This window comes from Cytobacillus sp. T106 (genome assembly GCF_040492155.1).
Classification (GTDB): domain Bacteria; phylum Bacillota; class Bacilli; order Bacillales; family Cytobacillaceae; genus Bacillus_AB; species Bacillus_AB infantis.
On record NZ_JBEUMK010000011.1, the window covers coordinates 1 to 169,822 of the forward strand.

Here is a 169,822-nt window from a genome sequence, read left to right on the forward strand (position 1 = left end):
TAATTTTGAGCCAAGGGACCTGACCCCATGGCCCGATAACCCCATGGCCCGATAAACAAAATAATCAAAATCAGCATGAAGCCTCTGCCCGGATGTGTCCTGGCATTGCATGCCGACGAATGCGCCGGTGAAGAAGCCGCCTCCGTTGATGTAGTCGTCTGAGAGTTTGTAGGACTCCAGGGTGACTGGGACTTCGGTCCAGCTGTTTCCGTCGAATGAATAGGAATAGCGGTAAGTGTTAGTGCTTACATTTACGCGCAGGTAAACATAGTCTGCTTCGTCCGGAACGGTGATCGGGCTGTCCTGGAGCGGCTGGCTGAATGTGAAGTTGTCGCAGACTGTCAAGTCGAGAATGCGGCCTTTTTCTTCATGCCAGGTGATCTGCAGGGCTGTCCAGTTCTGAGTATTATAGTAGTTTACGAGTCCGGCAGCCTGCTGGAATGTGTCAGGATTGAAGGCCACTTTTGTTTCGGCCGTGAAATTGAAATGCTGCCAGCGCCTTGCAATATGCGCTTGCGTAAATTTGGATGTTAGAGATTCCCGTCCATAAAGGCGCAGATGCCCAGGGTTGTCTTTTAATGAAACGATCTCTTCACCGAGCGGAATTCTTAGTGACTGGAAGTGAAGATTCAAAGTTTCAGAGCTGAAATCATCTTTCTCATCAAAATCCTTCTCCCATTTGACTTCCTCGATGGCTGGTCCTTCGATTTCGACAGATGGCTGATTGCCTCCAACCACATATGGCCAGTCGTTTTTCCATTCGAGGCGCTGGATGGCAGTCTCCCTTCCTAGCGGACAATAGCCGCGCGGATCGAGGAGCGCTTTATTTTCCTGCGGCAATGGGCGGCCGGTCAGGTGCACAAGGAACCATTCGTCTGTATGTGTCTGTACAATCGAAGCATGTCCGGCTTTCTGCAGCGGATTCCTTGGATACGGGAATGACGTGATCAGCGGGTTGTCAGGATGCACTTCATATGGCCCCCACAGATCTTTTGAGCGGGCAATGGTTGCCTGGTGATCGTATTTTGTTCCTCCTTCAGCTGTGAGGAGGTAATAATAGCCGTTCATCTTATAAAGATGAGGCGCTTCTGTCAGTTTAATATCGGTGCCTTTAAAAATGACCTCTTTTTTGCCGACAAGCTTCTGCTCCTCAACACTGAATTCCTGCAGGACGATACCATAGAAGTTATGGTTGCCGACCCGGTGATCCCACATCATGTTGACGAAATATTTCTTTCCGTCCTCATCATGGAATAAAGAAGGATCAAAGCCTGAGCTGTTCATGTAGACAGGCTCGGACCATTCGCCATCAATCTTATCGCAGGTGACGAGATAGTTGTGGCTGTCTTTCCATTGGCCGTCAACGACTTTGACATCTGTGTAGATCAGCCAGAATTTATCATCATGGTAGGACAGGGCAGGGGCCCAGATGCCGCCGGAGTCAGGATTGCCCATCATATTCAATTGGCTGAGGCGGTTGAGCGGGCGGGAGATGAGCCGCCAGTTTTTAAGGTCCTTGGAGTGATAGATCCCGACGCCAGGGAACCATTCAAACGTAGAAACGGCAATATAATAATCTTCGCCTGCACGGCAAATGCTTGGATCAGGGTTAAAGCCTGTTAATATCGGATTTTGAATGATTGTCATTGTACAGCACCTCTCCTGGATATAATATTAGACTTCCTGGATATCGATGGTCAGGAAGTTTTCGCTTGCATAAGCGGCCGCTCCCAATGCAGCAGCATGGGTGGATAACTGGGAAAAATCAATCTTAAGATCCTTTTTGTGAGTGGAAAGCGCATGGACCAGCTTCTTCTTCAGCGGTTCCTCCAGCCACTTGGAAGAAGAGGCGAGGCGGTTGCCGATGATAACCTGCTCAGGGTTGAAGATATTGATGATATTATTGATTCCCACCCCGATGTAGCCGCCGATCCCTTCGAAAATACGGATGACCCCGGCATCCCCGTTTTCAGCCAGTTCATTCAGGCTTTCAAGTGAAAGCTTCTGCCCATCCTCCGGCTGGATTTCATTCCTTGCCGCAGATTCGACCAGTGCTTTTTCAGAAGCATAAAGCTCCCAGCAGCCCTGGTTGCCGCATCGGCATACAGGTCCGCCCGTTTCAATTGTCATATGGCCAAGTTCACCGGAGAATCCATTATTTCCTTTATAGAGCTCTCCGTTTAAAATGAGGCCGACGCCAATTCCGATGCCGATGCTTACATAGATGATATTATTGGCTTCCTGTCCTGCACCGAATTTTTTCTCACCGTATGCTCCTGCATTGGCTTCGTTTTCAATCAGGATGGGAACATTGTACTTTTCTGTCATCACTGATTTCAGGTCGATATGCCGCCAGTTCAGGTTGGGGGCAAGGAGGATTTCGCCTTCCGTGCTGACGGTGCCCGGCACGCCGATGCCGATGCCGACCAGCCCGTAACGGCTTTTCGGCATTGAACCGATCAGGGTATCGACAATGTTGAATAACTTTTCTTTGATTTCGTCATAAGTCAGGTCATTAAACTTAATCAGTTCCTCGCTGCAGACTTTACCCTGAAGGTCGGTCAGGATTCCAAGAATATAGTTGACGCCGATGTCAATGCCGATGGAATAGCCGGCAACCTGGTTGAAGAGCAGCATAACAGGCCTGCGCCCGCCGCTTGAAACACCTGGCCCTGATTCAAGGATCAGGCCTTCACTGAGCAGCTCGCTCACCTGGGAGGAGACGGTCCCTTTATTCAATCCGGTCAGGTTGGCGATATCCGCCCTTGAAATAGGGGTATACTCCTGGATGGTCTGCAGAACTAACGACTTATTGCCTTTTTTTACAACATGCTGGTTGTAGGTCTGGGTCAGCCTCATTTTTAAAAGCTCCATTTCGTTTTGTTTTCCTAAGTGTACCATTTTCATTTTATATTATAAACTTAGTTTATCCGCTAGACAAACATTCTTTGAGATGGTAATCTATGTTTAGTAACAAATCTCGGTTTCAAAATAAAGAATATTGGGGGTATTTAGTTTGAGAAAGAAGAAAGCGATTACAACAGTCTTTGCCATTTTTTCCTCCCTTGCCCTGATTACAGGCTGTTCAGGATCCGACGAAAAAGCGAGCGGCGGCTCCGGTGATGAGAAAACAATTGAATTCATGCACCTTTGGCCTGAAGGAAGCTCTAAACTGCACAACGAAATTGTAAGCGGAATCATTGAGGATTTTGAAAGCGAGCACCCGGATGTGAAAGTGGACCTGGAAGTGCTGAGCAATGAGCAGTATAAAGATAAGCTGAAAGTATTATCAACTTCTAACCAATTGCCTGATGTAGGACTGACATGGGCTGCAGGATTCCTGGACCCTTATGTAAGCGGAAAGAAATTCACCCCGCTGGATGACCTTCTTGAAGGAGATTTAAAAGATAAATTCGTATCCGGCACAGCAGAAGCATATGAAGTCGATGGAAGCACATATGGACTGCCGCTAGAATTGAACATTGCAACAGTATTCTATAATAAAGCTATTTTTGAAAAATATGGACTGGAAGCGCCTAAAACTTATGAAGAGTTTCAGAATGTAGTAGAAACATTGGATAAAAACGGCGTTGCTCCAATAGCGCTTGGAAACAAAGACCGCTGGACCGGGTCTCTATGGTATATGTATCTGGCTGACCGGATAGGCGGCGGAGATGTCCTGACAAAAGCGATCGACCGCAGCGGTTCATTTGAAGACCCTGCCCTGGTTTCAGCTGCTGAAAAGGTGCAGGAGCTGGTTGATATGAATGCGTTTGTCAAAGGCTTCAACGGCCTTGCCGATGAAGAAGCGAAGAGCATGTTCATGAACGAACAGGCAGCTATGTACCTGATTGCCACATGGGATCTGCCGAATTACACAACCAATGAAGACGTTCCTCAGGAATTCAGGGATTCTGTCGGCTACTTCAACTTCCCGACCGTTGACGGAAAAGGTGACATGGACAGCTTTGTAGGCGGTCCTGGTGTAGGGTTATTCGTTGCAGAGGATTCCGATGTAAAGGAAGAAGCAAAGGAATTTGCCTCCTACTTCATCCAGCAGTGGGGAGAAAAGTCAGTGACAGATGCAGGCGTCATCCCGGCAACGAAAGTGGATGCGGCATCACTTGACCTTCCTGATATGTATGTCGATGTCCTGGAAGACCTGAACTCTGCCAGCAATATCACGCTTTTTGCAGATGTGCAGATGAGTGCAGATACAGCCCAGGTGCATTTGGATATGATTCAGTCGCTGTTTGGAAAAGAAGTGTCTCCTGAAGACTTTGCCAAGGCGCACGAAGAAGCGCTGTCCAAAGAATAAGGGTCCGCGGAACACTAGTAATCAACTAAAGAAAAGGACATACCCTTTGCAGGATTGTCCTTTTCATTTTTAAATATGGGGTTGAATGTGATGAATAAAGTAATGTCAAACAAGTGGATTATCGCATTATACGTTCTCCCTGCACTCCTTCTGATTGGTATCCTCATCTTCATCCCTCTGATCTTGACCGGTTATTACGGCCTGATGGACTGGGATGGCATCGGAGCTATGGAGTTCATAGGGCTGGAAAACTATATCAATGCCATCCAGGATGGGAAGTTTTGGGACAGTGCCTACCATTCTTTCCTGCTGGCCGTATTTTCAACGCTGAGCCTGGTCATCTATCTGGCCATCTCAATGATATTGGCATCCCGGATCAAAGGGGCAGATTTGCTGAGAAAAATCTACCTGATCCCGATGCTGCTGTCATCTGTAGCGATCGCACAGCTGTGGATCAAGGTGTTCAACCCGACCAATGGAATGCTCAACAGCATCCTGATGGCCTTCGGTGTGGATAATCCTCCAGCATGGCTGGCAGAACCGTCAATCGTTCTTTATGCGATTTTTATTCCTATCTTGTGGCAATACGCAGGGTTTTACATTTTGATTTACTATGCAGCACTCAAGAACATTCCGGAATCATTGGTTGAGGCAGCCAGGATCGATGGGGCCACACCGCTCCAGATCGCCTGGAAAATCAAGCTCCCATTGATCATGGGTGTTGTGAAAGTAACGATTGTGCTGGCTGTAGTCGGGTCACTGAAATACTTTGACCTGATATATGTAATGACCGGCGGCGGCCCAAATGGCGCCAGCGAGGTTATGGCATCTTATATGTATAAACTGGCCTTTGCAAGCAATGACTTCGGATACGGCAGTGCCATCGGCTTCCTGCTCCTGATCATTACGCTGATAGTGACAGTGATTGTGCGCAAGGCAACAGCTACTAAAGAAGAAATTCAATATTAAGCGAGGGTTGTACAATGAAACGAGCAGGTTACATCATACTCTATCTTTGCCTGGCCATCGTAGCCATCTTTCAGGTCTTCCCGGTCATTTGGCTGTTCCTGTTTTCTTTAAAAAATAATCAGGAAATCTTCTCAAAATCCCCTTTCTCGCTGCCAACTGAATTCAGGTGGGAAAATTACAGCAAAGTATGGGAAGGCGGCATTGGAATCTATTTCTGGAACAGCATCTGGATTACAGGTGTGGCCATCCTCTTAACCGTAATCCTGGCGAGCATGGCGACTTTTGCGATTACAAGGATGCAGTGGAAGCTGAGCAAATTGGTGCTTGGGCTATTCATGGTCGGGCTGATGATCCCGATCCATTCAGCGATCATTCCGCTGTTCAGCATGTTCTTAAATGTAAATCTGATCGACAATCCATGGTCAATCGTCATTACGTATACGGCTTATAATCTGCCGATTACGATGATGATCCTCCTCGGCTTTTATTACACTTTGCCAAGGGAAATTGAAGAAGCGGCGATTATGGACGGCTGTTCAGTCCACAGGATGTTTTTCAAGATCATCCTGCCTATGACGATCCCGATCATGTCGACCACTGTGATCATCAATATGATTTATAACTGGAATGAGTTTGTTTTCGTCAATACCTTTATCAGTTCTGATCAGTATAAAACCCTTACGGTCGGAATCCAGAATTTCATCGGCCAGTATATGACTGATTGGGGCGCAATCGGCGCGACTCTCATCATCAGTGTGCTGCCGATCCTGCTGGCATTCCTTTTCTTCAGCAATAAAGTTGTTGAAGGCATCTCTTCAAGTGCAGTTAAAGGATAAAACAAAAAGCACTTTCTCCTCAATCAGGAGAAAGTGCTTTTTGTTTGGCCTGCTTCCGCTGGATTCTATTGAAGGCATGGAGGCAGAGCCACATGATGATAAAAGCGGCTGAACTCCCGCCGAAGATAAAGGCAAGCGCCGGGGCCAGCTGAGTGATAAAGTAAAGCGAAGCAAGGCAGAGAATCATCAATACGGTGTGGAGCGGATTGACGAGCATGATCAGCAGGGCCTGTTTGATGAGCTGCCTGACATTCAAATCAAAATGAACAAATACTGGAAAAAGATAAAGAAGAAACAGCAGAAAAATCATCAGGAACGCGAGCAAAGGGACATGGGCCCAGGTGAGCACATCAAAACCGGCCTGGGTGAACCAAAGATTGAAGCCGGCCAGGGAACCGGTGATGATGATAATGAGGCCCAGGCGATTGCCCTTCCAGAAATCCTTTTTATAATATGAAAGGAAGCTGGGGAATAGGGGTGTGTCTGTTTTCCCCCTCAGCCAGTCCCTTGTGATGGCAAACATGGCGAGGGTGGAGGGAAAGAATCCAAAGAGGATGCCTCCTGCAAGAGTGAATAGTATCCATAAGAGATTCATATAAGCGAAACGGGTGATCCATTCAAATATCCGGTATAAAACGCTGCTTGCCATGGCTCAAGCCTCCAATTTTTCCTTATGTAAAACCTATTATACTGGAATAAAAATCATTTCGCAGTATTATGAGGAATCTTTGTTTATTCAATAGACAAACAAATGAAATATTGATATAATTCTTTTTGAAAGCATTTACATTTTATAAAAAGATAATGAACTTTATTATGATTCTGGGAGGAACGAAAAATGGCTTATTTTAACATTGAAAAGATTAAATATGAAGGTTCAGCATCAACCAATCCATTTGCGTTTAAATTTTATAACCCGGAGGAAAAAATCGGCGGGAAAACAATGGAAGAAATCCTGCGTTTTGGTGTAGCTTACTGGCATACGTTCACAATGGACGGCTCCGATCCGTTCGGAACTGGAACAATGCTCCGTCCATGGGATAAGTTCACGGGAATGGATCTGGCAAAAGCGCGCGTTGAAGCAGCCTTTGAATTTTTTGAAAAGCTGGATGTGCCATTCTTCTGCTTCCATGATGTAGATATTGCTCCAGAAGGAAGCAGCCTGAGAGAAACCAACCAAAATTTAGATATCATCGTCAGCATGATTAAAGATTATATGAAGGACAGCAAAACGAAGCTGCTATGGAATACGGCGAATAACTTCACGAACCCACGCTTCGTCCATGGTGCTGCAACTTCAAACAGCGCGGATATTTTCGCGTATGCAGCAGCGAAAATCAAGAAAGGCCTTGAGGTCGGAAAAGAACTCGGCGCAGAAAACTATGTGTTCTGGGGCGGCCGTGAAGGCTATGAAACTCTCTTAAACACAGACATGAAGCTTGAAATGGATAACCTTGGCCGCTTCATGCACATGGCAGTGGATTATGCGAAGGAAATCGGCTTTGACGCCCAATTCCTGATCGAGCCTAAGCCAAAAGAGCCGACAACTCATCAATACGATTTCGATGTGGCGACAGGATATGCATTCCTGCAGCATTACGGATTGCAGGACCACTTCAAATTCAATATTGAAGCAAACCATGCAACACTGGCCGGCCATACATTCGAACATGAGCTTCACTATGCACGTGTAAACAATATGCTTGGCTCAGTAGATGCCAACCAGGGCGATCCATTGCTTGGCTGGGATACAGATGAGTTCCCGACAGACTTGTATTCTACTACACTTGCAATGATCGAAATCCTTAAAAATGGCGGACTTGGCCGCGGCGGACTCAACTTCGACGCGAAAGTGAGAAGGGGTTCATTTGAGCCTGAAGATCTGTTCCACGCCCATATCGCCGGAATGGACAGCTTTGCGGTTGGCCTGAAGGTCGCACAGAAGCTGATTGATGACAAGGTGCTGGACAATGTGGTTGAAAACCGCTATAAGAGCTATACAGAAGGCATCGGCCTTGAGATCGTTGAAGGCAGGACAGATTTCCATAAGCTTGAGGAGCATGCATTGGGCTTGGCTGAAGTGAAGCACCAGTCCGGCCGCCTCGAAAGCATCAAGGCTACGATCAATCAATATCTGTTAAGGGCTTATGCGGGAGAGTAACTCTTAGAGGGCAGGTGCACCAATGAAATATGTAATCGGCGTTGACTTAGGAACAAGCGCGGTAAAAATATTGCTGGTCGATCAAAAGGGGAATGTGGTCCAGGAGGTTTCCAAGGACTATCCCCTGATCCAGGAGAAGACCGGCTACAGCGAGCAGGATCCGAAAGAGTGGGTAAATCAGACAGCAGCAGGTCTGTCTGAACTGCTCCAAAAATTTGGCGGAAATCCGGAAGACATTGAGGGACTCAGTTTTTCCGGGCAGATGCACGGCCTTGTCCTTCTGGATGAGAACAATGAAGTGCTTCGGAATGCCATCCTTTGGAATGATACGAGGACGACGGCACAGTGCCGTGAGATCTACGATCGGGTCGGCGAAGAGAGGCTGCTTGAGATTACGAAGAATCCGGCACTGGAAGGTTTTACTTTGCCGAAACTGCTTTGGGTGAAAGAGCATGAGCCAGAGATCTATGAAAAGGCGAAAACCTTTGTCCTTCCGAAGGATTATGTAAGGTTCAAGCTGACCGATGAGCTGCAGATGGAATATTCCGATGCAGCGGGAACGCTGTTATTGGATATTGCGAAAAAAGAGTGGAGCAGGGAAATTTGCGATATTCTCGATATTGATGCCGCACTCTGCCCGCCATTGGTGGGATCTCATGAAAAGACGGGGAATATCACTCCTGAGTTCTCAGCAGCGACCGGCCTTCCGGCTTCTGTCCAGGTATTTGGTGGCGGTGCCGACAATGCCTGCGGAGCGATCGGCTCCGGTATCCTTGAGGAGGGGAAAACCCTTTGCAGCATCGGTACCTCTGGTGTGGTCCTTTCTTATGAAAGCAGCAGCGATAAAGATTTCGGTGGAAAAGTCCATTATTTCAATCATGGGGCCGAGGACGTTTTTTACACGATGGGAGTGACCCTTGCAGCAGGCCACAGCCTGAGCTGGTTCCGGAATGTATTCGCAGCGGAAGAGAGCTTTGAGGAACTGCTGGCAGAAGCAGGAACTGTCCCTCCAGGATCGAACGGACTGCTGTTCACGCCTTACATATCCGGGGAGCGCACTCCGCATGCGGACGCAAGCATACGGGCAAGCTTCATCGGGATGGACAGCTCTCATGAACGCAAGGATTTCGTCCGTGCCGTTATGGAAGGGATCACTTTCTCGCTGAACGAATCTTTGGCTATCTTCAGAGAAAATGGCAAAAAGATCGATACCATCGTATCTACCGGCGGCGGCACGAAGAATGAAGATTGGCTGCAAATGCAGGCGGATATTTTCAACAGCAAAATTGTTAAGCTTTCGAGCGAGCAGGGTCCTGGCATGGGTGCCGCTATGATTGCGGCTTATGGCAGCGGGTGGTTTTCTTCTCTGAAGGAGTGCGGCGATGCATTCCTGAAGGTCGAAAAAGAATTTGTCCCTGATGCAGGAAATGTGGAGATTTACCAAGAATTATTCCTTGTATACCAGGAAGTCTACGGGCAGACAAAAGCACTTAATGAAAAGCTGCTGGCCTATCGAAAATAAACATAATGAAACCAGAAGGCTGCCTTGGAAGGATGCATCATATATGCAAAGTCCCGGGGCAGCCTTCTGGGTTTCTGTATAAAAGAAGGAGTTGGCGAAATGAAATATAATCAGCTGGGCAATACCGACTTGAAAGTAAGTGAACTGAGTTTCGGCACTTGGGCGATCGGCGGTTCATGGGGAAAGACAGATGACGGGGAAGCGCTAAAAGCCCTGGAACGGGCAATGGACGCGGGCGTTAATTTCTTTGATACGGCCGACGTGTATGGAGAAGGGCATAGCGAGGAACTTTTGGCGAAGGCCACGAAAGGGAAGGAAGATTCCATTCATATCGCTACAAAGTTCTGCCGCAGCGCTGATATTTATGATCCTGCAACCTATTCAATGGATAGTGTCCGGTCTTTTTGTGAAAACAGCTTGAAAAGGCTGGATCGGGAGGCAATCGACCTTTATCAGATCCATTGTCCGCCTATGGAAATTCTTAAAGATGGCAGTGTTTTCGAAGTGCTTGAGCAGCTGAAGCAGGAAGGGAAGATCCGCTATTATGGCGTCAGTGTGGAAACGGTCGAGGAAGGGATATTCTGCCTGGAGAATACGAAGGCAAGCGCGCTGCAGGTCATTTTCAACCTGTTAAGGCAAAAGCCGCTGGATGAGCTTTTCCCAATGGCGATGGAAAAGAAGGTAGGGATTCTTGCGCGTGTACCTCTGGCTAGCGGGCTTCTGACAGGAAAATTCTCAAAGGATACCACGTTTGAGCAGGATGACCACCGCAACTTCAACCGCAACGGGGAAGCCTTTAATGTCGGCGAAACATTCGGCGGACTTGATTTCGAAAAAGGCGTGGAGCTGAGCGAGCAGGTGAAGTGGATTGAAGAAGGCAGGGGAAGCATGGCAGCAGCAGCCATCAAATGGATTCTTCAGCAGCCGGAGGTGAGCACAGTCATCCCGGGCTTCCGGAATGTGAAGCAGGTGGAGAGCAATCTCGAAGCACTGGATGCAAAGCCGTTCAGTGAAGAAGAACTGCAGAAGTTGAAGGACTTTTATCAGAAGGAAGTGCATGCCCATATCCGGGGCGTTTATTAATAGGTAAGGCCTCCAGCTCTGGCTGGAGGCCTTTTTTGTTTGGGGACAGGGTTGCTGTCCCGTTTTATGAATTACATTGCTTTAGAACGCTTTGTTTCGGCAGGCGCCTTCCACAGGCTTTCCATTTGCTCTAGGGATTTGCCTTTCGTTTCAGGCACATACTTCCAGACGAAGATGGCGGAAAGGACGCTCATCAGGCCATAAATGCCGTAGGTCATCCCGCCGCTGAATTCCATCATCATCGGGTAGGTGGAGGAGACCAGATAGTTGGCACCCCATTGGGCGGCAACCGCGATCGCCACAGCCTGTCCGCGGATGCGGTTCGGGAAGATCTCGGAAATCAGCACCCAGCAGATCGGCCCCCAGGACATCATGAAGGAAGCGGTATACACGATGATGAATAAAAGCGTGCTGATGCCGATGATATTGGCAAAAGCGAGGCCCGCGACACCGAACATGCCGATGGCCATTCCGATCGAGCCGATGATGAGGAGCGGCTTGCGTCCCCATTTGTCGACCGTCATGATGGCGATAACAGTGAAGATGACGTTGACAAGTCCCATGACGATCGTCTGCAGCATGGAAGCATCCTTTGCAGCGCCCATGCTTTCAAAAATGCGCGGAGCGTAATAGAGAGCCACATTGATGCCGACAAACTGCTGGAAAACGGAAAGCAGGATGCCGATGACAATCACTTTTTTTCCAAAAGCAAAGGTGGACATTTTCTCTGCAGTTGCATTCATGGAACCTTTGATTTCGCTGAGTATCTGTTTGGCGCTTGCCGGGCCGTTGATTTTCGAGAGAATCCTCAGTGCGCTTTCGTCCTGATTCTTCAGAGACAGATAGCGGGGCGTCTCCGGCACGAAGAAAAGGAAAACGAAAAACAGCAGGGCCGGGATGGCTTCAGACAGGAACATATACCTCCAGCCGGTTTCATTGATCCATTCCACTGATTGCCCGCGTGCGATTCCCCAATTGACAAAATAAACGACCAGCATGCCGAAAATGATGGCAAATTGATTGAAAGAAACCAGCCGGCCCCTGATGGCTGCCGGGGCGATTTCCCCTATGTACATTGGCACAATGGCGGAAGCGAGTCCGACCCCGATGCCGCCGATGATGCGATAAAGATTGAATGTCAGCAGAAGGCCGATAGTAGGTTCACCCGCTGAGAAGAACAGAAACTCAGGGTAAGCAGAGCCAAGTGCTGATAAAAGGAATAATACGGCCGCAATGATCAGCGATTTTTTTCGGCCAAATGCAGAAGAAAAATAACCGGAAATGATGCCGCCGATGATGCATCCGATCAGAGCGCTGGAGATGGTGGCTCCATGAATAAACGAGCTTAAGCCCAGGCTGTCCACCAGATAGGTTTGGATTGATTTTTCAGCCCCTGATATGACAGCTGTATCATAGCCAAAGAGCAGGCCGCCGAGAGTGGCAACGAGTGTGATAGAGAAGATGTAAAGCGAACCATTGTGCTGTTTCGTCATGTGTGAAGGCAGTTTTCATTATACTGGAATGATAGTTAAACGCTTACATTGTTATCATAGTTTTTGAAGCGTTTACATTTACCGGTATAAAAGAAATTCACTGCCCATTCCCTCCCCTGCTGATAATTTTTTTACAATAATGAATAATTGCATTATAGCAGACTATATTAAGTTTGTCTAATGAATGAACTAAGTTTTGGATAGTAGGAAGGAGCCAAGGGGTCAGACCCCCTGGCCCGGTTTTTTTAGTTACAAAATTCTCCCGCACTTTTGTAAAGTTTTATAATAGTAGCTGGTGCTTTTCTTCCATTTATGAATTCTGCTGGAGCTGCTTAAGAGGGGGAATTTGCGTGGCTATTACGTTTACGATGCTGTTTTTGGGGATTTTGCTTGGTTTTATCGGGGCCGGGGGATCCGGTTTTATTATTGCGCTATTGACGGTGGTGTTCGGGGTGCCGATCCATACGGCGCTTGGGACGTCGCTTGCGGCGATGGTGTTTACAACCTTGTCGGGGGCTTACAGCCATTACCGGCAGGGCAATATTGATGTGAAAATGGGACTGGCTGTCGGGTGCTTTGGAGCGGTCACTTCGTTTCTGGGCTCGGGAATCGCGGTGTGGATCCCGGTTGATTCGCTTCATTGGCTGACGGCCGGAATGCTGTTTCTGTCAGCAGTGATGCTGCTGGTCCGTTTGTTCATCGTCAGCCGGATGGAGGACAAGGGAGCAGAGCCGCAGCGCAGGCTCTTCATGAAAGCTGCATTTGTGGGCATTGTCTGCGGCTTGCTGTCAGGCACGTTCGGCATCGGCTCTGCGCCTTTCATTCAGCTTGGACTATTAGCCGTCTTAGGCCTTTCTGTGCAGAAGTCTGTCGGGACGACGATGCTGGTCATCCTGCCGATTGCACTGGCAGGCGGCATCGGCTATTATTTTGAAGGATACTTTGATTCGATCCTGCTGCTGCAGGTGCTGGCCGGAACGATGATCGGTTCATACCTCGGAGCGCGGTTCACCAATTATGTGCCGCTTCCTGTTTTAAAAAGTGCCATGGTGCTGACGCCTATTATGGCCGGATTCATCCTGCTGTTCTGAATTAGGTAAAGACAGACTGCAAGGTCCTTCCTCAGGGAAGGGCTCTGCGGTCTTTTGTCATTACTTTGTGTGGATAAGGGTATGGTGGAGAATACTTTAATTAAATCTATGGCTGGAGGAAACTATGAAAAAGGGCCGCTGGAGCTTGCAAGCCATCATTATTATATTTGTTTGTGTGGTGGTCATGATTTCCCTTATGATCACCGACCTGCTGATCAGCAGCAGGGTCACCTCCAGTGTTGAGGAAACACAGGAGGATAAAGCTTTAAATGTCGCTAAAATGGTGGCGCACAGCCGGATTGTTGAAGATGCTTTGGAAGGGGATCCTGAGGGCGCAGGGGTCCAGGATTTTGCCAATGAAATGCGGGAGCTTACAAATGTCAATTTCATTGTAGTAATGGATATGAAGGGCTACCGCTTGTCACATCCGGAGTCATCTGAGATAGGAAAGCATTTCAGGGGCGGGGATGAAGGCCCTGTGCTGGAGGGGGAAGAGTATGTTTCCTATTCCAAGGGCATACTCGGTCCATCGATGCGGGCATTCACTCCTGTCATTGGCAGTGCCGGGGAGCAGATAGGGGCTGTGGCTGTCGGCATTTCTCTAGAGACGGTAACGAAGGCTGTCTATAAGAGCCAGAACGCAATCTACATCGGCACGCTGATCGGCATCCTAGTGGGGATTATCGGTGCGGTGATACTTGCCAGGTACATAAAAAAAATCCTGCTGGGACTGGAGCCTTCCGCGATTGCCAAGGTGCTGGAGGAGCGCAGCTCAATGCTGCAGTCTGTGCGTGAAGGGATCATTGCCGTTGACCAGAGCGGGAAGATTACGCTCGTAAACCGGGCGGCAAGGAAGCTTTTTCAAAAGGCCGGCATTGAAAAGGATCCGGTTGGGCTGCAGATTGAGGAGTATCTTCCGGAAACCCGCCTGAAGGAAGTCCTGATCACAGGGAAAACACATCTTGACCAGGAGCAGAGCTTCCACGGGGTGACGATTCTAGTCAATCGGGTGCCGGTGGTGGTGGATAATCAGCTCGTCGGCGCCATTGCGACCTTCCGGGATAAGACGGAGGTCCAGCTGCTTGCCGAACAGCTTACAGGTGTCCGCAATTATGCAGATGCTTTGAGGGCACAGGCCCACGAGTTCATGAACAAGCTTCATGTTATCCTGGGGATGGTCCATACCGAGCAGTACGAGCATCTTGCCAGGTATGTGAACGAGACGGTCAATCACCGGGAGAATGAAATGGGCTTTGTAACAAAGAAGATCCATGACCCGGTCCTGGCCGGTTTTCTCATCGGCAAGCTGAGCAATGCCCGGGAATCAGGGGCGGTGCTGTCGTTTGATTGTGCCGATAATCTGCCAAAGCCGGTGGACCCGGAAATCACCCATGATCTGATCACGATCATCGGCAACTTAATCGATAATGCATTGGAAGCTGTATCAGGAAGGCCGGTCAAAAAAGTGGAGTTAATGCTGGATTATGCCGAGGAAATTTTAACAATAGAAGTAAGAGATACAGGAAGCGGTATGACAAAGGAAATCCAGGATCGGATTTCCGAGAAGGGTTTTTCCACAAAAGGGAAGGACAGGGGCTTCGGGCTGTACCTGGTCACACAGGCGGCTGATAAGCTGGAGGGGGAACTGATCATTTCCTCCAAGGCAGGAAAGGGGACGCAGTTTGCCGTCTATATACCTTATAAAGCAGGGGATGATGAGACATGATCAATGTAATGATTGTTGAAGATGATCCGATGGTCGCTGAAATTAATAAACGGTATCTTGCCAAGGTAGAAGGGTTCCGGCTGGCTGCGTCGGCCAGGTCGGTCGATGAAGCGGTCAGCCTTCTGGAGAAGGAGGACATCCAGCTGATTCTCCTTGATATTTATATGCCCGGGAGGCTCGGGCTTGAACTGGTCACTTATCTGAGGGAAAATGAGCTGGAAACCGATGTGATCATCATCTCTGCCGCAAAGGATATGGACCGGATCAGGCAGGCCCTGCGTTCGGGTGTGGTGGATTATCTCATCAAGCCATTTGAATTTGAACGGTTCAATGCGGCGCTGACAGCCTATGAGCAGCAGAGCCGGTTCGCTGAAAAGAGGGAAGAGGTCACCCAGCAGGAGCTGGACAGCCACCTGCTGCGGCGCGAGGAGCCGTCGGTCGTGGAAGAGCTCCCGAAAGGACTGACAAAGGATACGCTGAAACAGGTCTGGGAAGCCGTGCAGGAGCTTAAGGAAGGACCGTTCTCCACCGACGAGATGGCCGAGGCGGTAGGCGTCTCAAGAGTATCGGCGCGGAAATACCTGAACTTTTTAAAAGAGCTTGGCATACTGGATGTGAAGGTCATCTATGGCACGATCGGCCGTCCCGTGTACCAGCATGAATATAACCCATATAAAGAGCATTTGATTAAGAACTTTCTGTAAGCAGTTTCTGAAACTGCTTACTTTTTTTAATTTCAAAAAGAATTTCTCTAATTACATAATCTATGAAAACGCTTTTAGAAAAATTAAGATGGACATGTAGAACAGATGGGAGGAAAGCTTTATGGAACCAGCTAAGAAACTGCAGCCGATTTCTGCACCAGAAGATAATAAAAGGGAAGAGAAAAAAGGCTTTTTTGCAAAATTGGGAAGTATAAAAGTAGGAGCAGTGCCGCTTCCGCTTTATGTTTTAATAGCACTTGTTGTATATGCTGCGGCAGCTTATGAATCACTGCCGGCTGATATGATCGGCGGATTTGCCGTCATTATGGCAATGGGAATCCTGCTTGGCGATATCGGAATGAGAATCCCGATCCTGAAGGATATCGGGGGCCCGGCGATACTATCGCTGCTCGTTCCTTCTATATTGGTATTTTTTAATATTATTAATACAACCGGAATGGATGCTGTCACCCAGCTGATGAAAACATCCAATTTCCTGTACCTGTATATTTCGATCCTGGTTGTCGGAAGTATCCTCGGTATGAACCGCAGGGTCTTGATCCAGGGGTTTACCAGAATGTTTGTGCCGCTTGTTCTGGGTACACTTGCCTCAGTTTGTGCGGGCGTTCTTGTCGGTATGCTGTTTGGATATGATGTAAAGCATACGCTGTTTTATATTGTTGTGCCGATCATTGCCGGAGGGATTGGCGAAGGAATCCTGCCGCTGTCCATCGGCTATGCTGATGTCCTTGGCCAGAGCTCAGAATCATTTGTCGGCCAGCTGATTCCTGCAGCGGTCATCGGAAATATTGCAGCGATCATCTGTGCCGGCATCCTGTCCCGCTTGGGAGAGAAAAAGCCGGAGCTTACAGGAAAAGGAGTCCTGGTCAAATCGAAGGGCGGAGACGGGATCACAGAATCTTCGACAATCAACAAACCTGTCGAGTTCCCGCTAATGGGGGCAGGGCTCCTGATTGCCTGCAGCTTCTTCATTATCGGAGGGCTTGGCCACCATGTCCTTGGCATCCCGGGTCCAGTCCTGATGATTTTTGCGGCTGCCCTTGTTAAATGCCTGCAGCTTATGCCGGCCAAAATGGAGCAGGGTGCCTTCCACCTTTATAAATTCGTTTCATCCAGCCTCACATGGCCATTGATGGTCGGCCTTGGAATGCTGTATATCCCGCTTGAGGATGTAGTGAAAATCGTAACGCCTTCTTATATTGCAGTTTGTGTGGCTGTTGTCCTGGCCATGGTCATCACAGGCTACTTCACAGGAAAACTGATGAAAATGTATCCTGTTGATGCCGCAATCGTTACAGGCTGCCACAGCGGCCTTGGCGGAACAGGCGACGTTGCCATCCTTTCAGCTTCCAACCGCATGTCCCTGATGCCGTTCGCACAGGTTTCCACAAGAATCGGCGGCGCATCAACAGTCATCCTTGCCATTCTGTTAATGAAGATCTTGAACTGAACCGGGTCCGGGACTGGGCTGAGGGGGCTGGGCCAAGGGCAGGGCCAAGGGGACAGACCCCCTGGCCCGAAAACTGGGCCAAGGGGACAGACCCCCTGGCTCGAAAACCGCGCCAAGGGGACAGACCCCCTGGCTCGAAAACTGCGCCAAGGGGACAGACCCCCTGGCCCGAAAACTGAGCCAAGGGGACAGACCCCCTGGCTCGAAAACCGGGCCAAGGGACCTGACCCCCTGGCCCGCGAATTGACAGAAAAGCTGGAATAGTATTTAATGGATTCTGGTATAGGCGGGCGGCATGTGATGCTGCTTGCTTTTTTAAATAATTTTAGTTAAATAACCTGGAGATAATGGGTAAAGGCTACTAACATGGAATAGTACGGAAATTGACTCCAATTGAAAGGAAGAACTATGATCTATGACTGCTTCAGATGGTGCAAAAAACGTAATTTACACAGATTTGAGAGGAAAAGAGCTTCTATCAAATCCTTATTTGAATAAAGGTGTCGCATTTACAAAAGAAGAGAGGGATGATCTGGGGCTTCAGGGCTTGCTGCCAACCCAGGTGCTGACTCTTGATGAACAGGCAACACGTGCGTATGAGCAGTTCTCCAGACGGACAAACAATATGTTCAAAAACGGAGTGCTCTATGATTTATATAATCGTAATGTCGTCCTGTTCTACCGTCTCCTCAGGGATCACTTGAACGAGATGCTGCCGATCATCTATACACCGACTGTGGGTGAGGCGATCCAGCGCTATTCCCATGAATATCATCGTCCGGGCGGCCTCTATTTGACCATTGAAGATCCGGAGGAAATGGACAAGGCATTCGAAAACCTGAATAAGCCCCATGAAGGAATCGATCTGATTGTTGTGACGGATTCTGAGAGTATCCTGGGAATCGGCGACCAGGGCGTCGGCGGGATCAATATCGCGATTGGCAAGCTGGCAGTTTACACAGCGGCAGCCGGCATTGATCCAAGCCGTGTGCTTCCGGTTGTGCTTGATGTAGGGACCAATAATGAGGACCTGATCAAGGATCCTTTATATATCGGAAATAAATTCCCGCGCGTCCGCGGTGAGCGCTATGAGCAGTTTGTCGACCAGTTTGTTGTAACGGCGCGCAAATTTTTCCCGAATGTTCTTCTTCACTGGGAAGATCTTGGCAATGTGAACGCACGGAACATCATGGAAAAGTACGGCAATGAAATCCTGACTTTCAATGACGATATCCAGGGAACAGGGGCTGTTACACTTGCTGCCGTCATGTCTGCCCTGAAGGTGACAGGCGGATCCTTGAAGGACCAGCGCATCCTTGTTTTTGGACCTGGGGCGGCAGGCATCGGAAACGCAGACCAGATGGCAGAAACGATGATCCTTGAAGGTCTTGACCGTGAAGAAGCATATGACCGGTTCTGGGCATTTGACTATCGCGGACTGCTGACGGAAGAAACGCCTGATGTCCTGAAATTCCAAAAGCCTTATGTACGCAGTGCAGAGGAAGTCAAGGATTGGGAAAGAGACGGAGCGTACACGATTCCGTTATTGGAAGTGGTGAAGCGGGTAAAGCCGACGATCCTGATCGGCACCTCCGGCCAGGCCGGCGCCTTCACAGAGGAAATCGTAAGGGAGATGGCCAAGCACGTTGAAAGACCGATCATCATGCCAATGTCCAACCCGACACTCCTAGCTGAAGCGGTGCCTGAGGATCTTTTCAACTGGACAGACGGCAAGGCGCTCATTGCCACAGGAAGCCCGTTTGCGAATGTAGAGTATAACGGAATCAGCCATGAAATCGGCCAGTCCAATAACGCATTTGTTTTCCCTGGCCTCGGCCTCGGAGCGATTGTCGCCAAAGCTGAAATCATTTCAAAAGGCATGTTCGCCGCTGCAGCCAATGCAGTTGCCGAGAAATCAGACAGCAGCACGCCTGGTGCTTCCCTGCTGCCGGCCATCACCAAACTGGCTGACGTCTCAAGGCATGTTGCCATCGAAGTAGCCAAGGCTGCCGTCCAGGAAGGCATTGCCAAAGCGGAGTTCGACGATATTGAACAAGCTGTAGACGATGCTATGTGGAAGCCTGAATATAAACAAATTAAGAGTAAATAGTGGTACAAGGGGGGACAGGTTATGCTGTCCCTCTTTTTTGGGATTAGGGCGGTGCTCTATGTACTGATCGGACACTGTATTGGCCTAATGCGGGACAGTCATGAAAAAAAGGTTTTCTATCAGGATAAATGTGACAGCAGCCTGTGTCCCTGCGGCCCCTTTCATGATATAATAGATTCAACTTTTAACAGAAATGGAGGTTTTCTTTGTGGCAGCCAGCATCAGACTACGTTTTTTCCCAGCTTTGAATCGTTAATTAAATACGTTCAAGGGCTCTGCCTGTGTGCAGGGTAAATGGGATTGGTCTGCCTATTTTTAAGAAAACCTTATTTTACGTTTGATTGTATAAGGAAAGGGAGGACGAGTCTGTCCTCTTTTTTTGCTGTCTTTTTTCATGGCCTTTTGAGTTTTGTCTTCTCTATGGCATTTCTTTTTTAGGACAGACATAACTATATTTTCCATTTACTTTAAACACAGGCGGCCAGTCTGTGTTTTTTTAGTACAAAATAGCATTAAAGGAGAATGGACTATGAGTATGGCAAAAGAAAAGGTATTGGGAATTGCAAGAAAAAATGGTATTGAAGCTAAAGAAGAGCCGCTGGAATTCAATGAGTCGGGGCTTGATTTCCTGGTTGTATTTGTGGAAGATGTCAAGGGAGAGAGATGGGTGCTCCGTTTCCCCAGGAGGGGGGATGTAATACCGTCAACTGCGAAGGAAAAGAGGACACTTGAGCTGGTCGGCTCCTATATCCTGATCCAGACTCCGGATTGGCTTGTATATAACGAGGAACTGATTGCCTATAAAAAGCTGGATGGCGTTCCTGCAGGCACCATTGATCATGAAGCTAAAGCCTATAAATGGGAGCTGGACGTGAATGATTTGCCAGAGAAGTATATAGAGAGTCTGGCAAAAGCCATGGTTTCCCTCCATAAGATTGGGAAGGACGAAGCTGAGGGAGCGAAACTGCCAGTTGAGAGTGCAGAAACGGCGAGAGCCAGTATGATGCTGAGAATGGAAAAAGTGAAGGAAAAGTTTGAAGTACATGACGCCTTGTGGAAAAGGTGGCAGACGTGGGTGCACGATAGCTCGATGTGGCCCAAACAGACTGGTCTGGTGCATGGGGATCTGCATCCCGGGCATATCCTGATCGACGAGGACTCACGGGTGACTGGTTTTATCGACTGGACAGAAGCGTCAGTAACTGATATAGCCAATGATTTCGTAGGGCATTACCGTACATTTGGCAAAAAAGAGCTGGAACGGCTAATCGGCTGCTACAGTGCTGCCGGGGGGGACGTGTGGCCAAACATGGCCAAGCATGTCATGGAGCTTGAAGCAGCCTATCCTGTAGCCATTGCCGAATTCGCCTTGAAATCCGGTCTGGAAGAATATATGGAAATGGCGAAACAGATTCTAAGCCAGGAAAACTTATAAATGCAGCGGGACAGGGGAAGTGCACCTTGTCCCGATTTTTATGGAACATTGTGCATGACCTGCCCCTCAAGATCAATTGCCTATTCTGCCTCATTTCCTGCACTTGCAGGATTTGAACCTTCATCACCAGCAGTGAGCGTGTCCCACGATTGGCTGCTACCGCCCAAAACCGCCTCGCTGATTGGATGTGTATATCTGTTTCTCACCTCAAGCAGATCATCATGGCGGAAAAACATGGTCGGTTCATTCATTTCATCAGCAAGCCTTTGTCCTACAAAGGAAAGCTCCAGTTTTACCGCCTGAAGCTCCACATCACCGACTGCGAAGAAGCGGAGCTGGTCACCGGCATTTCCTCCTATGTCCGGGTCTAAAAAACCGAATGTCCTGTTTCGGCAGCTGCCTGCCGGGATGACAAATACAGCGTCTGGAAAGAGGGTTGATTCGCCAACACCGTCCTCGTCTAATGAACAGACTTCCGCAAACAGCTGAATCCTATAATCTCGATTAGTCGGATTGGAGATGGAAACTCTTACAACGTCAGGCGGACCTCCTGCTGGATCCCCTGAGATTTGGCCCGGAATTTTCATCGGTCCTGTCGTCAAAATATTAAATCGCATTCATTTCACTCCCTTCATAATCAATATATGAAAAGCAGGAAGAAACGAATGGACAAACCTCCTGCAGCTGCAGACTATTTTAGGGCGGAGGAAAGATCTTTTGCCGGCGGGGCAGGAGCTTTGTTTTGTGCCGAAAAGACTGGACTTTTTTCCATTTGTTTGTAAGATAAAGAAAGAAGTTTATAAAGCAGAACTGCACTGCGACTTAAAGGGGAAGCGGATTTGAGAAAGTATAATTCATATATGGATTTCAAGCGTATGATCTATCTGTATATGATTCCTTTGATTCTGTTGGCGATGGTTAGTTATAATCTTATGGAAAATGACTCGGAAGACAATTTAGAAACATATCTGACAAGGATTTTGATAGCTTGGAATATCATCAGCTGGGCTGCTGTTTATAAAAGAAAGTTTTTGCGTGCTTTTGAGCTCGCTACTTTGGCGATCATCAGTGCTGCACATATAGCCATCATATATGATGGTGTCTTTAATTATATCGGAAAGGGGAAGGAAGGGGCATTTGGGGTCTCTGTCATCTGGGTTCCGGCAGTTATTTTGATTTTCTTCCTGATCTTAAGGGCAAAATGGGGCGCTGTTTATTCGCTTTTCATTTTTGTCATTATATTTGCTTTTGGACTGATGAATCTCCCTAATGCCTCTGGCGACAGCCTTGAGTCACTGGCTCAGTTTTATGTGGCCTACCTTTTTTATATACTTGTATTTTATATGGCCCTTCACCTGTTCAAGCTGTTTTCAGAGCTTGAAAGCATGAAGAGGGTCGCCTATACTGACTCGCTTACCGGCATTGCAAACCGGCTTCGAATTGATGGGTGGCTTGAAGAATGGATAAAAAAATCAGAAGGTTTTTCAGTGATCTTCTTTGATATCGACCATTTTAAATGTGTGAACGATACTTATGGGCATGATGCAGGTGATCTTGTCCTCAAACAGCTGGCTTCACTCGTCAGACAACCATTGACGGGTGCTGAGCTTTTTGGGCGCTGGGGAGGGGAAGAGTTTATCATTCTTACCCCAAAGACAGGGGAAAGTGCGGTAAACCTGGCTGAGAAACTGAGAAAGGTGATTATGGAAAGCAGCTTTCCCCCGGCAGGGAATCAGACTGCCAGCTTTGGCGTTGCCCAGTATAAAAAAGGAGATACTGTAGATTCCCTTCTCTCAAGAGCTGACCAGGGACTTTATCAATCTAAACATGAGGGGCGGAACCGGGTGACGTTTGGGGATGAGGGACAGATTTAGTGTCCCTTTTTTGCTGCAGGGACAAGGTACCGGTTTCTCCGTCCGGTGCATTTTTTTAATATCATAGTTAGTAGAACAATGATGAGCAGTACCGTGCTAAAGCTGAACATATTGATATAGACAGCATTAGTGTAGATTGTCATGCCGCTTGTTAACTGACTGACATCGCTGCTTTCAAAATGTGCGGAAAGAGATTTTCTGATGTGGCCCAGTCTTGATTTTCCAATATAAATAGAAATCAGCATAAGAAGGGAAACTGAGAAGAAAACAGCTGCAATCCAGCTGTTTTTAATTGTATTTGGGATAGATTGATAGATCGGCACTATGAGAAAAATAGAAAGAAGGAGCAAGAAGCCTGCAGGCAGGAGACCAATATTTCCGTTGCCGGACATAATGTCAAACCGTTTGATCGTGTAAATTTCGGTAATCATGAAAACGGTGAGATAGGAAAGGGAAAGGCCTATAATCAATATCCAAGCTTTTTTCATGGTATGCTCCTTTTGGGAATGGCTTAGATTTCTGTATAAAGACACTCTTCATTTTTTTTGAACGCAAGGACTGTTTCATCAAACTCATTAAATAGCGAAATATAGCCTTTAGCTGTCTTCAATCCTAATCCTTTTAGTGTGCTGGAGTAACCTCCTTGTGCTGTTTCAATCAAGTCTGCCCCCTCTACTGGACTGCCGGTGAGAGCAGAAGTGCCTTTTATCGCATTTTTTCGCCATTCAAGTCTTAAATCCCAGGATCCATACCATATTATACTTTCATTTACATCAATTGCATTCCAGCTTACAGCGATTTGATCTTTAAACGAACAAAACTCCAGCTGCTGTCCTCCTATTAGTAAGACGACTGGACAATCACCCCAAAATTCACCGCTCGACACTTCGTGGACAGTCCACATCCCACATAGATTTTTATTAACCATGGATCTAAGGCGATTGCCGTGATTCTTTATGAATTCCAAAGAGTCTCCGTAGAAAACTGGCTTATAGTTTTTAATGCCAAGCATGAAGAAGCCTCCTGTATTAATATTCATATTAACTTTAGCAGGAGACACTGCTTTTTGGAAATGCTAATATTTCTTGTTTTTTGAGCCAAGGGACCTGTCCCCCCGGCCTCACAAAGGATTTCCTAATTGGAGTGGAGAATAGTAGTGTCAGGGACTTTGGAAAGGAGCGGGAGCGATGGCGGAGCAGAGTGTCATGGAGATTTATAAACAAAGCCTCGGAAAGTATGATTTGGAACAGCTGAGGCAAATTCCGGCTGGTGGGGTATGGTCTCTTGCGCAGATGTATGATCATGTGATTGTGGTGGCCGATGAGTATTTGGATGAAGCGGAAGCGTGCGCTGCTGCTGAGCCTGTACAGGGCAGAGGGAAAACGGAATTTGGCGAAAAGCTGTTCAGGGAAGGAGGCTTCCCGCCTGTTAAAATCAGGCTGCCGGATGAGATGAACCAGCCGCCGGACAACTCAGGTACTTCAGCTTCCCTGCTCGAAAGGCTTGTGCAGCTGGAAAGAAGGATGAGGGAGCTGGGGGAAAAACTGGATAAGATTCAACCTGACCTTAAAACTGAGCATGGAGGCTTCGGCTGGCTGAGCGCCATGGAGTGGCACGAGCTGGCTGAAATGCATTTCCGGCATCATCTCCGGCAGAAAGGGGAGCTGGAGGAGAGGCTGGGGATTTAAGAGTATGAGTAAAAGGAGCAGTAAATCATGAACAAACTGACTTATGAAACAATAATAGCGGGATTTATGGAGATGGCGAAAAACGATGAAAAGATCCGGGCGGCGCTCATTGTAGGTTCCAGGGCAAGAACGGAGGTGCCGGCTGACGAGTATTCCGACCTTGATCTTGTGGCTATCGTGGAAAACCCGTCTGCATTTCTTAATGATACAGACTGGCTGGGGAAAATAGGGAAGCATTATCTGACATTCCTTGAGAATACTGCCGTTGGGGGAGGAAAGGAAAGAAGGGTCCTGTTTGAAGAGGGGCTTGATGTGGACTTTGCGTTTTTCCCTGTTTCCGCACTGCCGGAGCTTGAGCAGGATCCGGAGCCGCTTGGCGTATTTGCAAAGGGTGTGAGGGTACTGTTCGACAAGGACGGCACCGTCACTGCCCTGGTTCATCAGGCGCCCAAAAACCTGCCTGCCCCTCAGATGCCTGGTTCAGAGGAGATAAGAAATGCTATCCATGATTTCTGGTACCATGCTGTATTGGCTGCAAAGAAAATCAGGCGGGGAGAGCTGCTTGATGCAAAATCGATTTGCGACTCTTATATGAAGCATTTGCTCATGCAGCTGGTACGGACGCAGACCAAGCTTAATAAAGGCCTTGCTTTTGACACCTGGCACGGTAACCGCTTTTTTGAAAAATGGGCTGATCCTGAAACAGTGTCCGCCTATAAAAACCTTTATGGAGTTTATGAAGAAGAGGATGTCTGGAGGGCCCTGCATAATACGATGAGCTTTTTCAGAGAAACTGCCAAAGATGTTTGTGTAAAAATGGATCTTCACTATCCTGAAGAAGGGGATGCATATGCAGCAGGGCTGGTGGAGTCTCTTTATAGCCAAGAGCAGCGGCCAGTGTGAGCCTCGATAATTTCCCTCTATAACTTGTCCGCAATATAGACAGAAGGAGTGTTAAAGGCAGTATCATCCGTACCATCATTGGTTTCCATATAACTGAAAAACAAATTCATAACAACAAACAAAATAATGACCAGAGCCAAAACACCAACAAAGATGAATACGGCTACTTTTTTTCCAGACATCAGGTGTCCTCCTTTTCCTTATTTTTACGTATTATATCACAATGTTCCGCCATTTTGTGGTATACTAATATCCAACTAAGTGCGAAAGGAATGATGGGTGGACGATGGATAACTGATCTTATTTTTTCTTGATTGAAATAGCATATTTCAATTCACACAAAAAATAGGATTAGTCTGCCCATTTTTCACTTATACATCATTCAGCCATTATGATAATGGTTTATTTGCTGATGCAAAGGTACGGCTAATCCTTCCAATTCAATTGGGAGGATTTTTTTGGTTCTCCCTTAAAGAGAGGGATGAGAGTATGAAGGAAATGTTGAAACTGAAAGACATTAGCTATGAAATTATGGATGTAAGCCTATTTGAAGGGGTGAATAGCAGTGTCCTGCAGGGGGAAGTGATCGGCATCATCGGAAAAAATGGAGCCGGAAAATCCACTCTGCTGCAGCTGATCACCGGTGAGAGGCAGCCTTCCAGCGGGCAGATCCAGTGGGTGGGACAGGAAGCTGATATCCTGATGGTAGAGCAGGAAACAGAATCCTATGCTTTAGGGCATCAATCTCCATTGGAAATTAAGCTGCTGGAAAAATGGCAGGTTCCTGCTGTGGGCTATGTACGGATGAGCGGCGGGGAAAAACTGAAGGCCCGTCTCGCAAAAGGCTTCGCGGCAGATGCAGGCCTTCTGCTCCTCGATGAGCCGACCAACCATCTGGATGAGCAGAGCATGGAGATTTTGAAGGAACAGATTGCAGCCTATAAAGGGACGATCATCCTCGTATCCCATGACCGCCACTTTTTGGATGCTGCGGTTTCTAAAATCTGGTCGATCGAGGATAAGCAGCTGATTGAGCATAAAGGGAATTATTCGAGTTATATGGAGGCCCGGAGGCAGAAACGGCTTGCACAGCAGCGGGAATATGAAAAGCAGCAGAAGATGGTCGAGCGGATCGAGGGGCAGCTGAATGAGCTGAGCTCCTGGGCAAACACCGGCCATGCTAAATCGATGAAAGAGGAAGGCTTCAAGGAATATCACCGTGTGAAGGCGAAGCGCCTTGATTCACAGGTGAAATCCAAGCGGAAGCGGCTGGAAAAGGAGCTGGAAAAATCAAAAGCAGCTCCTGTCGCGCCTGAGCATGAGGTCCGCTTTTCGATTTCGGCAAACACAAAGCGGGGCAAGCGGTTTTTGGAAGTGAAGAATCTTGCAAAATCCTTTGATGGGCGCAAGCTGTTTGAAAAAGCGCATTTCACCATCCAGCATGGCGAAAGAGTGGCCATAACAGGGCCGAACGGCAGCGGGAAGACGACTTTCCTGAAAATCGTCATGGGAAAGGAAACAGCAGAGGGAGAGGTCTGGGTGTCGCCGGCAGCCAGTGTCGGCTACTTGACGCAGGAAGTATTCGATCTGCCGCTCGACCAGACGCCGGAGGATCTTTTTTACCGGGAAACGTTTGCGGAAAGAGGGAAGGTCCAAACCTTGATGAAGCATCTCGGCTTTACGGCATCACAGTGGAAGGAGCCGATCGGGAATATGAGCATGGGCGAGCGCGTCAAGTGCAAGCTGATGGAATACATCCTGGAGGAAAAAGATGTGCTCATACTTGATGAGCCGACCAACCATCTTGACCTTCCTTCGCGCGAACAGCTGGAAGAAACCCTGTCAGCCTATCCAGGGACACTACTGGCGGTGTCGCATGACCGCTATTTTCTTGAGAAAATAACCAGCAGCAAGCTCGTGATTGCAGGCGGGACTATTCAAAGGCAATTCGACCAGGAACCGGAAACAAGGGATGACCGGGAAGAGCTGAGGATGAAGCTTGAAGCTGAAAGGCAGGAAGTGCTGGGGAAGCTCAGCTTTATGACGCCGAAAGACAAAGAATATCAGGAGCTGGACCGGAAATTTAATGAGCTTACAAGGCGGATAAGGGAGCTTGGATGAATTTTGTGCGGATATTAGGTTGGGGAAGGGTGCAGGGGACGGATATTAGCAGCTTTCACGATATATTAGCAACTTTTTGATTTTATTAGCAACTTTATCCATATATTAGCAAGTTTCCCGTTTTATTAGCAGCTTCCCAAATATATTAGCAACTCGCCTTTTCAAAAGTCCAAATCAAAAGGAGCCCTGCCGCCGCAGCAGGGCTCCTTTCTGTTGTATCCACAAACCCGGCCTAAAGCACTTTGCCAAGAAAAGCCTTAGTCCGTTCATGCTTGGGGTTGCCGAATAATTCGCCTGGGACATCTTCTTCGACGATATATCCGCCGTCCATGAAGATGACACGGTCCCCGACTTCGCGGGCAAATCCCATTTCGTGAGTGACGACGACCATGGTCATGCCTTCACGGGCAAGATCTTTCATAACCTCGAGCACTTCCCCGATCATTTCAGGATCGAGGGCAGATGTAGGCTCATCGAACAGCATGACCTTTGGCTCCATGGCAAGTGCCCTGGCGATGGCGACACGCTGTTTCTGCCCGCCGGATAATTCGCCGGGGTAGCTGTCCGCTTTTTCCTCAAGCCCTACTTTTCTAAGAAGTTCGAGGGCTTTCTTTTTTGCAGTTTCTTTGTCGACGCCCTTCGTTTTCATTGGGGCCAGGGTAATATTCTGCAGCACTGTTTTATGAGGGAAAAGGTTGAAGTGCTGGAACACCATCCCGACTTCCTGGCGGATTTTATTGATGTTGATTTTAGGATCGGTTATGTCATTTCCATTCACGATGACATGGCCACCCGTAATTTCCTCAAGTTTATTCAGGCATCTCAGAAAGGTACTCTTTCCAGAGCCGGAAGGGCCGACAACACAGACCACTTCCTGCTCTTTTACCTCTGTACTGATATCTTTCAATACTTCGAGTTCGCCGAATGATTTTTTCAGATTATTGACTTGGATTACGCTCATCGCAGCTGATATCTCCTTTCAATAAAGTCGCCGAGCTTGGTGAGCAGGTAGATCAGGATGAAATACATGAGCGCGACCATGCCCCATATTTTAAAAGGTTCATAGGTCGCTGATACGACGACTTGCCCTCTTTGAGTCAGTTCGGCGATTCCGATGACCGACAGGAGGGAGGTGTCTTTCAGGCTGATGATCGCCTGGTTCACAAATGTCGGCAGCATCCTTCTTAAAGCCTGGGGCAGGATGATATAGCGCATGGTCTGCGTACTTGTCAGCCCCAGTGTGCGGGCAGCTTCTGTCTGCCCTTTGTCGATGGACTGAATGCCGGCCCGGATGATTTCAGCTATATAGGCGCCTGCATTGATGGCAACGCCGACAATACCTGCCGTTACAGGCTCAAGCGAAATGAACGAAAGTGAATTCAATCCAAAGTAAATGAAAAATAATTGAACGAGGAAAGGTGTTCCCCGTACTAAGTTGATGAACCAAATGGCGATCCACCTTAAAGGCGGAATCGGGGAAAGGCGGAAAAGTGCGGTGATCAGCCCGATGATGAATCCAAACAGCAGACCGAGAACGGTAATATATGCAGTCAGTTTTAGCCCGGCCCATAAGACAGGAAGGGCTTCTATGAAAATATCCAAATCGCTGCTCCTCTCTTTCTCGAAAAAGACAGCGCGCTTTTGGGGAGCGCGCTGAGCAAATTCTTACTCTTCCAGATAACGTCCTAAAATCTCATCGTATGTGCCGTTATCCTTTATCTTCTGGAGGCCGCTGTTGATTTTTTCCAGCAGCTCCTGGTTTTCGCCTTTTTTTACAGAGATGCCGTACTGGTCGCCGGTCAGGCGGTCCCCGACGGTTTTCAGATCAAGGCCGCTTGTTTTAATGGCGTACGCGATAACCGGATAGTCTTCAATCAGCACGTCTGCGTTCCCGTTGGCCACTTCCTGGAACATGGACGGGCTGTCATTGAATTGGCGGACTTCTTTTATGCCGGCTTCCTCTTTAATTTCCTCGGCATGCTCCGCACCTGTTGTACCATTCTTAACGGCGACCACTTTCCCTTTTAAATCGTCTATACTGGTAATGTCGCTGTTATCTTCTGAAACAACAAGAGTCAGCCCGGCATCAAAATACGGGTCTGAAAAATCAACTTTTTCTTTGCGGTCATCTGTAATGCTCATGCCAGCAATGGCTACATCAAGCTGGTCAGCCAGGATGGCCGGGATGATGCCGCCAAAATCCATAGGCTTTAATTCAATCTCAAACCCTTCTTCCTCTGCAATGGCATTGATGATATCAATATCAATCCCTTTATAATCGCCGCCTTCTTCAAACTCAAACGGAGGATAGGTTGTATCCGTCCCAACCGTATAGGTTTTGCTTCCGTCGTCACCGGAGCTCCCTCCATCACCGCTGCTGTCTGCATCATCTGTGCCGCATGCAGCCAGGACCAGCATCACTAGCATCATAAAGCTGAATAATTGTATTTTTTTCATCTAACCCCTCCCAATCTATTGTCTGATAATTCGCTACATTGACAATGTTAGCAAATGTTTACAGGTAATTTCAAAGGAAAAGGCTTTCAGCACAGAGCTGGGTGGGTAATGTGTCCCGGTTTTGCGTTGTTATTGGACAGGGAGAAAGGCTTTGTGAGGCAGTTTATGTGTGAGGAAGAGGCAGGGGGAAAAGGTCCTGTACCTGCGTCTGTTATGCTATACTTGGAAAAAAACGGGGGAATACCTTCAGTAAGCTAGAGGGAGGCTGGGGTTTATATGCTGGGAAAAGAAGAATATCTTGAGTTCATTTCGGATGAATATCCAGACTTAAAAATAAAAAAGTTTCAAGCAAATGAAAAGGGCTGGGATAACGATATCGTGATCATTAATGAAAGTCTCGTCTTCAGGTTTCCGAAATCTGAAGATGTGATCTTAAAAGTAGAGGCGGAAGGGAAGCTCTTGCATCTGCTGAAAAAGAAACACCCCATCCTGCAGTTGCCGGATTATGAATATTTGTACCAGAATCAAATGTTAAAATGTGTCCGGTATGATTATCTCGAAGGCAGGATGCTGGGCGATATCAGCATGGACTCCTTCAAGAATAACCAGGAAAATGCAAGGCTGCTGGGCGATTTTCTAACTAAGCTGCACTCTATAGACCCTGCAGAGGCAGACACTATGAATCTGAAAACCCTTCATACATTGGAGTACTGGGAAGCCTTGCATTCATCTGTCAGGGAGGAAATTCTCCCTTATCTAAAAGACAGGGAAAAGGATCTGATTAATGGGATATTCAGGGATTTTCTTGAAGAATTCCCTGGCTATTCTATTAAAAAATCTATCATTCACGGTGATTTGACAGCTTCCAATATCATTTACAGCGAAAAGAAGGGCCGTATCAGCGCGGTCATTGATTTTACCGACGCCCAGCTTGGAGACCCGGCATTCGACTTTGCGGGCATTTACTGGGCTTATGGAGAAAACTTCACGAAGGAGGTCCTGTCCTGGTATCAGACGAATGAATCAGCAGATGCCCTCTTCAAAAGGGTTCAGAGCTTTTACGGGCTTCAGCCTATTTTTCATGAGCTCCTTTATGATGTACGGAATGGAAAGAAGCCGGACTGGAAAGCGGGACTGGGAAAGTTTGGAGCCTTAGTGTCATTGGTTTTATAAACAGCGTTGAACTCTTTAAGTGGTATGAATCTATCAAAAGGAGACCTCGATATGGAATTCAAAACGGATATTTTGCAGCTGCGGAAGGGCCCTTATGAAAACGGTGCAGCCTTGGGCAGGCACTTGTCAGGGAAGCCTATAGTGAATGTGTTTAAAAGTATCACAAAGGCTGATATCAATATAGAGAAAATGGAGGGAATCCTTAAAGCTTATTCTCCTCATCTCCTGGATGAATTAAAAGGGATTGCTGACGGCTTGGAGATTCCTTATCATAAGGCAGCAGCACTTTTCAGCGGTTATGATGTGCCCAAGGTGGCTGCCATGGGCTGTACAGCGGTTATGACGAAAGACTTTTATGTGCGCAATTATGATTTCTCCCCAGAGTTCTATGACGGTATCTTCACTCTATCAGAGAATCTGCCGGCTCTTGCGTCAGCCGGCTACAATCTTCAGGCCATCGGCCGGCATGATGGGGTGAATGAAAAAGGGCTCGCGGCAGGGCTTCATTTTGTCAGTCACGATGGCTATCAGGAAGGGCTATCGGCATGGACAAGTGTGAGGATGGTGCTGGATACTTGTGCCACTGTGAGGGAGGCTGCTGAACTTCTGAAGGAAATTCCCCATGCAGCCTGCTATAATTTCTCCCTAGCTGACAGCTTTGGCAATCAGGGGGCAGTGGAGGCAAGCCCCGATAAGGTATTGATAAGACAAGGGCCGGAAGTGTTTCATTCCTGCGTCAACCATTTCAGGTCAGAAGAGATGGCAGGGAAGAATCGTGAGCATATTGATGGGTCGATCAAGCGAACCGGTTATCTCGATTTGGTCGGAAGTAAACAGCTTTCTTTCCAGCAAACCTTCGATCTGTTCAGGGACTCAGAGTCACCGCTGTTTTTTACAGACTATGAAGATCTCTTTGGAACACTGCACACGTTTGGCTACTCTTTTCAGGACTCTCAGATAGTTACTTCTCTCTGCCGTGGAGAAGATCCGCTGCAGATTAATCTAAAAAAGTGGCTTGCTGGGGAAGATCTTGAACAAACAGCAATGCAAGGGAAAATATGAGCCGGATTATTATTAGTCCGCATGCTCATTTACAAATAAAGGATAACGTGAGATAATACAGAAAATTATGAAGGGGTGAAGTAAGTTTATGGAACCAACTAATTGCCAATATTAATTGATTTTAAAATTAATATGAATTTTGTATTGAGTGTTAAAATGCCTAATCTGATTAGGTCTATTTGTTATGCTCTTTATGGAATGATGGCAAATTAGAAGGAAACTTACTTTACTCGACCGGGTTTATAATTTACGGGGATCAGTCCGGCAGCTCTAGGCTGCTCCAGAGGCTGAAATGGGCTTATTTTGTGATGTGCGCATTTCAGGCTTCACTGGCGATAAATTATAATAGCATCCAGGCTGCAGGAAGGGATATCTTCTTGCAGCCTTTTTATATGCGGAAAATTGAATAGTTGGAAGATCTTCTTTGCCTTGTCCATAAAAGTGTAGCAGCCAATATGGATGAAAGAAGGAATAAAAGATGCTCGAATTAAAATTGAACGGAATCAAAAAATATATGGAAGCCACACTGATCATGAGGAAGGTATCGCTTGAAGCATTTGAAGGGGAGAAGATTGGGATTGTCGGGGCCAATGGCTGCGGGAAAAGCACCATTCTGAAGCTGATCGCGGGAATTGAAAAGATGCATTATTATCCGGGTTATCCGCAGACATCCAGTCCCGGCTATGATGAGGGCCTGATTCATTTTCCAAGAGGGGCGAGCAAGGCATATCTGGAACAGTCGCCGGTTTTTCCGCCGGGCTTGACTGTGAACGATGTACTGAATCTTGCTTTCGAAGAAATCGATGAAATTGAAGCACGCATGCGTGAACTGGAGGAGCAGATGAAGGTGCTCACAGATAAGGAGCTTGAAAAAGCCTTGAACCAATACAGCGATCTGGTTATGCAGCTTGAGGCGAAGGGCGGGTACGAGCGGGAAGAGAAGCTGGGCAAGGTGTGCACAGGCCTTAAGTTCAGCGAAAGCTTTTTGAACACAAATTTTGATCTTTTGAGCGGCGGGGAAAAAACGACCGTTGTGCTCGGCAAGCTGCTGATCCATAATCCTGACATCCTCCTGCTGGATGAACCGACGAATCATCTTGATATGGAAGCGATCGAGTGGCTGGAAAGTTATCTGAAAAGCTGCAGGGGCATTGTCCTGATCGTCTCGCATGACCGGTATTTCCTTGACCGCACCGTGACGAAAATAGTCGAGATTGAGGATATGGAATCCATCACTTACAAAGGCAATTATTCTTCTTTTATCAGCCAGAAGGAAGAGAATATGCGGATTCAATATGAGCATTTTCGTGAGCAGCAGAAAAAAATCAACGGGATGGAAAAGACGGTGTCCGACCTGCGCGACTGGGCGATGAGGGCGGATAACAATAAATTCTTCCGGCGGGCAGCGAGCATTCAGAAGAAGCTTGATAAAATGGATATTATTGAAAAGCCTGTTTTCAAACGGAGAAATATGAGGCTGGATATTAAAGCCGCCCAGCGTTCAGGCAAAGAAGTCATCAAAGCTGACAGGCTGTGCAAAAGCTTTAATGATAAGGTTATTTTTAAAAACAGCGGCCTTTTGGTCCAATATGGAGAAAGAGTCGGTCTGCTTGGCTCTAATGGCAGCGGCAAAACCACTTTCCTGAAAATGCTCCTCGGCGAGGTGCTGCCAGATGGAGGCACAGTAGAGCTCGGCGCCAATGTGCAGGCAGCCTATCTGCCGCAGAAAATCGTATTCAATGATGAAGAGCTGACCGTACTCGAGGCCTTCCGGGAGGACATTTCCATTGTGGAAGGAAAGGCCCGCGAGTATTTGGCTAAGTTCATGTTTTATAAAAAAAGTGTCTTCACGAAGGTGAAGCAGCTGTCAGGCGGCGAAAGAATCAGGCTGAAGCTGGCGATGCTATTATACCAGGATATCAATCTGCTGATCCTGGATGAGCCGACCAACCATCTGGATATCCCATCGATCGAAACACTGGAAGCTGCCTTGGAAGACTTTGAAGGAACGATCTTCTTCATCTCACATGACCGTTATTTTATCAACAGAATCAGCGAAAGAGTGGTTGCAGTAGAAGATTATTCGCTGAAAAACTACCCAGGCAACTATGATTCCTATAAAATGATAAAGGAACAAAAAGCCGTCCAGGTGATGCCAGTGCCTGAGGAGAAAAAGAAGAATCAGCATTCTTATCCAAAACAGGACACGTCAGCTGAGAAGGCTGAAGCAAGAATACAGCGGCTTGAGCAGGAATTAAAGGAAATTGATGCCTTCATGGCAGAGGCCGGAAGTGATTATGACAGGCTCAATCTGCTGTATGGCAGGAAAGAGAAATTAAATAAAGAACTGGAGGAAGCCATCGGGCTTTGGCTGGGATGAGAGTTCCTCCGGTTCATCAATAAATTGGGACAGTGTGCCTGTCCCGGTATTACAGGAGTGTGTTAACGTGGATAATAATGATATTTTGATTCGGTGCAGGTATGCAATGGATATTAAGAATAACGATGTAGTGGAGATTTTCAAGCTGGGCGGAATGGAATTTACGCGGGAAGAAGTGCTGCTGATTCTGACGAAATCGCCTGATTTGGAGGATGATGCGGCTCCAGTGGCAACAGATAGGCATATTCCGTGCACAGATGACATGCTGGAAACGTTTTTGAATGGATATATTGTTTTTAAGCGCGGCCCGCAGCAGCCAAGGCCAGGTGAGCCGGAAGCGCCGCAGGTCAGGCTGTCTGACAATGAACATCCTAATAATCTATTGCTGAAAAAGCTGAAAATAGCATTGTCCCTGACAAGTGAAGATATGCTCGATGTATTCAAGCTGGCAGGGCTCACAGTGACTAAAGGCGAGCTTGGCGCTTTTCTCAGGAAAAAAGGCCATAAAAACTATAAAGAATGCGGAGACAATTTTGCCCGTAATTTCTTAAAAGGATTAACGGTTAAATATAGAGGAGAATGACAGGATCATGCTGCACACATTTCAAGGGGAGACGATCAGTTTTCAGATTGTCCATAAAAACAGGAAGTCGGCCGGGATTTATATCGATGGTCTTGGCCATATTGAAATCCGGGTCCCTAAAGGCACAAAGGATGAAAGTGTGCTGAAGCTGGTGGAGGAGAGATGGGATTGGATCCTGGAGAATACCCAGGAAATGAAGGACCGGCTGGAGGGCCCAAAGGAACGGAGCTATGACCGGGATGAGAAGTTCCTCTATCTGGGGAAATCTTATCCTATTGAAGTGACCATGGATGCCGGGGTTGAGCAGGATTATGCTGCAGTGGACGGAGATACGCTGCGCATTTTTGTGAAGCAGCCGGGGGATGAACAGATCCAGCAGGCTCTGAAGCGGTTTTACTATCAGCAGTGCAAAGCGCTTGTTGAAAAAAACATTCAGACCAATCAGCAGCATTTCAAAATGAAGCCGCAATCTATTCGCATCTCCGACAGCCCTACTACATGGGGAACCTGCGACTCCAACCGCCGGCTTACGTTCAACTGGAAGCTGGCCATGGCTCCGCCGAAGGTGATTGAATATGTGGTGATCCATGAAATGTGCCATATGATGCATATGAATCATGACCGCTCCTTTTGGCGCCTCGTCGGGAAGCTGATGCCGGATTATAAAGAGCAGGAAAGATGGCTGGCTCTTTCAAGCTGGCAGATGACGGTTTGAGCGGAGTTTGGGGGACACCAGCCTTGTGGGGCTGGTGTTTTTTAGTTGGCGGGGAGGGTTATTTTGGGCTAGTTGCTAATAAAAAGTGAAAGTTGCTAATATAACTGGAAAGTTGCTAATAAAAAGGAAAAGTTGCTAATATAATCCAAAACTTGCTAATATATCGAAAAAGTTGCTAATAAACATTATCCAGCCCGCAAACATACCCTCTATTTGGGAGTGAGAATGTAAAATTCCTGCCGGCAGGCGCTTTCTAAAGCTAAATTCACCATTATCATCTGCTCAAAGCACATTTTCCCGGTCCGAAACCTGAATCCATCCAAATACTTCACCCCAAACCCACACAAAAAAAGCTGCCCTCCAGCGCAATAAGCACCATCGGGCAGCTTTTTCAAATGATCAGCTGTCTAAAAAGTCGTCTTCCATATAGCTCGGGTTCGGATATTTGTAAAATCCTTCGCCTGTTTCTCTTCCAAGCTTGCCTTTGTCGATATAATCCCGCTTCAGCATTTCAGCCAGTTTGGCGGATTCTGCCATGCCGGCCTGGCCTTTGCCGTTTGCGATATTGTAGGCAGTTGTGACGCCGACGATATCGAGGATGGCGAATGGGCCTTTTGGCGCGCCGGTTGCGATCATCCAGGTTTTGTCGATCGTCTCCGGATCGGCAACGCCATTCAAGAGCAGCTTTTGGCCTGCTTCCAGGAATGGAACAAGCAGTGAATTCAGGATATAGCCGGGCTGTTCTTTGTGCACAGGCAGCGCAACCATGCCGATTGCTTTCGCAAACTCGATGACATCGTCGAATACTTCCTTGCTTGTGCCGGGATGTCCCATTACTTCTGCTGTATTGTTTGTCCAGATTTCATTCGCAAAGTGCAGTGCCAGGAAATGTTCCGGACGGCCTGTCGCGTCAGCAAACTGGCTTGGCAATAGAGTAGAAGAATTAGTGGCAAAGATGGTTTTCTCAGGTGCCACAGACCCGAGCTTTGTATAAAAATCAATCTTGATCTGCACGACTTCTGGAACTGCCTCAATCACGAGGTCGGCATCAGCAACCGCTGCAGCCAGGTCACTGTGGAAGGAAATGCGCTCATAGGCTGAATTTACTTCTTCTTCACTGGATCCAAGGTCCTCCTGGTAGCGCGGCTTCAGCTTCCCGATTCTATCTCTTGCACGGTCAAGTGCCTCGTCGTTGATATCATATACAGATACATTGAACCCTTTAAATGCCGTCTGGAATGCGATCTGGCTTCCAAGCACTCCGCTTCCGGCAACGGTTACATTCTTGTAATTCATAGAAAAAACTCCCTTTCTATTTGTATCATTCATAGATTTACTACCACTCTTATTATAAACCTAAGCTGAGAAATTATAGAAGTATAATGCTTGGGTAAAAAGAACTATACCACCGTTCTTAAATAGGATGATGCACAAAAGTCCCGCACAGTTCTCAGCCTTTAAAAACATCCATCCGCTCCTCCCGTGCATTCCGCGCGTCAACTGAAAAGGGAAAGGGTATAATAAAACTATCGACTGCAAATAGGATTTTTATGTCAAAAACGTAAAGGGGATACAATGACAAACAGCAATAGAACAGGGTGGGAGTTAGATAACAGCTACACACGCCTGCCGGAGATGTTTTTTACAAGCCAGGATCCCAATCCTGTGGAGGCGCCGGAGCTGGCCATTCTGAATGGGCCTTTGGCGGCTTCACTGGGACTGGATGCTGAAGAGCTTCAGAGTAATGAAAGCATCAGCATTCTGGCCGGAAATGAAATGCCTGAAGGAGCGTCGCCGCTTGCACAGGCATATGCGGGGCATCAGTTCGGCCACTTCAATATGCTTGGGGACGGCCGCGCGCTCTTGATCGGCGAGCAGATCACCCCGGAAGGCGACCGCTTTGACATCCAGCTGAAGGGCTCGGGGCGGACACCTTATTCCCGCGGCGGAGACGGCCGGGCGGCACTAGGCCCGATGCTGCGCGAGTATATCATAAGCGAAGCGATGCACAGCCTCGGAATCCCGACGACCAGGAGCCTCGCCGTTGTCACGACAGGTGAAATGATCCGGAGGGAGACCATGCTGCCCGGCGCCATTTTAACAAGGGTAGCTGACAGCCATCTCCGTGTCGGCACCTTCCAGTTCGCCGCGCAATTCGGTGAGAAGGAAGATGTCAAAGCTCTTGCGGACTATGCCATTCTCCGCCACTACCCGGAAATAGAGGGACACGAGCAGCCATATCTTGAACTCCTTAAAGCGGTCATCAGGCGCCAGGCCTCATTAATCGCCAAATGGCAGCTGGCCGGGTTCATCCATGGGGTTATGAATACCGATAATATGACGATCAGCGGCGAGACGATCGATTACGGCCCATGTGCTTTTATGGACACCTACAATCCTGAAACTGTCTTCAGCTCCATCGATGTGCAGGGACGCTATGCCTACGGAAATCAGCCGTACATGGCCGGCTGGAATCTGGCCCGTCTGGCGGAGAGCCTCCTGGTCCTTCTGCATGATGATCAGGACCAGGCTGTTGAGATTGCCCAGAAGGAAATTTCCGGTTTTATGGACATTTACCAGGGCAACTGGCTGGAAGGTATGGGGGCAAAGCTTGGGATCTTCTCTGTTGAAAAAGAAGACAGAGCGCTAGTCGATGAACTCCTTTCCCTGATGAAGGATCATCAGGCGGATTATACGAACACATTCCGGGCCTTAACGATCAGCAGGGAAACAGCTCTAGAGGGCAAGCCGGGGTTTGCCGAGTGGCATGATAAATGGAAGTCCCGTTTGGAAAAACAGGATAGGACACCAGAAGACATCAAAACGCTGATGCAAAACAGCAATCCGGCAGTGATCCCGAGGAACCATAGAGTGGAAGAGGCCCTTGAGGCGGCTGTTGAAGGAGACTACAGTGTGATGGGCAGGCTTCTGAATGTGCTGGCAAAGCCATATTCTCATGCGGAGGCTGACGAGGGATATTGCACTGGTCCCGATGATGATGGAAAAGGCTATGTAACTTATTGCGGAACCTGATCAGCAGGAGCTTGCCCCGATCATGGGGCAGGGCTCTTTTTTTGAAAAAAATCCAAAGGGAGAGTGTGTGTGAATGGATTCAGCCATTGTGAAAACCAAGCAGGGATTTGTAAGGGGTACTGAGGGAGGCGCTGCCACAGTATGGAAAGGCATTCCTTTCGCAAAAAAACCGGCCGGCGAGCTGCGCTTTCAGCCTCCCGAGCCGCCTGAAGCATGGGAAGGAACCCTCGAGGCGAATGAATTTGGCCCTGTTTGTACGCAAAATAAAGATATAGCAGCCATGCTTGGCGCGCCTGCTGACAATATGTCAGAAGACTGCCTGTATTTAAATATATGGGCACCGGCAGGTCCAAGGGAAGGGCTTCCGGTTATGGTATGGATCCATGGCGGCGCCTTTCGGGCAGGTGCCGGGAGCAGTCCTCTCTATGATGGGACAAGTATGGCGGAAAACGGCGGGGTTATTGTCGTCACGATCAACTACAGGCTCGGCGCATTCGGCTTTCTGCACCTTGCCGGAGTGGACAGCAGCTATACAGCGAACCTTGGATTGCTTGATCAGATTGCAGCTTTAAAATGGGTCCGGGAAAACATTGAAGCTTTTGGCGGCGATCCTGAACAGGTGACGGTGTTCGGGGAGTCGGCAGGTGCAATGAGCATCGCCTCTTTACTGGCCATGCCGGCTGCAAAGGGGCTGTTTCAAAAGGCCATCCTGGAAAGCGGGGCATCGCAGATCATCCCGCCGGAGCAGGCTTCCATGATAGCGAAAGCGGTGCTGCAGCAGCTGGGCATTGATGATCATAACATGGAAAAATTAAATGAAGTGCCGGCAGAGGATATTTTGAAGGCTGCGGAGCGGGTCACCGCGGGTCAGGGGCCGGGTATGATCTTCCAGCCGACGGTTGATGCGGAGACACTGCCGGTTCCTCCGCTGCAGGCAATCACTGGAGGAGCAGCAGGTGGGATTCCTGTCATGATCGGGACCAATCATGATGAAGGGGCCTTTTTCTTCAGGCCGGGATCAGCCCCTATGCCAGGCCCTGCAAGAGATGAAGCGATGGCCAAGCTCATTGGTCCGGAGGCGGCGGAAAAGGTGAAAAGGCACTACCCGGCAACAATTGAAGGGGAATCCCAGTTCATGACCGATTTTGTTTTCTGGAAGCCTGCGATTGAATATGCTGCCGGGCAAACAAAGCATGCTCCTGTCTGGATGTACCGGTTTGATTGGCATATTCCCGGGCATCCCCATGTCGGCAAGGCAGCACATGGACTGGAGATTGCATTTGTTTTTTCAAACCTTTTCTACTTCAGCCGGCTTGGCGTCCAAGTGGATGAAACCATACAAAAACTTTCCCGGCATATGCAGTCAGCCTGGATTTCGTTTGCCAAGGCGGGCAATCCGAATGCGGCTGGAGATGACATGAATTGGCCGGCGTACCAGCCGCTGGACCGCTATACCTATATTTTTGACAGTGAAAGCCGGGTTGAAGCTGACCCTTACAAAGAAAAGCGTGAGCTGATTACCGGACGGGGATAATGGCCAGGTTAGTTGTCCCGCTTCTTCAAAAGGCCGGGACAACTAACCTGGCACCTTCGTCCTTTAGGAGGTGCAAAATGAAGTTTCTGGATGGGGCATTGGCTCAGGAGATCGTGGATCGGACGATGCAGATCATCGGCCGGAATATTAATGTGATGAATGAGAAGGGTGTGATCATCGGTTCGGGAGATGAGGCAAGAATCCAGTCTGTCCATGAAGGGGCAGTCCAGGTGATCGGGGCGGGCCGCGGGTTTGAAATTACTGAAGCAGAGGCCGGGCGGCTGAATGGCGTCAGGGCAGGGATCAATCTTCCGATCACCTTCCAGGATCATATCATCGGCGTAATCGGGATCACGGGGGAGCCGGAAGAAATCAGAAGCTACGGAGAGCTTGTCAGAATGGCGGCCGAAATGATCCTTCAGCAGGCTGTTTTGATGGATGAGATGCAGTGGGATGAAAGACTGAAGGAAGAGCTGACGAGCCAGCTGCTGTCTGGGAGTGAAAATCTGGATCCGCTCTATTTTGAAAGAGTGAACCGCCTCGGAATTGACTTGGATATACCGAGGACGGCAATCGTTATTGCAGCCGATGAGCAGACCAAGAGCTATAAATGGATCCGCGACAGGCTGGAAAAGGAAGATTTGTATGTGATGAACCCCGGCTATATCATCCTGCTGAAAAAGGTGATTACAAAACGGGAAGGCTGGGATCATGGCCAAACCATGAACCAGTTGGGAGACTGGCTTTCCGCGCTTGCAGGCAGCCAGGGGCTGCCATGCCAGGCGGCCATCGGCCAGTATCATCCCGGTTTGGAGGGGCTCTCCAGATCATACCGGGAAGCTGTACATACGCTGGAGGCGGGAAGGAAGCTTGACCCGCAGCAGGCACTTTATTTTTATGAAGATTATAAGCTGCCAGTCTTTGTTGCCAGGGCAGCAGAGCTCGGGATAGCAGGAGCGTTCCAGCACCATGCCGCAAACTTAAATCAGCATGACAAAAAAGGCGAGCTGCAGGAGACTTTGAGGATTTATATTGAAGAAAATGGGGACAGCAGCTCTGCGGCAAGCCGCCTCTATATACACCGCAACACACTGAGATACCGCCTGGAGCGGATCAAGGAGCTGACCGGAAAGGATCCGCGCTCCATAAAGGATCTGCTGGAACTCTATCTATCTCTTTTGCACAACCAGCTTAGGTGAATTGTGCATATGCACAAAAAGGTCCGGAAATACCGGGCCTTTATTTTATACTTTGAACAATGTAAACCTTTGCGGAAACGCTTACAATGAAGCTAACATCTTTTAAGGGAGGAATCATCTTGGAAGCCACCATTCAAGTAAGCGCTTTAGGGGCCATAGTCGCTTTAGCTGTTGCCATACTATTGATATTGAAAAAGGTTTCCCCGGCCTATGGCATGATTACCGGTGCTTTAATCGGCGGCCTGGTCGGCGGGGTTAATATAACCGATACAGTCACTTTAATGATGGAGGGTGCCAAAGGCATCATCCCTGCGGTTCTGCGGATTTTGGCTGCCGGCGTCCTGGCCGGTGTGCTGATTGAATCTGGGGCCGCGTCCGTCATTGCAGAAACGATTGTGAAGAAGCTCGGTGAAACGAGGGCATTGCTTGCATTGGCGGCTGCCACGATGATTTTGACAGCGGTAGGCGTGTTTGTCGATGTGGCTGTCATCACGGTAGCACCAATCGCACTGGCCATTGCGCAAAGAGCAGGGATCAGCAAAACGGCGATATTGCTGGCCATGATAGGCGGTGGAAAGGCCGGCAATATTATGTCGCCGAACCCGAATGCCATTGCAGCATCAGATGCATTCAATATCCCGCTGACCAGCATTATGGCAGCCGGGATCATCCCTGCAGTCTTTGGTCTTGCGATGACCTATTTCATTGCGAGAAAGCTTGTGAATAAAGGGACTGCCATTTCTGCAAGCGAAGTTGCCCCGCACACTGGAGGCGCGCTTCCGCCGTTTTGGGCCGCACTGATCGGACCTGTCGTTACTATCATTTTACTGGCATTGAGGCCATTATTTGATATCAGCATCGATCCGATGATTGCCCTGCCGCTTGGAGGGATTGCGGGAGCGATTGTGATGGGCAAAGCAAGGAAGATCAATGATTTTGCCGTCTCAGGACTCGGGAAAATGACAGGCGTCGCCATCATGCTGCTTGGAACAGGCACATTGGCGGGAATCATCGCCAATTCAGGGCTGAAGGATGTTCTTATAAATGGACTTGAGGCCGTCGGTCTGCCAGGGTATGTGCTTGCACCTGCATCCGGGATCTTCATGTCGGCTGCCACCGCTTCGACAACGGCAGGTACAGCTGTAGCAAGCCAGGTATTCAGTTCAACCATCCTGGAAATGGGCGTCAGCGCCTTAGCAGGCGCAGCCATGGTCCATGCGGGAGCAACTGTCCTTGACCATCTGCCGCACGGAAGCTTTTTCCATGCAACAGGCGGAAGCGTCAATATGGAAATGAAAGAACGTTTGAAGGTCATGCCGTACGAATCACTGGTGGGACTTACAATGGCGGTAGTATCTACTCTCATTTACGGTGTATTTCAGCTGTTCGGATAAGATTCAAAAACAGGAGTGATAGAAATGAAGATTGTCATTGCACCAGATTCCTATAAAGAGAGCTTGTCGGCCATGGAGGCCGCTGATTGTATCGAAAAAGGCTTCAAGCGCATCATTCCTGATGCTGAATATGTGAAGGTGCCGATGGCTGATGGCGGGGAAGGTACGGTCCAGTCACTGGTCGATGCGACCGGCGGAACCATTATACCGGCACTGGTGACAGGACCGCTGGGGGAGCCTGTGGAAGCCTTCTTCGGCCTTTTGGGAGATAAGAAAACCGCCGTCATTGAAATGGCGGCAGCATCAGGACTTCACCTGGTGCCTGCCGGAAAAAGAAACCCTCTTGTGACAACCACAAAAGGGACCGGCGAATTAATCAAGAGTGCACTTGATGTCGGAGTCACCCATATCATCATCGGAATCGGCGGCAGCGCGACGAATGACGGAGGGGCGGGTATGGCTCAGGCACTTGGCGCCCGCTTGCTCGATGAAGAAGGCCGGGAAATCGGCGGGGGCGGAGGAGCGCTATCAGGCCTCTCATCAATTGATCTTTCACAGCTCGACGGACGCCTTGCAGATGTAAAGATTGAGGTCGCATGTGATGTCGACAACCCGCTGACCGGAGAAAAAGGGGCTTCCGCCATTTTTGGTCCGCAAAAAGGCGCCGATCCTCAGATGATCGGAATGCTGGATCGAAATCTGGCGCATTATGCTGGTGTGATTGAAAAGAATCTTGGGAAGAAAATCAAGGATGTGCCTGGGGCAGGAGCTGCAGGCGGCCTTGGCGGGGGACTGCTCGCCTTTCTTCCAGCTGAGCTGAAGCGGGGAGTCGATATTGTCATTGCAGCTGCCGGACTGGAGAAGATCGTGGCAGATGCTGATCTTGTCATCACAGGAGAAGGCAGGATCGATGGACAGACGATTTTCGGAAAAACCCCGATCGGCGTTGCCAGAACCGCCAAAAAATCGGGCGTTCCGGTGATCGGGCTGGCCGGCAGCATTTCAAGAGACTGTGAGGTTGTGCGGGAGCATGGGATTGACGCAGTCTTCAGCATCGTGCCGGGAGCAGTCCCTTTGGAGGATGCCTTCCGGAACGCAGCAGAATATGCAGAACAGGCGGCAGCCAATGTGGCGGCTGTTTGGAGGCTGGGACGGCAGGGCAGGCATTAATATTGGAAGGCTATCATATAAAAAGCGCCCTGATTTTTAAATTTCAGGCGCTTTTCTTTGTGTTTCTTTTCCCTGCCATCCGTCCATAACGCCGGCTTAGCACATACCTCCAAAGATTCTGGTTTTCCATTTAATCACGGTAACTTTGGTTCCCATCTCTTTGCTGGAATCAATCCGGAATTCATCCATCATCCGTTTTACAGCAGGCAGCCCTGCCCCAAACCCATTGCTGCTGGAATAGCCCTGCTCCAGTGCCTTCGGAATGTCTCTGATTCCCGGTCCATGGTCGATGGCAGTAAGGCGAAGCCCTATTTGAGTTCCTGCTGTGAGCTTCTCATACTGAATTTGCCCGCTGCCTGCATACCGGTAGATGTTTCTGGCAAGCTCTGAGATGACTGTCAGGATTCTTGCCTGATCAATGGGATTAAAGTAAAGGGATCGAGCAAGTTCTCTACCCATCTTTCTGGCCAGAATGATATCATTCTCCTTTATAATTTGAACCACTGCTGATTTCTCCATGCCTGACAAACCCCTTACTGCCATTTCTTGCTCTGGCATTTGTTTGGTCAATCGTCTATTAAAAAAAAGAGCCAAAAGAAGGAGGCTTCCTTCTCTTGGCTCATGTCCAGTTCTATCGCCTGGGTCATTGCTGCCTGTTATGATTCGGTTTTAAGATGAAGAGGCACACGCTTTTGTCTTGTTCAAAATCCCATGAAACAAACACATTTTCCAGCTCTGCATCCAAATAGTGTTCGAACTGCGGCCTGTGCTCCATGAACAATCTTTTTTCCAGATCCCGTTTGGCGAGGGTAAGCACTTCCGGATAGCCCTGCCGGATTAATTCTTTTTCAACAGCTACCAGTATTTGATTCCGGACAATCACAAGAGTCCTTGGATTCAGCAGGGAAGAATATACTTCGCCTGGAGGCTTTTCGGCTTCCAGACTGACTTGGATGACTTCCTTATGTACAGCTTCCTGGTTCTGATAATGGCTGTATTCCGGGGCGGCCTCTGTCGAAACGCCGATGAACATCCCTGAATGGCTTTCCAGATTCCAGTCATAATAGAATTCATCAATGGTGACGCCTATATCCATTTGGATATATACCTTTATCTCCTCTATGAGTGCGGGCATCAGCATGTCCCTGATTTTCTCGACATATTTGCTTTGCTCTGTATCTAATAATCTATCTTCTATCTGTGACATAAAGTCTTTCATATATACAGTGATATAAGGGGGAGAAATAGTGGCAAACACGGCCCCCGGCCCCTTGCCAAAAGCTCCGCGCAAAACCCGTCCAATAAAAGATCCCAATTCTTTTTCTTTTTTCTTAATGTCCATTCTCGCCATCCTTTAGATTCAGGCATCATATCCCAAATCCGTTCAGCAGCGGGGACGGGGATCGTTAGTCTTGAGATAATGCAATTATACCGTAAAAAATTGAATCTACCTATTTATTCTTCCAAAATTAAAATATTCCTCTATATTTTTACAGATTATTCATAAAATATGTTTTTTTTGTGATAAAAAGGGGAAAATTATGTTGTGGAGATTTGCCTTTTAGGAGTTTCCCTTCTGGCAGGCAGATGCTAAAATGGAAAAAAGGAGAGAGGATATGATGCTTCTTTCTAAGTGCAGGGATAGACGGAAACATGGAAATTAAGGCGCAGCAGACAAAACTGTCGAACAACTTTGGCAAGCTGCTGCGGGAGAAGTTCGGAAAAGGCCCGGAAGCCATTTACGTGACGGTATCAAAGCCATATGTCCTTATTTATATAAGCGGCTTTATATCAGCCACTGAGCAGGTGCTTCTTGACCAGGGCCAGGATTTGACGGTACTGACAACAAGAGAATATCTGATGAAATCGCTTGACCCTGAAATGCGGGGCCAGATCAAAGCGATCACGGATATAGACATTCAGCATATGTATTATGATTGGAATCTTGACAGGCAGACAGGGGTCTTTGTCGGCGTAGGCCCGTCCATTGTGGCTGAAGGCAAAGATTCAGAATCTGACTACAAGGGAAAGAAAAAGGTCCACGAAGAAATCATCAGCATAAGCAGGCAGGCGGAGAAAGCCCCGGACCGGGTTGAATCTTATATGCTCGGATCCCGCACGTTGGTTGTCATACGCGAGGGAATATTGGTGCCAATCGAAAAGCAGCTGATTGCCCTGGGATTTGTGGAAACGCTCCGGGTTGCCAAAAGGCAGCTGGAAGGTGAAATGCTCAGCAATAATATTCACTTTTCTGATATCCTGGACGCGGAGATACAGGACGTTTTTGTTGATTGGAATTTTGAACTGGATAACAGTGTTATTTCATTTATACTTAAACCAAATGATTCATAAGGCAGTAATGAACCGGACAATGATGCCGGACATAAGCCGAAGAGAACAGGGAGCCCTGTTCTTTTCGGCTTTTTCTTTTTGCTCAGCAGCAGATTTTGCAATAGGTCATTTGCGATCTATTAAAACAGGAGGGTATCAATGGCACAGAAACAGCCAAAGACCAGCATAATGGAAGAAGAATTAGATCTCTTTATGGAAGAGCTTGTTCGTCTGAAACAGGATTATGAACAATGTGAAGATGAATTTTTTAAAAAAGAACTTCAGGCGGATATTCAGGTCCTGCTGACCGTCATAAACAGGATACAAGGATACTGACTTCCCGAAAGACCGGAGAGCAAGAAATGAAGGAGAGGCAAACCCGCGCCTCTCCTTAAGAATGGCCCTGCCCTCTATTCCTCTCAAACCCCAAATACCTTGTTCCCTGAAACGTCAGCATCCCGGCGTCTCCTTCTGCAAGTAAACCATATTCTTTCCCTGATACATGGAATTCCGAGCGGTCGCCGCTGTCAAATTCAAATGTCACATAATAGCGGGTGCTTGAGGAAACATGATGATGGTTATCATGATGGGCATGTGATCTCCTGGATACATCTGTCCGCTTTGATTTGACTGCGGCCGTTACACTCATCCTTGGGGACTGCTCATTTTTCTGCCACTGGCCGACCCCTTTGAAGATGTTGAATATAAGGCCGCCGATAACGATGATAAATATGATGCCAATAAAAACGGAGGCAGCCTGAAAGATAAAGTCCCCCATGAAAAATGGTTCTGGCATATCAATGCTCCTTTCGCAGTATCCTCTATAAAGCATACGTTACAGAGCAGGAAAAGGTTTCAAGAGTCCTATTGTATGAGGCCTGTCCTATTTGCCTTTCGGGAAGCCTCCCTGACCATACCAGCGCATTACTAAGAATATAGGAGTTAAAAAGCTCTGGAGTCAGCTCACCATATTTCATCATGAAATATGCGCTTATATCGGAATTTACAGAAAAATTCCACTATAGTATTATTTTTATATACCTTTTTAAAAGGTCAGCGGGAAGGAACCCCTGCAAAAGCCTTCCAAGTAAAGCCTGTCACAACAAGCTTTGCACGCTGCTGCCCTTTTTAGGGCCCTCTGTTTTATCCTATTTAACCTCGTACTGCAAAAACACACGATCTTATTTCATTCATGTCAAAAAACAATCCAGGACAGTTGTAAGATCAAAATTTACCGTAAGGAGTGGTTGGTTGGAAACCGATATTAGAAAACCGTCTTTTATTTATGCGCTATTAATGCTATTTGCGGCGATTGCCGTTATTTCGGTCGGCATTCTTGCTTTTGATGCACCGATTCAAATTCTGATGTTTATTAGTATGCTTGTATTGATCCCTTTCATGATGGGATTGGGATACTCTTATAAGCAAGTGGAGAAATCGATGCTGTCATCGATGAGCAAGGCGCTGCAGCCTTCGCTGATTCTATTGACCGTCGGCATTTTAATCGGTGCATGGATTGCATCTGGAACCGTGCCTACCTTGATCTATTATGGAATTAAAGCCATATCTCCACAGTTCTTCCTTGTTACGACTCTTTTGTTCTGTTCACTGGTGTCTGTGGCAACAGGGACTTCCTGGGGAACCATCGGAACAGCAGGGATTGCCATGATGGGTGTAGGGACGACATTAGGCATACCTGTCGGCGTGACAGCCGGCGCCATCATTAGCGGTGCGTATTTCGGGGATAAAATGTCGCCCTTGTCTGACACGACGAATCTGGCTCCGACCGTCTCAGGCGGAGATTTGTTCAGCCATATCAAGCATATGCTCTGGACGACTGTACCCGCTTATCTGATCACGGCGATCATTTTCACCTTCATTGGCTTTAGATACAGCGGAGCCACTGTAGATGCCGCAAGTGTAAATGAACTGACATCCTATTTGGCTGAAGCATTTAATCTCGGGCTGGTGCCGATGATTCCTGTCATCGTCCTGATCGGGATGCTTATGCTGAAAAAGCCGGCCATCCCGGCCATCTTTATCGGTGCAGCCGTTGGCGGAATCATTGCCATCGTTTATCAGGGCTTCAGTTTTTCAGAAACGATCAGCATTTTTTATAATGGCTATGGAGTAGAGTCCGGCATCGAAATGGCCGACAGCCTGCTTCAGCGCGGCGGACTGGTCAGCATGCTGGCGCTCATTGCGCTGTTCCTGTTCGCGCTCGGCCTTGGCGGGATGCTCGCCGAATCCGGCGTCCTGGAAGCGCTCATTGCTTCTTTTGCTGATAAGATCCAAAGCACTGGTGTTTTAACCCTTGTGACCATTCTTGTCAGCTATGCAACACTTGCCATCGGCGGATCGGTATACTTCTCGACCGTCATGGGCGGAACACTGATGAGACCTATTTTTGAACGGCTTAACCTCAAGCCTGAGAATCTGTCGAGGATATTGGAAGACACCGGGACACAAAGCTCCTCACTTGTCCCGTGGACTGGAAGCGGCATTTATACCGCAGGCGCACTTGGCGTTGCAACAGGGGCCTATCTGCCATTCTGTTTCCTTGCCCTGATCACTCCGCTCGTATCCCTGTTCTACGGATTCACCGGGCTGACCATGACTGAGAAAGATCGTCCAAAGAAGAAAACTTCCATGAAAACGGTGGAAGCATCATAACATAATAAAGAGGCTGCCAGACAATTTTGTCTGGCAGCCTTTCTTTATTTTCACCCTAATCCTGCTCTTCTTCTTTCCCTGAAGAACCCATCGCTTTCATAAAATAAGCAGTGGGCAGCAGGACGCCAATGGCAGCTTCAAGCAGGGCAAAAAACCGGAGTGAACCTACCGGGATCAGGTCTCCGTAGCCGACAGATAGAATGGTGACTCCGCTGAAATAGAGCAGATTCATAAACGATTGGTCGGCAGGCTTCCCGTCCAGTGTTCCAACCCGCAGCACCACATCATCGAGTGAAAGGGCGTAAAAAATGACGGAAAAGCCAAGCGTGAGGCCGAGCATCACAAAAAACAACTTTAAAAATAAGACAGAGCTGAAGCGGCTCTTCTTATAGTACTTATTGGCAAAAAAATAATACAGATTTGCCCCGATAAAAACGAGGGCAGCCCCTGTTAAAACAGAACTCAAAACAAAGTGAACCTCCTTATATCCAGCCTATATTATGTATTTGACCTTAATGGTCGGCGGGTAAACGTTAGAACTGCCAGCAAACGTTCTTATCTGGTGAAAGGAGGAAATGCGGCCGGTGTGAAGAAATAATATGCATGGAGGCGAAACGGATGAAAAAAGAAGAAAGATGACGGATAAAATTGGGCTCTCATCATCCTTATCTTATACGCATCCTTGCAAACTAGAGAAAAAGGAAGGGGAGAAATATGCCTGCTGCAGTACTGAAAGAACTAAATGGAGAATGCCTTGGGGAAGGCTATTACTGCCTGCGCAGCAAGCCGGGTTCCTCAGGCTACCAAAATAAAAATCTATGGCTGACCGAGAGATTTACAGAGGGCCTGAAGTATTTGAAAGTCCTGGAGAACGGCAGACAGGCCGGATTCATTGAATATACGCCGATCGAATTTTCCTCAAGGGCTGTCTATGGGGAAAATTATCTTGTCATCCATTGCCTTTGGGTGCATGTGACAGGGAAAGGATATGCCTCGCAATTGATTGAGCGTTGCTTGGAGGATGCCAGAAAGCAGCAGAAAGCAGGTGTCATCGTAATCACGAATCCGGATACCTCCTGGACGCCAAGCGCCGACATTTTCATCAAGCATGGATTTGTGGAAAAAGGAAGGGCTCCCTATGGGTTCGAGCTCATGGTTTATAAATTTGGGGATGATCCTGACCCCTATTTTCCCGGTGACTGGAAGAAGCGGCTGGAACCATTCGAGGAACTGACGATTCTGCGAATGCCGCAGTGTCCGTTTGTGGAAATTGCAGCAGACAACCTCACAGCCGCTGCAGAAAAACTGGGGCTGAGAGCGAATATCATTGAGCTGACAAGCAGGGAAGAACTGCTGCGCCTTTCGCCGACACCGTATGGCATTTATGGGGCAGTTTTTAAAAAGAGACTGATTTCTTATCATAGGCTGACTGTGCATTCGGCGGTGAAGCGATTAAAGGCGCTGGGTGGCTTAGGCTAGATTTGGATTTTCAGCGATATGGTGAGGCAGGGTCTTAAATTTAATTCCAGATCTTTTTACATTAATGGCCAAGCCGATGTATCTCCCTGCCCATCGATTCAAGAATATACACAACCGGAACCTGAGTGGTGATATTCGACTCTCCCATAAACTCTTCGCTTACATAATAAGAGATATTTAAGTCAGATATCTTTGCAATCGTGGAAGCGCGGTTATTCGTAATGCTGATGACTCTGCTTCCTTCCTGCTTCAGCCTATTCAGGTGGGCAACTGTAAAAGGCGTTTCCCCTGAAACGGAGAGGGCAATGACAACGCTGTTTTTCTGCCACTTTGAATGGATCGGAAAATGAGGATCTTTTATATACAGCGAGAAAGCGCCTAAGCTTGAAAAATATCTTGCCCCATATTCCGCCAGGATGCCTGAGCTTCCGATCCCGATAAAAATGACACTGTCTGCCTCTGCCACAAGCCTGGAAGCTTTTGCAATGCTCTCCTCAAGATCTCCTTTAAGCGCCCTTTCAAGAAATTCGGCTGCCGACTCCCGTGAGCTTTTGATGTTTGCTCCCTGCTGTTCTTTCAGCTCCATTTTCAGCTTTACCTTAAACTCCGAAAAACCTTCGCAATTCAGTTTGCGGCAAAAGCGGAGAATCGTACTTGTCGACACATGTGTTTCATCTGCCAGCTCCCGGATCCGCATATAGACCACTTTCTCGCGGTTATGGGAAATATAATTATATAGAGAAATCTCCAGCGGATTAAAGCTGGCAATCATTTCATTTGTAAACAAGGCTGTTCCGCTCCTATCTAAAGGATATCATCAATCGTTTTTCTATTTTATCACAAGCATGCTCTTTGAAACATAGTGTTTCAGTTATGAAACAATTCTCATTTTCGGTAAAAACGAACTGAATGGGCAGTCTTCATATACTCTTCTTGAGATTCAGCGTTAAGATACTTAGTACAAGGCTTATTAAGAGAAGAATAAGCTAAAAGTAAAATAGGATCAGCCAGAGGAGGCAACATCATGAAAGAATACCGTTTTCCAGAAGGTTTTTTATGGGGAGGCGCGACGGCAGCCAACCAAATAGAAGGCGCCTATAATCAAGGAGGCAAGGGACTGAATATAGCAGACGTCCTTCCCGGCGGAAAAGGGCGCTATGACATTTTAACAAGGCCGGGCTTTGACTTTGAGATCCATCCTGACGATTACTATTATCCCAACCATGAAGCGATTGATTTTTACCATCGCTATCAGGAGGATATCGCTTTGTTCGCGGAAATGGGCTTCAAGGTTTTCCGGATGTCGATTGCGTGGACGCGGATTTTTCCGAACGGGGATGAAGCTGAAGCAAATGAAGAGGGATTGGCATTCTATGACCGTGTCTTTGATGAGCTTCATAAGCATGGCATTGAGCCGGTCGTAACACTCTCCCACTATGAAATGCCGCTTCATCTGGTGAAGGAATATGGCGGCTGGAGGAGCCGGAAGGCCGTTTCTTTTTTTGAAAAATATACAAGGACAGTTTTAACCCGTTATAAGGATAAAGTAAGGTATTGGATGACCTTTAATGAAATCAACAGCGGCCTTGTCATGCCGATCCAGGGGCTGGGCTTTTCCATCCAAGAAGAAAAGGACCGTTATCAAGCCACATTCCAGGCGTACCACCATCAATTTGTCGCCAGCGCTCTTGCAGTGAAGCTGTGCCGGGAAATCAGCCCTGAATCCAGGATCGGATGCATGATCCTGTTTGCCCCTGTGTATTCTTATGACAGCAATCCGGCCAACGTTATGCACAGCTTAAGGGAAGAACAGCTCTTCAACTATTTTTGTGCAGATGTGCAGGTCAGGGGAGCATATCCTTCCTATATGGACAGATACTTTAAAGATCATGGTATCCAGCTTGAAATGGAAGAAGGAGACCTGGATATTATCAGCGAAGGGACTGTCGATTATATCGGCTTCAGCTATTATATGTCCCGCACCGAGAAGAAGGAGAAGTCAGATGATGAAGCTTCACAGGGCAATCTGATCGGAGGCGTCCGCAATCCGTTCCTGAAGAGGAGCGACTGGGGCTGGGAGATTGATCCAGAAGGGCTGCGGATCAGTTTGAACCTGCTGCATGACCGCTACCAGAAGCCGCTTTTCGTAGTTGAAAACGGTCTGGGTGCCTATGATGAACCTGAGGAAGACGGCACAATCAATGATGATTACCGGATCGATTACCTGCGCGGCCATATTGAAGCGATGGGGGAGGCCATTGAAGACGGAGTTGATTTGATGGGCTATACAAGCTGGGGCTGCATCGACATGGTCAGCATGTCGACGGGTGAATTCTCAAAGCGCTATGGATTCATCTATGTGGACAAGCAGGATGACGGAACTGGCACCATGGAGAGAAGCAGAAAGAAATCTTTTTATTGGTATAAGGATGTAATCGGGACAAACGGGCGTACACTATAGGGTACAAGAACCCGGATGTACCCAGTCTAAGGCTGCTGTAACCGGCAGCCTTTTTATTTGGGCAGGCATCCTATTCAAGGGAGATGTCACAATGAGTATTATCCTCGCATTATTGGCCGCTCTTTTCGCCTCAATGACCAATATCCTGGCGAAAATCGGGATGGAAAATGTAAACACCAACCTGGCAACTGCCGTCAGGACGATCGTTGTCCTGATCCTCGCTTTCCTCATGGTCCTAATCACAGGCAAGTTCGGCACAATCGCTGCGATACAGCCGAAAGCCATGCTTTTCATTATTTTATCAGGCTTCGCCACAGGGCTGTCCTGGCTGTTTTTCTTCAAAGCGCTGGGAATCGGCGAGGTTTCCAAGGTCGTGCCGATAGATAAGTCCAGCATCGTCCTGACGATCATCCTCTCCATTTTGCTGCTTGGCGAGCCCGCAGCGCCCCAAATCCTGGCCGGAGGTGCCCTCATCACCATTGGCACCTTCGTGCTGATCGGCAAAAATGAAGACAAAAAGAGATTCACCGGATCACAAAGCTATATTGTGTACGCGATATTGGGCGCTGTTTTTGCTGCCCTGACCTCAATCCTGGCCAAAATCGGAATGGAGGGGGTAGATTCCAATGTCGCTACCTTTCTGAGGACCATCGTCATTCTCCTGTTTGCATGGGCCATTGTTTTTTACCAGAAGACATACCGGGAAATGAAAACTATCTCCTCCAAAGGCTATCTGTTTCTCATCCTTTCGGGAGCGGCAACAGGGCTTTCCTGGCTCTGCTACTTCGGGGCGCTCGCGATTGGCAAGGTCTCGATTGTGGCTCCGATTGACAAATTCAGTGTGGTGATCACTATGATTTTGAGCTTCGTTATTTTAAAAGAAAAAGCGAGAAAGCATACGATTGTGGGCGGGGCAATCATCGCTTTGGGGACGGTTTTTCTTGTTTTCTGATCGAAGCCCGTCTTTCTTTTGGGACGGATCATGCAACATCCTTGCTGACGGGCATCCATAACCCTGCTAACTCTTTCATGCAGAAAAACCAATAGATACAACCAGCAATCCTCTGCGTTATCTGTCAGGGGATTTTTTTCCTTTCTATCCCCGCAAAAGCACCCAAACATGCTATGTTAAAAGAATGATATAGGAGGATGGCCTCATTAATGATTGTCCGCAAACATGCATACATATAAAACAGACCAAAATGCAAAGGTAGTGTCCAGATGATAAAAGAAACCTTAATAAACCCTGAAGCCTGCTACCGGGAGGCGGAGAAGAAGGCCGCTGCCTATTTTCAGGCTCTATTTGCGCAGGCATCAGAAAAAAGCTTTATCCCTGTTCTGGAAAGAGACTTTCATTCATGGAAAAAGAATCATCGGCAGACATCGTCTTTTTTGCCGTTTTTTTCACGGAAAAACAGAAAGCCTGATTCCAAAGCTTATCATTCTTATATCAAGTGGCTGGAATACAGGGGCAAGCTGGATGATTATCTGGACCGGAGCATTTCTTATTTATATATGAGGGATTTGGGGAAATCCCTTGATGACCGGGATACAAAGGAAAGCATCGGAAGGGCAGTGGAGAGCCTGAAGGAGCGTCTCACGGCACCGAAGCAGCAGGAAGCAGAGTATTTCGGCATGGCCGGGCTGTACAGATGGGCTGAGAAAGAGGGCATCCAATCAGCTGTCATCTGGCTGATGGAAAAATTGCAGCAGACTGCACGGAATATCCCTGAAGGCATGGATGCTGCCCATGCCCAGCGGAAGCTGATTAAGATCATTGCAGGCGTACTGATGCATGAAAATGAAGCTATGAAAGAAGGGATAGAGGCAGGGGAGCGGAAAAGAAGATTGGATCGGGCTATCAGGCTTGGCTATTCTTATGGACTGACTTATCCTTTCATAGATGATCTGCTGGACAGCCGGGTACTGTCTGAAGATGAGAAAAAACAGTTTTCTGAGCTGATCTGCACTACCCTGACAACAGGTAGCGTCCCGCCGCTTGGCAGGTGGCAGCGTGCTATTCTGCCTTTTATCACCTATGTACATAATGAGCTGCGGGAAGCCTTCCATTATATAAAAGCCCAGCAGACGCCTGAGACGCTGACCAGCTTCCTTGAACAGGCTTATGTCTTTTTCCAGTCCCAGGAGGTGGACCGGCAGAAGGATCTGAATGATTCATCATACACAAATGAAGATTTGTATATTCCCGTTATCCTGAAGTCGTCCTCGTCGCGCCTGATTGTCCGTTCCGTACTGAACAGCGGAAAGGATGACGGCTTTGACAGCCGGACCTTTTATTATGGAATCTACAACCAGCTTGCCGATGATTTTGCCGATCTGTTTGCTGACCTGGAGGATGGGGCGGTCACCCCTTATACATACTACCTCACCCATTACAGGGCGCGGCATGACCTGCTGAATCCGTTTGAGGTGTATTGGACCGTTATTGTCCACCTGATCCATGATGTCTACGGTTCCAATCCAAAAGCGAGGGAAGTAATTTTGGACCGGGCCATCAATGGTTTAAAGCGAAGCAAGGAGAGGCTCGGAAAAGAAAAATACAGGGAAGTCATGGAGTTGTTTGCACCCGGCAGCCCGGAGTTCAGCCGGCTGATTCAGCAGATGGCCGCAAAGGCCGCTGATGTCGACTTTTTCGATAAGCTGCTGAGAGACCATATGCTTGACAGCCTGCAAAAGGAGCGGCTGGGGCAGGAGGATTTCCGGTATAAAGTGGAGGAAGTGCAGAAAAGGATTAATAACGTGCTTCGGATTGAGGATAAAGATCTGCTGATGGGGGAGCCTGTCCGGGAGGCGGCCAATTACAGCCTGGCAGCCGGGGGAAAAAGGCTGCGGCCTGTCATTGCCTGGTTTGTGGGCGTTGAGGCATACGGTATGGAGGAAACTGCTTTGATGCCGCTTCTCCGGTCATTGGAATACATGCACACAGCTTCTCTGATTTTCGATGATCTTCCGGCCCAGGATAATGCTCCGAGCAGAAGGGGGAAGGCTGCTGTCCATGAGGTATATGGCACGGCAGCAGCTGAGCTTTCCGGTCTTTATTTGACGCAGAAAGCTATGGAGGATCAGGCATCGCTCACCTCTTCCACGCCGGATGCGGTCCTGGAACTGATCCGCTATACCGCCCGTTCAACCGCTGAAATGTGCCGCGGGCAGGCGATGGACCTTGAGGCGAAAGGAAAAGCATTGACGGCAGGGGAGCTGGATGCTCTTTGTTTTTATAAAACAGGCATTGCCTTTGAGGCGTCCATCATCATGCCGGCCATCCTTGCAGGAGCAGAGCAGGATGAAATTGATGTCCTGAAAAAATTTGCCCGGCATGCCGGGATCGCATTTCAGATACGGGATGACCTGCTCGACGTGGAGGGAGATCCGATGCTGCTCGGCAAGCCGGTAGGAACGGACAGCAGAAACAAGAAGGAAACATATGTATCGGCACTTGGGAAGGATGGCGCCAAAAGGTCGATGTGGGAGCATTATTGTTCGGCAGCTGAATTGCTTCAGGAGCTGCGGGGGGAGTTTGCCTTTTTGGGATATCTGCTGGACTATATGGTCCATCGTGAAAAATAAAATAGATTGCGTACGGCTGCTGTAAAGCGGCCTTCTTCTATTTTTAGCGAGCACACTATCATTTTCTTTCAATACTTGCCAATTTTATCATTATGATCTATAATATATATAGATTATATATAATATAAAACATACTTAACGGAGGACTATCATGGTTGTTATGGATTTTAAAAATATGCTGTGGAACTATACACGGAAAATCAGCGAAAATACAAATGTGATTATCACTTCCATTTGTGAGCAATATGGACTTACAAGCCTTCAGATCCGGATACTGGTCGAAGTTCAGCAGCATGGTTCCCATACAATCGGCAGCCTTGCATCCCGTCTGAACATGGCTGGCACCAATATTTCAACCATGTGCAAAAAACTCGAAAAGCTGGAATTCCTGAGGCGGTTCCGGGATCCGAATGATGAGCGCGTCGTCAAGGTAGCTCTTACCGAGAAGGGTGCTCAAACAGTTGAGGAAATGAATGCAGCACTGATAGAGAGGATTTCTTTTTCCATAAAAGACGAATCCGATGAGTCGCTTACTGACATTATTGAAGGCCTTAAAAAGCTGAATGAACTGCTGGAAAGAATGAAATAAATAAGCTCAAGACATCAAAGGAGATATGAAGAATGTGGCAGGAAATATTATCAACGTACGCTTCAATGTTTGATTGGCATATGTGGGCGGAGATGCTGACCTCATCAAAAGCATGGGGGATGATTTTATCGCTGGCGGTCCTTGAATGTATACTATCAGCCGATAATGCACTGGTCCTGTCGGCTTTCGTCAAGCCGCTGCCTAAAGATCAGCAGAAGAAAGCCCTCATTTTTGGACTGTGGGGAGCTTATCTGTTCCGATTCATCTTCATCGGTCTCGGTACGTTCCTGATCAAGTTATGGTTCATCAAATTGATCGGTGCCTTGTATCTGCTATGGCTGTCCGTTAAGTTCTTTATGGACAAGCTGAAAAACAAAGAGGAAGGCGAAGAGGATGAGGCCCGCAAGCCAAAAGGCTGGCTTGTTACGACATTCGGGCTCTTCTGGGCAACCGTCATCAGTGTCGAGCTCATGGACCTGGCGTTCTCAGTCGACAGCATCCTGACCGCCCTGGCTGTATCAGAGGAAGTCTGGGTCATCCTGCTCGGCGGCATGATCGGCATCCTGCTGATGAGGGGTGTTGCAACCTTCTTCATCAGCCTGATGAACAAAGTGCCTGAGCTGGAAACGACCGCTTATGCACTGATTACCTTCATTGCGGTTAAAATGGGACTGACACTGGTCGAAATCCATATACCGAATGAAATTTTCATCGGCGTGATGATCCTTGCGTTCATTGTTACCTTTATCATCCACGCTATCCGCAAAAACAGGACAGAGAAATTCTCACACTGATTAAAACGCCCTGCAAAGCTGGAATCCAGCTTTTAGCCGGGCGTTTTTTGTATTGGGAAAAATGGAATGAAGGTTTCACAATTTGGCTATTCACAGCCATTGGCTAATCTGGCAGCAGGTGAAAGAATAGACCTCCGCCTATTCCTGTGTTTAGGACAGCCCCTGATGGGAAGAGAGAATGGTAGAGCAAATAATAGGAGGAATCAGATTATGAGCAAAACCATTTTCATTACCGGTGCAGGCAGCGGACTTGGAAGAGGGGCTGCCATCGGCCTTGCCAAAAAGGGGCATAAAATCATCGCGACAACAGAAATTACACCGCAAAAGACAGATCTTCTCAGGGAAGCACGCGATCTTGGACTCGATATGGAGGTATTCAAGCTGGATATCACCAATGAGCGAGACCGGGCTCAGATAGAGGAATACGATTTTGATATTTTTGTGGCCAATGCGGCCATCAATGAAGGCGGACCGCTTGGTGAAGTGCCGATGGACCGCTTCAGGGCTTTATTTGAAGTGAATGTGTTTTCCACTTTGGAGACTGTTCAAATCGCTGCCCGGAAATTCGTCAAAAAAGGCAGCGGCAAAATCATTTTCTTGAGCTCGATGGCAGGCATTTCCGCAACTCCTTATGTCGGACCTTACACCGCTACTAAGCATGCTATTGAAGGAATTGCACAGACATTGAAGAGCGAGCTCGAGGAATTTGGCGTAAAAGTTGCCACAATCAATCCAGGCGCCTACAACACCGGGTTTAATGACCGCAGCGCCGAGGAAATATGGAAATGGTACGATGAAGACAAGAATTTTACCAGGAAAGAAGATATGCTCAAGCAGCAGGAAGGGCTGAAGCATCAATTCGATCCAGAGGACATGATTGAAAAAATGATTGAAATCATCCCGGCGGACCATCATAAATTCCGTACGGTCCATCCGCAGGAAACTGAAGAACAATTGAAGAAAACCCAGCAGGAGCGCTGGGAGATGGAGATATAGGATAAGGGGTGCCAGGCACCTGCTGCGGCAGGTACTGGCACTTTTTTTGTCACTATTTGAAGTCTGCAGGCATATTTCCCCGGAAATGGTCGAATGCAATGGTATTGTGAAGATGTCGTGCCAGGCACCGGCCGTGGACAGAATAGGTTGTAGTGTCCATATGGAGTGTCAGGCACGGTCATTACAGGGAATGTATTTTTTGTAGAATTAGGCCGATTTTATGTAGAATAACTGAAAAACTTGGTAGAAAAACTTATATTTTATGTAGAATACTAGGAAACTTATGTAGAATCGAATGGCAAATGACTGATAAAATGCCGGTCCGAAGCCAATCGGACCGGCATTTTTTTACATTAAAAACTCACTAACTAGCACCAAACCTTCAAGCAGAAATTTCTTACTTCATCACTTTAAAACGTCCATACATAAAAATGTAAACGGTTACTTAAATATTTAAAATAATTTAAATTGACTGACTAATTTTGCTGTATTATTATACTAATATTAATAATTTTTCGCTCACCGAAATAATAAATTCAGAAAAGGAGGGAGTTTCCTATGTCCCAAATGTTGGCAGTTGTTATTCTTGTTTTAATTTTATTCATCGGAGATTTTGTGGCAGTCCGTACGAAGGCATGGGTGCCTTCCATCTTTGTGTGTGCAGTATTATTCCTTGCGGGATATTGGACATTTTTTCCGCAGGATATCGTCGCGCTGGCAGGTGTGCCGCCGGTTGTTGCGACACTAATGATGTATCTGCTGATTACAAATATGGGTACGCTCTTATCGGTCAAGGAACTGAAGGATCAATGGAAAACGATAGTTATTGCTATTTCCGGCATCCTTGGCATCATCGCCATACTCTTCGCAGTCGGAACATTTATCTTCGGCTATCAGACGATTGTTGTGGCAATTCCGCCGTTGGTCGGAGGTGTAGTCTCTGCCTTGATCATGTCAGAGGGTGCAAAGGAAGCGGGGCTTGCTTCACTGTCCGTGTTCGCCATTGTCATCTATGTGATGCAGGGGTTTGCAGGCTATCCGATTACATCCTTTGTTTTGAAAAAAGAAGGAAAGAACCTGCTGGAAGCCTATCGCAAGAATGGCGGTGCCACACTGAAGGAACCGCAGCCTGCCAAAGCGGAAATGGCAGCGGCGGCTGAGGCTCCAGCCGCGCCGGAGCTCAAGCTGTTCAGGAGTATGCCGGAAAAATACAATACCGATTTCTTCAAGCTGCTGCGCCTTTCGGTCGTTGCTTTCCTGGCCTACCAGGTTTCCGCCTGGCTGGCGCCTGTTGTCAGTGTGAGCCCGTTTGTCATCTGCCTGCTGTTTGGCGTAATCGCCACAAGCTTAGGCTTCCTGGAAAAGCAGGTCCTCCAAAAGGCCAATGCCTTCGGTTTCGCAATTATGGCCTTGATGCTCTTTATCTTTGATGGTCTGAAGCAGGCAACACCGTCCATGATGCTGCAGATCATCGGGCCGCTGGTCGGCACTATTGTGCTTGGCGTCATCGGGATGTACATCTTCTCCTTTATTGCCGGAAAAATTCTCGGCGTCAGCAAAAATATGGCCTTCGCCGTATCATTGACAGCTTTATACGGATTCCCGGCAGATTATATAATCACGAACGAAGTGATTAAATCATTGACCGAAGATGAGGAAGAAAGGGAGATGCTGACTAGCCATATGCTTCCGCCAATGCTCGTCGGCGGCTTCATCACCGTCACCATCGTTTCCGTTGTCCTCGCAGGGTTCTTTGTCAGCCTCTTATAAAGAAAGGAAGGATTAGAACATGAGTCTAGTAAAAGAGCAGCTTGCTGCCAGAATAGAGAAGCATATAGAAGCGCTGAGTCATTTTACGGCTACGCCTGGAAAGGGTACAACACGGCTCACCTACAGTCCGGAAGACCTTCAGGCCCGCAATTATATTAAGGGAAAAATGAAAGAAATCGGATTGGAAGTCACTGAGGACGGCCTTGGAAATATTTTTGGAAAGCTCGAAGGAACCCTGGAGGATGCACCAAGCGTGCTGATTGGCTCACATTTTGATTCTGTTCCGAATGGCGGCTCCTATGACGGACCGGCAGGCGTTGTGGCAGGTCTTGAAGTGGCTGCGCTGTTTGCAGAGAATAATGTGAAGCCGAAATACCCGCTGGAAGTCATCGCAATGGTGGAAGAGGAAGGCTCCCGCTTTGGAGGCGGTCTCATGGGGTCGAGAGGTATCACCGGGCTGATGTCCGAGACAGAATTTTTCAAGCTGGCAGACCGGGATGGCGTGCTGGCGAAGGACGCAATGGAGAAAATCGGGCTGGATCCTTCTCTTCCAAAGCAGAGGGACCCGAAAACGATTAAAGCGTTCCTGGAGCTGCATATCGAACAAGGGCCAATACTCGAGGAAAAAGGTATCCCGATCGGTGTGGTAGAAGCGATTGTCGGTCTGACCCAGCTGGAAGTAACTGTGAAGGGGCAGGCAGGCCATGCCGGGACGACTCCGATGGACCGCCGCTCGGATGCACTCGCTGCGGCGGCTGCCATCATTGCCGGGCTTTCGGGACTGGCTGAAGCAGAAGGGGAAGGGAGCGTTCTGACCGTCGGCCGCCTGAATGTTTTTCCTAATGGAGCCAACGTCATCCCGGATAAAGTGGTGTTCTCAGTGGATATCCGCTCAGGCAAGGAAGAGCATGTACTGAATATGGTTGAAAAAGTGAAAGAACGAATCGGCTCCTACGATGGCGGCGGAATTCAGACCTCCGTCGAACAGCCGCTGTATATGAAGCCTAAAGCAATGAACGAGGAAATCCTGACGCTATTTAAAGAAAAAAGCGCTGAATTGAATATTCCATACTGCCCGATCAACAGCGGAGCCGGGCATGACGCAATGGTCCTTTCCGATTTCACGGACGTAGGCATGCTGTTCATTCCAAGCAGGAACGGCCTGAGCCATTGTCCTGAAGAATGGTCAGATTCCAAGGATATTGCGAAAGCCGTCGAAATTTTCTATGAAGCAGCAAAGAAGCTGACGGAGGCTGAGTAAGATGCTCCACCCTGCAATCAAAGCCTCTATTCAGGCTGGCAGAGAAGAGCTGGTCAGCATCCGGAGGAAGCTTCACAGCGAACCGGAGCTTCCGTGGGAGGAAGAGAAAACAACAGAGTTTGTGGTTACCTCTCTTGAAAAACTCGGCATTCCCTTCAGGAGGATGAACCCAACCGGGGTGTTGGCTGAAATCACCGGCGGCAAACCCGGAAAACGGGTGGCCTTGAGGGCAGATATGGATGCCCTTCCTGTTGATGAGCTGAATAACAATTTGCCTTATGTGTCAAGCTCTCCCGGAAAAATGCATGCCTGCGGACATGATGCCCATACAAGCATGCTGCTTGCCGCTGCGAAGGCCCTTGTGGAGATCAAAGGCGAGCTGCCAGGCACCGTCCGCCTGATTTTCCAGCCGGCTGAGGAAATTGCCGAAGGGGCGAAGGAGATGGTGAAGCAGGGAGCGATGGAAGGGGTCGACAATGTGTTCGGCATCCATATCTGGTCCCAGATGCCGACGCATAAAATCTCTTGCACTCCTGGCCCGTCATTTGCTTCCGGCGATATATTCAGAATCAAGTTCAAAGGACGGGGCGGACACGGTGCCATGCCGCACGAATGCATTGATGCCGCTGTTGTCGCATCTTCCTTTGTCATGAATGTCCAGGCAGTCGTATCACGGGCCATCGATCCGCAAAGCCCGGCCGTCTTGACAGTCGGCAAGATGTCAGCCGGCACCCGCTTCAACGTCATTGCGGAAAATGCCGAGATTGAAGGAACGGTCCGCTGCTTTGATGCGGAAACGAGGGATCATGTCGAAAAGCTGCTGAAGCAATTTGCAGAGCAGACCGCCTCTGTCTACGGGGCAGAAGCCAAGGTGGAATATATCCGCGGCACGGATGCTGTCATCAATGAGGAACAAAGTGCAGGATTGGTGCAGAAGATCGCGGAAGAAGCTTTCGGGAAAGAAGCGATCTATCATGAAAAGCCGACAATGGGCGGCGAGGACTTCAGCATCTACCTCGCACACGCACCAGGAAGCTTCGCACTCGTCGGCAGCGGCAATCCTGATAAAGATACCGAATGGGCTCACCACCACGGACGTTTCAACATAGACGAAGACGCACTCACAACAGGCGCAGAGCTTTATGCGCAGTATGCATGGGTGTATCTGAATGATTAGTGTGGGTGCCAGGCACCGCAGATGGACAGATTGGGTAAAAGTGTCCATGGGCGGTGCCTGGCACGTTTTTTGCCAACTCAGCTTAATCGGTATGCGTCTGAGCTTTGAAAAGGAAAACGGGGGAAGTGCACCTTCCCCCGTTTTTTACTCTATTTCTAAAACATAAGCCCTCACAATAATCCCATCACCAGCCGGCTCAAAATCATACTGCCGCAGCCTTTTAAATCCAAAGCCTTCGTAAAGTTTCATCGCGTTTTTCATAAAATCGCCTGTGTGCAGGCCGATTTTATGGAAGCCCTGTTCCTTTGCGCGGCGGATGCATTCAGAGATGAGAGCTTTTGCAATGCCCTTGCCCTGAAATTCAGGAGCAACGGCAAGCATCCGGATTTCCGGGTAATCCAGTTCCTCCACATAACCTTCATAGGCATCAGTCCTGGCCGGAAAAAGGGCGACGCTGCCGGCGAGCCTGCCATCCTCCTCGGCAATGATCAGCTCCACGCCCGGCTGCTGGTCCGCATCAGAGGATATCGCTTTTCTTAATGCTTCCCAATGCGGTCCTGGAATGCTGCCGGTATGGGCCGAATAGGCGGAAACCCGCTGCTCGCGGATGGTCCCGGTCATCTCCTTTTCCGCATTGCGGATGATTACGCCGCTCATCTGCCATCTGCTCCTTTTTTCAAAAACTTTTCTGTCTTACCGCTGAGCTTTTCACGTCCATGCTCTGTGTTCCATACTGACAATTCCGGACCCTTTGGCAGGATAGCCGGCTCTGCCTTGTCGGTTGAGATGGTGATGGACAAATGATAGTGCTGCTTAATTGCATCAAAGTCAGTGGTATCGCCAAATCCCGGTGTCTGGTAAAGGTCGCGGGCGTAGCCCCATAGATGCGTATATTCACGGATCAAATTCCGGTTTGTGTTGAACGCGGTATAATAGGCAGCGTCAAATCGGGCAAGGGTTGTGTAGAGCCTCACATCTGAATCGGTGATATAGTCGCCGAACAGGAATCGCCGGCCGGAAAGCCTTTGCTCCAGCTCATCAAGTCGTGCGAACAGCTTATCGTATGCCTCTTCATAGGCCCCCTGCGAATGCGCAAACCCGCATTTGTAGACGCCATTGTTTACATCATGAAAGATGCTTTCATTCAGTTCGTCGATGTCAGCTCTCAGGTCTTCCGGATAGAGGTCAGGTGCATCTTCTTTATGCAATGCAGCCCATTCTGTCTCAAAATAGTTTGTGAGCTTAAAATAGTCGTTGTGGACGGCCTTTTTTTCTTTTATATCAACCATGACCGGCACCGTCGGCCTGCCGTCATAATCAGGGTCTGCGTTTTTATAAACTTCGCTCATATATTGAATGCCGAGGACAGGATCACGTCTTCCTTCATCAAGGGAGAATTCCCAGTCAACATGCTGAAGGCGCGGGCGCATTGGGCTGGCTGTGCCAAGGCTGATGCTTTCTTCCAGGCCCAGTACTTTCCGGACAATAACCGAACGGTGCGCCCAAGGGCAGGCGGCCGACCATAAAAGGCGATAGCGCCCCGCTTCGGCAGGCAGCTTATCCGGCCCCTCGCCAAAAGGAGTCATAAACCGGTTCGTCTGCCGCTTGAAAGATCCATCAGAGGAAATCTCCTTCGGCTTATTGCTTGAAGGCAATTCACAATTTGAACCTTGAGATGATTGTGGCAATGTACAGTATCCTTTCTTATAGGAAAATAGTTAAGTGGTGAAATATCTCAATCTGCTACTAGTTTAGTATAAGGGCAATATTCAGTCAATTTTCAGTGCGGCTTTATATTGGTGTCAGGCACTGCTAATGGACATTCTGCCCTCATTTGTCCACGGACGGTGCCAGGCACTGCTGCCACATTCTTTGAAACCAAATTACCGTTTCTTTCGTAAAGAGATTAGGATGAAACAAGGAGGCAGCTATGGATCAAAGAATAAAGAAACTTGCAGATTCAGCTTTTGAGAAGTTCGGGCTGGCAGAATATGATCTCGGTAGAACCGGATTCTATCAAGACTCACCTTTTCAGAATAAGACTGTTTATACTCTCTGTATGGAATGGTTCCCTAACGGTACAGCAGCAGAGGATGATGAGAGCAATCCGGAGGGCACGGCTGTCATAGAAGTGGCCATTCCAAGCAATAAGACAAAGAGCGCTATATTTGTGGGCGGGAAGACATTGGCTGATGGAGTTATTTTCGTTCCCGGGGACCGGGGCAGTATGATTGATTGGATTGAGAAAGAAACTGGCCTGAGCTATGGGCAGCAATTCATGCTGACGAAGGAAGAGGGAAGAAGGCTGCATTTTTCAGCGGCTGTCAATGGCACCGCCCTCTATCCTGGTGGTTATATAGAGCTGGAAACGGATGAGGAAGGAAGGCTGATTACTTTTTCTTCAAATGGAAGTTTCCCAGAAGCAGATCAGGTACAGGAGGAGAAATATGCTCTCTCGCTTGAAGACATAGATGAAGATCTTCTTAGAGAGCAACTGATATTCGCTCAATTCCCGAACCGGGAAAAAGAAAAATGGTTTTCTTTATTTGCGATTGAGGAAATTTTCGTCAAGAATGACAGGATGAAAACGATTGAATTTGACCCAATAGGGATGGAGCCAAAGCTTATGGTCGATCAGGTAATCGATTGGGACAAGCCTTCAGACGTTCCTTTTGAACGAAAGCCTATCATAGAATCCGAAGACATTGGAGCAGACCAGGCATTCGGCGGAGAACCTCATATAGAGTCCTGCCCGATCAGGGAGGAAGAGACTGATAAATGCGCGGATGCTGTCAGGCAGGTGCTCAGCCGGGAATATCCTGGCGAGTCCGGCCAGTGGACATTGAAAACACTTCGCAGGAGCCGCGGGTGCATTGATGCGGTATTAAGGAAATCCGGGCAGGATTCTAGTGTTTTTAAGCGAAAGCTGACGGTTGTGATTGATGCCCATAGTTTTGAGCCGAGAAATTATTTTGACAACAGGATGATGCTCGACATGTTCGACGGTTACCAGGCATCAGGGGAGATAGCGGTCATTAAGGAGGAAGCCTTTGAAATGTTAAAATCATCCTTCTTCTTAAAACCGGTCTATGTCTATGATGTTGAGAGAGAAAAGTATGTTTTATGCGGAAAATTGGACTGCCTGCATGCAGTTGATGCTGAGACAGGCGAGATTGTTCTGCTCGATGATATTTAAAGTGGATTTTATGCAGGAAATGCCCTTCTGATAGATATCAGTGGGCGTTTTTTCATTAAATACTGTGCAGGGGCAAGAGATTCTACATAAAAATTCTGTTATTCTACCTAAAATTCTTGTTATTCTACATAAAATCAGTGTGATTCTACATAAAATACATATATTGGAATCCCGGAATACTCCGGTGCCAGCCGCTGCCGTGCCTGGCACTGCCAAAAGACACCTCCCCCCATTCTGTCCATGGGCAGTGCCAGGCACTAATTTCACCAGGAACATATGTTTTCAAGGGACATGCATAATGCCACCCTCGCCTTAATAAGATGAACTATCATCTTAGAAATGGGGCGAGAAATTGGTAAATGCGAATGGCATTGTTACAAAGGAAATCCTTGCGCGCTATGTGGAATTGAGCAAGACAAAGAAAGCTGCGGAAGAGGAGCTTGAGTCGCTGAAAAAGATGTTCAATCTCCATTTTGATCAATCTGTCGGACAAAATGAAAAGGGCGAAATCACAGTGAGCACATTCAAACTCCAGCGGCAGATCAGGAAAGCCGAGAAATTTGAGCAGGAACCAACCGTAAAAAGGCTGGAAGAGTTAAATCTCCATGAACTGATCCAAAAAAAGCCGGATGAAGGTAAAATTAAATCAGCCCTGGACCTGGGCCTGCTAAAAGAAGCAGATCTGGAGGGCTGCCGCACCATCAAAACCAATGCAGCCATATATGTAAAAGAGATAGATTCCTAACCGTGACAGGCACCGCAAATGGACACTTCTTCTGAATTTGTCCACGAGCGGTGCCTGACACCGTATAGACACCATATTAGAATTTCAATATCGCCGCCAATATTGCTTATAATGGGGTAAACATGTTAGCGCGTACAGCAGGAATGGAGGCGGTGAAATGGCAAAGTCAGTATGTATAATCGGAGCCGGGATCGGGGGCCTGACAGCCGGTGCCCTTTTGGCCAATGCCGGCTTTCAGGTGACTGTCCTGGAAAAGGCATCAACCGTTGGCGGATCGGCTGGCTTTTATATACGAAAAGGACGGATGTTCCCGACCGGCGCAACTGTCGCATTCGGACTGGAAGAAGGAGGACTGCTGAGAGAGCTGCTAAATGAAGCAGGGGTACAGCTCCCGGCAGAATGTCTGCCCCATCCTATGGATGTTATATTGCCTGATCGGAAAATTTCCATTTTCCAACGCACAGAATACTGGGAGGAAGAGCTCCAGCGCGTATTCTTTGAGCACCCTGAGCGTGTTTTACGGTTCTGGAGAGAGCTTCACAAAATCGGGGAAATGGTACAGGCTGTTTCCGCTTCAGGGATATCTCTTCCGATAAAGAAACTTTATGACCTTGGGAGCTTTGCACGCCTTGCCCTCCGGCGTCCCGTTTCCATGCTAAGACTGGCACGTTATGCCCTTTCAACAGTAGAAGACCTATTAAAGAAACATAAGCTCGAACACTATCTTCCATTCAGGCTGTTCTTAGATGCCCAGCTGCTGGATGCCGCGCAGACCGATGCTTCTGAGGCTGCTTTGCTGCCTTCAAGCCTGGCCCTGACCATTTACAGGAAAGGAAGCTTTTCGATCGAAAAAGGACTGGGGCAAATCAGCTCTGCTTTAGCAGAGAGGATAGTGGAACTTGGCGGAAGAGTGAAGCTTGTTTCACCAGTTAGGAAGATTAAGTACAGCAAAAGCGAAAATAAGTGGAAGGCAGAAAGCAGAAAATGCAGTGGAGCGTTTGATCTTATCATCAATAACAGCGGAATTTCCTTTGGGAAAGGGACGAGCCATAGTGAAGGTGATGAGTTTTCATGGGGTGCCTTTCGTGTTGACAGTATTGTGTCAGGAAAGGACCAAAAAACCCTGCCTTTCGCCTATCAGATCATGCCGCAAGGGGAGCAGGAAGCATTTCACGGCCCCATCTATGCAACTCTGCAGGAATCGAGGGATGCAAGCGGGCTTACAATTGAGGACGAAATGATATTGACGATTTCTGTTCATACCGACAGCACGATATGGGCTTCATTTGGAAAAGAAGAATACAGGCAGTGGAAAGAACAACTGACAGGCAGACTGCTCCATGAAGTGGATAAAATCACCTCAATTAAAACCCGCTTGCAAAAGGCCGAAGCTGGCACCCCTTTAACATATCAAAAATTTGTGGGGAAAACGGAGGTCGGCGGATTCCCCCTGACCGTCCGGAACAGCGTCATTAAGCCGAAAAGCTTTCGTACCTCCTTGCCCGGATTCTATTTAGCAGGAGAGCAGGTTTTCCCAGGACCGGGTACATTATCAGCAGCGCTAAGCGGCCGCAATGCCGCTAGGGCCATTATAAAAGAACATTAACCCTGCGTGCCAGGCACCGCAAATGGACACTTTCCCCAAAAATGTCCACGAGCGGTGCCTGGCACGCATTTTTTGGTATAAAATGAGAAAAACAGAGGAGGACAACCATGAAACAATCTATCATTATGCTAATATTATTCGCCATTCTTTCAGCCGGGTGCCAGGCACCGGAGAAGATGGTTCTGCTTGATGAGCCAATATCAGAAGTGAACGTTTCAAAATCTGATGGATTCGGCGGGATGAACGAAGAAATCCTCTATTCTTTTCAGGACAAAGAAAGTCTAACCAGATTCGAGGATGCAATCACATCTGCGGTCCGGCAGCCTGGGAAGGCCGATATCTCAGATCCTGAATATGACGTGATGGTGGAATATCAGCCGGAGGGGGAGTTTCCGGCACATGGGATCCACCTGTGGCTCGGCGGGGAAAACGAGAGAAGCACCTTCATGTATATCGGGGATGATGCTGTTTATCTCACCTCTCCTGCACATACAGAGAAATTGAGGGAACTGCTTATCGAAGAGAAAAAATAATGGCAGCTTGCTCAACTTAGCAATATAGGTCAAAAAAACCGCCATCTGCTTTTGTTATTTTAAATATGGAAGGAGGTGCCAGCAGTGGCCTACAGTTCCATCATCCAGAAAAGCATAGAGCATATTGAATCAAGCCTTCATGAGGACCTGTCGCTGGACAATATCGCTCAGACAGCCGGGTTTTCTAAGTTTCATTACCACCGGATTTTCCAGAAGGAAGTCGGGGTGACGGTTTCCGAGTACATCCGCTACAGAAGGATTGCCAACAGTGCCCATATGCTGCTTTATACAGATGAGAAAATCCTTGATATTGCTTTATACTTTCAATTCGAATCACAGGAAGCCTTCACAAGATCATTCAAAAAATATTATCATTTGCCGCCGGGAAAATACAGAAAGCTGATCGGGAAACTGGCGGAGCAAAAGGAGGAAAAAAACATGGACAAAGAACAGAAGCCAAAAGGATGGGTGCTCAGTGGAAGCCATCCGTTCAACTACCAGATGGGAATTGATCATGAGACTTTTCACAAAGGAAAATCATCAGGGTATCTGCAGTCACAGACTGTGGAAGCGCCAGGAGAATTTGCGACCATGATGCAGGAAATCAACGCAAAAAATTATTGCGGGAAGCGGCTTAAGTTTTCCGGGTTCCTGAAATCAAATAATGTGGACGGCTTTTGCAGCTTTTGGATGAGAGTAGATAATGCTTCCGATGAAGTACTGCAGTTCGATAATATGGGCAATCGCCCGATCAAGGGAAGTACAGGCTGGAATTATTGTGATATTGTCCTCGATGTGCCGGAAAATAGTGCGGTGATTGCCTTTGGCGTCATACTATCCGGCAGGGGAAAAGTGTGGGTGGATGAATTGAAGTTTGAGGAAGTCAGCACCTCCGTCCCTACAACCAATATTGATTTTACAAGAGATCTTCACGAAGAACCGGTCAATCTCTCTTTTGAAGAGGAGTAGAGAATGAGGAAAAAAGCAGGCATAATCCTTGGGGCCGGCCTTGTAATTGGGATCACATTGCTGAAGCTTCAGACAGGCAGCTTTCTGTGGAATTTTATCAGCGGCCTATGGGGCTGACCAGCGTAATAAAGCCCTTCCCATTAATAGGCTGTTGACACTCTTACTTTTATCCTATAAAGTACACGAGTATGTTTTTTATTAGGAGGAAAGTATGGAGACTCAGAATCACAAACAAGTTAAAATCACAGCAGCAGATCCATCCGCGTTGGGCTTATTCGGCCTTGCCATGGTCACGTTTGTGGCGTCATCACAGAAATTGGGCCTGACAGACGGATTATCTTATATCCTTCCCTGGGCGTTTTTCCTTGGCGGATTGGCGCAGCTTTTCGCTTCGGTTCAGGATTCGAAGCATAATAATATTTTCGGGACAACGGCCTTCGGGGCTTTTGGATTGTTCTGGTTCGGTGTCGGCATGACCTGGCTGATCCAGCTTGGCTTCTTTGGAGAAGCCCTTGCCTTGGATGGAGACCCGAAGCAGCTGGGGTTCGCGTTCGTCGGCTATTTGATTTTCAGCCTCTTTATGACGGTAGGGGCTATGGAGACCCATAAGGTGCTGTTTTTCATTTTCTTGTTCATCGATTTTCTGTTTATCGGTCTATCTCTGAGCACCTTTGGCATTATGCATGAAGCGACACATATGCTGGCAGCTGTTGCGGAAATGTGCATTGCGCTTCTGTCCTTTTATGGATCAGCGGCCATTGTGCTGAATACGCATTTTGGAAAAGTCGTGCTGCCAATCGGCAAGCCATTCGGGATTTTTAAATAAAAAGAGGGTGCCAGGCATCGGGAGCAATCCCGTGCCTGGCACCTTTTTTATATAGATCTCTCCACATTCACACGTCCGGAAAAAAAGGTGGCGCCTCCGCCCATGTCGGCGATGCGGTCAGGGACGAGTGCGTTGACAAGATGCTTTTTGCCGGGGGAATCTGCCCAGAGGCCTTGGGACACTAGGACTCCCGGCAGCACACGATCCCCGGCATTCGCCTTCAGGATGCATTCGCCCCGGTCATTCCAAACTCTCACCATGTCCCCATCCAGAATCCCCAATTCCTGTGCATCCTGACTGTTCATGAACAGCTGCGGCTCTTTTTCCAGGTCCTGATGCTTTTGATTATTGGAAAAAGTGGAGTTCAGGAAATTATGGTTCGGCGCAGGGACGAAGAGGAACGGGTGCTCGCTGTCTTTTTCAAGCGGCGTATAGACAGGCAGCGGCGGATAGCCGTCCTTTGCCATCTGCTCGGAATACAGCTCAATTTTCCCGCTGGGCGTTGGCAGTTTACCAGGGAAAAGAGGCTGTACCTTACCCTTCACAAAGCTATTCTCCTTCAGCGTTTCGTAAGTGACCCCATCCAGTGCAGGATTTCCGGGATGATCGAGCGCCTGGCTGATCATTTCCGCCTCGGTGTCAGAAAAAGCCTCATCTTCAAAATCCATGCCTGCCGCCAAAAGCCGGAAAACCTCCACATTAGATTTTGATTCACCATAAGGTTTGATGACCGGCTCCTGCAGCTGCAGAAAATGATGCCAGTATGAGGTGTACAAATCCGTATTTTCAAAAGAGGAAGTCGCTGGGAGCACGATATCGGCATATTTGGCCGTTTCGGTTAAAAATAAATCATGGACCACCGTGAAAAGATCTTCTCTCTTGAGGCCGCCCCTGACCAGATTGGCTTCCGGAGCGACAACCGCAGGATTGGTCCCGTAGATGAACAATGACAGAATCGGGTGCTCTGATTCTTGAAGCGCCTGGCCGAGAAGGTTCATATTGATGGTCCGGGCCCTGCTCTCCTTCCGAAGATCGGGGCGCTGCAGCTTGAAATTATTGAGTGCCAGATACCCGCCATTGCCTTTAATGGCTCCGCCGCCTTTTTTCAGCCATTGGCCTGTGATCGCGGGGAGGCAGGAGATGGTGCGTATGCACATGCCGCCATTGTCATGGTGCTGGATCCCATTGCCGATCCGGATGAAGGAAGGGGAAGTGGTCCCGTACATCCTTGCCAGTTTATAAATATCATCCACAGGGACGCCGGTGATAACGGAAACAGCAGCAGGATCATAGGCAGCACAATGCGCTTTCAGCTCTTCATGTCCAACCGTACAGTTCCTGAGGAATTCTTCATCCGCCATGTTTTCCTCAAACAGGATATGCATGATGCCAAGGGCAAGGGCTGCATCTGTCCCTGGAAGGATGGGGATGAACCAGTCGGCAGCCCGTCCTGTCTGATTTTTGTGGACATCAATGACGATCAGCTTTGCCCCGTTCTTTCGCGCCTTTTGCGCCAGGGCGATCTGGTGCATATTCGTGCTTGCCGCATTGATGCCCCAAAAAATCATCAGCTTAGAATGGATCGTATCCTCAGGATCAATGCCGAAGCTTCCGCCCATCGTGTAGCGGTAGCCGACGGTGCCTGCCGCCTGGCATATTGTATAATCCAGCTTTGAAGCGCCAAGCCGGTTGAAGAAGCGCCGGTCCATGCCCTCGGAATTCAGCCTTCCCATATTTCCATAGAAGCTGTAAGGAAGGATGCTCTCGGGTCCTGCAGTTTGCAGAAGCTCTTTCCAATGCGAGGTGATTTCCCGAATGGCTTCATCCCAGCTTATTCTCTCAAATCTGCCTTCGCCTTTTTTGCCAATTCTTCGCAAAGGATGTGTCAGGCGCTTTTCATCGTAAATCCGTTCAGCCTTATGCCGCACCTTCTGGCAAATATGGCCCTTTGTGACCGGATGCTCCGGATCCCCGGCAATTTTAACAATTCTTCCTTTCTCTTTATGCAGCAGCAGCCCGCACTGATCAGGGCAGTCCAGCGGGCATACGCTCTTGAATATTCCATTCTCTGTATCTGCAGCTGACATCATTTGACCGCCTCTCTTATTTCGTATATTAGTATCTTAAAAGAGTTGGACAATTCCTGCAATATAAGAAAAAGCCTGCTCCGATTGGAACAGGCTTAATGGTGCGGGCAGATTAAAATTCCTTCGCTGCCGCTTTTGCTTTTTCAAGTCCTTCATTGATGATTTCCTGTGCACGGTCAGGGAATTGGTTATGGCCTTCAACGATGATAGATTCAACGTTCTGGACGCCCCAGAAGTTCAGGATGGTGCTTACATAGTTGACGGCCATTTCAGCGCTTGCCGCAGGGCCTTCAGAATAAATGCCTCCGCGTGCATTAAGAAGGACAACCTTCTTGTCTCCCAGCAGACCGACAGGGCCTTCTGCTGTATAGCGGAAAGTTTTTCCTGCCTGTCCGAGATAATCAAGATAGGTGTGCAGTACTGCAGGAACAGTGAAGTTCCAAAGCGGGAATGCGAATACCACTTTATCTGCAGCCAGGAACTGGTCCAGATATTTGTTTACCAGGTTTGCTGCTTCAGTTTCAGCTGGCGTAAGCTCCATGCCTTTAGCAAGCTTGAACATGCCGCCCATCATATCATTGCTGTAGTATGGCAGGTTTTCGCCGAATAGGTCCAGCTCAGTGATTTGTTCGCCTGGATGAGCTTCTTTGTAGCTTTCAACAAAAGCATTATAGAGCTGAACGCTTACAGCCTGATCGGCCGGGCGGGAATTGGCTTTGATGAATAATACGTTTGACATAAGAATACCTCGCTTTATTTTTCTGGGTTGCTATAGCAACTGTGAATGATGCTGTATAAGACAAACATCACTTTACCACATTCTTGGTTGTTGTAGCAACATTTATGCAGGCAAATGAACAGACTACTGGACATTTGCCTGCATTTTGCGGAGAATCCTTCTGACTTCGTTCTGCTCTTCCTCTGAGATTCCCTGGCAGACGAGAGAGTTGAACTCCTCAGTTAGGGGAATGATGTGCTCCCCGAGCTCCCGGCCTTTTTCTGTCAGGAACAGCTGGAGGGAACGGCGGTCGCTTTTATGCTGGATCCTTTGAATAAATCCCTTTTTCTCAAGATTGGATACCATGCGCGCAATATTGGTTTTATCTTTCAGCAGCCTTTCCGCTACTTCATTTTGTGTGATTCCATCCTTTTCCCAAAGCAGCATCATGATTAAATTTTGCTCGGGAGCCAGATTATAAGGCGCCAGCCTGTTCTTTACATAGCTGGTCAGCGTCAGGTCGGTCTGATGGATATAGATGCTGATGTAATCGGTAAAAGAAAGCTTCAAAAGGGTTCCTCCGTTCTATAAGTAAACAGGCTGCAGATAATCATATTTTATGGTTATGACAGCAAAAAAACAATAAGTTGAGCATCAATGTGCCGGAAGGTGATCTTTTAGTTGATAATCGGACAAAACTGCCGATATAACCAGTATGATATGCCTATAAAAAATGAATGAGGTTATACACCCATGTTTACAGTCCGAGACTCAGAGAATATATATATTCTGCAAGGACATTATTCTGTCCCGATTGTTCTTCTTTCTATTATTATTGCCTGCTGTGCGTCTTATACCGCACTATCCATGAACCAGCGTATGCAGCAGCCAAGCTTTTTCCAGCAGAGGTTCTGGCTGCTGCTGTCTTCCATTGCCATGGGGCTCGGAATCTGGTCCATGCATTTTATCGGCATGAGCGCGTTCATGCTTCCGATGCCGATGAAGTATGATTTGACGCTTACAATCGTTTCTGTGTTTCCAGCCTTTTTGGCCTCTTATCTGGCCTTTTATATCAGCAACCGGAAGAACAGCACTCATTGGCCATCTGCTATTTCAGGGGCCATCATGGGGATGGGCATCTCAGCCATGCATTATTTCGGTATGGCTGCCATGAAGATGGAAGCTGAATACAGCTATAAGCCGGGCCTGTTTGCCGCCTCCATCGCCATTGCTATCGTAGTGTCCTATGTTGCCTTGTATATATTTTCTGTGCTGCAGAAATATATGGGCAGATTTCTGGTAAAAGCGGCTACTGCTCTTATCATGGGCCTTGCGATTACAAGTATGCATTACACCGGTATGGCCGCTGTTGTTTTTTATACAGATGCGCCATTGGGCCATGCTTTGCATGAGATGCATAGTATGGATATGAGGCTCTTGATTGGCGTCATCACGGCGGGAATCTTGATTCTCCTTGCCATTTCCGGCCTGACGAGCCTTCTGGACCGTTATGTAGAATACCGCCTGAGCTATTTTGATCCGCTTACAAAGCTGCCGAACCAGCGGCAGTTTGAACAGGATTTGAAAAACGGGGGCAAAGGATGCCTGGCCATCATCCATATCCATGACCTGGAGAAATGGAACAGCGGTTTTGGCTATTCATTCGGAGATGAAATCATCCAATCTGTCCATGGGGGAATTAAAGGGCTGCTTCCGCTGGAAATGAAGGCATACCGCATCGAAGGAAATCGTTTTGCGATGTTCGCCTCCGGGGAGCATGAATATGAAAAATTAAAGGCAGCCTTGCATAGAATCATGGCTGTATTCACTCAGCCGCTGATCATCGGAAAACAGCGTCTCGTGATAGATATGGTGTGTGCAGTAAGTGTAGCCAGCGATAAACAGCCGCATAAAGAACTGTTCTCAAGCACAATGGCTGTACTCCTGCATTCAACAACCAGGTACAAGCATGAGGTAATTGAATATAATCCCGCTGTCCATACCTACAGCTTTGAAAAGGAACTGGCTAAGGATATCACACTTGCTATGGAAAATGACGACCTTTTTCTTGTCTACCAGCCGAAAATCTCCTCAAGCACATGGGAAGTTTCAGGCATGGAGGCATTATTGCGCTGGAACCACCCCAGGCATGGCATGATTTCGCCAGGCGTTTTCATTCCCATCCTCGAGGAAAGCGGGAAGCTTTTCAAAGTCACAGACTGGGTGATTGAAAAAGTATGCCTTCAGCTGTCCCACTGGCGAAAAGACGGGGCAGCCCTTCACCAGATTTCCATTAACATCCCGGGCCCTTATCTGACTTCAGCCAAACTGCTGAACGTTTTAATAGACAGTCTTGAGAAATATGATATCAGCAGCCATCTGCTTGAATTGGAAATCACGGAGACCAGCGTCATCCATGATATCGAGAATGCCATTCAGGCAGTGGCGCAGTTCAGGGAAATGGGGCTTTCTGTTGCCTTGGACGATTTTGGTACAGGCGTATCCTCTCTTTCGTATTTAAAAAGAATACCGATTTCGACCATCAAAATTGATAAATCCTTTGTCGACGGGGTGCCGATGTCAGAAAAGGATTCGGCCATCCTGCGGGCGATCATTTCTCTGTCCTGCTCCCTGAATTTAAAGGTTGTCATCGAGGGAGCAGAATATCAGGACCAGATCGACTTTATTGCTTCTTTAAGCGAATCGCCGCATGTACAGGGCTATTATTTTTCCCGCCCGCTGAAAGAAGAAGAGCTGCAGGACTGGATACAGAACAGACATGAAGAAGCCTTGGTTTAAGAAAGAAGGCAGGCCGGACACTTTCAGTCCAGCCTGCCTTTTCTATATGCTAGATTTCTTTGAGTGCACTCTCCAGATCTCCATATCCCCTTTTGTCCTGAAGCATCGGATCATCCGTCTCGGCCGTCCAGCCGTTTCCAAGAGCCGTAAATCTTCCATCCTCCTGCTGTGCAAAAGGTGTATGTATATGGAACGTCCGATCATCCTTCTTGACCGTGCAGCCGAAATAATAGCGCCCGCCCTGGCCTGGCTCCTCATAAGTGCCTATACTGTCCGCCCTGTATTCATTCAAATAGCCCTCAAAAGACCTCTGCAAATCCGCCAGAATCTGCTCACGCGTCATCGATTCCACTGTGCTGTCTCCCTTCGTTGTTATCTGCTTTTAATATGGCTTGGTTCTTAGGTTTTATTCTTCACAGTGAATGGGTTACTTGTAAAAAGGTGTGAGATATAATGATAATTATTTGTTTTTTTAAAAAATTTGAAACCCTCAGCTGCTTCACCTCGTCAAATCACGAATTTTAAACAAGGAGGTGGGTTTTGGTGTATATAGAAGGTGAGCAGGATTTTAATCCGGATTTGGCAAAGAATGAAAATTTGGAAGAAATATTAGAAGAAATCATGGTTACATACGGAACGGAGCTTGCAACGCTTGCTTTCTCTTATGTAAAGGATGCCGGGCTGGCCAAGGATATTGTACAGAATGTATTTATCAGCTGCAGCTCCAGCCTGCAAAAGTTTAAAGGGGAGTCTTCCCTGAAGACCTGGCTGTACCGGATCACCATTAACCAGTGCAAAGACCATTTAAAGAGTGCGTACTTCAAAAGGATACTTTTACCAGGTAAACAGGAGGACAACTCAACACCTCATGCGGACAGCCCTGAGGCAGCGTTACTCGAAAAAGACCATAAAAGGCAAATCAGGGATTGTATCATGTCTTTAAGCCCGAAATATAAAGAGGTCATTTTTCTATACTACTATCAGGAGTTTACAGTTGGAGAGGTCGCCTCCACTCTTCGTATATCAGAGAATACTGTCAAAACGAGACTGAAACGGGGAAGAGAAAAGCTCGGGGCGATATTTAGAAAGGAGGACATGCAATGGGACAGGATATAAAAAGCAAAGATCTTTTTAGTGAGGTGGAATTTACTGCAGAGGACAGACAGAAGGTGCAGGACTGTATAAAAAATAGTGAAAAACCACTTTTCTTTAAATGGCGGATCAAATCGATTGCAGCAGCTGCAGTTCTCCTCACTTTGGCAGGTTCCTTGGCTTTATTCGGATCAGGAACAAAGGCATTTGCTTTTTCAAACTTTCCTTTCTTTGATTCCATATTCAGCCTTTTTGGCGATGAAGGGCTCCAAAAGGCCTCAAAAGGCGGAAATGTATCGCTTTTATCTTTAGAAAAGCAGGAAGATGGGATTAAGATGAGCATAAAGGAAGCAGTTTACGATGGACGCAGACTCTCAATCAGTTATGTGATTGAATCAGAAAAGCCGATAAATAATTACTCATATAAACAAATCGATGCTTATATACCCCTTAATCATTCTGAAGAGGGTATCTCCAGAAATGGTGTAAGGGATGAACAGATTTCTGAAAACAAAGTGGCAGGCATCTCAACCTTTACGTACGATTATGATAAAGGCGAATTGCCGGATAAAATAAAGGTGGACTTTCTATATAAAGCTACAACAGACAAATCTTACAAATGGGAAAAGGACTTCTCGTTCCGGTTCCAGTTCCCTGTTGAAAAATCAGAGGATATTAAAACCATCCCTATGAATATGGTTAAACAGTGGGAAAACAAAGTACTAGAACTAAAGAGTATTAAGCTGAGCCCGCTGACTACATCGGTTAATCTCCGATATAAGGAGCCATATAACAATAGGGAGCCCTATCCGTCTCATACAATCAGGCTTATTGATGAAAATGGCAAAGTTTTAAGGAATTTAAACAATTGGACAATGGGAATGGGGACCCAGACAAAAGAAAACGGCCAATGGTACAGTGTGACTGAATACAAAGAGTTTTTCGAGCAAGTGGACAAAGGTTCGTCAACCGTAACCATACAGGTGATAAATGGGACTTCAAACAGGTTTAAAGAAGATACGCCTCTAAGTAGTACCCCGCTCTCAACTGAAGCAGCCTTCCAGATGGGAGAAATGGGCAGCATTGAAATAGAAGGGATTGAAAGGGCAGACCAAACACTCATAATTGCCTATAAATATAAAAGCTCCCTGGCGTTCCTGAATGATTTTCAGTTTATGCTTACAGATAAAAATGGGGAATTTTATCATGGCATTGAGAAGTCCCGGGAATATTTAGGAGGCGAAGCTTATCTTGTTGAAGAAGTGTTCCCGAATACGCCGGATGAAGGTCTTTTCATCAAATATTTTAATGAAAAGGCTCCCGAGCTCATAGAAGAATTCCAAATGGAAGTACCGATCAAATAATCCTTTCAGGAAAAGGATATCCCTTCTCCACTGTAGAAGTTAACTCCAACAAGAATATACAGGAGGCTGAGCAATGGAACAGGAATTCAAATCATTTCTCAACCATTATCTCCAGGTCTGGAGGAAATCCTCGCTCGAAGAAATGAAAGAGCTGATATCAAAGGATTATCAGGCAAGGGAAATCCGCGGGGATCAGATTGATGATTTTGGCTACGATGAGTCGGTCAAAGGCTGGGAGCAGGGATTTCGGTATGTAAAAGAGAATGAAGGGATCTGGGATTTGAAGGAGCTTGCTGTCATTCCGCTGAAGGAGGATGAAGTGATGGCGGTCTTGTCGGCCTCGATTATTATAAAGGGAGAACGGATCGGCACAGCCAATCTCTTTTTCGATACCTTCAAAAAAGACGGAGAAGGCAGCTGGAAGCAGGCCAGAAGCTATGTAGAAACAGGAATTTCCCCGGAAAGAATCGGCACCCTGCAGCTCCAGCAGCATATCTGAAAAGGACCATGCGCAGTGGTCCTTTTTCTTTGCTATCATACATATAACAGTAAATGGAACCGCAGGAGGTGAGCTTCATGATCAATCTGGATTTTACAGGTAACGCAGTAGAATGGGCAGCCACCATATTGGCATATGCAGCTGTTGTGATTGCCGCAATCGTTTTATATAAAAAGCAGGATGAAAAGCCCAAGGTATTAAAAATCATCCTCATTATGTTTATTGGACTCTTTTCTTTTTCAATTAACTGGCAAAGTGACGGCCTGCCTATCCGGCTGCCGATACTGCCTCTCGGGGTATGGATTCTCTATTTTTTCTCCAGGGGCAAAGAAGGGAGATGGGCAAAGTACCGGCGGTTTGCCTGGCTGGGGTTTGCCGCCAATTTTGCTTTGCTTGCGGCTTCACTTGCAGCGGCTATGTTTTACCATGGGGTCTATGACACAAAGGATCCTGCCGTCTATTTGGCCAGTGTTGAGAATGCAGAAGTGGTCCTGCTGCACCCTTCAGCAGAACGGACAGTTCTCCGCCAGGGAGCACTGCTGGAGACAGGAACATGGACCAGGGGAAATTTTGATAGTGAAGAATGGTACAGGGAAATAACGATGGACGACAATCATGATGAAAGATTTCCTTACCTTCTTTCCGGGACAGAGCCTAAATGGGGAAGCGGCCTGGAGTCAGTCATTTATATTGAAAAGGATGGGAAGGGCGTCTTGATCTCAGAGCCTGATGCTCAGATGTATTACCGGTCTGAAAAGCCGCTGATTGAACCCTATGCCAGATAAAAAGAATCTTAGCAGGCCTCTCCGCATTGTCCGTTCATCCATTATGCTATAAAATCAGAAGCAGAAGGATAATGGGGTGAGCCATGTGAACTATAAACGGATTAAACCGCGTAAAATATATGAAGAAATTGCTGAGGCGCTAATGGATATGATCAAGTCAGGAGAGCTGAAGCCGGGAGATAAGCTTGCTTCGGTCCAGCAGCTGGCGGAAAACTTCCAGGTCGGCAGGTCTGCCGTCCGGGAGGCCTTGAGCGCTTTGCGTGCCATGGGACTTGTGGAAATGCACCAGGGCGAAGGAACTTATATCAGGGAATTTGAATCCAATATGCTGACACTTCCAGTATATACAGCCATGCTGATGAAAAAGACAGATGTTAAAAATCTTCTGGAGGTGCGGAGGATCCTTGAGGTCGGCGCCGTCAGTGCTGCTGCAGAAAGGCGTACGGTAGAGCAGCTGGCTGAAATTGAATCAGCGCTTGAGCAGATGAAAAAGGCCAGCGATGAAGAGCTTGGGGAAGAAGCGGATTTTCAGTTTCATATGGCGATTGCCAAGGCGTCGCAAAATGATCTGCTGATCAGCCTGATGAATAATGTTTCGGAAATGATGGTAACCACCATGCGTGAGACAAGGAGAATCTGGCTGTATTCTACCGAAAAAGCTTTAGGCCGCCTCACACTCGAGCACCAGAGCATCTATGAAAGCATCCGGGACCAGGATGGGCCCCGCGCCCAGCAGCTGATGCTTGACCACCTGCACAGTGTGGAAGAGGTCCTGATGAAATATATGAACGAAATGGAAGAGTGAGAGCCTGCATCCGAGGGGGATGCAGGCTTATTTATTTTTTATGATTCTTTGCTCGGTATTTAGGAATCCATTAAAACCGAAAAGCGGGACTCCCTGCAAAAGTTAATATCTGAAAATTTCCTATTGTAATGTGAAAGCGTTTTACTTATACTGTTTAATAGAATAAAGTCATCTGATGACCTGTTAACATGATGAATGAATATGCTATTAAAAAGGAGAGAAAAACCATGAGTATTGGAATGCTCGCTCTCATTGCTACCATACCGATTGTTTCGGTATTTGTTTTTTTAGTCATATTGAGATGGCCAGCGAATAAGGCGATGCCTTTATCGCTGATCGTAACCGTCCTGATGGCCATGGCTGTGTGGAAGGTGCCTGGCGCCCAGATCGGGGCTGCTGCTGTCAAAGGCCTGGCGACCGCCCTTGAAGTAGGGGTGATTGTCTTTGGAGCAATCCTGCTTCTTAACACCTTGAAAGAAAGCGGTGCCATCTTTACGATACGTAAAGGCTTTATGAGCATCTCGCCTGACAGGCGCGTCCAGACGATCATCGTCTGCTGGCTGTTCGGTTCCTTCCTGGAAGGTGCCGCAGGATGGGGAGCCCCGGCGACAATTGTCGGTCCGCTTCTTGTGGCAATCGGATTCCCCGCGATGGGAGCTGTCATGGTTGCCCTGATCCTGCAGTCAACGCCGGTATCATATGGAGCCGTCGGTACACCGATCCTGATCGGCGTCAATACCGGACTGAAGGATTCGCCGCTTGTCCAAAGCTATGTTGCTGAACAAGGAACAACGATGGAGGCATACATAAACGGTATCGGCGGCCAGGTTGCCCTGATTCACGGAGTGATCGGGATATTCATCCCTCTCTTTATGGTTACGATGCTGACTTATTTCTTTGGAAAAAATAAATCGATTGCAGAAGGGCTTGCCATCTGGAAGTTTGCTATTTTCGCAGGACTCGCATTCACGGTGCCTTACGCGCTTGTGGCCAATCTCCTTGGACCGGAATTCCCGTCCATGATCGGCGGTTTGATAGGACTTGCCATTGTGGTGCCGGCAGCAAGGAAGGGATTCCTTGTTCCGAAAAAGTCCTGGGATTTCGATTCAGCAGACAACTGGGATCCTGCCTGGACGGGAACCCTCCAGGTTGATAAAGAAGATGCTGCGAAAAAGCCTGTCTCTTTCCTGGCAGCCTGGATGCCTTACATCCTTGTTGCGGTACTGCTGGTGCTGACAAGACTGAAGACACTCCCGTTTGCCGGGTGGATCCAGTCCTGGGTCATCAGCCTTGAGAATGTATTCGGGACAGTCATCACAGTTGAATCCAAGCCGCTGAATATTCCCGGTGTGGTATTCATTGCTGTATCGCTGATCTCCATCCTTATTTACAGGATGAATATGAAAGCATACGGCCGGGCGGTCAAAGATTCTTTCAAAACCGTTGTCAGTGCCATGGCAGCCCTTATTTTCGCAGTGCCGATGGTGCAGGTATTCATCAATTCCGGCGTCAACGCAGCTGACTATACCAGCATGCCGCTCGCACTCGCTGAGGGCATATCAGAGGTATTCGGCTCCTACTGGCCGCTTGCAGCACCGACGATTGGAGCGATCGGCGCATTTGCGGCCGGAAGCAATACAATCAGCAATATGATGTTTTCGCTCTTCCAGTTCGGGGTGGCAGACAATATCATGGCAGCACCTGCCACAATTGTTGCCCTGCAGGCAGTCGGCGGAGCTGCCGGCAATATGATCTGTGTGCATAATGTTGTGGCTGCGTCCTCTTCTGCAGGCCTGATCGGAAAAGAAGGAAATTTGATCAGAAAAACACTGATCCCGATGACCTTCTATGTCATTTTTGCCGGGGGGATCGGCTATACAGCCATCAATGGCTTCGGCTTGAATGCAGGGACAGCCATCCTCGCGCTTGCCGCCGGCTTCATCCTCGTGATGCTGTACAAAGGGGAAAAACAGAACCGTACGGAAAGCAGGCAGCTGAAAAAAACAGCTTGATAATCGGCAGGTTCCTATAAGGGGCCTGTCTTTTTCTTAGGAAAGTATTTTAGTGTACTAAAGTCATCTGATGACCTGTTGACTATAAACGTATAAAGATTTAAACTATATAGTATCAAAAGTAAAAAAAGTGAATCAGCTTTCAAAAGAAGTGAAAGCGATAACAAGGAAAAGGTGAAATCGATGAAAGTATCATTATTTGTTACCTGCCTGATCGATATATTCCAGACGGAAGCGGGAAAAGATACCGTGGAGCTGCTCGAAAGGCTCGGCTGTGAAGTCGATTTCCCGGAGCGTCAGACATGCTGCGGACAGCCTGCTTACAACAGCGGCTATGTGGAAAAAGCGAAAGAATCGATGAAACATATGATAAAAGTTTTTGAGCATGCAGATTATGTGGTATCTCCTTCGGGATCATGCAGCACGATGTTCAAAGAATATCCCCATATTTTCAAAGGGGACCCGAAATGGGAAGAGAGGGCCCAGCGTTTGGCTGATAAAACGTTTGAACTGACGCAGTTCATTGTTGATGTGCTCGGCGTTGAAGATGTCGGTGCCAGGCTTGATGGGAAGGCAACCTATCATACTTCCTGCCATATGACGAGGCTGCTCGGAGTGAAGGAAGCGCCGATGAAGCTGCTGGGCAATGTGAAGGGGCTTGAGATGAGGCCGCTTCAGAACAGCTATGACTGCTGCGGCTTTGGAGGCACTTTTTCGGTAAAAATGACACCGATTTCAGAGCAGATGGTCGATGAAAAAGTCATGCATATTGAAGAATCAGAGGCTGATATTTTAATAGGCGGTGATTGCGGCTGCCTGATGAATATCGGCGGGCGGATCGAGAGGCACGGAAAGCAGATCAAAGTAATGCACATAGCATCCGTCCTAAACAGCAGGTAAAAGTGCAGAGAAAGAGGGGGAATAAAAATGGCAATGAAGATTGGGGATAAGCCCTTCAAGGAACGGGTAGCCGGCGGCATCAATGATACGTTTATGCGTGGAGCCGTTTCCTCTGCACAGGGGCGCTTCCGCACAGGGCGCCTGAATGCAGCGGAAGAGCTTGGGAACTGGGAGGACTGGCGCCAGCTTGGCGAAGAAATCCGCTCCCATACAATAGAAAATCTTGACTACTATCTGGAGCAGCTGAGCGAAAATGTGGCAAAGCGCGGCGGCCATGTCTTTTTTGCGGAAACGGCGGAAGAAGCGAATGACTATATCACGAATGTTGTAAAACGGAAAAAAGGAAAAAAGGTCGTTAAGTCCAAATCAATGGTCACAGAAGAAATCAACATGAACGAGGCGCTTGAAAAGGCCGGCTGCGAAGTCATTGAAACCGACCTTGGGGAGTGGATCCTGCAGGTCGATGACCATGATCCTCCTTCCCATATCGTCACGCCCGCACTTCATAAAAACAAAGAACAAATCCGCGATGTGTTCAAAGCGAAGCTGGGCTATGACAAAACGGAAAAGCCGGAAGAGCTTGCCTTGTTTGCACGGGAAAAGCTTCGCAAGGAATTCCTGGAGGCAGACATCGGCATCACAGGCTGCAATTTTGCCATTGCAGAGTCCGGCACGGTTTCTCTTGTGACGAATGAAGGAAATGCCCGGATGGTTACGGCGATCCCGAAGACGCAGATCACCGTTATGGGCATGGAGAGGATTGTACCGACCTGGGAAGAAATGGAGGTCCTGGTCAGCCTTTTGACAAGGGCGGCAGTCGGGCAGAAGCTGACAAGCTATGTCACCGGCCTGACCGGACCCAAGCAGGAGGGCGATGTTGACGGACCGGAGGAATTCCACCTGGTCATCGTCGACAATGGGCGCTCGAAGATATTGGGGACGGCCTTCCAGTCAATCCTGCACTGCATCCGCTGTGCAGCCTGCATCAATGTTTGCCCGGTCTACCGCCATGTAGGCGGACATTCCTACGGCTCCATCTATCCGGGACCGGTCGGGGCTGTCCTGTCGCCATTATTGGGCGGCTACGATGAATTTAAAGAACTTCCTTATGCTTCAACCTTATGCGCGGCGTGCACAGAGGCATGCCCGGTAAAGATTCCGCTTCACGAGCACCTGCTGCGCCATCGCCAGGAAATTGTCGAGAAAGAGGGCAGGGCTCCTGCCTTTGAGAATCTTTCCATGAAGGCCTTCAGCATGGGTACTGCTTCACCGGCCATGTACAATATCGGTTCAAAGCTGGCACCGGCGGCACTTGGCGTCTTTTCAAAGGATGAGAAAATTTCCAAAGGACCCGGCCCGCTGAAAAATTGGACAGATATCCGCGAATTCCCGGCACCTAAGAAAGACCGGTTCAGGGACTGGTTCAAAAAGAGAGAAAAAGAGGGTGACAAATAATGCCTGCAGGACAAATCCAAAACCGCTCATCTTTCCTGGATAACCTGGCGAAGAATCTTGGACGGGAACGGCGCAATCATGTTGAAAAGCCGGTCTGGAAGCATAATCCGCAGTGGGAGGTCCTAAAGGGCTTTTCACAGGATGAGCTTGCCGAAGTCCTCATCAAGCAATGTGAAATCATCCATACAGAAGTGCATCGGACAGTAACAGCCGACCTTCCTTTTCTGATAACAGAACTGATAAAGGAAACAGGCGGAAAATCAGTCGTCACATGGGATGACCCCCGTTTTGAAGAATGCGGGCTCGGCAGCATGCAAAGCACCCTTAAAACGGACGGAATCGGTCTGCATGTATGGGATCCCGAAGCCGGGGAAGAAAACCTCGCCATTTCAGCAACCGCCGATATCGGGATCACCTTCAGTGACACAACCCTGGCAGAATCCGGAACCGTTGTCCTATTCAGCGGCCAAGGAAAAGGGCGGTCCGTCAGCCTGCTTCCGGCCATCTACTTTGCCATCATCCCAAAAAGCACCATCGTCCCAAGAATGACCCAGGCAGCCAAAGCCATCCACGAAATGGCAGCCAAAGGAGAAGAAGTCCCATCCTGCATCAACTTCATCTCCGGCCCAAGCAACAGCGCCGACATCGAAATGAACCTAATCGTCGGCGTCCATGGCCCAGTCAAAGCTGTTTATTTGGTAGTGGATGACTTATAAGGAAAGCTGACGAAATAAAGCTGTTCAGTAATAAAAGGCTCCCAAAATCAAGTTATAAGCAGACTAAAAGTTATTTAAGCTGCATAACATTTCAGCCAAGGCTTACCATATAAATTCCGAAAACCTGCTGATTGGAGTGGAAGCACGCAGACTCCTGCGGGAGATAGCGGCAAGGCTGAGACCCCCCAAGAGCTTGCTCTGAGGAGGCTCAGCGCTGTCCCGCGGAAAGCGAAGTGCCTGAAACGGAAATCAGCAGCCCCCATTAGCAAGAGAAAAAGAGTCTATGAGTTGAATCAGATTGAAAAAAGGGTATAACCACCCAAAAGAGTTATTTGTGTTAAACAACTTTTCAATGGAAACCATGCCAAAAAATTTCGAAGACCTGTTGATTGGAGTGGAAGGCACGCAGACTCCTGTGGGAGATAGCGGCAAGGCTGAGACCCCGCAAGAGCTTGCTCTGAGGAGGCTCAGCGTCGCCCCGCGGAAAGCGAAGTGCCTGCAACGCAAATCAACAGCCCCCATTAACAAGTGAAAAAAGTCTAAAAGCTGCTCCAAATTGGATCAGCTTTTTTCTATGTTTCTAAACAACACTCCTTAATGGCGCCTCCGCTTTTCTCTCTTTATTTTCAAATCCCCTTCCAGTATCCTTAAAAAAGAAGAGAAAATTAAACAGGCAATCTGAAATAAACGAGGGATCCCTATGAAACAAATACACGGCGACATCATCCAGTTCCGCGGCACCCACTATGACTTCGGCTATATGCAGGGAGAAAAAATCAAAAACTCCCTTTCCGTAAAAAACCGCGAGGAACAATGGAAAGTAAGAAAACCGCGCTTCATCATCGATGAAAAAGAAGCAAAGGATGCAATCAAAAAATTCGCCCCCGGCACTTGGGACGAACTGCTCGGCCTCCAGGAAGCACTGGAATGGCCGATGCAGAAAGTCCTCCAGGAGTTCGGCGGCTATCGCGTCGATTATAACCGATCCGGCTGCTCCATCTTGACAGGCAGCAGCTATCTGATCCGCAACTACGACTATCATCCCAAAACCTATGAAGGCCGCTACACCCTTTTCCAGCCAACTGACCAGGGCTATGCCATCATCGGGCCCAGCCAGCGGGTCACAGGGCGGATGGATGGAATGAACGAAAAAGGCCTGGTGGTAGGCTATAACTTCATGAACCGGAAAAAACCGGGCGACGGCTTTATCTGCTGCATGATCGGGAGGCTGCTTCTTGAATCATGCGCAGATGCCGATGAAGCTGTAAGCATGCTCAAGGAGATTCCGCACCGCCATTCTTTCACCTATGTTGTATATGACCGAAGCGGGAAATCCTTTGCGGTGGAAACTTCCCCGCGCCGTGTGGAGATCCGGCAGACGAATGCCTGCACCAACCATTTTGAAATTATGAAAGATGAAAACCGCCACCATTTGGCAGACTCACTCCGCAGGCTTGCTGTTATCAAAGAAGCAGGCGTGGAAATGACCGAAGCGATGGAGGCGTTCAGACTCCTGAATGATACAGATAAAGGCGTTTTTTCTGATTTATACAGCAGCTGGGCCGGCACCATCCACACATCAGGTTATTTGCCTCAGGAAGGTAAAGCCTGGTTTGCCCTGGGCGGCGACCGGAGCCCGGTTGAATTTGACTTTGACAGATGGCTGCAGGGAGAAGATATTGATATGAAAAGGATCACAGGTGAAGTGAATACCATCATCCCCTTCCTGCATATGGATGATCATGCAAACTGGTTCAGCAAATAAACGTTGCCGGAGGTATGGATATGAATAAGAAAAGGCTGTTCCTGCTGTCCGGTCTTATTATTACAATAACAGTCGGCATCGGACTTTATTGGCTTTATTTTTCCAAACCGGACGGACTGCCTGATGACAAGAAGCTCATAGATTATATGAACCGCTATCATTCCGACATGCAGGCCAGTGATATCAAGGCAATCATCCCAGCCGATGAAGAGCATGTTTTTGTTCCTTTTGTGAGGAAAGGCGGAGAATATGGCGCCAGCTTTTGGACATGGAGAAAGCGCGATTGGGAGCTTGATTATATCAGCTCTGCCGGGGAGCCGAAGATTTGGCGGATCGACCCGGATGACCCATCTTCATTCCGGATAGCCTGGAGCTTTTCGCCTGACAGCGGCTTAGAAAAGATTCGCTACTATTTAATGAGAGACAGGGACTTTTTTGTTTCAGGGGGAAAAGAGACTTATTTGCCAAAGGTGCAGATGGAGCATGAAACCATGCTTGATGAAGGCAGCTATGGGATGATGGAGCTGCCGGAAGAGTGGAAGTCCGTCGCGGGTTCGTTGGCGGATTCTGCCAAGAAGAGCCAGCCTGATTGGTTCTCTTTTCCTGTGCTCGGCATCCATTTTGGCTGGATTGGCTACGATGAAAATGGAAAAACCTTTATTCCGGATGTGGGTGACAGCTTTGGTACTGGCGGTTCAAATATAGATTATATGCAGATGCTTGGGGAGAATGACATTGAACAGCCAGGGAGGAAAGAATGAAAGAACAGGATTATGATAGACTTCTTCATATTAAAACAGAGGGCGGACAGCAGGGGTTTAACCGGTCCTTCCATTATCACCGATATGAAGCGACGCCTTATTCCGCGCTGGACATTTTATTTCAGGATTACAAGCTGGCGGGCACTGACAGGCTTGTTGATTTCGGCTGCGGGAAGGGCCGGCTTGTCTTTTACAGCCACTATCTGTTCCAGGCTTCCGGCACAGGTGTTGAAATGAATGAAGATTTATATGAAGAAGCTCTTCGAAACGCAGAAACTTATGTGAAAAAAAGCAGAAAAAGCAGGGGGATGCTCCAATTTGAATGCAGCCTTGCAGAGGAATACAGCATTAAGGCTGAGGAGAATTGCTTTTACTTCTTCAACCCCTTTTCCATCCAGGTGTTCAGGAACATCATTGCGAATATCCTTTTGTCTGTGGAAGAGCACCCGCGCACTGCAGATATTGTGCTGTATTACCCTTCAGAGGATTATATTTTTTTCCTTGAAAATTATACAAGCTTTGAGCTGGAAAAAGAGGTTGAGCTTCCTGAAAGCAGCCATGATCATAATGAAAGGTTTTTGATCTACAGGCTAAAAGTATAAAAGCGCTTTCATTAATTGTCCTGAATATATAGAAATGAATGGAAATGGCAGATATAATGGTTTCAAGATAAATAGTAAATGGGGTAGGAGAATGAAACAGAAAAAGAAAAGGATCCTCCTGATTAGCGGCAGTGTCATCGTGCTTCTCGCTGCGGTTCTGATAGGAGCAGGAAACTATTTTTATAATGTAGCAATCAATCGGAGCAATGAGGCCTTAAAGCTTCATGGCGGCAGCGAATCGAGGGCAGCCAGTGCAATGGCTGCCGAGGAAGAAGCTGCCAAGCTTGCTGAAGTGATGGAGTGGACGGAAAAACAGGACTTCAAGACTGTTGAAATCACTTCGGACGACGGGCTGAAGCTAAAGGCAGCTTTCCTGAAGAACCCGGATTCCAATGGCAGGGCAGTCATCCTGGCTCATGGATATAAAGGCAGCAGCGAACAGATGCCGGGCGTTACGAAATTTTACTATGAGCAGGGGTTTGACGTCCTGAAGCCGGATGCCAGGGGCCATGGCTTAAGCGAAGGGAATTATATCGGCTATGGCTGGCATGAACGGAAGGACTATGTGAAGTGGGCCAGCAGGCTGATAAAAGAGGAAGGGGCAACTGATATTTTTCTGCACGGCTTTTCCATGGGGGCAGCGACCGTCCTGATGGCAAGCGGGGAAAAGCTTCCGCCGGAAGTGAAAGGGATCATTGAGGATTCAGGCTACACAAACGTTCATGAAGAGCTATCCCACCAGCTGAAATATCTGTACCATCTGCCTTCATTCCCTCTCATGCAAGTGACGAGCGCTGTGACGAAGGTAAGGGCAGGCTATACGTTCAGCGAAGCTTCGGCAGTTGAACAGGTGAAAAAGAATAAGCTTCCGCTCTTCATCATCCACGGTGACCAGGACGAACTGGTCCCGACCGAAATGGCAGACCGGATTTATGATGCGGCGACAAGCGAGAAGGAAATCTGGATTGTGCCGGGGGCCGGTCATACAGAGGCTTATACAATCGCTGAAGAAGAATACCAGAAGCGCTTGACGGCTTTTATTAAAAAAGTGCAAAATAAGTAAGGCAGAATTGGAAATTTGATTGAATATTTACAATTTTGTGAACTATAATAGATGCAGGCATGGACTTTTTTCGTTTATTTTATAAAATATCACGAAGAGGAGGACCGTTCTGCATTACAAATTAGACAAACAAGTTTTTCATCCAGGGGGGAATAAAAATGGTCATGAAGTACTTACAGAGAATGGGCCGCTCTTTAATGCTGCCTGTAGCCGTGCTGCCGGTGGCTGCGATTTTGATGGGGATTGGTTACGCTATTGATCACGATGGCTGGGGTGCAGGCAACGCAGCTGCAGCATTCCTGATTAAAGCAGGGGGTTCCATTCTTGATAATATTCCAGTACTGTTCGCAGTCGGAATTGCCTTGGGGATGGCTAAGGAAAAAGATGGTTCCTCAGCTATTTCCGGATTGGTCGCCTACCTCGTTGTGACAACGCTGCTGGCAACTGACACGGTTGCGATGCTGCAGGGTGTAGATGCAGCTGATGTTAACCCGGCATTTGGAAAGATTGAGAATGCTTTTGTCGGTATCTTATCAGGAATTGTAGCGTCGATTATGTATAACCGCTTTGCCAAGGTGAAGCTTCCGGATGCCCTGGCATTCTTCAGCGGAAAGCGGCTGGTGCCGATCATGTCAGCTGTAACGATGCTGGCTGTGGCCGCAATCCTGTTCTTTGTCTGGCCGCTCATCTATTCCGGACTGGTATCCTTCGGGACAGCGATAAGCAAGATGGGCTTTGTGGGCGCGGGCCTTTACGGGTTCTTTAACAGGCTCCTGATCCCAACAGGCCTTCACCATGCTTTGAACTCTGTGTTCTGGTTCGATACTGTCGGAATCAATGATATCGGAAAGTTCTGGGCAAGCGAGGGGACTAAAGGGGTAACTGGCATGTATCAGGCAGGCTTCTTCCCTGTCATGATGTTCGGCCTTCCGGCTGCTGCCCTGGCCATGTACCATACGGCGAAATCAAAGCAGAAGAAAATGGCGGCATCCTTGCTGCTTGCTGCAGGGTTTGCTTCTTTCTTTACAGGAGTGACTGAGCCGCTCGAGTTCTCATTCATGTTCATTGCGCCTGCTCTTTATGTTGTGCATGCTGCATTAACGGGAATCTCGCTTGCTGTTGCGGCCTTCTTCCAGTGGACAGCCGGCTTCGGCTTCAGCGCGGGACTGATTGACTTTGCACTGAGCTTGAGCATCCCTATTGCCAACCAGCCCTGGATGCTGCTGGTTCAGGGGCTCGTATTTGCAGTCCTGTATTATGTGCTGTTCAGATTCCTGATCACCAAGTTTAACCTATCCACTCCTGGCCGGGTTGAAATGACTGAGGGAGCTGAAGGCGGAGAAGTATCTGCCCCAGCGGCAGGAAGTGAAAAATTCGCCATCATGGCTGCTAAAATCTATGACGGCCTCGGCGGAGATGCGAACGTTACATCTGTAGACAACTGTGTGACCCGCCTTCGCATTGAAGTGAAGGACATGGAGCAGGTCGACCAGAAAAAGATTAAAGATACCGGGGTTCCGGGAATCAATATTGTCGGTCCTACAAGCATTCAGGTCATCGTTGGCACATCAGTGCAATTTGTAGCCGATGAAATAGAAAAGATCAGGAAATAACATTGAAAAAGCCGGGCGATGCCTGGCTTTTTCTTCTTTTCTCTTTATATATGGAAAGGGGAGGGGATGGTATGAAGGAAAAAAAGCATAGAAAAAGAAGGCAAAAAGGGAGCATGCATCCTTTTATTGTCTTTACTCTTCTTATGATAGCTGCTGCCATGATTTCTCTGTGGGCCAATGAAGGCTACAGCAGCATGGGAGAAGGGTAGATAGCACTGATTCGCCGGAATTTTTCAGGAGGGCTGTTCCCCTGACCGCTTTCTAGTAAGCTATGGAATTCCGGTCAAAAGAAGCGGGATAGCGCCTAAGGACAGACAGAGGTTCTTTTCTCAATATGGCCATCCAGGAAAGGACTCAGACGTTGACCGTCATGCTGTGCTGCTGAGAGTTTTGGAGAATTGACGATCAGCTTAAGCATGGCAGAGCTGGGCCCCAACTCTATTATGAGTGTTGTGGTCCATAGACTGTGCAGGACACGCCGCGAATTAGCTATCTCTAAACAGAGTCCATCACATTTCATCCCTTGATACCTCAAGTAAAATGGTTCATAATCACAAATAGAAGAAAGGCGTTTATTAAGAGGGGGGCGGATGGTGCTGAAGGATACTTTACGGCAGATTGAATATGAAATTGCGATGCTTGTGAGGCTGACGACTGCCCACAGTCCGAAGCTGGGGAGCCTTGACCGGTCGGAGTATCTGCTGCTGAGTGAGATTTCTGCGCATGAGCCCCTGGCAATCAATGCACTGGCAGAAAAGCTGATGCTGAATCTCTCTACAGCGAGCAGGCAGATCGCCGTTCTCGAAGGAAAAGCTTATATTGAACGTTTTCCGGATGAACATAACGGCCGGATCAGCCTGGTCCAGCTGACAGATAAAGGACGGGCGGTGCTTCAGAAGGTGAAAGAAGCGCGCCAGTCTGTTTATGGGGAAATCTTGAAAGACTGGTCACCGGACGAGCTGTCAGGGCTGGAAGCCAGCCTGACAAGGCTTAATAAAGATTTCAAACTATGGGGAAAATAATACGGATGAGGAGAGAGCCGCCAAGGCTCTTTTTTTGTTGGAAATTACCTGTTGCAGAATCACTGTAAAGTTGTATAATACAATATATTGTCTGTAAGTTGTATAATGCAACTTGTAAAAAGAAATATAAGTTTTGAAAGGAGGATCTGCTGTTGAGTCAACCTGTCAATATTTCCGGCTCTGATTCGAAAAAGATGGCCATTCCGCCATATTTGGCCATATCCATTCTGACCATCTTTTCTATCGGGCCGCAGTACTTTTTAAATTTATCTTATATTCTCAATCAGGGGATCATTCAAAACGGCCTGAACCTTGGTTCGAATGATCTGCTGCTGCCGTCCACATTATCCAATCTTGCATTTGCGTTCGGTGTGCCGCTAGGTCCGGTGCTGGCAAGGAAGATCGGCCTTAAGAGGAACTATCTGACCTTTGTGCTGGTTTTCCTGCTTGGCTCTGTACTGGACGCGCTGTCACTGGGCATTACAACATTGACCGCCGGCCGGATCATACAGGGAATCAGCGCCGGCATCCTTTTCCTGACGATTTTGCCGGTCAGCCTGACTTCTTTTCCGAACAAAATCCGCAATACCTTCCTGCTGATGGCGATTGGGGGACTATTCGGGTCGAGTGCTGTCGGGGCATTCTTTGGAAGCATTTCGCTCTCATCAGGCATGTGGCGCTGGCTGTTTATCCTGAACATCGTTTCAAGCATTTTATGCCTTGTAATGGGAAGTATCTTTCTTCCATCAGCACAGGATGAGAAAAAACATAAGGAGCCGCCTGCGGATAAAAAAGGGATTTTCCTGTTAGGGTTATTTATCCTAAGCCTCGCCTATCCCCTTTGCAATCTGATGGAAGAGGGCTTCTCATCGATCAGGATCTGGCCGCTGCTGGTTCTCGCCGCCATCATCATGCTCCTCTTTATCTATATTGATTTAAAATCGGAGAATCCGCTGGTTCCGTTTGGCTCTCTCAAGGCAGCCAAGCCGGTGTCAGGCACAATCATGGCAGTCGCGTCCCATATTTCACTCATTTTTGCCCTTGCCGGGATCAATGGGTTTCTCCGGAATAATAAAGATTTGCCATTTGAGTATCTATCGCATTTTTATTTCTGGTTTTTCATCGGGATATTGATCACAGCTATCCTGAAAACTTTATTATATGACAGGCTTGGAGCAGGCATTCTGGGGACAATCGGTTCACTGGCTGTCATTTACGTCAGCTGGAGATGGATGAACATCACTCCTGATATCTCCCTTCATGCTCTCTATTTCCAAATCGCCTGCCTTGGGGCAGGGGTCAGCATGGTGCTGGTGGCAGGAGCACTTGGGACGGCCCTGGCCGGGGACATCCATAAAGCCTCCAAGCGGTCAGTCACCCTGCATTCGATCAGGAATTTTGCCGGGGCAGTGGCTGCTCCGTTGCTCGGCTGGTTCATATACAGGCAGAATGCGTATCATTATGAAGCAGTCAGGAACCACGCAAGTAAATATGACCCGGAAGTACAGGCGGAAATGGCCAGGATGACAAGGCATCTGATGGAAAGCGGATTGCCATTGGCCAAGGCGAAGAGCATGGCATTCTATGAATTGGTCGTTAATGCGAAAAAGTCGGCCATCCTTACGGCATACCATGACCTGTTTACGATCATGCTGGGAATCGGCGTCATCATGCTGCTGGCTTCCATCGGCAAGATTGCGACAGGGAAAGGGCGCTCGCTTGTCCAAAAGCAAAAAAGAATTCTTCTGCCCGCTCCGGACAGCCGGCAGGCACATAAATAATAGAGGTTACCTGAGAGGAGAAAGATGAATGAGTAAAGGACGTTTAATCCTGACAAATATTATTGGCATCCTGGTTGTGTTCGCATTGATTGCAGCAGGTGCTTATTACTATTACCAGAATGAAAACTATGTAACGACGGATGATGCAGTGGTATCAGCCGATATGATGCAGGTAACGGCACCGGCATCAGGGATGCTTGCAGAATGGAAGCTGGAAGAGGGGAAAAGTGTCTCCGAGAATGCAAGCGTCGGAAAAGTAGCGGCAGGAGAAACTTCTGTTCCTGTCAGCAGCTATATGAACGGCACGGTCATCCAGAATCAAGCCTATCCTCATCAGATGGTCCAGGCGGGACAGGCGCTGGCAGTTGCTGCAGACATGGAGCATCTTTATATTACGGCCAATATTAAGGAAAAAGACTTGAAGGAGATTGAAGTGGGAGACAGTGTTGAAATCAAGGTTGATGGAGATGGGAACACATTATTTGATGGAGAAGTAGAGGAAATCGGCTTTGCCACCAATTCATTATTTTCTGTGCTGCCCCAGCAAAGCTCCAATGGCAGCTACACCAAAGTGGCCCAAAAGGTCGCAGTGAAAATTTCCCTGAAAAATGCTTCAGACAAAGTGCTGCCGGGGATGAATGCGGAAGTGAAAATTTCGCTCTAAAAGAAGCGATTAAAGGAAAAATGCGGGGAGGAAAGGCAATTGAAGATATACGTGGTTTACGATAGCGAAGGCATGCATACGGAAGCCCTGGCCAGGTCCATTGCTGAAGGCGCCCGGACGATAGAGGGAGCAGAGGTATTGATTGATCATGTCAGCCAGGCAGATGTGTATAAACTCCCGGAAATGGATGCCATCATATGGGGATGCCCGGGCCATTTTGGAACCATCAGCTCAGGCTTGAAAGCGTGGATCGATAAGCTGGGCTATTTATGGGCGGAAGGAAAGCTGGTCAATAAAATCGGCGCGGTTTTCTGTACAACGGCAACCACTCACGGTGGCCTCGAGGCAACGATGCTCAATCTGATTACGCCCATGCTCCATCAAGGGATGATTATTGCCGGACTGCCTGCCAATATTCCGGCAAATGCCTTATACGGCTCTTATTATGGTGTCGGCATCACCTGCCCGATTGATTCAGACGAGAAGATATCAAATGAAGGGCTGGAACTCGGGAGAGCCCTCGGTGAACGGGTTTCACTTCTGGCCAGACGGCTTGATGCCGGCACAGACGGAGCTGGTCAGTAATGGCCGGCATCATATTTTGCCTTTTGGCTGCTTTAATCGTGGCTGCCATCCTGATTGCTGCCAATCTAAACTCTACACGCAGACATGGGCAGCTGGAGGAAAAAAAGAGTGCCAGCCAGGCAGTGCTCCAGGCTCCCGAGGAACATCCTGCTGAACCCGTTCAGGATGCAGGGGAAGCAGCAGGCACACCAATAAAGCCTGCTGCGGAAGATGCAGAACGGATGGAAGACCATGCATACCGGCAGGCCCTGCAATCTTTTATGAAGGAAAAAGAGAAAAAGCATGATTCCTCTGACAGCAGGATGGATGACCAGGCATTCCGCGGTGCCTTAAAATCACTGAACCAGAAAAAAGAAAAGTAAAGTTCAACCCGCATCTGGCAAAGGATGCGGGTTTGCCTGATTTTAAGGATTGCCGGCTGAAAGTTTTTATCTGCACATGAAATAAAGGCATTAAGGGGATTCTTTTTAATACCGAGCAATATATGTTGACTTTTTTTCACCAGTGAATTAATCTAAGTAACGTTGTTTGAATTAAACCGATAAAAATACTAGGAGATTGATGCACACATGAAGAAGTACGCACTAATTTTACTCACATTTGCATTAGCGATTTCCCTTGCTGCATGCGGAAGCAGCGGCGATGGAGACAAAGATACAGCGAAAGACCAGAGCCTGTATGACCAGATCAAGGAAAAAGGCGAAATCACTATCGGGACTGAAGGAACCTATGCCCCGTTCACCTACCATGATAAAGAAGGAAAGCTGACCGGCTTTGACATTGAAATTGCAGAAGAAGTGTTCAAGCGCCTTGATATCAAGCCTGTGTTTGTTGAGACTAAATGGGACGGCATGATTGCCGGACTTGATGCAAAACGCTACGACCTGGTTGCGAATGAAGTAGCCGTCCGTGAAGACCGCCTTGAAAAATACGATATGTCAGATCCATATATCGTTTCTAAAGCGGTGCTGATCGTTCATGAAAATAATGATGAAATCAAGACGCTTGATGATTTGGACGGCAAAAAGGTCGGGCAGTCACTGGACTCAAACTACCGTAAAATTGCTGAAGAGCATGGGGCTACGAACACGGTGGTAGAAGGCTTCAATCAATCAATAGATCTGATAACATCAGGCAGGATCGATGCGACACTCAACGACAGCCTATCTTATCTTGACCTTAAGAAGCAGCGTCCTGAACTTCCTGTAAAAACAGTTTATGAAGAAGAGAATGCAACTAGCAATGCCTTCCTTTTCCGCAAAGGCAGCGATGATCTTGTCGAAGCAGTGAACGGAGCTCTTGCAGAAATGAAGGAAGACGGAACATACCTGGAAATTTCAAAAAAATGGTTCAACACAGACGTATCGAAATAAAGGATCTGATATAGATGTTTGATGAACGCGCAGAACGAATTATAGGAATCCTCGCTGATTCCTTTTTTCCTATTTTAAAAGCCGGGATCTATTTTACGATCCCCCTCACACTGATTACATTTGCCCTCGGCTTGATTCTTGCGTTTTTTGTGGCCCTTGCCCGATTGTCCAGCATCAAGCCGCTTGTCGCACTGGCCAGGTTTTATGTTTGGATCTTCAGGGGAACCCCGCTGCTGGTCCAGATTTTCATCCTGTTTTTTGGACTTCCAAGCGTAGGCATCACACTGAATCCGTTCCCGGCAGCTGTGATTGCTTTTACCTTGAACAAGGGTGCATACAGCTCTGAAATCATCCGGGCGGCAATTCTTTCCATCCCTAAGGGGCAATGGGAAGCGGCTTCTTCTGTCGGGATGACCAGGAGCCAGGCCATGAGGCGCATCATCGTTCCCCAGGCAGTCAGAGTCTCACTCCCTCCGCTCGGGAATTCTTTTATCAGCCTGGTAAAAGATACTTCCCTGGCAGCGACCATCACGGTTACCGAGATGTTCCAAAAGGGGCAGCAGATTGCGGCAGCCACCTATGAACCGCTGTGGCTGTACATCGAGGTTGCTTTTATTTATCTGATTTTCAGCACAGTCCTGTCTTATTTCCAGAACAAGCTTGAAGACCGTTTTGGAAGAAGCGTCGCAAAATAATGGAGGTGCCTGAATGATAAAGATTGAAAACCTGTATAAGAAATTCGGCGAACTGGAAGTACTGAAAGGGATCGACCTGTCCATCCCGACCGGGAAAACGGCCGTTATCATCGGCCCTTCAGGATCCGGGAAGACAACACTTCTCAGATGCATGAATCTGCTCGAAACTCCTGATGCCGGTAAGATCGAGCTTGGAAACAAAACGCTCCAGTTTGGGGATTCTGCGAAAATTAAAACGGCGGAAATGGTAGCCTTCCGCAAGCAGACCGGCATGGTATTCCAGAATTATAATCTCTTCCCGCACTTGACCGCGGTTGAAAATGTAATGGAAGGCCAGATGGTCGTCTTGAAGCGCTCGAAAGAGGAAGCGCGGAAAAAAGCGCTGGGCCTCCTCGAAAAGGTGGGGCTCAAAGATCGTGCCGATAATTACCCGCACCAGCTGTCCGGCGGCCAGCAGCAGCGGGTCGGCATTGCCCGGGCAATGGCGATGGATCCGCAGGTGCTGCTCTTTGATGAACCGACATCAGCTCTTGACCCGGAACTGGTAGGAGAAGTGCTGAAGGTTATGAAGGATCTGGCCAAAGAAGACATCACAATGGTCATTGTTACGCATGAAATGAGCTTTGCCCGCGATGCGGCCGATGAAGTCATCTTTATGGACGGGGGCGTCGTTGTCGAGAGGGGAACACCAGAGGACGTATTTGAAAAATCACAAAACAAACGGACACAGCAGTTCCTGAACAAAGTGACTGCCCGATAAAGTAGAGGCCCTGCACAGATGCAGGGCCTTTGTTTATAGAGTTTTGCATCACTACAGCAGATATATCTTTTTACTATGAAAAATGGTAGATTTAAACTCAGAAAAGGAAGGGGGCAGGTGTTATCAGGAAAATAAAACAGATTTTATTCGTCACAGCCGGCTTTCTGGCTCTTGGCCTTGGCATCCTTGGCATCATCCTTCCCATCGTTCCAACCACCCCGCTGCTTCTGCTGGCTTCATTCTGCTTTATGAAAGGATCCAAAAGGTTTGAAGTCTGGTTCAAGCAGACAGGGATCTACAAAAAGCACTTAGAAAGCTTTGTGAAAAATAAGTCGATGACACTGAAGCAAAAATTCACGATCCTGCTGTTTGCTGACGCCATGATCATCATTGCATTCTTCTTGACGGATCTCACAGCAGTCAGGATTATGCTGGTAATCATTGTTCTGTATAAATACTATTATTTCTTCTATAAAATAAAAACCTTGCCGGATTAAGGCAAGGTTTTAGCATTTTATCCTGTTTCTCCTCAATAGGCTGACCGTCTTACCAAAGACCAGGCTTGACGACCATGAACCAGAGCATGGCGGATAGAAGGATGATGTAAATCCAGACAGTGCGGTTAAGCTGAGCCGCTGCTTTTTCCTTATCGGTCCCTTCTTCCCGGAATTTCCGCAGCTTCGGCGTGAAAGCGCGCGCCAGGAAAAAGAGAGAGAGAAACAGGATGATCAAGGTCATGACAACCCAGGAGGTGCCCCATGTCCATGGTCCGGCTGCGATCAAAATCACGCCGGATCCTACGAGGACGTGACCGGAGTGCTTGGAGAGCCTGACAACGGACCGGAAAGTATCCATATAAGCTTCAAGCTCGGCACCGGCGGCAGTCTTCAGCTTCTTCACAATCGGGAAGAGGATGAAGAATGGCCCGATTGACATAATCGCACTAAGTACATGTATGTATATAACAGCCCGGTAGATTAAATCCATTGAGTCTTACGCTTCAGCCGGTTTGAATTCGTGGACCCATACCTTCATATGCGGAAGCCAAGGCATTCCTTTATGATACGAAAGGATTGTCTGCTTATAATCCTCGACAGAGCCGAAGCCTTCCTGGCGGGCATGTTCGTCGGTAAGCTCACCGAGAGTCTGGCTGTAAACGGAAGTCACGATGAATTCTTTATCCTTGAGCACCATGATTTCCCCGATATCAGCATACCTGCCATTCCTTCTCGTAGCTGTCTTTTCTCCTTTTAGTACCTTCTCGATATCCGCCGGTACCGTAACGAGTCTTTCAATGCTGCATGTTTTAGCTGGCAATCCACTATCTTGGTGTGTCATATGATTCCCCTTTCAGTTTTGTGCCCTTTAACTTTACCACATTTCACTCGGTGCGGTGAGGGCAATTCAGCTGTCAGAAGAAAAATACGGTCCCCGCATACAATACGGCAGTAATACCGGCGGCAATCAAAGCAGGCTTCAGCTTATAGCGGGCATATTCAATGACAGACAAATTCAGGATCCGGGCGATCGTATTCGTATCGTCGCTCAGCGGGGAGGCAAATGCACCAAAGGTCCCGCTGGCAAAGACAGCGCCGATGACGAGCGGAAGATAGATCCCTGAAGCAGCAGCCATTGAAATCCCGAGCGGCATCAGGATGCCCCAGGTGCCCCATGCCGACCCGATGAAATATGAGATGGCTGCTCCGAATAAAAAGAGCAGCGGCACAACGATGGATGGAGGAATCCAGCTCGAATATCGGGTGACAAACGCGGAAAAGCCCAGCGCCTCTGTTACGGACGACAGCCCCCAGACAACCGCGAGCAGGACGATGACTGACATAAGGTCATTCCCGCCGATCACGAAGCTGTTCAAAAGATCGGACGTCTTCGTCTTTTGGAACCGGAAAAACAAAAATGTAAATAAAACAGTAAATACAAGGGCAATCAGCATAGCATCCATCACATCCGCTTTAATGAAGGCAGCGGCAAAGCCCCCTGCCTTCTTATAGCCGTCCCACCATGTGAATATTAAAGTCAGAACAACAACAAGCGCAAGCGGTACCAACAGATTCCACGGCTTTTCCGGCAAGTCTCTCCCAACAGCCGGGTCGCAAGTATGCCAGTCATCTTCATCATCGCCGGATTTTCCGATCTTTTCAGGATTGCTGTCCTGCGTTGACTTTGAATGATGGAAGAAGCTCAAATAAATGCCGAGAAGAATCATCACAAATGAAAAGAAATTAAAAGGGATGCTCCTCAGGAACAGATCATAAGGATCGGCATCTATGTTCTCATTGCTGACAGCAATATCGACAATGGAGGTCATATAGCCGACAAAGGCTGTAGCGATCGGTATCAGGACAATAATGGGAGTTGCTGTGGTCTCGATAACAAAGCCAAGCTCCTGTGTCGACATTTTCACTTTTTTCAAAAGTGCCCGCATGATCGGCGCAATCGTGACGAACCGGAAGCTGGGGGCCGAAAAGGTCCCAACCGTGGAAAGGTAAGTGAGAAGGAGTGCCTGCCTTTTATTTTGGATCCTGACTGACGCCTCCTCAACAAACCCCCTGATGCCTCCGGAAATCTTGATCATGCCGACAAGGCCGGAAAAAGCATAAAGAAAAAGGATGATCTTAATATTATTTTCATCTATGAGCCCTTTAACAAGAAAACGGATGAGCGTCTCCAAGCCTCCTGCCAGTGTCGGCTGAAGAAGGAAGGATCCGGCGAGAAGGCCGGCAAAAAGGCCTGGAAGGACCTGTTTGGTTTTTATGGCAATGGGTATCGCAATCAGAAATGGAAGGATAGAAAACCAGTCAGTCTGCACAATCATTCACCCTGTCTTTTGTCATAGTGTTAGATTGCCGAGGTTGGGAAAAAATTATTCCGATTGTGGGCAAGGTTTCCTATATGAACTTCCATTGACATATAACCATAAGGTGTTATATTTTAAAAGTGTAACCAAAAGGTTGTATATTTGTCGGAAAAGGAGAATCATTATGGCAAAAGCAGATGATATTGTCAAGGTCATCACCATTGAAGCACCAATTGAGAAAGTATGGTCAAAGGTAGCCTCTTCAGAAGGAATCGCGGAATGGTTCATGCCGAATGATTTCAAGCCTGAACTGGGCTGTGAATTTCATCTTCAGTCACATTTTGGGCCTTCTCCATGCAAGGTGACCGAGCTTGATCCGCCTTACAGGCTTTCTTTTCTCTGGGACAATGATGGATGGACTGTTTCGTTCCTGTTAAAAGAGAAGGGCGGGAAAACAGAGTTCACTCTTATCCATGCCGGCTGGAAGGAAACCGGTGAAATCCTGCCAAAGGCCCGCGAGGCGAGCGGCGTTGTCAGGGAGCGCATGAGCGGCGGCTGGTCAGGCATTGTAGAAAAATTGAAGAAAGCTGTGGAGTCATAATGTCCGCCCCGGCACAAAAATACGATGTTTTCCAGGCTGTGGCTGATCCGACGCGCCGCGAAGTCTTAAGGCTGGTTGCAGAGAAGGAGCGTCCTGTATCAGAAATTGCCGGCCATTTTTCCATTAGCAGAACTGCAGTGGCCAAGCATCTCCATATCCTTTCAGAAGCGAAGCTGATCAAGGGGCGAAAGGCGGGGAGGGAGAAGCTTTACACCCTCCAGCCCGAATCCCTCGCTGAATTGAGGGAATGGCTCGCTTATTTCGACCGGTTCTGGGATAACCGGTTATCGGTGCTCAAGCATCTCATTGAAAATGATAAAAGCACTTATCTGGAGCACAATGAAAAGGAAGAATAGAATGAAATGAAGCAGGCCATTCAGACTGGCCTGTTTTTGAAATTTTCCCAACCTATTTTATGATGTGCTCACCCTCAAAATATAGTAAACTTGAATTTAGGCTATTTTTACTATAAGTGTTATCAAGAAGAGGAAGTTAGAGCAGATGAAAAATGCCAAGCTCAAAGCCATCATTGTCATATCAGCAGGATTGCTGCTATTGTTTACTATTTTCAACATGTATATATCTTATGTAAGCATAAAAGGCTCTACCGTAAGGTCCATCGCCAGCCAGACGCTTGAAACAGCCAAATCTATTGCAGATACCATGCCAGTCATCATTTATGAGGAGTTTCTGGAAAATCCGGAAAAAGGGCCGGAATATGAAGCTATCAAAAGGTATCTGGAGGATGTCAGGAAGAAGACAGGCTCGCTCCATGTGTATACCCTCCTCATTGATAATCCCGAGGTTTCGAGGGCAATGATAGCCGGGCTCCCGCCAGGTGCCGAAGAGTTTCCAATCGGCGGGATCTGCACTGTACCTGAGGAGCAGGTGAAGCTGGCCTATAATGGGAAGCCTTTTAGTACCGGCCTCATCCAGGATCCCGAATATGGAGAGTATTTGACTGCAGGAGCGCCAATCAAAAATTCGGAAGGTGCAATCATTGGTTTCCTGGCCATCGACATCAGCGCGGAAATGATCGGAAGCATCAGCAGCAAGGTGCTGAAAGGCAGTTTATCCAACCTGGTCTTCAACGGAGTCTTTGTACTGTTTCTCCTCGCAGCATTCATCTTTATCCAGCGCTGGTACCAGCGCGAGCTGAAAAATGAAGTCGGTGAGACGGAATATACGTACCAGGCAGAGTTTGATTCGCTTCTTTCCTCAGTCCGGTCATTGAGGCATGATTACTCAAACCATATCCAGGTGCTTCACGGCCTGCTGAAGATTGAGAGCTATGATCAGGCCCTTTCTTATCTGACGGCCCTATCCAAGGAAGTGCATTCCATTGAATCCATCAAGCTCGATACGGTCAACCCCGGGCTGGGGGTACTGCTTGAAACAAAAAGGCTGCTGGCGCAAAATTACGGCATCGAAGCCAGATTTTCCGTTTCTGAGGACTCTTTTAATCTTATTAAAACAACAGACCTGATTAAAATCCTCTCTAATTTGATAGATAATGCCATAGAGGCTTCCCTTGAGCTTCCTGAGGAAGAAAGGAAGCTGTCAGTATCCTGCACGGCAGGTGAAGGCCGCTATATGTTTACCGTGACAAACACAGGCCCCTGCATAAATTCATGGGATAAAGAAAAGATTTTCGAAAGCGGATTTTCAACGAAAAAACCGGAAAAAGGCAAAACAAGAGGTCAGGGGCTGTTCATTGTAAAACAGATCACCAGCCGCTATGGCGGCCAGGTTACCTTAGATTCACATCATTCGGTTACTTCTGCTAAAGTGGTCATTCCTGCAGCTGCTGGAAAGAGCCCGGCAAAATGAAAAAGGATAAAATCCCATGGGATTTTATCCTTTTTCTTATACAGAAAATCCACCCTCGAAAGGATGGACAGGAAAGGGAAAAGGGTTCTTATTTTTGCTTTCTCGGATATTGACTTGCCGCTTGGCGCTTCATTTGCTCCTCGCGTTCAGCATCTTTTTTGAACGCTTCCATTGCTTTGTAAAAAAGCAGGCTCATCTCTTCCGCCTCCCTGTGTAATGATTAGATATTCCACTCGTTCCCGGTGTGTTTTCCTGTAAACTTAAATCAGGGATTTTTTTGAAAAAAGATTGGACGCTGATCATTTTCCGCCTTACTATAAAAGCAAAGAAGCCTTGATGGGAGGAAAGTAATATGACTGTACTGGAGAAGCTGACGTTTGTCTCAGGCTATGAAAAAAACCGAATATTGCGCAGGAGTTTTAATGAACTGGCGAAAGAGACTTTCGGCATCCAATTTGAGAACTGGTTTGACCTCGGATACTGGTCAGATAAATACATACCCTATTCTTTTGCTGACGGAGAAAAAGTGGTGGCCAATGCATCGGCAAATCTGATCGGGTTTTCAGGAGAGGGAAAGGATTGGAAGGCTGTCCAGGTGGGCACTGTCATGACGCATAAGGATTACCGCAATCTAGGGCTGGCAAGGCAGCTGATGGAACGCATCCTGGAAGACTATCAAGAAGCGGATTTCATTTACCTTTTTGCCAATTCAACTGTGCTCGATTTTTATCCGAAATTTGGGTTCAGTCCGGTGGAGGAAACGCAATATTTCATTAAAGCCAACGCCGACAGCAATCAAAGCGAGATCCGCAAATTGGATGGCAGAAATCCTGAGGATCTAAGCTTCATTTATGAGATGGCAGGCAGGAGAACCTTTCCAGGCGGGTTTGATGCAGTCAACACAAGAGAGCTGCTCATGTTTTACTGCCTGAATGTGTTCCATGATGACATCTACCACCTCCCGGAAGATCGGGCCATTGTACTCGCCAGGCAGGAAAAGGATGTCCTGCATGTGTATGATATCATTTCCTCTGAACCTGATTGGGATCCGGCCGGCCTTGCCGGAAGGCTCGCAGGAAAGGAGACAAACAGGGCAGCGCTTTATTTCACCCCTTCTCCAAAGACCGCTGTACTGGAAAAGGTGAAGTATCAAGACAGCCATGTTTTATTTGTAAAATATAATGGCGAACATAGCAGACTGCCGGCAGAGTTTAAGCATCCGCTGACAGTCCAGGCATGAAGAAGGCGTCTCCTTTTTTGGAGACGCCTTCTTCACTGGCTGCGGGGCAGAAACGCCCTCCTATTTCCCGACTTTAAAGCTATAGACCGCCATGTTGGTCCCGTTTTCGTCTTTGATCAGACCGCCCTGCAGCTTTTCGCCTTTTTCGCCGTAGGTTTTCTTGATATATGATAAGCCGTTGCCATCAGTGGGGTCGAACATGATTTTGACTTGATAGGATTTCAGATCTTTGATTTCGGTCATCGGGTTGGAGATGACCAGGCGGAAGGATCCGTCAGGCATGACATCGGCACGGTCATTGAAGCCTGTGATGATATAGCCTTCTGCACTGACGCCTCCTGTAACAGATGCTCCTTCCAGAATATTGCTTTTACCATTAACGTAAATGAAATCTTCATCTTCGGTCACTTCAGTTTCCATCCGGATTTGAACAGCTCCGTAATCATCGGGCTTTAACCATTCCGGTTCTTCAATCATGACCGTGCTTTCCGGCTGGGACAGGTCAATTTCATTCACAGCGACAATCTGCTTCTGGTGTTCTCCGCCTTCTTCATCAAGCCTGACGAATGCCCCTTCGAGCTTGCTGCCATCCACGGAATAATGCTCATTCACCTCATCGCTGCTGGCAGAGGGCTTGAAAATGATTTTTGTATAAATCACCGGATATTTATAATCATCCGGGATGCTGTCTTCAAGCGTGAAGCTTCCATCCTCTTCGACAAGAGTGGTGCCGGCGCTTCCGATGATGGCGCCGTCTAGCGGATCGGTATAAAGGAAAAGCTTTGAACCGGGTAGAAGATTGGTGGTGCCTGTGACTGTGATGTTTTGATCTTTCCGGTGGATTTCGCCTTCAAGCTTCACATCATAATCGCCTGCATCCTCACGCGCTGTAAGCACCGTAGTTTTAACAGCCTCTTTATCACTGTCCTCATCCTCAGCAGAATCCTGATCTTCCTTTTGGGCTGCCTCATCCTGTACAGGCTCCTTTTTGCCTGCTTCCTCATCCTGACTGTTCCCGCAGGCAGCCAGCAGTACAACAAGAATGACTAGAATAAGAGAATTGATTTTCATAATATGTTCCTCCGATTATAAGATAACAATCCCTATTGTAAACGGGAGGAAGGAGCTGCTGAAAATAATAATATCTAAATATTGGAAAAATAAATCAATCTTCCTATTATGAGGTGTGAATTTTATTACTAAAGTCATATAAAATACTCGCTTGTTGAGGCGAGTCGTGTAGAGATAGGTTATTCAGGCATCCTATGGATTCAAATCGACGAGTCATGCATAGATAAGCTCTATTCGGTACATGACTAGGCTGGAAGAGGTGGGGTCGTGCATAGAATAGTTCTTATTCGATACATGACTGGGCTGGAAGAGGTGGGGGCATGCATAGAATGGCTCTTATTCGATACATGACTGGGCTGGAAGAGGTGGGGTCGTGCATAGAATGGCTCTTAATCGGTACATGACTGGGCTGGAAGAGGGCGGGGCGTGTATAGAATAGCTCTCATTCGATACATGAGTTGGCTGAAAAAGGACGATTCATGCATAGAATAATTCCTATTCGGCACATGACTTGGCCTCACCGCGACGACTCATGCATAGAATGTCTGCTTTTTAAATATAAGGACCGGTTTCAAGCCGGCCAGTTACGCATTTAATTGCACTTATCAATATACAGGGCCTGTCTAAAATAAGACAGGCCCGATTATCTTACCCAAAACTCATATCACTCGTTTTCCAATTCTTTATACAAACTTTTCAGCTCTGCCTCGATTGCCTGGATTTGTTTTTCGAGCGGAGACAGGTTTCCGTCGACAGATTCCATTTTCTCCAGATCGTTTTGGAGCCGTACGTAATCAAGCTTAAGATCTTGTATCTTGTATTCTATTTCAGCTTTTTTCATCCTGATCCCTCATTTCTTCCATCTACTCTGAAATATAACGTTTACAGAAGGGATGGGCAACTGATTTGCGTTTATGTATTTAAGCATAGATAGCGCTGTTTAAGCGTACCGCCAAATTTTTTCATATCTAATCGCAAAGCAAGCCATAGGCGCCTGCCTTCAAAGGAGGACACCTATGGCTTTTTATAGAGAGGCTTCTGTCAGCGCACTGGCTTCTTGTTCGGTCAATAGGATAAAAATGGTTTCTTTCCTGTTCATCGCCTCAAAAGTAAAATCGATTTCCAGCAGCAGGTAAAATTGCCGGTTGATCCTTACAACACAATGCTCCCCGATTGACGCAATGTTCATGATTTCACATCCTTTACGGATACATATAATGCGCTTTGGGGGAGAAAGGTGTGGACAAAGCAGAAAAAGGGGCAATGCCACCTTTAAGGCTTACTGTCCAGGATGAAGGACATTGCACGCGCTCAGATTGTTGCCGTCCGGGTCTTTGAAGCCAAACCCGCCCATCCCGTTTTCAGGATGTACATTAAGCGGACCCACTTCTACCTTTTTTTCCTGGAGCCAATCTCTGAACTCTTTAAGAGATTCTGTATAAAAATCAACAACGGTGTGGTCGACCCCTGTATATGTATTATGGAAAGACAGATTTCCTTCACTGCCAGTCTCTACAAGAAAGATGGTCGGCACCCCTTTGGCTTCAAATGTCAGCATGGCAGCTTTTTCCCCATGAAAGTGAACCGAGACACCGAATATTTCTCTGTAGAACGCTATGGATCTTTCAAGATCTGAGACAGGTATTTCTATCGTGGCAATATGAGATACAAATTTTTGCATGGTGATCCTCCTTAAAAAATGGTCTGTATAATAATTTGCCATTGGATATGCCATTTCCTTCCTGCAGAAGAAAGTTTGACAGCCCATAAGTTTTATATTATGATAAAGGCAACAGTTAAATAGTCTCCTAAAGGGGAGTAGCTTTTACAGCAAAGTCGTCATTTCGGAGTTTTCTCCCGGCTTTGTTGGCAACCATAACGTTGTTAGCAAGACCTTTACCTGATTCGGGTAAAGGTCTTTATTTGTTTATTGAGCCTTTGCCGGATGTGGCAAAGGCTTTTTTTCTGTTAAAAATTTTAAAAGGGGTGTCAGGCATGAAAAAGAAGAAATTCCAGTTTGAAGAATTGATCAGGAAGAACAAGGAAGAGCTTCTGAAGGACAAGAGAGAGATTGAAAAAATTGAAAAGCGGCTGGATGAGAGGTATGCAAAATCGCAATAAGGAGTGTGAAGCAGCATGAAATTTTTCCGGAGAATCAAGTTTCTGTTTAAATTTTGGAAGGTCATACCCTTTCTGAAAGATTTCTTTTTATCGAAGGAGGTTGAGGCCCACAAGAAGGCGCTCGGCATCCTGCTCGTTTTGACGTATGCCTTTTTCCCATTCGATCTTATCCCCGATTATCTAGCCATCCTTGGAATCGTCGATGATTTGGCAGTGGCTGGATTTGTTGTAGAGCGGATGATCAAGATGGCGCCGGATTCACTGAAATTAAAGCATGGAATAGAAAAATAATCAGATTAATAGGAGGTTCAAAAAATGGATTTTGCATTATTAATGGAATATGGCTGGGTGCTGCTGCTCCTGGTAGCCATCGAAGGGCTCTTAGCCGCTGACAATGCGCTCGTACTGGCCATCATGGTCAAGCATCTGCCTGAAGAGGAGCGGAAAAAGGCATTATTCTACGGTCTGGCAGGAGCTTTTGTCTTCAGGTTCGGCTCATTATTCGTCATCTCATTCCTGGTCGACGTTTGGCAGGTCCAAGCGATTGGTGCGCTTTACCTGTTATTCATCTGTATCAACCATATTGTCCGTAAGCTTGCCGCCAGAAAATTCGGAGCGAAGGAAGAGGAAGAGGGAGAAGAAAAGAAGAAATCAGGCTTTTGGGTAACTGTTCTTAAGGTAGAGCTGGCTGATATCGCCTTTGCTGTCGATTCAATCCTTGCTGCTGTTGCCTTGGCGATAGCTCTCCCGGATTCAGGGCTTCCGAATATCGGTGGACTTGACGGAGGAAAATTCCTTGTCATCTTTGCCGGAGGCTTCATCGGTCTGATTATCATGCGCTTTGCTGCCAATCTGTTTGTCGGGCTGCTGCATTCAAGACCTGGCCTCGAAGTTGCAGCATTCCTGATTGTCGGCTGGGTAGGCGTTAAGCTGTCTGTGTACACACTCTCACATCCGGCGCTTGGGGTACTGGCAGAAGGCTTTGCCAAATCTTCTGAATGGAAAATCACGTTCTATATCGTGCTTATTTTAATTGCAGTTGGCGGCTGGTTCCTTTCGAAGCCGAAGGAAGAGGCTGTATCTGAAGGTTAAGTGGAGTTTGCTATGAGGCCTGGTTCCAGGGGCTGGAGGTTAGACCGCTATTTCTGGTGAAAAGGGAAATGGCGGTTCCAGCATGAGGAGGTAGAACCGCTATTTATATGAAAATCGAAAATAGTGGTTCAAGCATGAGGTGGTAGAACCACTATTTCTATGAAAAACAAAAATAGTGGTCCCAGCGAGAGAAGGTAGAACCACTATTTCTGTTAAAACGGAAAATAGTGGTTCCAGCGAGAGAAGGTAGAACCACTATTTCTGCGAAAACGGAAAATAGCGGTTCCAGCATGAGGAGGTAGAACCGCTATTTATATGAAAATCGAAAATAGTGGTTCCAGCATGAGGAGGTAGAACCGCTATTAAAATAGTGGTTCCAGCGAGAGAAGGTAGAACTACTATTTCTGTTAAAGTGGAAAATAGTGGTTCCAGCGAGAGAAGGTAGAACCACTATTTCTGTGAAAACTGGGAATAGTGATGCTAGCAGCTAGAACCGCTAATTCAACGAAAACCAAAAATAGTGGTTCCAGCAAAAGAGGAGGGCGCTGCCTTCCTCTTTTTATACGAGTTTGGCAGTTTGTAACATTTTCCCAAGAGGATAAGGGAATCGCATGCTATAATGAATTGATTGACTATTCCCGCAATAAGGGTGAATTTATGAACCAATTCAATTGGAAGCTTGCTTCACTTCTCCTGACTGGCATCGGCATTTCCAGGCTGGGGGATTTTATTTATCTAATTGCTATCAATCTGCTTGTTTTCGAGATGACCGGCTCGGCTGCAGCGGTCGCTGGCTTGTGGATCATCGGGCCGGTTACAGCTGTGCTGATGAATTCCTGGAGCGGGGGAGTTGTTGACCGGAGCAATAAAAAGAAGCTGATGATCGTTACGGATATCATCCGGGCTGCCGGAGTCGCGGTTATCCCGCTGCTCGGCAGTGTGGAACTGATTTATGTCTGTCTGTTTGTCATCAGTCTTGCAAAGGCATTTTTTGCACCAGCATCGACTACATATATAGCCATGCTGGTACCCGCAGCTAGCCGGAAGCGGTTCAACGGGATCAGCAGCCTTGTCTCATCCGGGGCCTTCATTGTCGGCCCTTCCATTGCTGGTGCGCTGTTTTTGATCGGAACCATTGACATGGCCATCTACTTGAACAGCCTCTCATTTCTTGTTTCGGCCATCATCATCATGTTTCTTCCTGATGCAGATAAGGATGCACCTTTGCATGAAAAGAGGAATGCGCTCGAGCATCTTAAAGAGGACTGGCGTGAGGTGATCACCTTCAGCAAGAAAGAATCCTTTGTTTTCGCTGTCTATGCCAGCTTTCTTGCGTTCGGCCTGTTTTCCCTTGCCCTGGATTCACAGGAGGTTGTGTTCATCCAGGATACAGTCGGGCTGTCCGAGGCTGACTACAGCTTCCTGGTCAGCATCACAGGTATCGGCTTTGCGCTTGGAGCCCTGTTGATCACCGTTATTTCCAGGCTGCTGAGCATCAAGCAGCTCATGGCCATCGGGATGCTCATGGTCTCAGCAGGATATATGATTTATGCTTTATCCTATTCATTCGCGATGGTCACTGCAGGATTTTTGCTCCTTGGCTTTTTTAATGCCTTTATGAGCGCGGGCTTTCAGACGTTTTACCAGAATAATATCCCCATCTCCATCATGGGGAGGATGACGAGTGTATTGACCGTCTTCCAAAGCATTGCCCAAATCATTTTCCTGCTCGGCATCGGGATCATCGGTGATATCATCCCTCTGCGCTATTCAACGATCGTCCTTGCCGGAGCAAACCTGCTGCTTTCTTTTTATGTCATCTGGCTGGCTTTGAAGCCTGGGATGAACCAGTATTTTTCGGAGGAAGAGAGGGCAGAGGCAATGTAAAAGCAGACAGGGGGATTATCCTGTCTGTTTTTTCACTAAAACGAGTAAGATTCACCGTCATCAGGCACCAGCACATTAGAAGAGATTCCCTTGTCCTTAATAAACTTCTTGAGTTCGTCCCTGGACAATGTCCAATGATTGACTGCTTCCATGTGGCTTGCAATGATTTTAGCCTTAGGGGCAGCCTTGCACACTTCATATACATCATCCTTGCCCATCACAAGAGAGCCGCCCTCAAGGAACTGATTATCTCCCGCATTTACTACAATGACTTCTGGAAGATGTGCATCAATTTCCTCCTGAACATCTGCATTCCAGACAGTATCTCCGGCTATATAGAGTGTTCTTTCGGAAGGATGTTTAAAGACTGCACCGCACACCAGACCAGCAAGCTTCAGAATTTCTCCCCTGCCATGCTCGCCTTTCGTTTTTATCAGATGGATGTCTTCGAATACTGTATCCTCTTTAAGGACTTCTACATTTCGAAAACCGTCACTTCTGACTGAACTGGCATCTTCCTCATTTTGCACGAACATTTTAATATCCTTTGGAAGTGCGTTTTTGGCTGCATCATCATAATGATCCAGGTGAAGATGGGTTACAATGACTGCATCTGCCTGACCAACTATTTCATCAATAGAAAATGGCAGTTTGGTTAAAGGGTTTTTCTGTTCCTGCCTGATAGAATTAGGGAAGGGGGGATAAGTACCTTTCTCTGCTAAAAATGGGTCGATTAAAAACTTTTTCCCAGCGTAATGGACAACCAAAGTTGCATTTCGGATTTGTTGTATAATCATATTGCACAGCTCCTTTTCCATAATGTAAGTATAGTTTATAATAAGACCCTTTTGGCTTTACATAGATTAAATCAAGTCTTTAAGCACTTTCACTTGATTAATGAAAGGATTTGTTGGGATGTTAGATGGTACGGATAAACATATTATAGAAGAGCTTTCAAAAAACAGCCGCATAAAGATGAAAGAGCTCGGTGAAAAAGTCCACCTGACCGGACAGGCGGCCTCAGCCAGAGTTGCAAAACTGGAGGATTCAGGGGTTATTGAAGGATATACCATTAAAGTAAATAAGGAAAAGATGGGTTACCCAGTTCATGCCATCCTTCATATTTATACGAAAACCGCCAATCATCAGCCGTATTTATCTTTCGTTAAGAAACAAGAACAGTACATCATCCATAACTATAAAGTGAGTGGGGAAAGCTGCTATCTGCTTGAATGCAGATTCCCATCCAATGAAAGATTGGATGAATTTTTGACGGGACTCAGCAATGCAGTGAGCTACAAATTATCTATCGTTATCAGCAAATAGAAGAACAAAAAGAGAAAAGCCCCGCCAAAAGCGGGGCCTCTCTCATCAGCTTGCATTCTCCATCACAGGCTCCGGCTGCTCCTTCGTCTTCTTGGGAGAGCGGCTGAATAAGCGGTACACAGCCGGAATCAGCAGAAGTGTTATAAAGGTAGCGAACATCAGCCCGGAGATGAGGACTGTTGCCATTGGCGCCTGATAGTTTCCGGATGTGCCGGAAGCAAGGGCCAGCGGCAGCATTCCGCCAGCTGTTGTAAGGGTCGTCATAAAGATCGGGCGGATCCGGTCCTTTCCGGCCTGAATGAGTGCATCAGTGATTGCAGCTCCTTCTTTGCGCAGCTGGTTGGTCCGGTCCAGCAGCAGGATGGCATTGTTCAGCACAATGCCGATCAGCATGACGATTCCCATTGCCGACATGACGCTCAGCTCTCGCTGGGTCAGGAAGAGCCCGAGGATGACGCCGACGATTGTCATCGGGATGACTGACATGACGATGATCGGCTGAACCAGATGATTGAATTGAACCGCCATGACAAGGTATACAAGGAATATGCTGATGGAAAGGATGAAGACCATATCCTTGATCAGTTCCTGCTGCTGCTCCAGGTCTCCGGCTGCAGATAAAGTGTAGCCTGCCGGTGCATCAAATTTCTCGATCAGTTTCTGTACATCACGGTTGATGCTGCCAAGATCCCTGTCCTCAATATCAGCCGAAATAGATATGAATCTTTCACCATCTTTATGGGAGATTTCATTCGGCGCATCGATCTTCCTCAGGCTAATCAGCTCTGACAGCTTCTTTTCTCCCCCGGCAGCAGGGATGGAGAGCTTCATGAGTGCCTCTTTAGTTGCCGTCTTTTCGCTCCATCCTAAAATGAGGGGAACAGATTCTTCATGGAGTGAAACCTCGCCAAGCGGCATTTCCATAAAGGACTGTTCAATGAATTGCTTGACCTGCAGTCCGGACAGTCCGGCTTTTTGAATTTCGTCTTCCTTTAATTCTACGATCTCTTCAGGTGATGTGCGTTTCATGGAAGAAGTAATAGCGACGATTCCATCTATTTTCCCAAGTTCCTTTATAAAAGAATCGGAAACAGTCTCCAGTTCTTCAAAGCTTTCGCCCTTCAAATTAACTTGCACAGGATAGCCGCCGCCGCCTGACATCGCACTCTGGACGCTTTCAATTGGCTGGGTATCCTCAAGCTCGCGCAGCGCCTTCATGATTTCCTCGTTGACCTCTTTCTGGGATTTTGTAATATCATCCCCTTTGGTCATATTGATGATTGTGTACATCATACCGCCGCTGTCCATAACATAATTGGATTCTACATCCTTGATTTTGCTCAAGCTTTCATTCATTTCTGCGGCAACCGCTTCTTTTTCCTTGATGGATACTCCGGTCTCCAAATCAACCATCAGCTCGGAATAGCGGTTGAACACATCGGGCATGATTGTCATCGGTATTTTTGGAATAAGCAGCAGCGAGCCTGCAAACATGAGGAAAAAGGCTGCAATCACTGCAAAACTGTGGCGCTTTTTCTTTACAGTCCAGTTAATCACCCTGCTGTAAAAACGAAGCAGCGGTCCTTCCCTGCGGGCTTTCTTTTTGCTGGAAATTTTTAAGAACTTCTCTGACAGGGTAGGGATGACTGTGAATGAAACCAGTACTGAACTGATCAGTGTGATTGCAACAACTGCCGACAGTATGATCATGAATTGGCCCATTTCTCCGCCCAGCAGCCCGATCGGCAAAAATACGACGATGGTAGTGAGCATACTTGCGATTACGGCTGCCGATACTTCTTTCGTTCCTTCCAATACGGCCTCAAGACGGGCTAGCCCCTGCTCTTTTTTGCGGTAGATGGATTCCAGAATGACAATGGAAGAGTCAACCATCATGCCGATTCCCAATCCCAGGCCGATAAGTGTCAGCATATTGAGGCTGTATCCGAACATCCACATCGAGGCGAAAGTCAGGAGTACGGAGGTCGGAATTGAGATTCCGACAATGAGAGTGGCCCTTAAGTTCCTCAGGAATAACAGGAGAATCACTACAGCAATGATGCCCCCAATGAGGATGTTGGACGCGACGCCGTCAATGGATTCCTGTACATAGTCAGCCTGCGCAACCATCTCATTCAGCTCAAACCCTTTGATCAGCCCTTCTTCACGGATTTTTTCGATTTCCCCGCGGACAGCATCAGCCATTTCGATCTGGGTTGCATCCGAAACTCTCCCGACCTGGACAAACACAAGATCCTTGGTGCCATTTTTCCAGACAAAAGAGGAGCTTTCCTGCGGCGCTACTGTAATATCAGCAATGTCACCAAGCTTGATGAAGCCTGAAGGAGAAGCAATTTCAATATTCCTTATGTCATTTTCTGAACCCGGCTTTGTATTCCAGCGGACAGAAGGGGATTCCTTTTCCAGCTTGAGCTGACCGAGCGTCGCTTCGCTGTTCACCTGCTGGATGGCAGCCATCACCCCGGCAGCATCCAGTCCTTTTTTCAGCATTTCTTCCCGGTTTAAGAGAATGTTTACTTCATCCTCCTCCATGCCGGAAAGCGATACATCCCTTACTTCAGGCAGAGCTTCAAGCCGCGGCTCCAATGTTTCCTTTGCAAATCTGGTTATGTCCTCAAGATTGCCGTTCGACAGATCCAGGAAAAATTCATAGCTTTGGCTAGCGCCGTATTGCCCCATTTCCACTTCCTTTACAGCTGATATCCCGGCAGTGGAAGAATTGATGACAGATTCCACTTCTTTGAAAACCTCGTCACCCCGGCCCTGCTCAAAGGCCATTTGGATGGAGCTTCTTCCGGCAATTGTAGTGGACGTTACATCTTCAACCCCGTCGAGCCCTTTTAATTGCTGCTCAAGCGGAGTGGTAATCGATCGCTCAATTTCTATCGCAGGCATTTCTCCCGCATTGATCTCTGCATAGCCGCCATCCATCTTCATGGCAGGCATGAGCTCCTTATCAAGCTCAAGAACTGCATAGCTCCCGGTCAGCAGGACCAGGACTGCCACAAGTCCAACCAGAATCTTTCTTTCAACGATAAATTTGATCAGTTTCATAAGTACTCTCCTTTTAGTGAGATGAAAATATGGATCTTTGCTCCCAAGGAATAATCATACAGAGCAGTTGTAGAAAATAATACATAAATTAGTAAAATTTTCTTTTTAAAGGAGTAAATCCCATATCCTTCTGTTTTCCATCATAAACTCAATCAGTCTAAAGCGGATTGAGCCTCAGACATATTTTGACTAAGACTTGGGACCTAGAAAAGAGCAGGGCGTTTGCAGGCTCGAGGGGCTGGCGTTCAGCAGGGTGTGAAGGCTAAGGCATTATTTGCGCCTTTGAAGATATATTTGCGAGTCCCAGGATATATTTGCGACCTTCCTGAATGCTGGCCAAAAACTCGGCAACATCTGCATAACCAGTATTCCGCCGGCAAAAAAAATAGACACAGCACTCAGCCATGTCTATCTTCCAGTGATTTTACAGCTGATAGGCAGCTGCATTGAGGGGAATGCGGCACTCCCGCTGTTCCTGTGTGCCTCTTGCTGCAGGGGTTGGCCCGAAGTGGGGGATGTTTCCGGCGATGAATCCTGCTTTTTCGACCAGGAAATCATCATCCAGATCAATGGCGGAAACGGAGATCTCTTCTTGGCCGATTTCAATGACACGGACTGCCTGCTGGTCAAGGCATGCGGATTTTTGTACAAAGGTCCAGTTGTTTTGCTGCACGATGGAGTCTACATGGGTGTGGCCGTTGAAATAAACGCCAAGCCCTTTCTTTTGGCTCAGCACTTTCCACATGTCGATATCCCGGTGGATGGAGCCTTTTTCGCCATCTGAGCGGGTTGTTGTGTTATAGACAGGATGGTGGGCAAACACAAGAAGCGGCTTGGAGCCGGAAGCTGCAACAACAGTCTCGAACCAGTTCAGCTGTTCTTCATCCATCCAGCCGCCCCAGTCTTCATAGTTCATTTCCCTCGCCGTATCAAGGAAGGCGAAAACTGCTTTTTCATTTTCGAAAGAGTGATATTGTTTCTGGCCGGTGATGGCGAGCACTTCTTTCTTTGTCATCGCATATACATCGTGATTGCCAAGCGCATGGTAGAAGGTGCGGTCTTTTTGCCTGATGATGCTGTAGATTTCCTCAAGCTCGTTTGGAAGGCCGAAATTAGTGAGGTCACCGATCGAAACATGAAAATCAGCCTCGATATCCAGGAAGTAGTTCATGAATGTTTCATAGAAAGCTGTACGCGCTTCTTTGAGTCCCAAAACCTCTTCGTTGATTGCCGGGTAATGCAGATCTCCAATCATTGCAATTTTCATCTTTTATTCTCCCTTCGTATGTACTGCCTTTCACTTAGAACAGTAATGGCCGAATATTAAGAAAAATGACGAGGAATGTAAAAATCAGGTTAAAGAGCCTCCCGGTTACTTTTTATCATAGAGGATTATGATACTGTAATAGGGGAAAGGACAGGATCACGGACAGCAAATCTATTTTCAGAATAGGAGTGTTATGGTGGCAGCATTGGCAGAGAAAGCGGAATTTCTGGAACGGCTGGAAGCATGCAGGAAGATTGCGGCAGTCAAAGAGCCCTGCGGAATTGAAAAAGCAATCAAGTATAAAGATAGAATCAGCGCTGTCTTCCTGATGACCGGCAATATTATGTCTGTAAAGAATTATGCAGATCTGTTCAGGAAGGAGGGGCTTCCTGTTTTTATCCATATAGAAAAGATCGGGGGATTAAGCCTTAACAGTGAAGGGCTGGATTTCATCGCCAATTATGTCAAGCCGCTCGGCATTGTGACCACAAAGCCGGGACTTGCGGCAAAAGCTAAGAAGCGGCGCCTGATGGTCATCCAGCGTGTATTCATGATAGATTCGGAAGTATATGATCATGTGCTGGAGCTGGGCGGACCTGATGGCCCTGATATGATTGAAATCATGCCTTCAAGGCTTCCTCATATCATTCAATCACTCTCGGAAAAGCTGCCGGTGCCGGTGATCACGGGAGGGCTGCTGACGGAAAGGGAGCATGCAGAAGAATCGCTCTCATGCGGGGCTGCGGCGGTCACGACCTCCAATACGGGAATCTGGAAGGAAGATTTGAGCAAAACCGGGCACAAAAATGCGAGAATGCCTGTTTAATAAAGATTTACAATTCCATAATACTATCTTAGCAAAAGGGATGTAACATCATAATCGACAAGTACATAGAAAACAGGTTCAATGCAGAGAGACCTCAAACACGGAGAGTAGGGATTCCGTTTGTTTGAGGTCTCTTTAGTTTTTTGGGAGGTGAGGAGGCAGGCCAGTACCTTTGCCATTTTCTTGAAAGCTTTACAGCTCCAATCTTGCTTAAGCTGAACTACCTGATGCAAAGTGCTAGATCACAATCCATTGAAAACGGGGGAATATGAAGTGAAGAAAATATCCGGTCTTATCGTAATGATTTTTATGCTGCTGATGGCAACCGCATGCTCAGGCACTAATTCTGCCGGTACAGAAACGAAATCTTCGGGGGACAATACCGCATCTGCCAGTGATGACAGAATCCATATCAAATACTGGTATGCGTGGGGAGATAAAATTGGCGAGAATAATGAAAATCTCGTCAAGATGTTCAATGAATCCCAGGACAAGATTTATGTAGAAGCAGAATACCAGGGGACTTATGATGAGCTTCACTCCAAGACACAGGCTGCTTTTGCCGCCAAGAATGCTCCTGAAGTCACTCAGAATGAGATTGCTTCCATTGGCGTTTTTGCTAAATCCGGCATGACACAGGACCTCACGCCATTCGTTGAAAAAGATGATATCAATATGGATGACTTTAACCCGGGGCTGATGGGGAATTCCTATGTGGATGACAAGCTTTACGGCCTTCCATATCTGCGAAGCACACCGATTCTGTATATGAATACGACCATGCTGAAGGAAGCTGGGCTTGATCCGGCAGGGCCTAAGGATTGGAAGGAATTCGAAGAATATCTGACTGCCCTCACAAAAGAAGGGAAAACGGTCGGGATGACCATGCCGGTCAATATCTGGATGTATGAAGCATTTGTCGCACAAGGTGAAGGGCAAATGATCTCTGATGATGAGAAGAGTGCTGAATTCAATGGAGAAGCAGGTGTTGAAGCGCTTGAATTCTGGAAAAAGATGGCCGACAAAGGCGTCATCAAGGTTCCTGGCGGCGAAGCAGCTGCAGAAGTAGCCAAGCAGGATTTTGCCAACAGCCGTTCTGCCATGGCTTTCTCTTCTACAGCCGATCTTTCTTATAATTTGAGCGTGGCCGAAGAACAGGGCTTTGAGCTGAACACTGCTTTCATGCCTGCCAATAAGGTGAATGGAGTGCCGACAGGCGGTGCCAACCTGGTCATGACAGCCGGTCTTGATGAGGAAAGGCAAAATGCCGCATGGGAATTCATCAAATGGATGACGGCAAAAGAACAAACCATTTATGCCAGCGAATATACTGGCTATCTGCCAAGCCGCCTTTCAGCTGTAGATTCTGAAGAAATGAAGTCACTATATGAGAAAATGCCCCAATTCAAAGTGGCTGTCGACCAATTGCAGTATGGTCATGCCCGTCCGATGGCAGAAGCCTATCCTGAAGTGGCTAAAATCCTGACAGACCAAATCTCCAGGGTCATGCTTGAAGATGGCCTTGCTCCAAAAGACGCCCTTGATGAGGCAGCAGAAAAAGCCAATCAATTGCTTAAGTAATCATTAATTGCATCAGGCTGCCGGGGGAGGGATTCAGTCCTTTTCCCCGGCATTCATAAAGAAAGGGGAATGCAGAATGACTTGGCACAAAGACATTAAAGTGGCCATTTTCGACTTGGACGGCACATTATATCAGGATTATGCTTTTTTAGGGAGATATATCAGCCACATGCTTGGCAGCCGCTTGCAGGGACAGGAACTTCAGGCGGCCATCGATGAAGCTTATATGATTCTGGAGGGAAAGCACCCGGTGAAGTTCGGCTATTTGTCCTGTCATGATGGAAACAGGGCATACAGCCATGATGGGCTTGTCCCGACAGGCTGCTTCGGATGGGATGGAAAGGAAGGGGTACTGAACCAGGAAGAGATGGACGGACTTTTCTACATAGGTGATCCATGGGGGATTGCAGCCATTCTTGCAAAAAGGCATGGCGTCCATGCAGAAGAACAGCTGAATGCGTTCGAAACAGTCAGGAAGGAAATGCTTGCCGGACCCCATCAGATCGAGGTGTTCCCCGGCTTGATTGAAGCGGTAGGCAAAATGGGTGCTGATCGCAAGATTTTTATGACCAACACCCCATCTCCTTCTGCTGAAGAATTTGTCAGCTTCCTTGGGCTGGAAAATCTGTTTGATACATACATAGTGGATGCACAGAAGCCTGAGGGCATCTGGGGCGTCATGAAAAAGCTGGGGGAAGAAGGCTACCAGCCCCATGAAATCTTATCCGTCGGGGACAATCCCTTCAATGACCTTTACCCGGTGAAACAGCTTGGGGGCAGGACCTGCCTGATTTCCCGGTATGAGCATGCCGGCTCAGAGGAGTGGGACCATTCAGTAAAAACAATCGAAGAGCTGGCCGGATTCTTGAGGCTTTTGGAGGCCGTTCCTTCAGGGACAATCTAGGATCCTTGTCTGGAGAAAATCCAATACTCGAAAACAGGAGATGAAAAGGCATGGCTGAAATCAGATTGGTGAATATATCAAAAACCTATAAAGACGAAGAAATCATCAATGATTTGAATCTGACCATCCGCGATGGATCCTTCACAGTACTGGTTGGCCCATCCGGCTGCGGAAAATCAACGACATTGCGGATGATAGCGGGACTGGAAAAGGAATCAGGAGGAGAGATCTGGATCGACGACCAGAAGGTGAATGATCTTGCGCCGGGAAAGCGGGGCATTGCCATGGTATTCCAGAACTATGCTCTGTATCCGACCATGACGGTCAGGGGAAATATTGAATTCGGGCTTGTGAATAAAAAGGTTCCTAAGCAGGAACGGGAACAGCTTATTGCTGAAATATCAAGAATTGTCGGCCTGGAGGAATATCTTGATAAAAAGCCGCAGCACCTTTCAGGCGGTCAAAGGCAGAGGGTAGCGCTCGCCAGGGCCATGGTAAAGAAGCCGAAGGTATTCATTCTGGATGAGCCCCTCTCCAACCTGGATGCGAAGCTGAGAGTCCAGATGAGGACAGAGCTGATCCAGCTTCACAAGCAGCTCGGCACCACCTTTATATATGTGACGCATGATCAGGTGGAGGCCATGTCGATGGGGGATGAAATCGTCATTTTGGATAAAGGCAAAATCAAGCAGGCTGACAGCCCGATGGCTATCTATCATGATCCCGAGAATATCTTTGCCGCGAGCTTTATCGGAACGCCTCCCATGAACATTGTGGAAAAAGCCCTGCTTTCTGATTATATGCCGGCTGTAGACGGTGACGCAGCCTATATTGGATGCAGGCCTGAGCATATGGAAATCGTTACGGCGGATACCTTTGATGCGCACAGCATCATCCTCCCTTCCAGGGTGGCCGCGATGGAAACACTTGGATCTGAGACCATTTATACTGTTCGAAATACGGCTGGCGTTATGCATGTGAAGAGCTTTCTCGATCCGATGCCCCATCTGCAGGATGTGCATGTAAGGCTTCCATATGAAAAGCTTTACTTTTTCACGAATGATGGAATAAGGAACAGGTCAGCAAGCATGAGCATGCAGGAGCATGTACTGGTAAAAGGGGGCCGCTGATATCATGATGAATAAGCTGAGGCCGTATGGCATGATTGCGCCATCGATTGCCATCTTCGGATTATTTTTCATTTATCCTATCTTATACATGATTTATTTAAGCTTCCATGACTGGAACTTTGTCAGTCCTGTTAAGGATTTTGTGGGTATCGGCAATTTCAAAGCGCTTTTCGCAGAGCGTGAGTTCATTGAAGTGATGCAGAATACCTTTACCTACACAGCACTGACAGTATCACTGACGGTGGCGGTTTCTCTCCTGCTTGCCCTGTGGCTGAACAGGCAGGGAGCTCTGTACGGATTTGTGCAGGGTGCGATCTTCAGCCCGCATATTATCTCGCTTGTTTCAGTGTCGATGCTTTGGATGTGGCTCATGGATACTGACTATGGACTGCTGAACTGGTTTCTCAATTTGTTCGGCATCGCAAATGTCCCATGGCTGACAGATCCGGGAACCTCGCTGTTTTCTCTCGTCATTGTGGCGGTCTGGAAAGGGATCGGCTTCAATACGCTCATTTTCATTGCCGGGCTGCAGAGCATTCCGAAGGATATTTATGAAGCGGCAGAGCTGGATGAGGCGAATAAGGCGAGGACCTTTTTCAAGCTGACGCTCCCGATGCTGTCACCGACGCTCTTTTTCCTGACGATCATTTCCCTGATTGCGTCATTCCAGGTGTTTGAAACGATTGCGATCATGACCCAGGGCGGGCCGATTAATTCAACGAATACCTTTGTTTTCTATATTTATGAGTATGGTTTCCGGTTCTTCAAAATCGGCTATGCATCGGCAGCAGGTGTTCTGCTGCTGATTCTGGTAAGCCTTTTGACAATAGTCTACTTCAGGCTGCTTTCCCGGAGAGTCCATTACCGATGATGTGGAGGATTATATATGAAGCTTAAAGCTGCAGGAAGGCTTTTCAATTTGGCCGCACTCTTACTGGTTGTTGCTGTTTTTGCACTTCCGTTTGTCTGGATGATTTCCACTTCTTTTAAAACGCTTGGTGAAACAATGACATTTCCGCCGAAATGGCTGCCTGAGGAGTTCAAATGGGAAAACTTCTCCAAGGCATGGAACTCCGGGCCGTTTTTCCGCTACTTCTTAAACAGCCTGATGGTTTCAGCGGGAATCCTCATATTGCAATTTCTGACGATTATACCGGCAGCCTATGCTTTTGCCCGGTACCGTTTCAGGGGAAGCAGGTTTTTCTTTGCTGTGACCATGATTACCCTGATGATTCCCTCTCAGCTTATCTTTTTGCCGGTCTATCTGCAGATGAGCTCCTGGGGGCTGCTTGATTCCCTGTGGGCGCTGATCCTGCCGTTTGCCTCCAGTGCTTTTGGCATTTTTATGCTCAGGCAGTCGTTCATGCAGGTCCCTGAGGAACTGCTGGAAGCCGCCCGGCTTGATGAAGCTTCTGAATGGAAGATCATGTTCCGCATTATGGTTCCGATGGCAAAGCCTGTTCTTATCACATTTGGATTATTCAGCTTCATCACTCACTGGAACGATTATTTCTGGCCGCTTGTTATGACGACAAGCGATGTGGCGCGCACCCTTCCGCTCGGGATATCCAAGCTTAGGGAAGTAGAGGGAGGAACTGCCTGGAATGTGCTTATGGCAGGAAATATGATCCTTGTTGTGCCGATCCTTATTGCCTTTTTCTTTGCTCAAAGACAGATTATCCGTGCTTTTGTTTATACAGGAGTCAAATAGACAGGAAAGGATGATGATTGATGCTGAAGAATGCCTGTGTTGCACACCGCGGCTGGAGCGGGAAAGCCCCTGAGAATACGGCGGCCGCTTTCCGGCTCGCCCTTGAGCACCCTATGATTTCTGCCATAGAGCTGGACGTCCATTTATCAAGGGATGGGATCCCTGTTGTCATTCATGATCACACGTTGGAACGGACAACAAACGGGAGCGGATATGTGAAGGACCATACTGCCGCTGAACTGGCACTCCTTGATGCAGGCTCATGGTTCAGCCCTGAGTATTCCGGCGAAACGATATCCTCGCTGGAGGAAATCATTCAAATGGCCAAAGGAAAAAAGAAGCTTTTCATTGAGCTGAAGCAGATGGCCGGAATGTATGAAGGACTTGAAGAAAAAGTGGCAGGATTGATCAGGAAATATTCACTCTATAAAGAGGCCCTGGTCATCTCTTTTGATCATCATTCACTTCTGAAGCTGAAAGAGCTGGATCCGAGGATCCGCACCGGCCTGATTTACCTGGGTCATGCGACTCTCCTGGCAGAGCAGGCAGCTTATACGGGGGCAAGCCATGTATCCGTTCACTATGGCTTTCTCTCCCGTGAGCTGGTTGAATCTCTGCTGGACGCCCGCATTGAAATCGGCACATGGACAGTCAACGGCAAAGAAGCTTTGAAAAAGGTGCAGGACTTGGGCGGAAGCATCCAGATTACAACCAATCATCCGGAAATCATGGTCGGCCAGCCGGAAGAGCAAATGGAGGCAGCAGAATGAGTCAGGCAAAAATATCATTTATCATCCCTTCCTATAATGAAGCTGAGAATATCCCCAGGGTGCTGGAGGCAATCCGGACGGAAATGGCAAGCCTTTTTTATCAATATGAAATCCTGTTTGTGGATGACGGGAGCTCGGACGGCACGATGGAAACCATCCATCGGCTGGCTTTTCACCATGAAGAAGTAAAATTTATATCGTTTACAAGGAATTTCGGGAAGGAGGCGGCCATGCTTGCCGGACTCCGGAACGCAGAAGGTGATGCGGTCATCATGATGGATGCCGACCTTCAGCATCCGCCTTCCCTGATCTGCCAGCTGGTGAGGGGATATGAAGAAGGGTATGGGCAGGTGATTGCCAAAAGGAACCGTACGGGAGATTCTCCGGTGCGTTCATTCGTTTCCTCCTGCTTCTACCGGTTTGTGAACAGGGCAGTGGACGTGCAGCTGTCAGACGGTGAGGGAGATTTTCGGCTGCTGAGCAAAGAAGCAGCAAAGGCGCTCCTGCTGCTCAGTGAAGGAAACCGCTTTTCCAAAGGCCTTTATTCATGGATCGGATTCGAGCAGAAAATAATAGAATACGAGAATGTCCAAAGGGAAGCAGGGGAGACAAAATGGTCATTCCCTAAACTGCTGAATTACGGGATTGATGGGATCGTTTCTTTTAACCACAAGCCGCTCAGGGCATGCTTTTATCTGGGCGCCTTTGTCCTTCTGCTTTCGCTCGGATATATCGGATTTACCTTTGTCCAGATCATGCAGCATGGAGTCTCTGTTCCCGGCTATTTCACGACCATATCTGCTGTCCTTTTCCTGGGAGGAATTCAGCTTGTCTGCATGGGAATCGTCGGTGAATACATCGGCCGCATTTATTATGAGACAAAGAAAAGGCCGCATTATCTGATTCAGCAGACCAATATTCAGCAAGCAAGCGAAAGAGGGGAGCAGCATGCGGTTCATACACAGTGAATTTTTCCGCTTTGCCGTGACCGGCGGGGTTAATACTCTGCACTATTACTCAATTTATCTTGTTCTTCTCCATTTTGCAGGGTTCCATTATTTCCTGGCGCATAGTATAGGTTTCGCAAGCAGCCTGATTGGTTCTTTTTTCCTGAACACGCTATTTACTTATAGAGTGAAGCCGACATGGGGGGCGTTCATCCGTTTTCCGCTGACACAGCTGTTCAATACGGGCATGACTGCAGTCATCTTGTTCATACTTGTAGATGGGCTGAAGGTGAGCAGCAGCCTTGCACCGGTCATTGCAGTCGTCTTTACTTTGCCAGCTACTTTCATTTTAACGGGGAGAGTCCTGAAAACATCATGCAAAAAGCGCGAAGCTACTTACCAAACTTATTAAACTTTCTTCAGGCAGACAGATGGCCTAAGGCTGCCTTCTTTTTCTTCTGTCTGCTGGCAGCTGTAATGAGCCATATGTTTTTTATTTCTGAGTGGTTCGAGGGCCGCTATATGACCGGGATGAACGATGGATTGTCGCAAATGCAGCCGTTCAAGCAGCTCTTGTATGAGCAGTACACCAGCGGGGAGTTTTTCTATTCGCCTGACTTCGGGTTCGGCGGGGGCACCTATACCCAGCTTGGCTATTATTTTGCTACTTCTATCTTCTTTCTGATTACGATGCTTGTAACCTATATACTTGAGAGACTCGGCCTGATCGGGGCTCCGGATATTTTTTACTGGGCTGACATCATCCTCATTGTAAGCATCATCAGGCTGACCGGCATCCTGCTTCTGGCCTCCTATTATTTCAGGATGCTGGGAATGAAAGCACTGCCCGCCTTTACTGGCGCTGTCATTTACGGCACAAGCATCATTTACTTCAGGCATGTGACCTATTGGGAGTTTTTTGCCGACAGTATGCTCTGGCTGCTTCTCCTTCTGATCGGGATTGAAAGGATCATGCGGGGGAAGGGTTCCGGTTTATTCATAATAGCTGTATCCATCAGCTTATTTGACAATTTTTATTTTGCTTATGTTAATTTCCTGCTGTGCGGCGTTTATGTCCTGTTTCGCTGGATTTTCCCGTTTGATGGAAACGGGCGGGCCAAGCTGATCCAGCTGAAGCATTATATTATCGGGCTGGCCGCAGGATTCTGCATCAGCGGCTTTTCGTTTTTTCCTGCCGTATATGGCTATTTGAACAATTACCGACCTGCATATGAGGACCATATCCCTGCTTTTGAGTTTATTGACAATCTGCTGCTGAACGGAAGAATTGTTTATCTGCCGGCATTTGTTCTCATCTGCCTGCTGGTAAAGCCTTTATACAGGAACAGGCATTTCCGGTTTTTTGCTGCAATGACGATCGTTTTGTCCATCCTGCATTTCAGCCCGCTAATAGGCAGCTTGTTCAATGGTTTTTCTGCTCCACAGTACCGCTGGGAATATATGCTGTCTCTTGCAGCCGGCGGGGCGGCAGGAGCTGCACTCCCCTTGGCAGGCAGGCTCAGGCTTCTTCCGCTTGCATCAGCAGGAGCAGGTGCGGCTTTATTTTACATACTGTTCTATCATTTTGACCCTAAGCTGGAATTTGAAGAAGTGCAGGATGCTTATATGGCGATTGCAGCCTTCATTTCGGCTGCCGTTTTCCTTCTCGGGGCAGCCTTTTTCAGGAAAAAGGCCGGAGTACTGCTTTCAGCTGCTGTCATCCTGACCAGCGTGCTGATCCCGAATTTTTACCAGGAAGAGCGTTTGACCGTGACAGGGACGGAATACCGTGTATCAAAGGAGTTCATGAACAGCCGTGACTATAACGGTGCAGACCAGCAGGAGCTCATCCGGCTGGTACAGGAGGGTGACGATGATCCTTTGGCAAGGATCGACTGGATGATCCCTTTAAGGAATAATACTCCGATTGTCCAGGATTTCAGAGGAATGAGCGTCTATTCCAGTATCTTAAATAAAGAGCTTCTATGGTTTTATCTCAGTGATCTTGAAATCGATATGGGGCGTGAGAGCGTCAGCCGCTATGCTTCCCTTGGGGACCGGGCCAACTTGTACAGCATCCTCATGGGAAAATATTATATTGCTGAGAAGGGAGATGCCTCCATTCCTTACGGCTTTAAGAGAATTGCTTCTGCCGGCGGTTATGAGGCTTATGAAAATGAAAACCTCCTGCCTTTTGTGCGGACGGCTGACAGCGTTTATCTGGAAAAAGATCTGAAAGGAAGTTCCCCTTCGGCAAAGGAACAGGCGATGCTGAAAGGAATTGTTCTTGAAAAGGGAACAGCAAATGCCCCGATACCGGACAGCACAAATCTAATTTCGCAGGCAGAAATCAAGCCTGTAAACGCCGAGTATGCGGGCGGAAAACTCAAGGTCAGCGGTGAGGAAGGCGGCATTGATTTATTGATCAGTGAAAGAAATCCTTCTGCAAAAGACTATTTGGTTGGCTTCAATATTGATGGCATCAACAACAAGGAAGAATTTATCCTTGAGGTCAATGAGTTCCAGACAATCAGGAAAGAAGAAGGGTCTATATACCGGACGGGTGTGGATGACCTGATCATAAGGGTCAAGGCAGCGGACCAGATTTCCCTTAGGATGCCAAAGGGAGAATATCATTTAAAGGACTTTAAGCTTTATGAAGAAACCTTTGAGGTGCTGGAAAATGTGAAAAAAGAAGAACGCCGCCATGTTCCGCCAGAGGCAGAGTGGTCAGGAAACCGTCTGTCATTTGAACTTCAAAATGAAGGCGGGCATTATGCAATCATTCCGCTGCCTTTTGAAAAAGGCTGGCGCTTAAAGATCAATGGAGAGGAAGAAGAGCTGCTGAAGGCCAATTATGCATTTACAGGCTTCCGGCTGCAGGAAGGTCAGAACAGGATCGAGATGGTCTATTATCCGCCGTATTTCTTTCTGCTGCTTGCACTCTCTTTTGCTGCAATAAGCATTTGCCTTGCTGCGCTCTTTAAAAAATCAAGGCGCATGTCCGTTCGCCATATCAATGTTAGTTCTTAATGTGAAAGAGTAAGTTAATTCCTGAAAAAATTTGGAAATTGAAGGAACAATCTATATGTGTGAAGAATATATCTCACTATGTATGTATACAAATGTGTACATACAAAATAGGAGGTGTATGCAGTGGAAAAAGACTTTCGCAAAAAAACATTTCGAGGTGCCAAGATTGAAGATATGATCTTGGAATTAGAGAAACTTAGCTCATTATGTGAAGAGAAATCTAAAAGTAGTGAACAATTAGAAAGGCAGCGTTTCTATGAAGGAATGGCTATTGCTTATACTACTATTGCAGTGAAATTAAAAGGAGACTTCGACTATATTGAACCAAAAGTAATTGATGAATTGTACAATGCCTTAGAGAAAACTTCAAATCCAAATAGTTTAAGCAATACAGAACACGGTACCACTTGTTCTTTTTGTCGTAGAAGTAAAGAAGAAGCCGGAGAATTAGCTATGGGACCAGGAGTTTCTATATGTATTGAATGCTTAGAGTTTGGTGCTGAAGTTATAAAAACACAATCCACAGAAGTATAATTCATTAACAAGCAATTTGGAAACCTTATAAGGTTTTTCTTATCTCTAATTAATTATCAACATTCATATTTAACACAGCCAATAAAAAAAGGAGACCCCCGCTAAAAGGGTCTCCCGCTCCACAAAGGCCCGCTATTGCTGCCTGTTCTGGAGCTGCTGCTCTCCGAGGGCGACAAGGCGCTTTGTCATCTCGCCGCCGACAGAGCCGTTTGCCCGCGCGGTCGTTTCAGCACCAAGCTCAACTCCAAACTCATTGGCTATTTCTTGCTTCATCTGATCAAGTACATTAGCTGAACCAGGAACCAACAGTTTGTTTCTTGCCATGATCCATCACTCCCGACGAAGGATTGAACAATGGGTATTGTTCTTTTTTAACTTAACCTGATGCAGGCTTCATGATACAGACAATCGGGGAAAGCATGCCTGAGCATCCGCCTGAGGGTTTTGGGATAAGATGTGCTAGTATGGGGATAGTTAAGAAATGAGGTGTCCAGGATGAAAATAGAAGTATGGTCGGATTTTGTCTGTCCGTTTTGTTATATAGGAAAACGCCGCCTGGAAGGGGCATTGATGGATTTCCCTTACCGGGATCAGGTAGAGGTGGAGTTCAAGAGCTTTGAGCTCGATCCAAATGCCGCCCCTTACTCTGGGAGAAGCATTCATGAGGCACTCGCTGAAAAATATGGCATGAGCATCGAGCAGGCGAAGCAGGCCAATGTGGGAGTGGGGCAGCAGGCGGCAAGCGTCGGCCTGACCTTCAATTTTGACGAAATGAAGCCGGGCAATACCTTTGATGCCCATAGACTGGCTAAATTCGCGAAAACAAAGGGAAGGGAAGCTGTTCTGACGGAAAAGCTCCTTAATGCCTATTTCACAGAATCAAAAAACATAGGAGATCACGAGGAGCTGGCTGGTCTTGCGGAAGCAGCAGGACTGGACAGGGAAGAGGCGCTCAGCATTCTGAAGGATGAAACAGCTTATGCCAATGATGTCCGCATTGATGAAGGCATTGCCCGGCAATATGGCGTTACAGGAGTCCCTTATTTTGTCATCAACCAGAAATATGCCATCTCAGGCGCCCAGCCTGCGGAAACCTTTGCCAGCGCTCTGCAGAAGGTATGGGAAGAAGAAAATCCTGTAGTGAAATTGCAGGAATTGTCCCCGGAAGGTGCGGCTGATGCCAGCTGTACGGATGGAAGCTGCATCGTTCCGGAAAAAGAATAGATTGAAACAGACTAAAAGGGGTTCGAAATAGAGATATTTCGAACCCCTTTTCTTTAAAAACTTTCAGCAAAATCAACCAGCATCTCCTTGTATACATGAACAGACTCCGGCAGTACATATTCTTTATCGCCATGCCAATGCAGTCCGCTCGGTCCGAATTCGATGGCCGGTATGCCGTAGTTGGCAAAGAAGACGGTATCGGCAGAGCCATGCTGTCCGAAAAAGACCGCTTCATCTTTAATATGCCGATCAACGACCGGCTTCAGCTTTAAGATGAATGGGTTGTCCCTTGCTGTTTGCAGCGGTTTGCTGAACATGCTGACAAGCACTTCCCCGTCTGTAATCGATTCAATCTGTTTAACGATTTCATCCTTATCCTGGCCGGGCAAATAGCGGATGTCGTAAAAAAGCTCGCATTTTTCCGGGACTTTATTATATACATCGCCTCCGCGGATTTTGGCCAGGTTGATGGAAGGGGAAGGATAGAATTCGGAGCTTTCTTTGGCAAAAGGGAGCTCCTTCAGCTTTCCATGGACTTCATATGCCCTTTCAATCGCATTGATGCCTTCCCATGGCCGGCTTCCGTGGGCCGGATCTCCATCAATGGCAATTTCGAGGCGCATGACGCCCTTTGCCTGGAGGGCGATTCCAAGCTGGGTCGGCTCTGAGCAGATGACAAAATCGCCGCGGTATCCATTTTCGGCAAGGTAGCCGGAGCAGTTGAACCCGCCGATTTCCTCATCAGAAACGATCTGAAGCTGAAGCTTGACCCCAAGCGGCGCCTCCTTCAGCTCTTTGAAGGCGCACATCATCGCTGCCACGCCAGCTTTCATATCGGCGGCCCCTCTGCCATAAATCTTGTCTTTCACCTCTACGGGGATGAATTGATCTTCTTTGCCTGAAACAACATCTACATGGCCGTTCCAGACAATGGTTTCATTGCCGCTCCCTATCTCTGAAACAAGCATTTTGTAGCCGTTATTTTCAATGATATGTACAGGGAGCCCGTGGCCCTCAAGCCAGTGCCCGCAATAGGCAACAGCTTCATTGGCCCCTTCTTTGTCCGAGCTGTTGATGCTGATCAGCTCTTTCAGCAGGTTTTCCAGCATTTTTTTCCCTACCTCCTCTGTCTATGGGTTATAGGACTTATACCCTGTATTCTCGAGTTTAAAAGGGAAAAAGCCTCTTTCTAGTCTTCTGAAAGAGGCAGTTCTATCTTTTCTATTTCTTTGCCATTCAGTTTCACGCTGTACAGATGATACTCGGGCGACCCTTTAGCAAAACGCTTATCGACCATAAAGTATACACGGTCACCATCAGCACTGAATACCGGCCTGTCTGTATACTCCCCTAAATGGGTAAGCTGGGCTTCCTCTCCGGAATCCACATCCATTTTATACAGCTCATATTCATAGGTTCCTCCTTCATCAGAGTTACTGATGGATTGAAAAATCATTGTGTCTCCATCAGGAGAGAAGGTGAAATCAAAAACATCCATTTTTCTGTCAGGATCACCTGCTATCTTCATGCTATCAGGGTTATCTATGGGGATTTCAAATATGCGCTGCTTCACCTCAAAGGTTTCTTCAGGTGTATCAGCACCCTGGTCATCATCCATCTGGATAAAAACACTGTTTTCTCCCGGACTGAGCTGGAGGCTGTGCATAGAATAGCTCTTCAGATCAGTTATTTGCTTATGTTCGCCTTCAGCCGGATTAAATGACCAGACATCAAGGTCATGCGGCCGTTTGCTGGCAATAGGTGAATAGTTCTGAAAGGTGCCGGCGCGCAAATAATAGAGAGTATCATCAACAGGAGAAAATTCAGTTTCCGTGATAAGCTCATTCTCGGTAAAAGCATCTGTGACCTGCTTTGTCGATAAATCAAGAATATGGATGGTGGTTTTAAACGCTGTATCTTCATCCTGCTGTTTATTGGTGGAAATGAAGCTTAGCAGAGATCCGTCATAGGAAAAGCTCGGATCCAGGATCATTCTTGAGCTGTCCAGGGAAAATGCCTCAGCATTGATATCTTTTTCCTTGTTGTACAGCATAAGGCTTGGTTTGCCATCTTTGTAATTTACATAAGCAATCGTATTCTGTGAGGATATATCATATTGATTGGTAATCCCATTCTGCTTTTCATTTTCGGATTTATCCAGATTAAGCCCGAGGAGGATAAGCAGGAGCGTGATGCCTCCAATAAATGAAAACAGCAGGATGATACTTTTCTTTTTCATGAAAAGCTCCTTTCTAGTAAAACAGGGCAGGCGCGTAGATAAGTGCCAGGCCTGCCAGGATGGCGATGAAGGGAATCGCCGAGAGTCCGTATGCCAGTTTCTTATTTTTTCCTGCAACCTTGATCTGGATCACATAGAGGATGACCCAGAAGAGTATCGGGCTTAAAGAAATCAATATGACCGGGTGCAGGCCTATCATGATAAGCCCTCCCCAGGCAAAAAAGAGGCAGGCAGCTGTGATCAGGACGCCGGCGGTAATATTGATGGCATGAAGCTTTTTCAAAGTTTTATCCATCTTGCCGCTGCTGGCGCTGAAATCATACAGTGTCGTCCGATAGACAAGGACAATGGCAAGAAGGATATTGAGCCAATCCCAGATCGAAAGTCCGAGTGAGATGCTATGATCCAGATTGCTGGCCAGCAGATAGCCGGCCGCATAAACAAGGATATGCAAAATCAGCAGGGAGTTCATCCAGAGCTTCCGGTTCAGGTGGAAAACCTGGTTCACGGCAAGGAAAAGAATCATGGAACTCGCGCCCATGGAAAGCAGCAGCCAGCCGATATGGGCATCTCCATTGATCAAAAGCTGTCCCAGATAAGCGCCTATTGTAAAAAGGATGGAAGAGATGGCAAGCGTCAGCATCATTTCTTTTCGGTATGGAAAGAGAGACTGCTGAATCTGGCTTCCGATTTCCCCTTCCTCGCCAAACTGTTCCATCGCTTTCTGTTCGGCTTCGCTTTCACTGAAGCCCTGTTCCTGGAAGTGCTCTTTTGAAAGCTGCAGATGTACCATAAGCTCCTCGAATAGATCTTCTTTTTCTTCTTTGGAGCATTCGGTATGCTGGACAATTTTCATGACAAAACGTTCAAGCTGCGATTTCACGTTAATCCCCCCGAGCTTTTGCGGATCATGCTTTCGATCAGGCTCCAGTCCTTTCGCTTCTTTTCCAGCTCCTGCAGGCCGTCCTCAGTAATACGGTAATATTTCCTTCTCCCTGCTGCGGTTTCGCTCCAGTATGACTCTGCAAACTTCTTTTTCTCCAGGCGCTTGAGGGCAGGGTAGAGAGTGCCTTCACCCATTACATAAGCTTCATCGGAGATTTCCTTAAGGATTTTTGTGATTTCATAGCCATATAAATCCTTTTGGGCAATGAGCGATAAAAGCAGGAGATCTGTACTCCCTTTCATCATTTCCTTATCCATTTCCATCACCTTTTTCCTAATGTTACTAACAGTGTAATACGATGTACCTCGTATTGCAAGGGTTAATCTTATAGTTTTATCTATACTTGTATAGGTTTAAAGACTCAGGGGTGTAGGTCTTATAGCATGTTATCCAGAGACTTATTAACAGGGAAAACATGAACAGAAAAGTATTCCACAGACATATCCACATTATCCACAGAATTATCAGAAGTTTTGCTCATTATTATGTTAACTGATTAAAGCGTTAGTAAATATGAGATTATTTAGATTATCCACAAAATTCACAGGGTTGTGGATACTTTTTATTCACAGAGTAAAAAGAATATGAACATATTGTGAAGTGCGTTGCAGAAAGGAAAAACATGGAGTATATTAAAAGTGTAGAAAGTAAGTGAAGATATTCACAAATTTTTTTGTAAAAGCTGGCCGGCTTAATTATTTTTTGTTTAGTATTGTGAAGTTATTCACAAAATAACAAAGCGGGAGACGATGATCATGAAAGTGCTGAAAACTCCACAGGCAGCGGCAATATGGACTGTATTAAGAATATGGCTCGGCATTCAATGGATTGAAGCGGGATGGCATAAACTTGCTGATGGCTTTGATGCAGGGGGATTCCTGCAGGGGGCGATCGCCCAGGCAGGAGGGGACCATCCAGCTGTACAGGGCTGGTATGCCGGATTCCTCGAGCACTTTGCTCTTCCGAATGTTGGATTGTTCAATGTTCTGATACCTTGGGGAGAACTTCTGGTTGGAGCCGGGCTTGTACTTGGGGCAGCAACCATTCCTGCCCTGATTGCGGGTGCATTCATGAATCTTAACTTTCTTCTGGCCGGTACAGTAAGCACGAATCCGATTTTATACACAGCAGCGGTCCTCCTCTTATTCGCAGGCGGGGCAGCCTATTACTGGGGTGCTGACCGCATCATGATTCCTTATTTTAAGAACATGGCAAAGAAGAAGAAAACGGCCGTTTTTGCGAAAAGGCATGCCCACGGGCACTAGGAAAGAGAAAAGCAGCAGGTTCTGGACCTGCTGCTTTTTTTATGCTGAGAGAGTGCGGGCAAATGCCCTCAGCCGGTCAGCGGCTGTTTTTGGCGCGCTGGTCGGCAGCTTTTGAACGTGCCATTGCTTCTAAATCATCATGGTCTGCAAGGTCGCGGTCAAATTCGACATCCAGTCCATCTGATTTCATGTTCTTCGGAACTTGTGGAAGTGATGCTTTGTTTTTATCCCGAGTTTTGTGTCCATGTGCACGGCCCATTCGAAAAACCCCTTTCAACCATAAAAGTACGGAATTGGCTTCCGTACTCTTAGCTTGCACCCTATCAAGGCAATTATGAGCATTTTGCATCAATGCTTGGATTTTTTCTTCGTAAAGCCGCCGGCCTGGTCTGCCAGCTTGAACTCCCTGGAGTAAACAACCTCCTGCATGCTTGACAATGTACTCTTGGACTTATCTTTCGATTTTTTATCCATCAGGCACCATCCCTTTCCGAAAAAATGAACTCCTTTTCTTAATTTTTCCTAAAAAGGAAGGAATCATACCTTCTTAATAAATATCTTTCAGTGCTTCCTCAAGCCCAGGATAGCGGAAACTGAATCCGGCAGCCTCCAGCTTAGCAGGAAGAACGCGCTGCCCCTCGAGCACCAGCTTGCTCATTTCCCCAAGAGCGAGCTTAAGTGCAAAGGCTGGAGCAGGAATCCAGTGGGGGCGGTGGAGGGTGCTTCCCAAGGTCCTGCCAAAGTCCTTCATTTGGACAGGATGGGGGCTCGTAAAATTAACCGGGCCGCTTAGGTTTTTATTTTCCATGGCAAACATAATGCCCCTTGCCACATCTTCAAGATGGATCCATGAAACCCACTGATTGCCGCTGCCGAGATTGCCTCCTGCAAAAAGTTTATAGGGAAGAGCCATCCGGGGGAGCGCCCCGTCATTCTTTTCAAGAATGATCCCGAATCGGCAGAATGCGGTGCGGACATCCCATCTGCCTGCCTCTGCCGCCTTTTCTTCCCACTGTTTAACAGTCTGAGCCAAAAAGTCCCCCGCCGGTTCTTTATTACTTTCTGTAAACGTCTCTGTTTCCGAAGTGCCATAGTAGCCAACTGCACTGGCATTGATCAGAGCCTCAGGCTTTTCTTTTAGCTCACTGATTATGTTCAGGACAGCCTCTGTGGCATCCAGCCTGCTTTTAATAATCCTTTTCTTACGTTCTTCCGTCCATCTGCCGCTGTTGATCGATTCGCCAGCCAGGTTGACGATATAATCAATCTCTTTCAGCTGTGCCGCCGGATTGTCACCTTCATTCAGCCACTGGACATAGTGAATATTGTTTCCGTTCTTTTTTCCTTCTGTGCTCCTCGTCAAAATGAAAACCGTGTGGCCCGATTCTGCGAGCTTCTTCACAAGGGCATGCCCGACAAAGCCGGTTCCGCCTGTAATCGCTATTCTCATGGGTGGACCTCCTTTTCCTATACTGTATTTATACGCTTTTTCCTGTGTAAACTCCTTTTCCAGGCTGCAGTTTGCAAGTGATGCAGCACATTGTGATAAAGTGGAGAGAGAGGTGAAGAGGATGCCGGTAATCACAAAAATATCAGTCCAGCAAAAAAGGAAGGACCGCTATAACATTTTTATGGATTATGGCAAGGGTGAGCAGTATGCCTTCAGTGCCGATGAAGATGTCATCATCAAATTCGGCCTGAAAAAAGGGATGGAGCTTGACGCGCTCTCCCTGACCCAAATAGAATTTCAGGATGAAATCAGAAAAGCTTATAACCAGGCTATTCATTATTTATCCAGAAGAATGAGATCGGAAACAGAGGTAAGGAAGCATCTTGCTGAAAAAGAAACAGATGAAAGCATCATCAATGAAGTCATCGTTAAGCTGTACGAATATAAATTTCTGAATGACAACGAATTTGCCATCGCTTATGTGAGGACACAGGCCAATACGTCTGATAAAGGCCCTGACGTCATTAAACGGGAGCTGAAGGAGAAGGGGATATCACAGCCTGATATAGAGGAAGCCATACAGGAGTTCCCTGTTGAGGACCAGGTCGAAGCAGCAGTAAAGCTGTGCCAGAAATATGCAAAAAAGTACAGCAGGGAATCACAGAGGCTTCTGAAACAGAAGCTTGAGCAGATGCTCCTCAGGAAAGGCTATCCTTTCTCCGTAATCAATATTGCCGTCGAAGAGGCAGAGTTTGAGGAAGACGATGACGGCGAAATGGACGCCATCCGCTATCAGGGAGAAAAAGCCTATCGGAAATACGAAAAGCTGCAGGGCTATGAATATAGGCAAAAAATGAAGCAGGCACTCTTTAGAAAAGGATTTCCGATTGAATTGATTGACCGGTTCCTTGAGGAAAAGGAAGAGGAAGAATAGAAGACAGGCAGCGGGTATTTGCGCTGCCTGTTTTTTTGTTCTACATCCAATCATTTTCCGGATTCAATCACAATCTTCTCTTCAAAACGGTTCTCGGTAATTATGCCGGCTACCTCAGCAGGTGAGCGGAGGCGTGAGCGGTCTGAAATATAGTTGTTATGATCCCAAAATGGGGTGTCCATGCCGCCCATATATACTGCCTGGATCAGGACCGGATCGTTTTCGTATTCTTTCTGCAGGCTTTCAGTAAAGCCCCGGGCCGCGAATTTGCTGGCACAGTATGCAGCTTCATTTGCTTTGCCGCGCAGCCCGGCAGTTGAAATGATATTCATAAGGAAGCTGCCCTTCTTTTGCTTGATAGCAGGGAGGAGTGCCTGTGCCATGTAGATGGTGCCCATCAGGTTGACTGTGAGCATATCATGGAGCTCCTCGTCCTTCAGGTCTTCAAAAGGACCGAAATGCCCAACGCCGGCATTGTTGATCACACCGTACAAATCAAATTGCTCTGGCAGTCCCGCAGCTTTCTCCTTTACTTCAGCCGGCTTGCTTATATCAAGAATCAGGATATCCGCCTTTCCCCCCTGGCTGGAGATTGCTTCTTTCGTTTCCTGGAGAGCTGCTTCACGCCTTCCGGATAGTATGATATGGAAACCAAGGCCGGCGTATTTAAGGGCCAGCTCCTTTCCAAGACCGGTGCCAGCGCCGGTGATGATAACTGATTGCATGTTGAGTCCTCCTTCAAGGGTAAAGTCCTTTATTTATACAGCTCTTTTCACTATACTAAAAAAAGATGAAGTTTTCCTCCGGCAGGCCGGACACAGGAATAAAAAAGGATGGATTATAATGGCGCAGGAGAAAAGATACAGTCAGCTTTCCCAGTACGAACTGCAGCAGGAAATCGCCAGCTTGCATGAACAGGCGAGAAAGGCTGAACAAATGGGCATGCTCAGTGAATTTGCTGTCCTCGAGAGAAAAGCCGTCATGGCCAAAGCATACCTTCTTGATCCGAAGGACTTTAAAGCAGGGGAGATTTATGAAGTGGATGGCGATCCCGGCTCATATTTTAAAATAGATTATTTGAATGGTGTGTTCGCCTGGGGCTTCAGGCTGCATGGCGGAAAGGAGGAAGAGGCGCTTCCGATTTCCATGCTGAAGGAATTAAAGGAAAATCAGAGCGGAGAGCTCTGATTTCCCTGCAGGCTAGGCCTGTTTCCTTGTTTGCCTTTTCAGAATAATGAGGTCCTGCGATTGCTGGGTCTGCCCATTTACCTGGGCATGTGCATGCTTCGGGCGGTAAAAGGGACCAGTAAACGGACTGGAATAAGGATTGTTATCAAAAAACTTTTTAGAGTTTCCCATAATCAAACCTCCTCATTATTGGTTAAAATAATTCAGGTGTATCATCTGTACGGTTTGATGACGCCCGCATGCGTTCCTGCGGATGGGTGTTGATTGACCCGTCTGCGCGTTTTGAAGCATATTCTGCTTTCGCGCGCGGTTCGCCTTCAAACTTGTTATGATTCTGATTTGGGAAATTTTTTGCTTTGTTCCGCATTCGTTTCCCCTCCTCGAGGTATGCTTGCGCGTGCTGCCTTGATTAGCCGCGCAAGAATAGTATGTGTTTAAAAAAGCAGGCTTATGAACGAAATGCAATAACAATAATATTTGGCAAAGAGGTGCTGTCTATGTTTGAAACACAAGAAAGACTGGTTGAGCTTCTCATGGAGAAAAACGGCAACCTTTCCTACGGCCAGGCCCGGACATGGGTAGAGCTTTTGTGGGATGATTTTGAAACGACCCGTGCAAAAGCGGGCTATGAGTATAAAGGAAGCCAGGTGACAGACAGAATTGTCAGGCAGTGGATTGAAAACTATGGTGCAAGGCTTCATGACTTTGTTGCCAGCAATCCAAAATATAAGAATTTGCTGGAGCAGAAACCGGATGATAAAAATCTCCATTAAAAAAGATGGCAAAAATGCCATCTTTTTTAATTTGGGATAATATCGAGCTTCTTCCGCAGCTTTTCCTCACTGAAAATCCACCCTGTATAAGAAGAAATGATATTCAGGTCATTGTCCAGCTGGACGACGGCAACGAATGGGTAATGTCCGTTGCTGCGGTATCTGAGATCAATGAACCGGACTTCGAATGATTCCTCGAGATCTTCTACCTCCCACCTGTATACAGGGGAGAAGGAAAGAAATGCCGACAAATTTTTATCCTTTTTGGCAGCTTCCAGCACAGGAGTCTGAGGTACCGGCACCCTGTTGAACTGATCCAGGATATCGATATGCCCATTATTGGCCCGGCCGACAAAGAACTGATGTTCAGTCATGATGGCAAGCCTCCACTGATGGAATTTCATGGTCGGGGCGATGATGATTTCCGTACTGTCAGGAATAATGGCTTTCACCGCTTTCAGGACGGCCCGCTGGGCAAGGAACCGGATGATATAGTATGCAATCAGTACGGCATAGATTGCCAGGAATGTATAGCCGGGATGTGCACCCAGTATCCATATGAACAAACCGGCAACATGGATGCCGAAAATGAACGGGTCAAATGTATTGATGATCCCAAGGGCAACCCATTTGGAAGAAAATGGCCTTAAAGCCTGTGTCCCATAAGAGTTAAATATGTCGACAAAAACATGGAGGAATACGGCCCCAAATGTCCAAATCCATAGGTGAAGCAAATTTGCTTCAGGGAAGAATGGATAGATGACCGCGAGTATTGCAAGCGGCCACAGGATGACAGCCGGGATGCTGTGCGTGATTCCCCTGTGATTCCGTATATAGACTGCATTGTTTCTAAGCTTTAATACTGTATCAATGTCAGGGGCCTGAGAGCCGATGAGCGCCCCGATCATGACGCTCGTCGCTGTTGCTGTGCTATCTGCTACAACGGGGTCCAGAGTGGCAAGCCCGCCGAGTGCAAAGCCCATGACCACATGTGTGCCTGTATCCAAGAGGAAAGAACCTCCTTCCATGGAATAATCTGAAGTTGCGCTGTTTCTGTATTTTATCAGTAAAAAGCTTGTCATCAAAGCCATTAATGGTTTACGTTAAAGGAGCTGCCAATATAATGATGAAGCATGAAGTCCAAATGTTTTTGCAGTACGAAGTTCATCCAGCAGATTTGAATCTTTTTAAAAGCACTATCGAAAAAATCGCAGCGCTTCTCCCTGTGTATGAAGCAGCTGACATTTCGTTCGTCTACTCTGGGGCTGAACATGAGCCTTCGTTCGTTACGGAAACCTGCTCACTGCCGACAGAAGCCCATTATTTCGCGCTGAAAAAGCTGAGAAGCTCATGCGGGCACTCTGCATTCGGCTGCCTGGACAGCTTCATACCCGGCGGTCTCGAAGAAATCCGATTCTGGGCTTTGAAAAAGAAACTTTAATATTATATTCCCATATTTCATGGAAGTTTAACATCCGGAGGATCAAAATTGAAAAAAACAGCATTAGCCAACTTAGATGCATTTAATAAAGAAACCTTCCGCCAGGACCTGATCGGCTGGTTTGAACAGGAACAGCGGACACTGCCATGGAGGCAGGATCAGGATCCCTATAAGGTATGGGTATCGGAAATCATGCTCCAGCAGACAAGGGTCGACACAGTCATTCCATATTTCAACCGGTTCATCGAACAATTTCCGACAATCGAGGCGCTTGCAGAGGCTGAGGAAGACAAGGTGCTGAAGGCGTGGGAGGGGCTTGGCTATTATTCAAGAGCCCGGAACCTGCAGGCAGCTGTAAGGGAGGTTCATGAACATTACGGCGGCAGGGTTCCTGATAATCCGAAGGAAATTTCCTCATTAAAAGGGGTCGGCCCTTATACGGCAGGGGCCATTTTGAGCATAGCCTACGGCATTCCGGAGCCGGCCGTCGACGGAAATGTAATGAGGGTGCTGTCAAGAATTCTCTCCATCTGGGAGGATATTGCAAAGCCTGCAACCCGCAAGATTTTTGAAGAGGCGGTGCGGGAGCTCATTTCACACGAAAACCCATCATTCTTCAACCAGGCACTCATGGAATTGGGTGCGCTCATCTGCACCCCGACGTCGCCATCCTGCCTGCTGTGCCCAGTCCGTGAGCATTGCCATGCTTTTTATGAAGGCAAGCAGAGTGAACTGCCGATAAAGACAAAGAACAAAAAGCAGAAGGATGTCCAGATTGCCGCTGTCGTGCTGCGGGACAGAGAGGGCAGATACCTGATCAGGAAAAGGCCTGAAAAGGGCCTGCTGGCCAATCTGTGGGAGTTTCCCAATACTGAAATCAGCCTTGCTTTCCTGCATGAAAAAGATCAGCTGGCAGAACTGATCAAAGAGCAGTATGGCGCCATAATAGAAACAGCTGAGATGACAGGACAGATCGACCATGTGTTCACCCACCTAACATGGCATATCCATGTTTATAAAGGGACACTGCTTTCCCTGGAAGAAGAACGGAGCGATCTGAAGCTTGTAACCGAAGAAGAGCTGAAGGAATTTGCCTTTCCGGTTTCCCATCAGAAAATGCTCAAGCACGTGCAGGAGCATAAATAGAACAGCAGGGGGCAGCCCTGCTGTTTTTTTGTGAATTAGGAAACAAGGATTTTTCGCTTTTCTACTTGTCCAGCTCCGGGCGCTGGAACCTCGAGTCATAAGCCAAACAGGCCAGAAGGTAAAGAACAACCTTCCGACCTGCTCGTCTTATGCATGAGGCCCACAGATGCGGGTCATGCGGACGTTGCCACAGGACGTGGCGCTCTTAGTCCGCGTTCCTCTATTGAACCAGGCTTTTCCGCATGTCTACTCGTAACTGACCCGTGTCCCATGTGTATAGTCAGCTTCCTGCCTTTTAAGGCCGCCGCGGTTTTCGATTTCTTCTATGATTTCACGGTGGATGGTTTGTCCCTCTGCATTGAGGTAGGGAACTACCTGCTGCATGGAGTGATGGAAGAAGGCCAGTTCGCTGTCCTTCCATTCCGTCTTTTTCACCATGGTTAGTTCAGTCATATCCCTTCCGACGTACATACTTTCATTCCTTTCTCTTTGAGCCTGTTGTTTAAGAATAGTGTTATAATCCTGTTTGCCAGATATACATGGAAAAGATAAAATGAAAACAAATGAAACAGGAAAGGAATTACGATTCATGACACAAAAAGTAGCACTTGTAACAGGAAGCAGCCGGGGCATCGGGAAGGCGACTGCCATTTCCCTTGCCAAGGAAGGATATGATATTGTCATCAATTATGCCAGGAGCAAAAAGTCTGCACAGGAAACAGCAGAACAAATTGAAGTTCTTGGCAGAAAAGCCCTGATCGTAAGGGCCAATGTTGGAGATGTAGAGAAGATTAAGGTTCTTTTCCAGGAAATCAGGAATGAATTCGGCCGGCTGGATGTATTTGTGAATAATGCGGCATCCGGTGTTCTTCGCCCTGCTATGGAGCTTGAAGAAAGTCATTGGGATTGGACGATGAACATCAACAGCAAGGCCCTGCTGTTCTGTGCACAGGAAGCAGCCAAATTGATGGAGGAGAGCGGGGGCGGCAAGATTGTCAGCATCAGCTCGCTCGGCTCGATCCGCTATCTGGAAAACTATACAACAGTCGGTGTATCAAAGGCGGCACTGGAAGCATTAACCCGCTACCTGGCTGTTGAGCTCGCGCCGATGAATATCGCTGTCAACGCAGTCTCCGGGGGTGCAGTCGACACAGAGGCATTAAAGCATTTCCCAAACCGGGAAGACCTTTTATCTGAGGCAAGGGAGAAGACGCCGGCAGGGCGGATGGTTGAGATTGAAGATATGGTCAACGCAGTCATGTTCCTGCTGTCCGATAAATCAGGCATGATCAGGGGGCAGACCATCATAGTCGACGGAGGAATCTCCCTGCTCGTATAATAAGTTTAAATTAGAATTTTTTTCCTGAAAATTAAAGGATATTTTCTCTGCGGCTGGTTAAATTAATAGTCGTGGAGGTGATTAACAATGGCAAACAGACAAAACCAAACTCAAGCTGGCACTAACATCCAGGAAGTGCGCCAGCAAAACGCTCAAGCTTCTCAAGGCCAGCAAGGTCAATTCGGCACTGAGTTCGCTAGCGAAACAAACGCTCAAGAAGTACGTCAGCAAAACCAGCAGGCTGAAGCCCGCAAAGGTCAAAACGCTGGCAGACAAAGCCGCTAATTGTACGGGAAGGCACTCTTTTATCCGCAAAGAGTGCCTTCTTTTTATTTTGCTCTTTTCGCATTAAATGCTGTTATTTGAGTGCCATACCCTCCCGGAAAGCCAACCTTCCCGGACCTGGATGAGGGAGTCAGTGTCAGGTTGAAAAATAAGAGGAGAAATCCCCCTATTTTCAAAAAAACTCTAAAAATAGCTCAAATAGACGGAGAAATTCCGTCTATTGACTCAAAAAACTGGAAAATGGGCAACTTCGCTCCACTTAACCGGAAATTCTCCGCTAATTTATACCCATCCGTACTATATTCAGCAGCTTAACCGTAGAATCTCCGCTTATTTTGAGGGCTTGCTAATGTAAAATAAAAAGCGCTTTTGAAAAAGTTTAGAAGGCAGAACCCGGCTTCGAACATTGTCCAGCTCCAGCGCCTAGCCCCTCGAGGTCACAAGCCACCCTTCCAAAAAGGAAAAGATCGCCTTTCCGGGAGGGGTGTCTTCTGCTTGTCGGGGATGAACAAGGCGCTTCCGCTTTTCCCTATTCGACAAAACTTCCTTTCAATCAGCAGAACTAGTCAAAGGAAAGATTGGGGCAAAGCCGAAATACATAGGTAGAATCTGAAATTGGGACGGTGACCTGTATGAGTACTTTTGACCTGCTGGTATCTGAACAGATGAAAACGATGGAAAAGCTCCTGTTTCTTCAGTCAGAACTGGAACGCTGCCAGGAAATTGAGCATGAGCTTAAGATAATCCAGGAGGAAACGGAGCTGGAAAGCGTCCAGTTTGAAATCCACCGCATGAAAGAGGAATTGCGCGAGATCCACCGGGTGTTTGAAACCCAGACGGAAGAGGTAATAAGGTCGTACCAGGAAGTGAATCTGACCTGCGGCTGAGAGATAGGCAGCAGGGAAGGCCGGGAAACAGGCTGGATCCTTGTGCTTCAAGAGTGACTATATGGGATAGATAGGGCCATTGAGAGATTTTCAATGGCTCTTTGTTTTAAATTCTTTCTTTAACCGTTATAATAATAGGAAATAATACGTTCTTTGTTGCCTTTTGTCGTTTTAGGAAACTTGTGCAAGTCATTTGATAGGTTGCAAAGCGTTTGGGAATGAAAGTAGGGGAGAAGAAATGGGCGTACCCATCGAAGGAGAACCGATGCAAATACACAGCTACAAACACAATGGGCACATCCATCGCGTCTGGGAGGAAACGACTGTCCTAAAAGGGACACAAAGTCTTGTGATCGGAGGAAATGACAGGACGATTGTAACCGAATCCGACGGAAGGACCTGGGTGACCCGGGAGCCGGCAATCTGTTATTTTCATTCACAGTACTGGTTCAATATCATTGGTATGATCCGGGAGGATGGCGTGTATTATTACTGTAATATCAGCTCTCCTTTTATATTTGACGGCGAAGCGCTGAAGTATATTGATTATGACCTGGATATCAAGGTTTTTCCGGATATGACATTCAATCTTCTTGATGAAGATGAATATGAGCGGCACCGGAAGGAAATGAACTATCCTGAAGTCATCGACCGGATATTAAAAGCGAATGTCGATAAGCTGATCCAGTGGATCCGCCAGCGGAAAGGGCCTTTTGCCCCGGATTTTATCGACATTTGGTATGAGAGATATTTAACCTACAGACGCTGATATTAAGGATAAAAAATGCCTATGTAGCACCTGTTGACCTTGTTTCAACAGGTTTTTATCTGTTTAAAAGAGGTATTCTATAGAGAGAGCATTAAGGGGGGCAGCAATTGGACAGCATCAAAAGATATATGAAGTTTGTTAAGCCGTACCGGCTGCAAATTATCGGCACACTTTTAATCGGCATTATAAAATTTGCCATTCCGCTTTTGATTCCGCTTTTAATTAAATATGTAATTGATGATATCGTCGGGAATGATTTACTGTCCCAGAGCGGAAAAACGGAAAGGCTGCTATGGATCATGGGAGCCATGATTGTCATTTTTGTGCTGGCCCGTCCGCCGATTGAGTATTACCGGCAGTATTTCGCACAATGGACAGCAAGCAAAATCCTTTATGATATCCGTGATAGTCTGTTTCACCATATCCAGAAGCTCAGCTTCAAGTTTTATTCCAATAACAGGGCAGGGGAAATCATTTCAAGGGTCATCAATGATGTGGAACAGACAAAAACCTTTGTAGTGACAGGCCTTATGAACCTATGGCTTGATATTGCAACAATTATTATAGCGGTCGTAATTATGTTCAATATGGATATTACACTGACGATTGTTTCTCTGATTCTTTTCCCATTCTATGCTTTCAGTGTCAGGTATTTCTTCGGGAACCTGAGAAAACTGACCCGTGTGCGTTCACAGGCGCTGGCCGAGGTTCAGGGATATTTGCATGAACGTGTCCAGGGAATGGCCGTTGTAAAGAGCTTTGCCATTGAAGATCATGAGCAGAAGCAGTTTGACAGCCAAAATAAAAATTTCCTGGAGAAAGCCATCGACCATACAAAATGGAATGCGAAGGCTTTCGCTGTCGTTAACACCATAACCGATATAGCGCCATTGATCGTCATCGGCTATTCAGGCTATTTGGTTATACAGGACGACTTGTCGATTGGAACAATGATGGCGTTTATCGCCTATATTGACAGGCTTTATAATCCGCTTCGCCGGCTTGTCAATTCTTCCACCACCCTGACGCAGTCGATTGCATCCATGGACCGGGTGTTTGAGCTGGCTGATGAAAAGTACGACATTGATGACTCGCCGGACAGCATTGAAGTGACCAATGTGAAGGGCCATATTCAATTCAACCATGTGGACTTCTCATATGATAAGGAAGAAGAAACTGTGTTAAAGGATATCTCCCTTGATGTCCGGCAGGGAGAAACGATTGCACTCGTTGGGATGAGCGGAGGAGGAAAATCTTCCTTGATCAGCCTGATTCCCCGTTTCTACGACGTCACAAAGGGGGAAATCCTGCTTGATGGGACGGATATCAGGCGGTTTAAGGTACGTTCTCTCCGTGATAAAATCGGAATTGTATTGCAGGATAATATCCTTTTTAGTGAATCCGTTAAAACCAATATCCTTCTCGGCAAGCCGCATGCGAGTGATGAAGAAGTGATTGCAGCTGCCAAGGCAGCCAATGCACATGATTTCATCATGAACCTCCCGGAAGGTTATGAGACTAAAGTCGGGGAAAGGGGTGTCAAGCTGTCTGGGGGGCAAAAGCAGCGGGTGGCCATCGCAAGGATTTTCCTGAAGAATCCGCCGATCCTGATTCTTGATGAAGCTACATCGGCTCTTGACCTGGAAAGCGAGCATCTCATCCAGGAGGCTTTGGAAAAGCTGGCTAAAGACAGGACCACATTCATTGTAGCCCACCGGCTCTCCACGATTACCCATGCCGATAGGATTGTCCATATCGAGAATGGGGAAATTGCCGAAATCGGCAATCATGAAGAACTTATGGCCAGACAGGGTCATTATTATAACTTATTCCAGGTACAGCAGCTGGAGCATTAAGAAAACCCTCCTCTTCTACAGAAGTAATCTTGTAGAAGGGGAGGGTTTTTTCCAATTTAATACAGGTAATTTTGCTCATATAGCAAAACACCAGAGCATATGATTGGAAAAGCCGCTTTCATTTACTGGATTTATTTAGTATTCCTAAATACTATTTCAAAGATTTAATATATTTAAATAATTTGGAAAAATCAGTAGACTTGTTTAATCTTTTTTTATAGAATGAGAAAAAGATAGTGACCAAAGGTACAAATTTAAAGGGGCATACTGTGAGGATGCCCTCCTGGTTCACGGCATTTAAACTGCAGGAAATCAGGAGAACCCATGAAAGACCAGTGCTTCAGCATGGAAAAAAGGAAGGAGTAATGGTGTGAGTCAAGCTCCCGTTTTAGATGTAAAGCAGCTGAAAACCTCCTTTTTTTCTTCAGATGGAGAAATACCAGCTGTGGATGAAATCAGTTTTTCGGTCCGTAAAGGTGAAATTCTGGGAATAGTAGGCGAATCAGGCTGCGGCAAAAGCGTGACGTCGCTGTCAATCATGAAGCTGATCCCCCAGCCGCCCGGGAAAATCACAGGCGGCGAGATTCTGCTCAATGGCGAGGATCTGGTTGCAGCTTCAGAGAGCAGGATGAGGGAAATAAGAGGGAATGAAGTGGCGATGATTTTCCAGGAGCCGATGACTTCCCTTAACCCGCTGTTCACAATCGGCAGCCAGCTGGTTGAGGGCATTATGATACATAAGAAAATAAAGAAAAAGGAAGCGGCCAGCCAGGCTGTAGAAATGCTCAAGCTTGTAGGGCTGCCAAGGGCAGAGCAGATCATGAAGGAATATCCGCACCAGCTTTCAGGGGGGATGAGGCAAAGGGTGATGATTGCCATGGCCCTCTCCTGCCATCCGAAGCTGCTGATTGCGGATGAACCGACTACAGCGCTCGACGTGACGATCCAGGCCCAGATCCTCGCTCTTATGAAGGACTTGAATAAAAAGCTTGATACGGCCATCATGATGATCACCCATGACCTTGGCGTTGTTGCCGAGGTCTGTGAAAGGGTCATAGTCATGTATGCAGGCAAGGTAGTCGAGGAAGCGCCTGTCAGGGAAATCTTCAAAAACGCCAAGCATCCTTATACAATCGGGCTTCTCCAGTCGGTCCCCGATATAAGGGAGAGGAAGGACAGGCTATACTCGATACCGGGTAATGTCCCTAAGCCTGGTTCAGTCAAGCATGGCTGCCGATTTGCGGCAAGATGCGAATTTGTCCATGACCGCTGTCTGTCGGAAACGCCGGAGCTGTACCGGGGAAATTCGCCGGTGCACACAGTAAGATGCTTTCTTCATGATGAATCAGGAGGTGCAGCCAATGACGGAAGTTCTGCTTGAGGTCAATCAGCTTAAAAAGTATTTCCCAATAACGGGCGGCCTTTTTGGCAAGAAGACCGGAGATGTAAAGGCCGTTGATGATGTCAGCTTTTATGTCAATAAAGGGGAAACACTCGGGATTGTAGGGGAAAGCGGCTGCGGTAAGTCAACGACCGGCAGGATGCTGATGAGGCTGATTGAACCAACCGAAGGAAAGGTGCTGTTTGAAGGGAAAGAACTGACAGGACTGAACGATTCGGAAATGAGAAAGATGCGCAAGGAAATGCAAATGGTATTCCAGGATCCGTTTGCTTCCCTGAATCCCCGCCATACAGTCGAAAAAATCCTTGAGGAGCCGCTGATCGTCCACGGGATGGGGGATAAGAAAGAGCGGAAGCAAAAGGTAAAAGAGATGCTCGAAGTCGTCGGTTTGAGCAGCTGGCATGCGAAAAGATATCCCCACCAGTTCAGCGGCGGACAAAGGCAAAGGATCGGGATTGCACGGGCCCTGATGACCAGGCCGAAGCTGATCATTGCGGATGAGCCGGTCTCTGCGCTCGATGTTTCCATACAGTCACAGGTGCTGAACCTGCTTGAAGACCTGCAGAAGGAGTTTCAGCTGACTTATATTTTCATAGCCCATGATCTGGGTGTTGTCAGACATATCAGCGACAGGGTGGGAGTGATGTATCTTGGGAGGCTGGTAGAAATCACGACGGCTGAAAAGCTGTATGAAAAGCCTTTGCATCCCTACACGTCAGCCCTTCTTGGAGCGGTGCCGGTCCCGGATCCAGATTTGCGCAAGGAAGCGGAGCTTCTGAGCGGAGATATCCCGAGCCCGGCTAATCCGCCAAAAGGCTGCGCTTTCCATACAAGGTGCAGGGAGTGCATGGAAATCTGCACGGTCGAACGGCCGCAGCTGGAAGAAATTGAAGAAGGTCATTTTGCAGCCTGCCACTTATACACCAGTAACAGGGTGCATGCATGATAAAAGAAAGATATTAAAAGGGGGAAAAGTATGAAAAAGCGCAATGGTCTTTTAATGTTGGTTTTTGCCCTGCTGCTGTCACTGGGGCTTGCAGGCTGCAGCGGCAGCCAGTCAAGCGGCACTGATGAAGGAGAGAAAGATTCCGGTACAGATTCGGGCGGTGAAACAGCTGCCGGCGGAACACTTGTCTTCGGGCGAAGCGGAGACTCTGATGCTTTGGACCCGGCCGTTACTACCGAAGGTGAATCCTTTAAAGTCACTGTCAATATTTTTGAAACATTGATCAACTTTGGCGAGCAGGATACAGAAATCCAGCCTGGCCTTGCAACTGAATGGGAGGAAAGTGAAGACGGGCTGAAGCATACGCTCAAGCTTCGCGAGGGAGTCAAGTTCCATGACGGGACAGACTTCAATGCAGAAGCGGTCGTCTTCAACTTCAACCGCTGGAAAGCAGGAAATAAAGAAGAATTCTATTATTATGCCTCTCAATTTGGCGATGTCCTAACAGAGGTAAAAGCAGTTGATGATTATACAGTTGAATTTACATTAAGCAGACCGATCGCTCCATTCCTGAAAAACCTGGCGATGTCGCCATTTGGAATCGCGAGTCCTGCAGCAGTAGAAAAGGCCGGCGATAAGTTCACTGACAACCCTGTCGGAACAGGTCCTTTCAAGTTCAAAGAATGGAAACGGAACGACCGTGTCGTCATTGAGAAGAACCCGGATTACTGGCAGGAAGGCCTGCCAAAGCTTGACTCAGTCATTTTCAGGGTCATCCCTGAAAACTCAGCAAGGCTGAATGCTTTGTCTACAGGCGAGGTTGACCTGATTGATGGCGTAAGCTTCAGTGATGTAGGGCAAATCGAAGGAAATGCAGATCTGCAGCTGTTTGACCGCCCGTCCATGAATGTCGGCTATCTTGGGCTGACCAATACACGCGGCCCGCTGAAGGATAAGAAGGTCCGCCAGGCGCTGAACTACGCAGTGGATAAGCAGGCTCTCATCGATGCCTTCTATTCCGGATATGCTGAGCCGGCAAAGAACCCGATGCCGCCGGGAATTGCAGGCTATAATGATGAGGTGCAGGATTATGAGTATAACCCTGAAAAGGCAAAGGAGCTTCTGAAGGAAGCAGGCTATGAAAATGGATTTGAGATGGAGCTTTGGGCCATGCCGGTTGCACGACCATATATGCCGGACGGGCAAAAGGTTGCTGAAGCCATCCAGGCCAACTTTGCTGATGTTGGCGTAAAGGCGAAAATCGTATCCTATGAATGGGGAACTTACCTCGACAAAGCCAATAAAGGGGAAGCAGATTCCTTCCTTCTCGGCTGGACAGGGGACAATGGAGATGCTGACAACTTCCTGTATGTCCTTCTTGACCAGGATACTATCGGATCCAATAACTACACATATTACAAAAACCAGGAGGTCCATGACCTTCTGATTAAAGCACAGACGCTGACAGACCAGGCCGAGCGTGAAGAGCTGTATAAGCAGGCTCAGCTGATCATCAAGGATGATGCGCCATGGATCCCGCTTGTCCACTCCAATCCTGTTCTTGCAGGAAAAGCGGATATTACCGGATTCAAGCCGCATCCAACAGGATCGGATCTGCTGTCTTCTGTGGAATTTAAAAAGTAAATGGAAAGAGAAAGAAAGGGAGTTCCTTAAAGCGGCTCCCTTTTCTTTTAGCCGGACCGATGCGGCTGGACAACCATCAAGAGAGGTGAAAACATGCTGTCATATACGATCAAACGAATATTTTCCCTTATACCGGTTTTACTGGGCTTGTCGCTGATTGTATTTTTCATGATCAGGGCCATACCGGGAGATCCCGCCCAAATCATCCTGGGCCAGCTGGCAACAAAAGAGGCTGTGGCTGATTTGACAGAGCAGCTTGGGCTTGATAAGCCCTGGTTTATTCAATATTTTACATATCTGGGGGGCCTGTTTACGGGTGATCTTGGGGAATCGCTTCGTACGAAGGCACCGATCAGCGGAGAAATTTGGCCTTTCCTGGCAGCTACCATGGAACTTTCCTTCTGCGCCATGCTCATTGCGATCTTTTTCGGCGTGAATGCAGGGATCATCAGTGCCTGGTTCCAAAATTCCTGGTTTGATTATATTGCCATGGTGCTTGCTCTTATCGGTGTATCCATGCCGATTTTCTGGCTTGGCCTTATGGAGCAGTGGATTTTTGCCATCAATTTGGACTGGCTCCCTACGTCCGGACGGGAAGAGGTCAGAAATCCGGTTGAGGCCATCACCAACCTTTATATCATCGATACTCTCCTTGCAGGACGGATGGATCAGTTCTGGGATGTCATCCGCCACCTTGTGCTTCCGAGCCTTGCATTATCGACCATACCGATGGCCATTATTGCCAGGATCACGCGTTCGACGATGCTTGAAGTCATGCGTTCAGACTTCATCCGTACAGCACGGGCCAAAGGGCTAAGGATGTTCTGGGTTGTGTACAAGCATTCTTTGAAAAATGCCATCATTCCTGTTTTGACGATTATCGGACTGCAGACCGGGCTCCTTCTTGGCGGTGCCATCCTGACGGAGACCATTTTCAGCTGGCCGGGAATCGGAAGATATATCTATGAAGCTATCAATTACCGCGATTATCCGGTCATCCAATCAGGGATCCTTGTCATTGCATTCATCTTTGTCATGATCAATCTGATTGTTGACCTCTTATATGCTGCAATCGATCCAAGGATCAAATACAACTAAAGGAGGGAAGAAGCCTATGGAATTATCAACAGAAAAAAATGTACATCCGTCTGCGGTCCAGGCCGAGGAAAAGGTGGAATCCCCCTGGCTTGAAGCATGGCGGAGCTTCCGGAAAAACAAGCTGGCTGTTGTCGGCGCGCTTATTGTTCTGTTCTTTGTCATTCTCGCAGTATTTGCGCCGCTGATCGCCCCTACAGGCATCAACGAGCAGCAGCTGGCAAACCGGCTGAAGGCCCCATCGGCCGACCATTGGTTCGGAACCGATGATTTTGGAAGGGATATTCTTTCCCGGGTAATTTATGGGGCGCGGATTTCTTTATGGGTCGGCTTTCTGGCCGTCCTTGGCTCACTTGCCGCAGGCTGTCTGCTTGGCATCCTTGCAGGCTATTATGGCCGCTGGGTGGATACGATCATTTCACGGTTCTTCGATATCATGCTTGCATTTCCTAGCATCCTTTTGGCGATTGCAATTGTAGCGGTACTGGGCCCATCCTTAAGGAATGCACTCATTGCCATTGCCATCATCAATATCCCTAACTTTGGGCGCCTGATCCGTTCCCGTGTGCTCAGTGTAAAGCAGGAGGAATATATCATGGCGGCAAAGGCGGTCGGCATGAGTGATGCCCGTATCTTATTCCTTCACGTCCTGCCGAACAGCATGGGTCCAATCATCGTCCAGGGAACACTGGCAGTGGCAACTGCCATCATCGAAGCAGCTGCTTTGGGCTTCCTTGGCCTGGGGGCAGAAGCGCCAAATCCCGAATGGGGAAAAATGCTCTCAGATGCAAAGGCATACCTCATCCAGGCCCCCTGGACAATGATCTTCCCCGGACTCGCCATCATGCTCACAGTACTCGGCTTCAACCTCATGGGCGATGGGCTGAGAGATGCATTGGATCCTAGGATGAAGAGTTAGGAAGAAAAGGGAATGTGCATGCTCAATAAAGGAATGTGAATTCTGCTCATGAACAACATATATTTGTACTACATCTTGTGGCATTACGCATATTAGGCATTGGTTGAATATTCCACATTTAAGTGTCTTTTGACTTGAGAACCTAGAAGATTGGCAATGTCAAAAAGGGTACGGAAAAAGATCTTCCGCACCCTTTTTTGTTTGATAACAAATATTCTTTAGCGCCTAATTAACTAATAGATTTAAAAGCTGCCTTGGATATTACATTACTCAAACTTTAAAAAGCCTGTTGATTGCAGTGGAAGGCACGTAGACTCCTGCGGGATTGCAGCGGCCATGCTGAGACCCCGCAGACGCGCAGCGGTGAGGAGGCTCAGCGTCGCCTCGCGGAAAGCGAAGTGCCTGTAACGGAAATCAACAGCCGCCGCTATCGGAAAAACCTAATCACTTCGTTTGAAGAATTAACAAAAGCAGCCTGATGGCTGCTTTTGTAATTTATTCCTCGTTTTCCTCTATACTAATCTCGTTTTCCTCTTTATGATACGACTGGAAGCTCGAAATCAATGTATCCAAATGCTCGACCTGTTCGTCGTATTCAATAATGGCAGAAATAATCTGCATCGTATGATAGATGATCTGCTCATCATCATTTTCCATGTTTTTATGCTGCGCCAGGAAGAAGGTGAACAGCTCCTTGCGGTCCAGGCAGATATCGCCTTCTTCAAAACTCACCTGAGGTTTCACTTTACCAATGAACTTAAGCATCACATGCTCATGATAGTGTATCAGACAGTCCAGCTGCTGCTGGATAGAATTCTGGAAATCCTCTGGCATCTGCTGCAGCTCGTATTCATGGCGGTGCAGCCTTTTCAGTGTTTCAAGCGACATTTTAACGGTCGAGATCATCTGTCTGTAGATGACCAGCTTTCTTGCTTTAACCGGACTGTCTTTTTTCAGGTAATTACGTTCTTCCTTGTACATAAGGTACAGCTGATCGAGCTTGATGACATCATCTTTCAGCTTTTCGATATCATTTTTTAAGAGCATATGCTCAGAGGCATGGCGGACGTTCAGCCTGATCCACTTTGTAATATCTTCTGTCGCATTGGATATTTTATAATACAGCTTGTTTTCATATTTAGGCGGCAGGAATACAAGATTGACCAGGAAAGCTGATAATATCCCAAGCATGATGGTCGAAAAACGGATAACAGCAAATTGAACAAAGTCATCACCAGGAGTCTCCATGATGGCGATTAAGGTCACCAGTGACAGGGCGATGGTTTTTTCAAGCTTCAGCTTCAGGTTGATAATGATGACAATGACGGCGGCAAGACCGACAATGAAATAGTTGTTTCCGAAAACAAGAACAAAGACGACGGCAATGACAGCCCCGATGATATTGCCCTGGATCTGCTCGATTACCGATAGATACGATCTGTAGATGGTAGGCTGAATCGCAAAAATGGCTGCGATGCCTGCAAAAACAGGGGTTGGCAGGTTGAAGATTTCTGATAAAAATAAAGACAGTATGATGGCAATTCCCGTTTTTAGTATTCGGGCTCCAAGCTTCATGCAAATAATATCCTTTCGTATTTATAATGGCTGCCTTATTACAATAGAACAGCAATTATCTATTTTATACTTACTTTAAACCGATTTGCTCATTGTTAAACAATTATGTACTATACAGGGATTATCCTTGAAGTTCAAGGGACAAATATGATAAATCTCCGATAAAATTCCATTAAGGCGCTTACATGAAAAAAGTGGCGCATTGCCGGATCGATTATAGTATATGGGCGGGAAAGGCCTTCATATGATCCTTCAGTTGTGCTGTGCATAAAAAGAAATAGGAAATAAATAAGGCCCGCTCAAGAATGTTGAGCGGGCCTTTGGCGAACCATCATTCTGTAGAAACAGAAGGGTCAGCCTGTTCTTTTACAGGTACTACCTGGAAGAAGTGGTTTTCAACGTCTTCAAGCAATTTGGACAGCTGTTCAGATTCTTCGTGCTGCCCTTGTTCCGTGAGCATTTTTATATAATTGCCGAGAAGCTCTTGAACATCTTCCTGCCCTTTTGAGGATAAAGCAGAGACCGTGACCTTTGCCCCTTTTGCGATCCTGCGCTGAAGGGCTTCCTTCGTGAGCCCCAATTCCGGCTGATGGCGGAGATATACGACTCCGCCGGTCATGCCCGCGCAGATCCATGGTCCAGGATCGCCCAGGACAAGGCCTCTGCCATTTGTCATGTATTCAAAAGCAAATCCCTTAATATTGGCATGTGTCCCGATGTTGCCATGTTCTTTTTCAGGAAGAGGCTTTTTCAGCTGCCCGCCAATAATCATGTCAGCACCGGAGAGACGGATGCCTGCCCGAGCATCGGCATTGCCCTGGGCCACGAGGAGCCCTTTTTGTGCGCCGTATCCAAACCCTTTGCCGACTGATCCGTTGTAGAAGCTGCCATTCTTTCCTTTTGATTTAAAAATCAGAATCTCTCCGCCGAATGAAGTCTTGCCGATGCCATCCTGGGCACCGCCGGCCACTTCAATATGGATACCGGCGCTGTTGTAGGCTCCGAGCCCATTGCCTGGAATCGAGCCGCCCTTATATTTAAGGGAAACTGGCGGAAGGCTCTGATATGATCCGTCCAGCCGGTTTCTGACACGGTGGCAGGAAACACGGCTTCCCAGCACACGCTGTTCTGAAGTAATGCTCTGGTATTCGCGTGATTGGTGAAGCTCTTCTACGCTTGCATCAAGATATTCTGCGCCTACTGCAACCTGAAGCTGGTGGGCATCGAGGGAAGCAGCCGCTTCCTGGTGGCTCAATTGGCCAATCTCCAGGGTGCGGAGGAGGTAGGTCAGGTCAAGCTGTTCTTTTCCTTTTGCCTGCTCGAGGAGGTCAGAGCGCCCGACAGCGTCCTGGAGGTTCCTGATTCCAAGTCCAGCCGCCAGCGCCTTGAGTTCCGTCCCGAAAGCTGTATATAAGTTCATGATGCCCTGGACGGCCAAATCGAATTGACGAGGGACGAAGCGGCGGAGGCCATGATCTTTTGCCTGCGCTTCTGTTTCGATCTGGGTCGCAATCCCGACATGGCATGTATCCAGATGGCAGCCGCGGCATGTGGTACAGCCGATTGCAAGCATAGAAAGTGTCCCGAATCCGATTCTGTTTGCACCGAGGAGCATAACCTTCAGCACATCTGATGCACTCTTGATGCCGCCGTCTGCCCAGATTTCCACACTGTCGCGCAGTCCTGCTTCAAGCAGGGCGTTATGGGCTGCCTTAACGCCGATTTCAACCGGAAGTCCGACATGCTGGAGCGCATGGATCCTGGCTGCGCCGGTGCCCCCGTCAAAGCCGCTCAAAGTGATGATATCCGCCCCGGCTTTTGCGATTCCAACCGAGATCGTCCCGATATTAGGAACGACAGGGACTTTTACAGCAACTTTCGCTTTATCATTGGCCGTCTTAAGCTCGTGTATCATTTGGGCCAGGTCTTCAATTGAATAGATATCATGATTGTTGGAAGGCGAGATTAAATCTGAGCCGATGGTGGCATTTCTCGCCTCGGCAATCTTCGCTGTCACTTTTGAGCCGGGAAGATGTCCGCCTTCACCCGGCTTCGCGCCCTGGCCGATTTTGATTTCAAGCAGGTTTGATGAGTTCAGCAGCTCTGCGTTCACCCCAAACCGGCCGGAAGCAACCTGCTGTCCGCGGGTATTCGGGTATTTGCCCAGCATATCCTTGATTTCCCCGCCTTCACCGTTCATGCTGACCATGTTCAGGCGGTCTGCACCTTCTGCATAAGCCCTGAAGGCAATCTCATTCTGTGAGCCGAACGACATGGAAGCAATGACAAAAGGAAGATCATGCGTCCCGACATTCAGGCTCACCTCTGAAGGCGATACAGGGGAGGAGGCCGGCTTGAAGCCGGTCAGATGGCGGATCGTTGTTGGATTCTGCTCCTCCTGTTCTGAAATCTTTTCCCCGTATGCTGTATAGTCGCCGGTTTTGGCAACTTCGCCGATGGCTTTCCAGATGCGCGGGAAAAGATGAAAAGTTTTTCCGATTCTTTCTTTTTCATTCTGGTAATCTTCTGCTCTCTGAATAGCATCTTCCTTCATGCTATCGAAATTGCAGGCAAGCTCTCCTGAACCGAAGAAGTTTACGATATTCAGTATTTCGGCTGTCTCCTCATGAAGCCCGATGCTTGAGAATAGGCGCCCGTAGCCTCTCAGCTCGTGTATCCCGATAGTAGAAATGACCTTTTCAAGGCCTTTTGTCAAGGCAGTGTACAGGTTTACAAGCGGCGTGGCCGATTCGTCCAGCACAGTCATGAACATATAGTACGGAGATATCAGATCTGCACCAAGTCCATAGCTGGTGATGATATCATGCAGCGACCGGATGGAAGCCGAACGGAGCAGGATGGAACAGTCCCTGCGGACCGCTTCCTTAACGAGCGCCTGATCGATCGCTGATACAGCCAAATGCGGATCGAGCCAGAGATACCCATTTTGGTGAGCCTGTGAATCATCCAGTATGAGGAGGGATTTTCCGCTCCTGACAGCGGCCACGGCATCCTCCGCCAAACGGCCAAGGGCCTCCCGGATGCCTTCATCTTCACTGAAAACAATCGGGATGTAGGCAGTCAGCTTTTGCTCCTGGTAATAGTCTGTCACCTGGTCATAGCTTGGCTGCTGGATGATGCCGGAACATTCGAATCCTGCTTTTCCTTCAATCAGGAGCGGAGTCTGAAGTTCAGTCACTCCTGAGACTTCCTTATCAGAATGGAAGAGGGCAGGGCGCTTCCCGATGATGGTCCTGGTTGAAAAGTGTTCTGTCTCACGGTCACGGTCAATGGCCGGATTGGTCACGACGGCCACACTTTCCTTTATATAGTCGGCAATATTTTTCCGCTCAGGGTTCAATGCTGCCAAAGGTGCATCATGTCCTAAAGAGCGGATCGGTTCAATGCCTTTATCAGCCATCTGCTCAACAAGCTGGACCTGGTCCCTTTCCCAGCCGAAAGCTTTGTATTGGCCGTTATGGATCTTACTTGGATAGTTCATTGAAATCGTTTTGGGCAGCCTTGGCGTTTCGAGCCGCTTCCTGCTGCCGTCCAGATGCACCCGCTTTGAGAATCTCTTGTATACTTCTTCCTGGTATGCATGCTGTTCAAATACTTCAAGAACATCTCCGTTCCATTTCAGGCCGACCTTTTCTCCAGGAGCCAGCGGCTTAGGCTCGTTTACATATTCGCTGGAAGGAATAATACCCGGTTCGGAAGAGAATAAATAAGAGCTTTCTGTTTCAAGCATCCAGAGCGGGCGCAGCCCAAGTGCATCCACGCTGAATACTGCCTCGTCCGCAAAGCGGGAAATGATGCCTGCAGGACCCTGGGCAAAATGGCCCCAGCCTTCCCGGATGTAGGTGTACAGATCCTGGAGATGGACCGGGTATGACTTGATTTCATTTACGATTGGCGGGAACATCACATCCATCGCTTCAAAAAGCGAATAATTTTCACGGCAAATAAACGTCTCAAGTGTTCTGCTCAAGTCCTGTGAATCGCTGCCGTCCTTCACGAGAGGGACGCCTGCAAGCTTAGCTTCATCCCGAAGCTTGGCAATTGTGTTGATTTCACCGTTATGCCCAAGCACACTGAAAGGCTGGACGCGGAAAAAGCTGGAGAGCGTATTGGTCGAATATCTGTTATGGCCTAGTGTCATCGTCGATGCGGCAAGCGGGTTCGCAAGGTCATGATAATATTTGGGCAGGATATCCCCTGCGCCCATTACTTTATATACGGCATGGTGCTGGCTTAAAGAAGCCACATGGACATGCTCATCTTCTTCGAAATCTATAATGAGGTTAAATAATTTTTCCGTAAGGGGCTGGCCCTCCAACTCTGATACAATGGCAAACTGCCAGAATATAGGGTTTTCCTGGATGGCAATCGGCCCAAGGGCTGAAGAATCTGTCACTTCGTCTGATTCAAATAGGATTTCAAAGCCTGCATCTACTAATTTTTCTGCAAGACTGGCTTTAATGCTTGAGCTTTTTTCATTTCTTGACATGAAAACATGGCCGACCGCAAAACCTTCGCGGGAGGCTGCCTCAGGATCGGCACCGGCGTCAGATAGCTTCTGCTTCCATAGCTCGCGCGGGATATCAATGTGAATCCCGACGCCGTCGCCTTCTCCGTTAATAAAACCCGCGCGGTGATTCATCGTGACAAGCGCGTCAATGCAGCTGAAGATATTCTCCCTTGAAGGGATCTTATTCTTTTCCATTGCGGCTACAATCCCGCAGGCATCGTGCTCCTGGCGGTTAAATTCAGTGAATAGGGATGGGCTCCAAGTTTGTGTCATAAATACGGCTTCAGCAAATTGCCAAGCCGGTTCACCTCCTATAAGATTTTTCTGTATACAAAATGAAATTTTGTAAGGTTAATTGTTTCGGGGAAACATATAAGGGGAAAAACAGACAAAGTGGGACTTTATTTTTCAAAAACACAAAATAAACAAAAGTGAGTTTTTCGAAAATTAGTATTTCTATCATATCATAAGAATTTTCAGAAATCAATTAATTATACAAAACTATGGATGGGGAATAGGGAGCTGGAAAAGGATATGCTGATAAAACCTCTTATTTTGTAAACGTTTTCAATATTACCTATATTAAAAAAGGAGCCGTTTCAGGCTCCTTTTATGCATAAAAAACTGTATAATTATTCTCCGCCCATTATGCTGAATGCATGATTGACTGCATGGAGAGTTGCGTGTATATCTTCTTCGGTATGGGCAATGGTTACAAACCAGGCTTCATACTTGGAAGGTGCCAGGTTGATCCCCTGCTCCAGCATCAGCTTGAAGAAACGCGCAAAAGTCTCGCCATCTGTGTTTTCTGCCTGCTCATAGTTTTCTACTTTTTCTTCTGTAAAGTAGATGGTCAGTGCGCCTTTCAGGCGATTGATGGTAATTTGGACCCCGTGCTCAGCCGCAGCTGCCAGGATTCCTTCTTCAAGCATTTGCCCAAGCCTGTCGAGATATTCATAAACTCCATCCTGTTTCAGGACTTCAAGGCAGGCGATTCCGGAAAGAATGGAAGCCGGGTTTCCTGCCATTGTTCCTGCCTGATAGGCTGGGCCTAATGGAGCCACCTTTTCCATGATTTCCAGTTTGCCGCCGTAAGCACCGATCGGAAGCCCGCCGCCAATGATTTTGCCCATTGCTGTCAGGTCAGGCTGAACGCCAAGCATATCCTGGGCGCCGCCATACATAAAGCGGAAGGCTGTTATGACTTCATCATATATAACGAGAGAGCCTGCTGCATGGGCAATTTCGTTAATCTGCTCCAGGAAGCCCTCCTTTGGTTCAACAATCCCGAAATTTCCTACGATCGGCTCGACCAGCACTGCTGCGATCTCGTCTCCCCATTTTCTCATCGCTTCTTTAAACGGCTCGATATCATTGAATGGGACCGTGATCACTTCCTGGGCGATGCTTTTCGGCACGCCGGCAGAATCAGGTGTTCCAAGTGTGGATGGCCCTGAGCCTGCAGCAACAAGGACAAGGTCGGAATGGCCATGGTAGCATCCGGCAAATTTAATGATTTTGTCTTTTCCTGTGTATGCCCGCGCCACACGGATCGTGGTCATGACGGCCTCAGTGCCTGAATTGACGAAGCGGACTTTTTCCATGCCCGGCATGGCTTCCTTCAGCATCTTGGCGAATTTAACTTCGTGCGGGGTAGGTGTTCCGTACAGGACCCCTGTTTCTGCTGCTCTTTTGATTGCTTCAGTAATATGAGGATGTGCATGGCCAGTGATGATGGGGCCGTACGCAGCCAGATAATCGATATATTGATTTCCGTCAACATCCCAGAAGTAAGCTCCCTGCGCACGCTCCATCACAACGGGAGCGCCGCCGCCAACGGCTTTATAAGAGCGGGAAGGGCTGTTTACTCCGCCCACAATATGTTTAAGTGCTTCTTCATGTATGCGTTCTGAATTTGAGAAATTCATTTTCTTCCTCCTTAGGCGTAATTCCCCCTCTATATTACCGCAGTTTAACGGGCAGTAATAGCCCCGCGCTTATAGTAAGAAAGTTAGGAAAAAGGAAGGGGCTGGGACTGAACTGTCCGTAAAGCCTTACTGGCTGAGTCAGCCCGCTGTGGAGAGTGCTCCAGAGGGAAGAAGTGCAGGCTATTTGTATTAAAGATGTCCTTTGGCTAAAATGAGTTCTTGGGGCACCGGCTTTGGAGAAGGCAGGATGCCTTGGATGTTTTGAAATATATGCCCTTGTAAAAAGGGATTGAACTGGAGGAAAACATGAAGGATGCCATCATTGTAAATGGCCTGCGCAAGGAATTTAAGGCCTATTCAAGCAGGGCCGGCCTTAAAGGGGCCTTCCGCGATCTGTTTACGCGAAATTATAAGATTGTCCCTGCTGTCAACGATATCAGCTTTCAGGTAAGGCAGGGGGAAATGGTAGGCTACATAGGGGAAAACGGAGCGGGAAAGTCGACGACCATCAAGATGCTGACCGGCATCCTGGAGCCGACTTCCGGGGAGGTGACTGTCAACGGGATGAATCCGCACAGGGACCGGGAGAAATTCGTCCAGACGATCGGGGTTGTGTTCGGGCAGAGATCCCAGCTGTGGTGGGATATTGCCGTTCAGGAATCGTTCCGGCTTTTAAAAAAGGTTTATAAAGTTTCTGATGAGGATTATGCCAGCCATATGGACCATGTCATCAGGACGCTGGATATCGGGCCTCTCCTGGATAAGCCCGTGCGCAAGCTCTCGCTTGGACAGAGAATGCGCTGCGAGCTGGCGGCGGCCCTGATCCATAATCCGCCGCTGTTATTTCTTGATGAGCCGACGATTGGCCTAGATGTCCTGGTTAAGCTGAAAATCCGTGAGTTTTTAAAAGAAATCAACCAGAAATACAATACAACCATTCTTTTGACCACCCATGACCTTTCTGACATTGAAGCACTTTGCGAACGGGTTGTCATGCTTGATGAAGGCCGCATCATATACGACGGTGCTTTGCAGAGCCTGAAGGAAACCTGGGCTGAGGGAAAGGAAATACGGTTTGAATTTCTTGAGCAGGCAGAATTGGAAGCCTTGGAAGAGCTTACTGCTGATCTCCCGGTCGAATGGCAAAGGAATGGAGAAGACGAAGCCTTTACGGCCTTTGCGGAGGATAAAGAGGAAGTCATCTCTGCGCTGATTGCAAGGGCAGTCTCGGCCTACAAGGTCAGGGATATTAAAATCATGGAAACGTCAACCGAAGAAATTATCCGCAATATATACGATAAAGGCATGGCTTGAGGAGGCAGCAATGGATAAGTATGTAGAAATGATCCGTATCCGTTTTTTGATGATGCTCGCCTACCGGACGAATTATTATACAGGCATTCTGATATACAGCATTAATATCGGCGCTTATTATTTTTTATGGACTGCGATATATGGAGGGAAAGAGAGCATTGAGGGCCTTTCCGTCCTGCAGATGACCACCTATGTAGCTGTTGCCTGGATGGCCAGGGCCTTTTATTTCAATAATATTGACCGGGAAATGGCTGCAGAAATAAAGGAAGGAAAAGTAGCGGTCGAACTGATCAGGCCATACAATTATCTTGGCATGAAGACCATGCAGGGGCTTGGTGAAGGCATTTTCCGTTTGTTCTTTTTCTCTGTTCCCGGCATGGTCATTGTGGCCCTGATCTTCCCGCTTGAATTTTCGGCAGACCCTTCTACCTGGCTGCTGTTTTCAGTGTCCATATTACTCAGCTTCTTGATCAATACCCAATTAAATCTGCTGACAGGGATTACGACTTTTTTCTTATATAATAATACAGGCTTGATCAGGGCCAAGCGCGTGGTGATCGATCTGTTTTCCGGGCTGCTGATCCCTCTTTCCTTTTTCCCTGTGTGGGCTCAGGATATCTTGAAATTCCTTCCCTTCCAGGGCATCAGCTATATTCCAAGCATGATTTTCACCAATGGCTTCACACAGGGGGAAGCCATCAATGGTCTGCTGCTTCAGGGAGTGTGGGTGCTGATCCTTATCATTCCGATACAGGCACTTTGGACCGCGGCGAAAAAGCAGATGGTCATACAAGGAGGGTAACAGCTTGTTTTATATTTCGATTTTCTTCCAATATGTGTCTCAGTATATGAAAACAAGGCTGGAGTATCGGGCAGATTTGGCGGTTGAGGTTGTATCCGACTTGCTGTTTCAGGCAGTCAATTTGATCTTTATCCTGGTTGTCTTTGGACATACCAGCTATTTGAGCGGCTGGAACAGAGATGAAATTATCTTTATTTATGGCTTCTTTCTTGTTCCGTATGCCCTGTTTTCTTCCTTTTTCAATATTTGGGATTTCAATGAACGATATATCGTAAAAGGCGAGTTTGACAGGATTTTGACCAGGCCTGTCCATAGCCTTTTCCAGATTGTCCTGGAAAGGATGGAACTGGAATCTCTGTTTGGAGCCGTGACCGGCCTGGTGATTATGTTTTATGCGGGAGAGCAGCTTGGACTCAGCATAAGCTGGTATGATCCTTTCTTGTTTATCCTGCTTGTGCTCGGCGGTGTGATGGTTTACGCGGGAATCTTCGTCCTGATTGCGTGCATCAGCTTTTGGGCAGACGCGAGAACTTCCATCATGCCGATGATGTACAATATCGGGAATTATGGAAGATATCCGGTAGACATATATAATGGTGCCATCCGTTTTGTACTTACCTGGATCCTCCCGTTCGCGTTTGTCGGTGTCTATCCGGCGGCCTATTTCCTTGGGAAGCATGAATGGCTGGCCTATTCTTTCCTGACGCCAGTCATCGGTCTGGTATTCTTCTGCCTGTCCATCATCGTCTGGAATCAGGGAGTAAAGAAATACCGTGGTGCGGGGAATTAGAATGGCAAAAACAGCACTCTCTTAAATGAGGTGCTGTTTTTTTTATGTCTTCTGATCTTGGTGTAAACTCAAACTCTGCTGTTTTCTTTTTCGTTCAAATGTTTTATATCTTTGAGATAGTTTTGATAAGCAGCCGTTGCTTTATCCGGCGGCTTTGGGAGTGTTTTATAAATTTTATTAAGCATATAAACCGCTCTGAACAAAGTGCCGGCAATGATCCCGAAAGCAATAATGCCCGCCAATAAAGGACTCAGCATCAATAAAATGCATCCTAAAATTACAGCGAGCAATATAGACAGCAGCAGATACATAAATAACTCCTCTCACTTTAAAAATGGATATTCATTATTTTAACAGGATAATACTGGAACCGCACTATTTGTTAAAAGACAAGCCGGCATACAGGCCCTGCTTTAAGCGTATAAATCTAGGGAGTATAAAGGAGAAGAGGGTCTGATTTGGTCTTTTATCTTTCGCTGATATTGATTGCCTTCTGTGTATTGATGAGTCTGCGGACCTTGTTTATCCCCCATAAGATCCGCGGTAAAAGAGTCTCGTTTGAAAACTTTCTGTATCTTGCTTTTATATATGTGACGGTCATGATTGGCTTTGGGCTTATTTACGTTTTAATGGAGCAGAACGGTACCCAGGTTCTCCGGGAAAGCGCGGGAGCAGAAGGGGGAACATTTTTTCAAAGGCTGGAGACAGGTTTCTATTTTAGCGCCGTAACCCTTTTTTCAGTAGGCTATGGCGATATTTCCCCTATAGGGATCGGGAGGATGATCGCCGTCCTTGAGGCATTGATCGGCTACACGATTCCCGCAGCATTTGTAGCGAGGGCCGTATTCGACAGAGAGTCCTGACAGTGTCCCGGATTTGTGTTTGCGGCAGATTTTGGATAGGCTTATGATATCACAACGATGGAGGGATTAATATGCAGATTGAACTGGGAAAACAGGCTCCGGGGTTTGAACTGCCGGACGCAGATGAAAAGCCGGTAAAGCTGTCAGACTTCCGGGGCAAAAATGTGGTCCTGTATTTCTATCCTAAGGATATGACACCTGGGTGCACGACCGAAGCATGTGACTTCAGGGACAAGCATGAGGAGTTCCAGGGAGCCGACGCTGTAATCATCGGTATAAGCCCGGACCCAGCCGGCAGGCATGGTAAGTTTATTGAGAAATACGGATTGCCTTTTATCCTGCTGTCAGATGAAGAGCATAAAGCCGCTGAAGCATATGATGTATGGAAGCTGAAGAAAAATTTCGGCAAAGAGTATATGGGGATTGAAAGATCCACCTTCATCATTGATAAAGAAGGGAATTTGGTGAAGGAATGGAGGAAGGTCAAGGTTAAGGGCCATGTCGAAGAGGCGCTTGCTTATGTACAGGAGCAGCTTTCCTGAGTAACGGGATTGGATACTTGTATCCAATCTTTTTTTCATTTTAGTGTAGTGATTTGCGGGGGCCATTCGTCTAATATACTAAGGGTTAAATTTTCCAGAATGGATATTGGGTGATATGTGATGGGCAAATACATTTATATCTTGCTGACAGATACAGGAACGATATTTTCAAGACTGATAAAGTGTTATACGAAAGCTCCGTATAATCATTCTTCCATTGCGCTGGACAGGCAGTTCAATCAATTATTCAGCTTCGGGAGGCGCAGCTATTTGAACCCTTTTTCAGCCGGATTCATTAAGGAAAGGGTCGATGGGGGCGTGTTCAAGCATAAGAGAAATACGAGATGTGCGGTTTACCGGCTGCAGGTTTCAGATTCACAGCATAAAGACATCCGGAAAATAATCCTGCAATTTGAGGAAGATCCGCTGAGGTATAAATATAATCTCCTCGGGTGCATCGGCATTATCTTTGGGATAAAATTTCAAAGGGCCGATGCCTTCACCTGCTCGCAATTCGTATCCACCATTCTTACACAGAGCGGGATACATACATTTGATAAATGCTGTGAAATGATCAGGCCTGATGACGTTGCCGGCATCCCCCGGCTGTCTTTGATATATGAAGGATATCTCCATCAATATTGGGAGAGGTCGCGAATGGCTGAACCACTGCATAAAAGGGCAGCTGTCTGGCCCAATTTAACATAACAAAGGCGGATGTCCATTCATTTAAACAAGTTTTGAATATCATTAGATTAGGGCATACCTCCTCAGATACTTTGAAGCAGATCCTTTCAGGGTCTGTTCTTTTTTTGAAGAACAGGGAGGACCCGATGGAGAAGTTTTGGTATCAGTAGAAGCGGGTATGATCGATTGAAAAATGTAAAAACATCCTTCGGGTGATATGATGAAGAAAACGAAGGAGGGAACGGGTTTGAAAATAGTATCTTCTCTGCAGCCGGAAAAGGATCTGCAGGATAAAATTAAGAATACTTTTCCGGATGCGGCTTTTGAATTTTATGAGAGTATGGAGCAGGCTGAAGGGGCATTATCCCAGGCTGAAATCTTCATTACTTATGGCGAGGATCTGACAGCTGCGCATATTGAGAGTGCCAAAAAGCTGAAATGGATCATGGTAATGTCCGCGGGGCTGGAATTGATGCCGCTCAAGGAATGTGAAGAAAGAGGCATTCTTATTACTAATGCAAGAGGGGTTCACAGCATCCCGATGGCAGAGTTTGCACTAGGGATGATGCTGATGTACGAAAAAAAGGCGAAAAAGCTTATTGTCAATGAAGAGAATGAGGTCTGGGACCGGAATATCCAGATGGGCGAGCTCCGCGGAAAAACCATGCTGATCCTTGGAACCGGCGCAATTGGAAGTGAAATAGCCCGGCTGGGGAAAGCTTTTGGATTGAAAACCTGGGGCATCAACCGCAGCGGTTCGCCTGTGCCACATATTGACAGCCTTTTCAGCCTTGAAGAGTTGGACATACTATTACCGGAGGCTGATTTCCTCATCTCGGTGCTCCCCAGTACTGGAGAGACAAGACATCTGCTCAGGATGGAGCACTTCCGCAGGATGAAGAACAGTGCAGTCTTCATCAACTTGGGCAGGGGGGATGTCGCCGGGGAAGAAATATTGCTGGATGTGATGCAGAAGAGGCTGATTTCACATGCCTATCTGGATGTTTTTGAAACAGAGCCGCTGGAGAAGGGGCATCCATTCTGGAAGCTGGACAATATAACCGTCACTCCGCACTTATCAAGCAGATCAGCCATGTACCTGCCAAGATCCTTTGAAATTTTTGCCCATAATCTTCATACATATATACAAAGCGGGAATGACTATGTGAATAAAATTGATCCTGGGAAGGGGTATTAATTTGAAGATCTACACTAAAACAGGAGATAAAGGAACAACATCGCTCATATACGGAGAGCGTGTATCAAAAGGGGACATGCGGGTAGAAGCTTACGGGACCTGCGATGAAGCCAATTCGATGATCGGCCTGGCACTCAGCTATTTAAAGGGTGAATTTTTTGAGGGTAAAAAAGAGCTTGAAGACACATACCATAAAATACAAACAGCCCTTTTCCATGTAGGCGCAGAGCTTGCGACTCCTCCCGGGAAAGAGGTCAAGTGGAAAGTTTCTGAAGGTGATATCAAAATCATGGAGACCAAAATTGATGAATGGGATGCTGAACTCCCGCGGCTTGCCAATTTTATCCTTCCAGGAGGAAATCCTGCAGGAGCCGCTTTCCATTCAGCCCGGACGATTGTGCGGCGGGCTGAAAGGGAGGCCGTGCGGATTGAAGGTGTTAACCAATTGGTGCTTTCATACCTGAACAGATTGTCTGACCTGCTGTTTGTAACGGCCAGATATGTAAATCTTCAGCTGGGGGAAAACGAGAAAAATCTTCACGAAGAGGATTGAAATCAATCAGGCATCATACAGTAATATTGACAAATAGCATAAAAAGTTAGTACACTATTTATAAAGATTACAAAGTAAGAATCTTTGTTGGAAAAGAGGTGCATGACGGTGGCTCAAACACAGTTAAAAGAAGCGCTGGATACCTTGAAGGATACAGGAGTGCGTATTACTCCGCAGCGTCATGCGATACTTGAATATTTAATAAGCTCCATGTCACACCCGACTGCAGATGATATTTATAAAGCATTAGAAGGAAAATTTCCTAATATGAGTGTGGCTACAGTTTACAATAATCTAAGAGTATTTCGTGAAGTTGGCCTGGTAAAGGAACTGACCTATGGGGATGCATCAAGCAGGTTTGACTTTATTACAACCCATCATTATCATGTGATTTGCGAAAACTGCGGAAAAATCGTGGATTTCCATTATCCTGGTTTGGATGAAGTTGAACATCTGGCTTCCCATGTAACAGGTTTTAAAATCAGCCATCACCGCATGGAGATTTACGGCACATGCCCGGATTGTGCAAGCAAGGAAGCGCACTAATTCTATAACGCCGATAGCCTGCTATCGGCTTTTTCTTTTGTTTTAGAGGGAATCGGCGGCTTACGGATGTTTTGCGGATAAAAAAATAACCCAGCATCCCTGCTGGGCCGATTTATTCTGAGCATATCTATTGCTCAGCTTTTTTCTGTTTTGAACCCTTTCTGTTGTAGCTCTCATTGAATTCTTTCCCTTCGAGGGAAGGATCGAGTGTCAGCGGTTCATTGCAATACATGCACATATCCACACGGCCAAGCATCTTTGTATATTTCCCGCAATTAGGGCACTCAACTTGTACAGTTTTTGTTGAGAGCATGCCAATCCAGAAATAAACACCGGTGCTGGCGATGATGCAAAGCATGCCTAACAGCATGAATATAGTCATGACAATCGGTGAAGTCCTGAAGAATATTCCTATATACATAACAATAAAGCCGATGAATACCAGACTAAGCGCAAAGGTCCGTATTTTGTTGATCTTGCTCGAATATTTTGCCATTCTTTTTTGTCCCTCCCAAAGTATAACTATACCATATTTGCTTTTCTAAAGGATATCTGCAATACATGAATAATGATCCTGTCGAATAATGCTTGGGGACAGCAGGAATTCCTGGATGGCTGTAGAACCTATATGCTATAAAAGAAAAGCGAGGGGCCTTGCGCAGATGAGCGCCGACTTGGAATGCCGTGTGCTGCGGCAATATCAAAGTGCCTCCCGGGGCTGGTCCGGAGGATAGGCTCCGCTGCACTAAGTTATTGAAGTTCAAATTAATCTATCCTTATCTAATATTAATGGAGGAATGATGATGGAAGACATTCTTCGCCCTATTTATCAGGAACGGGCAAGCCAGGCCAACACGCTTGGAGTGCTGATCATAGAAAAAAGAAATAAAGCGGTCCCTGTTACAGATACCTTCGATGCAGTCCTGCTGATCGTTGTCCAGGAGGCGGAGGTGCCGGTTTTCGTGAAGCATTATACTTATAATGATAAAAAAGCAGCACTTCATATCGTAAAGGAGAGCCAGCTGAATGAATGGATCCTCCACGGCTCCAACAGGAAGATTTTTGATTGGCTATATAATGGGAGAGTCGTTTTTGACCGCAATGAGTATATAAGCAACCTGAAAGTTGAATTAAAGGAATTCCCGTTCTATGGAAGAAAGCTTAAGATGGGCGTGGAATTTGCGAAATTAATAAGGCGCTATATGGATGGAAAGGCATTTTTTGAAAATAATCATTATCTCGATGCCTATAACCATGTCGTTCATTCTCTTCACCACCTGGCGCGGCTTGCTGTCATTGAAAGCGGCTTTCACCCTGAAGTCACTGTATGGCATCAGGTTAAACAGATAGAACCGGAAATCTTTAAATTATATGAAGAGCTTGTCATCAGTGAAGAGCCATTAGAAAAACGCCTTGAGCTTCTTTTTCTGGCAAGTGAATTCCTGATCCATTCAAAAACCAAAATCGGGATTCAGCATCTCACTGATATAATGTCCGAAAAAGAGGACTGGTCCTTCAATGAAATGATCACCCATCCTGAATTAAGTGCTTATTCTGTTGATTTAAGTATGCTGCTTGAATATCTGATCGATAAACATCTAATAGAGGCAGTTGAAATTGTGACGAAAAGCCCTGGTTTGTATCACCGCCATTATCGGACGAAAAAATTATTTTAAAAAAACATTAAAACGTATTGACCTTTTATTATTTACTTGATATATTTATATCCGTCGCTGCTAGTTGTTCAGCAAAAACACAGTGGCTGACGGATTTAAATAACAACCTGAAAAATTATTTTTGAAAAGTGTTGACAGAACGAATGACACATGATAAGATAATAAAGTCGCTCAAGGGCGGCGAGGTTAAAGA

168 protein-coding genes are annotated in these 169,822 nt (G+C 47.4%); 117 read left to right on the forward strand and 51 right to left on the reverse strand.

All coding sequences use genetic code 11. The features are described 5' to 3' along the window. The coding region (locus ABU165_RS17995) for a glycoside hydrolase family 43 protein (protein WP_353762681.1) at positions 1-1,647 on the reverse strand (1,647 nt) is incomplete at its 3' end. A gap of 27 nt (positions 1,648-1,674) precedes the next feature. Beyond that, positions 1,675-2,874: an ROK family transcriptional regulator gene (locus ABU165_RS18000; RefSeq protein ID WP_101551538.1), complete on the reverse strand. Its 1,200-nt coding sequence runs from the start codon at positions 2,872-2,874 to the stop codon at positions 1,675-1,677. A 142-nt stretch (positions 2,875-3,016) separates the two neighbouring features. Here ABU165_RS18000 and ABU165_RS18005 point away from each other — a divergent pair, with 142 nt between their 5' ends. The 3 genes from ABU165_RS18005 (at position 3,017) to ABU165_RS18015 (ending at position 6,123) form a co-directional block, all read left to right on the forward strand. Further along, complete coding sequence (locus ABU165_RS18005) at positions 3,017-4,318, forward strand: extracellular solute-binding protein (protein WP_009791898.1); 1,302 nt, start codon at positions 3,017-3,019, stop codon at positions 4,316-4,318. Between the two features lie 90 nt (positions 4,319-4,408). Beyond that, complete coding sequence (locus tag ABU165_RS18010; RefSeq protein ID WP_022543454.1) at positions 4,409-5,287, forward strand: carbohydrate ABC transporter permease; 879 nt, start codon at positions 4,409-4,411, stop codon at positions 5,285-5,287. Between the two features lie 14 nt (positions 5,288-5,301). After that, a complete protein-coding gene (locus ABU165_RS18015; RefSeq protein ID WP_318060774.1) occupies positions 5,302-6,123 on the forward strand; it encodes a carbohydrate ABC transporter permease in 822 nt (273 codons plus the stop codon). A gap of 19 nt (positions 6,124-6,142) precedes the next feature. Here the strand turns inward: ABU165_RS18015 and ABU165_RS18020 are convergent, their stop codons facing one another. Next, positions 6,143-6,772 carry a YesL family protein gene (locus tag ABU165_RS18020; protein WP_094768796.1) on the reverse strand — a complete coding sequence of 210 codons (630 nt, stop codon included), beginning with the start codon at positions 6,770-6,772 and terminating at the stop codon, positions 6,143-6,145. A gap of 189 nt (positions 6,773-6,961) precedes the next feature. On the opposite strand from ABU165_RS18020, the gene xylA reads away from it, so the two are divergent. From xylA to ABU165_RS18035, 3 genes are all read left to right on the forward strand, one after another. Then, positions 6,962-8,284: a xylose isomerase gene (gene xylA, locus ABU165_RS18025; protein WP_009791894.1), complete on the forward strand. Its 1,323-nt coding sequence runs from the start codon at positions 6,962-6,964 to the stop codon at positions 8,282-8,284. A gap of 22 nt (positions 8,285-8,306) precedes the next feature. Beyond that, the gene (gene xylB / locus ABU165_RS18030) at positions 8,307-9,806 is read left to right on the forward strand and encodes a xylulokinase (RefSeq protein ID WP_318060773.1); all 1,500 of its coding nucleotides are present in this window, start codon (positions 8,307-8,309) and stop codon (positions 9,804-9,806) included. A 99-nt stretch (positions 9,807-9,905) separates the two neighbouring features. After that, entirely contained in the window at positions 9,906-10,889 is a 984-nt protein-coding gene (locus ABU165_RS18035) for an aldo/keto reductase (RefSeq protein ID WP_318060772.1), read from the forward strand. 71 nt (positions 10,890-10,960) lie between these two features. On the opposite strand, the gene xylE is transcribed toward ABU165_RS18035, so the two are convergent. After that, a complete protein-coding gene (xylE, locus tag ABU165_RS18040; protein WP_148950358.1) occupies positions 10,961-12,382 on the reverse strand; it encodes a D-xylose transporter XylE in 1,422 nt (473 codons plus the stop codon). A 350-nt stretch (positions 12,383-12,732) separates the two neighbouring features. Here xylE and ABU165_RS18045 point away from each other — a divergent pair, with 350 nt between their 5' ends. The 6 genes from ABU165_RS18045 to ABU165_RS18070 all read left to right on the forward strand — a co-directional run bounded on the left by ABU165_RS18045 (position 12,733) and on the right by ABU165_RS18070 (position 20,919). After that, positions 12,733-13,473 carry a sulfite exporter TauE/SafE family protein gene (locus tag ABU165_RS18045; protein WP_396137127.1) on the forward strand — a complete coding sequence of 247 codons (741 nt, stop codon included), beginning with the start codon at positions 12,733-12,735 and terminating at the stop codon, positions 13,471-13,473. 124 nt (positions 13,474-13,597) lie between these two features. Further along, positions 13,598-15,199: a DcuS/MalK family sensor histidine kinase gene (gene dcuS / locus ABU165_RS18050; RefSeq protein ID WP_248138978.1), complete on the forward strand. Its 1,602-nt coding sequence runs from the start codon at positions 13,598-13,600 to the stop codon at positions 15,197-15,199. Next, the gene (locus tag ABU165_RS18055; protein WP_248138976.1) at positions 15,196-15,903 is read left to right on the forward strand and encodes a response regulator; all 708 of its coding nucleotides are present in this window, start codon (positions 15,196-15,198) and stop codon (positions 15,901-15,903) included. Before dcuS ends, ABU165_RS18055 begins: the two co-directional genes overlap by 4 nt. 121 nt (positions 15,904-16,024) lie before the next feature. After that, positions 16,025-17,374: a 2-hydroxycarboxylate transporter family protein gene (locus tag ABU165_RS18060; protein WP_248138974.1), complete on the forward strand. Its 1,350-nt coding sequence runs from the start codon at positions 16,025-16,027 to the stop codon at positions 17,372-17,374. Positions 17,375-17,789: 415 nt separating this feature from the next. After that, positions 17,790-19,484 carry an NAD-dependent malic enzyme gene (locus ABU165_RS18065; RefSeq protein WP_318060771.1) on the forward strand — a complete coding sequence of 565 codons (1,695 nt, stop codon included), beginning with the start codon at positions 17,790-17,792 and terminating at the stop codon, positions 19,482-19,484. A 529-nt stretch (positions 19,485-20,013) separates the two neighbouring features. Then, the gene (locus tag ABU165_RS18070) at positions 20,014-20,919 is read left to right on the forward strand and encodes a macrolide 2'-phosphotransferase (protein WP_396349991.1); all 906 of its coding nucleotides are present in this window, start codon (positions 20,014-20,016) and stop codon (positions 20,917-20,919) included. An 80-nt stretch (positions 20,920-20,999) separates the two neighbouring features. Here ABU165_RS18070 and ABU165_RS18075 read toward each other — a convergent pair whose 3' ends face one another. Continuing rightward, complete coding sequence (locus tag ABU165_RS18075) at positions 21,000-21,536, reverse strand: hypothetical protein (RefSeq protein ID WP_129613467.1); 537 nt, start codon at positions 21,534-21,536, stop codon at positions 21,000-21,002. A 222-nt stretch (positions 21,537-21,758) separates the two neighbouring features. Here ABU165_RS18075 and ABU165_RS18080 point away from each other — a divergent pair, with 222 nt between their 5' ends. Continuing rightward, a complete protein-coding gene (locus ABU165_RS18080; protein WP_224951294.1) occupies positions 21,759-22,793 on the forward strand; it encodes a GGDEF domain-containing protein in 1,035 nt (344 codons plus the stop codon). On the opposite strand, the gene ABU165_RS18085 is transcribed toward ABU165_RS18080, so the two are convergent. Together ABU165_RS18085 and ABU165_RS18090 are read right to left on the reverse strand one after the other, a co-directional pair. Continuing rightward, the gene (locus tag ABU165_RS18085) at positions 22,790-23,281 is read right to left on the reverse strand and encodes a hypothetical protein (RefSeq protein WP_248138968.1); all 492 of its coding nucleotides are present in this window, start codon (positions 23,279-23,281) and stop codon (positions 22,790-22,792) included. The two genes, ABU165_RS18080 and ABU165_RS18085, sit on opposite strands and share 4 nt — an antisense overlap. Before the next feature lie 23 nt (positions 23,282-23,304). Next, positions 23,305-23,805, reverse strand: coding sequence for a hypothetical protein (locus ABU165_RS18090; RefSeq protein ID WP_318060770.1), 501 nt, complete (start codon positions 23,803-23,805; stop codon positions 23,305-23,307). Between the two features lie 175 nt (positions 23,806-23,980). Between ABU165_RS18090 and ABU165_RS18095 the strand changes: the two genes are divergently transcribed. Then, on the forward strand, positions 23,981-24,481 hold the full coding sequence (locus tag ABU165_RS18095; RefSeq protein ID WP_009791877.1) for a DinB family protein: 501 nt from the start codon (positions 23,981-23,983) through the stop codon (positions 24,479-24,481). A gap of 27 nt (positions 24,482-24,508) precedes the next feature. Then, entirely contained in the window at positions 24,509-25,384 is an 876-nt protein-coding gene (locus tag ABU165_RS18100) for an aminoglycoside 6-adenylyltransferase (protein WP_009791876.1), read from the forward strand. A gap of 17 nt (positions 25,385-25,401) precedes the next feature. On the opposite strand, the gene ABU165_RS18105 is transcribed toward ABU165_RS18100, so the two are convergent. Then, the gene (locus ABU165_RS18105) at positions 25,402-25,566 is read right to left on the reverse strand and encodes a hypothetical protein (protein WP_009791875.1); all 165 of its coding nucleotides are present in this window, start codon (positions 25,564-25,566) and stop codon (positions 25,402-25,404) included. Positions 25,567-25,873: 307 nt separating this feature from the next. On the opposite strand from ABU165_RS18105, the gene abc-f (ABU165_RS18110) reads away from it, so the two are divergent. Further along, on the forward strand, positions 25,874-27,505 hold the full coding sequence (abc-f, locus tag ABU165_RS18110) for a ribosomal protection-like ABC-F family protein (RefSeq protein ID WP_318060769.1): 1,632 nt from the start codon (positions 25,874-25,876) through the stop codon (positions 27,503-27,505). Positions 27,506-27,737: 232 nt separating this feature from the next. Here abc-f (ABU165_RS18110) and ABU165_RS18115 read toward each other — a convergent pair whose 3' ends face one another. The 3 genes from ABU165_RS18115 to ABU165_RS18125 all read right to left on the reverse strand — a co-directional run bounded on the left by ABU165_RS18115 (position 27,738) and on the right by ABU165_RS18125 (position 29,962). Further along, on the reverse strand, positions 27,738-28,466 hold the full coding sequence (locus ABU165_RS18115; RefSeq protein WP_094768811.1) for an amino acid ABC transporter ATP-binding protein: 729 nt from the start codon (positions 28,464-28,466) through the stop codon (positions 27,738-27,740). Next, complete coding sequence (locus ABU165_RS18120; protein WP_009791872.1) at positions 28,463-29,107, reverse strand: amino acid ABC transporter permease; 645 nt, start codon at positions 29,105-29,107, stop codon at positions 28,463-28,465. Before ABU165_RS18120 ends, ABU165_RS18115 begins: the two co-directional genes overlap by 4 nt. A 63-nt stretch (positions 29,108-29,170) precedes the next feature. Next, entirely contained in the window at positions 29,171-29,962 is a 792-nt protein-coding gene (locus tag ABU165_RS18125) for a transporter substrate-binding domain-containing protein (RefSeq protein ID WP_101551562.1), read from the reverse strand. Positions 29,963-30,238: 276 nt separating this feature from the next. On the opposite strand from ABU165_RS18125, the gene ABU165_RS18130 reads away from it, so the two are divergent. The 5 genes from ABU165_RS18130 to ABU165_RS18150 all read left to right on the forward strand — a co-directional run bounded on the left by ABU165_RS18130 (position 30,239) and on the right by ABU165_RS18150 (position 35,875). After that, complete coding sequence (locus ABU165_RS18130) at positions 30,239-31,135, forward strand: aminoglycoside phosphotransferase family protein (RefSeq protein WP_318060768.1); 897 nt, start codon at positions 30,239-30,241, stop codon at positions 31,133-31,135. Positions 31,136-31,186: 51 nt separating this feature from the next. Further along, the gene (locus tag ABU165_RS18135) at positions 31,187-32,197 is read left to right on the forward strand and encodes a C45 family autoproteolytic acyltransferase/hydrolase (RefSeq protein WP_318060767.1); all 1,011 of its coding nucleotides are present in this window, start codon (positions 31,187-31,189) and stop codon (positions 32,195-32,197) included. Positions 32,198-32,675: 478 nt separating this feature from the next. Beyond that, positions 32,676-34,577, forward strand: a complete 1,902-nt coding sequence (gene abc-f, locus ABU165_RS18140; protein ID WP_318060766.1) for a ribosomal protection-like ABC-F family protein — start codon at positions 32,676-32,678, stop codon at positions 34,575-34,577. Between the two features lie 67 nt (positions 34,578-34,644). After that, on the forward strand, positions 34,645-35,160 hold the full coding sequence (locus tag ABU165_RS18145) for a YehS family protein (protein ID WP_094768816.1): 516 nt from the start codon (positions 34,645-34,647) through the stop codon (positions 35,158-35,160). 7 nt (positions 35,161-35,167) lie between these two features. Further along, a complete protein-coding gene (locus ABU165_RS18150; RefSeq protein WP_318060765.1) occupies positions 35,168-35,875 on the forward strand; it encodes a M48 family metallopeptidase in 708 nt (235 codons plus the stop codon). 399 nt (positions 35,876-36,274) lie between these two features. Here ABU165_RS18150 and ABU165_RS18155 read toward each other — a convergent pair whose 3' ends face one another. Beyond that, complete coding sequence (locus tag ABU165_RS18155; RefSeq protein ID WP_101551575.1) at positions 36,275-37,171, reverse strand: 3-hydroxyacyl-CoA dehydrogenase; 897 nt, start codon at positions 37,169-37,171, stop codon at positions 36,275-36,277. 279 nt (positions 37,172-37,450) lie between these two features. Between ABU165_RS18155 and ABU165_RS18160 the strand changes: the two genes are divergently transcribed. The 5 genes from ABU165_RS18160 (at position 37,451) to ABU165_RS18180 (ending at position 44,205) form a co-directional block, all read left to right on the forward strand. Next, complete coding sequence (locus ABU165_RS18160; RefSeq protein ID WP_101551577.1) at positions 37,451-38,908, forward strand: protein adenylyltransferase SelO; 1,458 nt, start codon at positions 37,451-37,453, stop codon at positions 38,906-38,908. Between the two features lie 73 nt (positions 38,909-38,981). Further along, positions 38,982-40,442 (forward strand): carboxylesterase/lipase family protein, encoded by a 1,461-nt coding sequence (locus ABU165_RS18165; protein WP_101551579.1) that lies wholly within the window; start codon positions 38,982-38,984, stop codon positions 40,440-40,442. Positions 40,443-40,519: 77 nt separating this feature from the next. After that, entirely contained in the window at positions 40,520-41,641 is a 1,122-nt protein-coding gene (locus ABU165_RS18170) for a sugar diacid recognition domain-containing protein (RefSeq protein WP_180827399.1), read from the forward strand. 86 nt (positions 41,642-41,727) lie between these two features. Next, positions 41,728-43,035 carry a GntP family permease gene (locus ABU165_RS18175; protein ID WP_101551583.1) on the forward strand — a complete coding sequence of 436 codons (1,308 nt, stop codon included), beginning with the start codon at positions 41,728-41,730 and terminating at the stop codon, positions 43,033-43,035. A 24-nt stretch (positions 43,036-43,059) separates the two neighbouring features. Then, positions 43,060-44,205 carry a glycerate kinase gene (locus ABU165_RS18180; RefSeq protein WP_094769122.1) on the forward strand — a complete coding sequence of 382 codons (1,146 nt, stop codon included), beginning with the start codon at positions 43,060-43,062 and terminating at the stop codon, positions 44,203-44,205. A gap of 96 nt (positions 44,206-44,301) precedes the next feature. On the opposite strand, the gene ABU165_RS18185 is transcribed toward ABU165_RS18180, so the two are convergent. Together ABU165_RS18185 and ABU165_RS18190 are read right to left on the reverse strand one after the other, a co-directional pair. Next, positions 44,302-44,724, reverse strand: coding sequence for an anti-sigma regulatory factor (locus ABU165_RS18185; RefSeq protein WP_022543469.1), 423 nt, complete (start codon positions 44,722-44,724; stop codon positions 44,302-44,304). Positions 44,725-44,848: 124 nt separating this feature from the next. Then, on the reverse strand, positions 44,849-45,547 hold the full coding sequence (locus ABU165_RS18190; protein ID WP_009791854.1) for a Na-translocating system protein MpsC family protein: 699 nt from the start codon (positions 45,545-45,547) through the stop codon (positions 44,849-44,851). A 311-nt stretch (positions 45,548-45,858) separates the two neighbouring features. Here ABU165_RS18190 and ABU165_RS18195 point away from each other — a divergent pair, with 311 nt between their 5' ends. Both ABU165_RS18195 and ABU165_RS18200 read left to right on the forward strand, forming a co-directional pair. Beyond that, entirely contained in the window at positions 45,859-46,557 is a 699-nt protein-coding gene (locus ABU165_RS18195; RefSeq protein WP_101551585.1) for a Na-translocating system protein MpsC family protein, read from the forward strand. Positions 46,558-46,695: 138 nt separating this feature from the next. After that, positions 46,696-46,872 carry a hypothetical protein gene (locus ABU165_RS18200; protein ID WP_009791850.1) on the forward strand — a complete coding sequence of 59 codons (177 nt, stop codon included), beginning with the start codon at positions 46,696-46,698 and terminating at the stop codon, positions 46,870-46,872. A 55-nt stretch (positions 46,873-46,927) separates the two neighbouring features. On the opposite strand, the gene ABU165_RS18205 is transcribed toward ABU165_RS18200, so the two are convergent. Then, positions 46,928-47,332, reverse strand: coding sequence for a DUF2500 domain-containing protein (locus ABU165_RS18205; RefSeq protein WP_318060764.1), 405 nt, complete (start codon positions 47,330-47,332; stop codon positions 46,928-46,930). 455 nt (positions 47,333-47,787) lie between these two features. On the opposite strand from ABU165_RS18205, the gene nhaC reads away from it, so the two are divergent. Further along, on the forward strand, positions 47,788-49,209 hold the full coding sequence (gene nhaC / locus ABU165_RS18210; protein ID WP_094769119.1) for a Na+/H+ antiporter NhaC: 1,422 nt from the start codon (positions 47,788-47,790) through the stop codon (positions 49,207-49,209). Positions 49,210-49,264: 55 nt separating this feature from the next. On the opposite strand, the gene ABU165_RS18215 is transcribed toward nhaC, so the two are convergent. Beyond that, a complete protein-coding gene (locus ABU165_RS18215; protein ID WP_318060763.1) occupies positions 49,265-49,675 on the reverse strand; it encodes an ion channel in 411 nt (136 codons plus the stop codon). Between the two features lie 248 nt (positions 49,676-49,923). Here ABU165_RS18215 and ABU165_RS18220 point away from each other — a divergent pair, with 248 nt between their 5' ends. Next, positions 49,924-50,688, forward strand: a complete 765-nt coding sequence (locus ABU165_RS18220) for a GNAT family N-acetyltransferase (protein ID WP_318060762.1) — start codon at positions 49,924-49,926, stop codon at positions 50,686-50,688. A 61-nt stretch (positions 50,689-50,749) separates the two neighbouring features. Here the strand turns inward: ABU165_RS18220 and ABU165_RS18225 are convergent, their stop codons facing one another. Next, positions 50,750-51,475 carry a MurR/RpiR family transcriptional regulator gene (locus ABU165_RS18225; protein WP_318060761.1) on the reverse strand — a complete coding sequence of 242 codons (726 nt, stop codon included), beginning with the start codon at positions 51,473-51,475 and terminating at the stop codon, positions 50,750-50,752. Positions 51,476-51,712: 237 nt separating this feature from the next. Between ABU165_RS18225 and ABU165_RS18230 the strand changes: the two genes are divergently transcribed. The 9 genes from ABU165_RS18230 to ABU165_RS18270 all read left to right on the forward strand — a co-directional run bounded on the left by ABU165_RS18230 (position 51,713) and on the right by ABU165_RS18270 (position 63,324). Beyond that, positions 51,713-53,149 carry a glycoside hydrolase family 1 protein gene (locus ABU165_RS18230; protein WP_318060760.1) on the forward strand — a complete coding sequence of 479 codons (1,437 nt, stop codon included), beginning with the start codon at positions 51,713-51,715 and terminating at the stop codon, positions 53,147-53,149. A gap of 91 nt (positions 53,150-53,240) precedes the next feature. Beyond that, on the forward strand, positions 53,241-54,101 hold the full coding sequence (locus tag ABU165_RS18235) for an EamA family transporter (RefSeq protein ID WP_318060759.1): 861 nt from the start codon (positions 53,241-53,243) through the stop codon (positions 54,099-54,101). Between the two features lie 269 nt (positions 54,102-54,370). Continuing rightward, a complete protein-coding gene (locus ABU165_RS18240) occupies positions 54,371-56,737 on the forward strand; it encodes a polyprenyl synthetase family protein (RefSeq protein ID WP_318060758.1) in 2,367 nt (788 codons plus the stop codon). Positions 56,738-56,888: 151 nt separating this feature from the next. Further along, positions 56,889-57,326: a MarR family winged helix-turn-helix transcriptional regulator gene (locus tag ABU165_RS18245; RefSeq protein WP_009791834.1), complete on the forward strand. Its 438-nt coding sequence runs from the start codon at positions 56,889-56,891 to the stop codon at positions 57,324-57,326. 32 nt (positions 57,327-57,358) lie between these two features. Beyond that, on the forward strand, positions 57,359-58,120 hold the full coding sequence (locus tag ABU165_RS18250) for a TerC family protein (RefSeq protein WP_022543473.1): 762 nt from the start codon (positions 57,359-57,361) through the stop codon (positions 58,118-58,120). Between the two features lie 210 nt (positions 58,121-58,330). Continuing rightward, positions 58,331-59,116, forward strand: coding sequence for an SDR family oxidoreductase (locus ABU165_RS18255; protein ID WP_022543474.1), 786 nt, complete (start codon positions 58,331-58,333; stop codon positions 59,114-59,116). Between the two features lie 558 nt (positions 59,117-59,674). Further along, a complete protein-coding gene (locus ABU165_RS18260) occupies positions 59,675-60,886 on the forward strand; it encodes a hypothetical protein (RefSeq protein ID WP_094769112.1) in 1,212 nt (403 codons plus the stop codon). 19 nt (positions 60,887-60,905) lie between these two features. Further along, entirely contained in the window at positions 60,906-62,147 is a 1,242-nt protein-coding gene (locus ABU165_RS18265; RefSeq protein WP_318060757.1) for a Zn-dependent hydrolase, read from the forward strand. A gap of 1 nt (position 62,148) precedes the next feature. Then, positions 62,149-63,324, forward strand: a complete 1,176-nt coding sequence (locus ABU165_RS18270) for an amidohydrolase (RefSeq protein WP_101551601.1) — start codon at positions 62,149-62,151, stop codon at positions 63,322-63,324. Between the two features lie 144 nt (positions 63,325-63,468). On the opposite strand, the gene ABU165_RS18275 is transcribed toward ABU165_RS18270, so the two are convergent. Further along, positions 63,469-63,981, reverse strand: a complete 513-nt coding sequence (locus ABU165_RS18275; protein WP_318060756.1) for a GNAT family N-acetyltransferase — start codon at positions 63,979-63,981, stop codon at positions 63,469-63,471. Then, positions 63,978-64,910 (reverse strand): glutathione S-transferase family protein, encoded by a 933-nt coding sequence (locus ABU165_RS18280; RefSeq protein ID WP_396349992.1) that lies wholly within the window; start codon positions 64,908-64,910, stop codon positions 63,978-63,980. The genes ABU165_RS18275 and ABU165_RS18280 overlap by 4 nt, the downstream gene beginning before the upstream one ends. 344 nt (positions 64,911-65,254) lie before the next feature. Between ABU165_RS18280 and ABU165_RS18285 the strand changes: the two genes are divergently transcribed. The 6 genes from ABU165_RS18285 to ABU165_RS18310 all read left to right on the forward strand — a co-directional run bounded on the left by ABU165_RS18285 (position 65,255) and on the right by ABU165_RS18310 (position 71,199). Continuing rightward, positions 65,255-66,520: a hypothetical protein gene (locus tag ABU165_RS18285; protein WP_318060754.1), complete on the forward strand. Its 1,266-nt coding sequence runs from the start codon at positions 65,255-65,257 to the stop codon at positions 66,518-66,520. A gap of 352 nt (positions 66,521-66,872) precedes the next feature. After that, positions 66,873-67,265 (forward strand): hypothetical protein, encoded by a 393-nt coding sequence (locus ABU165_RS18290; RefSeq protein WP_170939554.1) that lies wholly within the window; start codon positions 66,873-66,875, stop codon positions 67,263-67,265. Positions 67,266-67,422: 157 nt separating this feature from the next. Continuing rightward, the gene (locus ABU165_RS18295; RefSeq protein WP_318060753.1) at positions 67,423-68,871 is read left to right on the forward strand and encodes a phytoene desaturase family protein; all 1,449 of its coding nucleotides are present in this window, start codon (positions 67,423-67,425) and stop codon (positions 68,869-68,871) included. Positions 68,872-68,978: 107 nt separating this feature from the next. Further along, positions 68,979-69,404, forward strand: a complete 426-nt coding sequence (locus ABU165_RS18300; protein WP_318060752.1) for a YhfM domain-containing protein — start codon at positions 68,979-68,981, stop codon at positions 69,402-69,404. Between the two features lie 84 nt (positions 69,405-69,488). After that, positions 69,489-70,373, forward strand: a complete 885-nt coding sequence (locus tag ABU165_RS18305; protein ID WP_318060751.1) for a helix-turn-helix domain-containing protein — start codon at positions 69,489-69,491, stop codon at positions 70,371-70,373. A 211-nt stretch (positions 70,374-70,584) separates the two neighbouring features. Further along, positions 70,585-71,199 (forward strand): acetate uptake transporter, encoded by a 615-nt coding sequence (locus tag ABU165_RS18310; protein ID WP_318060750.1) that lies wholly within the window; start codon positions 70,585-70,587, stop codon positions 71,197-71,199. Between the two features lie 47 nt (positions 71,200-71,246). Here ABU165_RS18310 and ABU165_RS18315 read toward each other — a convergent pair whose 3' ends face one another. From ABU165_RS18315 to ABU165_RS18325, 3 genes are all read right to left on the reverse strand, one after another. Beyond that, positions 71,247-73,289 carry a molybdopterin-containing oxidoreductase family protein gene (locus ABU165_RS18315; protein ID WP_318060749.1) on the reverse strand — a complete coding sequence of 681 codons (2,043 nt, stop codon included), beginning with the start codon at positions 73,287-73,289 and terminating at the stop codon, positions 71,247-71,249. A gap of 109 nt (positions 73,290-73,398) precedes the next feature. Then, entirely contained in the window at positions 73,399-74,025 is a 627-nt protein-coding gene (locus tag ABU165_RS18320; RefSeq protein ID WP_009791815.1) for an FMN-dependent NADH-azoreductase, read from the reverse strand. A gap of 123 nt (positions 74,026-74,148) precedes the next feature. Next, a complete protein-coding gene (locus tag ABU165_RS18325; RefSeq protein ID WP_009791814.1) occupies positions 74,149-74,574 on the reverse strand; it encodes a MarR family winged helix-turn-helix transcriptional regulator in 426 nt (141 codons plus the stop codon). A 183-nt stretch (positions 74,575-74,757) separates the two neighbouring features. Here ABU165_RS18325 and ABU165_RS18330 point away from each other — a divergent pair, with 183 nt between their 5' ends. Then, positions 74,758-76,803 carry a bifunctional diguanylate cyclase/phosphodiesterase gene (locus tag ABU165_RS18330; protein WP_318060748.1) on the forward strand — a complete coding sequence of 682 codons (2,046 nt, stop codon included), beginning with the start codon at positions 74,758-74,760 and terminating at the stop codon, positions 76,801-76,803. A 49-nt stretch (positions 76,804-76,852) separates the two neighbouring features. On the opposite strand, the gene ABU165_RS18335 is transcribed toward ABU165_RS18330, so the two are convergent. Further along, complete coding sequence (locus ABU165_RS18335) at positions 76,853-77,146, reverse strand: DUF5634 family protein (RefSeq protein WP_318060777.1); 294 nt, start codon at positions 77,144-77,146, stop codon at positions 76,853-76,855. Positions 77,147-77,346: 200 nt separating this feature from the next. On the opposite strand from ABU165_RS18335, the gene ABU165_RS18340 reads away from it, so the two are divergent. The 24 genes from ABU165_RS18340 (at position 77,347) to ABU165_RS18455 (ending at position 99,612) form a co-directional block, all read left to right on the forward strand. Then, positions 77,347-77,919, forward strand: a complete 573-nt coding sequence (locus ABU165_RS18340; protein ID WP_318060776.1) for a sigma-70 family RNA polymerase sigma factor — start codon at positions 77,347-77,349, stop codon at positions 77,917-77,919. Continuing rightward, a complete protein-coding gene (locus ABU165_RS18345; RefSeq protein ID WP_318060747.1) occupies positions 77,904-79,259 on the forward strand; it encodes a DUF4179 domain-containing protein in 1,356 nt (451 codons plus the stop codon). Before ABU165_RS18340 ends, ABU165_RS18345 begins: the two co-directional genes overlap by 16 nt. A 73-nt stretch (positions 79,260-79,332) precedes the next feature. Next, the gene (locus tag ABU165_RS18350; RefSeq protein ID WP_318060746.1) at positions 79,333-79,758 is read left to right on the forward strand and encodes a flavoprotein; all 426 of its coding nucleotides are present in this window, start codon (positions 79,333-79,335) and stop codon (positions 79,756-79,758) included. Positions 79,759-79,835: 77 nt separating this feature from the next. Further along, positions 79,836-80,543 carry a hypothetical protein gene (locus ABU165_RS18355; protein ID WP_318060745.1) on the forward strand — a complete coding sequence of 236 codons (708 nt, stop codon included), beginning with the start codon at positions 79,836-79,838 and terminating at the stop codon, positions 80,541-80,543. Between the two features lie 85 nt (positions 80,544-80,628). After that, on the forward strand, positions 80,629-81,348 hold the full coding sequence (locus ABU165_RS18360; protein WP_101551757.1) for a FadR/GntR family transcriptional regulator: 720 nt from the start codon (positions 80,629-80,631) through the stop codon (positions 81,346-81,348). Positions 81,349-81,575: 227 nt separating this feature from the next. Then, positions 81,576-83,360, forward strand: a complete 1,785-nt coding sequence (locus ABU165_RS18365) for an L-lactate permease (RefSeq protein ID WP_187445534.1) — start codon at positions 81,576-81,578, stop codon at positions 83,358-83,360. A 183-nt stretch (positions 83,361-83,543) separates the two neighbouring features. Beyond that, on the forward strand, positions 83,544-84,260 hold the full coding sequence (locus ABU165_RS18370) for a (Fe-S)-binding protein (RefSeq protein ID WP_009791805.1): 717 nt from the start codon (positions 83,544-83,546) through the stop codon (positions 84,258-84,260). Positions 84,261-84,287: 27 nt separating this feature from the next. Further along, positions 84,288-85,715, forward strand: a complete 1,428-nt coding sequence (locus tag ABU165_RS18375) for a LutB/LldF family L-lactate oxidation iron-sulfur protein (protein ID WP_009791804.1) — start codon at positions 84,288-84,290, stop codon at positions 85,713-85,715. Then, positions 85,715-86,431 carry a LutC/YkgG family protein gene (locus tag ABU165_RS18380; RefSeq protein WP_318060744.1) on the forward strand — a complete coding sequence of 239 codons (717 nt, stop codon included), beginning with the start codon at positions 85,715-85,717 and terminating at the stop codon, positions 86,429-86,431. Before ABU165_RS18375 ends, ABU165_RS18380 begins: the two co-directional genes overlap by 1 nt. A gap of 700 nt (positions 86,432-87,131) precedes the next feature. Beyond that, positions 87,132-88,196, forward strand: coding sequence for a C45 family peptidase (locus ABU165_RS18385; RefSeq protein WP_318060743.1), 1,065 nt, complete (start codon positions 87,132-87,134; stop codon positions 88,194-88,196). Between the two features lie 20 nt (positions 88,197-88,216). Next, on the forward strand, positions 88,217-88,957 hold the full coding sequence (locus tag ABU165_RS18390) for a hypothetical protein (RefSeq protein ID WP_318060742.1): 741 nt from the start codon (positions 88,217-88,219) through the stop codon (positions 88,955-88,957). After that, entirely contained in the window at positions 88,954-89,559 is a 606-nt protein-coding gene (locus ABU165_RS18395; protein WP_009791757.1) for a class I SAM-dependent methyltransferase, read from the forward strand. The genes ABU165_RS18390 and ABU165_RS18395 overlap by 4 nt, the downstream gene beginning before the upstream one ends. A gap of 91 nt (positions 89,560-89,650) precedes the next feature. Further along, positions 89,651-90,622 carry an alpha/beta hydrolase gene (locus tag ABU165_RS18400; RefSeq protein ID WP_022543486.1) on the forward strand — a complete coding sequence of 324 codons (972 nt, stop codon included), beginning with the start codon at positions 89,651-89,653 and terminating at the stop codon, positions 90,620-90,622. 158 nt (positions 90,623-90,780) lie between these two features. Continuing rightward, entirely contained in the window at positions 90,781-92,235 is a 1,455-nt protein-coding gene (gene nagE / locus ABU165_RS18405; protein ID WP_101551639.1) for an N-acetylglucosamine-specific PTS transporter subunit IIBC, read from the forward strand. A gap of 71 nt (positions 92,236-92,306) precedes the next feature. Further along, positions 92,307-92,444 (forward strand): hypothetical protein, encoded by a 138-nt coding sequence (locus ABU165_RS18410; protein ID WP_156916998.1) that lies wholly within the window; start codon positions 92,307-92,309, stop codon positions 92,442-92,444. A gap of 381 nt (positions 92,445-92,825) precedes the next feature. After that, positions 92,826-93,257 carry a MarR family winged helix-turn-helix transcriptional regulator gene (locus ABU165_RS18415; RefSeq protein WP_318060741.1) on the forward strand — a complete coding sequence of 144 codons (432 nt, stop codon included), beginning with the start codon at positions 92,826-92,828 and terminating at the stop codon, positions 93,255-93,257. Positions 93,258-93,409: 152 nt separating this feature from the next. After that, entirely contained in the window at positions 93,410-95,038 is a 1,629-nt protein-coding gene (locus ABU165_RS18420; RefSeq protein ID WP_318060740.1) for an MFS transporter, read from the forward strand. A gap of 28 nt (positions 95,039-95,066) precedes the next feature. Next, on the forward strand, positions 95,067-95,702 hold the full coding sequence (locus tag ABU165_RS18425) for an efflux RND transporter periplasmic adaptor subunit (protein WP_094769079.1): 636 nt from the start codon (positions 95,067-95,069) through the stop codon (positions 95,700-95,702). 39 nt (positions 95,703-95,741) lie between these two features. Then, complete coding sequence (locus tag ABU165_RS18430; protein WP_318060739.1) at positions 95,742-96,287, forward strand: NAD(P)H-dependent oxidoreductase; 546 nt, start codon at positions 95,742-95,744, stop codon at positions 96,285-96,287. Then, positions 96,287-96,649, forward strand: a complete 363-nt coding sequence (locus tag ABU165_RS18435) for a hypothetical protein (RefSeq protein WP_148950946.1) — start codon at positions 96,287-96,289, stop codon at positions 96,647-96,649. The genes ABU165_RS18430 and ABU165_RS18435 overlap by 1 nt, the downstream gene beginning before the upstream one ends. 207 nt (positions 96,650-96,856) lie before the next feature. After that, positions 96,857-97,660 (forward strand): amino acid ABC transporter substrate-binding protein, encoded by an 804-nt coding sequence (locus tag ABU165_RS18440; protein ID WP_022543491.1) that lies wholly within the window; start codon positions 96,857-96,859, stop codon positions 97,658-97,660. A gap of 14 nt (positions 97,661-97,674) precedes the next feature. Continuing rightward, positions 97,675-98,355, forward strand: coding sequence for an amino acid ABC transporter permease (locus ABU165_RS18445; RefSeq protein ID WP_318060738.1), 681 nt, complete (start codon positions 97,675-97,677; stop codon positions 98,353-98,355). A gap of 13 nt (positions 98,356-98,368) precedes the next feature. Further along, entirely contained in the window at positions 98,369-99,115 is a 747-nt protein-coding gene (locus tag ABU165_RS18450) for an amino acid ABC transporter ATP-binding protein (protein ID WP_009791578.1), read from the forward strand. A 140-nt stretch (positions 99,116-99,255) separates the two neighbouring features. Next, complete coding sequence (locus tag ABU165_RS18455; protein WP_224951433.1) at positions 99,256-99,612, forward strand: YbaN family protein; 357 nt, start codon at positions 99,256-99,258, stop codon at positions 99,610-99,612. 49 nt (positions 99,613-99,661) lie between these two features. On the opposite strand, the gene ABU165_RS18460 is transcribed toward ABU165_RS18455, so the two are convergent. From ABU165_RS18460 to ABU165_RS18470, 3 genes are all read right to left on the reverse strand, one after another. Further along, a complete protein-coding gene (locus tag ABU165_RS18460; RefSeq protein WP_094769072.1) occupies positions 99,662-100,102 on the reverse strand; it encodes a hypothetical protein in 441 nt (146 codons plus the stop codon). A gap of 6 nt (positions 100,103-100,108) precedes the next feature. Beyond that, the gene (locus ABU165_RS18465; RefSeq protein WP_022543494.1) at positions 100,109-100,453 is read right to left on the reverse strand and encodes an ASCH domain-containing protein; all 345 of its coding nucleotides are present in this window, start codon (positions 100,451-100,453) and stop codon (positions 100,109-100,111) included. Positions 100,454-100,526: 73 nt separating this feature from the next. Continuing rightward, positions 100,527-101,942 (reverse strand): Na+/H+ antiporter NhaC family protein, encoded by a 1,416-nt coding sequence (locus ABU165_RS18470; protein WP_318060737.1) that lies wholly within the window; start codon positions 101,940-101,942, stop codon positions 100,527-100,529. 172 nt (positions 101,943-102,114) lie between these two features. Here ABU165_RS18470 and ABU165_RS18475 point away from each other — a divergent pair, with 172 nt between their 5' ends. From ABU165_RS18475 to ABU165_RS18490, 4 genes are all read left to right on the forward strand, one after another. Further along, a complete protein-coding gene (locus tag ABU165_RS18475; RefSeq protein ID WP_318060736.1) occupies positions 102,115-102,531 on the forward strand; it encodes an SRPBCC family protein in 417 nt (138 codons plus the stop codon). After that, the gene (locus ABU165_RS18480) at positions 102,531-102,887 is read left to right on the forward strand and encodes an ArsR/SmtB family transcription factor (RefSeq protein WP_009791571.1); all 357 of its coding nucleotides are present in this window, start codon (positions 102,531-102,533) and stop codon (positions 102,885-102,887) included. Before ABU165_RS18475 ends, ABU165_RS18480 begins: the two co-directional genes overlap by 1 nt. A gap of 145 nt (positions 102,888-103,032) precedes the next feature. After that, positions 103,033-104,361: a sensor histidine kinase gene (locus ABU165_RS18485; protein WP_318060735.1), complete on the forward strand. Its 1,329-nt coding sequence runs from the start codon at positions 103,033-103,035 to the stop codon at positions 104,359-104,361. 352 nt (positions 104,362-104,713) lie between these two features. Further along, positions 104,714-105,601 carry a GNAT family N-acetyltransferase gene (locus tag ABU165_RS18490; protein ID WP_318060734.1) on the forward strand — a complete coding sequence of 296 codons (888 nt, stop codon included), beginning with the start codon at positions 104,714-104,716 and terminating at the stop codon, positions 105,599-105,601. A 60-nt stretch (positions 105,602-105,661) separates the two neighbouring features. Here ABU165_RS18490 and ABU165_RS18495 read toward each other — a convergent pair whose 3' ends face one another. From ABU165_RS18495 to ABU165_RS18510, 4 genes are all read right to left on the reverse strand, one after another. Continuing rightward, positions 105,662-106,672, reverse strand: a complete 1,011-nt coding sequence (locus ABU165_RS18495) for a hypothetical protein (protein WP_318060733.1) — start codon at positions 106,670-106,672, stop codon at positions 105,662-105,664. Positions 106,673-107,336: 664 nt separating this feature from the next. Next, on the reverse strand, positions 107,337-107,513 hold the full coding sequence (locus ABU165_RS18500) for an SE1832 family protein (protein WP_009791566.1): 177 nt from the start codon (positions 107,511-107,513) through the stop codon (positions 107,337-107,339). A 183-nt stretch (positions 107,514-107,696) separates the two neighbouring features. Then, complete coding sequence (locus ABU165_RS18505) at positions 107,697-107,861, reverse strand: hypothetical protein (protein ID WP_009791565.1); 165 nt, start codon at positions 107,859-107,861, stop codon at positions 107,697-107,699. A 90-nt stretch (positions 107,862-107,951) separates the two neighbouring features. Further along, positions 107,952-108,353, reverse strand: a complete 402-nt coding sequence (locus ABU165_RS18510; protein ID WP_022543495.1) for a VOC family protein — start codon at positions 108,351-108,353, stop codon at positions 107,952-107,954. Positions 108,354-108,667: 314 nt separating this feature from the next. On the opposite strand from ABU165_RS18510, the gene ABU165_RS18515 reads away from it, so the two are divergent. The 4 genes from ABU165_RS18515 (at position 108,668) to ABU165_RS18530 (ending at position 111,772) form a co-directional block, all read left to right on the forward strand. Next, the gene (locus tag ABU165_RS18515) at positions 108,668-108,793 is read left to right on the forward strand and encodes an FbpB family small basic protein (RefSeq protein ID WP_083783065.1); all 126 of its coding nucleotides are present in this window, start codon (positions 108,668-108,670) and stop codon (positions 108,791-108,793) included. Positions 108,794-108,808: 15 nt separating this feature from the next. Further along, complete coding sequence (locus ABU165_RS18520) at positions 108,809-109,084, forward strand: YkvA family protein (protein WP_009791562.1); 276 nt, start codon at positions 108,809-108,811, stop codon at positions 109,082-109,084. A 24-nt stretch (positions 109,085-109,108) separates the two neighbouring features. Further along, entirely contained in the window at positions 109,109-109,885 is a 777-nt protein-coding gene (locus tag ABU165_RS18525; RefSeq protein WP_318060732.1) for a TerC family protein, read from the forward strand. A 657-nt stretch (positions 109,886-110,542) separates the two neighbouring features. Then, positions 110,543-111,772, forward strand: a complete 1,230-nt coding sequence (locus ABU165_RS18530; RefSeq protein WP_318060731.1) for an MFS transporter — start codon at positions 110,543-110,545, stop codon at positions 111,770-111,772. Positions 111,773-111,807: 35 nt separating this feature from the next. Here ABU165_RS18530 and ABU165_RS18535 read toward each other — a convergent pair whose 3' ends face one another. Further along, a complete protein-coding gene (locus ABU165_RS18535; protein WP_022543497.1) occupies positions 111,808-112,569 on the reverse strand; it encodes an MBL fold metallo-hydrolase in 762 nt (253 codons plus the stop codon). A 118-nt stretch (positions 112,570-112,687) separates the two neighbouring features. Between ABU165_RS18535 and ABU165_RS18540 the strand changes: the two genes are divergently transcribed. After that, positions 112,688-113,098 (forward strand): Lrp/AsnC family transcriptional regulator, encoded by a 411-nt coding sequence (locus tag ABU165_RS18540; RefSeq protein ID WP_022543498.1) that lies wholly within the window; start codon positions 112,688-112,690, stop codon positions 113,096-113,098. Positions 113,099-113,143: 45 nt separating this feature from the next. Here ABU165_RS18540 and ABU165_RS18545 read toward each other — a convergent pair whose 3' ends face one another. Together ABU165_RS18545 and ABU165_RS18550 are read right to left on the reverse strand one after the other, a co-directional pair. Continuing rightward, positions 113,144-116,173 carry an efflux RND transporter permease subunit gene (locus ABU165_RS18545; protein ID WP_318060730.1) on the reverse strand — a complete coding sequence of 1,010 codons (3,030 nt, stop codon included), beginning with the start codon at positions 116,171-116,173 and terminating at the stop codon, positions 113,144-113,146. A gap of 424 nt (positions 116,174-116,597) precedes the next feature. After that, positions 116,598-117,440, reverse strand: coding sequence for a metallophosphoesterase family protein (locus tag ABU165_RS18550; protein WP_306010308.1), 843 nt, complete (start codon positions 117,438-117,440; stop codon positions 116,598-116,600). Positions 117,441-117,633: 193 nt separating this feature from the next. Between ABU165_RS18550 and ABU165_RS18555 the strand changes: the two genes are divergently transcribed. The 11 genes from ABU165_RS18555 to ABU165_RS18605 all read left to right on the forward strand — a co-directional run bounded on the left by ABU165_RS18555 (position 117,634) and on the right by ABU165_RS18605 (position 128,876). Further along, positions 117,634-118,266: a glycerol-3-phosphate responsive antiterminator gene (locus ABU165_RS18555; protein ID WP_318060729.1), complete on the forward strand. Its 633-nt coding sequence runs from the start codon at positions 117,634-117,636 to the stop codon at positions 118,264-118,266. Positions 118,267-118,539: 273 nt separating this feature from the next. Further along, a complete protein-coding gene (locus ABU165_RS18560) occupies positions 118,540-119,847 on the forward strand; it encodes an ABC transporter substrate-binding protein (protein ID WP_311225785.1) in 1,308 nt (435 codons plus the stop codon). 76 nt (positions 119,848-119,923) lie between these two features. Beyond that, on the forward strand, positions 119,924-120,751 hold the full coding sequence (locus ABU165_RS18565) for an HAD family hydrolase (RefSeq protein ID WP_318060728.1): 828 nt from the start codon (positions 119,924-119,926) through the stop codon (positions 120,749-120,751). A 50-nt stretch (positions 120,752-120,801) separates the two neighbouring features. Next, the gene (locus tag ABU165_RS18570; RefSeq protein ID WP_318060727.1) at positions 120,802-121,881 is read left to right on the forward strand and encodes an ABC transporter ATP-binding protein; all 1,080 of its coding nucleotides are present in this window, start codon (positions 120,802-120,804) and stop codon (positions 121,879-121,881) included. 4 nt (positions 121,882-121,885) lie between these two features. Further along, positions 121,886-122,752, forward strand: a complete 867-nt coding sequence (locus tag ABU165_RS18575; RefSeq protein ID WP_009795173.1) for a carbohydrate ABC transporter permease — start codon at positions 121,886-121,888, stop codon at positions 122,750-122,752. Between the two features lie 15 nt (positions 122,753-122,767). Further along, on the forward strand, positions 122,768-123,592 hold the full coding sequence (locus tag ABU165_RS18580; protein WP_009795174.1) for a carbohydrate ABC transporter permease: 825 nt from the start codon (positions 122,768-122,770) through the stop codon (positions 123,590-123,592). A 20-nt stretch (positions 123,593-123,612) separates the two neighbouring features. Further along, entirely contained in the window at positions 123,613-124,362 is a 750-nt protein-coding gene (locus ABU165_RS18585) for a glycerophosphodiester phosphodiesterase (RefSeq protein ID WP_094769057.1), read from the forward strand. Then, positions 124,359-125,330: a glycosyltransferase family 2 protein gene (locus ABU165_RS18590; RefSeq protein ID WP_009795176.1), complete on the forward strand. Its 972-nt coding sequence runs from the start codon at positions 124,359-124,361 to the stop codon at positions 125,328-125,330. Before ABU165_RS18585 ends, ABU165_RS18590 begins: the two co-directional genes overlap by 4 nt. Next, positions 125,311-125,721, forward strand: coding sequence for a GtrA family protein (locus ABU165_RS18595; protein WP_094769055.1), 411 nt, complete (start codon positions 125,311-125,313; stop codon positions 125,719-125,721). The genes ABU165_RS18590 and ABU165_RS18595 overlap by 20 nt, the downstream gene beginning before the upstream one ends. Then, complete coding sequence (locus tag ABU165_RS18600) at positions 125,685-128,342, forward strand: YfhO family protein (protein WP_318060726.1); 2,658 nt, start codon at positions 125,685-125,687, stop codon at positions 128,340-128,342. Before ABU165_RS18595 ends, ABU165_RS18600 begins: the two co-directional genes overlap by 37 nt. A gap of 123 nt (positions 128,343-128,465) precedes the next feature. Then, positions 128,466-128,876 (forward strand): ClpX C4-type zinc finger protein, encoded by a 411-nt coding sequence (locus ABU165_RS18605; RefSeq protein ID WP_009795180.1) that lies wholly within the window; start codon positions 128,466-128,468, stop codon positions 128,874-128,876. Positions 128,877-129,008: 132 nt separating this feature from the next. On the opposite strand, the gene ABU165_RS18610 is transcribed toward ABU165_RS18605, so the two are convergent. Then, a complete protein-coding gene (locus ABU165_RS18610) occupies positions 129,009-129,200 on the reverse strand; it encodes an alpha/beta-type small acid-soluble spore protein (RefSeq protein ID WP_009795181.1) in 192 nt (63 codons plus the stop codon). 171 nt (positions 129,201-129,371) lie between these two features. Here ABU165_RS18610 and ABU165_RS18615 point away from each other — a divergent pair, with 171 nt between their 5' ends. Then, positions 129,372-130,100, forward strand: a complete 729-nt coding sequence (locus ABU165_RS18615; protein WP_094769053.1) for a DsbA family oxidoreductase — start codon at positions 129,372-129,374, stop codon at positions 130,098-130,100. A gap of 53 nt (positions 130,101-130,153) precedes the next feature. Here ABU165_RS18615 and ABU165_RS18620 read toward each other — a convergent pair whose 3' ends face one another. From ABU165_RS18620 to ABU165_RS18635, 4 genes are all read right to left on the reverse strand, one after another. Then, entirely contained in the window at positions 130,154-131,209 is a 1,056-nt protein-coding gene (locus tag ABU165_RS18620) for a M20 family metallopeptidase (RefSeq protein WP_094769052.1), read from the reverse strand. A gap of 80 nt (positions 131,210-131,289) precedes the next feature. Next, complete coding sequence (locus ABU165_RS18625; RefSeq protein ID WP_101551679.1) at positions 131,290-132,339, reverse strand: TolB family protein; 1,050 nt, start codon at positions 132,337-132,339, stop codon at positions 131,290-131,292. 13 nt (positions 132,340-132,352) lie between these two features. Continuing rightward, positions 132,353-133,222 (reverse strand): permease prefix domain 1-containing protein, encoded by an 870-nt coding sequence (locus ABU165_RS18630; RefSeq protein ID WP_009795185.1) that lies wholly within the window; start codon positions 133,220-133,222, stop codon positions 132,353-132,355. Further along, positions 133,219-133,542: a PadR family transcriptional regulator gene (locus tag ABU165_RS18635; protein ID WP_035403153.1), complete on the reverse strand. Its 324-nt coding sequence runs from the start codon at positions 133,540-133,542 to the stop codon at positions 133,219-133,221. The genes ABU165_RS18630 and ABU165_RS18635 overlap by 4 nt, the downstream gene beginning before the upstream one ends. Before the next feature lie 498 nt (positions 133,543-134,040). Between ABU165_RS18635 and ABU165_RS18640 the strand changes: the two genes are divergently transcribed. Further along, the gene (locus tag ABU165_RS18640) at positions 134,041-134,550 is read left to right on the forward strand and encodes a DoxX family protein (protein ID WP_101551683.1); all 510 of its coding nucleotides are present in this window, start codon (positions 134,041-134,043) and stop codon (positions 134,548-134,550) included. Positions 134,551-134,626: 76 nt separating this feature from the next. On the opposite strand, the gene ABU165_RS18645 is transcribed toward ABU165_RS18640, so the two are convergent. From ABU165_RS18645 to ABU165_RS18655, 3 genes are all read right to left on the reverse strand, one after another. Continuing rightward, positions 134,627-134,809 carry a YfhD family protein gene (locus ABU165_RS18645; RefSeq protein ID WP_022543504.1) on the reverse strand — a complete coding sequence of 61 codons (183 nt, stop codon included), beginning with the start codon at positions 134,807-134,809 and terminating at the stop codon, positions 134,627-134,629. An 89-nt stretch (positions 134,810-134,898) separates the two neighbouring features. Continuing rightward, the gene (locus tag ABU165_RS18650) at positions 134,899-135,024 is read right to left on the reverse strand and encodes a YfhE family protein (RefSeq protein ID WP_009795189.1); all 126 of its coding nucleotides are present in this window, start codon (positions 135,022-135,024) and stop codon (positions 134,899-134,901) included. A 73-nt stretch (positions 135,025-135,097) separates the two neighbouring features. Further along, entirely contained in the window at positions 135,098-136,000 is a 903-nt protein-coding gene (locus tag ABU165_RS18655) for a TIGR01777 family oxidoreductase (protein ID WP_148950959.1), read from the reverse strand. A gap of 121 nt (positions 136,001-136,121) precedes the next feature. Between ABU165_RS18655 and recX the strand changes: the two genes are divergently transcribed. After that, positions 136,122-136,934 (forward strand): recombination regulator RecX, encoded by an 813-nt coding sequence (gene recX / locus ABU165_RS18660; protein ID WP_248138439.1) that lies wholly within the window; start codon positions 136,122-136,124, stop codon positions 136,932-136,934. Positions 136,935-136,984: 50 nt separating this feature from the next. Here recX and ABU165_RS18665 read toward each other — a convergent pair whose 3' ends face one another. Next, positions 136,985-137,659, reverse strand: a complete 675-nt coding sequence (locus ABU165_RS18665; protein ID WP_009795192.1) for an SDR family NAD(P)-dependent oxidoreductase — start codon at positions 137,657-137,659, stop codon at positions 136,985-136,987. Positions 137,660-137,777: 118 nt separating this feature from the next. On the opposite strand from ABU165_RS18665, the gene ABU165_RS18670 reads away from it, so the two are divergent. Beyond that, the gene (locus ABU165_RS18670) at positions 137,778-138,122 is read left to right on the forward strand and encodes a YfhH family protein (protein WP_035403156.1); all 345 of its coding nucleotides are present in this window, start codon (positions 137,778-137,780) and stop codon (positions 138,120-138,122) included. Positions 138,123-138,134: 12 nt separating this feature from the next. On the opposite strand, the gene ABU165_RS18675 is transcribed toward ABU165_RS18670, so the two are convergent. Next, positions 138,135-138,293 carry a YpzG family protein gene (locus ABU165_RS18675; RefSeq protein WP_009795194.1) on the reverse strand — a complete coding sequence of 53 codons (159 nt, stop codon included), beginning with the start codon at positions 138,291-138,293 and terminating at the stop codon, positions 138,135-138,137. Positions 138,294-138,315: 22 nt separating this feature from the next. Further along, positions 138,316-138,489: a small, acid-soluble spore protein K gene (locus ABU165_RS18680; RefSeq protein WP_009795195.1), complete on the reverse strand. Its 174-nt coding sequence runs from the start codon at positions 138,487-138,489 to the stop codon at positions 138,316-138,318. A 130-nt stretch (positions 138,490-138,619) separates the two neighbouring features. Here ABU165_RS18680 and ABU165_RS18685 point away from each other — a divergent pair, with 130 nt between their 5' ends. Continuing rightward, on the forward strand, positions 138,620-138,895 hold the full coding sequence (locus tag ABU165_RS18685; protein WP_022543506.1) for a YfhJ family protein: 276 nt from the start codon (positions 138,620-138,622) through the stop codon (positions 138,893-138,895). Between the two features lie 26 nt (positions 138,896-138,921). Here ABU165_RS18685 and ABU165_RS18690 read toward each other — a convergent pair whose 3' ends face one another. Next, positions 138,922-139,902, reverse strand: a complete 981-nt coding sequence (locus ABU165_RS18690) for a metal-dependent hydrolase (RefSeq protein WP_022543507.1) — start codon at positions 139,900-139,902, stop codon at positions 138,922-138,924. 116 nt (positions 139,903-140,018) lie between these two features. Here ABU165_RS18690 and ABU165_RS18695 point away from each other — a divergent pair, with 116 nt between their 5' ends. Both ABU165_RS18695 and mutY read left to right on the forward strand, forming a co-directional pair. Beyond that, the gene (locus ABU165_RS18695; protein WP_022543508.1) at positions 140,019-140,336 is read left to right on the forward strand and encodes a hypothetical protein; all 318 of its coding nucleotides are present in this window, start codon (positions 140,019-140,021) and stop codon (positions 140,334-140,336) included. 48 nt (positions 140,337-140,384) lie between these two features. Further along, on the forward strand, positions 140,385-141,482 hold the full coding sequence (gene mutY, locus ABU165_RS18700; RefSeq protein ID WP_009795199.1) for an A/G-specific adenine glycosylase: 1,098 nt from the start codon (positions 140,385-140,387) through the stop codon (positions 141,480-141,482). A 246-nt stretch (positions 141,483-141,728) separates the two neighbouring features. Here the strand turns inward: mutY and ABU165_RS18705 are convergent, their stop codons facing one another. Next, the gene (locus ABU165_RS18705; protein ID WP_009795200.1) at positions 141,729-141,953 is read right to left on the reverse strand and encodes a hypothetical protein; all 225 of its coding nucleotides are present in this window, start codon (positions 141,951-141,953) and stop codon (positions 141,729-141,731) included. Between the two features lie 118 nt (positions 141,954-142,071). Here ABU165_RS18705 and fabL point away from each other — a divergent pair, with 118 nt between their 5' ends. From fabL to ABU165_RS18755, 10 genes are all read left to right on the forward strand, one after another. After that, positions 142,072-142,821, forward strand: coding sequence for an enoyl-[acyl-carrier-protein] reductase FabL (gene fabL / locus ABU165_RS18710; protein ID WP_311225848.1), 750 nt, complete (start codon positions 142,072-142,074; stop codon positions 142,819-142,821). Between the two features lie 87 nt (positions 142,822-142,908). Next, on the forward strand, positions 142,909-143,106 hold the full coding sequence (locus tag ABU165_RS18715) for a gamma-type small acid-soluble spore protein (protein ID WP_009795202.1): 198 nt from the start codon (positions 142,909-142,911) through the stop codon (positions 143,104-143,106). Positions 143,107-143,738: 632 nt separating this feature from the next. After that, a complete protein-coding gene (locus ABU165_RS18720) occupies positions 143,739-143,993 on the forward strand; it encodes a YgaB family protein (RefSeq protein ID WP_009795203.1) in 255 nt (84 codons plus the stop codon). Between the two features lie 238 nt (positions 143,994-144,231). Next, a complete protein-coding gene (gene ntdP, locus ABU165_RS18725) occupies positions 144,232-144,762 on the forward strand; it encodes a nucleoside tri-diphosphate phosphatase (protein ID WP_009795204.1) in 531 nt (176 codons plus the stop codon). 107 nt (positions 144,763-144,869) lie between these two features. Further along, complete coding sequence (locus ABU165_RS18730; protein ID WP_009795205.1) at positions 144,870-146,618, forward strand: ABC transporter ATP-binding protein; 1,749 nt, start codon at positions 144,870-144,872, stop codon at positions 146,616-146,618. Between the two features lie 370 nt (positions 146,619-146,988). Then, entirely contained in the window at positions 146,989-147,999 is a 1,011-nt protein-coding gene (locus ABU165_RS18735) for an ABC transporter ATP-binding protein (RefSeq protein ID WP_311225783.1), read from the forward strand. Next, entirely contained in the window at positions 147,980-148,966 is a 987-nt protein-coding gene (locus ABU165_RS18740; RefSeq protein WP_094769933.1) for an ABC transporter ATP-binding protein, read from the forward strand. Before ABU165_RS18735 ends, ABU165_RS18740 begins: the two co-directional genes overlap by 20 nt. Before the next feature lie 30 nt (positions 148,967-148,996). Beyond that, positions 148,997-150,610: an ABC transporter substrate-binding protein gene (locus ABU165_RS18745; RefSeq protein WP_129613409.1), complete on the forward strand. Its 1,614-nt coding sequence runs from the start codon at positions 148,997-148,999 to the stop codon at positions 150,608-150,610. Positions 150,611-150,703: 93 nt separating this feature from the next. After that, positions 150,704-151,708, forward strand: a complete 1,005-nt coding sequence (locus tag ABU165_RS18750; RefSeq protein WP_009795210.1) for an ABC transporter permease — start codon at positions 150,704-150,706, stop codon at positions 151,706-151,708. A 16-nt stretch (positions 151,709-151,724) separates the two neighbouring features. Beyond that, the gene (locus ABU165_RS18755; protein ID WP_022543512.1) at positions 151,725-152,624 is read left to right on the forward strand and encodes an ABC transporter permease; all 900 of its coding nucleotides are present in this window, start codon (positions 151,725-151,727) and stop codon (positions 152,622-152,624) included. 495 nt (positions 152,625-153,119) lie between these two features. On the opposite strand, the gene ABU165_RS18760 is transcribed toward ABU165_RS18755, so the two are convergent. From ABU165_RS18760 to ABU165_RS18770, 3 genes are all read right to left on the reverse strand, one after another. Then, entirely contained in the window at positions 153,120-154,199 is a 1,080-nt protein-coding gene (locus ABU165_RS18760) for an FUSC family protein (protein WP_009795212.1), read from the reverse strand. Positions 154,200-154,530: 331 nt separating this feature from the next. Continuing rightward, positions 154,531-159,003, reverse strand: a complete 4,473-nt coding sequence (locus ABU165_RS18765; RefSeq protein WP_009795213.1) for a glutamate synthase-related protein — start codon at positions 159,001-159,003, stop codon at positions 154,531-154,533. A 359-nt stretch (positions 159,004-159,362) separates the two neighbouring features. Beyond that, positions 159,363-160,658: a glutamate-1-semialdehyde 2,1-aminomutase gene (locus tag ABU165_RS18770; protein WP_009795214.1), complete on the reverse strand. Its 1,296-nt coding sequence runs from the start codon at positions 160,656-160,658 to the stop codon at positions 159,363-159,365. Between the two features lie 306 nt (positions 160,659-160,964). Between ABU165_RS18770 and ABU165_RS18775 the strand changes: the two genes are divergently transcribed. The 3 genes from ABU165_RS18775 to ABU165_RS18785 are packed head-to-tail and all read left to right on the forward strand — an operon-like array spanning position 160,965 to position 163,564. After that, on the forward strand, positions 160,965-161,972 hold the full coding sequence (locus ABU165_RS18775) for an ABC transporter ATP-binding protein (RefSeq protein ID WP_094769929.1): 1,008 nt from the start codon (positions 160,965-160,967) through the stop codon (positions 161,970-161,972). Between the two features lie 10 nt (positions 161,973-161,982). Next, entirely contained in the window at positions 161,983-162,774 is a 792-nt protein-coding gene (locus ABU165_RS18780) for an ABC transporter permease (protein ID WP_101551695.1), read from the forward strand. Positions 162,775-162,778: 4 nt separating this feature from the next. After that, entirely contained in the window at positions 162,779-163,564 is a 786-nt protein-coding gene (locus ABU165_RS18785) for an ABC transporter permease (protein ID WP_009795217.1), read from the forward strand. A gap of 68 nt (positions 163,565-163,632) precedes the next feature. On the opposite strand, the gene ABU165_RS18790 is transcribed toward ABU165_RS18785, so the two are convergent. Next, on the reverse strand, positions 163,633-163,875 hold the full coding sequence (locus ABU165_RS18790; protein WP_009795218.1) for a hypothetical protein: 243 nt from the start codon (positions 163,873-163,875) through the stop codon (positions 163,633-163,635). 147 nt (positions 163,876-164,022) lie between these two features. Between ABU165_RS18790 and ABU165_RS18795 the strand changes: the two genes are divergently transcribed. The 6 genes from ABU165_RS18795 to perR all read left to right on the forward strand — a co-directional run bounded on the left by ABU165_RS18795 (position 164,023) and on the right by perR (position 167,953). After that, entirely contained in the window at positions 164,023-164,427 is a 405-nt protein-coding gene (locus tag ABU165_RS18795) for a potassium channel family protein (RefSeq protein WP_009795219.1), read from the forward strand. Between the two features lie 71 nt (positions 164,428-164,498). Then, positions 164,499-164,969: a thioredoxin-dependent thiol peroxidase gene (bcp, locus tag ABU165_RS18800; protein ID WP_009795220.1), complete on the forward strand. Its 471-nt coding sequence runs from the start codon at positions 164,499-164,501 to the stop codon at positions 164,967-164,969. 120 nt (positions 164,970-165,089) lie between these two features. Beyond that, on the forward strand, positions 165,090-165,677 hold the full coding sequence (locus tag ABU165_RS18805) for a hypothetical protein (RefSeq protein WP_101551703.1): 588 nt from the start codon (positions 165,090-165,092) through the stop codon (positions 165,675-165,677). Positions 165,678-165,903: 226 nt separating this feature from the next. Next, positions 165,904-166,854 carry a D-2-hydroxyacid dehydrogenase gene (locus ABU165_RS18810; protein ID WP_318060725.1) on the forward strand — a complete coding sequence of 317 codons (951 nt, stop codon included), beginning with the start codon at positions 165,904-165,906 and terminating at the stop codon, positions 166,852-166,854. A 1-nt stretch (position 166,855) separates the two neighbouring features. Then, a complete protein-coding gene (locus tag ABU165_RS18815) occupies positions 166,856-167,407 on the forward strand; it encodes a cob(I)yrinic acid a,c-diamide adenosyltransferase (protein ID WP_318060724.1) in 552 nt (183 codons plus the stop codon). 108 nt (positions 167,408-167,515) lie between these two features. Further along, positions 167,516-167,953, forward strand: a complete 438-nt coding sequence (perR, locus tag ABU165_RS18820) for a peroxide-responsive transcriptional repressor PerR (protein WP_022543515.1) — start codon at positions 167,516-167,518, stop codon at positions 167,951-167,953. Positions 167,954-168,080: 127 nt separating this feature from the next. Here perR and ABU165_RS18825 read toward each other — a convergent pair whose 3' ends face one another. Continuing rightward, positions 168,081-168,449, reverse strand: coding sequence for a YgzB family protein (locus ABU165_RS18825; RefSeq protein WP_009795226.1), 369 nt, complete (start codon positions 168,447-168,449; stop codon positions 168,081-168,083). Positions 168,450-168,756: 307 nt separating this feature from the next. Here ABU165_RS18825 and ABU165_RS18830 point away from each other — a divergent pair, with 307 nt between their 5' ends. Then, entirely contained in the window at positions 168,757-169,629 is an 873-nt protein-coding gene (locus tag ABU165_RS18830; RefSeq protein WP_022543517.1) for a nucleotidyltransferase-like protein, read from the forward strand. Positions 169,630-169,822: the final 193 nt, after the last annotated feature.

Excerpts from the sequence above, each read along its gene's own strand:
- ABU165_RS18000 (WP_101551538.1), bottom strand. The coding sequence starts at position 2,874 with ATGGAGCTTTTAAAAATGAGGCTGACCCAGACCTACAACCAGCATGTT.
- ABU165_RS18010 (WP_022543454.1), top strand. The coding sequence starts at position 4,409 with ATGAATAAAGTAATGTCAAACAAGTGGATTATCGCATTATACGTTCTC.
- ABU165_RS18015 (WP_318060774.1), top strand. The coding sequence starts at position 5,302 with ATGAAACGAGCAGGTTACATCATACTCTATCTTTGCCTGGCCATCGTA.
- ABU165_RS18020 (WP_094768796.1), bottom strand. The coding sequence starts at position 6,772 with ATGGCAAGCAGCGTTTTATACCGGATATTTGAATGGATCACCCGTTTC.
- xylA (WP_009791894.1), top strand. The coding sequence starts at position 6,962 with ATGGCTTATTTTAACATTGAAAAGATTAAATATGAAGGTTCAGCATCA.
- xylB (WP_318060773.1), top strand. The coding sequence starts at position 8,307 with ATGAAATATGTAATCGGCGTTGACTTAGGAACAAGCGCGGTAAAAATA.
- ABU165_RS18035 (WP_318060772.1), top strand. The coding sequence starts at position 9,906 with ATGAAATATAATCAGCTGGGCAATACCGACTTGAAAGTAAGTGAACTG.
- xylE (WP_148950358.1), bottom strand. The coding sequence starts at position 12,382 with ATGACGAAACAGCACAATGGTTCGCTTTACATCTTCTCTATCACACTC.
- dcuS (WP_248138978.1), top strand. The coding sequence starts at position 13,598 with ATGAAAAAGGGCCGCTGGAGCTTGCAAGCCATCATTATTATATTTGTT.
- ABU165_RS18055 (WP_248138976.1), top strand. The coding sequence starts at position 15,196 with ATGATCAATGTAATGATTGTTGAAGATGATCCGATGGTCGCTGAAATT.
- ABU165_RS18060 (WP_248138974.1), top strand. The coding sequence starts at position 16,025 with ATGGAACCAGCTAAGAAACTGCAGCCGATTTCTGCACCAGAAGATAAT.
- ABU165_RS18065 (WP_318060771.1), top strand. The coding sequence starts at position 17,790 with ATGACTGCTTCAGATGGTGCAAAAAACGTAATTTACACAGATTTGAGA.
- ABU165_RS18070 (WP_396349991.1), top strand. The coding sequence starts at position 20,014 with ATGAGTATGGCAAAAGAAAAGGTATTGGGAATTGCAAGAAAAAATGGT.
- ABU165_RS18075 (WP_129613467.1), bottom strand. The coding sequence starts at position 21,536 with ATGCGATTTAATATTTTGACGACAGGACCGATGAAAATTCCGGGCCAA.
- ABU165_RS18085 (WP_248138968.1), bottom strand. The coding sequence starts at position 23,281 with ATGAAAAAAGCTTGGATATTGATTATAGGCCTTTCCCTTTCCTATCTC.
- ABU165_RS18090 (WP_318060770.1), bottom strand. The coding sequence starts at position 23,805 with ATGCTTGGCATTAAAAACTATAAGCCAGTTTTCTACGGAGACTCTTTG.
- ABU165_RS18095 (WP_009791877.1), top strand. The coding sequence starts at position 23,981 with ATGGCGGAGCAGAGTGTCATGGAGATTTATAAACAAAGCCTCGGAAAG.
- ABU165_RS18100 (WP_009791876.1), top strand. The coding sequence starts at position 24,509 with ATGAACAAACTGACTTATGAAACAATAATAGCGGGATTTATGGAGATG.
- ABU165_RS18105 (WP_009791875.1), bottom strand. The coding sequence starts at position 25,566 with ATGTCTGGAAAAAAAGTAGCCGTATTCATCTTTGTTGGTGTTTTGGCT.
- abc-f (WP_318060769.1), top strand. The coding sequence starts at position 25,874 with ATGAAGGAAATGTTGAAACTGAAAGACATTAGCTATGAAATTATGGAT.
- ABU165_RS18115 (WP_094768811.1), bottom strand. The coding sequence starts at position 28,466 with ATGAGCGTAATCCAAGTCAATAATCTGAAAAAATCATTCGGCGAACTC.
- ABU165_RS18125 (WP_101551562.1), bottom strand. The coding sequence starts at position 29,962 with ATGAAAAAAATACAATTATTCAGCTTTATGATGCTAGTGATGCTGGTC.
- ABU165_RS18130 (WP_318060768.1), top strand. The coding sequence starts at position 30,239 with ATGCTGGGAAAAGAAGAATATCTTGAGTTCATTTCGGATGAATATCCA.
- ABU165_RS18135 (WP_318060767.1), top strand. The coding sequence starts at position 31,187 with ATGGAATTCAAAACGGATATTTTGCAGCTGCGGAAGGGCCCTTATGAA.
- abc-f (WP_318060766.1), top strand. The coding sequence starts at position 32,676 with ATGCTCGAATTAAAATTGAACGGAATCAAAAAATATATGGAAGCCACA.
- ABU165_RS18150 (WP_318060765.1), top strand. The coding sequence starts at position 35,168 with ATGCTGCACACATTTCAAGGGGAGACGATCAGTTTTCAGATTGTCCAT.
- ABU165_RS18155 (WP_101551575.1), bottom strand. The coding sequence starts at position 37,171 with ATGAATTACAAGAATGTAACCGTTGCCGGAAGCGGAGTGCTTGGAAGC.
- ABU165_RS18160 (WP_101551577.1), top strand. The coding sequence starts at position 37,451 with ATGACAAACAGCAATAGAACAGGGTGGGAGTTAGATAACAGCTACACA.
- ABU165_RS18165 (WP_101551579.1), top strand. The coding sequence starts at position 38,982 with ATGGATTCAGCCATTGTGAAAACCAAGCAGGGATTTGTAAGGGGTACT.
- ABU165_RS18170 (WP_180827399.1), top strand. The coding sequence starts at position 40,520 with ATGAAGTTTCTGGATGGGGCATTGGCTCAGGAGATCGTGGATCGGACG.
- ABU165_RS18175 (WP_101551583.1), top strand. The coding sequence starts at position 41,728 with ATGAAGCTAACATCTTTTAAGGGAGGAATCATCTTGGAAGCCACCATT.
- ABU165_RS18180 (WP_094769122.1), top strand. The coding sequence starts at position 43,060 with ATGAAGATTGTCATTGCACCAGATTCCTATAAAGAGAGCTTGTCGGCC.
- ABU165_RS18185 (WP_022543469.1), bottom strand. The coding sequence starts at position 44,724 with ATGGAGAAATCAGCAGTGGTTCAAATTATAAAGGAGAATGATATCATT.
- ABU165_RS18190 (WP_009791854.1), bottom strand. The coding sequence starts at position 45,547 with ATGGACATTAAGAAAAAAGAAAAAGAATTGGGATCTTTTATTGGACGG.
- ABU165_RS18195 (WP_101551585.1), top strand. The coding sequence starts at position 45,859 with ATGGAAATTAAGGCGCAGCAGACAAAACTGTCGAACAACTTTGGCAAG.
- ABU165_RS18200 (WP_009791850.1), top strand. The coding sequence starts at position 46,696 with ATGGCACAGAAACAGCCAAAGACCAGCATAATGGAAGAAGAATTAGAT.
- ABU165_RS18205 (WP_318060764.1), bottom strand. The coding sequence starts at position 47,332 with ATGCCAGAACCATTTTTCATGGGGGACTTTATCTTTCAGGCTGCCTCC.
- ABU165_RS18220 (WP_318060762.1), top strand. The coding sequence starts at position 49,924 with ATGCCTGCTGCAGTACTGAAAGAACTAAATGGAGAATGCCTTGGGGAA.
- ABU165_RS18230 (WP_318060760.1), top strand. The coding sequence starts at position 51,713 with ATGAAAGAATACCGTTTTCCAGAAGGTTTTTTATGGGGAGGCGCGACG.
- ABU165_RS18235 (WP_318060759.1), top strand. The coding sequence starts at position 53,241 with ATGAGTATTATCCTCGCATTATTGGCCGCTCTTTTCGCCTCAATGACC.
- ABU165_RS18240 (WP_318060758.1), top strand. The coding sequence starts at position 54,371 with ATGATAAAAGAAACCTTAATAAACCCTGAAGCCTGCTACCGGGAGGCG.
- ABU165_RS18245 (WP_009791834.1), top strand. The coding sequence starts at position 56,889 with ATGGTTGTTATGGATTTTAAAAATATGCTGTGGAACTATACACGGAAA.
- ABU165_RS18250 (WP_022543473.1), top strand. The coding sequence starts at position 57,359 with ATGTGGCAGGAAATATTATCAACGTACGCTTCAATGTTTGATTGGCAT.
- ABU165_RS18255 (WP_022543474.1), top strand. The coding sequence starts at position 58,331 with ATGAGCAAAACCATTTTCATTACCGGTGCAGGCAGCGGACTTGGAAGA.
- ABU165_RS18260 (WP_094769112.1), top strand. The coding sequence starts at position 59,675 with ATGTCCCAAATGTTGGCAGTTGTTATTCTTGTTTTAATTTTATTCATC.
- ABU165_RS18265 (WP_318060757.1), top strand. The coding sequence starts at position 60,906 with ATGAGTCTAGTAAAAGAGCAGCTTGCTGCCAGAATAGAGAAGCATATA.
- ABU165_RS18270 (WP_101551601.1), top strand. The coding sequence starts at position 62,149 with ATGCTCCACCCTGCAATCAAAGCCTCTATTCAGGCTGGCAGAGAAGAG.
- ABU165_RS18275 (WP_318060756.1), bottom strand. The coding sequence starts at position 63,981 with ATGAGCGGCGTAATCATCCGCAATGCGGAAAAGGAGATGACCGGGACC.
- ABU165_RS18280 (WP_396349992.1), bottom strand. The coding sequence starts at position 64,910 with ATGACTCCTTTTGGCGAGGGGCCGGATAAGCTGCCTGCCGAAGCGGGG.
- ABU165_RS18285 (WP_318060754.1), top strand. The coding sequence starts at position 65,255 with ATGGATCAAAGAATAAAGAAACTTGCAGATTCAGCTTTTGAGAAGTTC.
- ABU165_RS18295 (WP_318060753.1), top strand. The coding sequence starts at position 67,423 with ATGGCAAAGTCAGTATGTATAATCGGAGCCGGGATCGGGGGCCTGACA.
- ABU165_RS18300 (WP_318060752.1), top strand. The coding sequence starts at position 68,979 with ATGAAACAATCTATCATTATGCTAATATTATTCGCCATTCTTTCAGCC.
- ABU165_RS18310 (WP_318060750.1), top strand. The coding sequence starts at position 70,585 with ATGGAGACTCAGAATCACAAACAAGTTAAAATCACAGCAGCAGATCCA.
- ABU165_RS18315 (WP_318060749.1), bottom strand. The coding sequence starts at position 73,289 with ATGATGTCAGCTGCAGATACAGAGAATGGAATATTCAAGAGCGTATGC.
- ABU165_RS18320 (WP_009791815.1), bottom strand. The coding sequence starts at position 74,025 with ATGTCAAACGTATTATTCATCAAAGCCAATTCCCGCCCGGCCGATCAG.
- ABU165_RS18330 (WP_318060748.1), top strand. The coding sequence starts at position 74,758 with ATGTTTACAGTCCGAGACTCAGAGAATATATATATTCTGCAAGGACAT.
- ABU165_RS18335 (WP_318060777.1), bottom strand. The coding sequence starts at position 77,146 with ATGACGCGTGAGCAGATTCTGGCGGATTTGCAGAGGTCTTTTGAGGGC.
- ABU165_RS18345 (WP_318060747.1), top strand. The coding sequence starts at position 77,904 with ATGGGACAGGATATAAAAAGCAAAGATCTTTTTAGTGAGGTGGAATTT.
- ABU165_RS18350 (WP_318060746.1), top strand. The coding sequence starts at position 79,333 with ATGGAACAGGAATTCAAATCATTTCTCAACCATTATCTCCAGGTCTGG.
- ABU165_RS18355 (WP_318060745.1), top strand. The coding sequence starts at position 79,836 with ATGATCAATCTGGATTTTACAGGTAACGCAGTAGAATGGGCAGCCACC.
- ABU165_RS18365 (WP_187445534.1), top strand. The coding sequence starts at position 81,576 with ATGAGTATTGGAATGCTCGCTCTCATTGCTACCATACCGATTGTTTCG.
- ABU165_RS18370 (WP_009791805.1), top strand. The coding sequence starts at position 83,544 with ATGAAAGTATCATTATTTGTTACCTGCCTGATCGATATATTCCAGACG.
- ABU165_RS18375 (WP_009791804.1), top strand. The coding sequence starts at position 84,288 with ATGGCAATGAAGATTGGGGATAAGCCCTTCAAGGAACGGGTAGCCGGC.
- ABU165_RS18380 (WP_318060744.1), top strand. The coding sequence starts at position 85,715 with ATGCCTGCAGGACAAATCCAAAACCGCTCATCTTTCCTGGATAACCTG.
- ABU165_RS18385 (WP_318060743.1), top strand. The coding sequence starts at position 87,132 with ATGAAACAAATACACGGCGACATCATCCAGTTCCGCGGCACCCACTAT.
- ABU165_RS18390 (WP_318060742.1), top strand. The coding sequence starts at position 88,217 with ATGAATAAGAAAAGGCTGTTCCTGCTGTCCGGTCTTATTATTACAATA.
- ABU165_RS18395 (WP_009791757.1), top strand. The coding sequence starts at position 88,954 with ATGAAAGAACAGGATTATGATAGACTTCTTCATATTAAAACAGAGGGC.
- ABU165_RS18400 (WP_022543486.1), top strand. The coding sequence starts at position 89,651 with ATGAAACAGAAAAAGAAAAGGATCCTCCTGATTAGCGGCAGTGTCATC.
- nagE (WP_101551639.1), top strand. The coding sequence starts at position 90,781 with ATGGTCATGAAGTACTTACAGAGAATGGGCCGCTCTTTAATGCTGCCT.
- ABU165_RS18410 (WP_156916998.1), top strand. The coding sequence starts at position 92,307 with ATGAAGGAAAAAAAGCATAGAAAAAGAAGGCAAAAAGGGAGCATGCAT.
- ABU165_RS18415 (WP_318060741.1), top strand. The coding sequence starts at position 92,826 with ATGGTGCTGAAGGATACTTTACGGCAGATTGAATATGAAATTGCGATG.
- ABU165_RS18425 (WP_094769079.1), top strand. The coding sequence starts at position 95,067 with ATGAGTAAAGGACGTTTAATCCTGACAAATATTATTGGCATCCTGGTT.
- ABU165_RS18435 (WP_148950946.1), top strand. The coding sequence starts at position 96,287 with ATGGCCGGCATCATATTTTGCCTTTTGGCTGCTTTAATCGTGGCTGCC.
- ABU165_RS18440 (WP_022543491.1), top strand. The coding sequence starts at position 96,857 with ATGAAGAAGTACGCACTAATTTTACTCACATTTGCATTAGCGATTTCC.
- ABU165_RS18445 (WP_318060738.1), top strand. The coding sequence starts at position 97,675 with ATGTTTGATGAACGCGCAGAACGAATTATAGGAATCCTCGCTGATTCC.
- ABU165_RS18450 (WP_009791578.1), top strand. The coding sequence starts at position 98,369 with ATGATAAAGATTGAAAACCTGTATAAGAAATTCGGCGAACTGGAAGTA.
- ABU165_RS18460 (WP_094769072.1), bottom strand. The coding sequence starts at position 100,102 with ATGGATTTAATCTACCGGGCTGTTATATACATACATGTACTTAGTGCG.
- ABU165_RS18465 (WP_022543494.1), bottom strand. The coding sequence starts at position 100,453 with ATGACACACCAAGATAGTGGATTGCCAGCTAAAACATGCAGCATTGAA.
- ABU165_RS18475 (WP_318060736.1), top strand. The coding sequence starts at position 102,115 with ATGGCAAAAGCAGATGATATTGTCAAGGTCATCACCATTGAAGCACCA.
- ABU165_RS18480 (WP_009791571.1), top strand. The coding sequence starts at position 102,531 with ATGTCCGCCCCGGCACAAAAATACGATGTTTTCCAGGCTGTGGCTGAT.
- ABU165_RS18485 (WP_318060735.1), top strand. The coding sequence starts at position 103,033 with ATGAAAAATGCCAAGCTCAAAGCCATCATTGTCATATCAGCAGGATTG.
- ABU165_RS18490 (WP_318060734.1), top strand. The coding sequence starts at position 104,714 with ATGACTGTACTGGAGAAGCTGACGTTTGTCTCAGGCTATGAAAAAAAC.
- ABU165_RS18495 (WP_318060733.1), bottom strand. The coding sequence starts at position 106,672 with ATGAAAATCAATTCTCTTATTCTAGTCATTCTTGTTGTACTGCTGGCT.
- ABU165_RS18500 (WP_009791566.1), bottom strand. The coding sequence starts at position 107,513 with ATGAAAAAAGCTGAAATAGAATACAAGATACAAGATCTTAAGCTTGAT.
- ABU165_RS18505 (WP_009791565.1), bottom strand. The coding sequence starts at position 107,861 with ATGAACATTGCGTCAATCGGGGAGCATTGTGTTGTAAGGATCAACCGG.
- ABU165_RS18510 (WP_022543495.1), bottom strand. The coding sequence starts at position 108,353 with ATGCAAAAATTTGTATCTCATATTGCCACGATAGAAATACCTGTCTCA.
- ABU165_RS18515 (WP_083783065.1), top strand. The coding sequence starts at position 108,668 with ATGAAAAAGAAGAAATTCCAGTTTGAAGAATTGATCAGGAAGAACAAG.
- ABU165_RS18520 (WP_009791562.1), top strand. The coding sequence starts at position 108,809 with ATGAAATTTTTCCGGAGAATCAAGTTTCTGTTTAAATTTTGGAAGGTC.
- ABU165_RS18525 (WP_318060732.1), top strand. The coding sequence starts at position 109,109 with ATGGATTTTGCATTATTAATGGAATATGGCTGGGTGCTGCTGCTCCTG.
- ABU165_RS18530 (WP_318060731.1), top strand. The coding sequence starts at position 110,543 with ATGAACCAATTCAATTGGAAGCTTGCTTCACTTCTCCTGACTGGCATC.
- ABU165_RS18535 (WP_022543497.1), bottom strand. The coding sequence starts at position 112,569 with ATGATTATACAACAAATCCGAAATGCAACTTTGGTTGTCCATTACGCT.
- ABU165_RS18540 (WP_022543498.1), top strand. The coding sequence starts at position 112,688 with ATGTTAGATGGTACGGATAAACATATTATAGAAGAGCTTTCAAAAAAC.
- ABU165_RS18545 (WP_318060730.1), bottom strand. The coding sequence starts at position 116,173 with ATGAAACTGATCAAATTTATCGTTGAAAGAAAGATTCTGGTTGGACTT.
- ABU165_RS18550 (WP_306010308.1), bottom strand. The coding sequence starts at position 117,440 with ATGAAAATTGCAATGATTGGAGATCTGCATTACCCGGCAATCAACGAA.
- ABU165_RS18555 (WP_318060729.1), top strand. The coding sequence starts at position 117,634 with ATGGTGGCAGCATTGGCAGAGAAAGCGGAATTTCTGGAACGGCTGGAA.
- ABU165_RS18565 (WP_318060728.1), top strand. The coding sequence starts at position 119,924 with ATGACTTGGCACAAAGACATTAAAGTGGCCATTTTCGACTTGGACGGC.
- ABU165_RS18570 (WP_318060727.1), top strand. The coding sequence starts at position 120,802 with ATGGCTGAAATCAGATTGGTGAATATATCAAAAACCTATAAAGACGAA.
- ABU165_RS18575 (WP_009795173.1), top strand. The coding sequence starts at position 121,886 with ATGATGAATAAGCTGAGGCCGTATGGCATGATTGCGCCATCGATTGCC.
- ABU165_RS18580 (WP_009795174.1), top strand. The coding sequence starts at position 122,768 with ATGAAGCTTAAAGCTGCAGGAAGGCTTTTCAATTTGGCCGCACTCTTA.
- ABU165_RS18585 (WP_094769057.1), top strand. The coding sequence starts at position 123,613 with ATGCTGAAGAATGCCTGTGTTGCACACCGCGGCTGGAGCGGGAAAGCC.
- ABU165_RS18590 (WP_009795176.1), top strand. The coding sequence starts at position 124,359 with ATGAGTCAGGCAAAAATATCATTTATCATCCCTTCCTATAATGAAGCT.
- ABU165_RS18595 (WP_094769055.1), top strand. The coding sequence starts at position 125,311 with ATGCGGTTCATACACAGTGAATTTTTCCGCTTTGCCGTGACCGGCGGG.
- ABU165_RS18600 (WP_318060726.1), top strand. The coding sequence starts at position 125,685 with ATGCAAAAAGCGCGAAGCTACTTACCAAACTTATTAAACTTTCTTCAG.
- ABU165_RS18610 (WP_009795181.1), bottom strand. The coding sequence starts at position 129,200 with ATGGCAAGAAACAAACTGTTGGTTCCTGGTTCAGCTAATGTACTTGAT.
- ABU165_RS18615 (WP_094769053.1), top strand. The coding sequence starts at position 129,372 with ATGAAAATAGAAGTATGGTCGGATTTTGTCTGTCCGTTTTGTTATATA.
- ABU165_RS18620 (WP_094769052.1), bottom strand. The coding sequence starts at position 131,209 with ATGCTGGAAAACCTGCTGAAAGAGCTGATCAGCATCAACAGCTCGGAC.
- ABU165_RS18625 (WP_101551679.1), bottom strand. The coding sequence starts at position 132,339 with ATGAAAAAGAAAAGTATCATCCTGCTGTTTTCATTTATTGGAGGCATC.
- ABU165_RS18635 (WP_035403153.1), bottom strand. The coding sequence starts at position 133,542 with ATGGATAAGGAAATGATGAAAGGGAGTACAGATCTCCTGCTTTTATCG.
- ABU165_RS18640 (WP_101551683.1), top strand. The coding sequence starts at position 134,041 with ATGAAAGTGCTGAAAACTCCACAGGCAGCGGCAATATGGACTGTATTA.
- ABU165_RS18645 (WP_022543504.1), bottom strand. The coding sequence starts at position 134,809 with ATGGGCCGTGCACATGGACACAAAACTCGGGATAAAAACAAAGCATCA.
- ABU165_RS18650 (WP_009795189.1), bottom strand. The coding sequence starts at position 135,024 with ATGGATAAAAAATCGAAAGATAAGTCCAAGAGTACATTGTCAAGCATG.
- ABU165_RS18655 (WP_148950959.1), bottom strand. The coding sequence starts at position 136,000 with ATGAGAATAGCGATTACAGGCGGAACCGGCTTTGTCGGGCATGCCCTT.
- recX (WP_248138439.1), top strand. The coding sequence starts at position 136,122 with ATGCCGGTAATCACAAAAATATCAGTCCAGCAAAAAAGGAAGGACCGC.
- ABU165_RS18665 (WP_009795192.1), bottom strand. The coding sequence starts at position 137,659 with ATGCAATCAGTTATCATCACCGGCGCTGGCACCGGTCTTGGAAAGGAG.
- ABU165_RS18670 (WP_035403156.1), top strand. The coding sequence starts at position 137,778 with ATGGCGCAGGAGAAAAGATACAGTCAGCTTTCCCAGTACGAACTGCAG.
- ABU165_RS18675 (WP_009795194.1), bottom strand. The coding sequence starts at position 138,293 with ATGGGAAACTCTAAAAAGTTTTTTGATAACAATCCTTATTCCAGTCCG.
- ABU165_RS18680 (WP_009795195.1), bottom strand. The coding sequence starts at position 138,489 with ATGCGGAACAAAGCAAAAAATTTCCCAAATCAGAATCATAACAAGTTT.
- ABU165_RS18685 (WP_022543506.1), top strand. The coding sequence starts at position 138,620 with ATGTTTGAAACACAAGAAAGACTGGTTGAGCTTCTCATGGAGAAAAAC.
- ABU165_RS18695 (WP_022543508.1), top strand. The coding sequence starts at position 140,019 with ATGATGAAGCATGAAGTCCAAATGTTTTTGCAGTACGAAGTTCATCCA.
- ABU165_RS18705 (WP_009795200.1), bottom strand. The coding sequence starts at position 141,953 with ATGTACGTCGGAAGGGATATGACTGAACTAACCATGGTGAAAAAGACG.
- fabL (WP_311225848.1), top strand. The coding sequence starts at position 142,072 with ATGACACAAAAAGTAGCACTTGTAACAGGAAGCAGCCGGGGCATCGGG.
- ABU165_RS18715 (WP_009795202.1), top strand. The coding sequence starts at position 142,909 with ATGGCAAACAGACAAAACCAAACTCAAGCTGGCACTAACATCCAGGAA.
- ABU165_RS18720 (WP_009795203.1), top strand. The coding sequence starts at position 143,739 with ATGAGTACTTTTGACCTGCTGGTATCTGAACAGATGAAAACGATGGAA.
- ntdP (WP_009795204.1), top strand. The coding sequence starts at position 144,232 with ATGGGCGTACCCATCGAAGGAGAACCGATGCAAATACACAGCTACAAA.
- ABU165_RS18740 (WP_094769933.1), top strand. The coding sequence starts at position 147,980 with ATGACGGAAGTTCTGCTTGAGGTCAATCAGCTTAAAAAGTATTTCCCA.
- ABU165_RS18745 (WP_129613409.1), top strand. The coding sequence starts at position 148,997 with ATGAAAAAGCGCAATGGTCTTTTAATGTTGGTTTTTGCCCTGCTGCTG.
- ABU165_RS18750 (WP_009795210.1), top strand. The coding sequence starts at position 150,704 with ATGCTGTCATATACGATCAAACGAATATTTTCCCTTATACCGGTTTTA.
- ABU165_RS18755 (WP_022543512.1), top strand. The coding sequence starts at position 151,725 with ATGGAATTATCAACAGAAAAAAATGTACATCCGTCTGCGGTCCAGGCC.
- ABU165_RS18760 (WP_009795212.1), bottom strand. The coding sequence starts at position 154,199 with ATGAAGCTTGGAGCCCGAATACTAAAAACGGGAATTGCCATCATACTG.
- ABU165_RS18765 (WP_009795213.1), bottom strand. The coding sequence starts at position 159,003 with ATGACACAAACTTGGAGCCCATCCCTATTCACTGAATTTAACCGCCAG.
- ABU165_RS18770 (WP_009795214.1), bottom strand. The coding sequence starts at position 160,658 with ATGAATTTCTCAAATTCAGAACGCATACATGAAGAAGCACTTAAACAT.
- ABU165_RS18775 (WP_094769929.1), top strand. The coding sequence starts at position 160,965 with ATGAAGGATGCCATCATTGTAAATGGCCTGCGCAAGGAATTTAAGGCC.
- ABU165_RS18780 (WP_101551695.1), top strand. The coding sequence starts at position 161,983 with ATGGATAAGTATGTAGAAATGATCCGTATCCGTTTTTTGATGATGCTC.
- ABU165_RS18790 (WP_009795218.1), bottom strand. The coding sequence starts at position 163,875 with ATGTATCTGCTGCTGTCTATATTGCTCGCTGTAATTTTAGGATGCATT.
- bcp (WP_009795220.1), top strand. The coding sequence starts at position 164,499 with ATGCAGATTGAACTGGGAAAACAGGCTCCGGGGTTTGAACTGCCGGAC.
- ABU165_RS18805 (WP_101551703.1), top strand. The coding sequence starts at position 165,090 with ATGGGCAAATACATTTATATCTTGCTGACAGATACAGGAACGATATTT.
- ABU165_RS18825 (WP_009795226.1), bottom strand. The coding sequence starts at position 168,449 with ATGGCAAAATATTCGAGCAAGATCAACAAAATACGGACCTTTGCGCTT.
- ABU165_RS18830 (WP_022543517.1), top strand. The coding sequence starts at position 168,757 with ATGGAAGACATTCTTCGCCCTATTTATCAGGAACGGGCAAGCCAGGCC.